The following is a 230,686-nucleotide window of genomic DNA, read 5'->3' as shown; positions in this document are numbered from 1 at the left end:
CCGGCGGGAACTCAGGTGCGCCTGACTCCTGGGGAGAGCATTACGATTTATCCTTATCTCTACCATGATTTCGAGGTGGAGAAGGGAAGCGGGCCTGTGCTGTTAGGAGAGGTGAGCCAGTGCAATGACGACAATACGGACAACCGATTCTACGAAAAGGTAGGCCGTTTCCCGGCCATCGAGGAGGACGAGCCGCCGTACCGTCTGCTCTGCAATGAATATCCGAAGGCCAGGTAGCCTCTGCTTTATCGCAGGCGCTTCGCGGTCTGCCCGGAAGGATGATAAATAGGAGAGGAGAAACAGCTATGTATGATGTGACAGCGCTTGGGGAGCTTTTAATTGATTTTGCCTCTGCAGGAGCCGATGAGGGGGGATACCCTTCTATGAAGGCCAACCCGGGCGGGGCGCCGGGCAATTTCCTGGCTGCCCTGAACCGCTACGGCGCCAGAACTGCCTTTGTGGGAAAGGTGGGCGACGATGCCTTCGGCCGTCTTCTGATCGGAACTCTTAAGAAAGCGGGAATCCAGACAAGGGGAATTATCCTGGACAGGGACGTGTTTACAACGCTCGCCTTCGTCACCTTCTCCGAGGGCGGGGAGCGCTCCTTCAGCTTTGCGAGAAAGCCGGGAGCCGACACCTGCCTTCGCTTTGAGGAGGTGGATCTTGGCCTGATCGACGAGAGCCGCGTGTTTCACTTCGGAACTCTGAGCCTGACGGATGATCCGGTCAGGACGGCCACCAGAAAGGCAGTCGACTATGCAAAAGAGAGGGGAAAGATGATCACCTTTGATCCGAACCTTCGCCTTCCTCTGTGGAAAACGAAGGAGGCGGCGCGGCAGGAGATCCTCTGGGGACTTTCCAGGGCGGATGTGGTGAAGATCAGCGATGAGGAAACGCAGTTTCTGTGGGGAGAGATAAGCCCTGAGGAGGCGGCGGGAAGGCTGATTTCTGAGTACGGGGTAAAGCTTGCCATGGTTACACTGGGGCCGAAGGGCTGCTATCTGTCAAACGGACATGCCTCTGCCGGCGCCTCATGCCCGAAGGTAAGGCCGATAGACACCACAGGGGCAGGAGACATATTCGGGGGAAGCGCGGTGAGCCGGCTTTTAAGGACAGGAAAGAGACCGGAGGAGCTGAGTGAGGAGGAGCTTTACCGGATCGGCGCCTTCGCATGTACGGCTGCCAGCCTCTCCACAGAAAGACCGGGAGGAATCCCGAGCATTCCTTCCGAGGATGAGGTGGAGAGAGCTATCCCGCCGAAGGGGGAGTGTGACAATGCTGAAAGTGATCATTGCTGATGATGAAAGGCTGATCTGCCGGCTGGTTCAGGCTCTCGGCGACTGGGAAGCCCTTGACATGGAGGTGGCAGGGCTTGCGGAGAACGGACTTGAGGCCCTGGAGCTTATAGAGAGGGAGAGGCCGGATATCCTGATCACCGACATCAGGATGCCGGGCTGCGACGGCCTGGAGCTTATCAGGCGGGCGAAGGAGCTTCGCCCGGAGCTGGAGATTGTGATCATCAGCGGATATGCTCATTTTGAGTATGCTCAGACAGCGATCCGATATGGGGTCGGAAATTATCTGCTAAAGCCTATCAAGAAGGACGAGCTGATGGAAACCCTCCGAAAGATGAAGGAGCGGTGTGAGGAGAGGACTGCCGGGCGGGAGGTTGGGGAGGCCAGGTACAAAAAGAGCCAGAATGACCTGAAGAGGCTGAGAAACAGCCTCATTGACGATCTGATGTCCGCCCAGCCTCCTGTCCTTACGAATCAGATTTTAAAGGAAACCTACTATTTCGACTTTTCTGAAGGGCAGGCGTTTCTGGTGAAGCTGGACTGCCGGGCAGGCGCCTTTGGAACTTCTGCTGAGGTTGTCAGGGAAAAGGTTCAGGAGATTCTGAATGCAGGGCTTAAAGGGCTTTGCAGCGATGTGATTTTTTGCTTCAAAGGCTATACGGGATATGGTTTGTTAAGCTGCGGCTCCGACAAAAGAGAACAGGTGAGAAAGGCATTCCGCTTCTGCCTGGGACAGCTTGAGGCAGGAAACGGGATGTTTGGCCCTGTGCGTTTTTCAGCCGCTCTGGGAGACTGGACAGGGGAGGCCGGACACCTGTCTTCCTCCCTGAAGGAAGCCCAGGACGCTCTGGCGGAACGGCTGATAGAAGGGCCGGGCCGGCTGTTTGAGCATGTTCCGAGATCTTCCGGGCTCCCGGTCCAGGAGATCCTGGACCGCTATGCCAGGGATATGGAACATGCCATAGAAACACTGAATGTCAGGGAAGCGGCAGAAGCGGTAGAGACCATGCAGGAGAGGGTTCTGACCCAGGAGGGAGTCTGCGGAAGGGAGATTTTTGGTCTGGTGCTTTCCGCAGGCCGGCTGTTTATTGCCCGGATGGTTCACGGGGATGCGCAGAAGGCCCAGCGGGAATTTGACCTGGATTTATGTCAGTGTGCAGACAGCAGAGAGCTGTTTGCGCTGCTGTCCCGCAGACAGGAGGAGCTTCTCATGGTGGCTGAGGGAGAGCGGCAGAATGAGGCCAGCCGCCCGATCCGGATGGCCAAGCAGTATGTGATGCAGCACTTTCAGGATCCCATTACACTGGAGGAGGTCTGTGAGGCGGCAGGCTTCAGCGCCAGCTACTTCAGCTCTCTGTTCAAGAAGGAAACAGGAGAGGGGTTTGCCAAGTATCTGACCAGGGTAAGGATGGAGGAGGCCAAAACACTTCTGAGGGAAACGAACCTTCCGGTTTCTGAGATCTGCGAGAGAGTGGGCTACAGCGACCGGAAACATTTCACCCACACGTTCCACCGGGCGACAGGGCTGAATCCGGCTGAATACCGGAAGATGTACGGTTAGAAAAGAGATATGTCAGGAGGCCAGTATGGATAAAAAGGGAAATGTATATCTGTTCTGCCGGATGCAGGCTGTCACTGCGGCTCTGTTTCTCCTGTCTGCCCTGATTCTCGCAGTATCATTTCTCAGCGGGCTGTCTGAGGGAAGGCCAGTCTGGCTGTGGACGGCCGGTTTTGCAGTGCTGGCCGCCTTCGGCTGGATCAATTATATATGGGTGATCAGGCCGTACAGGCGCATGGAAAAGACCATGCGCCTGTTTCTGGACGGATATATAACAGAGCTCTCAGAGCTGCAGGGGGCTGGCATGACTCATGCGGAGGCTATGCTGGTGGAGCGGCTGGGAGAGATGCTGGACTCGGCAAAGCTCTTAAAGCTGAATAAAAGACAGGCCCAGTATCTGGCCCTGCAGAACCAGATCAATCCCCATTTTCTCTACAATACGCTGGAGAGCATCCGCAGCGAGGCCCTGATCTCAGGGCTGGCCAGTGTGGCTGACATGACGGAGGCTCTGGCTGCCTTCTTCCGCTATACGATCAGTAAGGTGGAGAATCTCGTTTCCGTGGAGGAAGAGCTTCAGAACTGTGAAACGTATTTCCGGATTCAGCAGTACCGGTTTGGGCCCAGGCTGAGCCTTTCTGTGATCTGTGACCCGGACGACAGAGACGAAATTTACCGCTGCCGCCTGCCCAAGCTGACCATGCAGCCTATTCTCGAAAACAGCATTATCCACGGGACGGAGCTGAAGCTGGGAAGCGGAAAGCTCACCATACGTCTGGAGCGCAGCGGAACGAGGCTGTTAATTACCATCTCCGATGACGGGGTGGGAATGGACGAAAAGGCTCTGGCCCGTATGAACGAGCGGCTGGAGAAGAGCGGGAAGGAGGTAGCTTCCGGCGAAGCGTCAAAGGGAGGAATCGCCCTGGTCAATGTCAATAACAGGATTCATCTGCTCTTTGGGGAGGAGTATGGGCTCCATGTATTCTCCATGCCGGGGGTGGGGACCGATGTGGAGATCTCCCTGCCTGCCATCACCAGCGACAGGGAAATCAAGAACAGAGAGGCGCTGAAATGAAAAAAGAGATTTTGCGGATGGAACGTGTGACATTGAGGGAGGACGGGGATACCCAGCTTAAAAATTTCAGTCTGACTGTGTGGGAGGGAGAAATCATGGGGCTGGTGCCGGTGGACAACCATGGTCTCTATCCACTATTGAATCTGCTGAGGCAGAACACGCCTATCCATTACGGATATATCTATTATAACGGGCGTCTGGTGAATCAGTGGAGAGGCTGTGCCCAGAAGCCGAACCGCATCACTCTGATTCAGAACAGGAGCAGTCTGGCAGAGAAACTCACTGTAGCTGACAACATATTTGTCCTGCGTCCCGGCTTTAAAAAACGCCTGATTAAACCACGGATCCTCAGGGAGCAGCTGGAGCCCTTTCTCGCAGATATCCAGATGGAAATTTCGGCAGATGCCTATGTGGAGAGTCTGTCGGTGTTTGAGCGGTTTGTGGTAGAGCTGTTAAAGGGGGTGGTGGCCGGGCACCGGCTGATTATCCTCTTCGATGTCAGCACCTTTATCAGCGACGCAGAGCTGGAAAAGCTCAGGGGAATTCTACGGTATTATGCAGGAAAGGGGATTTCCTTTCTCTATGTGGCGCCCCATTTTGAGGAGGTAAGGCAGATCTGCGGCCGGACAGCTCTGATGATGAACGGGCAGATCACGAAAATCTTTCACAGCTTTGATACGGTTCCGGAACTTTTCCTGCTGAACTGTACGGAGGAGTTTGAGCGGATGGTGAAGGAACAGATGGCAAGAAAACCGGACAGCCAGACAGAGAGGCGGGCCGCCCTCCGGCTAAAGGGGCTGAAATACAGGGAGATGGGGCCCCTTGATTTTTTCGTATCCCCCGGAGAGTGCCTGGTCCTTCAGGATCTGGACAATCAGGTGATTCCGGGGCTTCTGTCTGTGCTGTCAGGGGAAAAGCGGCCGGAGAAAGGAACTGTGGAGATAGGAGGAAGCCCACTTCAGTACGGCAGGGACAGGCGGCTTGCCGTGATACAGGAGCTTCCGGCCAGAACCATGCTGTTTTCCAACATGAATTATCTGGATAACCTGTGCTTTAACCTGGATCACAGGCTGCCTGGAGTCTGGCTGGGAGGAGGAGTAAAAAAGAGCCTGCGGATGGAGTTGGCAGACCGCCTGGGCAGGGAAGTCTTCGACATTCCTGTGGATGAATTGACGGAAGGCCAGAAATATGATTTAATTTACACGAGAATTCTTCTGCAGAACCCGGATGTGGTATTCTGCGTCCAGCCCTTTAAAGGCGCAGGGGTATCGCAGCGCATCCACATATACAGGCTTTTGGAGGAGCTTTTGGAGAAAGGCATAGCCGTGGTGATTCTGGCAGTCAATCTGGCCGATTCTATGGCTCTGGCCGACCGCCTCCTCCGTGTCCGAAAGGGAAAAGAGGTCAGGCAGTATGACAGGGAGGAATTTGGCCGTCTTCCGGTCAATACGCCGTGGCTGTATCTGTACCAGAAGTAGGGAAGTGAGAATCTGCAGAGGGATGAAGAAAAAATAGGAAAACAGGTCTGGAAAAGAGAACGGCAAAAGCACAGGAGGAATGACAGAGTATGACCAGGACAAATGTAATGCGGCTTCTGGACGCAGCGGGAATCGAGTATGAGGCAGGAGAGTACGAGGTAGATGAAAATGATCTCTCCGGAAGCCATGCGGCTGACATGATGGGGGTGGATCACGATTCTATGTTTAAAACCCTGGTGCTGAGAGGGGAGAAGACGGGATATCTGGTCTGCTGTATACCCGTGGACGAGGAGCTGGATTTAAAGAAGGTTGCCAAGGCGGCTGGGGATAAGAAGGTGGAGATGATTCACATGAAGGAGCTGCTTCCCCTGACCGGGTATATCCGCGGCGGCTGTTCGCCTATCGGAATGAAAAAGAAGTTTCCTACTTATATAGAAGAAACAGCAGTTCTTTTTGATAAAATTGCAGTGAGTGCAGGTATGAGAGGCGTGCAGATTCTCATAGATCCGGAACAGCTTGCAGCTTATACAGAGGCTGCATTTGCTCCGCTGGTAAGGGAGTAGGGCAGGGAGCAGAGGCAGAACTGAGGAGAGAAAAACATCGCCTGGGAGCTTATGAGAGAGGTGCCCAGGTGTTTTTCAGACAGCAGATAGGTTTACATAAAAAACAGACTCCCGGAAACGACAAGATTTTTACATGGAAGAAATTAATAAAAATGTAATAACTCGGGACAGACTCCATCGAAAAACCCTATAAAAAACATACAAAAATAATGGTTATTTTTCTGCTATATTGACGAAAATATTAAAAAATCATTAAATCACAATGTCATATGTCACAAAAATGTAAAAAACTTATTGACATTTATTACACCGCTCCCATATAATTAGGCCCGTCACTGGAAACGGGCAGGAGAGGGGCGCATAGCTCTGTCTGCCAAAAACAGAAAGAAAGAGGAGTGTGTATGCCAGACATTTACTCATTTCTTCAGACGGTCTACCAATTTGTGAAATCACTGGCTGTCAATATGACAAAGAAAATGTACCGGACTGCGGCCGTGTTTACAACAGGTGCTGCGGTGGTGACAGTGGTGATGTTCAACTCCGGGGATTTTTCGGGAGCAGGCAAGAGTGCAGCCGTATCCCTGTACGGGGACAGTGAGGAAGCTTATGAAATGACTGATGAGCTGCCGTCAGAAGAAGATGGAAATGGAACGGGAACCCGTATGGAGTTCCAGCTTGCCGCTTCAAATGAACAGGGCCAGCATCTTTTAGGAAGTCTGCTGGAAAGAAATATACAGGATGAGATTGCCCAGAGCGCCCTGGAAGTGGAAGTGATTGAGAAAGAAGTTCTGATGCAGGCGCAGCAGGCACAGAAGGAAGCAGAAGAGAAGGAAAAGCAGAGAAAGCGTGAGAACGCCGTGATCTCTTACACAGATGCAGATTACGAGGTACTTCTCCGCATTGTACAGGCAGAGGCGGGTATCTGCGATGACAAGGGAAAAATCCTTGTGGCAAACGTGATTATCAACAGGGTAAAGAGCAGTAAATTCCCCGACAATATCACGGATGTGGTTTATCAGAGATCCCAGTTTTCACCTGTATCAAACGGCACAATCAATACATGCAGGGTTACGGAGCAGACCAGGGACTGTGTGGACCGGGCTCTGGCCGGTGAGGACTATTCCGGCGGAGCACTGTACTTTATGAACAGAAACCGCTCCGCGTCATCCAATGTAAACTGGTTTGACGGCCATCTGACCTACGTGACACAGCATGGAAGCCACGAATTTTTCAGGTAGGATAAAGCCAGGGCAGCAGCTGCCCAAAGTTACGGAAACGTGCAGGAAAGCTGCAGAAAAGATCATCAGAGTTCTCCAATGGGAACAGGAATAGTAGACCCCCGTGAAGGGCGCAGAAGCGGCCTTCACGGGGGTTTTGTCAATCTGGTTTTATCTGTTAATGAAACGGCCTGCCGGATTAAGATTTTTTCAGATAAAGAGTCCGTCTGGACCCTGACTCAGGAGTGCAGGTGTTCCGTCCGCTCAAAGAGGCGGGCGGCTCTTTCCACTGCCTGACGGCTCCCGGCGACAGCCAGGGAACCTTTTTCGATCAGCTCCTGGATCAGATCCGCCGCCTCAGCCTGGCACTCGAGGGAGGCGTTTGGAATATCCCTTATCAGGGCATCGACAGTCTCTGTGCAGATCCCAGCGGCCTTCCTGCGCATCAGCCTCATGCGGGTATTTAACGGCCCTGATAGAGGCTGAGCCTGAGAAAAGGCGCTTAAAACATAGCCGTCCAGCTCTTCCTCGGTAAGGGTGAGGGACCTGAGGGCCGTTCCCGCCTGCCTGAAGATGCGGACTGTCTCCTCAAGGCCCGGATCGGCAGTGCACCAGAGAGAAAAGTACCCGTTAGGCAGGGAGAAGTCAGCGCCGCAGTCGTAGGCGCCTCCCCGGTAGCGGAGAGACGGCTTTAAAATGCGGTCCGAGAGGGCGATGAGGAAGGGCAGATATCTGCCCTTGAAATCGTCCCTTCCGGCAAAATCGCCCATCAGCCGGATCTCCTGTGAGGGAGTGTCCAAAGACACAGCCGAGCGCATAACAGGGGCAGGAAGGAGGTCGGCCGGAGACGATTCCTGTCCGCTGCTCTCAGGAAGGGGCTGGCGGAAAGAAGAGACACCGGAGACGCCGTCTGCCTGCCTCGGACAATCCGGCAGGGAGCCAAGGCAGTCGAAGGCAGCTTTTTTAAGCTGGGGAAGCGTATCTGCCGGGGCAGCGGCCACGAAAAGCATCCTGTTTTTTGTGAGAATGGCCTGTGCCGTCTGGAAGAGCCGTCTGGCCAGCTCCCTGCCGTACTCTGGCTCACTTTTAAGCCTCTGCAGGGTGTCCTTGAGAAAATAGTAGATTTCCTGGCCGTTTGTGGCAGCCCTGAAGCGGGCATCCGTGCGGATGGCGCTCTCAGCCAGAGCGTAGGAGATAGAGGAGGCATTCTCTCCCTGGGAGAGATCGTAATCCGGCAGATATTTTTCAAGGGCACTGATAATCTGCTCCGTGTTCTGGTAGGAGGCCTGCCCCATCAGTTCAAGGAGGAAATGAAGGCTCTGTGTGAAGTCAGCGGTAAGGCCGTACCAGAATACAGCCAGCTGAGGGCGGCTTCTGCTTCCTGCCTCAGGCCCGGGAAAGGCTTCGTCAAAGGTACAGTCGTGGAGGAGCTCCTGCTCCAGGATCTTCTGGCGGATCGAGGAGAGGGACGGAGTGTCCACCTCGGTCAGAAGCAGCTGGTACAGAGCCAGAAAGGGCCAGTCCTCCCTGGACAGAAAGCCCAGATCGAAATAGATCTGGAAGCAGAATACGCCGGAAACCGGCGCAGGGGAGAAAAACCCTGTGATGCCCTTTTTTGTCCTCTCACAGAAAGGCTCATGTTCCAAAGGGGCGGGAAGATCCTTGGGACTTATGAGAAAACTGCGGCAGCCATACTCTCTGCTGTTCCAGTCGTGAAAGGAGCGGGTGGCAGCCACAAGGGAGGAGATTTCCTCTTCTGTCATGGACGCCTTTTTGCGCTCCAGAAACGAGGAGCGCTGAGATTCCAGCTGCTCTGCAAGACCTGGAACAGGGACCGTCACAGTGAGAGCGCCTGCAAAGGGCTTTAAGAGCCTTTGGGCCAGATTGCGGATCAGAGTCTGGGACTGCCTGTCCTTATAAGCCTCCTCTGCAAAGCGGGCACAGGCCCTCTCATAGAGAGCGAAATAGTCTGTCTTTCCTGTCAGGCTCCAGTAGCGCCCGATTTCCTCGGCGGCATGGCAGCCCAGATGCACCCCCTCGCGCACTAACCGGTCCGTTAAGCTGTGTTCCTTGACACAGGCCCGGTAAAGCTCAGGGGCAATTCCTTTTTCGCAGATTTCCTCAAGCGTCATCCGGACAGCGCGCAGCAGTCTGTCCCGGTCACCCTCATCACCGTTGTAGAGGCGGAATTTGAAGACAGGGTGGATGAGCAGCGTGTCGAGGAAGGCCTGGATCACGTGGTTCAGCCCCTCTCTCTTTGCGGTCTGGTGAAGAGGGGAGGCGCTGTGATCCAGGAGATCGGAAAAGAGATCAAAGCAGATCAGTTCCTCCTCATCACAGTCAGACAGATCCAGCGCGTAGTCAATGACGGAAGCCTGGGAGCCGCGGCTGCCGCTGTAGGCCGGACTCTCCTCTATCGAACAGCGAAAGCCCGGGATAGGCGGTTCGCGAAGAAGCGAGATGAGGCTGCCTCCGTTTAATGGGGCAGGGTGGAGAGACAAGTGCTCCCTGTCAAGAAAGGATAGAACGCGGCCGTAATCCATATCGCCGTAGAGGACGATGAGGCAGTTGGAATAGGTGTAAAACTCCGTCAGAACTCTCATTACCTGTTCTCTGGAGACATCTTCATAGTGGAGATGGGCGCGTCCGGGAAGGTTGGCCGCGAGACGGCCAGGGTACAGGGTTCTTGCCGTATGGCTGTCTGCATTCTCATCCAGATCGGTAAGGTGGGCCCAGTCCTCGCTGAAGACGGTTCCGGCCAGAAGGAGGGGGCTGTCCGGCGTTTCCAGCTCATAGCGGAGGGCCTCCCGCTCGAAAAAGTGAGGCTCTGTCTGGGCGTCCGGCTCCTCCATACAGCAGAGAACCACATCCATGAGCTTTAAAAGCTGCTCCTCACTTCTGGAACAGATGGGGTAGCAGGTGTAGGAGGTGTCTGTTATCCCGTTCATAAAGGTGGAATAGCTCATGCTGTCCATATCAAAAAACACATCACGGCTTCTGTATTTTTTACAGGAAGAGAGGACGAGGTGCTCTGCCATGTGGCAGGCATCTGTTTCGTCCAGCTGGGGCGTCCTGTAAATGAGAGAAAAGCCCAGCTCCCTGTCATCGTTTTGTATGCATAAAACCTGGGCGCCGCTTAAAGGGTGGAAAAATTCCGCTGTGCTGGCAGAGAGGCTCTCAATCCTGCCCTGGGAGACAGCCGTGAAGCCGCAGCAGAGCTGCCCGGGCTCTGGTAATTTAGTCATAGAAATCTCCATTCCGCCGCCGATATGGCGGCATCTTCATAGTTGGAAAAGCCTTTATGCTTCCGTAAATTCAGAAAAGGGCATGGAGAGGGACAAAAACCCTCTGCCCTGATTTTCAATTATAGTATAGAAAAAGGGCCAGGGCAAATACTTTGCCGCATATAGCTGCGATTTTTTGAACCGTCATTTTGAACGGTTATACAGAAGCTGTTCAGAAAAACAGTCTGGCGTGTGAGGCCATCCGCTCCCCGGCTGAGGCCTTAGGGATAACGTGGTTTAAGGGGAAGGAATCTCTGTGTATAAGGGGGACTTTCTTTGGCCCTCCCGAATACTGCTTGTGCTGTCGGGAAATAAATGATATGATAGACAAAATATCCTGACAGGATGAAAAACGGACGGGTTTAGCGGATGGGTTTATGAGAAAAGGAAACCTGCTGCAGAAGGCTAAAGGGCTTGCAGGGAAGGCACGGCCGGAAGTCTTTGGGTGCCAAATATATTTACAGAGGAGGAAACGGATATGAACAGGGAGAAGATAGAGGAAAACGGAAAGATGCGGGAGAAATACAGCAGCTTTCAGGAGTGGGCAGCGAAGCTTCCCAAGGTTGAGCTCCACTGCCACCTGGATGGATCCCTGCCCTGGCAGACAGTGAAAAAGCTGGCAGGCAGGGCAGAAATTTCCATTCCTGGCGATGATGCAGCTCTGAGAGCCATGCTGACGGTGCCGTCCGGGTGCCGGAGCCTGAAGGAGTATCTGGAATGCTTTTCACTGCCCCTTTCATGCCTTCAGACGTATGACGCGCTCTGCACAGGCGCTTATGAACTGGCCAGGGAGGCGGCCCTTGAGAATACCCTGTATATGGAAGTTAGGTTTGCCCCGGCGTTTTCGGCTCATGACGGCTTTACGGCAGAGGATGTGGTGAGAGGCGTCAGGGACGGACTTCTCAGCGCAGAGAAGGAATTCGGAATAAAGACGGGGATTCTGCTCTGCGGAATGCGCCATTTCGAACCAGAGAAAAATCTGGAAATTCCGCGTCTGGCGGAAAAATTTATGGGAAACGGCGTCTGCGGCATTGATCTGGCAGGAGATGAGAAGGCATTTCCGCCTGAACTTCACAGAGAAATGTTCCGGCTTGCCGCAGAGATGGGAATTCCGTTTACCATACATGCAGGCGAATGCGGAAGCTGGGAAAATGTCTGCACGGCGGCAGCCATGGGAGCGAAAAGAATCGGCCACGGGATCGCCATGGCCGGCCATGAAGAGGCAGAGCGTCTGTGCAGGGAGAGGGGAATCGCCATTGAGATGTGTCCTACCAGCAATTTTCAGACAAAGGCCGTGGAGAGGGAGGAGAATTATCCGGTACGCCGATTCTTAGATCTGGGCCTTAATGTGACTGTCAATACCGATAACCGCACCGTTTCCGGCACAACGCTCACAAAAGAGATTCTCCTTCTCCACCACCGCTTCGGCGTCTCCGGGGAAGAGGTAAGAGAGATGATGAAAAACGCTGCGAGGGCAGCCTTTGCGCCTGCTACTGTCCGGGAGGAAGTGGAGCGGAGGATAGACTCCTTTGCTGCCGCAGGATTTCCTCAGCCGTAAGGCGGGAAAGAGGCTCCATGTCGCAGATTCGGCGGGAAAGGCATAGAGCGTCCATAAAGGCTTCTCTGTTTTCCGGGGTGATGAGGATGGGCACGAAGCCTGCGCCGGTGAGAATCCGATCCATCAGAAGCACTGCGGCCTCCTCATTTTTTCCCTCATAGGGAGAAATGTCAATCAGCCGCTTCAGGCTCATGGCGGCCAGCTCGATGGGATGGAGGGTGAAGCGGGAGGAGAGAATCTGATCCGGCAGATGGTGCATGAGCTGGGGCAGATCCTCCGGGTCTGCCGCGTCAAACGCGCCGTCAAGAATCTTCATGGAAGATGTGCGAAACAGTTCCTCCTCCGGCCCTTCCGTTCCTTCCTGTCCGAAAGCCGGGAGGGAAGGACGGGTATGCTCATGATACCCTGCGATGCAGTAAAGCCTGTCTATGTCTGCCAGAGTCAGGCTCAGCTCCTGCCCGGCTCCAGAGACGAAAAACTGCCAGGCGGCGTTTGCGTCTGCGCCCGGAAGAGCTTCCCGGGCCGCCTTCAGAAAGAAAGATTTCCACTCCCCGGGAAGAGTCTGCTGTGACTTCTTTGACTTCTCCTGAGGGCTGATGCCTGACCTGCCGCTGTCTGCCAGCTGAAGCAATTCGTTTAATTTCATATGTGGACCTCCTGAATCATACTGTCTGTTATTATGGCATATCCTGCGGATATGCATCTCTCCGAGGGATGCACACTCGCCGCCGCAGTGTTTTGGCTCCCTTCGGGCGCCAGCGGCTCGGCGCAGGTATAATGCCTGCTCTGCAGTCATTATACCATATCCTGCGGATATGCAGCCTCCGTCGGAACATAGCGCCCGGCTTTCAGCAGTAAATGCTGAAACCGGTATGCGCAGGTATAATGCTCGCTCTGCGAACATTATACCATGTCAGGCAGGGTTGAGGAAGGGAGACTTGGGTACTTAAAAACAGCCGCTTTTTGCAGACCTTCGACGGTTATGTCTCGAAGCGGCGAAGCAGCAGAGAATCACTGGGAGGAAAAGATGGAACACAGAAACAGGGCAGAGGGAAAAAATGTTTTTCTGTTTGATTTGGACGGAACGCTGACGGATCCGGCTCAGGGGATTACGAAGTCAGTTCAGTACGCGCTGCGGTCATACGGGATAGAGGTAGAACATCTGGAGGAACTGTATCCGTTTATCGGTCCGCCTTTAAGAGACAGTTTTCAGGAATATTACCATTTTTCGCCGGAGAGGGCAGGGGAGGCTATTCTCCGCTACAGGGAGTACTTTGCTGTCCGCGGAATATTTGAAAATGAAGTCTATCCGGGAATCCCCGAGCTTTTGGAAGCACTCAGCAGCAGGGGTGCTGTGCTGGCGGTTGCCACCTCCAAGCCGGAGGTATTTGCAGAGCAGATTCTTGCTCATTTTGGGCTCAGGCAGTATTTTCACTGCGTCGCCGGGGCTGACATGGAAGAAACCCGTGTGAAAAAGGGTGATGTAATCCGGTACTGCTTTGAAAAAATGGGTCTCCCCCCTGAATGCAGGAGCAGATGCCTGATGATTGGGGATCGGATGCATGACGTGGCAGGTGCAGCGCAGGCAGGGATTGACTGTGTGGGAGCCGGGTATGGCTTTGCAGAAGACGGAGAGCTTGAGGAGGCCGGAGCTGTTTTTGTGGCTGAGAACGTGAGACAGCTTTCAGAATACCTGTTAGCCGCGCTGGAAACAGGGAATAATGACTGCAGAGCAGACATTATTCCTGCGCATACCATGCCTGCTTGAGCATGCATTTGACGGGCGGTCCCATCGGGACGTCAGTCGAGATGGGATAATGGCAGAACAGAAAAATAGAAAGAAGAAAGGGGAAGCGGATATGGCATTTCATCTGATTGATATGGAAAAATGGGAGAGAAGGGAGCACTATCACTATTACAGGGATCTGCTTAAAGTAAGGTATAACCTGAATGTGAATGTGGACATCACAGAGCTTCTCGCCCAGGTGAAGGAACAGAAGCTCAAATTTTATCCGGTTTTTATTTACATTATCATGCGGGCAGTAAATCAGAACAGGGAAATGCGGATGCAGACAGACAGCGAGGGGAGGCTGGGATACTGGGATGAATGTCATCCTTCCTACACGATCTTCCACCCGGATGACAAGACGTTTTCTGACATCTGGACAGAGTACAGCCCGGATTTCACCACCTTTTACCGGGCGGCTGTCCGGGATATGGAGGAGTACAGGGATGTAAAGGGTGTGAAGGCAAAACCTGGGAGGCCGGACAATTTCTGCGCCGTGTCCTGCGTGCCGTGGCTGAGCTTTACCGGATACGCAAGCGACACGTACTCCGATTCCCCCATGCTCTTTCCTGTGGTGCTGTTTGGAAGATATTTTGAGGAGAATGGAAGGATTCTTCTGCCTCTGGGAATTGCGGTGAACCATGCGGCTGCAGACGGCTACCACAGCTGCAGGCTGCTGAATGACATAAAGGAAATTGCGGGAACGATCAGGCTGCCGCAGAATGTAAAAGGAGAACAGTAAAATGAATCATGCACAGATAAGAGCAGTGATTTTTGACCTGGATGGACTTCTGATTGACAGTGAAATCATTTCCTACCGTCTGTACCAGGAGCTTCTGAGGCCCTACGGCCATAACCTTACGCTGGAGGATTACGCCTCTGGCTACAGCGGAAAGACGCGCCGGAAAATATGAGAAAGGCTGTGGAGACGTTCGGGCTTCCCTTCCGGGTGGAGGAGGGGCTGGAAAAAATTTTCGCTATGGAGCGGGAATATGTGGAGAGAGGAGTTGCCCTGAAGCCGGGAGCGGACAAGCTGCTCACCTATCTGAGGCAAAAGCAGTATAAGATTCTTCTGGCAACCTCCAGCACCAAAGACAGAGCGCTGACGATTCTTATGAAAAATAGAATTGAGCAGTTTTTTGATCACATGGTGTTCGGGTACGAGGTGGAGCGGGGCAAGCCCTGGCCGGATATTTTCCTGAAGGCCTGCGAAAAGGCGCAGGAAAAACCGGAGAACTGTCTGGTGCTGGAGGACAGCGAGGCAGGAGTGCAGGCTGCCTGCGCCGCTGGAATTCCCGTAATCTGCATCCCCGATATGAAGCGGCCCGGGGAGGAAATCCTGCAGGGAGCCGTGGGAGTGATGGAATCTCTTGAACACGTGGAGGACTTTCTAAAAGAGCAGGAACAGACTGACCGGGCAGAAGTATAGAGATAGCAAAATATAAATAACAGAAACAAACGCAGAATGCGGCAAAGGAACGGCTAAATTCCTCGCTGTATTCTGCGTTTGGCATTTCATTTATAAATTTTCGTTTGTGAAGTCTTCGCCGGGGCCCGGAAACCAGGACGGAGGATTCAGGAGTGAAGCATGCAGACAAAAAACGCAGACTTTTTGCAGCAGACGGCGGAATTACTGCTCTTTTCCGGAAAGCGCGGATTCGTCCGCGCCCCTGTCCTGGTTCAGTTCCTTTGACTTGCCCCGTATCAGGAGAACTCCGGCAGCAATCAGTGCTGCGGCTACAACGGTCTGAGGGATAATGCGGGCCAGGGCATAGATGAAATCAATGACCGACGGCGGCAGCAGGAGGAAAGGGAGAAGGTTGTGGCAAATCAGGGGATACAGGTTGTTCCACAGTACGGCAGCTCCAAATAAGATCAGGCAGCCAGCCGTAAATCTCCTGTGACTTCTGAAAAAGGAGGTGCCAGCCCTTATGCTGCTTACATGGAGCAGATAGCTATCCTCCAGGGCATAAAACTCCTCGTCAGGCAGAGAATTCAGGTTGTTGGTGTGAAAAAAGCTGTAAAACCACACTACCGGCGAGAGAAGACTCAGCACATAAAAATTCAGAAATCCTGAAAAGGAGAGAAGCAGGAGAAAGAGAGCCATCAGGCTGGTGCCCATTTTAAAGAATCCCAGATACATTTCCCCGGCTCCCGGAATCAGGGACCAGAGAAATGTCAGCAGTTTATTTTTCTTTCTTGTCATATCGAAATACCTCCAGATTCATTATTCGGTTAAGCTGTTCGGTGAAATCACTGACCCGTTCTTTTAGCGGCTCGGTGCTCCGGATGTCGTGCCGGATATAGGGTACAGGGAATTTATCAGCGGCCTCTGCCATTCTGTCTGCCCGCCCGGAAAGCGCCGGCATAAAGGCCAGGAGTATCAGAGAGCAGGCGACAGCCGCGCCCACCCGCAGACTGTAGAAAAAGAGCTCCATCCGTTTTGTTAAGGGTCTGGGGACCGGACGGCTGACTTCCGGAACGGCGGACCGGACGGCTGATTTTTGGGAAGTCTGCCTGCACCGGGACAGAATTTCCGCCTTCAGGTGGGCGGGAGCCATGACTAACTCTTTCTTTTCCACGTACTCTGCCAGCTGTGTCTGGCAGAATGGGCAGGAAAAAAGATGTTCAAGCTCCGCTCTGTCAAGACTTGAAATGGGACGGCCAGGTTTCAGGTGGCCGCGGATTTTTACAGGTTTATCTGTCATGGGGAAGCCCCTCCTTTCCATACAGCTTTCTAAGCATCCCTTTGGCCCGGTAGATCTGAGTCTGAAGGGTTTTGATGTTTTTTCCCGTTTTCTGCACAAGCTCACTGATTTCCATTTCATAGTAGTAGTAGTCAAGGGCCACCTCCCGGTAAGGAGATTTAAGAGCGCAGCAGCAGCGGTAGAGCCGTTCCCGCACTTCTTTTTCCAGATAATTTTCTTCCAGAGAGCCAGAAGACGGAAGTTCTGTAAAGAATTCCTCCTCTGTTGGGACAGAGCGGCGTCCGGCCCGCTTGGCCCAGTCAATGCACTTGTTGGTGGCGATTTTGCACAGCCAGGCCTTTGCGCTCTGACCGTCAAAAAGGGAGATTGCCTTATAAGCAGAGAGAAAGGTTTCCTGTGTCAGATCCTCTGCATCAAAATAATTTTCCGTATACTTGTAGCAGATCGAGAAAATCAGGTTCTGATACTGGTCAATATAGGCTTCCAGCTGCCTTTCTGCATTGATAAAACCGCCTCCCTTCTGTTGCCCTCTCATTTCTTAAAACGAGAGCAGAGTGCCGATCACTTCAAAAAAATGAAATGATTTCTGAAACAGCTGCTGTTTTTTTTTCTACCACAGATCGGACGGGGCGGCAAGGCCGAAGTACAGGCATCTTGCAGGCAAAAGGCAAAAGGAGTATAATCGGAGACAGGATGAGAGCGGCAGAAAGGAGGAGCGTGGAATGGAAAGACACGGGATGGATGAGGAGAGAAAAGAGACAGAGAAAGAGAACTGGAAGCAGGGCCTGATTGAGGCGGCGCTGGGCGCACTGGAAAGGGCGTATGCGCCCTACTCCGGCTTTCACGTGGCAGCTGCGCTCCTCTGCGGGGACGGCTCTGTATTTACGGGCTGCAATGTAGAAAATGCTTCCTATCCCGCGGGAATCTGTGCGGAGCGGAGTGCATTTTCGGCGGCGGTGAGCAGCGGAAAGAGGGAGTTTACGGCTATTGCCATCGTGGGCGGCAGGGATGGAAAGACAGAAAGCTACTGCGCACCCTGCGGGATCTGCCGCCAGGTGATGAGAGAATTCTGCCGTCCGGATGAATTTTTGATTCTGCTTGCCAGAACACCGGAGGATTACAAAGAATACACTCTTGAGGAGCTTCTGCCGGAGAGCTTCGGCCCGGAGAATCTGACAGTCAGCAAAGACTGATGGAAGCGTCTTCCCTGTCCTCCATGAATTGGAACTTGAAAAAGAGCTTCAAGTGTTGTATAATGACCTTACAACAAAAGAAAGTAATTCCTGGGATGTTCGATAACTCTTACTTTTTTTGAACCTACATTTGACATAACGGGATTCCAATATTTTTAAGCGGATGTCAGGCCTCCCTTCGAGTGGAAGACAGATGTTTAAGTGAGGTTGCCCACCTGGCGCGGCTAGGAGTCAATCTGGTAAGAGCCGGCATTTCGGGGTTACTAATGAAAAAAGCAGCGAGTAATCGCTGCTTTCTTTTTTTTCCTTTTCTTGCAAAACAACGTCAGGTCGGCTATACTGTACTGAGAAACTGCAGATAAATGGTTTGGAGGAAACTGTGATATATGAAAGATAATGACGTAAAGCGATACATCTGCCTGGGACTGACAGCCGTCTGCGTGATTGCCGTCTGTATTGTTTTCTGGTACTGCATTCAGGAGTGGAAAACAGTGAGCGCATTTCTCGGAAGGCTCCGTGGAATCGCGGCGCCGATTATCTACGGTTCCATCCTGGCTTACCTGCTGGCCCCTGTCTACAACCGTGTGACGGGTGCGGGGCTCAGGGTTCTGTCGGGAAGACTGAAAAGCAGAAAACACGCGGAAGTGATAGCCAGGGCCGTCGGAACGGCCGCCAGCCTGGCTGTGATCTTTGTGGTGATAGCGGGCCTTCTTCAGCTCATTATTCCACAGGTGGTGGACAGCATTATGGGGTTTCAGGCGGCGTTTCCCACCTATCTTCAGAACCTGTATTCCTGGATTCAGAAGCTTCTGGCAGACAATTCGGAGATTGAACAGATTGTAATCGGCAATATCCAGACAGCGGTGAGCCTGTTTGACGGATGGCTGGAGCAGGCGTTCACAAGGTTTGACATGAACCGCCTGGTGGAATTTCTGACTGGCGTCTCCAGCAGCCTGTTTCTGCTGTTCAATTTTGTCAAGAACTGGCTGATAGGCCTGATCGTAATGGTCTACATGCTGAACATCAAGGATCGCCTGATCACCCAGGCGAAAAAAATCGTCTACGGCTGTCTGAGCATCCGTCTGGCCAACCATGTGATCAGCGAAATGCGCCTGGTCCACAGGATGTTCGGCGGCTTCATCATTGGAAAAATTCTGGATTCCCTGATCATTGGAATCCTCTGCTTTATCGGAACCAGCATTCTGCATACGCCCTATGCGTTGCTTGTCAGCGTGATTGTCGGCGTAACCAACGTGATCCCGTTTTTTGGCCCGTTCATTGGGGCAATTCCCAGCGGTATCCTGGTGCTGCTTGTCAGCCCTGTCCAGTGTGCGGTTCTGCTTCTCTGGATTCTTATTCTTCAGCAGATCGACGGAAATATTATCGGCCCGAAGATCCTGGGAAACTCTACAGGGCTTGCCAGCTTCTGGGTGCTGTTTTCCATTCTCATTTTCGGGGGCCTGTTCGGCTTCGTGGGAATGATTATCGCTGTGCCGGGCTTTGCAGTCATCTATGATCTGGTGAAAAAGGCAGTGAACTATTCTCTGAGAAGAAAGCAGCTGTCTGTGAACACAGAGGATTAGGTCAGTTTACAAGAAACTACACTCAGACCACGAAACGGGTGCTGCTGACAACAAATAAAGGCTGAATATCAAGCACCGGGGAAGTGCGAGATATTCAGCCTGTTTTGTTGTTCGGGGTTTCCAAAGGGGCACCCTTTGGCACACGACTTTGCTTGCAAAGTGTAGTGTGTTATACGCTCTGTCGGCGTTGCAGCGAAAATAAGGTTGCCAACCGGGAGGGCAAGGGCATTTGAAGCAGCAGGAAAACAGGGCTGTGATTGCGTGGCGTGGAGCCGCAAGCGCAGGACTGCTTTCATCAGCAGACAGGGCGTATATGAAAACCCCCGTCCCGCATCCCACGCCGGACTTCGGGACAAAATGTCCCGAACTTGTGGACACTCTCACGAAAAAGCAGACGGATTTTCCTTTCAAAATTGAGATGGGCGGGAAGCCATTTTAGGGCTTTCCCGCCTTGATTGCCCATCAGCAAAGGCGGGCGGGACTGTCAACGGCGGTGCATTTGTGCGCCGTTCATCTTGACCGTTGACTGGCTCGGCTGACTTTGCTATTTGTATCTCATAACCTTGTAGTTAGTTTGCTAATTCGCTTACTGGTTTTTGGCTGAAAAGGACAGTAATAGCATATACATATTCGTAATCATACTTTTCGTATTCCTCTGGTTGAAAAAAATAATCAACTACATAGGAATGTACTTCATTTTTAGAAGTTATTATCTGTATCACTAACGGAATTTCTTGGTCATAAACAATTTCCTGTTTATCACTCAAAACAGAAGTAGCATAGCCCATACCAGTAATATCATTTTCGCTTTCTTTGAAGTATGATGTTGAACCATTGTTATGTTCGCTTTGTATAGCAATCCTCAAACCGTCTGCGAGATTATCAAAGCCGAGAGCAAGCCGTCCTTCTGCATCCTCGAATGCTTGTCCACCACCTCCTGCGACTATGTGCCATTCTCCATCAATCAATTCATAGGTGTTTATTTGCATACTTTTCACCGTATCATCTAAGGAAAAATCATACAGACGATATTCTTGATTTAATCCCAATAGTTCGGCAATATTTTTTTCTTCTTCTGTCAACTGTGCTTCCTCAATATACATTTGGTCTAAATTATTTTCTGCACAAGCAGTCAATGAAACACTTAATACCACACCCAGTAACAATGCCCATATTCGTTTCATCATAAAACCTCCTCATTTTATTTCTTCCCCCGCTGTGGGGTTGGATTTTTCAGCAAGTCCGACTTCTGTGCAATCTTTTTCAGCCACTTCTTTTCTTCCTCGGACAGCTTCTTCAAATTCAATTTAAGCCGCTTACAGATAAACGCCAAAGACGCTTGTTCCGGGTCGCCGTCCTCGCTGGCGACTTCGTCTGCGGTCTGTAAAAAATCTTTCAGCGGGTTATCCTCCGGGACGCTGAAAAAATCGTCCTTATGCGCTTCCCGCAGGTCAAGAGCTATCTTGTTTATGTCCTGCTGTATCACATAGCGGCAAAAACTATCATCATCAATATGGGCGGCGATAAGCTGTCTTAACTGCGGGTCGGTCAAGCCGGGATTGTGCTGCTTCATAATGGTTGCGCTTACAGCGTCCACAATGGCGTTTGCACTCTGTACCTGTTTTCCCGCCACGCCGTTCACATAGATTTCAAGGTCAGCCATCAGCCGGGGAAAATCCGGGTGTACTGCCAGCTCGCACAAGAGTGAATTATCCACCAGCCCACTTTTCAAGAGTTCAATCATATCATCACTCAAACGCAGGTCTGCAAGATCGGCGTTTGGGTGATTTTTTGTTTGAGAACGCCCCAGCAGATAATCAACAGTCACTTCATAAAACTTTGCTAACTCAATAAGGGCATAATGGCTGATGTCCTTGAAATTATCCCCCTCATAACTGCCCAGCGCCGACTTGGAGAGATGTGTTTGCTCTGCAAGCTGTTCCAGCGTCAGCCCACGCTCCACACGCAGGTCTTTCAATCGTTCTTGTATGGATAGTTCCATGCTCTCCCTCCTTGTCTGCCCGATATAATTCCTGTTATTCGTTGCTTCCTACCCAATAGCAACCAGCCCCGATAACAGCAGTTAATACCTTAAGAGCCTCCAAATACATGTCATAATTGCTCCACCTAATTATGAAGCCTGCCAGAAAATAAATGACAACAAAAACAATTACAGAGATAATCGCTCTTTTGATTTTAGTATTCATAATTTTCACTCCTGTCATTTTGAGATTGTTGTATGACTATTTTTATTCTACCACAATTCCGAGAGCGTGGAAATAGAGAGTTTTCCGGGCTGATTTCCGACCTTATGGATATACGGGACGGGCGGTCTTTTAGGTGTAGACTTAGGGTAGTTCATCGATGAGCTGCACCTTGAAAAATGAATGACCGTCCGAAAAGGAATACCCCGGCAGGGGAAGCACCGCAACGAGCCACTTCGGGACAAAATGTCCCGAAGTCCGGGGAGCGTGCCAACGCCGGAACACGCCGCAGGAATGGGGCAGGAAGCCTTTTCGGGGAGAACGGCAAAGGAAAAATGGAGGGAACACATGAGAGAGAACCCATATAAACGACTGCCGCCCATAGAGCGCAAGCCGGACGGTTCCCTTTACCGCATGACACCGGCACAGAGGAAACAGGCAAACGCCCTGATCCGCCGGGAGTGCTGCTGTTATGAGGACGGGAACTGTATGCTCCTTGACGATGGGGACACCCACACCTGCCCCCAGACCATTTCTTTCTCGGTCTGCTGTAAGTGGTTCCGCTGGTCGGTCTTGCCGCAAATCGGGACGCTGGAAGCGGAGATTTTCCGGGATAAGGAGCTAAAACGCTGTGCGGTCTGCGGCAGAGTGTTCGTCCCCAAGTCCAACCGGGCGAAATACTGTCCCGACTGTGCCGCCAGAGTTCACAGGCGGCAGAAAACAGAAAGTGAACGGAAAAGGAGGTCTTGTGTGGACAGTTAGGGGCTGAAAAGTCCTTGATTTACAAGGCTTTACAAGCACAGAACAGGGGCAGGCAATAGAAACTACCGTCTGCCCCAGAAAACGGGCTTCTAACCGTCCACAAAACACGATATGACAAACACCATTTATATCCATCAGCCGGAAAAGGCGGTCAGCTTTACCCGGCTTCCTAATTTCCTTTTTGAAGCCCCCACATTCACACCCCTGTCCAACGAAGCAAAGGTACTGTATGCCTTTATCCTGCGCCGAACAGACCTGTCCCGGAAAAACGGCTGGGCGGACGAATACGGGCGCATTTACCTCTACTATCCCATCAACGAGGTGGTAGAGCTACTCCTCTGCGGACGGCAGAAAGCGGTCAACACCCTGCGGGAGCTGCAATACGCCGGACTGGTGGAAATCCAGAAGCAGGGCTGTGGAAAACCCAACCGTATTTACCCAAAATCCTACGAAGCGGTTCCAAACACCGACTTCAAGAAATCCGGTTATGGAACGCCAGAGGACTGAAAACTGCACTCATAGAGTACGATAATCAATCCTCTTGAAGTACGAAAATCGGACGGTATATAGAAATACAGAGATAAAAATATTGATTTATATTCTATCCATTCCCTTCCTATCTGAGATATTTTCTGCGGGATTTTCCTGTGGAAAAGTCCCGGAAGGGAACGGAATGGGGAAAGGAGTTTCATGGCACAACACGCAATTTTGCGATTTGAAAAACACAAGGGCAATCCGGCAAGACCGCTGGAAGCCCATCACGAACGGCAAAAGGAACAGTACGCCAGCAATCCCGACATTGACACCAGCCGGAGCAAGTACAACTTCCACATCGTTAAGCCAGAGGGCAGGTACTACCACTTCATTAAAAGCCGCATTGAACAGGCTGGCTGCCGCACCCGCAGGGACAGCACCCGGTTTGTGGATACGCTGATTACCGCCAGCCCGGAATTTTTTAAGAAGAAGTCCCCAAAGGAGATACAGGCGTTTTTCCAGCGGGCAGCGGACTTCTTAATCGGACGGGTAGGAAAAGAAAATATCGTGTCGGCGGTAGTACACATGGACGAGAAAACGCCCCACCTGCATTTGGTCTTTGTCCCTCTGACAGAGGACAACCGCCTGTGTGCAAAGGAGATTATAGGGAACAGAGCCAACCTCACAAAATGGCAGGACGATTTTCACGCCTATATGGTGGAGAAATATCCCGACTTGGAGCGTGGGGAAAGTGCCAGCAAGACAGGCAGGAAGCATATCCCCACCCGTCTGTTCAAGCAGGCGGTCAATCTCTCAAAACAGGCAAGAGCCATTGAAGCCACGCTGGACGGTATTACCCCGTTCAATGCCGGAAAGAAGAAAGAGGAAGCCCTCTCCCTGCTGAAAAAGTGGTTTCCTCAGATGGAGAACTTCTCCGGTCAGCTCAAAAAATACAAGGTCACAATAAACGACCTTTTGGCAGAAAATGAACAGTTGGAAGCCAGAGCCAAAGCCAGCGAAAAAGGCAAGATGAAAGATACGATGGAACGGGCAAAGCTGGAAAGCGAGCTGAAAGACATTCAGCGGCTGGTAGACCGTATCCCGCCGGAAGTGCTGGCAGAGCTGAAACGGCAACAGCGGCACACAAGGGAACGGTGATTGATGACAGAAAACATTTCTCGCCGCAGCATGGCGGCACTGCACTTTGAAAATTAAATACGGAGGTACTATGGAGCATATCAGATACAAGAAAGAAACCGAAGTCGTGACTTTTCAGGGAAAGGAAATCACGCTGGAAAATCTCTCCCCGGTGTTCACGCCGGAGCAGGAAGCGGCAAAACGCCGGGAGCTGGAACAGCAGCTTTATGAGGTGTTCCGCAAGTATGCCAACAAACGGCAGAGTGAGGAAGCCGGGGCATAAGGTTTTCCGAAGCCATCGTTGATTTGCGGGGCTGCTGGCGGTATAATAAAACTGTCAGCAGCTCCGTTTCTTTTTAAGAAAAGGAGCGACAATATGAACAATCGAATAGACGCAATCTATGCAAGACAATCGGTAGACAAAAAGGACAGCATTTCCATTGAAAGCCAGATTGAATTTTGCAAATACGAGTTGAAAGGCGGTAACTGCAAGGAATACACAGACAAAGGGTACAGCGGCAAGAACACAGACCGTCCGAAGTTTCAAGAACTGGTGCGGGACATCAAGCGGGGTTTAATTGCAAAAGTCGTGGTTTACAAGCTCGACCGTATCAGCCGTTCCATTCTGGACTTTGCCAATATGATGGAGCTGTTCCAACAGTACAATGTGGAGTTTGTGTCCTCTACGGAAAAGTTTGATACCTCCACCCCGATGGGGCGGGCGATGTTAAATATCTGTATCGTGTTCGCCCAGCTTGAGAGGGAAACCATACAGAAACGGGTAACGGACGCTTACTATTCCCGCAGCCAGCGAGGTTTCAAGATGGGTGGGAAAGCCCCTTACGGCTTCCATACAGAGCCGATTAAGATGGACGGTATCAACACAAAAAAGCTGGTGGTAAATCCAGATGAAGCGGCAAATATCCGGCTGATGTTTGAGATGTACGCCCAGCCCACAACCTCCTACGGGGACATTACCCGGTACTTTGCCGAACAGGGGATTTTATTCAACGGCAAAGAGCTGATACGCCCCACGTTGGCGCAGATGTTACGCAATCCTGTCTATGTGCAGGCAGACCTTGATGTGTACGAGTTTTTCAAAAGTCAAGGGACAGTCATTGTCAATGACGCCGCCGATTTTACTGGCATGAACGGATGCTATCTGTATCAAGGGCGAGATGTGAAGCCCAGCAAAAAGAACGACTTGAAAGACCAAATGCTGGTGCTGGCTCCCCATGAGGGCATTGTCCCCTCCGACATCTGGCTGACCTGCCGCAAGAAGCTGATGAACAACATGAAAATCCAGTCTGCCCGGAAAGCCACCCATACATGGCTGGCGGGAAAAATCAAATGCGGGAATTGCGGGTATGCCCTTATGAGCATTAACAATCCTGTGGGAAAGCAATATCTCCGCTGCACAAAACGGCTGGACAATAAAAGCTGTGCCGGGTGCGGGAAAATCATTACTTCGGAACTGGAAGCAGTTGTTTATCAGCAGATGGTAAAGAAACTGGCAAGCTACAAGACGCTGACAGGCAGAAAGAAAGCGGCAAAGGCAAATCCGAAAATTGCCGCCCTGCAAGTGGAGCTTGCCCATGTGGACAGCGAGATTGAAAAGCTGGTGGACAGTCTGACGGGTGCAAACAATGTCCTGCTCTCCTATGTGAATGTGAAGATAGCAGAACTGGACGGGCGCAAGCAGGAACTTCTGGCGAGGATAGCGGAACTGACGGTGGAAGCCATTAGCCCGGAACAGGTCAGCCAGATTTCCGGCTACCTCGACACTTGGGAGAATGTATCCTTTGATGACAAGCGGCGGGTGGTGGATTTGATGATTACCACCATAGCTGCCACAAGCGACAGCTTGAATATCACATGGAAAATCTGACGGGTGGAACCCCTCCCGTCAGATACCTACCCTGTGTAGTCCCTTGTAAACTGTACTTTACCGGAGGCTAGACTATATCGATGAAGAGAAAAAGACATATGTAAGTAGGGAGAATGAATGAGTTCTAAAAAGATGGTTTACTGGACAGGGGCGGTGGCTGCGGCTGTGCTCCTGCTGATTATTCTGATTGTGACACTGGATCACAATGGAAACTATGTTTCCAGAGCTCTGGCGGGAAAGGCGCTGGCTCTGGGGATGACAGACAGGGAAACCTGTGAAGCCTGGGAGGATGAAAATGAATCAAACTTCCCCTCCTCCCTGAAAGGGCAGTGGTATGTAAAATATCTGGACTATCTGATAGGAAACGGGTATATGGAGCTTCCCGGGGATGAAGACGGGGAGGAAAGACAGGCAGATATGGAGGACTTCGCCGCAGGCGCGATTACCTACGGGGAAGTCGCCTATGCGGCAGAGCAGGTGGAGTCCGGTCTTTCCAGGGCTCTAGGCGTGTCCAGAAAGAAATACAGCGATCCCATTCCCAAGGAGGAGTGGTGGCTGTTTTATGAAACCTTTCTGAAGCAGGCAGACCCGGAAGGGACAGTTCAGACAAAAACGATTGCCCTCTATGGAACTCCGGCCAATGTGGAGGGGGCTGAGAGCTGGACGGCCTACACAAGTGAGGGGGAGCTTCAGTTCGAGGGGCTTTCCCTGGATGCCTACATAGACCACGAGATTGAAGTGTGCATCCGGGGGACGGATATCATACGCATGGAGCGGGATGTTTCGGACGAGGTTGTCTACAAAAATGCCTGGCTGATCCCTGACGGGGAGAAAAACAGGATGGAGGTTTATATAGGAGGGACAGTAAGAGAATTTCCTCTGGAGGACGCGGTAGAGGAAGAGGCAGGAGGCGTGCTGGCCGATGTGTCCTTAAAGGACGGAAAGATAAGGAAGCTGTCTTTAAAAAAGGACACCATAGAGGGAAAGGTGCTTGCCGTCCGGGACAATGCCATCGAAATCGAGGGCTATGGAAATGTGGCAATTACTGATGACTTTAAGGTTTACAAGACCTACGGCACAGTAAAAGAGGCCAGAAAAAAGGATATTCTGGTAGGATATGACATTCAGAAATTTGTGGTGGAGGATAAGCGTATCTGCGCCGCCCTTCTGGTGAAAAGCTTTGACGCGAGAAATATCAGGGTACTTCTGATGGACACAGGCTTTCAGTCTATTTTCCACGACACAGTTACCCTGAAGTGTTCTGTCCCCATGAAGGTTGTGCTGGGAGACTATGAGTTCACCGTGGAGGCAGGGGAGAAGTTTACAGTCTTTGACGGAGATGAGAGGCTCAGAAGATCCGACAGGCGGTTTATCATCGAACCGGAGGATCCCACAAAGTCTATCGATGTGACTACCATCGAGAGGGGGCAGGGAACGCCGTCCTACCAGGGAACGCTGGAAATCAGCCAGGAGAAGGAAGGGCTTCTGCTTTTAAATGATCTGGACGTGGAGGACTACCTGACCAGAGTGGTTCCAAGTGAGATGCCAGCCTCCTATGAGATGGAGGCCCTGAAGGCTCAGGCCGTCTGCGCCAGAACCTACGCCTACCGGCAGATCAAGGCCAATGCCTACAGCCAGTATGGCGCTCATGTGGATGACAGCACCAACTATCAGGTTTACAACAACACGGCCTCCAGCGAGCGCACAGACACCGCTGTGATGGAGACCTACGGCCAGATGGTATTCTACGGGGATAATCCTGCGGAAACCTATTATTTTTCCACCTCCTGCGGCCATACAACCGACGGAACTATCTGGGGAGCAGATCAGAGCGCAGTTCCCTATCTGAAGGGAGTGTCCCTGACCGATGGCAGAACTGTGATGAAGGAACTGAGAGATAATGAGTCCTTTGAGAAATTTATCCGCGACAAGGACGCAGAGACCTATGACTCCACCTTCCCCATGTACCGCTGGGAGACGAAGATTACAAACCGCAGCCTGGAAGAAAAGATTACGGGAATCGGAGAGATCCAGGCTCTGGCTGTGACAGAGCGGGAAACCGGCGGAATTGCGAAGAAGCTGAAGGTATACGGAAGCGAGGGAGAGACTGTCATAAGCGGGGAAAGCCAGATTCGGAGCACTCTCGGAAGCACGGAGCTTGTATACAAGAAAAATGACGGAAAAACCCTGACGGGATGGAGCAATCTTCCAAGCGCCTATATCGCCATTGACGAGACCGCCAGAGACGAGGAGAGCGGACTGCGCACCTTCACCATCTGGGGCGGCGGCTACGGCCACGGCGTCGGAATGAGCCAGAACGGCGCCCAGCAGATGGCCAGAGAGGGGATGGATTACGAGGACATTCTGACCTTCTTCTACGACGGCGTGGAGATAAGAGAACTGTCCTGACAGCAGAGTCAGAGGAGGAGGGATAGTGAAAACCCTCATAAGCCCCTCCCCCCACAGCACCTGCTCACCCAAAGAAAAAGGGAAGGATTTACAGTGACTTCGCCGGAACTGTAAATCCTTCCCTTTTTCTCTCTTTTACTCTTATTTGCGGTACAGGTAGACGGGCAGTCCATCCTTCATTTTTCTCTCAGGCTCGCCTTTGATAATCGGAAGGGCATAGTCGAAAAATTCTTTTCCGATGTTTGTGCCCCCGTCGGTAATCCATTCTTTCGGGAAGGTCTTTTCCTGATTGCACACCTGGTTCACATCCACGGTGGAGCAGGAAAGACGGTAATCGTCTCCCGGTTCTCTTACAAAGGCAATCATTTTTCCCGTAGTCCCTTTCAGGGCCTCAGCTACGCCTGCCGCTCCGGCCATGGCAGCCTCTGCGATGTCAGCGGCGGAAACGATCATGCCGCTGCAGCGCTGGCATACATTCAGCTCCACAGAGCGAACCTTTACCTTAAACTGCTGGCGCACGAAGTTTTCAAGAATCTTTCCGCAGCCGGTCAGCATCTTGTGGCCGAAGGTGTCTACCTGGGCCTCGGCGGTGTACTCGCAGATAAAGCGGCCGGAGGCGTCGGAAAGTCCCTCTGAGACGCAGACAACCACGTTTGTATTCTTCCTGAAGGCCTGCTCCAGATCCCTGGAAAACTGTTCTAAGGAGAAGGCGGATTCCGGCAGATAGATGAGAAGAGGGTTATCGTTTTCATGCTTTCTGGCCAGTACGCTGGCAGCAGTGAGCCATCCTGCGTGGCGTCCCATCAGCTCCACGATGGTGACTGACTTCTGCTGGTAAACGGTAGCGTCGAGTACGATCTCCCGGACCATGGAGGCTACATACTTGGCGGCGCTTCCGAAGCCCGGCGTGTGATCCGTCATGACCAGATCATTGTCAATGGTTTTCGGTATGCCGATTACCCGGATGGGGCTGTTGATTCCGGCAGCATAGCGGGACAGCTTGCTTACTGTGTCCATGGAATCATTTCCGCCGATGTAAAAAAAGTATCCTATATTTAAGGCCTCAAATTTTCTGAACAGAGTCGGATAGACCTCAGAGCTCAGATCCTCCGGCAGCTTGAAGCGGCAGGAGCCAAGATAGGCGGCAGGAGTCAGCTTCAGAATTTCCAGCTCCTCCTTGCTGAGCGTTTCCGAAAGGTCCAGGACATGATCGGCCAAAAAGCCTTCAATTCCATTCTCCATACCGTAAACGGTTCCAATCTGATCCCCGTGTCTGATACTTTCTGTAATAACTCCGTAAAGGCTTGCATTGATTACGGCGGTGGGGCCGCCGGACTGTCCTACAAGTACGTTTTTCTTCATTGTGAGGTTTCTCTCCTTTGTGATTGTGGTAATACCGCACCTATTTTATAATAGGAGGCTTTGGATTTCAACCTGTTTTAACGCCTTTTTGGCCATTTATCCGGGAAGAAGACGGAGAAATGAAAAATTTATGTAAAATGATCCTGCAAAAATATCACATAAATTTGACGAAAGCAGTATTTTAGATTTTACATTGCGCGAGCTATACTATAGCTGTTCCTGAGGGAACAAAGCAGTTACTGAACAAATCAGGCAAAGCCTGAAAATCATTTAGAAAACAAGGAGATTAAATTATGAAAAAAATTCTTACACTTATGGCAGCAGGCGCTGTGGCAGCCAGTATGACAGCATGCGGAAGCTCAGGCACGGCAGGCACAACAGCAGCAGTGGAAGCAGCAGATACCACGGCAGCAGATACTACAGCAGCAGGAAGCACGGCAGCTGAGGCAGAGACAGAGGCGGCTGAGGTAAACGAGGATCTGACAGGAATGATTACGGCGGCAGGTTCTTCCGCATTAAAGCCTCTTGTAGACGACGCAGCCGACATGTTTGCTGAGAAGTATCCGAACGTAGCTATCACAATTGATGCCGGCGGTTCAGGAGAGGGCTTAAAGCAGGTTTCCGAGGGGACAGTAAACATCGGAAACTCTGATGTTCCGGCAGAGGATAAGCTGGAGCCGGAGCAGGCGGCAGAGCTGGTAGACCATCAGGTGTGCGTTGTGACCATGGCTCCTATCGTAAATAATGACGTATATGAGGCCGGCGTTACAGACCTGACAAAAGAGCAGTTAATCGGAATCTTCACAGGTGAGATTAAGAACTGGAGCGAGGTCGGCGGACCAGATGAGGACGTAGTTCTTGTGACACGGCCTACATCCTCCGGAACAAGAGCAACTTTCCAGAAATACGCTCTGGATGGAAACGAGGAGGCTTCCAACGCAGCTATGGAGACAGATGATTCCGGCGTACTTCTCCAGAATGTAAAAGATACAAAGGGAGCAATCGGATATGTAGCTTTATCCTACCTGACAGGTGATGCAGGAGTTTCCACAGTTGCAATCGACGGTGTTGAGCCTACTTTAGAGAATACATACAGCGGCGACTATCCGGTATGGACTTATGAGCATATGTACACAAAGGGTGAGCCGGACGAGGTGACCAAGGCATTCATCGACTACATCATGTCTGACGAGTACGGCGAGCAGATGGAATCATTAGGCTACGGTGTATCTTCCAAGATGACAGTAACTGAGCACTAATCAAGGATACGTTTCAGCAGCTAAACCTTTTGCCCCGGCGGCAGGAGGTATGGCTGCGATAAATCAAAGACAATGAAATGAAGAGGGGCTGGCCGCCTGAATGGGCCTCCCCTCTCATTTCAGGCCAGGAGGATTTATGGATACGACAAAAGGAAAAAGCATGTTTGCCAAGGAATATTTCTGGCGGGATCTCATGACGGCGTGCGGCTTGTTTGTGATTGTCCTGACTATCGGGATTGGAGCGTTCCTGGTGTACAAAGGTTCAGCCACCTTTCTGACCTACGGACACACGCTCTGGGAATTCCTGGGTTCAGCCCAGTGGGCGCCGGCAGATAACTCCGACGGCGGAGGGACAGTCGGGGCGCTGATTTTTGTAGTAGGTTCTCTGTGTACCTGCGGTCTGGCGCTTCTCATTGCAGCTCCGTTTTCCCTGGGCTCAGCCATTTTTATCACAGACATTTCTCCAAAATTCGGAGAAAAATTTTACCGTCCGGTCGTGGAGATCTTTGCCGGAATCCCATCTGTAGTATACGGCTGGGTAGGTCTTACTGTGCTGGTTCCGGCGATTAAGACGGTGTTTGACCGCCAGGTCGGCCATTCGATTCTGGCCGCCGGCATTGTGCTGGCTGTGATGATTTTTCCCACTATCACGACAGTGGCAGCGGACGCCCTGAGGGCAGTTCCGAAGGAGTGCCGTATGGCGGCATACGGCCTCGGTTCTACCAGATGGCAGACCATCTATAAAATTGTCATTCCGGCAGCTGCGCCGGGAATTATCTCCGGAATTATTCTGGGGCTTGCAAGAGCGTTCGGAGAGGCTCTGGCAGTTGCCATGGTAATCGGCCAGACGACTGCTCTGCCTACCAGCATTTTTTCTACAACGAAAACACTTACGACAGAGATTGCGGCTCAGATGGGAAATGCCATGGAGGGCGGAGAGATGAAATCGGCCCTCTGGTCCATGGCGCTTCTTCTGTTCCTTATCTCCCTGTTTTTCATTTTTCTGATTCACCGGGTATCTGCAGTGAAGCCGGATAAGGACGACAGGAAAGCAGTTCTGAAAGGAGGAAAATAAAAGTGGCAGAAAAGAGAATCAGACGTGCCAAAGCAGTTGACACATTTATGACGGCAGTCTTTTATGCCATCGCCATTTTCTTCTTCACGCTTCTCATTGCGTTTGCCGGAAAGGTAATCATCGGAGGACTTCTCGGCGCAACGCCGGAGATGTTCCGCTTTGAGAGAAAGGGAAGTATTGGAAACCAGCTTTTTAATACGGTTTATCTGGTGTTCATCTCACTTGTGGTATCCGTACCCTTAGGCGTGGGAGCGGGAATTTACCTGGGCATGTACGCAAAGCCGGGCAGGGTAACGCGCTTTTTGAGAATGTGTATTGAAACACTGTCATCTCTCCCGTCCATCGTAGTCGGACTGTTCGGATACCTGGTATTTCTGGTGTTTTTCGGCATGGGGAAGAGCCTGATTGCAGGCGCGCTTTCCGTATCGATCCTGACTCTGCCTCTGATCACAACGACGACAGAGGATGCCATCAAGGGTCTTCCGGCCGGTTACTACCAGGCCAGCCTGGGGCTGGGGGCCACGAAATGGCAGAGTATTTTCCATGTGCTTCTTCCGGCCTGTGTGCCCCGCATCATGACAGGAGTTATCCTGGCAGCTGGAAGAGGATTTGGAGAGGCGGCAGCCCTTCTCTACACGACAGGTTCAGGAACTGCTCTGAAATGGGGAAACTGGAATCTGTCTGCCCCGACCTGTCCTTTTAATCCGTTCCGTCCTGCAGAAACTCTGTCGATTCAGATCTGGAACCTGCAGGTGAACGGACAGGACAGAGCGCTGGCAAACTGCGCCTCCGCCGTTTTAATGCTCCTGGTACTGGCGTTCAGTATCGGCGCAAATGTGTGGAGCCACCATATCAAGAAGAAAAATGCAGGAGAGTAAGACAGGAAAACGTCTGAGAAGAGAGAAATCAAAAGGAAATCAGCGAAAGGAAAATCAGCTATGGCAGAAGCAAACATTCACAACGCCGGCTCAGTGAACGGAGAGAATGCTCCGGCAGCCGTGACGAAGTTTGATATATCAGGACTGAACCTCCACTACGGAGAATTTCACGCCCTGAAGAACATCGATATGAAAATCGAGGAAAAGAAGATTACCGCCTTTATCGGTCCGTCCGGCTGCGGAAAGTCTACCTTTTTAAAAACCCTCAACCGCATGAATGACCTGGTGGAGAATGTTAAAATTGACGGAACCGTACGCCTGGACGGCACGGATATTTTCCGTGAGATGGATGCCATCACCCTGAGACACAGAGTCGGAATGGTATTTCAGCAGCCCAACCCTTTTCCAAAGAGCGTCTATGACAATGTAGCCTACGGCCCCAGGATTTTCGGGATCAGAAAAAAAGATCAGCTGGATGAGATTGTGGAGAGGAGTCTTCGCCAGGCGGCAATCTGGGATGAGTTAAAGGACCGTCTGCACAAGAGCGCCATGGGACTTTCCGGAGGACAGCAGCAGAGACTTTGCATCGCCAGGACGCTGGCGGTGGAGCCGGATGTGATCCTGATGGATGAGCCCACATCGGCTCTGGATCCGATCTCCACCTCCAAAATCGAGGATCTGGCCATGGAGCTGAAGGAAAAGTATACCATTATCATTGTCACCCACAATATGCAGCAGGCCGCCAGAATCTCCGATCAGACAGCTTTCTTCCTTCTGGGCGAGTGCGTGGAGTTCGGGGATACGGGAGAAATGTTTGCCATGCCAAAGGATAAGCGGACAGAGGATTATATTACAGGGAGGTTCGGTTGATGAGGAAGAATTTCGACAGGCAGCTTAACAATCTGGAAAAGCAGCTGATCAAGATGGGGGGCCTCTGCGAGGAGGCGATCTCCCTGTCAGCGAGGGCCCTTGGCGGAGAGGGGGCGCCGGATCTGCAGTCCCAGGTACATGAGCTGGAAAGTGAGATTAACAATCTGGAGAGGGAGATTGAGGGAAGCTGCATGACGCTGCTTTTAAGACAGCAGCCCATCGCCCACGATCTCCGAAATGTATCAGCAGCTCTCCGAATGATCTCTGATCTGGAGCGGATCGGGGATCAGGCAGAGGATATTGCAGAGCTGGTGCCCCATATTGCGGGAAGCGGACTGCAGAGCAAGGTGCACATTAATCAGATGTCCATGGCAGCCGTGAAGATGGTGATGGACAGTGTCGATGCCTTTGTGAAGGAAGATCTGGCTCTGGCCAGGAAGGTGCAGGCTGATGACGATGAGGTGGATCGCCTGTTTGACTGTGTAAAGGGCGAGCTTATGGAGCTGATCGAGAAGAAGGGAATCGGCGCCGAGGAGGCTCTGGATTTCCTGATGGCTGCCAAATATCTTGAAAGAATCGGCGATCATGCCGTCAATGTGGCTGAGTGGGTGGAGTATTCCATCACGGGAGTGCATAAGAGCGGAGAGCTTGCAGAGCGGTAAGAGAGCATGACTTGTCACGTGCAAATTAAACAGAAGGCGATCGGGCTGCTGATTCTGCGCCAGTCCGCCCGCCTTCTGTGTTTATACCGGAGAGAAAGGCTATACATGAACTTGACAGAACCGCCTTACAAACTCCGCAATAAGAGGATGTGAGCTGCCGTTTTGCCAGAATATCTTCCGCTTCTGCGTGTATGCAGTGAGCGGTGTTAATATTACGCCGCCTGAGCTTAGATTAAGCGAAGAAACTTCAAAGGAGATGTACCTGAATGGATGTCCGGAATATTCAGTATCAGAAGATACGATCATTACATCAGTCTTTTTTGTCTCAAAATAATGAAGCAGTTCTTCTTCCTGTCCAATCCAAAGCGTATAATGCAAATCAGGGTACTGTTCCAGCATCTCAGACAGGAGATTTGAAATAAAGTATGCTGTGTAAAAATCGGATGCAGCAATTCTCAATGCATATGTTTGCCTGTGCTTTTCAGTGTCTTTCTGTATACGGCAATGCAGGACTTAGGGTTTGCAATGCAAGTGTCGGAACACGAATTTAAGCTGTATGACGCTCAGTCAGAACGAAAATATTTGAATTTTAACAGCCGCCAGTATGCACAGATGGCTTTGCTGAAAATTTTATTCCCCATCAATATATGAAGGACAAAAAGTGCTGCGAAAAAACGGTGCTTATGATATAGAATGGGCGAATGCCCAGTAAAAAATACAGTAATGGAGGGTATCCAAAGGTCATAAAAAGATCTGAGGGATACCCTCTTTTCAATTATGCAGGGAGAGCAGAAAAGCCGCCTGCAGGCCAAAATCAGTTCTTCTCTTTTTCCTCCGCATGCTTTTTGTGCTTGCGGTTCAGTTTCTCCACCAGAGCAGATGTGCGGGTACGGTAATCGTCCAGCTCTGTCACGATTCCCATGAAGGAGGAAACCATATCCAGGGAGGAGCGCAGCGTGATCTGCTCGCTCTGATAGATAGCCCGCTTGGTCAGGCGCATGGCTGTCTGCGGCGCTTCCAGGAGCTTCTGCATGTAGGCTTCCACATAGTCATCCAGCTCGTCGTCGGGAACTACATGGGTCACCAGACCAATCCGTTCTGCCTCAGCACCCTTTAAGACCTTGGTAGTCCAGAACATATCGAGAGCCTTGTCACGTCCGATGATGCGGGGGAGGAAGTAAGCGCCGCCGTCGCCTGGTACGATACCGGCGTTAAAGTAGCTCTCAGACATGGTAGCACTCTCTGAAGCGATTCTCACATCGCACATGAGAGCCATGTCAAGACCTGCTCCTACGGCTGCTCCGTGGATCTTTGCCACCACCGGCTTGTCAATCTCCTCCAGGATCAGAGGAATTCGCTGAATGCCCTTCCAGAGGGAATTTTTGCGGGCGAGGGCGGTGGAGGAAATATCGTCGTGGCTTTCAAAGAATCCGTCGCCTGCTGCCATAGCCTTTACATCTCCGCCGGCACAGAAGGCCTTTCCGTTTCCCGAAAGCAGGACAGCGTAAATATCCTCCCTGTCCCTCACATCTTCCAGGGCCTTTGTCCAGAGGTGAATCATCTCCTCGCTGAAACAGTTTAAATGCTCTGGCCTGTTCATGGTAATGCGTGCCAGATGTCCCTTTACTTCATAAATCAGATCTGCCATAAGTTATGTATCCTTTCTTTCTGGTTCTGCTTTTATTCTTGTATTCTGTTTCACCCTATATTTCGTATTGCGCGTATAAGCTGTCTCAGTCTGCTGAGAGTGCCGTTTTTTCAATAATTAATATACGGTATAACAATAAATTTATAGAATATTGAGTATCTATAAAAGAATTCATATAAACTAAGGCCATTATACGAAGAAGAAAAGCGCCTGTCAATCTGAACTTGATATTTTGAGGAGGCTAAAAGGTCTTTTAACGAAAAATTAACACGGAGCTCTCCTGTCTTCGCAGATTCTCTCTGAATTCACGGCGCCTTCGGCTGTAAAGCTGCTGCAGCAGCGACTTTTCTTTTCCAACCCAGTGCGATCCCAGCGGAGCGTTTTTATATAACAGGGAACGAAGTTTCCTGTTATATAAAAAATCCCCCGCCTGCTGCACGAAGCCAACAGGCAGGGGACTAAAAAGGGGAGGATAAGTATTCAAAAATTTCTCTTTTGTTGATATTCCTATTATGGCCAGACCGGGGAGGAATATACATTCAAACTGAAAAAATCTTTGCAAAAACCTGAAAACTGTTATATACTATTCTGGACAAGCAGATGCGGTAACTTAAATTAATAAAAAAGGAAGGTTATTACGTATGACATTACTGGAAAACTGGAGAAACCTCGCGTACGGCGACGGACTCGATGATAAAAAGAGAGAAGAACTGTGGTCCGGCTATTTCGCAATCGAGAAGGGAATCTATGAGCAGATTCTCTCCAACCCGACAGAGGTGGTAGAGGGAACCGTTAAGGAGCTGGCTGAGAAGTACAACACAGAGATTCTGATTATGACAGGTTTCCTGGACGGAATCAACGAGAGCTTAAAGGGTTATGAGAACCAGATCGAGACCATGGATGAGAATACAGTTGTAAAGATCGAGATTGATCCGGAGAAGCTGTACTGGAACATGGTTGAGGCAAAAGCAGACTGGCTGTACAACCTGCCTCAGTGGGATGCAATCCTGACTCCTGAGAAGAGAAAGGAGCTTTACAGAAACCAGAAGGCATCCGGCACTGTGCGCAATGAGCAGAAAATTTATCCAAACGATCCATGTCCATGCGGCAGCGGAAAGAAATATAAAAAGTGCTGCGGAAAAAACAAATAAAAGCATAGAATAAGGCAGAAGGCAAAAAAGAGAGCTGGCCGGGGATTTCTCCTCCGGAAGCTCTCTTTTTCCGATCTCCCGCTGTATGGGAACTCCCTATTCTTTTAAAACCCGCTCCCTCTTTTTAAGTTCTGCCGCAATCTGCCTTTTCTCAGGCTTATCTCCGAAATGAATGCGGCCGTTCTGCACTCTCAGAGAGGACAGAATGGATTCGGCGATTTCCCGGGAGGGGCAGGGCAGGCGGATGAATTTTCCGTCAGAGGCAGCGAGGGAGAGAAATGCGCTGCTGTCTGCGTTTCGTCTCCTTTTGGGAAGAAGGGCTGATAATCGCCGGACAAAACGGGAAAAGCCGCGGCAGTCTTTTCTGTTTTCTATCCCTGCCCAGAAAAGTTCCTCCAGAGGGAGAAGCCTTGTCCTGGCTCCGTCCAGGTACAGCAGATAGCTGCTGGTGAGATAGAGCTTTCCGGCCTTCACGGGAACCTGGCTGTGAAGCTCAGCTTCAGCCTCAGAAATCTTCTGTCTGACCTCCCATATATTCCCGAGATACCGGAAAGCCGGTGAGGCCAGAGGGAAAATGAAAAAAACCAGGGAACAGAACAGCTCTGCCAGCCCTGCAAACAGGCAGAGGTTTACAGCCAGCCTGCCGGCCAGACTGATGAAAAAAGGGCAGGAGAGGGAGGAAACTGCATAGGGGGCTGTGATTTTTCTTAGGGAGCTGCTTTTCCAGCCGAGGGCTGAGGCCATGGCATCCGTAATTTCTCCGTACTGGTCAGCATCCAGCTCAATCAGCCGCCCATGGATGTCCAGAGATTCAATAGAAGGGGCAGGCGGAGCCCCAGCCTCAGCGCCCAGAAGGTAGAACTGGCAGAAGCCGTCCACCAGAGTGTAGTAGTAATAGCCCTTGACAGCGCCTCCCACTGTCCGGTTAAGGCCTGTGTACTGAAGGTTGGATGCCGTTACCCGGACACAGGGAAGAAAGCGGTTGTAGAAGTTTTCGTAATGGCTTTTATAGTTTAAAGGTCTTTGATGGAATACGTTTTCCCTGGGAGAAAGCTGCAGAGCCAGGAGAGCGGCAGCCACCACAAGAACCGGCATAAACAGCCGCCGCAGAAGATCGCTTCGTATATCTGAAATTATAAAACTGTTTTTCATAGGTGTATTCTTCCAATCTTTTTTCCGCCGGCAGCCGGCACCCGTTTCCTTCCGACTGCCTGTGCCGGATAAAATGACTACTATAAGTATAAGCAAAAAATCCCCAATAATCAATAATCGGTTGCTTTTCCAGGCAAATATTGATATGATATGTAACAGTTCAGCCTCGTTCCCTTTGCCGTAAGAAGCGGTGGCGGTGGGATGCGTAATGCGTAACCTCCGGCACGGCGGGGACAGTCTGGACGGCAGTGACAGAAATAAGACGACAGGAGGCGGATTGTGGAGGCTTATACCAGCTTTGCGGCAGTTTACGATATGTTTATGGATAATATTCCCTACGAGGAGTGGGCAGCCTATCTCATATCCCTGCTTAAGGAGCACGGGATTGACGACGGCCTGGTGCTGGATCTGGGGTGCGGGACAGGAAGCCTGACAGAGATTCTGGCCAGAGAGGGGTATGACATGACGGGCATTGACATTTCTCCGGATATGCTTCAGATTGCCATGGAAAAGAGGGCGGAGTCGGGACACGACATTCTCTACCTGCTCCAGGATATGAGAGAATTTGAGCTCTATGGGACAGTCAGAGCCATCGTCAGCATCTGTGATTCCATGAACTATCTGTTAGAGCCCGGGGATCTGGTTCAGACGCTGCGCCTGGTGAATAATTATCTGGATCCGGAGGGGCTCTTTATTTTTGACCTCAATACAGAATATAAATACAGGGAGATTCTCGGGGAATCCACCATCGCAGAGGACAGGGAGGAGAGCAGCTTCATCTGGGACAACAGCTACGATGAGGAGGAGAGGATCAATGAATACAGCCTGAGCCTTTTCATCCGGGAGAAGGAGGATCTCTACCGGAAATACCAGGAAACCCACTATCAGAGAGCCTATACCCTCGACGAGGTGAAGGACGCCATCCGTCAGGCCGGGATGGAGTTTGTGGCAGCCTATGACGCATTTACAAGGAACGCGCCCAGAGAGGACAGCGAGAGAATCTACGTGATTGCCAGGGAGAGAGGAAAGTCGTCAGGGGAAAATCAGAATTGAATCAGCAGAAAGGAATGACATATATGGCAGATTATATGGTAAGAGCCACAGCAGCGGACGGTCAGATCCGCGCTTTTGCGGCTACGACGAGGGAGACAGTGGAGGAAGCCAGAAAGGCGCACAATACAAGCCCGGTGGCCACGGCTGCCCTGGGACGTCTGCTCACGGCAGGGGCCATGATGGGAAGCATGATGAAGGGAAAGGACGATGTCCTGACGCTGAGGGCAGAGGGTGACGGCCCTATCGGCGGCCTGACTGTGACGGCGGACGCTTTCGGAAATGTGAAGGGATATGCCTTTCACCCGGAGGTAATGCTGCCTCCGAACGCTCAGGGAAAGCTGGATGTAGGCGGAGCGCTGGGAATCGGTGTGCTGAGCGTAATCAAGGACATCGGCTTAAAGGAGCCGTATGTGGGGCAGACGATTCTCGTAAGCGGGGAGATCGCCGAGGATCTCACCTACTATTATGCGACCTCGGAGCAGACTCCGTCGTCCGTCGCCCTGGGTGTTCTGATGAACAGGGAAAATACGGTGCGCCAGGCAGGAGGATTTATTATCCAGCTTCTTCCGGGAGCCTCCGATGAGATGATCGACAGGCTGGAGGAGAAGCTGAAGGAGATAAAACCGATTACCGCTCTTCTCGACGAGGGAATGACGCCGGAGCAGATCCTTGAGCATGTTCTCGGAGAATTCGGTCTCGAGATCCTTAATCAGATGCCGGTTCAGTTTTACTGCAACTGCGATAAAAAGAGAGTGGAGAAGGCCCTTGTCAGCATTGGGAAGAAGGAGCTTCAGGAGATGATCGACGAGGGAAAGAGCATTGAGGTAAACTGCCATTTCTGCAATAAGAATTATGAGTTTTCTGTGGAGGAGCTTAAGGAGCTCTTAAGCCAGGCAGTCAGATAGGAGAAAATCAGACTGAGGGGAAAACGAGAAAAGGACTGTCAGCCCTTCGCCGACAGTCCTTTTTCTCTCATTTAATCATTTACTTAATTCAATATAGCTTATTCACAAAATATAGGTGTAGATATATATATTGGAAACAGGTACACTGGAAAGAGGTATAATGATTACATTAGAGCTTGGTTACGTTCGTAGCCTGTGGTCCCTTTGCTCCGTTGACAACCTCGAACTCTACCTGAGCGCCCTCGTCAAGGGATTTGAAACCCTCCATGTTAAGGCCGGAGTAGTGAACGAACACATCGTTTCCCTCCTCGTCACAGATAAATCCGTAGCCCTTCTGGTTGTTGAACCACTTTACTGTACCTTTATGCATAACAAACCTCCAAGAAAATAAAAAAAATATCGTGGCCTGACTATCTACAGCCTAACTACAGAATATCACAGTTTTCATAGAGTGTCAAATCATTTTGATATTATGACAAAAATAAGCAAAAAGAATTGATATTTGCATGAATGCCGCAAATGTGCTAGAATTATCTGTAGTTTTTCGGCCTGGAAAAATGGCCTGTCCGGACCCTCTCTCAGAAAGGAGAGGACAGGGTGCAGGTCTGTTTTTCAGGAGATGAAAGGGAGGATGGGATATGAGTCTTCACAACGCAGCCGGCCATTTTTGCACCATCACGAAGCACAAGCTGATGGTGATGGGAAACTGCTTCCGGGTGGGGCTTTACAGACAGGGACTGCTCCACGATTTGTCCAAGTATTCCTGGGAAGAATTTAAGACAGGGGTAAAGTATTATCAGGGAACCAGGAGCCCCAACGCGGCAGAAAAGGATGATATCGGGTACTCGGCTGCCTGGCTTCACCATAAGGGCAGGAATAAACACCATTTTGAGTACTGGATCGATTTTGCGCCGGATAAATCCAAGGGCCTTGTGGGCAATAAGATGCCCTTAAAGTATGTGATCGAGATGGTTATGGACCGGATCGCCGCATCGAAGGTCTATAAAGGAAAGGATTACACAAACGCATCTCCCTGGGAGTATTACGCAAAGGGGAAGGATTACATTGTCATTCACCCGGAGACGAGAGCTCTTTTGGAGAAGCTTCTTCTCATGCTCAGGAAAAAGGGGGAGAGAAAAACCTTCGCCTATATGCGCTGGCTGCTCAGGCAGGGGAAGGAATATTAATAAGAGATACTAATAAGGAATACCAATAAGGAATATTAAAGTATGTGCAGCTCATGGGCCTGTTTCAGAAAAACAGGCCCATGAGCTGTTTAAAATACGTTTCTGCGCTGTCCTGTGGGTTTCTATTTTCCGGGCTTTTCTTTTCCCGATTTTTCTCTTCCGAGTTTTTCTTTTCCGGCTCTTTCTTTTCCGGGCCGCCGGCGGGGCAAAAACCGGCGTGCTTTTCGCACGCAGGTTTCCGAAAGAGAAATGTCCTGTCTGTTTTGCTGCCGGCGAGCATTTCGGCCAGCCCGGCAGTGAATGGGATATAGGTAAGCCGCTCGGAATACTCTCTCTTCAGGCAGGGCTCAAAAATGCAGGAGGGCTGGGGCAGAAAGAGACCCTCAACCTTTGTATAGCAGGTCTTTGCGGTGGCTTTTCTGCGGGCCGCCCGGTCTACATATTCGCCGACGCTTTTGTGGATGGCAGTATCTTCATAGATCAAATAGTAGTAATCCTTATAATTTGAATAAAATCGTTTGAGCTCCCCCTCAGCCAGGGATATGCCAAGAGTCAGGGTATTTCCTGAGGCATCCAGGGAAAAGGGGCCGTTATCTGCCTCCATGGGGACCGGCAGGGAGACTTCACTTCTGTAGCAGAGAAAGAGTGTCTGCTCCTCCTGTCCAAAGGCGTCAGCCGCCTTTTGAAGCTTCCAGCCGTCCGGCCGGAAGGGGAAGTCTAAAAAGTCGGAGTAGGCAAGAATCGGAAGAATGGACGGCATCCCCTTCAGATCATCCTCGTTGTGGAGAAGCAGAAGGCGGAGGAGGGCTTCATCCCCTGTGGCCAGGTAGTCGTGATAGACTTCAATCAGCTGACCGCCGGAAAACCGATCCTGCCGTTCAATATCCAGAAACCCCTCGATAGTTTTCTGCTTCAGGTTTTCTAACCCCAGAATTTTCTTAAAGGGCTTTATCTTTTTGTAGAGATCCACGCTCTTCACGCCGGAAAAGTCAAAATCCAGCCCACAGGCAGCGCAGCGTTTCAGAAGGTAGGGAATGTCAAAGCCGTCTCCGTTAAAATGGATCAGAATCTTAAAATTCTTCAGAAAATGGAAAAAGGCCTCCAGCATCTCCTCCTCGGCATCGGCCCGGTCGGCAAACCACTGGATCAGATTCCAGGAATGATCCCGGTAAAAGACACAGCCGATCAGATAAAGACTTGAGGAATCCCCGGAAAAGCCGGTGGTTTCAATGTCAAAAAACAGAAGCTCAGAGAGCACACCTATGCGGGACAGGGGGTAGGTGTCTGGAAATTCCAGACGTTTTTCTATAGTAATCATGGGTAATTTCTCCTTCTGTATGTCTGCAGCCATGGTTTCCTGCTTGTTCCTGCCTGCAGGCCGCCTATGCGCGGCGGTGGGGCCCGGCCCGGACCGATGGCCGGTGCCGGGAAAATTTCTGTGTTCTGTCATGTCCTCTATTATATATGGAAGAGAGAGGCTTTACAAGCACCAGAATATTTGTTCGGGTAAATCTTGCATTGCCAGGAAGCGTGTGATATGATACTAAAAGAAAATGGGGCGCTCAGGCGGATGGAACGGCCGGCGGCCCCCTCCCGGCTGCCTGAAAAGCTGCCGGAAAAGCGCAGTGATGCAGAGAACAGCGATGAAAGGGATTGTGACGTGATTTCATATATAAGAGGAATACTGGCAGAGAAGATGGACGGGGCGGCTGTGGTGGAGGCCGGAGGCATCGGCTACAGGATTTTTATGCCGCTTTCCGCTCTGGAGCTTTTGCCGGCTGTGGGGCAGGAAGCGGTGGTTTACACCTACTTTCAGGTCAGGGAAGACGCCATGAGTCTGTATGGATTTCTGAACAGGCAGGACAGGGAGATGTTCCGGCAGCTGATTGGGGTGAACGGCATTGGCCCCAAGGCAGCCCTGGGGCTTTTGGGCGCTCTCAGGCCGGACGACCTGCGCCTGGCCATTCTGACAGGAGATGTGAAGGCTATCTCCCGGGCCCCCGGGATCGGGGCGAAAACAGCCCAGAGGATTATTCTGGATTTAAAGGACAAGGTGAGCGCGGAGGAGATACTGGCTTCTGTCACAGCTTCGGATGGAGGGGCAAAGGCACCGGAGGCAGCTTCTCTCACGGCGGAGGCTGCCAGGGAGGCGGTGGATGCTCTGGTGGCTCTGGGCTATTCCAATCTGGAGGCCTCAAAGGCCGTGAAGCAGGTGGAGGTCACAGAGGAGATGGATGCGGAGGCAGTGCTCAAGGCATCCCTCAAATATCTGGCGTTTATGTAGCCCTGAGAGAGAAACCTGGACGTGAGGAGAGAGCAGAAGGAAGCAGATATGAACAGAAGGATTATTACAACAGATGTTACGGAAGAGGATAAGAAAATAGAGACGAGCCTGCGCCCCCAGCTCCTTTCGGAGTATATCGGACAGGAGCGGATCAAAAGCACCCTGAAGATCTTCATCGATGCGGCAAAGTCGAGAAAGGAGCCTCTTGACCATGTGCTGTTCTACGGCCCTCCGGGGCTTGGAAAGACGACGCTCTGCGGCATTATTGCCAATGAGATGGGGGTCAATATGAAGGTGACATCCGGCCCGGCCATCGAAAAGCCCGGGGAGATTGCAGCCATTCTAAACGGGCTTTCTGAGGGGGATGTGCTGTTTGTGGACGAGATTCACCGGCTGAACCGCCAGGTGGAGGAGGTTCTCTATCCGGCTATGGAGGACTATGCCATCGATATTATGCTGGGGAAGGATTCCAGCGCCCGGTCTATCCGTCTGGAGCTTCCGAAGTTTACGCTGGTGGGAGCTACCACCAGGGCAGGCCTTCTGACAGCGCCTCTGCGGGACAGGTTCGGAATTATCCAGAAGATGGATTTCTATACGCCTGCAGAGCTTAAGACCATTGTCATGCGCTCTGCCGATGTGATGCAGGTGAAGATTGAGGAGGAGGGGGCCTTTGAGATTGCCAGGCGTTCCAGAGGAACTCCCAGGCTTGCCAATCGCCTGCTTAAGAGAGTCAGGGACTTTGCCCAGGTCAAGTACGACGGCGTGATCACAAAGGCGGTGGCCGACTTTGCCCTGGATATTCTCGACGTGGACAAGCTGGGGCTGGACAATAACGACAGGGCTATTCTGAATGCCATGATTCAGAAGTTTTCCGGCGGCCCGGTGGGTCTTGAGACGCTGGCAGCCTGCCTCGGGGAGGACGCCGGCACCCTGGAGGATGTGTACGAGCCATACCTCCTCATGAACGGGCTGATCAACCGCACGCCCAGAGGCCGGGTGGCCACAGAGGCTGCCTACCATCATCTGGGCCTCTCCCAGAGCTGATTGGGAAGGCTGAACGGTTATAAATCTGCCCGGCAATCCGCAGAAAGTCATTGTTTTTGTCAAAAATTCAGGTATAATGAAGGAGAGCCGCGGGATACCTGAAGAGGGGCCCTGCGGGATGAGGAGAAATGAAAAAAGGACGAAAGCGGAGAAAAGTATGGATTCCAAGAATTATACGGATGTTTTGATCAACGGAAAAATTTATACACTGGGCGGCGCCGAGGAGGAGAGTTATCTGCAGCAGGTTGCCAGCTATATCAACGAAAAGATGACCAGGCTCCAGAAGCAGCCGGGCTTTACCAGGCAGAGCGAGGACTACAAGTCAGTGATGACATACCTGAATCTGGCTGATGACTATTTTAAGGAAAAGCAGTATGCGGCACGGCTGGCGGAGGAAAATCAGGAGCTGGAGAAGGAGAGCTACAGCCTGAAGCATGAGCTCGTGAGCACCCAGATGAAGCTGGAAACCGTGATGAGGGAGGCGGCGGAGCAGCGTGAGAGAGTCCATGCCCTTGAGCTGAGGCTCCAGGAACTGGAAGCCATGCAGCCGGCAGAGGAAGGGACAAAAGAGGAAAAGCAGGACTGAAAAAGAAGAGAAACAGACAGGAAAGGCTGATGCATTTCGCATCAGCCCTGTCTTATTAAGCGGGAAAATAGACGGGAAAATTTCTGAAACGTCAAACAAAAAACATAAACCTGTGAAATGAAAATCAGAAAAACAATAATGGGAATACAATAATCAGAAAAAAATAACCAAATAAAACCAGAAAAATAACCATAAAACGAAAGCCCAGTAAGGCGAAAACCAGTTGAAAGGGATTGAGGATGAACAGTCAGGAAAAAACACTAGATCGGGAGACCAGGTGGAGGGAGGCTGTCAGGAGAGGAGCGGAGATCCTGGCTCCGGCCGGCTCCTTTGAGAGTATGAAGGCTGCTGTGGCGGCCGGAGCTGACGCTGTATATATCGGAGGGAGCAAGTTTGGGGCGAGAGCCTTTGCCGACAATCTCGATGAGGAGAGGATGAAGGAGGCCATTGACTATGTCCACCTTCACGGCCGCAGCATCTATATGACCGTCAACACTCTTGTGAAGGAGCAGGAGCTCTCAGAGCTGTACGATTACCTGCTGCCCTATTACAGACAGGGACTGGATGCGGTGATTGTGCAGGACATGGGAGTGTTTGCATTCATAAGAGAGCAGTTTCCGGATCTTCCGGTTCACGCCAGCACTCAGATGACTGTGACGGGGGCACCGGGAGCCAGGCTGATCGGGGACCTGGGAGCGTCCAGGATTGTGACTGCCAGAGAGCTTTCTCTGGAAGAGATAGAGGAGATTTACAGGGAGACGGGAGCAGAGATAGAGAGCTTTGTCCACGGGGCTCTCTGCTACTGCTATTCGGGACAGTGCCTGTTCAGCAGCATGATAGGAGGGCGAAGCGGCAACAGGGGAAGGTGCGCCCAGACCTGCCGCCTGCCCTTTGATGTGAGAAGAGGACATCAGGTTCTGAACAGGAAAAGCGAGAGGTATGTCCTGAGTCTTAAGGATCTGTGCACCCTTGACATTCTGCCGGATATTTTAGAGGCAGGCGTATTCTCCCTGAAAATTGAGGGGAGGATGAAAAGTCCCCGCTATACGGCAGGGGTGGTTTCCATCTACAGAAAGTATGTGGATCTCTATATGAAGACAGGCAGGAAGGGCTATCGGGTAGATCCGGAGGATCGGAAGCTTCTTCTGGACCTGTTTGACAGGGGAGGGCAGACAGAAGGGTATTACAGGCAGCACAATGGAAGAGACATGGTGGTGCTGAAGGAAAAGCCGGCCTTCCGAAGTGAGAACAGGGAGCTGTATGATTACCTGGACAGGACGTATGTGGAGGCGGTTCTTCAGGAGCCTGTCACAGGAAGCGTGAGGGCATTTGAGGGAGAGCCGCTGGCCATGGAGGTCTCCTGCAGGGGAGTGAAGGCTCTGGCAGCCGGAGGTATGGTTCAGACGGCCAAAAACCAGCCCATGACACAGGAGCGCATTGAAAAACAGATAAAAAAGACGGGAAATACGCCGTTCTTCTTTGAAAGTCTGGAAATTGAGACAAAAGGAAGCTGCTTTATCCCGGTGCAGGAATTAAATGAGCTCAGGAGAAATGCCTTTGCAGCCCTTGAGGAGGAGATACTTGGGCAGTTTCGAAGGAAAGCCCGGGAATCAGAGGTACAGGAATCAGAGACGCAGAATTCAGAGGCCCGGTCAGGAGCCTGTGACTGTCAGGGTAGCGGCGAGAGCAGGGGCAGGAATCAGAATAAGGCTGAGGATAAAAGCGAAAACAGAGGGCAGGGCGCTTCTCTTCATGTGACCCTGGAGGAACAGGAGGGCCTGTCGGCTGTGCTTCTGTTCCCGGAGGTGGACACGGTTTCCATCGATGCCGCAGGATTTCCTGCTGAGAGCTGGGCGAATGCGGCTGCCCGCTGCCATGAAGCTGGAAAGAAGTGCTTTCTGATGCTGCCGCACATTTACAGAACCCAGGCAAAGAAGTATTTTAACAGCCATCTTGGGGACCTTGCCGCTGCAGGCTTTGACGGGGCAGTTGTGAGGGCCTGGGAGGAGGTTCAGCTTCTGAAGGAGTGGAAGAAGGAGGGAGTGTTTTCTCCGAAGCTCGTTCTGTTTGACCATGGTCTCTACAGCTTTAACCATCTCTCGGAGGAGATGATGGAGAGGATGCTGCCGGAGATGGAAAAGCGCTTTACAGCGCCTCTTGAGCTAAACAGCAGGGAGCTTGCGAAAAAGGGGATTAAAGGCGGGGAGCTGATGGTCTATGGAAACATTCCCATGATGGTCACTGCCCAGTGCATGAAAAAAACGCTGGAGGGCTGTACGGGAAAGCCGGAGCTTCTGTATATGAAGGACCGCATGGGGAAAGAATTTCCTGTAAAGAATCACTGCCGGTTCTGCTACAATACCATCTACAATTCGAGCCCTCTGTCTCTTTTAGCTGACAGAGAGGCAGTGGAACGCCTTGGCCCGTCTGTCCTGCGCCTCTCCTTTACGACGGAGAGACCTGAACGGATAAGGCAGGCAGTGAGGGCATTTGCCGATGTGTTCTGCAAAGAGGAAGGAGACGCTGCTGCTGCGCAGCTTTCCGGTGAATTTACAAGAGGCCATTTCAGACGCGGTGCAGAGTAGGTGAATTTTTATGGCTAATCTCATTACAAATGTATCGAAGTATCTGATGATACTTCTCATAGCGATTTATACCTATTACAACTTCCGGTTTTTCGGGGTTGGAGACGAGGACCAGAAACGGCATCTGTGCCGCCTTCAGAATGTCATACTGGTTTTAATCCATACTCTTGCGTATACGATTATTTATCTCAGGACGGAGGACGAGAAGGCGCTGATGTTTTTCGGGGCGCAGCTTCTGTTTTTCTTCCTGTATATGGGGCTGTACCGGCTGTTTTATCATAACCTGTCCAGGCTTCTTCTGAACAATGCCTGTATGCTTCTGTCCACCAGCTTTATCATTATGACAAGACTCTCCATGGATCGGGCGGTGAGGCAGTTCGCCATCGTGGTGGCGGCGGCAGCCGTGACAATGATTATCCCGTTTATTATGGACCGGGCATGGCAGCTTTCAAAAATTCCATGGGTGTATGGAAGCATCGGTCTGCTTTTGCTTTTGGTGGTCTGCGTTATGGGAAATACGGCTTTCGGAGCTCAGCTATCCATCACCATCGGGGGCTTTTCCTTCCAGCCGTCAGAGTTTGTCAAGATCAGCTTTGTGTTTTTCGTGGCGACTATGTTTTACCGGTCAACTGATTTCAAAACCGTGGTGATCACCACAGCGGCGGCGGCAGCCCATGTTCTGGTGCTGGTGCTCTCCAAGGATCTGGGAAGCGCCCTGATCTTTTTCGTCACCTATCTTCTGATGCTGTTTGTGGCGACGAATAACTGGCTGTATCTGGGGCTTGGGGCCGGCTGCGGTTCGGCTGCCGCTGTGTTTGCCTACCAGATGTTCTCCCATGTCCGCACCAGGGTGGAGGCGTGGCTGGATCCCTGGAGCGATATAGCAGGGAAGGGCTATCAGATCAGCCAGTCCCTCTTTGCCATTGGAACCGGCGGCTGGTTTGGGATGGGGCTTTACCAGGGAATGCCTTCCAAAATTCCAGTGGTGGAAAAGGATTTTATCTTTTCTGCCATTTCCGAGGAGCTGGGCGGTATCTATGCCCTCTGCCTGATTCTCATCTGCCTGGGCTGCTTTATGCAGTTTATGCTGATTGCAGTCAGAATGCAGGCGATGTTCTATAAGCTGATTGCCTTTGGCCTGGGGACTGCCTACATTGTCCAGGTATTTCTGACAATCGGAGGTGTGACAAAATTTATTCCCTCCACGGGAGTGACGCTCCCCTTTGTGAGCTACGGCGGAAGCTCCATTTTCAGCACCTTTATCGTGTTTAATGTGGTGCAGGGGCTTTATATTTTAAAGCGCAACGAGGAGGAAGAGGAATATGAGGCTGAATGAGCCGCCAAAGGAGAAGGGAGGGAGAACAGCCATGGCAAAAAGCAGTACTGAAAACAGTGAAAAACAGGAAAAATCAGGAGGAAAACCGTCCTCTGCTTCCCGCTCCAGAAAAAATTCCGGGGAGGAGGGACTTCAGGGAATGAAAAAACGCCTTGCCAGAACAGGGAAGAGCTTTTTTTCTGCCGGAAGGGGAGAAGCGGCCAGGGGAAAGAAAAAACGGTCAGCCAGAGAAGAGAGGGAGAGAAAAGCAGCTGCCAGAGAGAAGACGGATAAAAATATATTAAAAATTACCTACGCCTTTGCGGCCCTCTTTATCGGAATGTGCGTGTATTTTGGCTGGTTTCTTCAGTTTGACAGCGAAAATGTCATTAACAGCTCCTACAATGCGAGGCTCGACCGCTTTTCAGACCGCATTGTCCGGGGAAAAATCCTGAGCAATGACGGGAGAGTCCTGGCAGAGACGCAGGTGGCCGGGGACGGTTCAGAAAAGAGATATTATCCATATAATTATCTGTTTGTCCATTCAGTCGGATATTCCGGAAAAAATGGAAAGACGGGAATTGAGTCTCTTGCGAACTTTTACCTGCTGTCCTCCCATGTTAATCTGCTGGAGAGAACCGTCAACGAGCTGCAGGGAAGGAAGAACATCGGCGACAATGTGGTGACCACTCTGGATGTGGATTTACAGCAGACAGCTTCTGACGCTATGGGAAACCGGCGCGGGGCAGTGATCGCCATGGAGCCGGATACGGGAAAAATTCTGGCCATGGTCTCTCAGCCCAATTTCAACGCCAATACGGTAGATGAACAGTGGGCAGAGCTGACCTCGCCGGAGAACACAAAGGCCCAGCTTGTAAACCGGGCCACTCAGGGACTCTATCCGCCAGGCTCCACCTTTAAGATTCTGACGGCGCTGGAGTATATACATGAAAATCCAAACGGAAGGAACGACTTTCATTTCGACTGTGACGGCACGTTTGAGGATGGAGAATACCAGATCCGCTGCTATCACGGTGAGTCCCACGGCAGCCAGGATTTCAGGGGAGTTTTTGCCAACTCCTGCAACGGAGCTTTTTCCAGCATAGGGCTGGGCCTTAATCTGACACAGTTCAGAAGCCTGGCCGAGCAGTTTCTGTTCAACCGGGAGCTTCCGCTGTCCATTCCCTACAATAAGAGTTCTTTTGTGATGGCGGAGGGAGCAGATGAGTGGGAGCGCCTGCAGACCTCTATCGGACAGGGAAAGACGCAGATGACGCCGATGCACAACCTGATGATCACAGCAGCCATTGCCAATGGCGGCACACTGATGAAGCCATATCTGATCGACCATGTGGAAAACGCCGGCGGACAGACGGTGAAAAAATTTATGCCCTCTGCATACGGAGGGCTGATGAGCGGAGAGGATGCGGCCGTTCTCACAGAGCTGATGACGGCAGTGGTGACGGAAGGCACAGGCTCTGCTCTCAGGGGAGCCCCCTACACGGCAGCAGGTAAAACAGGCTCCGCCGAATTTGAGACCGGGAAGGAAACCCATGCATGGTTTGTGGGTTTTGCGCCGGTGGAGGATCCGAAAATCGCGGTCTGCGTGATTTTAGAGGAGAGCGGCTCAGGCGGTTCCAAGGCAGGACCTGTGGCGAGGGCTGTGATGGACAAATATTTTGAGAAAAATCCCCAGTAGGACACGGCTGAAAGAAACGGAGGCGCCCGGCCCAGATCCATGAAAGCAGGGGCGTATACAACAAGATCCGGAAATAGACCGGGGAGAGCGGGAGACCCCAGATGAGAAGAGAAAAAGGCAAAGGAGAAGGCAATGACAGAGCTTCAGATGATACTGTTTTTATGTCCCATATTTTTTCTGACCAGTTTTATGGATGCAGTTTCCGGCGGAGGAGGGCTGGTGGCCCTTCCCGCCTATCTGTTCACCGGCCTTCCCGTACATAACGCCTATGCCTGCAACAAGGTGGGCTGCCTGGTGGGAAATTTTACTTCCTTCGTCCGCTTTCTGAAAAACGGGCTGATCGACGGAAAGACTGCCATCGGGGTGGGAGTTGTGACTTTTTTCTGCTCCGCCTGCGGGGCACAGCTTGTCCTGCACCTGCCGGATCGGCCGCTGAAAATTATGATCCTGGCATCCATGCCTGCAGTGGCACTGCTCATTTTTATGAGCAGAGAATACCCCCAGGTCAACCGCACAGAGGAGATAAAAGGCTGGAAAAGGATTCGCGCCTGCCTGCTCACGGGAGTGATCATGGGCTTTTACGACGGTGTTCTCGGGCCGGGATCCGGAACAGTGGTGATTCTGCTGTTCACAAAGCTGCTGAAATACGATTTAAAGACAGCCTCAGGAAATGCAAAGGCTGCGCTTCTGGCCTCCACCGTGGCAGCTTCGGCCTCCTACATCCTAGCCGGAAAGGTAGTCTGGACGGTGGCGGTTCCCGTGTCTGTGTTCGGAATCCTGGGAGGATACGTGGGAGCGGGAATGGCAATCAAAAAGGGGGCTCAGTTTATCCGCCCTATGATGCTTCTGATCGCGGCGCTGCTGATTGTCAAGATGGCAGCAGATATGGTGCACGGCGGAGTGTAGGAAAGCTCCGGCGCTAAACGGCCTGCAGCAGCAGTCTGCGGCTGAAAATGGCAGGGAGATATCAGACTGGCGGGAAAAGCTGGACAGAAGAGAGAAACGAGAAGCAAAGTTTTTATAAAAAGATCAAAAATGCTTATCCGCAGAAAATTTGAGGAGAAGAAAAGGGGAAATTCTGTCATACTGTATGCGAGCGCTCGAAATATAAAAATGGAGGAAGATACAGTATGATGAGAAAACAGATGGAAGAGATCCTGATTAATCTGCTGTCCTGCGGAATTTTCGAGATAATTAAAAATTTTATAATGAAACTGTAGCAGAGGAAACAGGCCGCGGGAGAGGGAAAGCAGTTATTCAGCCAGCCATTCTGCCAAGGACTGGCCGGCCTGAGGAACAGTTCTCTGCGGTATGGGAGCAGGGAGTCAAACCCGCGATGCATGGCTCCTGTATCGTGGTCTCTGTTTAATACAATGCTTTTTATGGGGGACCGGGCAGGCTCTGACTTTCAAGGTGACGTAAAACAATAAGGTTTTGCTTTTCATCCGAGGGATATATTATTCAGCTGGATTTCTTCAATCAAACGACATTCCTACTTTACATCATATAGGTCTCTGCCCGGCAGTACTTTGATCATGCAGGTTGAATCAAGAGGAGGCTTCCCCCTCCCTCTACTTCCCCCTCAACTCCTCCTCAAAACTTCTCCTGACATCCCGTCTGAACGTCTCGTCATTGAAAACCCTGAGAATGAGAGCCGTCATGGCCGCTGCCCCCTTCGCCATAGCCTTGTGAGCCGCAGGCGTCTGTGTTGCAGCGCAGAATTCTGTAGTATGCAGGGCGCAGTTTTCATCGGTGATAGCCAGCTGAGGCTGGATGGTGGGGCAGCGGTAGCTTACATTTCCCACATCGGATGAGCCTGTGGCCGGTCCTACCGGCTCCACCTTGAATCCAAGCTCTGAGAGCAGCTCCGATATTTCATTTTCCAGTGGGGTATTTCTTACCACATCAGCATAATCAGGATATGGGAAGTCTAATTTCACTTCACAGTCAAGAGCGATGGCCGCGCCTCTGGCGCATTTGCGGATGATATCGTCCACGTCCTCCAGACGCCTCATAGAGGAGGTCCGAAATTCCATTTTAACCTTCGCATAGTCCGGAATGACATTCGGGACAAGGCCGCCGTCAAGAATTACTGCATTTACACGTATATCGGGGGTAAAGCACTCCCGTCTGGCATCCACGAGGTCGAAAAATTTACGGGCTGCCGCAAGAGCGCTTCTTCCCTGCCAGGGGCAGGCTGCCGCATGGGCGGTCTGTCCGAAAAATTCGATGATGCAGCCGCGAAGGCTCATGGAGTCTGTGTTGGGCATGCAGACTCCTCCCGGGCCGCTGTGCATCATGACGGCTAAATCCATCTCATCGAAGATGCCGTCGGAAGCCATGGTGATCTTTGCACCGCTTGCCTCTTCGGCGGGGGTGCCCACTACATAAACCTTTCCCCTGAAATGCTCCTTCAGCTCCATCAGCGTAAGGCCTGTCAGAATAGACAGAGAGCCGTGGAGGTTGTGCCCGCAGCCATGTCCGATGCCGGGAAGTGCGTCATACTCGGTTAAAATCGCCACAGAGGGGCCGTCCCCGTTGTCCAGAACGCCGCAGAAGGCCGTATCATATCCGGCGAAAGGGTATGTAACCTGAAAGCCCGCCTGTTTGAGAAGGTCAGCCATCGCACGGCTGGAATTGAACTCCTCGTACGCCACCTCCGGGTTGGCGGCCAGATGATCGCTGAGGGCAGCCGCTTCTTTCTCATGTTTTTTCACTGCTTCCTGTATGTAAGATAAAGATTCATGTTTCATAGAATTTCCATCCTTTCTGAGCCGTAATCTATCTTCCGCGCAGATGCCGGACGCACCTGCAGCAAAAACCTGCTCAATTTTAAATGATAAAAGATTAATAATTTACTATATTAAATCAAACAGTACAAAAAAATTACCCCAATGGGAAAATTACCAGTGCAGTGTATCATCTCGATTACCGTCTCTCTGGGACCGTTCGCCCAATACACGCTCATGCCGGCATGGCATGTGCTTTTTCCGCTGGTATACCATATCCTCCGGATATGCTATTCTCTCCAGGAGATGTGCACTTGCCGCAGTAGTGTTTTGGCTCCCTTCGGGCGCCCGGCTTTCAGCAGTGAATGCTGAAACCGGTATGCGCAGGTATATTGACCGCTCCGCAGTCAATATACCATGAAACAGGATGCCGGGCAAGAAAAAGATGATTTTGTCACAGGCCCTGTGTAACATTTCAGCCTCCGTCTTGCACATTGTCTGAAAAAGCGGTATACTACAATCAGTTAGAGAAACACACCAGGAGGGATTGCAATGATTGAAGCAACGAGCTGCGGCGGTGTGGTTATTTTTCGAGGTAAAATTCTTGTTCTGTATAAAAACTACAAAAACAAGTATGAGGGATGGGTTTTGCCAAAGGGAACTGTAGAGCCGGGGGAGGAGTTTAAGGAAACGGCCCTCAGGGAAGTCAGGGAGGAAACGGGAGTCAGCGCTTCGATCATCAAGTATATCGGGAAAAGCCAGTACACCTTCAACACTCCTCACGATACCGTGGAGAAGGACGTGCACTGGTATCTGATGATGGCGGACAGCTACTACAGTAAACCACAGCGGGAAGAGTATTTTGTGGATTCGGGTTATTACAAATTTTATGAAGCCTATCATCTGCTTAAGTTTTCCAATGAAAAGCAGATCCTAGAGAAAGCCTACAATGAATACCTGGATTTAAAAAAGAGTAATCTCTGGGGCTCCAAGAAGTATTTTTAAGCTGCCGTAAAACGGGCAGAGACGGAATTTCTATAGGTTTCAGGAGGGAATGAAAGAAAAGACCGAGGGTGAACGATTGAATTTGAAAATGAAACAGGGGCAGATCAGCTGCAGGAAAAGCAGGCGGTCTGCCCCTGTTTCATTTAGAACGCCGCAGCCCTTCCGGCAGAGGTGAAGACCGGTATGCGGCTGCCCTCAACAGCAAACCACTTCGGTAATGATTGAAAAATTTTCCGTTCTATATTACTATTAATAGTAATAAGACGGCATAAAGCAAAATAAATGAAAAAATCTGGATTTCCGATAAACTCAGATAAAAAAAGCAGCAGGGCTGTCCATACTATAAAGGCGCGGGAAAAAGCCGGATTTGACAGGGATAACGGCCGCGCTTAAAGCTATAAAACAGAATGGAGGAACATATATGAATGAACCGATAAACAAGTCCATGAGCCAGTCATTTGCAAAACTGGAGGAACAGCTTGAGAAGGCCATGGCAGTGCAGACTGCCATGATTCTGTTTGAGTGGGACAATGAAACGCTTGCTCCCAGGGAGGCCGCTGAGCGCACTGCCAGAGTGATAGGGTCTCTGTCCGGACAGTACCTGGACATCATCACAGGGGAGACGGTAAAAAAGCTGCTGAAGCAGTGCCGGAAAGAGGAGGAGCTTCTCACACAGACTCAGAGAGCTGTTGTAAGGGAAGTGGAGGAGGAGCTTGAAAAGCTCCAGGGCATTCCGGCCGACGAGTACAGAAAATTTGCAGAGCTGACAGCCAGGGCAACCGGTATCTGGGCAGATGCCAGAAAGAAGAAGCGTTTTGACCTGTTTGCTCCCGTTTTAAAGGAGATTGTGGACTATCAGAAGCGTTTTGCCTCCTACAGGGCGAAAAAGGGACAGAAGCTCTATGATGTGATGTTAAACAATTACGAGAAAGATTTCGGAATGAAGGAGCTGGATGAATTTTTCGCTGTGGTGAAGGAGGGAGTTGTGCCGCTTTTAAAAGAGTCCGCAAAGCGCTCGGAAACGATTGACGACAGCTTTCTTACAGGCCCCTACACAGAGGAGCAGCAGGAGAGAGCGGCACGCTTTCTGGCAGAATATGTGGGCTTTGACTTTGGCCGCGGAGTGATGGCAGTCAGCGCCCATCCGTTTACCACAAATCTCCACAATCATGATGTGAGGATTACCACCCACTATAACGATCGGATCGATTCTTCCATTTTCTCTGTGATTCATGAGTCGGGCCATGCAATCTATGAGCTGGGAATCCGCGACGACCTGACACAGACGCCTGTCGGCCAGGGGGCTTCCATGGGAATGCATGAGTCCCAGTCCCGCTTTTTTGAGAACATTATCGGGAGAAACAGAAATTTCTGGGAGCCGATCTATGGGAAAATTCAGGAGATTTTTGGGGAGCCCCTCGCCTCTGTGAGCCTTGATGCATTCCTTGCGGCTGTGAACCGCACAGTTCCGGGTCTGATCCGCACAGAAGCCGATGAGCTTTCCTACTGTCTCCATGTGATGGTGCGCTATGAGATAGAGAAACTGATGATAGAGGAAGATGCAGACATCGACAGTCTTCCCGAGCTGTGGAACCAGAAGTATGAGGAATACCTGGGCGTGCGCCCTGAGGATGACGGAGAAGGGATTCTTCAGGACATTCACTGGTCACAGGGTTCCTTCGGCTATTTCCCGTCCTATGCCCTGGGCAATGCCTTTGGCGCTCAGTTCTATCACCATATGAAAAAGGTTATGGATTTCGACGGCCTGCTGAGAGAGGGAAATATCGGCGTAATCCGTGAGTACCTGCGCGGCAGTATCCACCAGTACGGAAAGCTGAAAACCAGCCGCCAGATTTTAAAGGATGTGACCGGGGAGGACTTTAACCCTGATTACTATATTGAATATCTGAGGGAACGGTACCAGTAAAAAATTGCCGGCTCTGAGAGCATTTCCAGAACCGGCAGGAGAAAGACTATGGACGCCGGCAGAAGCGGTATCGGCCAAGGGCTGTCAGATGGCAGTTGATCTCTGCCCCCAGGAACAGGATGCAGATACAGAAATACAGCCAGAGCATCAGGACGGCAAGGCTGGCGAGGCTTCCGTACATGGTGGAAAAGCTGGAAAAATATTTAAAATAGAGGGAGGAGGCATAGGAAAACAGGATCCAGCAGAGGGTGGAAAACACGGCTCCCGGAAGCTGGCATCTGAGCCTCTGCCTCTCATAAGGAAGAAAGGTGTACAGCCCCATAAAAAAGGCTACCAGGATTACCAGCGCCAGCATGGAACGCAGGCTGATCAGGTAAGGAGACAGTCCCTGAAGAAAGGGCAGAATCTTGAATATAAGATTCTGGATAACTGTACCGAATACCAGCAGGATCAGGGACAGAATGCAGACCGCCATAAACACAATGGTGTAGCCTGAGTTGATGATCCGGCTGATGACGTAGCCTCTCCTTCTGGGAGAGCCGGCAATCCTGTTAAGTCCCTTCTCAATTCCCAGCATCCCCCTGGAGGCAGACCACAGGGTTGTGATGGAGGAGACGGAGAGGAGGGCTGCCGAGGATTTGGAGTAAATCTCATCCACAATGGTATAGACCAGGGGCTGTACCTCTATGGGCAGCAGCCGTGACAGCAGATACAGAAAGTCAGACTGCTGCACAGCCGGAACGAACTGAAGCACAGTCAGCAGCAGGATAATAAACGGGACGGATGACAGGACAATAAAAAAGGACGCCTGCGCAGCGTATACGGTAATCTCATCCTTCACAAACTTGTCATAAATCTGTTTGCAGTGTACCAGAAAATAAATCATAAACACTCCCCGCGAAAATTCTTTGGCTGCGAAAAAACAGAGAGACCTGCGCGGCAGAGCGCAGCTTCTTTGCCTCAGGCACAGCCGGGAGAATCCGCTAAATATTGTAACATAATATTACCATGAGGTCGGAAAAATAACAACTCAAATGCAGACGGCCCCAAGGTTAACAGACAGCAGGAATGCCGGACTCTGCAGGGAGAAGGGCAGACTGCTGGCACAGAGGAACGAGATGAAAAAACTACTTAAGTATTTAAAGCAATATAAAAAGGAAGCTGTGCTGGCCCCGCTATTTAAAATGCTGGAGGCCAGCTTCGAGCTGTTTGTTCCCCTTGTCATGGCAAAGATCATAGACACGGGAATCAGGGAGCAGGATCTGGCCTATATTCTGAAGATGGGCGCCGTGCTGGTGCTCCTGGGCGTGATCGGGCTGGCCTGTTCCCTGACTGCACAGTATTTCGCGGCCAAGGCTGCAGCCGGCTTCGGAACAGGGGTGAGAAGCGATCTCTTCCGCCATATCAATCAGCTCTCCTACACAGAGCTGGATACCCAGGGGACAGCCACGCTGATCACCAGGATGACCAGTGACATCAATCAGGTTCAGTCAGGCGTCAACCTGACGCTGCGCCTGTTTCTGCGATCACCGTTTATTGTGTTTGGCGCGATGATTATGGCCTTCACCATTGACTTTAAGTCTGCCCTTGTCTTTGTGGTGACCATTCCTCTGCTCTCTCTGGTGGTCTTTGGAATTATGCTGATCAGTATGCCCCTCTACCGGAAGGTGCAGCATCAGCTGGACCGGGTTATGCAGATTACAAGGGAGAACCTGACCGGCGTGAGAGTGATACGGGCCTTTAACAGAGAGCAGGATGAGATGCGGGAATTTAAGGAAGAGGGGGATCAGCTGATCCGCTTCCAGATCTTTGTGGGGAGAATTTCCGCGCTTTTGAATCCCGTCACTTATGTAATTATTAACCTTGCCATAGTAGTTCTGATTTATACAGGTGCAGGGCAGGCAGACAAGGGAGAAATTCCCCAGGGAGAGGTGGTTGCCCTGGTAAACTATATGTCCCAGATCCTTGTGGAGCTTATCAAGCTGGCGAATCTGATTATTTCCATGACAAAAGCCTTTGCCTGCGCCGGACGCATCAGCAGTGTGTTTGAGCTTCACAGCAGTATCCCTGATACGGCCGGGGGAAAACGAAAACCGGGCAGTGAGCCGGTCGTATCCTTTAAAAATGTGAGCTTTTCCTACAAGGGAGCAAAGGCAGCCTCTCTCACGGATATCAGTTTTGACGCTGCATTTGGAGAAACTATCGGCGTGATCGGAGGCACAGGAGCCGGAAAATCTACTCTTGTAAACCTGATCCCCAGGTTTTATGACGCTGCAAAGGGACAGGTGATGGTGGCAGGAGAGGATGTGAGGTCTTATTCTCTCCGGGAGCTGAGAGACAGAATCGGCGTAGTTCCTCAGAAGGCGGTGCTCTTTAAGGGCACGATCCGGGACAATATGCGCTGGGGCAAAGAGGGCGCCTCAGATGAAGAGATCTGGGAGGCCCTTAAAACGGCCCAGGCCCTCGATGTGGTCATGGGCAGGGAGGGCGGCCTTGACGCCATGGTGCTGCAGGGAGGAAAGAATTTCTCGGGAGGCCAGCGCCAGAGGCTGACCATTGCCAGAGCTCTGGTAAAAAAGCCGGAGATCCTGATCCTGGACGACAGTGCTTCAGCTCTCGATTTTGCCACGGACGCAAGGCTCAGAAAGGCTCTGAGAGAGCAGACGCAGAAGATGACGGTGTTTATTGTTTCCCAGAGGGCGTCTGCCATCCGCCATGCAGATCAGATTCTGGTGCTGGATGACGGAAGGCTGGCGGGAAAAGGAACTCACGAGGAGCTGTTTGAGAGATGCAGCGTTTACCGTGAAATCTGTCTGTCCCAGCTCTCGAGAGAGGAGGCCCGCTGATGACGGAAAAAGATATGGCAAAACAGCATGCTGCAGAAAACCATGCGGCAGCGAGGCAGCCGGCAGAGCAGCCATCCGGAAAGCAGATGCCGGAAAGGCAGACAGTGAAAGCGGAGGCGGCAGAGGAGAAAGCGATGGAAAAGGAAACAGGAAAAAAGAAGAGGGAAGCGGAGGGAAACTATAAAAGGGACACGGTAAAGAGAGTGCTGTCCTACATCGGCGCATACCGCCTGCTGGTGCTCTTTTCCCTGGTTCTGGCAGCAGTGACAGTGGCTCTGACTCTTTACATCCCCATCCTCATCGGCGATGCGGTGGATCTGATTGTGGGAAAGGGACAGGTGGATTTTCCGGGACTGTTTCGGATTTTCCGGGTAATGGTTGTGGTGATTGCGTCTACCTCTGCGGCCCAGTGGCTGATGAATGCCATCAACAACCATATCACCTACCGGGTGGCCATGGACATCAGGACGAGGGCTTTCAACCATCTGGAATCCCTTCCCCTGCGCTATATCGACAGCCATCAGTACGGGGATATTCTGAGCCGGATTATTACGGATGTGGATCAGTTCTCAGACGGCCTGCTGATGGGCTTTACCCAGCTTTTTTCAGGGGTGCTCACGATTCTGGGGACGCTGGCTTTCATGTTCTACATCAATCCGGTGATTGCACTGGTGGTTGTCCTGGTAACGCCCCTATCTCTGTTTGTGGCCAGCTATATTGCGAAAAAGACCTTCCACATGTTTAAGGATCAGTCAGAGGCCAGAGGTGAGATGACGTCCCTGATTAATGAGATTGTGGAAAATGAGAAGGTGGTTCAGGCTTTTTCCTACGAGGCCAGGGCGCAGGAGAGATTTGATCGGATCAACAAAAGGCTGGAGGCGTGCAGCCTGAAGGCTACCTTCTTTTCCTCCATCACCAACCCGGCTACCCGTTTTGTCAACGGCCTTGTCTATGCAAGCGTGGGAATCACGGGGGCGGTAGCTGCCATTCACGGGTACCTGAGCGTGGGACAGCTCACCTCCTTTCTGAACTATGCTAACCAGTACACAAAGCCGTTTAACGAGATTTCCGGCGTGGCCACAGAGCTTCAGAATGCGCTGGCGTCTGCGGCCCGGGTTTTTGACCTGATGGATGAAAGACCTCAGACACCGGAGCCGGAAGAGGCAAAGGAGCTGGCACACGCAGAGGGGCGGGTGGAGCTTTCCGATGTTTCCTTCTCATACAATCAGGAGGTGAAGCTGATTGAAGATCTGAATCTGTCGGTGGAGCCTGGCAGCAGGATCGCCATTGTAGGGCCCACAGGCTGCGGAAAGAGCACCGTGATTAATCTTCTGATGCGCTTTTACGATGTGGACGGTGGGAGCATTCAGGTGGACGGCTGCGATATAAGAGGCCTGACCAGAAAAAGCCTTCGCGCGTCCTACGGAATGGTGCTCCAGGAAACATGGCTGAAATCAGCCACTATCCGGGAAAATATCGCCTACGGGCGTCCCGATGCATCTATGGAGGAGATTGTGGAGGCGGCGAAAAAGGCCCACGCTCACAGCTTTATTGAAAAGATGAAGGATGGCTATGACACAGGTATCTCAGAGGACGGAGGAAACCTGTCCCAGGGCCAGAAGCAGCTTCTGTGCATTGCCCGCGTGATGCTCTGCCGCCCGCCTATGCTCATACTGGACGAGGCCACCTCCTCCATCGATACGAGAACGGAGCTGATGGTACAGGAGGCCTTTGAGCGGATGATGGAAGGACGCACCAGCTTTATTGTAGCCCACCGCCTCTCCACCATCCGGACTGCCGATCGGATCCTTGTGATGAAAGACGGCAGGGTGATCGAACAGGGACGGCATGAGGAACTGCTGGAAAAGAAAGGCTTCTACTGGGAGCTTTACAACAGCCAGTTTGCAGCGTCATAAGACAGCGCAGCTTTTCAAAAACCGGGCCGCCTGCAAGTCTGACGAGAGCCGGCTTGCATTGAAGGGCTGAAAAAGGAGGAGAAAATGGACTATATCCTTGTAAGCGCCTGCCTGCTGGGAGAAAACTGTAAGTACAGCGGCGGGTCCAACCGGAATGAAACCATTTTAAAATGGAGGGAAAGGCTTCTGAGAGAAGAACGGGCAGTTTTCGTTCCCGTCTGCCCGGAGGTGATGGGAGGCCTTCCCACACCCCGGACTCCGGCAGAGATCTGCGGCAGTCAAGTTTTGACAAAAGACGGCCGGGACGTTACGGAGGAATATGTAAGAGGGGCCGGGGAGGCTCTGAGGCTTTTCGAGAAATATGGCTGCTGTCTGGCCATTCTTAAGGAGAGAAGCCCTTCCTGCGGAAGCGGTGAGATCTACGATGGAAGTTTTTCTGGAAGCGTGACAGCCGCAGACGGCATTGCCGCCGGCCTCTTGAAGAAGAGGGGTGCGTGTGTGTACGGGGAATCTCAGGCAGAGGAAATTCTGGAATTGCTGTTTGGAAAAACAGAAGAGGGCAGAAAAAGCCGTGTATAACAGCGCATATATAGGCTGAAAAAAGAGCGACAGTCAATCATCACTGCCGCTCTTTTTTCGTTCCTCCAGACTTTTTTTCATCTCCATCTTCTTTTTCATTTCTGCTTTCAGTTTAAAATACTTTCTGCACATAAATTCCATCCCTGCAGCAGAGCCCACTGCCAGACCGGAAATCACAGCTGCCAGGCAGGCAGCCATTGCACAGAAGGCCGCATATCCTTTTTCTCTGGGAAGCACAGGTTCACAGAACGCAAGGCGATATATCACTGTGAATAGCACAAAAAAACAGACGATATAGATCAATGCTCCCATTAATTTTTTCACACGATCACCTCCTATAAATCCAATATAACCCAAAAGAAGGTAACATGCAAGCAGTCCATATGTTTTACCAATTTTTTCCAGTTATTTCAGAATCAATGCAGAATGACGTCTTGAAAAAAGCAGGAAAAGTTTCCAGACATAAAAATATTCAAAGAAATGATTCTCTTTGCAGCTGTTAAGAAGAAAAACAGCGGATACAGCTGGAAGATGACAAATTTCAGAAAAAATAAATATAAAAAATTTATAAAATAGTCTGACTTATTAACAAAAAACGGTTAATATATCGAGTATTTATTTCCAAATTTTGGGAAACCTACCGGTAAACATGTAAAATTTTTTCTTCTTTGACAAAAGGATGATATATCACCCTAGTTGAGCGCGAATATTGTATAAACTAATGCCAGTAAAAAAAGGAGGCTGAATTTATGCAGATTTGTGAAGCAACTGTAAAGAGAATTGAGGAACTTCGTAAACGGGACCGTCTGACGCTTTATGCCCTGGCATATAAGACCGGGATGCCTCCGTCTACACTGAAATGCATCATCAATGGCAGAAGCAAGAATCCGGGTATTGTGAATATTAAAAAAATTGCCGAAGGCTTTAATATGACCATCCGTGAGTTCTATGACAGTGATCTGTTCGACGACCTGGAGCAGGAGGACTAGCCCGCTGTACCCTTCCCATTCCATCTGTTTTGGGGTATAATAATTCCCGGACAAAAGAAAGTGTTCTGAAAGGATACAGAGTATGGAAATGAAGGAGAATAAATCAAGAGATCAGTTCCGAACCAGAATGGGGTTTATCGTGGCCTGCGTCGGTTCGGCAGTGGGAATGGGGAATATCTGGATGTTTCCCTATCGGGCAGGAAAATACGGAGGAGCAGCCTTCCTGATTCCGTATTTTATTTTTGTCATTTTGCTGGGATTTTCAGGAGTCATCGGGGAGATGGCTTTTGGCCGCGTGATGAAGACAGGGCCTACGGGAGCGTTTGACAGGGCTATGGCCATGCGGGGAAAGCGGGGAGGACGCCTGATCGGCCTGATTCCGGTACTCGGCTCCCTTGGAATTGCCATCGGCTATTCTGTGGTCGTGGGATGGTTTTTAAAATACCTGTTTGCCGCAGTTTCCGGGAGCCTTGGGCAGGTGGAGGATATGGGCGCCTATTTCAGTGCCCTGTCGGGAAATTTTGGAAGTGTGGGATGGCATCTTCTGGGTCTTGCCCTGACCTTTCTCATCATGCTCTGCGGCGTATCAGGGGGCATAGAAAAGATGAATAAGCTCATGATGCCTCTGTTTTTTGTGTTTTTCCTGATTCTCCTGTTTCGTGTAGCCACGCTTCCGGGGGCAGCTGAGGGCTACCGCTACCTGTTTATACCCCGCTGGGAGCTTTTGGGAAATGTACAGACATGGGTGTACGCGCTGGGGCAGGCCTTCTTCTCCCTGTCGCTGGCAGGCTCCGGGACCATTGTGTACGGAAGCTATCTGAAGGACGATGTGGATGTGGTGAGCTGTGCGAGAAACGTGGCCTTTTTTGATACCTGTGCTGCTCTTTTGGCAGGCATGGTGGTAATTCCGGCCGTGTTTGCCTTTGGGCTGGATGTGGCCGCAGGGCCGCCTCTCATGTTCATCACGCTGCCGGCTGTGTTCAACCAGATGCCGGCGGGGCGGCTGTTCTCGGTGATCTTCTTTGTGGCTGTGCTGTTTGCCGCAGTCACCTCCCTGATGAACCTCTTTGAAACGCCTATAGAGGCTCTACAGGACCAGCTCGGGCTCTCCAGAAAGGCGGCCGTGGCCGTGGTGGCGTTCTGCGCGGCGGCCGTTGGGATTTTTATTGAGAGCGCAGATGCGGTCAGTGTGTGGATGGACGCCGTCTCCATTTATGTGATTCCTCTGGGGGCGCTGCTTGCCGCCATTATGTTCTTCTGGCTATGCCCCAAGGGGTTTGCCAGGGAACAGGTGCAGAAAGGCAGAGAAAAAAAGCTGGGAGCGTGGTTTGAACCTGTGACCAGATACCTGTTTGTGGGACTGACCTTTGGCGTATATGTCCTGGGAATCCTGTTTGGAGGAATCGGATGACGGGAGGATGAAGTGTTTGCAGATGTGAAGGCATAAGAAACCGCAGCCTGTATGGAAAAAGTGCTTGAAAACACAGGCCAGTTAGTGTATAATAATCCACATCTTACAAGGGAGTGAGTTACAGCACTCCCTTTTTGCATTTTTGCGGAAAATTTGCCGCGCCATGCTATTTTGTTTGTTTTAGGAGAGGAGATACATATGAGCATTCGAATTGGAATTCTTGGCTATGGAAATCTGGGACGGGGAGTGGAGTGCGCAGTGAAGCAGAACCCTGATATGGAGCTTAGAGCTGTCATCACACGCCGTCCTCCGGAGAGCGTGAAGGTGCTGACAGAGGGAGTAAAGGTCTGCCATGTGGATGAGGCAGAGAAATTAAAGGATGAGATCGATGTCCTGATCCTCTGCGGCGGAAGCGCTACGGATCTGCCGGTTCAGACTCCGGAATTTGCCAGATGGTTCAACGTGGTAGACAGCTTTGACACACACGCCAATATTCCGCAGCATTTCGATGCAGTGGACAGGGCTGCCTCTGAGAGCGGTCATGTGGGAATTATCTCAGTGGGCTGGGATCCGGGAATGTTCTCATTAAACCGGCTGTATGCCACAGCCATTCTTCCCCAGGGAAGCAACTATACCTTCTGGGGAAGGGGAGTCAGCCAGGGCCATTCAGACGCTGTCAGAAGAATTGAGGGCGTGAAGGATGCCAGACAGTATACAATTCCTGTGGACAGCGCTCTTGAGGCAGTGCGCGCAGGAAAAAATCCTGAGCTTACTACCAGAGAAAAGCACACCAGAGAGTGCTTCGTCGTAGCTGAGGAGGGCGCTGATCTGGCCAGAATCGAGCACGAGATCAAGACGATGAAGAACTATTTTGACGAGTATGACACGACGGTTCACTTTATTACGGAGGAGGAGCTTCTGCGCGACCACAAGGGTCTTCCTCACGGAGGCTTTGTGCTCAGAAGCGGAAAGACAGGATGGAATGAGGAAAACAGCCATGTGATTGAGTACAGCTTAAAGCTGGATTCTAATCCGGAATTCACCTCCTCCGTGATCGTAGCTTATGCGAGAGCTGCATACAGGCTGAGCAGGGAGGACCAGAAGGGCTGCAGGACAGTCTTTGACATTGCGCCTGCATACCTCTCCCCGGAGAGCGCAGCTGATCTGAGAAAGAAATATCTGTAGCTGCAAAAACAGAATGCCAAAGCAGCCTCTATAACAGCGCCGGACACCGGATGGCTGCCGACCGCCTGCAGGGAGGAAGCTATCCGGTGTCCGGCGCTTGGGCTGTACAGCAGGAATTTCCGAGGAAGCTGGGAGAAAAGAGAGCGCATCTTCTGCCAATATGTCCGGGGACTGGGACAGGGCGGAAAGATTTTGCTGAGAGCGAACAAGGGAGGAAAAGAAAATGTCCATTAACCGGGTGAGAGAATTTATGAGAGAGAGGGGCATGGAGGACAGGGTTCTGGAATTTGACGTATCCAGCGCTACTGTGGAGCTGGCGGCACAGGCGGTAGGCTGCGAGCCGGCCAGAATTGCAAAGACCATGTCTTTCCTGACAGGAGACGGGCCTGTTCTGGTGGTGACGGCGGGAGATATGAAGATTGACAATCCAAAGTTTAAGGCTCAGTTTCACACCAAGGCCAAAATGATTCCGCCTGAGCAGGTGGAGGAGCTTATCGGCCATGGGGTCGGCGGTGTCTGCCCCTTCGCCGTGACGGACGGAACATCGGTCTATCTGGACGAGTCTTTAAAGCGGTTTGACACTGTCTATCCGGCAGCCGGGAGTGCAAACAGTGCAGTCAGGCTGTCTCCGGAGGAGCTTGTGAGCCTGTCCGGGAGCCGGGGATGGGTGGATGTGTGCAAATCTGCTGTAATAAAATTGTAATAATTTGCAGGCGTGAGCCGATTGCATTGAGAGGGAAAATAAGGTAGAATGGCTGCAGAGCAGGTATTTGGCGAGCGGTCCCATCGTGACGTCAGTGGAGATGGCAGAATCATTACAGTTTGACTTTCTGAACTCCAGGGCAGAATTAAGTGCGCTTTCAGGGCTGTAAAAAGGCGGCACAGACAGAGCATAAGGCAGAGAGGCGGCGGGGTTGACCGGCACAGGATGATTGAAATTTTGCCTGGCGGCAAGGAGAAGAGACCATGAGATTTAAAAAATACAGAAATTGCAGAATGAGGGCGGCGGGACTTGCCATGGCGCTCTGTCTGATGACTTCAGGCGTTTCGCTGGGGGCGGTGACCATTCCGCCGGACGGCTCAGGCTCTGTGCAGGCGCAGACAGGCGGCAGTCCCTCCAGGCTTCCGGCTCTGACCGCGGAGTTTTCTACAGAGGAGGGGAGCAATGAGTATCTGAACGGCCAGGGAACGGCCCAGAATACTCAGGAAGCGGGGCAGACAGCAGTTCCCCAGATAAAATCAGACGCAGCAGTTCTCTACGATGCCACCCATGACAGGGTTCTGTATGAAAAAAATGCAGATGCCCAGCATTATCCGGCCAGCATCACCAAGCTGATGACGGCCCTTCTGGTTCTGGAGCACTGCAGTCTGAGCGATACTGTAACCTTTTCCCAGAGCGCTGTCACCAACCTGGAGTCCGGGGCCGTGACCCTCGGCGTCAAGGCGGGAGATCAGTTTACCGTTGAGCAGTGCCTCTACGGCCTCCTTCTGAAATCGGCCAATGAGATTGCCAACGGGCTGGCGGAGCATGTGTCCGGAAGTGTGAGCTCTTTTGCAGACCTGATGAACCAGAAAGCCGCATCCCTGGGCTGCACGGGGACGCATTTTGTCAATCCCAACGGACTCAATGATCCCAACCACTACACAACTGCCAGGGATATGGCTCTGATCGCAGAGGCGGCCTTTGAAAATCCCACCCTCTGCAGGATTGCATCTACCGTGAACTATGATTTCCCTGCCACTGCAAGCGTCCCCTCTGTGAGAAAGCTCACCATGGGACACAAGATGGTAAACCCCAACAATAAGGAGTATTACTATGAGGGAATTGTGGGAGGAAAGACGGGCTATACCTCTCTTGCGGGAAACACGCTGGTGACCTGCGTTGAGAGAAACGGCACCAGACTCATTGCCGTTATCTTAAAGAGCAGGCAGACCCATTACGCAGATACAAAAGCTCTCCTTGACTATGGCTTTTCCCTCTCACAGGCCGGAGAAACCGGAACTTCTGGAATACAGACCGGGGGAACGTCAGGCCCCGGAGGTTCAGGAAGCACCTCAGGCCCTGCAGGTACATCGGGACACTGCCGCTGGGTACAGGACGCTTCCGGATGGCGCTTCGTGAAGACGGACGGCTCCTATGCCGCCGGTGAGTGCCTGAAAATTAACGGGGAAATCTACTGCTTTAAGCAGGATACCTATATGGTCAGCAGCGGCTGGTATCAGATTGACGGAATCTGGTACTACTTTCGGTCAAGCGGCGGGCTGGCCACAAGCCGCTGGGTGGAGACAAACGGAATGTGGTACTATGTGGACGAAAATGGTGCCCTGTTTACCGGAGGGACGACGCCGGACGGCTACCGAGTGGATGAGAACGGAGTCTGGATCCGCTAGAAAGACAGAGAGGGACGGCCGGACAGCCGGGTAGATAAAAAAGTGTCAGCCCCTGCTTGACAATTTTTTCTAAAACAACTATATTATTACCTATAGCCTGTCACAGGCCCTCTGAAAGAGGGCAGGAGTGCAGGATATAGGAAAAAGGCTGAGAAAAAGAGGAGTAGGCAGAGAGATGCCCCGCCAGAGAGAACGGTTCACCGGCTGAAAGACTGTTCCGGGAAGCGGCTGCTGAAGGTAGCTTTTGAGCCGGAACCTTGAACGGTTTTCTGCAGAATGCGGAAGACAGAGGAGTAGAGGTTCACGGGAATTCCGCCGTTACCGGAAAAGGAGATTGCTGCAGGATAACTGCGGCAGAACAAAGGTGGTACCGCGATGATTCGCCCTTTGCATGGAGACATGCAGAGGGCTTTTTCTTTGCAGGAGTTTTTAAGCGGGCTCTGCAGAGGAAAAACTCAGGAGCTGTACACTGACTGCTCTTTTTAATTTAGGAAGTCCGGGGAGGTGATAAAATGCCGTTTCATTCAGGGAAGGGCGCAGGCAGGAGGACACAGGCGGTGAGCTGCGAAACCTGCAGCAATTACGTTTATGATGAGGATTACGGCTATTATGTCTGCGAGGCGGATCTGGATGAGGACGAGATGGCAGCCTTCCTGGGCAGCCGGAAATTCGAGTGTCCTTACTATCATATGAATGACGAATACCTGATTGTCAGAAAACAGATGTAACAGGTATGCAGGGCGGCCGGCGCCGGAGAGGCGGGCAAGGCCGCACAGGCAGCAGGCAGAGGCTGCAAAATAAGAAAACAAGGAGAATACAATGAAAGAACTGGAAAAGAACTACAACCCGGCGGACATTGAGGATCGCCTGTACCAGAAGTGGCTGGACAGCAAATATTTCCACGCAGATGCAGAGCGCGGAAAGAGGGAGGGAAAGAAGCCCTTCACCATCGTAATGCCGCCGCCAAACATCACAGGACAGCTCCATATGGGACACGCCCTGGACAACACCATGCAGGATATTTTAATCCGTTATAAGAGGATGCAGGGATACGAGGCCCTCTGGCAGCCGGGAACCGATCATGCGGCCATTGCCACAGAGGTGAAGGTAATCGACAAGCTGAAGAGCGAGGGGATTGACAAGCATGATCTGGGCCGCGAGGGATTCCTCGAAAAGGCCTGGGAGTGGAAGGAGGAGTATGGAAACCGCATCGTAAAGCAGCTCCACAAGTTAGGCTCCTCCGCAGACTGGGACAGAGAGCGGTTTACCATGGACGAGGGATGCTCCGACGCAGTTCTGGAGGTATTCACAAAGCTCTATGAAAAGGGATATATTTACAAGGGCTCCCGCATTATCAACTGGTGTCCCGTATGTCAGACCTCAATCTCCGACGCAGAGGTGGAGCATGAGGAGCAGGACGGCTTCTTCTGGCATATCAACTACCCGATTGTGGGGGAGGAAGGCCGCTTTGTGGAGATTGCCACCACTCGTCCGGAGACCCTGCTTGGAGATACGGCCGTTGCCGTAAACCCGGAGGACGAGCGCTACAAAGATCTGATCGGAAAGATGCTGAAGCTCCCGCTGACAGACAGGGAGATTCCTGTAATTGCCGATGAATATGTAGACAAGGAATTCGGAACCGGCTGCGTGAAGATCACCCCGGCCCACGACCCCAACGACTTCGAGGTTGGAAAGCGCCACAACCTGCCGGAGATCTGCATTATGAACGACGATGCCACCATCAATGTGCCCGGAAAATATTTCGGCATGGATCGCTATGAGGCCAGAAAGGCCATGGTGGAGGATTTAAAAGAACAGGGGCTGCTGGTGAAGACCGTTCCCCATTCCCACAACGTAGGCACCCACGACCGCTGCAAGACAACGGTGGAGCCTATGGTAAAGCCCCAGTGGTTTGTGAAGATGGACGAGATGGCAAAGCCGGCTGTGGAGGCGCTGAAATCCGGCAGACTGAAATTCGTTCCGGAGAGCTTCGGAAAGACGTATCTCCACTGGCTGGAGGGAATCCGCGACTGGTGTATCTCCAGACAGCTCTGGTGGGGACACAGGATTCCTGCATACTACTGTGACGAGTGCGGTGAGATGACGGTAGCCAAAAAGATGCCGGAGAAGTGTCCGAAATGCGGCTGCACCCATCTGACCCAGGACGAGGATACGCTGGACACCTGGTTCTCCTCCGCCCTCTGGCCGTTCTCCACACTGGGCTGGCCTGAGTCCACGCCGGAGTACGAGTACTTCTACCCGACGGATGTGCTGGTGACAGGCTATGATATTATTTTCTTCTGGGTTATCCGTATGGTATTCTCAGGCCTTGAGCAGACAGGAAAGGAGCCGTTCCACACCGTTCTGATCCACGGCCTTGTAAGAGACTCCCAGGGCCGCAAGATGAGCAAGTCCTTGGGAAACGGAATCGATCCGCTGGAGGTCATTGACAAGTACGGTGCAGACGCCCTCAGGATGACCCTGATGACAGGAAATGCTCCGGGAAATGACATGCGCTTCTACTGGGAGAGAGTGGAGGCCAGCAGGAACTTCGCAAACAAGGTATGGAATGCCTCCCGCTTTATTATGATGAACATTGAGAAGGCGCCGAAAGCTCTGGCATCCCTGTCTGAGCTGACCATGGCAGACCGCTGGATTCTCTCCAAGGTAAACACCCTGGCAAAGGATGTTACCGAAAATATGGACAAATATGAGCTGGGAATTGCCCTCCAGAAGGTTTACGACTTTATCTGGGAGGAGTTCTGCGACTGGTATATTGAGATGGTGAAGCCCCGCCTTTACAGTGACGAGGACACCACGAAGGCAGCGGCCATCTGGACCTTAAAGACGGTTCTCATCCAGTCCTTAAAGCTTCTGCACCCCTATATGCCGTTTATTACAGAGGAGATCTTCTGCAATCTTCAGGACGAGGAGCCTTCCATTATGATTTCCTCCTGGCCGGTATTTAAGGAGGAGTGGAGCTTCGCCGAGGAGGAGCATGCAGTGGAGACCATCAAGGAGGCTGTGCGCGCCATCCGAAATGTCCGCACATCCATGAATGTGCCGCCGAGCAAGAAGGCAAAGGTCTATGTGGTTTCCAACGACGAGGCCCTTCTTGGAATTTTTGAACACAGCAAGGTATTCTTTGCAACCCTGGGATATGCAAGCGAAGTATATCTTCAGAAGGATAAAGAAGGAATTGCAGACGATGCAGTTTCAGCAGTCATCCCCAACGCTGCAATTTATATGCCCTTTGCGGAGCTGGTAGACATTGAAAAGGAGATCGAGAGGCTCACAAAGGAGGAAGAGAGACTTACGAAGGAGCTTGCCCGTGTAAACGGAATGCTGAACAATGAAAAATTTGTCAGCCGCGCGCCTGAGGCAAAGATAGCCGAGGAGAGAGCGAAGCTCGAGAAGTACACACAGATGATGGAACAGGTGAAGGAGCGTCTTTCCCAGCTTGCAAAGTAGGGAGAGGCATGCCAAAGCCCGGTCAGAAGAGACAGACAGCCTTCCGGCGGAAGGCTGTCTGCTGCTGTGCAGGGATGAATGAAAAAAAGAACAGGAGGGATGAAAAAACAGGATTGATTTTTGCGGGAAATCCAGTATAATTATATTAGCCAAATTTGGATCATATTTTGAAAATTCAGAAGTCCATTTCTTAAAATCAAAGATTACAGACATGTCAAGCAGATTTGTTCTACAAAATCCGACGCTGCCTGTCGGAAAATGTAGAAGCTATTTTCTTGTGTTCCCATACGTTATCAGGGTATATTTTGCTGTGGAATAAAGAAATAGGGAGAATGGTGATGAAAACAGCAAAAAAAGTAGAACATCTTATCAGACGGCTTGGGGCTAACGGATCTTATATAGGATTTCATTTTACCGTAGCTGCGGTGACAAAAAGTATAAAAGACAGAAGGCTGCTGCTCTATATCACGAAGGGCGTTTATCTTGAGGTGGCCCTGGAAAATAATACGACAGTCAAATGTGTGGAAAGAGATATAAGGACTGTGATAGAGGTTATATGGAAATATGGAGACAGAGAACTGCTGAACCTAGTTGCAGGCAGAGAGCTGAAGGAAAAACCGAATAACCGGGAATTTATTGATATGCTGGCCCGATTCGTGGAGGAAGAGGAGCCAGAGAGCAGAGACGCAGCAATAACGGAAGCAGATATAAAAGAAGATATAAAAGAGGCAGATATAAAAGAAGATCCATAGGGCTGGCAGAAAAAGGCGAAGCCCGGCTGCAGATGCGGCCCTCACAGGAAGAGGAGCCGGCGTCTATTAGGCGTCAGGCTCCTTTTCAAACATCCGGATCCCTTTCAGGATAATCTGCTCTGTCAGTGAGGCCAGCTCCTCCGGGGATTCTTTGAGCCCGGAATCCAGCCAGTACTGAACGAGCCCGATACAGCCGGTGACAGTGAAGGCATAGTAGGCCTCAAAGGCAGAGCTGCCCTGGCAGACGCCCTCTTCCTTAGCAACTTCCGGACGGAACAGCTCCATCCAGTCCCTCAGACATTTCTCGCGCACAATATCCTTAAGCCGGTTTACAAAATTAATATCGCCATTTTCACCGATGAGAATACTGACCATGCCGCTGTTTTCCTTTACAAGATGAAAAACCTCCGTGAAAACCACGGCCGGATTGGTCAGAAGGTCAGAAGCACGGTACCGCCTTAAAACCTCCTCTAACTCCTCCAGCAGTTCGTTTTCAATCTGTTCCATCAGATCAAAGATATCCTTATAATGGAGGTAAAAGGTTCCCCTGTTAATGTCTGCCTTCTCCGCAATCTCGCGGACTGTGATATCCTGAATCCGCTTTTCCTTCAGAAGTTCGGTGAGACACTCCCGAATCACCTTTCTCGTTTTCCGTATTCTGCGATCAAGATTTTCTTCCTTCATGGCAAACGCTCCTTTTTTATTTTTTGATTCTGCCCGACTCTGCAGTTCCTCCCTGTCCGCTCCGTTAGTCTTGCCTTATCTATTATCATCCTGGACAGCCGCCTGCCGTCTGCTCTTCGCGTCTGACACCGGCGTACGGCCCGGACGTCTCCTGCGGGATTCTGCATTGCCTTTTATTAGAAAAATCAGGAAATAAAATTTATTAATAGACATAAGAATAAAAAATGTATATTAATAATCTTAGTGTTAAAAACTGACTATTGTCAAAAATTACCGATGTGAGTATAATTTATTATAGCTCATAAATCAACACATGTCAATTAATAGAATAATGTCTGATAACATATACTGTGTTGAAATTACCTCCACCCACTGGAGTGCCAGGGGAGGAGAGACTTTAACAGCACGGCGAAAGTGAGGAGGCGGCCTATGAAAAGGGGCAAAAGGAAGAGAAAAACAGGGGCAGAAACATACAGGAAGTTCAGATGGGGTTCAGTCTGGTTCACTGCGGCAGTGTCGGCTCTGGCGGTCTTAGGTGCCGGCACGGCTCTGGCGGCGGAAGGCTACAGCTGGATATCAGACGCGTCGGGGGTACGGTACGTGAACCAGCAGGGACAGAGTGTTTCTCCCGGGTGGCAGCTGATTGACGGAAAGTGGTACTGGTTTGGCGAGGACGGCCTGATGAAAACAGGGTGGCTGAATACAGAGGGATACTGGTATTATCTGGACCCCTCGGGGGCTATGGCTGTGGGATGGAGAACCATTGACGGCGCCAGCTACTATTTCAGGGAGAGCGGTGCAATGCAGACCGGCCATATGACCCAGGGAGAGACAGTCTATGCCTTTGCAGACAGCGGGAGAGTGGAGAGCGCCAGAAAGACGAAGAATTCAGGCGGCGGAAGCTTTGAGATCGGCTTTTATGACGAGGCCTGCCAGAATCTGGCGTCAAACTTAAATGAGATGAAGCTGGACAGCTTCGACGGCGACGAGGATGAGGACTATTACGAGGATGAAAAACGCAATTACGATAAGGATGCCAGTTACGTTATCAGCGGAAAGCTCACAGAAATCGCAGAGCACCGCCTGGAGGCCGCCAGAGACAAGGGCTATGGAAACGGGAATATTCCCGGTGAGGGTGAGCTTTCTGACTATCTGAAGGCGATCGGATACAACAGCGGCCGCCGCTCCATGGAAGTATACATCCGGAATGCAGACGGGGCGGACGAGGCGGAGGAAAAGATCCTCGACCTGCAGGAGGATGCCAAAAAGAGGAAGGACAGACCCGATTACTACAGCGAAATGGGCATTGCCCACAGGGAGGACGGCGGGCGCGATTACTATATGGTCATTTTCATGAGGTAGACGGGGCCTGCTGCTGATACGCGGTTCATTCTGAAACGGATGGAAGACAGCGGCGGGCATAATAGAGACAGCGAACTATGACAAGGCAGGAGATTCTGACTATGATACGGAGATTCATACGAGCAATAAAAATAAAAGGTTTGAAGCCTGCAGGGGAGCTGGAAGGAGAGAGAAAAAAATTCCGCCTTCCTGACTTTATTATTGAAAAGAACCGGATTATTGAAAAGCTGTTTCTGATCGCTGTCCTCATATCAGCGGTGGCAGCTCCCTTTGTGGAGGTAAACTATGACCTGACAGAGTATCTGCCCGACACGGTACAGTCCAAGCAGGGACTGGATCTGATGGAGGAGAAATTTGGTTATCCCGGCACGGCGCGGATCATGATTGACGGGGTTACCCTCTACCAGGCGAAGCAGTACAAGGATCAGCTGGAGGCAGTGGACGGTGTGGACCAGATTCTGTGGCTGGATACGGAAACCGATGTATTTTCAGCGGACAGTTTTATCGACGGAGACGACATTGCCGACTACTACAAGGACGGCTCTGCCGTCATGGACGTGACCTTCGTGGAGGGGGATACGGACAAGAGGACGTCCAGGGCCATCGATGAGATGGAGAAAATCCTGGGGGACAAGGGATACTTCACCGGAATGGCTGTTCAGAACAAGTCCCTGGAGGAGAATGTAACGAGAGAGATGGCCATGATCCTGACGCTGGGAGTGATCATGATCTTCGTGATCCTGTGCATAACCACCAATTCTTGGTTTGAGCCTGTGCTCTATCTCACCATCATGGGGGTTGCCATTGTCATCAATAAGGGGACGAATATTTTTCTGGGGGAGGTTTCTTTTCTGACGGACAGCGTGTCGGCAGTTCTGCAGCTGGCTGTTTCCATGGACTATTCCATCTTTCTGATCCATGCCTTCACCAGGGAGAAGAAGAAGGGGCTTTCTCAGACAGAGGCCCTCAGAAATGCCATCGACGAGGCCCTCCGATCCATCTTTGCCAGCAGCCTGACGACGATTGTGGGATTCATTGTGCTGACCTTTATGAAATTCAGCATCGGTTTTGACATGGGAATTGTACTGGCCAAGGGAATTGTCTTAAGCCTTCTGACGGTGGTGCTCTTCATGCCCGCCATGATTCTGAGGACAACGGTTCTCATAGAGAGGACGGCCCATCGTCCGTTCCTGCCGGAATTTGACCGCCTGAGCCGGAGAATTTACAGCATGAGAAAGGGCGTTCTTATCTTTGTGGCCATTGTCACAGTCCCGGCCTACACGGCTCAGGGCATGAACTCCTTCCTCTTTGGAAACGAGGCAGTGGGCAACAGCGAGGGGACGAAGGTCTATGAGGATGAGCAGCTTATCAATGGAAAATTCGGCCGCAGCAATATGATGATTGCCCTGGTTCCAGATTCCTCCCTGGTGACGGAAAAGGCGTTTTCAGACGAGGTGGAAGCACTTCCCTACACCAAGTCCGTGACTTCCATGGCGGGGACTCTGCCGGCCGGGGTGCCGGAGGAATTTCTGCCCCGCTCCATGACAGAGCTGCTCCACAAAAACGGGTATTCGAGAATCCTGATCTATGTGAGAACAAAGGGGGAGAGTGAGCTGGCATATCGATGCTCCGACGAGATCCAGGCTATTATGAAGAAGTATTATCCGAAGGACTCCTACCTGGTGGGCACGACGCCGTCCACCCAGGATATTGAAGCTACCATCACAAAGGACTATGACAGAGTCAATGTACTGTCGCTGATCTGCGTGTTTCTGGTGGTAATGTTCAGCTTTAAATCACTGATTATACCGGTGATTATCATGATACCCATTGAGATCGCCATTTTCATTAATATGGCTGTCCCCTATATTGCAGGGGACACCATGATATTCATGGGATATATTATCGTGAGCTGCATCCAGCTGGGGGCGACGGTGGACTACGCGATTCTCACTACCAGCAACTATCTGGACTGCAGGAAGGAGGCCGACAAGAAACAGGCGGCCATAATGGCTTTGAACCGCAGTATTCCGGCTGTCCTCACCTCCGGCTCCATCCTGACGATTGTGGGCTATACGGTACATTTCATTTCCACTGTGGCGGCCATCGGAGATCTGGGCCATCTGATCGGAAGGGGAGCAGTCCTCAGCATGCTTCTGGTGCTGACGCTGATGCCGGCGTTTCTGGTCCTGTTCGATGACATCTTAATGGATAATGAGTTTGACAGACTCCGAAGACTTCTGAGAAGAAGGAAAGGGAGAGAGGCAGAGACAGAAGAAAGCGGCCAGGAAGAAAAATGCAGGAAACAGAGAAGGAGGCCTTTCAGCCATGAAAAATAGATTCACAAGATTCAGAATCCGGCTGCTTTTTAAGGGCAGCTCCCGTGCAGGGAAACGCCTGCTCGCGTCGTGCATGGCGGCCGTCATGCTTGTGACAGCTATACCCTTTTCAGCTTACGGAGCTGCTCCGCGGGTACAGGTGGACGAAACCATGTATGTGAACCTGGACTACTATGGAAAAGAGACGCAGATGAACGTAGTCAAGGGCTGCACCACAAACGGAGTGACGGATTATACAGACTATGGTACATACGAAAAGGTAATCAACATGACGGACGGCGCCCAGCCGGTTCTAAAAGACGGCAGTGTAACGTGGACCTTTCCCGACAGGAATCAGAGGTTCTATTACCAGTGCACCCTGCCGGAGGGGCAGATGGAGCTTCCGTGGAAATTTGACGTATCCTATAAACTGAATGGCCTGGAGGCGGAACCGAAAACGCTGAACGGAGCGTCCGGTCTGGTGGAGATTCATGTGAAGGCCACGCCCAACAAGAAGGCTGCGGCCTACTTCAGAAATAACCTGATGCTGATGGTTGCCGTTCCGGCCGACCTGTCGAAATGCTACAGCGTCGACGCTCCCGGCGCCCAGCTTCAGTCTGTGGGAAATTCTTCCGCAGCTGTGTTTCTGGCCCTGCCGGGAGAGGAGGGGGACTACACGGTAAGGCTCGGCACGGACAGCTTTGAGAGCGCGGGAATTGTCATGATGATGGTGCCGGGGACGGCCGATGCCTTTGACCATATCGCCGATCTGAAGGAGGCCAAGGATACATGGCGGGAAAGCGGGGATGAGCTGTATGAGAGCTTCGATGAGCTGTTAGGCGCCTTTGAGGCGATGGAGAGCGGCGTGAAGGAGCTGCAGGGCGGAATGGGCAGTCTGGAGCAGGGACGCAAGGTGCTCTCCGCCAGCCGGAAAGCCCTGGAAGAGGGGTCCGTCCAGGCGCTGAATGATCTGGCATCCCTCACCGAGCAGACTACCAGCCTGATTCCCTATTTGGAAACAGCGCAGAATGCCGTGACGGACATCAATGACAACGTCCGCTCCATTTACAATACAATGGGGGATATGCAGGATGAGCTGGACGATCTCTACGACCGGCTGAAGTCCCTCAGAAATTCCCTGGAAACCGCGTCAGAGCAGATTGGGGCAGGGATCACCCAGGAGGAGCAGAGGCAGATTGCAGGGGAGATAGCCAGAAAATCCGCCCAGATTGAGGAACTTTTGACAATCCTTGCCCAGATGAGTGCCGGGGCAGGCGCCAGCCGGGAAGCTGCCGCTGATGACTGGGAGGAACTTGAGGAGGCCCTTGAGCATGCAGATTCCTTCCGGTATGACAGGGAAAGCGGCGGCCAAAGGGACGATGAAACAGAAGAGGGCAATACAGGCCATAAGGGCGATGTGCCGGGAAAGGCTACGCCGGGAAATGCGGCTTCAAATGAGAGGGAAGTTCAGGCGTTTTCCCTGGAAGAGGATGGGGTTCTCTTTGAGGAGGAAAAGACCGGACCGTCGGGAGAACCCGGGTCCGGAGGCGATAATGACGCGAGCTTTGAGGAGTGGCAGGACGAACTTTCGGAGTACGCAGACGAGGTGGAGGCAGACCTGGAGACACTTCCTGGAACTGCCTACAGCGCCGATGTGGCTGCTCTTTTGCAGAAGATAAAGGAGATTCTGGGAAGTTCAGACGAGACAATCGCGAAGGCCGGGGCCCTGATGCAAAGGATAGGCGGTCTGTGCAGTCTGGTGGGAGAGGCAGGAGAGGATACCGCAAAAACGGTCAATGAGCTGAGAAGCTGCACGGATCAGCTGGTGAACCTTCTGGATGATTCGAGAGTGCTCATCGATACCGTGGACAGCTATGTTCCCTCCATGCTTGACGCCCTGGGAGCCACAGAGGAGTTTCTGAACCGGCTGTCCAGAACCATGGGGAGTACGGAGAGGGTTCTCAGGATTGTCAATGACACGCTGACGGCAGCGGGAGATTCTCTGGACAACGGCACAAGGCAGACGCTCTCTGGGATGCAGAGCCTCCTGGGAAACAGCCTGACGGCAATCGAAAATCTGAAAAACGTCAGGTCGGCCAGCCGAAATATGAAGAACACGCTGGACGAACAGCTCGACAAATATGAGGAGGAAAATAATTTTCTCAACATGGATCCGGAGGCGCCTCTGGTATCCTTCACATCCGGAAAGAACCCGTCGCCTCACAGTATCCAGATTGTGCTGAGGACGGACGAGATCGATGAGGAAGCCCTGGGGGATGACACAGCGGATCTGGAGGCTGCTTCCCAGAAGGAGGAGGGTCCCCTGCAGCGGATCTGGAATGTGTTTGTGAAAATTGTGCAGGCTGTGGCAGACATATTTAAAGACAGATAGCAATAAAAGAAAGAAGGAGCTGCTCCCAAAAAGATCAGGGCGCCTGCAGATGGATGCAGGCGCCCTGTCTGCCTTACAACAGAGAGAAAAGAGGCTGACAGGAATGGGCCAGGGCGAGTAAATATTTGCCGCCGAGGCGGCCCGGCGCAGACAGAAAAAAGGATTTGCGGGATTTTTCCTGCCCTCCTGTCGAGAAACAGGAAAATTTACCGAAATAAACTCCTTGCATAATGACAGGCTTATATTATAATAGAGAGATGGACAAAAGAGTAAAATCGCAGGAGACGGCTTTCTGTACGATCCGCTTCCGGCGCATTCTGTTTCAGCATGGCCTTGCCTGGCCAAAGGAGGACAGAATCGGACAAAATGAAAAATGATGATAAGATGACAGAGAACAATAAGACAGGCGCAGGTAGGGGAGAGGAGTACAGCCCGGATGCCTGCAGAGAGGCAGAGCAGTATCTGGACGGGATCCCGAAATTCTCCAGAGAAAAGCACAGCCTTGATGATATACGCGCTATGATGAAAGCTATGGGGCTTTCTCTCGACAAAATCCGGCTGATCCATGTGGCCGGGACAAACGGAAAGGGCTCAGTCTGCGCCTTCCTCTCCTCCATCCTGAGAGAGGCGGGAGAGCATACGGCGGTATTCACCTCGCCCCACCTGGTCAGTGTCAGAGAACGGTTCTGCTTTGACGGGGAGCAGGCAGGGGAGAAGGAGTTTCTGCAGGCCTTTTACAGGGTGAGGGAAGGTCTCTGCAGGCTTCAGAGTCTGGGGCTTACCCATCCAACCTATTTTGAATTCCTGTTCCTGATGTTTGCGGCTATGATGCAGAGCAGGAAAGGATTTACGGCTGTGGTGGAAACAGGCCTTGGAGGGCGCCTGGATGCTACGAATGCGGTGGACAGGCCCACTCTCTGCGTGCTCACCTCCATAAGCCTTGACCACATGGAATATCTGGGGAATACGGTGGAGCTGATCGCAGGGGAGAAGGCAGGAATTATAAAGCCTGGCGTGCCGGTTGTCTACGACAGTACCGATCCTGCGGCAGCGGCGGTGATCCGGGACAGGGCAAGGGAGCTGAAAAGCCCGGCTAGGGCCGTGGGCACAGACAGCTTTTCTGAGTCTGTCTTAAAAGACGGGCATCTGTTTATCAGGAAAAACGGAGAGGAGCCCCTGGAAATTCCCTTCGCCGCCCAGTACCAGGCGGTTAACGCAATGCTGGCAGTGCAGGCGGCAGAAATTCTCGGCATTCCCGAAAGGGCTGTCCGCGAGGGGCTTCAGAAAACCGTGTGGCCCGGACGGATGGAGGAGATTATGCCCGGGGTATATCTGGACGGAGCTCACAATGAGGGAGGAATCCGCGCCTTTGCCCGTGCGGCTGCGTCGCTTTCCGGAAAGAGGAAAATTCTTCTTTTTGCCGTCTCGTCTGACAAGGAGTACAGGGAGATGGCCGAGATACTCCTGAGGGAGTTTGCCCCGGATGTGCTGATTCTGACTCAGATCGCCTATGGACGCGGACTTGACATCCACAGGCTGGAGGAGGCTTCCAGGGAAGCCATGGCAAAGGCCGGCGGCCATGGGCCCAGGCTGTTTGTCAGGCCGTCTGCAGAAGAGGCGCTTTTGACAGCCCTTGATGAGAAGGGGGAGGAGGACACCGTATTCTGTGCCGGCTCCCTGTATCTGATCGGGGAAATGAAAGATGTGATAAGGAGGAACCATTATGGCGAAAGATAGAGAGACCATGATTGATTTCGATGAGGAAATCAGCCGCTTTCAGCCGAGCCTTGAGGTGGAGGACATCGGGGAGGCGATTGTAAAGAGCGATCTGACAGATATGTCAGATATTGTGATGGAAGTACTTAAACAGGTGAAAGAGCGGTAAGAAGCATGGATCAGTTAAAGAAAATCCGCCTGGCTGCCAACGGTTTTTACAATGTGGGGCTGGAGCGGGCCAAAATACGTGACCTTACGGGGGCCGCAGAGGCCTTAAAAAAATGTCTGATGTTAAATAAGTACCATATTGATGCCAGGAATCTTCTGGGACTCATTTACTATGAGATGGGCGAGGTATCAGACGCTCTGGTGCAGTGGGTCATCAGCATGAATTTCAAGGAGCAGGACAACAGGGCCGACTATTATCTGGATCAGATTCAGAGAAAGCCGGAGCGCCTGGATGTGGTGAGCCAGAATGTAAAACGGTATAACCAGGCTCTTCTTCAGGCGCAGGCCGGAGACGACGATCTGGCTGTGCTGCAGCTCACAAAGGTGGTGGAGGTCAATCCGAACTTTATAAAAGCTCATCTGCTCCTGGCGGTGCTCTACATGAGCAGAGGAACGTACACAAAAGCGGGAAAATCCCTGATGAGGGTTTTAAAGATTGACAAAAACAACCCTAAGGCCTCCTGGTACATGTCCATTGTGAAGGCCAGGACGGGAAGGGCGGATGTGGAGCGCAGAAAGCTGAAAAATGCATTTTCCCACAAAAAGATGCAGGATGACGATGTAATTATCCCGCCGTCCTACAAGGAAAATACGGGCTGGCAGTCGATTCTGAATATTGTGGCCGGCCTTGCCCTGGGTGCCATGGTTATCTTTTTCCTCGTCATGCCTACCAGGATTAAGGCTCTGAACAATGAGCACAATCAGGAAATCCTGCGCTATGAGGAGAAGCTGAACCAGCGCAATGAGGAGATCGACAGCTTAAACGGCCAGATGGCCCAGGCGCAGAGCGACAAGGAGACAGCAGAGCAGAAGCTGGATGAGGCCTTAAACAGCAACGACAGCCAGGTAAATCAGTATGCGATTCTCGTAAAGATGCTTCAGGCCTACCGGAACAATGACCTGACGGGAGCCGTTACCCTGTATCCGGGCTTTAACCCGTATATCTTTACGGACGAGGAGGTGCTGGCTATCGCCAATGGAATCAAGCAGGACATTGAGACCAACGGCTATCAGACCCTGGAGGATCTGGCCTACACCATGTGGTCAGCCGGAAGGATGGACGATGCGCTGAACTATTACAACACCTGTCTGACTATCCGGCCGGACAATCCGAACGTGCTGTTCAACATGGGAATGATTTACCGTTCCAAGCAGGATTTTGCAAAGGCAGTAGAGCTTTTCACCCAGGTGAGCACCCAGTACGGAGATTCTGAGTACGCAGAAAAAGCCAGAAACCAGCTGACAGAGCTGGCGCCGTATGTTCAGTCTGCCGCAGGGCAGCAGCCGGCGGCAGGGGAGACCCAGGCTGCCGGGGAAAGCGAAGCACAGACAGCGGCTGAATAAGCGGCTGAATAGTCTGGACTGTCTCCTGGGAGAGGGGCAGATACCCACAGATAATCGGAAATTAAGACACTGTAAGAGAAACTGTTTCTTTTGCAGTGTCTTTTTTTATATAACAGGAACCTTTGTTCCCTGTTATATAAAAAAGCTCCGCGAGGATCGCACTGCGGCGCAAAAGCAGGAGAGATTTCTGAGATCCTGGTGAATAAATGAAGGAAAAAAGGGCATACTGGATCCGGGAGGGAGGCTGCTGATGCGTCAATGATGGGTCAATCGGCCGGGCGGGAAACGAAGAGAGATATGAAGAGAGATATGAAGAGAGATACGTCAGAACAGGAAAGAAAACAGAAAGGGGAGAACAAGGTGGGACAGGCTTTTACATACGAGGCAGCAGGGCAGACGCTGGTGATCCATCTGCCAAGGGAGATCGATCACCATAACTGCACAATTTTGAAAAACGAGACGGATCTGCTGCTGGCAGAAAATTATATTACGCGGCTGGTTTTTGATTTTACCAGGACGGAGTTTATGGACAGCTCCGGAATCGGGGTTCTTCTGGGACGCTACAAGCAGATGAAGGGGAGCGCCGGGACGGTGGCCTACTATGGAGCCGGAAGGCAGGTAAAGAGAATTCTCGCCATAGGAGGAATTGCGGGGATTGTGAAGGGATATGATACGAAGGAGGCAGCCATGGAAGGGCGCCCGGAAAGGAGAGAGCCATGCAGAAAGTAATGGAAGAAAAGAGGAGAGAGCCTGAGTGGATGAAAATGGAGATTGAGAGCCGTTCGGAAAACGAGGAGTTTGCCAGGGTGGCAGTGGCAGTGTTTTTAAGCCGTCTGGATCCGACCGTGGAGGAGATGGACGATATAAAGACGGCTGTTTCCGAGGCTGTCACCAATGCAGTGATACACGGGTACCAGGGAGGAGAAGGAACGATCTACATAGAAACAGGGATTGCCGGACAGGAAGCTACCGTCATCGTGCGGGATTTGGGAGTGGGAATTCCGGACATAGAGAAGGCCATGGAGCCCATGTACACTACAGACCTTTCAGGAGAACGCTCCGGCATGGGCTTTTCCTTTATGGAGGCTTTTATGGATGAGGTGAAGGTGGAATCGGAGCCTGGCAAGGGAACCACTGTAACATTAAAAAAGACAGTCGGCAGGTGAGGCTATGGAGGGGACAGGAAAGGCAGACGGAACCATCCGTCTGATTATGCTGGCTCACGGTGGGGATAAAGCAGCCAGAGATCGGCTGGTAGAAGAGAATATGGGGCTGGTCTGGAGCATAGTGCGGAGGTTCGCCGGCAGAGGATGTGAGACGGAGGATCTCTTTCAGATTGGAAGCATCGGCCTTATCAAGGCTATCGATAAATTTGACACCTCCTACGATGTGCGGTTTTCCACCTATGCGGTGCCCATGATTGCCGGGGAGATAAGGCGTTTCCTGAGAGATGACGGAATGATCAAGGTGAGCCGCTCTGTAAAGGAGATGGGGATCAAGGTGAGTGCTGCCAGGGAAAAGCTGGCAGGAACCTTGGGACGGGAACCGACGCTGGAGGAGATTGCCGGAAGCGTGGGGGCAAGCCGCGAGGAGGTGGCAGCGTCGCTGGAGGCAGGCGCCCAGGTGGAATCACTTTACGCCCCGGCAGGCGGGGATGACACAAATCTGTCCCTCCTGGACCGGCTTTCCCAGGAGAGCCGGGAAAACGAAGAGGTGCTGGACCGGATGGTATTAAAAAAACTGCTGGGCTCCCTGGGAGAGAAGGAGAGGGAACTGATTGTGCGGCGGTATTTTTACGGGCAGACCCAGACAAAAATCGCCGGACAGATGGGCATTTCCCAGGTGCAGGTGTCAAGGATGGAAAAGAGAATACTGAAAAAAATGAGAGAGGAATTTGGGCTGGACTGACTATCCGGCCCTTTTTCATATAACAGGAAACTTCGTTCCCTGTTATATGAAAACGCTCCGCGGGGATCGCACTGGATTCTTTCTTATTGGGGAGCTGCCGTTTTTTTGTTCATCCGTTTCAGGCAGAACAAAAGCCCCGTCAGTCTCAAAAAGAAAGTTTGAATAAAAAAATGGCTTTGCCTCCATACTAACGGTTAAAGAAACTGAAATCATACAAAAAGGAAGTGGGAATATGAATTTTATTAAAGGAAAGGCCGGGGCTGTCCTGGCATTGATTTGCCTGGTACTGATCCTGGGTGTGATTTGGTTCTGCCTGTTTGATATGAATTACCAGTCGCAGATGCATGGCACCTTCGTGGAGGCCGGACAGACAGACAGGGAGATGGGCGCCTGATGGGACAGAATGTATTTATCTGCCTGAGCCAGATCACCCAGGTTCACAAAAAGGACGTATTTCTCGATGACATTGCCGGCGTATACTGCAGCGACGAGGCCACATTAAACAGAGTGAAGGCGCTGAAGATCCGGACCATAAAGTCCCATGAGGCCCGCCGCTATATGGGGAATGTGCTGGATGTCATAAAAAAGATTGAGGAGTTAGATCCCTCCCTCTCCGTGTCCAGCGTGGGAGAAACGGATTTTATCATATCCTATGTGCCTCCGAAGGCGCCTGTCTATGCATGGGAATGGACAAAAACGGGAGCGGCCTGTCTGATCTGCTTTTTCGGAGCCATGTTCGCCATCATGACCTTTAACAATGACGCCAGCGTTACAGATGTGTTTCGTGAGGTCTATACGCTGGTGATGGGAAGACAGCCGGAGGGAGTGACGGTTCTGGAGCTGTCCTACTCCCTGGGGCTTGCCCTTGGAATCACTGTGTTTTTCAATCACTTTGCGAAAAAGAAGATCAACACAGATCCCACGCCTCTTGAGGTAGAGATGCGGCTCTATGAGGACAATGTAAACAAAACCCTGATACAGAATGACAGCAGAAAGGAGTCGCGAAATGACGTTACTTAAGCAGCTTTTTCTGGCCTTTGCAGGGATTACGGCAGGCGGAGTCATAGCGGCCGGAATCTTCGCCTTTCTGGCAATCATAGGGGTATTTCCGAGAGTAATAGATAAGACAAAGACAAGGCGCCACATTATGCTCTATGAAACACTTCTGATCCTGGGAGGCTCCATCGGAAACGCCCTGGATCTGCTGGAATTTCCCATTCCCATCGGGAGCATTCCGGCAGCCGGCCATGTTCTGGGGCTTACCCTTCTTGGACTTGCCGGGCTGAGCTTCGGCGCTTTCATCGGCTGCCTGGTCATGTCCCTGGCGGAAACGGTGAAGGCGGTTCCCGTTCTGAACCGGCGTCTCCGGCTGTCAGTGGGAATCCAGTACATGACACTGTCCATCGCACTGGGCAAGATGACAGGTTCCCTGCTCTACTTTTACAAGGGCTTCGGAGGCGGAGGCTCCTAAAATGACGGCGGAATAAAAGAAAGAGGAATCAGAGAAAGGCGGAAAAATGGAAATAGATAAGAAGGAATATGGAAAATATGTAAAAGAGATAACTCCGACCCACAGTCTTCCCCTCAATATGGTCAGAGCTTTCCTGGTAGGAGGGGCAATCTGCACAGCCGGTCAGCTTCTGACCAATCTGTTTATGGGGAGAGGAATGGATCAGGAAACAGCCTCTGCCTGGACACTTCTAAGCCTCATCGGCGCCAGTGTCCTCCTGACAGGCCTGAATATCTATCCAAAACTTGTCAAATTCGCCGGAGCCGGGGCGCTGGTCCCCATTACCGGCTTTGCCAATTCAGTGGCCGCTCCGGCAATCGAATATAAGGCAGAAGGTCAGGTGTTTGGAATTGGATGCAAGATCTTTACAATCGCAGGCCCTGTGATTCTGTATGGGATATTTGTATCGTGGCTTTTAGGCATGGCCTACTGGCTCGGGACACTGGCAGGACTCCTGTAAAAGAATCAAAAGCCTCGCTGCCGATGATTACTCGTCCCTATGGAAACGGCTGCTTCGCAGCCGCGCCCGGCCTGCAGAGCGGACAGCCCTCGTGAGTGGGGGACTGGTCCGCTTTCTTCTATATTTTTATCTATTGAATCAGGAAGCATATCTGCTGAAGATGCATCAGGGAAAAGACTTTTGCGGGGCAGATGCATCTTTTCTTAATAGTCTTGATATGAAATATTCTAAAAACAAATTTCAAGTCATAGATATATCAGAATAAAGTGCAAACAAAATATGAACAGCAGCATTATATGAATAATTCAAAATTTTTGTCACGTTTGACATAAATATATTGTCAATAAATGGCAAATATTGTCAATAAAATGATAATATCTAAAAGAAACAAAGGATAAATAAATTGACTGCATGTAATATCTTGCTATTTATTAGTTGTATTTTTTAATTTATAGACAAAATACAAAAAATAACATAAAATATGCTTTTATTAAAAGTAAAAGTAAAATAGGAGGAGGTAAATGTATGAAAATTAATCCCAAATATGTGTCCTTTTACTACCAGGGGATGGAAGAAGTGCCTGATATGGAACTCGACAAGAAAAAAACGGCGCTTCTCGTGATCGACATGCAGAAGGAGTTTGTTAACAGGGATTGCGGGGATTATCTGAAAGCGAAGGAGGCGGGAGATGAGGAGCGCTGGATTCCCTACCACGATCGGCTGGATCAGGTAGTGGTGCCAAATATCCGGCGCCTGATTGACTATTTCAGGGAAAATGACATGGAGGTTACATACGGCAGAATTGCCTGCCTGAAAGAAAACGGAAGAGACCGCTCCAGGGTACAGAGCACCTACGGCTGGAATAATATCTATCTTCCAATTAATTCGAGAGAGGCAGAGATGGTGGATGAGCTGGCCCCTCTGCCGGATGAGATCGTGGTGAATAAAACTACGGACAGTGTTTCTCTGGGAACGAACTATACGCAGCTTCTGCACAATATGGGGATTGATACAGTTGTTGTCACAGGTATTGTGACGGATCAGTGCGTGGCTTCCAGCGTTCGCGTTCTGGCAGATCAGGGATTTCAGATTATCTGCGTGGAGGACTGCTGTGCAGCGCCTGATATGGAGCTGCATGACATGGAGCTGAAAATCATGAACATTCTTTACTGCAATGTACTGAGTACAGATGAGACGCTGGAGGTATTGAAAACAGCGAAGTAGAAGAGCAGCAGCTTAAAAGCTGCTGCAGGAAGGCCGAAGGGCCGAGGCACGGGAAATCCGGGGGGAGATGCCTATGAAAGAAAAATTAAAAAAAGAATTGAGCCTTTCACAGATTATAGCGATGGCGGCCGGGGGAATGATTGCCGCCTGGATGGTAGAAATTAAGTACTGGTTTGAAATATCAGGCACGGGGGCAGTATTTTCTCTTCTGACATGCTGTATTCTGGTACTTCCGCTGTGCTTGATTTATTCAGAGATGACGAGTATGCTGCCCTATGCAGGCGGAGAAAATGTGTGGATCTCCAATGCATTTGGATGGAATGTGGGATGGTTTTCCTGCTGGGCGCTGGTGCTTTTATACATTGTGGCAATGCCCTCCGTGGCATTCGGAATTTCCAGCATGCTGTCCTATCTGTTTCCGGTAACCTTTATCCAGATTAAGATCATCGCAGCCTCGATCATAGTCATATGGTTTTTGCTTACAAATCTGGAAATTAAGTTTCTGGCCAAAATACAGAATATTTTGTTTTGGAGCACTCTGGCTATTTCCATCTGTGCGTCATTCATCTTCATTTTCAGCGATCAGTGGAGCTTCGATAATCTCAGACCATGGTTTCCGTCCGGGTTTACGGGGTATACGATGGGCGTAGGACTTCTGATTATGAAGTTTCAGGGATTTGATATGATTCCTCAGCTTGTGGAGGAGTCGAAAATTCCGAAGAAAAAGCTGCTGATTGCGTTCATATCCAGTATGTTCCTGACCTTCCTGATCTATGGACTGGCCATTATCGCAGTGGGCGGAATTGTCACAGATGAGTGGATGCAGCAGACCGATATCGTCGATCCGAGAGTGGCCGATATGCTGGGAATGCACTGGCTGGGGCTTGTGATTGTGGTGATGGGAATCGGTACCTGTATTACAACCCTGTCGGGATTCTGGCTCAGCGCCTCCAGAACTCTCTATGGAGGGGCGAAGCAGGGACAGTTTTCAAAGACCTTTGCTTCCATTAACCGCTATGGACAGCCATGGAAGGCCAATATCGTAATCGGAATTCTTTCTCTTTACTTTACTGTGTTCGCACCGGAAGCGTGGATCAATTACATTTTCACGATAACAGGGCTTTCTGCCGGAATTATTTATTTCGGTGTATCTGTATCTTTCTTAAAACTCAGAAAGACAAAGCCCCACTGGGAGCGTCCGTATAAGGTAAAGCACGGAAAAGTTCTCGGGTGTATTTCCGTAGTCTTTACAATCTGGGTCATTTACACCTGCGCGAAAAGCATGGATCTGGGCGGCTGGATGGCTGTGGGACTTTACTTTGCTCTGGGGGTTCCATTTATGCTGTATGCAAAGCATATGCAGAAAAAGAAACCTGACGAGTGGAAGCAGATTATTCTGTCACCGGATCAGGTGCGAGAGGAGGAGTAAAGCAGGCAGAAGGTTTGACAATTTCACATAGGATGCAGCTGTTGGGGGAACTATGATAGAGGAGATAATAGATGACAGGGGTATTCCTGCATGGTTCCCCGACGGCAGCAGATAATGCCGGGATGATGCAAAAGACACGAGAGGACAGAAAACAGACAGAAAACAGCATAAAGGACTTGATAAGATTATGTACTCAGTGATTGTAGTAGACGGCGATACAGAGACGGTTGAGCTTTTGAAAACCGGGGTGGAGTGGAACCGCCTGGGGTGCAGGCTGGCCGGAACGGTCCTCAGTATAAAAGAGGGCCTTTTTCTTGTGCAGACAGAAAAACCGGATCTTGTCATTACTGACATGAGGATCGGCAGAGAAAAAGAGAATGATTTCCTCAGGATTCTCTATGAAAGACAGCAGGAAAAGCGGCCGCTCGTTATTATTTTAAGCGCCTGCCGGGATTTTGAGGAGGCCTGCCGGGCCATCCGGTATGAGGCAGCGCTCTATCTGACAAAGCCGCCCAGGATGGATGAACTGGAGGAGGGAATCCTCTGGGTTCTGGACCGGCTGGAAATAAAGAGGCGGCAGATAGTCCGTCTGGCACAGGAAAAACAGGAACGAAGAGACGGCAGGGAAGAAATTATGCGTTCTGAATCAGGCGGGCTGACAAAGCAGAAGAGACTGTCTGGAAACAGCAGCCTGCCGGAGCGGACAGGAGCTGAAAATCAGGGCGAACGGCCTGAAACAGATGACAGAGGCAAAGAGCCGGGGACAAAGCGGGCAGAGAGAAAGGATGCCAGGGCTGTCTCCGATCGCACGCTTTCTGAGCTTCAGCGCATCCGCTCGGGCATGCAGAATTACTCTCCCTTTATCAGAGAGGCGCTCCGGTTCATTGACAGCCATCTGGAACAGGAGCTCTCCCTCACAGTACTGTGTGAGGAACTCTCCCTGTCACATTCCTACTTCAGCAAGAAATTTAAGCGCGAAACAGGGACAGGATACGTAACCTATGTGACAATGGCGAAGATGGAGAGGGCGAGAACGCTGATGGAAGATCCGAGAAACAGGGCCAATGAGATTGCCAAACAGCTTGGATATTACGATTATTCCTATTTTTTTCAGAATTTCAGAAGATATTTCGGCTGCTCTCCGAGGGAATTCAAAAGTCATGGGAGAATTCCGGAATAGAATCTGGAATCGAATCAGGAATAAAAGTGAAGGCCGCTCTCTGTTCCCGGGACGTATGCTCATAAAAGCTGCGGCTTCAGGCGCTGCGGCCGTATCCTGATGCAGAATATAATTCTGCCCTCTGGGGAGAATAAGAAAAGCAGGAAATATCCTGCCAGAATGACTGATACGGAGGGCAATATGCAGAAGGGAAAAGCAAGTATTATATTTGACAGGGCCCCGTACATCTTTTCTGCCGCTTCCATTGTGGGACAGAAGGAGGGAGAGGGACCTCTGGGAAGCTGCTTTGATCAGATAGAGGCAGATCCCATGTTCGGCCAGAAAAACTGGGAGGCGGCGGAGAGCGAACTGCAGCGCAGGACGGCGCTCCTTAATCTGGAAAAGGGAGGATACAGGCGGGAAGACGTAAGGTACCTGTTTGCAGGGGATCTGCTGGGACAGAGTGTGGCTACTTCATTCGGGGTGATGGAGCTGGAAATTCCGCTGTTTGGCCTGTATGGAGCCTGCTCCACCATGGGAGAGGCGCTGGGTCTGGCGGCTATGACAGTCAGCGGAGGATTTGCAGACAGCGCCATGGCTTTGGCATCCAGCCATTTTGCCAGCGCGGAACGCCAATTCCGTTTTCCGCTTGCCTATGGGAACCAGAGGCCGTTTTCAACCACCTGGACAGTGACAGGATGCGGCTGTGCCCTGGTTGGAAGCGGGGAATGGGGGAAAGCGCAGAAAAAAACAGCTCCCAAAGCGAAGATTGCCGGGTTTACTCCCGGAAAAATCGTGGACATGCAGATTCACGACTCCATGAATATGGGAGCAGCCATGGCCATGGCTGCCGTGGACACGATTCTCAGAAATTTCAGGGATCTTCAGGTGGATCAGAGCTACTACGATAAGATAATCACAGGAGATCTGGGGATTGTGGGGCAGAAAATTGTGTTTGAATTCATGGAGCGGGCCGGATATGATGTCAGAGGCATTCACATGGACTGCGGCATGAAGATTTTCGACGCGTCCACCCAGGACACCCACTCCGGAGGAAGCGGCTGCGGCTGCGCTGCCGTAACGCTGTGCTCCTATATCCTGCCTAAAATTCAGGATGGAACCTGGAAGAGGGTGCTGTTTCTGCCGACAGGGGCTCTGCTGTCCCAGATCAGTTTTAACGAGGGGCAGAGCGTGCCGGGAATCTCCCATGGAGTGATTTTGGAGCATGTGGAAAGCGCAAGCTGCGGGGCAGAAGAAAATGCAGCAAAGAGAAGACCTTCAGGAAGGGGATATGAAAAGGGCGGAAAGGAGAGATAAAAGTTGGAATATTTGCGCGCATTTATAGTCGGCGGACTGATCTGTACCGCCGCTCAGATTCTGATGGAAAAGACAAAGATGCTGCCGGGAAGGATTATGGTACTCCTGGTGGTGACCGGGGCGGTTCTCGGCTGTCTCGGAATCTACGGCCCCTTTGCCGACTGGGCCGGAGCAGGCGCATCGGTGCCCCTTCTGGGCTTTGGAAATACGCTCTGGAAGGGAGTGCTTGAGGGCTTCGGAGAGGAAGGAGTTCTCGGGATCTTCAAAGGAGGTTTCACTGCTTCGGCAGCAGGAATCGCCGGAGCGCTGGTGTTCGGCTACCTTGCGGCACTGATCTTTAAGCCTAAAATGAAAGAGTAGATAGAAGGCCTGTGCACAGACCAGAGAAGGTGTCAGCAAACAGTACGAAATATATTTAAAGCTGATGAAAAAGAATAGAACGAAAAAACAGCGGATGCGCCTTCACGCTATCCGCTGTTTTTTATATAACAGGAAACTTCGTTCCCTGTTATATAAAAAAGCTCCGCGAGGATCGCACTGGGTTGGAAAAGAAAATGTCGCTTTCGCGACCCGCCGCAGGCGGAGAATCCTGCGAAGCAGGATCCTTTTTTATTACCCTTTTTACTCTGCGGCATCCTGCACTCTGCCATAAGTTTTTTTAATCAGCCTCATCGTAAGCCGATGGGATGATTTTTCCCTAATTGGGTGCTGCCGGCACGATGGGGATATCGCTTCCGTCCGGTGACGAGCTGTTTCCGGAGCTTGGGATATACCCGGGTCCGAAGGGAACGTCTGTTCCGTTTCCGCCGGACGGATCGATAATGGTTGATGAACCAGTGTGAACGGTACAGGGACCTGGCATAGCGTATTTGGAATCGTCTGTGTAGCCTTCGTCAGGGACAGACATGAATGTTTTTGACACAATCTGATCTGCAGGGCAGTATGCGGTAGGAGTTCCGCCGGATACGCCGCAGACAGACACTCTCACATGGTGATCACAGGTTTCAGTCGGAGCCGTACCCTTGGCGAAATACTCCGTATAGACAGCGCTGCCTCTCGGATCGGAGCTGCATACGCCTGCAATGGGGAGCTTGCCTGATTTCCTGCATACCTCCACCTGCTCTACGCTGTCAGGCACCTTAAAACCGGGATCAGAGAGCCCCTCGTGTATGCGCGTCATAATCTTGCGCCAGATAACCTTGTGGTAGGAGGTGCCTCCCGTAATGCTTCCATTGTTGTCAAAGCCTGTCCAGATTCCTGCTGTATAGTAAGGTGTAAAGCCCACAAACCAAAGGTCGTTGTTTCCCGTAGTCGTGCCGCTCTTTCCGGAGGTAGACATGCCGGGAATGGCTGCTGCGGCGCTGGTGGTGCTGGGCTGTGAGCCAGGCGTAGCGTAGAGACTCTGGCTTACAACAGAGTCAGCCATGGCGTCTGTCACAAGGAAGGCTGTGGAATCCTTGATCACCTGCCTCTTTTCCGGCTCATTGTCAATGAGAACCTTGCCGTTGTGGTCGAGAATCTTCGTAAAGAAGACAGGCTCTGTGTAAATGCCCTCATTGGCGATGGTTGCAAAGGCATTTGTCAGTTCCAGGTTCGTCACGCCCACGGTCAGTCCGCCCAGAGCCAGGGAGGGGGTAATGTCCTCTGACACGAGGGTGGTGATTCCCAGCTTTTCCGCATATTCCACGCCCAGCTGGGGGGTCACAGTGTCTACCAGGCACTTCAGGGCCAGGATATTCATGGAATAGGCGATTCCTTCACGGATATTGTGGTAGCCCATGTAGCCGCGGTTGGCGTACCAGTTCCGGAAGGTCTTGGTGCCGATGGAGTAGGGCGCGTCATAGTATACGCTGGCCAGCGTCGCGCCGCAGGTGTCCACAGCCGGCAGGAAGGATGTGATGACCTTGAAGGCGGAGCCTGGCTGCCGCTTGACATTCGTTGCCCTGTTCAGGGTACGGTTGGCTGTCTTTTCTCCCCGGCCTCCGCTGATGGCCTTTACATATCCGGTGGACTGCTCAATCAGGACAAAGGAAGCCTGTGGCTGGAGAGTGACTGTGAGGGATTCTCCGATGACCTTGTCATCCTCCTTCAGAAGCCATGACTTATACTGGTCAACTGCCTCCTGGGCCTCTGCCTCGCTTTTAAACAGCCCCGTATACCCGCTCTGTCCTAAGGTATCCATATAATAATTCTTTACGTGCCCCTCTGAAAAGTGTTCCGTTGTACCGTCCCCGTGGGTCACGGAAAGCCTGTATTCGATGGAGTACTGAGCCAGAGCATAGTTTTCCGGATTGCTGATCTCCTCATCTACAATGGCCTGCATACGGGGATCCTGAGGCGTGTAGATGCTGAGTCCGCCGCTGAACAGCAGATTGCTGGCCTGGGTATCCGTGTAGCCCAGCTCCTCCTTCAGGGCCTCTGTCACCTGATCAATAAGCTCGTCTGTGTAGTAGGAGTAGGGGGTATCGTTCTCCTTTGCAGCCAGATCTACATTCTGGATGCGGGAGTACACATCGTCTGCCAGAGCCTCCTCCTGTTCCTCCTTCGTGATATATCCCTGATTGTACATCTCCTGAAGAATCGTGGACCGCCGCTGCGCATTGTCCTCAGCTCCGGTAATTGGACTCAGGCGGGAGGGATTTTTCGTGATGGCAGCGATGACTGCGCACTCAGAGAGCGTCAGGTCTGAAACGTCCTTGTTAAAATACCGGAGAGCCGCGGCTTTGACGCCCAGGGTATTGCTTCCCAGGTTAATGGTATTCAGGTAATTCGTGATGATGATCTTCCTGTCCACGTTTTTCGTGAGCTGAAGGGCCAGATACTGCTCCTGGATTTTTCGCTCAATCCTTGCGCCGGTACTGGTTTCCATACCGCCGCCGAACACAGTGTTTTTGATGAGCTGCTGGGTCAGAGTGCTGGCTCCGCCCTGGTAATTGTTTGTCAGCACACCGACGGCCGCCCTTGTGATAGAGCGAAGGTCAATACCGCTGTGCTGCCAGAAGCGGGAGTCCTCGATTGCTACGAAAGCGTTGATCAGATCCTCTGGAAATTCATCATAGGTAGCTTCAATACGGTTGGCATTCGTTCCTACCAGAGTGTCCACGACATTGCCCTCAGAGTCGTAAATGGTTGAGAAAAAACCGCTGGGGGCAAAGCTCTCAGCATTGAAATCGGGCGCGGTATCAATAATGCCCTTGAACATTCCGATTCCTGCGCTGAAGCCGGTCACGAAGACAAACAGGCACAGCACGAGAAACACCTTGAAAAAGGAGAGGAAGAGCCGATTAGCGTACTTCTTCTTTCGGGAGCCGGCGGCCATAATCTGCCGTCTGGTCTCTTTTCTGCCATAATTCATAGAAAGCCTCCTTCAGTCTACCATTATATCAAAAGTTTTCTGATAAATAAATACCGGAATTTTTACGATATTGTGAACACTGAAAAAGCAGGTTGCAATCTTTCCAATTTAATAATATACTCAAAAAAATATGAAAGAATCAGTTCCCGGGGAGAAAACAGCCATGAAAAAAAATTATAAAATTCTGTATAAAGAAGGGGAGGGCACAATCGTTGAAAAAAAATCGCGCTTTATTGCCACTGTCCGCCCTGTTGAATCCGAGGAGGAAGCCCTTGCCTTTATTGCCGAGATGAGAAAGAAATACTGGGATGCCACCCATAACTGCACCGCCTTTGTCATTGGGGAAAACCATGAACTGATGCGGTGCAATGACGACGGGGAGCCGTCCCAGACGGCGGGAAGGCCCATGCTGGACGTGCTTCTGGGGGAGGACGTCCACAACTGCTGTGCCGTGGTGACCAGGTATTTCGGCGGAACTCTTCTGGGGACGGGAGGCCTGGTGAGGGCCTACTCAGGCGCAGTCAAGGAGGGGCTTAAAAACAGTGTGATCGTGGAGAAGCGTCTGGCGGAGAAGCTGACCGTCCAGACGGACTACACGGGCCTCGGCAAAATCCAGTACATTCTGGGGGAGGAGAATATCACGGTTCTCGACAGCGAGTATACGGATCAGGTAGTTTTGACTCTGCTGGTGCCGGTGGACGCGGTGGAGCCGCTTATGGCAAAGCTCACGGAGGGGACAAACGGCAGATGCGTTATAGAGAGGGCGGAAAAGCTCTATTACGGCCTGCTCGGAAAAGAGATTGTTTTTTTCTAGGACAGACGCAGACGTCCCCGGGCCGGGCAAAGCCGGTCCTTTGGAGAAAAACTGTAACTTTCCGCCATTTTTCCCCCAAATAACCTTGAACTTGTGCAAGGATAATGTTAAAATAACAAATTGTGTAAATTCAAGCTGAGAGAAGCGGCAGAAGAGGCCGCAGCCCGGAATAGGCGTAAAGCCGCGGAAGCGCCGGGCGTTACAGAAAGAGAGAGATAAATAATTATGAAGACAAAGCGTGAAGATGTCAGAAATATTGCGATTATTGCCCACGTAGACCATGGCAAGACAACTCTGGTCGATCAGCTCCTGCGCCAGAGCGGGGTGTTCAGGGCTAACCAGGAGGTAGTGGATCGCGTTATGGACTCTAACGATATTGAGAGGGAGAGGGGAATTACCATCCTCTCCAAAAATACGGCAGTATTTTACAAGGGAGTCAAGATCAACATTATCGACACACCAGGCCACGCTGATTTCGGCGGCGAGGTGGAGCGCGTGCTCAAGATGGTGAATGGAGTTGTCCTGGTAGTAGATGCCTATGAGGGAGCCATGCCCCAGACGAAGTTCGTGCTGAGGAAGGCGCTGGATCTGGACCTTCCGGTAATCGTCTGCCTGAACAAAATTGACCGCCCTGAGGCAAGGCCGGACGATGTGATCGATGAAATTCTGGAGCTTTTCATGGATCTGGATGCCTCCGACGAGCAGCTGGACTGCCCGTTTCTGTATGCTTCTGCCAGGGCAGGCTTTGCAAAGAAGAACATGGATGATCCTGAGGTGGATATGACGCCTCTGTTTGAGACCATCCTTGACTATATCCCGGCTCCCGAGGGAGATCCGGATGCGGAGACTCAGGTGCTTATCAGTACCATTGACTACAATGAGTATGTAGGGCGTATCGGAGTCGGAAAAATTGACAACGGCTCTCTTAAGGTAAACCAGGAGTGCGTCATTGTAAACCACCACGAGCCCGACAAATTCCGCAGGGTAAAGATCGGAAAGCTCTATGAATTTGACGGATTAAACAAGGTAGAGGTGGCTGAGGCGCAGATCGGCTCCATCGTGGCCATTTCGGGAATCTCGGACATCCATATCGGAGATACGCTCTGCTCTCCGGAAAAGCCGGAGGCCATTCCGTTCCAGAAGATCTCCGAGCCGACTATCTCCATGGATTTCATGGTCAATGACAGCCCGCTTGCAGGACTGGAGGGAAAATATGTGACATCCCGCCATCTGAGGGAGAGACTGTTCAGGGAGCTCAACACAGACGTAAGCCTCAGGGTGGAGGAGACGGATTCTCCGGACTGCTTTAAGGTGTCCGGCCGCGGCGAGCTGCACCTGTCTGTCCTTATTGAAAATATGAGGAGAGAGGGCTTTGAGTTTGCCGTCAGCAAGGCGGAGGTGCTTTACCACTACGATGAGAGAAACAGAAAGTTAGAGCCTATGGAGATTGCCTACGTCGATGTGCCGGAGGAGTTTACGGGAGCGGTTATTCAGAAGCTCACCAGCAGAAAGGGAGAGCTCCAGGGCATGAGCCCCATCGGAGGCGGTTATACAAGGCTGGAATTCTCCATCCCTTCCCGGGGTCTGATTGGCTACAGAGGAGAATTTTTGACAGATACGAAGGGAAATGGTATACTTAATACAAGCTTTGACGGCTATGGCCCGTTTAAGGGAGAGCTGTCATACAGAAAACAGGGTTCTCTCATTGCCTTCGAGGCAGGTGAGTCTATTACCTATGGACTGTTCAATGCACAGGAGAGAGGAACCCTGTTTATCGGACCTGGTGTAAAGGTTTACTCCGGCATGATTGTAGGACAGAGTGCAAAGCCGGAGGACATCGAACTCAATGTCTGCAAAACAAAAAAACTTACGAATACCCGTTCATCCAGCTCCGATGAGGCGTTAAGACTGACACCGCCTAAGGAGATGAGCCTGGAGCAGTGCCTGGATTTCATTGACACCGACGAACTTCTTGAGGTGACTCCCACAAGCCTCAGAATTCGTAAGAAGATCCTGGATCCGACCCTCAGAAAGAGGGCTATGATCAGCAGAAAAGAGGCAGAGAAGAACAGAGGTTAATTTCGTACAGGCTTACACAAAAGATAAAACAAAAGATACTTGATGCAGAGGAAGAGACAGGAAAAGCCAGGATAATGCTCAGGTTTTTCCTGTCTTTGTCATTTTCTGTAGAAATCTTTGTATCACTTTTAAGTATTTCTTTGGAACCCATCACATACATATTATATTAGCAGCCAAGCTGAATATGAAATTTGAATTAGGAAGAGGAGAAGTACAATGTCAGAAAAAGTGATTGAAAACAACAAGGTAAGCGTGATCGGAGAAGTAATCTCTGAATTTACATTCAGCCATGAAGTATTTGGAGAAGGCTTTTATCTGGTAAGCCTGGCAGTCAGCCGTTTAAGTGATCAGGTGGACATTATACCGCTCATGATCTCAGAGCGTCTTCTGGATGTGACGCAGGATTACAGGGGCAGAACCGTGGAGGCGATCGGCCAGTTCCGCTCCTATAACTGTCACGAGGGAGTGAAAAACCGTCTTGTACTCTCCGTTTTTGTGAGGGAATTAAACTTTCTGGAGGAGTTTACCGACTGCACAAAGACTAATCAGATTTATTTAGACGGTTATATATGCAAGGAGGCTATTTACAGGAAAACGCCCCTTGGACGTGAAATCGCCGACATTCTTCTGGCGGTCAACCGTCCCTATGGGAAATCAGATTACATACCGTGTATTGCCTGGGGCAGAAATGCCCGCTACGCGTCCGGCTTTGCTGTGGGAGCCAGAGTGAAGGTGTGGGGACGCGTTCAGAGCAGAGAGTACACGAAAAAACTGAATGAGACGGAGTGCGAGAAGCGAGTGGCTTACGAGGTATCCGTAAGCAAGATGGAATGCGAAACAGAGGGAGCTTAAGGGAAGGACCCTGAATCGCAAACTTGCAAAACTTTGGAAAATGTGGTAAAATAACGCGACTGTTTCAGTTGAGATTAACATTTCGCAAAGAGGTGCAGGATATGGATAAAGGAAGTGTTCAGGTCATATGCGGTCCGGGGTTTGGAAAGACAACGATGGCCCTGGGAAAAGGTGTTGTGGCAGTGACCAAACATAAGAAGGTAATCATGATTCAGTTTCTGAAGGGAAACCTGTCCGCAGATGTGGCAGAGGGACTCAAATGTCTGGAACCGCAGATGAAGGTATTCCGGTTTGAAAAACAGGGAGATTATTTTGAAAAACTTTCGGAGGAGCAGAAACGGGAGGAGAGAATCAACATTCAGAACGGACTGAATTTTGCAAGGAAGGTGCTTACCACCAGAGAGTGCGACCTGCTGATCCTCGACGAGATACTGGGGATCCTTGATCAGGATATTCTTACCCTTGAGGAATTTGAAAATCTCCTTTCGCTGAGAGATGAAGAGGTGAGTCTGATTCTCACAGGGAAAAATTTTCCGAAGCAGCTTATGAGATGTGTGGATTCTATTTCCAAAATAGAAAATGTTGAGATTGACAATAAATAAAAGTAATGATAGTATAAGCATAAATACAAAGTAGAGGTTGCGTCGATCATCAGTAGCCGGCCGGATGTTGCAGGAACAGAGGAAGGCCGATGAAAGGGAGAGACGCCGAAGATTCATGCAGAACTGCCTGCGTGCTTCTGGGCATATGGTGAAGAACCATATGACTGTCATCTGTGCAGGATGGGGAGCTACGAAAGAAAGCAAAATCTTTGGGCTGGCCGTTGTGCCGGCCCTTTTGTAGTACATAGGAAATCGCCCGGCAGTCTCCTATGCGGCAGAAACCCAGCGGAATGTATGGTGAGCCTTTATGAGAAGGAGGAAGAGACATGGCTATTTTTGAAGGAGCAGGTGTGGCTCTTGTCACACCGTTTAAGGAAACAGGAGAGATCAATTATTCAAAGCTGGAGGAGCTGGTGGAAGAGCAGATTGCAGGGGGGACAGACTGCATCATTGTCTGCGGAACCACAGGAGAATCTGCCACCATGACCCACGATGAGCACATCCGGACAATTCAGTTTGTCTGTGACATCACGGACGGCAGGATTCCGGTGGTGGCCGGCACCGGTTCCAACTGTACGGAAACATCCATCTATCTTTCACAGGCAGCGGAAGCTGCAGGAGCGGACGGTATTCTTCTGGTGACTCCTTATTACAACAAATCCACTCAGAAGGGTCTGAAAATCCATTTTTCTGATATTGCGGGTTCTGTGAAGATTCCGGCAATTCTCTACAATATTCCGAGCCGCACAGGCGTGAACCTGACGCCGGAGATGATCGTATGGCTCTGCAAAAATGTGGAGAATATCGTGGGAGTTAAGGAGGCAAGCGGAAACTTTTCTGCGATTGCAAAGATTGCAAGCCTTTCAAACGGATGGGTGGATATCTACTCCGGCAATGACGATCAGACTGTTCCCATGCTGGCGCTGGGCGCTAAGGGAGTGATCTCCGTTCTCTCTAATATTGCGCCAAGGCAGGTGCATGAGATGTGCGACCTGTATTTCAAGGGAAAGACAGAGCAGAGCACGAAGATGCAGCTGGAGGCTATTCCGCTGATTGATGCGCTGTTTAGCGAGGTCAACCCGATTCCGGTGAAGGAAGCCATGAATCTGATGGGCAAAAATGTAGGGCCCTACAGGAAGCCGCTAGTTGAGATGGAACCGGAAAACAGGGAGAAGCTCATTAAGGCGATGAAGGATTACGGTCTGCTTTAAGATAAAACCAGGCTGAGAACGGCTGGTCTGTGAAAACAGCGGGAATAAGAAGAAACTGACAGGCATAAAAAGACAAAACGGGAGGAAGATCATCATGGTAAGGGCGATTATGCACGGCTGCAGCGGAGCTATGGGGCAGGTAATTACGAATCTGGTGAAAGACGACAGCGAGCTTTGCATCGTGGCAGGCGTTGACATTACAGACAGCGGGAAGAACCCGTACCCAGTCTATAAAAATCTGGACGAGGTAAAGGAGGAGGCTGATGTGATTATCGACTTCTCATCTGCCAGGGCAGTGGACGGACTGCTGGATTACTGCGAGAGGACTGGGCGGGCAGTGGTTTTATGCACGACGGGCCTGTCTGAAGCCCAGATTTTAAGAGCGGAAGAGGTTTCTGGAAAGGCGCCGGTGCTGCGTTCAGCCAACATGTCACTGGGAGTCAATACCCTGTTGAAGCTTTTAAAAGATGCGGCCAGGGTTCTGGCACCTGCAGGCTTTGATATTGAGATTGTGGAGAAGCACCACAACAGGAAGATTGATGCTCCAAGCGGTACGGCCATCGCTATGGCTGACTCTGTAAACGAAGCCCTGGGGAACACCTGTCACTACAAATATGATCGTTCCAGCGAGAGGGTGCCGAGAGATGCGAAGGAGATTGGAATCCAGTCTGTGCGCGGCGGAACAATTGTGGGAGAGCACGACGTGATTTTTGCGGGAACCGATGAGGTTGTGACCTTTTCCCATACTGCTTATTCAAAGGCAATTTTTGCCAAAGGGGCGATCCAGGCTGCCAAATTTTTAAAGGGCAGGGATGCCGGTATGTATACGATGGCAGATGTCATCGGATAAAGAGTATAATTCCTTTCCAAGCCGTGCATAATAGGCTTAGAAAGGAGTTGTCATTATGAAAAAATGTAAGCAGATTCTTTTGGCAGTGTGTCTGACATTCGCTTTCGTATTTCTGACTGCCTGCGGAAGCAAGGAGGATGTAAAGAATACCACAAATGCGTCAGGAACTACCTCTGGTATGGAAACTACCGCCAGAGAGTCCACAGACGGAATGGTTTCCGGCACTGATTCGGCAGTTGACAGGGAGACAGACGGCGCGAGGGAGAGCACAGGGGTGCTCGAGGGAGTCGCAGACGATCTGAAAAACGGCGCGGAGACAGCTGTGGATCGCGCCAGAGAGGATATGACAGAGGCCGGAGAGCACATGGAGAGCCGCACTGCCCAGTGAGAGACAGATGCCTGAGTTTTGCCTGCGGGCAGAGAACAGGGAGTGCCTGGACACCGCAGAGGCAGAAACATTCAAAGGACTGCCCGGAAGATAGGGAGAATATCTTTCGGGCAGTCTTATTCTGTTTACAGGAGCTTTCCGGATTTCTCTTTACAATCCCTGTGAGATTCTGTATAGTAGGATTAAAGGCACTGTATGCTGACAGCTGAAATACACCGCACGCCGTACCTGGAGAGGCAGCGCGGGGTGAGACGGCTTGAAAAAAGGGAAACGGGAACTTAGAAGGCTTCGGCACAGGTACATGAAAAGGAGGAGAGAAAGAGCCCTCCGGGGGAAATATCTTGCAATCCTGGCCTGCGCAGGTCTGGCATCAGCCTGTCTGTTCCTTGCTTTGGACAGCAGAGAGCAGATTTTGTCTCTGTCACGGGAGCGGAAGGTGGAATTCTGCCTGGAACGGGAAGACGGAACCGGTGAAAAAAACGGACAGAGGGAGGAGAGAGAAAAAGAGAGAGCAGACGGGCGGGGGGAAGAGGAGGAGCAGGAAAAAGGAAGAACCAGAACGCGCTTCGGCATTGTCTTCCGGCTGGAGGATGGAGAACTTATCCTCTACCGCGAAAGGCAGGAGGCAGAGTGAGAACGCAGACTCGGGGCTGCCTCTTTCAGAGCGGTCAGCGGTTATTAATTATTTTAATAAAACATCGGGTTGATTTTATGAGAGGATTGCATTATAATTTCTACTGAATTAAAACTGTTTTATAGGCACAGCTTATAAAAAGGCTTTTACATATTATCCGATCACTGTGTAAAGGCTGCCGTGAAGGGCGGCCGGCGGTTTTAAAGCTGTGAAATCTGAACGCGCACTGCGCGTTTTGTAAAACACTGCGGCAGAAGCGGATGACAGGAGATGAAAAGGGACTGTCAGATCCGGAGCCGTGCAAATAAAAGGAAGAATGAGGTAAAATCTATGTATGACAGATATGTGAGCCCTCTTTCGGAGCGCTATGCAAGCAGGGAAATGCAGTATATTTTCTCCCCGGAGAAAAAGTTTTGCACATGGAGGCGCCTTTGGGTGGCTCTGGCTGAGGCGGAGCATGAGCTGGGACTTCCGGTGACAGAGGAGCAGATTGGTGAGCTCAGGGAGCATATGGAGGATATCAACTTCGAGGTTGCAAAGGAGAGAGAGAAGGCAGTGCGCCACGATGTAATGTCCCATGTATATGCATACGGAGTGCAGTGCCCGAAGGCAAAGGGAATTATCCATCTGGGAGCAACCTCCTGCTATGTGGGCGACAATACAGACATTATCATTATGACAGAGGCTCTGAAGCTGGTGAGAAAAAAGCTCATCAATGTGATGGACGAGCTGGCAAAATTTGCGGACAGATACAAGGCGCAGCCTACTCTGGCCTTTACCCATTTCCAACCGGCGCAGCCGACGACTGTGGGAAAGAGGGCAACGCTTTGGCTGATGGATCTGAAGCTGGATCTGGACGATCTGGATTATCTGATCGGCTCTATGCGCCTTCTGGGTTCCAAGGGAACGACAGGAACTCAGGCCAGCTTCCTGGAGCTGTTCGACGGCGATCATGAAAAATGCCGTGAGCTGGACAGAAGAATTGCCGAGAAGATGGGCTTTGAGGGCTGCTACCCTGTTTCAGGCCAGACCTATTCCAGAAAGGTAGACAGCCGCGTGCTGAGCGTGTTAGCGGGAATTGCCCAGAGCGCCCACAAGTTCTCCAACGATATCCGTCTGCTTCAGCACTTAAAAGAAGTGGAAGAGCCCTTTGAGAAAACTCAGATCGGTTCCTCTGCCATGGCTTATAAGAGAAACCCCATGAGAAGCGAGAGAATGGCGTCTCTGGCAAACTACGTGATGTCAGACATGATGAATCCAATGCTCGTTGCTTCCACCCAGTGGTTTGAGAGAACCCTGGACGATTCTGCCAATAAGCGTCTGAGCATTCCGGAAGGCTTCCTGGCAGTTGACGGAATCCTGGATCTCTACTTAAATGTAGTGGACGGTCTTGTGGTATATCCAAAGGTAATCGAGAAGCGCCTCATGGCCGAGCTTCCGTTTATGGCGACAGAGAATATCATGATGGACGCTGTGAAGGCCGGGGGAGACAGACAGGAGCTTCATGAGAAGATCCGCACTCTCTCCATGGAGGCCGGAAGAAACGTAAAGGAAAAGGGTCTGGACAACAATCTGCTGGAGCTGATTGCAGCAGATCCTGCCTTCAACCTGACACTGGAGGAACTGAAGGAGACCATGGATCCGTCCAGATACACAGGAAGGGCAAAGGAGCAGGTGGAGGAGTTCTTAAGTGAAGTAATCCGCCCGATTCTCGATGAAAACCGGGAAATCCTGGGAGTGAAGGCGCAGATCAACGTCTAGGCGGCCGTCCGGACAGGAGAAGATGAAAACAGAGACTGATTGACGGAATCAGAATCATAAAAGAGGGACTGCAGGAGCCTGCCGTAGGACATACGGCAGGCTTTCAGAGTTTCCGGCTTACTACACTGCAGGCATCAGGAGAAAAGAGAGACAGGAAGAGAGCAGAAGAAAGCAAGAATTCTGTTTCATACAAAGCAGATTCTGAGAAACAAAAGGAGGGGCTGTTGAACGTAAATCTTGAATATTACAGGGTATTTTACCAGGCTGCCGTGACCGGCAGCATTACGCTGGCGGCAGAGCATCTTTGCATCTCCCAGCCGGCTGTGAGTCAGGCAGTCAGGCATCTGGAGGGGGAGCTTGGGACGAAGCTGTTTTTGCGCACCCCCAAGGGCGTGAGGCTGACGAGAGAGGGGGAGATGCTGTACGTCTACGTAAAGAGGGGAATTGAGAGTATCCGGGACGGGGAGGAGATGCTCAAGCAGCTGAAATGCCTTGATACGGGAGTGATCCGGATCGGCGCCAGCGACATGACGCTGCAGTTTTACCTCCTTCCTTACCTGGAACAGTTTCATGAGCAGTATCCTAAAATCAAGGTGATGGTTTCCAACGGGCCGACTCCGGAAACCATCGATGCGCTGGAAAATGGGGGAATTGACTTCGGAATTGTCAGCACGCCTTTTGACGAGAGGAATGGGCTCTGCTCCATTCCGGTCAAGGAGATAGAAAATATTTTCATTGCCGGAAACCGCTTCCGGGGGGAGCTTGAGGGCAGGGAACTGGAATATGGGGAGCTGCAGCACTATCCCTGCATTTTTTTGGAAAAGAAAACCAGCACCCGCCGGTTTATGGACAGCTGCCTGGAGAGAGAGGGCATCTGCCTGGAGCCGGAGTTTGAGCTTGCCACCAGCGATATGATTGTGCAGTTTGTAAAGCGCAACCTGGGAATCGGCTGCCTGATGTCAGAATTCGCCGGGGAGGCCTTAAGGCAGGGAGATGTGTTTGCCCTGCGCTTCAGAAAGAAGATGGAGAAGCGCAGCTTCTGCCTGATTACCTCCTCTAAAAATCCTCTCTCACCGGCAGCCCAGAAGCTTTTGAAGGCCCTGCGGGAGGGTACTGAAAAAGGAGAGAAACAACATAAATAGAAATTATAAAGAATATAATTAATATTGATTTTACTTATATGGAAAAATTATATATAATATCGAGGTAGTATGGTTTGCTTCTGTTTTTCGGAAGCAGCGGGCTACGCAGCAGAGCCCCCGCGCCAGGGGGTATAAAAATAGTCGTCTACATGAGGAAGATGACGCCCGGAGAGGAGAAAGCACATGGTAAGAGCAATCGTTGGAGCAAACTGGGGAGATGAAGGAAAGGGCAAGATCACAGACATGCTTGCCAAGGAATCCGATATTATCATCCGTTTTCAGGGTGGAAGCAATGCGGGCCATACAATTATCAACAACTATGGCAGATTCGCGCTTCATCTGCTTCCGTCCGGCGTATTTTATGATCATACGACAAGCATTATCGGCAACGGAGTTGCTTTAAATATTCCGTTTTTATTTAACGAGATTGAGGACATCAAGCAGAAGGGCGTGCCGCAGCCGAGAATTCTGGTTTCTGACCGCGCTCAGATTCTGATGCCGTACCACGTTCTGTTCGATGCGTACGAGGAGGAGAGACTGGGAGGAAAGTCCTTCGGCTCCACAAAGTCCGGAATTGCTCCGTTCTATTCTGACAAGTATGCAAAGATTGGATTCCAGGTCAGCGAGCTGTTTGACGAGGAGTATCTCTACGATAAGTTAAAGCGCGTCTGCGAGATGAAGAATGTGCTGTTAGAGCACTTATATCACAAGCCGCTGTTAAATCCTGATGAGCTGTTTGAGGAGATGAAAGAGTACAGAAGGATGGTTGAGCCTTATGTATGCGACGTTTCCTCCTATCTGCACGAGGCGATCAAGGAAGGAAAGAATATCCTTTTAGAGGGACAGTTAGGCTCCCTGAAGGATCCGGATCACGGTATTTACCCGATGGTTACCTCCTCCTCCACTCTGGCAGCCTACGGCGCCATCGGAGCAGGCATTCCGCCTTACGAGATCAAAAATATTACAACAGTTGTCAAGGCATATTCCAGCGCCGTGGGAGCGGGAGCCTTTGTCAGCGAGCTGTTCGGTGAGGAGGCAGACGAGCTGAGACGCCGCGGCGGAGATAAGGGAGAATTTGGAGCTACTACAGGCCGTCCAAGACGTGTGGGCTGGTTTGATGCAGTGGCTACCCGCTACGGCTGCCGCATCCAGGGAACTACTGAGGCAGTTCTGACAGTTGTGGATGTGCTGGGATACCTGGATGAGCTGAAGATCTGTGTTGGATATGAGATCGACGGAAAGGTTACAAGAGACTTCCCGACCACCCTCAAGCTGGAGAAGGCAAAGCCGGTTTACAAGACTCTGCCCGGCTGGAAGTGCGACATCCGCGGAATTAAGAGCTATGAAGAGCTTCCGGAGAACTGCCGCGCGTATATTGAGGCTATTGAAAAGGAAATTGAGGTTCCGATCACCATGGTGTCAAACGGCCCTGGCAGAGATGAGATCATTGTGAGAAAATAAGGAAGGCTTAATTTGTTCGTAAAAGTCTGGATAAAAGAAATTCTGGATAAGAGAAATTCTGAATAAAAGGAAGTTTGGATTAAAAAAAGTCTGGATAAAAGAACAGGAAGAGAAAAAGGATGCCCGGGACTGCATATATGCTCCCAGGCATCCTTTTGTCTATTTATCTGAGTTCTCTTTTCAGACAGATTTCTTCTGCCCGGACTGCCGCTGCTCCGGATGTTCTGCTCCGGCATTCTCTGCATCCTTCTCATTCTCTGAGGGCCTGTCGGCGGAATTTTTCCAGGAGACTCCGGGAGAGCCTCCGTTTTTCAGAAGGATTTCATAGCCATAGATTACGGCAGGAACTACGATGGTGCAGAACAGGGCAGCCATCAGCAGATCCAGGGATCCGGGGCTTCCGATAACTGCCAGGACGAGAGATGCCCCGTAGAGAAACAGGATAATAAAGACACCGGCCAGGGCCAGTATGCGCCGCAGATTCATAAAAACCGTTCCTTTCATCAGGTGAGTTCTGAACATCTTTTCAGCCGCTGCCGAAGATTTCTCCAGCAGGCTGCCGGCAGATGCCAAAATTGTAATATTTATTATAAATGATGTAAGAATTTTTCGCTATACTTTTCCGACGGATTCATTTAAAATAAAAGCAGAGACTAAGCGTTTGTACAGGGCCTGAGAGGGCCCTGTTTCCCAAATTCCGCAAAAAATCTGTCTGCGTGCAGTGAGGGATTTTTCGTATTAACTGCCGTATGCCTGATTCGGAGGATGAACGGATTTTTGCAGAGCGGACTTGTTTTGGCATCAGAAGAGGAGGAGTGGCATCTTGAGAAGAGCGGTGATGGCTGTGTATCTGGCCTGCCTGATGGCAGCCGGCTTTTCAGGCAGCGCCATGGGAATGCCGGCAGGGCAGGAGGAGAGCGCAGCACATGACAATGAGGTAAAAGACGAACAAGAAGAGCTGGAAGCGGAAAAACAGGCTGACTCCAGTGAAGGTGCAGAGGACGGGAGCCAGCAGACAGAGGAGACTCCTCCAAGCATAGCGGGAACATGGACAGGAGAGGAGGAAGACAGCCGCTACATGCTGGAAGACGGCAGCTTTCTCGAGAAGAGCTGGCTGCTTTACAAGGGGGACTGGTACTACCTCGATGAGGATGGCTATCCCGCTTTGGGGTGGAAGAAGATTCGGGGCGACTGGTATTATTTCGGCGAGGAAACTGGGAAGATGGCTGTGGGCTGGGCCTACAGCAGCGAAGAAGATGAATGGTATTACCTGAACGAGGATGGGACGAGAAAGACCGGCTGGCTGGAAGCAGGAGGCGAGTGGTACTGGTTTGACTCCGACGGAATTATGTATGACGAGGGCTGGAGGATGGTAGACGGCCATAAATATTATTTTAACAAGAACGGCCAGATGGCAGCCAGCCAGTACATTGAGATGAACTACTACGGGGCAGACGGACTGAGAGATGCAAGGTATGATATCATAATCCAGGGAAAGAGAAAGCCTACACAGGAGGAGCGGCAGCAGATCACAGAGGCGCTGGAGAATGTGCCGCGTCAGTGGATGGAGCGGTTCGTGGAATCCGGCTGGGAGCTGATGTACTACACGGACCGGAAATATTTTGAAGCTCCCATGACGGACGAGGGCATCTACTATGTGCATCACAAGACAGATGCCAACTACAAAAAGCTCAAGTTTACAGAACCTTCCTCTCTGACCAGGGCCTTCGGGGAATATGTAGCCCATGAAACGGGAAACGACGGAGAGAAAAATGTATTTCTGGCGGATCTCTACCTTTTGCTGGACAACATCCCATCGGCATCACGGCTGCCATCCTATTTTGACGACGACTCCGGAGCCTGGTTTGGAATTCTGTTTGAGAATTATGTGAATCCGGAGATCCGAAGCGAGATGAAGATTTTCGATCCTCAGCTGTGCAGTTTTATGGCTCAGACGCTGAATGTCAGCTTAGAGGGGCAGAGACCCTCTGTCTGGGAGATGACAGAGGAAGGGACAGAAGAGTACCGGGATATCGGAGGAAGAGGACCGGCCTATGATCCGGATCTGAATCCGGCTGTTAAGAGGGCACAGGAGGCGGCCGGAAAGGAGAGCCGGGAGGAAAACGAGGAAGGCCGTTAGGAACTGGGGAAGGGCTATGGCAGATGCAGCCTTTTTGAAAACAAAATCAGATATTGTAAGGCAGGCCCTCTGCAGAAAGGGAACGAGAGATGTTCTGATTCTGCAGAGGGCTTCTTATATACCAGGAAACTTCGTTCCCTGTTATATAAAAACGCTCCGCGGGGATCGCACTGCGGCGGAAAGGAATACGGCTGCTTTGCAGCCCCGCCGCAGGCGGAGAATCCTGCGAAGCAGGATTCTTTCTAATATCATAAAAATCCCTGTTTTCCCAACTTTTTAACGGGTTTTTGCATCTATTCAATAAGGGAGAAGAGCAGGCAGGTCATTGGCGGCCGGAAAAATAAAATTGGAAAGGCAGAGAATATGGGACAGAGCATATATGACAGTACAGTTGCCTACATTCTGGAAAACCAGAACCGGTTTTACAGACTGGCGTACAGCTATGTGGGTGACAGAGAGGCGGCGCTTGATGTGGTGCAGAACGCGATTCTGAAGGGGCTTGAAAAGTGTGAAACCCTGAGGAGCACAGATGCGCTGAAAACATGGTTTTACAGGATCGTAGTGAATGAATCTCTTCAGCTTCTGAGGGACAGAAAACGGGAATTGCCTTCCACGGACGGCGGCGTGTTCGACCGGCCCTATACGGAGCCGGCCTACGATCGGGAGAGAGAGGTCTATGAAGCGGTAAAAAAACTGCCGGAGCCGGGAAGAACAGTGGTAGTTCTTCACTACTACGAGGAACTGACCTTAAAGCAGATTGCAGAGATCACAGATGCGAATCTGAATACAGTCAAGTACAGGCTGTACTCATCGCTGGAACGTCTGAAAAAAGGATTAAAGGAGGGAAGGCCGTGAGACCCGAGGATGGAAAGAAAGTATATGATCAGATTGAGATACCGAAGGAGCTTGAGCTGACAGTCAGGTGCTCTGTAGAGGAGGCAGCCAGAAGGAGAGAGGCGCGCCGGAAGGAAGAGGCGGAGAATTCCGCTGAAAGAGACAGACGGGAGGAGAAAGATCTGGAGAAGAGAGGTCCGGAGAGGACAGGTCTGGAGATGGAAAGTACAGAGAAGGATCCGCTGACAGAAAAGCAGGAGGAAAAACAGGGACGGCAGAGACAGAGGGAAAATGGGGCACGCAGTCCGATTTACCGTCTGCTCCGGCGCACTGCCGCAGCCGCAGCGGGAGTGCTGATCGCGTTTACCGTAGGGCTCAACACGAACCAGGCTTTCGCAGAAAACATGAGCCGAGTTCCAGGACTGGGCTTTTTGGCCAGTGTTCTGACTGTGCGCTCTTACCATGAGTCTGAGGGAGATTACAATATTCACGCAGAGGTACCGGGAATCATGCAGAGCCAGGAGGAAACAGGGAACCGCTCTTTACAGGCAGATAAAGTGAACGAGGAGATTGAACGGATTGCAGACAGCTACATGGCAGAGGCAAAAGCGGAATTCGAGGAGTACAAGGAAGCCTTTTTCGCCGCCGGAGGCACAGAAGAGGAGTGGAATAACCGACAGATGAATATTTCCATTGACTATGAAGTGAAGTATCAGGACGAGGCCGTGCTCTCCCTGGAGCTCACGGCCTTCAAGGGGTGGATCAATGCCAGTGAGGAGCGTCACTATTACAACCTGGATCTTTCAGAGGACAGGGAGCTGACCCTTCAGGATGTACTTGGAAGCGGTTATGCGGAGCTCTGCAATAAAGAAGTGGTGCGGCAGATAGAGGAGCGCATGGCGGCTGATGAAAATCAGATCTTTTTCGGATTCGGCAGAGCGGGAGATATGGCAGAGGGCTTTACCACAGTAGATGAGAATACAGATTTCTACATCAGCGGAACCGGGGAGGTGGTTCTCGTATTTCCGGAATACTCTATCGCGCCCGGTTATATGGGAACTACAGAATTCACGGTAGGCCCCATGGTGAAAGACGGGATGGGGGAGACAGGAAAGAGAAATAAAAAATAGATAAAAGAAATAAATAAAAGTAAAAGAAACAGCGGATACCGCCGGCAATTCTCCCTTCCGGGAGATCATGCCGGCGGTATCCGCTTAGCTGAGGGGCAGCTGCAGACTCAAAGATAAAAGTTCCTCCGGTTATAAAGCTGAAAATCAGTCCTCTGCCAGCTCTTCCCAACGCTCATACAGCTCCTCCAGTTTTTCGGAGATAGACTGCTTTTCCGAGTTTAATTCCATGAGCTTTGCCACATCGGAGAAGATCTCCTCCTCGCAGAGGAGGGCATCGATCTGTGCGTCCCTGGTTTCCAGCTCATGGATGGCATCCTCTGTCTTTTTCAGCTCGTTCTGGCGTTTGCGAAGGCGGGCCTGCTCTTCCTTCTGCTGTTTCCAGTCTGTCTTTCCGGCAGAGGAAGGGAGGGGAGCTGCTTTTGCAGCGCCTGCCCATGGCAGGGAGGCGGCATTGACGGCTCCGTCTGCGGTGAAGGATACGGAACCGGCCGCCGTGCTTTTGGCGCTTCCCTGAAGAGGGAAACTGCCGGCATCCTTCTGTCCGGCAGTGCCAGAACCTGCATTTTTTGCAGCGCCATTTCCGGCGCTGCCGGTGAGAAGCTGTTCCATGGTGTCGCGCTTTTCCAGGTAATAGTCATAATTTCCAATGTAGTTGACAAGGGTGTTATGGGTCAGGTCCAGGATTCTGGTGGCGGTCCGGTTGATGAAATAGCGGTCGTGAGACACGTAGAGGACAGTTCCCGTGTAGTGGTTCAGGGCATTTTCCAGAATTTCCTTGGAGGTAATATCCAGGTGGTTGGTGGGCTCATCCAGGATCAGAAAATTGGCCTCAGAGAGCATGAGCTTTGCCAGGGAAACCCTTCCCTTCTCGCCGCCGCTCAGATCTCCGATGAGTTTGAACACGTCTTCTCCTGTGAAGAGAAAGGCAGCCAGGACATTTCGGATCTGGGTATTGTTCATGCCAGGATAAGTGTCCGACAGCTCCTGAAACAGGGTCTTCTCATTGTGGAGGACGTGGTGTTCCTGATCGTAGTAGCCGATGTGGACGCGGGAACCGAGGCGGATCTCGCCGGAATCCGCCGGGACGATGCCGTTTATGATCTTTAAGATCGTGGTCTTTCCCGTTCCGTTGTTTCCGATAATGGCGATCCGCTCTCCCCGCTTGATGTCAAAGTCCACACCAGAGAAGAGCTGCTGCCCGTCAAAGCCCTTTGAAAGGCCGCGGACAGTCAGCACATCGTTGCCGCTCTGGATGTCAGGCTCTAAGGTGATGTTCATGGCATCGTTGACCTCTGTGGGCTTTTCGATGCGCTCCATTTTGTTCAGGAGCTTTTCGCGGCTTTCTGCCCGCTTGATAGATTTCTCCCGGTTGAAGGAGCGAAGCTTGGTGATGACCTCCTCCTGGTGGCGGATCTCCTGCTGCTGGTTTAAATAGGCCTTTAAAATATTGGCCCTCAGCATGGCCTTTTTTTCACTGTAGGCAGAGTAATTGCCCTGGAATACAGTGGCCTTTCCATTGTCCAGCTCCACAATCTTTGTCACCACCCGATCGAGAAAATAGCGGTCGTGGGCCACGATGATGACCGTTCCCTGATAATTCAGCAGATAGTTTTCCAGCCAGGCGATGGATTCCATGTCCAGATGGTTGGTGGGCTCGTCCAGCAGGATGATGTCGGGCCGCGAGAGAAGGAGCTTTCCAAGGGAAACTCTGGTTTTCTGGCCTCCGGACAGGGTACAGACAGACTTTGAAAATTCTTCTTCCTCAAAGCCGAGTCCTTTTAGAACGCCGGTAATCTCGCTTTTCCAGGCGTAGCCGTTTGCAAGCTCAAACTCGTGGCTCAGGCGGCTGTAAGTCTGGTAGAGTGTTTCCAGCTCCTCACCCGCTGAGTGCTTCATCTCAATTTCCAGCTGCCGGATGCGCTCCTCCATCTCAATGACAGGGCGCTTGACCTCCAAAAGTTCGTCGTAGATGGTGCGGCTGCTGTCCAGATCCTGATGCTGGGCCAGATAGCCCAGGGTTTTTCCCTTTGTCACAACCACGGTTCCGTCGTCCGGGGCAAGCTCCCCGATTATGATCTTTAAGAGTGTGGATTTTCCGGCGCCGTTGATTCCAACGATGGCGGCCTTTTCCCGTTCCTCTATATGAAAGGACACCTGCTCTAAGACAGAGTCTGTCCCGAAGGATTTTGTGATATTGCTGCATGATAAAATCATGTCCTGCCTCCTGATGTAGTAAATAGTATTGCTGTTAAGCAGCGCAGATGGATGCCTCAGGAAACCTGCCCGAAAAAGTCTGAGGGCCTGTCTCACAGCGCAGGAAGCGGCCGGCGTCCAGGTGTTCCTAGAGAGAGGACCGGGACAGCAGAGGCATACGGTATGCGGCTGCAAAATCTGTGACAAGTATAATATAAGAAGGAAAGTTTTGCAAGAAGCTGGAGGGGAAAGAGACAGAGGCCGGCAGAAAAATTTCCGGCAGAAAGCACGAAAATCCCCTGTTTTATTTGACAATAATTTATCATATGATATAATAGTAGATAATGCCGCTTTCTGGAAAATGACGAATATGGAATAAAAGCGGCGTGTCTGAGAAAAGGAAGGTGAAGAAAAGCCGTGGAACAGAAACAGATTTCCAAGGCAGTGATCTCAAGGCTGCCGAGGTATTACAGATATTTAGGTGAATTGCTGGAAGAGGGAGTGGAGCGGATTTCTTCAAACGAGCTGAGCGTGAGGATGAAGGTAACTGCCTCCCAGATTCGTCAGGATCTTAACAATTTCGGAGGATTCGGACAGCAGGGGTATGGCTATAATGTAAAGTATCTCTATTCAGAAATCGCCAGAATCCTTGGGATTGACAGGCAGCACAACCTGATTATCATCGGAGCGGGAAATCTGGGACAGGCGATTGCCAATTATACCAACTTTGAACGCCGTGGTTTCCTGATTAAGGGAATGTTTGATGTGAACCCGAGACTGGTGGGGCTGGTGGTGCGCGGAGTGGAAATCCGCGGCATTGAGGATCTGGAGCAGTTTATTGCAGATAACGATGTTCAGATTGCCGTCCTTACGATCCCGAAGTCAAAGGCGGCTGAGATTGCCGACCGCCTGGTAAAAGCCGGAATTAAGGCAATCTGGAATTTTACCCACACAGATCTGGCTGTTCCCGATGACGTGGTGGTGGAAAATGTTCACCTGTCAGAAAGCCTGATGCGCCTGTCTTACCGTGTATGCAGGATGCAGGATCAGAAGGAAAGGGAAAAGAATTTCGCGAGAGGGAAAGACGGGAAATGATAGCAGGTGTTGGGACAGACATGATTGAAATAGGACGTATCAGGAGGGCCTGTGAGAAGGAGGCCTTCCTGACGCGTGTATACACGCAGGAAGAGTGCCAGCAGGCCGGGGGAAATTATGCCCGGTTAGCCGGCACTTTTGCCGTTAAGGAGGCAGTGGCCAAGGTGCTCGCCACCGGGTTCAGGAGCTTTGGACCGGCGGAGATCGAGGTGCTCAGGGACAGCCTCGGAAAGCCGTATGTAAGGCTCTATGGAGGGGCCAGGGAGCTGGCGGACAGGCTTTCCATAAAAGAAATCCATGTATCGATTACCAATACGAAGGATTACGCCGTAGCCTTTGCCGTGGGCGAGGGGGCAGAGAAAAAAACGGCAGAATAGAATGAATGCCGTGGAGAAGGAGGAGCAGCATGAAGAGGCTGGTGACAGGTGCTCAGATGAAAGAGATTGACAGGCACGCCATTGAGACAGTGGGAATCCCGTCCCTTGTTTTAATGGAGCGTGCGGCTCTCTCTGTGGTTGAGGAGATGGAGCCTGAACTTTTCAGGGAGGATCGGATTTTTGTGGCCTGCGGAACGGGGAATAACGGAGCAGACGGGGCGGCCATCGCCCGTATGCTTTTTCTGAGGGGGTACAATGTGACAGTTCTGACGGCCGGAAGGCAGGAGAGCCGGACAGAGGAGCTGAAACTGCAGCTTGCCATCGATGAGAGGATCGGAATTTCCGTCATGGAGGCAGAGGATTTCATCCCAGGCAGCTACGAGGTAGCAGTGGACGCGCTGTTTGGAGTGGGACTTTCCAGAAATGTGGAGGGGCCGTACCGGAATGTCATAGAGATGATCTGCGGGATGGCGCCGCGCCTTACGGTGGCAGTGGATATTCCGTCAGGAATTCATTCCGACACGGGAAGAGTGATGGGCCGGGCTGTGAGAGCAGATTTGACAGTAACCTTTGGGTTTGAAAAGCTGGGACTTGTTCTGTTTCCGGGAAGGGATTACTGCGGAAGGGTGGCCGTGAAGGATATTGGATTTCCTCCCTGCCCGGACGTCTGCCTTGGGGAAACCAGATTCGTTACCTTTGACAGGGAGGACCTTAAGAAGGTTCCGGCAAGGCGCGCCTATTCCAACAAGGGGACCTATGGGCGTGTCCTGATTGCCGCAGGTTCGCCGGGAATGGGAGGAGCCGCCTATCTGAGCGCCCTTGCCGCTTACCGCACAGGGGCCGGACTTGTAAAGATTCTGACGCCCAGGGAGAACTGCCAGATTCTGCAGACACTTCTGCCGGAAGCGATTCTGTCTGCCTACGACAGGGAGGAGGCCATGGAGGAGCCGGAGAGCTTCGCCCTTCAGATTGAGCGGGAGTGCGGCTGGGCGGACGCTGTGGTTCTGGGGCCGGGTCTTGGAAGAGAGCCCTGGGCAGTGCGGCTGGTGCAGCAGATTCTGCTTTCCGCCTTCGTTCCGATTGTGCTGGATGCTGACGGACTGAACATTGTGGCTGAGAATCCGTCGCTGTCGGAATACTTTACAGAGAATGTCATTGTCACGCCTCATGTGGGGGAGATGGCCCGTCTGACAGGGATGGAGATCGATGAGGTGAGGGAACATCTGGTGGAGACCGCCGTTTCCTACAGCGAAAAGTATGGGGTGATAACGGTTCTGAAGGATGCGGCCACCGTGGTGGTCAAAAAAGATGAGCCGGTCTATATTAATAAAAGCGGCTGTTCAGCTATGGCCAAGGCCGGTTCCGGGGATGTGCTGACAGGGGTGCTGGCCGGACTGATTGCCATGGGAATGGAGGAAGGGGAGGCGGCGCCCCTGGGCGTTTACCTTCACGGGCTGGCAGGAGAGGCTGCTGCAGCGGAATATGGCATGCACAGCGTGCTGGCGGAGAATCTGGCAGACTGTCTGATGAGGGTGTCGGAGCCGGAGAAAAGAAAAAGGGAGCAGTGAGCTTTGGAGACTGCAGGCTGCCTGAGCTGACGGGAGGTGTGCTGCAGAATATCTGCAGAAAAGAGACAGGCCCCGTGCCGTCAGATGCAGGGCCGGGGCCAATGGAGATGACAGCTGGAAAGAGGGGACAAAAGTGAAAACTGAAAATATGAAGATCCGGGAAAACAGACCGGAGGAAGGCGGAAGCGACCGGATCTGTGCGCTGATCCATCTGGATCGGATTGAGCAGAATATGAAGGAAATAGCGGCAGGGCTTCCGGAAGGGACAGCGGTGATCGGAGTAGTCAAGGCGGACGGCTATGGTCACGGGGCGGCGGAGACAGCGGCGGCCATTGAGCCCTATGTGTCGGGATATGCGGTGGCTACGGCAGACGAGGCTCTGGAGCTTAGAAAAAGCGGTGTATCCCTGCCTGTCCTGGTGCTGGGAAGCGTCAGGGACAGCCGGTTCAGAGAGCTTCTGGCGGCGGACGTGCGGCCGGTGATTTTCGAGGAGGAGACGGCAGAGGCCTTTTCCAAGCTGGCCGGGGAGGCTGGAATCAGGGGCAGCGTGCATCTGGCAGTAGATGCGGGAATGAGCCGGATCGGCCTGAAGCCGTCGGAGGAATCCCTGGAGATGATCGACCGGATCAGCAGCCTTCCGGGACTTTTTATCGAGGGGCTGTTTACGCACTTTCCGAGAGCGGACGAGGAAGACAAGGCGGTGACGAAGCGGCAGTTTGAGGATTTCCGCAACTTCGCGGCTCAGGTTTCGGAGCTTTTGACGAAGAAAGAGCAGGGGAGGAAAAAACTGATCTGCCACTGCATGAACAGCGCGGGAATTATTGATTCTCACAGGATGCCGGAGGGAATGGAGATGGATGCCGTGCGCGCGGGAATCTGTATATACGGCCTCTATCCCTCCGGTGAGGTGGACAGAAACAGGATCCGCCTGCTTCCTGCCATGGAGCTTAAAAGCTATATCACCTATATCAAGGAGATTGAGCCGGGGACGGCTGTGAGCTACGGCGGGACCTTTGTGGCCCGGCGCCCCATGCGGGTTGCCACTGTCTGCGCAGGCTACGGGGACGGCTACCCGAGAGGCCTGTCGGGCCGGGGAGAGGTTCTGATCCGCGGAAAGAGGGCGAAGATTCTGGGCCGCATCTGTATGGATCAGTTTATGGCTGATGTGACCGAAATTCCGGAGGCAGAAAAGTGGGACACCGTCACACTCGTGGGCCGGGACGGGAAAGAGGAGATCACCATGGAGGAGCTGGCCGCACAGTGCGGGGGCTTTCACTATGAGATCCCATGCCTGATTGGAAAAAGAGTTCCCCGCATCTATGTGAGGGACGATAAAAAAGCAGAGGCCGCCTTGGATAGGGGAGGCCCCACGGAAGAGAAAAGAGAGGACTGACGCAGAAAGCCAGGAACAGAGGACGCCAAAGAGCCATATGATAGATAGGGAGAGGAAACAATCTTTCCGCAGATATGTGAATACCCGCCAAAAAAAGGGTAATACTAAGGGTATAAACTGGAATGACGGAGAGTGAGTTATTTGATTATAAGAAGAGGCGATATCTATTATGCGGATCTGAGGCCGGTGGTTGGCTCCGAGCAGGGAGGCGTGAGGCCGGTTCTGATCATACAGAATGATGTAGGAAACAAGCACAGCCCTACGGTGATCTGCGCGGCAATAACTTCAAAGATGAATAAGGCGAAGCTGCCGACGCATGTAGAGCTAAACACCAGACGCTGTGATATGGTGAAAGACTCTGTAATTCTTTTGGAACAGCTCAGAACCATCGACAAGCAGAGACTCAGAGAGAGGATCTGCCATATTGATGACGAACTGCTGGAGAGGGTGAACCGGGCGCTGATGGTCAGCCTTGAGCTGAATACATAGGCGCATGTATCCGGAGAGCTCTGTAAGAAACGACAGCCAGGCCGCAATGAAAGACTGAGGAATACAGTTGACGGGCTGGGGCTGCAGGTGTATATTGGCAGAATGAGGCAGAAAGCCATTCTTCTGCCCGGGCTTTACAGGACTGCAGACACGCAGGGAGGGGGCAGAGGAGCTTAAATTCTGCCTTTTGCCTGTTCATGCGAAGGAGAAAACGCCAGGGAAGAATGGGCAGAAGGATAATAACAAAGGAGAGGATTAAGAGCTATGGACGATGGGAACTGGCCCCTGAGTATTTTGATTTTTCTGGGCTTTATTCTGATGGACGGGATGCTTTATGGATTTGGAGCGGCGATTCAGCATCTGAATTCAGGAACGCTGGAAAAGGAGGCCGGGGAGGGCAATAAGAAGGCTGAAAGACTTCTGGCCGTGCTGGAGCGCCCGGCAGAGTTTGTGAACACAGTTCAGATTGTGACGAACCTGATAGGACTGATTTCAGGAGCAGTGATTCTTAGACAAGCCGGCGCTTTTCTGGAAACAATGATACATAAAACGGGACTCAGGATGGAGGAACCCTGGACAGCCCTTGCGACGGCGGCGGCAGCGGTTGTGCTTCTGGCTGTGCTCATCAGCCTTGGAATTGTCATTCCAAAGCGTCTGGCCAGCCGGAAACCGGAAAAGTGGGCATACCGCTTTCTGAGGGCAGCCGGGCTGGCTGTGCTGATTTTTAAGCCATTTGCCGGGCTGGTCTCAGGCCTTTCGTGGCTGATTCTGTACCCTATGGGAGTCGGGCTGCACGATAAAAGCGACAATGTGACAGAGGAGGATATTATGCTCATGGTCAATGAAGGGCATGAGCAGGGCGTCCTGGAAGCCGATGAGGCGGAGATGATCACGAACATTGTGGAGCTGGGGGACAAGCAGGCCGGAGATATTATGACAAGGCGCAGAAATGTGGCGGCGCTTCCCGCTTCCATGACTCTGGGCGAGGCAGTGGATTTTATTCTGAGGGAGGGAATCAATTCCCGCTTTCCTGTCTACGGGGAGGATATTGATGACATCAGGGGAATCCTTCATCTGAGGGATGCCGTGGCCTGTGCCCAGAGCCAGGAAAACAGGGGAAAGCAGATTGACCAGGTAGAGGGACTTCTGCGGACAGCCCATTTCATCCCGGAAACACGAAATATAAATCCGCTGTTTAAGGAGATGCAGTCCCAGAAAATTCATATGGAAATTGTGGTGGATGAGTATGGGCAGACAGCCGGGATTGTCACGATGGAGGACATTCTGGAGGAGATCGTGGGAAACATTCTGGACGAGTACGACGAGGATGAGGAGATGATTTCCAGGAGAGAGGACGGCAGCTTCGTTTTTGACGGCCTGACGCCTCTGGAGGATGTGTCAAAGGAGCTGGGCCTTGCCTTTGACGGGGAGGACAGCGAAAATTTCGATACCCTGAACGGCTTTCTGATCTCCCGTCTGAACCGGGTTCCCAGAGAGGGCGAAACCCCGCAGGTGCATTACGGGGGCTATCTGTTCCAGACTATCTCTGTGGAAAACAAGGTGATCCATTCTGTAGCGGTGATTCCCGAAGGGGAAAACGGACTGAGGGAAAAGCCGGAACCGGGGGCGGACCTTCCCTTATAGGGAGGCAGTTTTTTGAGATTGCGGCTTGTCAAGGCCTGATTTTAGTGATAAAATAAAAAAGATTGTGAGCAAAATTCTGTGCTGCTGCGGCCTGTCCGGACCGCACTGGCAGATGAAAAGTAATATGTATTGTCACGGAAAGAATTCATAAAAAGAGGAGTGTTATTATGTCTGGACATTCAAAGTTCGCCAATATTAAGCACAAGAAAGAGAAGAACGATGCGGCGAAGGGAAAAATCTTTACCGTTATCGGGCGTGAGATTGCGGTTGCTGTAAAGGAAGGCGGAGCTGATCCGGCCAACAACAGCCGTCTGCGCGATGTCATTGCCAAGGCGAAGGCCAACAATATGCCGAACGACACGATCGAGAGAGGAATCAAGAAGGCTGCCGGCGATGCGAACTCTGTCAACTATGAGGAGCTTACATATGAGGGATATGGCCCGAACGGAGTGGCAATTATTGTCACAGCTCTGACTGACAACAAGAACCGTACAGCAGCCAATGTGAGAAGCGCCTTCACAAAGGGCGGCGGAAACATCGGCGCACAGGGCAGCGTTTCCTTTATGTTTGACAAGAAGGGACAGATTATCATTGACAAGGAAGAGTGCGACATGGATGCCGACACTCTGATGATGGAGGCTCTCGACGCAGGAGCGGAGGACTTCGCAGAGGAGGCGGACAGCTACGAGATCGTGACGGATCCGGATGATTTCAGCGCAGTCAGGGAAGCTCTCGAGGCAAAGGGAATCCCCATGATGGAGGCTGAGGTCACCATGATTCCTCAGACATGGGTGGAGCTGACTGACGAGGAGTCCATCAAGAAGATGAACCGTCTGCTGGATCTCTTGGATGCAGATGACGATGTGCAGGCGACCTACCACAACTGGGACGAGTAAGGCGGACTGCCGGTGTCCCCTGCAGAGGGCTGCATCAGAACTCTGTGAAAGCGCCGGAGGGCGGAGAAGAGACCCCGGCTGTCAAAGCAGGGGCGGAGAAGACGGAAGAAATCAGGCTGCGGCAAAGGGAAGAGGATTTCCCACTTTGCCGCAGCTTTTTGTGTGACGGTGCAGGAGATAAAATACACGCCGCAAAGAGATAAAATACAGGCCATAAAAAATGCAGGCAGAAGGGCGGCAGACGGGAGGAACAAATGAGCGGGAAGAGAGCGCAGGAAGAGGAGACAAAGGCAGGCCAAGAAGAGGCGAAGGAGGCAAAGGATCGGGGGATAAGGGATATGGCTGTTCTGATTCTGACGGCTGTGCTCGGAATCCCGGTGGGAGCAGTCACAGGGGCTCTGGACGCTCTGTTTGGCCGCGTTCTGCTGGCAGTTACAGCCTGCAGGATGGAATACGGGACCATTCTCATTCCGCTTCTTGCCCTGGCGGGCGTGCTGAGCGTATATCTCTACAGAACCTTTGGAGAAAAATGCGCCAGGGGCATGGGGCTTGCATTTGAGGTGGGATTCGGGACGGAGAAGGAGATTCCGCTGCGGCTGATCCCCCTTGTGACGGGGAGCACCTGGCTCACCCATCTGTTCGGAGGAAGTGCCGGGCGGGAGGGAGTGGCGGTACAGATAGGAGCTGCCGTATCTCATGGGATGTTTGGCCGTCTTCCCTTTAAAAACAGCTCGCGGATATTTCTGGTAACAGGGATGGCTGCCGGATTTGCAGGGCTGTTCAGAACACCTCTCGCAGCCGTCCTCTTTGCTGCCGAGGTGCTGTGGGCCGGCAGGCTGGAATGCAGGGCCCTTGTTCCGGCGCTGACAGCCTCGTTTACTGCCAGCACAGTGTCTGGCGCTCTGGGACTTGAAAAGTTTGCCTTTCCGGTGGAGAGCCTTAACGGCGGCGGCCTTTCCCTTTCCACCGTGTTTCTGCTTCTCGGGGCAGGGCTGATTTTCGGCACAGTAGGGGGCGCCTTTGCCTGGACGCTGGGGAGACTTAAGAAAGGGCTGGGGGAAGCGGTGAAAAACCCTGTTGTGCGGATTGCGGTCTGCAGCGCGGGACTCAGCATTCTGCTTCTCTTATTTTACGGCGGACGCTACTGCGGGCTTGGGACAAACCTGATCGAGGGAAGCCTGAGCGGAGAGGATGTGAAGGTGTTCGACTGGATACTGAAATTTTTCTTTACTGCAGTTACGATTGCAGCAGGCTTTCAGGGAGGAGAGGTCACCCCTCTGTTTTCCATCGGAGCCAGCCTGGGAGCCGCTCTTTCCCTTATCCTCCCCCTGCCGCTTCCGCTTTTGGCGGCTCTGGGATATGCCGCTGTCTTCGGCGGAGCTACCAATACCTTTCTGGCTCCGGTATTCATCGGGGCAGAGGTCTTTGGCTGTGAGCTGCTTCCCTGCTTTTTCATTGTCTGTGCGGCAGCGCGGCTGTTCAATGGGGGACAGTCGATCTACAGCCTCCAGAGGAGAGAACAGTGGGAACAGCAGGAGAAATGAGCTGAAACAGAACAATAGAAGTAAAGGGCGAAACGAGGAAGCCTCTTGTTGAAAACAGCAAAAAAGTAAGAAAATTGTAAAAAGACGGGAATTGATTCCGCAAGTGCATGTGCTATACTTAGATGAGAACAGTCTGAAAAGCAGCCGGACACAGGCTTTTTGCCTGGGGGAAGGCAGATGAGAGGAGAGGAAAAGATGCAGTACAGAAAGAGAATGCGCACCCTGTGGGCGGCCGTTTCCGCGGCAGTCTTTTGTGCGTCAGCGCCGGTGACAGTCCAGGCGGCGGCCTTTGAGAAGGAAAACGGCCAGTATGTAAATGCTGAGGGAACCGCTGTGGAGGGAGCACTTTTCCGCGGAGTCAGCGTTTCAAAGTATCAGGGAGAGATTGACTGGGCAGCCGCTGCCGCAGATGATGTGAGCTTTGCCATGATCCGCATGGGGTATCTGGACAGCCTGGATCCGACCTTTGACGCCAATATGAGGGAGGCGGCGGCATCCGGAATCCAGACAGGAGTGTATCTCTACTCCCAGGCCCTGGATGTGGACCGGGCAGTGAAGGAGGCTCAGTTTGCGGTCCGGACGGCAAAAGACTACAGGGTATCCTATCCGATCGCCATGGATGTGGAATCTGCCTATATCTCCGGCCTTTCCAGGCAGGAACTGACAGATATAGTCAACGCTTTCTGCCGGACTGTGGAGGAGGCCGGCTACCATCCGGTGGTATTTGGCTATAATGACTGGCTGGTCAATAAGATGGATACGAGCCAGATTCCCTATGATATCTGGTATGCCAGATACGGAACTGTCAATACGTATCCGAACCGCACCATCTGGCAGTGTACGGACAGCGGGACAGTAGACGGGATTGAAGGCCCCGTATGTCTGGAGCTGGCATTTACCGACTACAGCCAGGTGATTTCGCCGGAGGGCTTTAAGAAAATTGACGGAAGCTGGTACTATTTTAAGGATTATGCAAAGACTGACGGATGGGTGCAGGCAAACGGAGTCTGGTATTATCTCGATCCGGAGGATGGAGGCAGAATGGTATCTGACTGCTGGAAGGAGATTGACGGGCAGATGTACCAGTTTGACGCCAGCGGAGCCATGCTCTAAAACAGAAAAAGGAAGTGGTTTTGGCCGATACCTGAAGACGGGAGGCGAAACTGCTTCAAAAAAGAGGCCGGATGCCCGGGGGAAAATGAGGGCATCCGGCCTCTTTTGCAGCGTTTTTATATAACAGGAAACTTCGTTCCCTGTTATATAAAAACGCTCCGCGGGGATCGCACTGCGGCGGAAAAGAAAATGTCGCTTTCGCGACCCGCCGCAGGCGGAGAATCCTGCGAAGCAGGATTCTATTTTATACGGCTTGCTGATCAGTCATTATAGTGATAGCTGTCAAGGAGCTGGTTTTTCATGTGCCACAGCTCATTGGACAGATCCACATGAACCTCATGAGGATTGATCAGACGTCTGGACTCATCCCAGAGAGTATTCAGCTCTCTCTGACAGTAATCGCGGATCTCCATGACCTTCGGTGAATGGTACACGCATTCGCCGGACTGGAAGACAGGAACAAGCAGCTCGCGCATCGTATAGGTGCCCGGAGCCAGGTGGGTCTTTTTCCAGGTCTCGATGGGATCAAACAGCAGCAGGGACTTGTTTTCGTCGTAAACCTCATCTGCCAGACAGATCAGGTCGGCGATTATCTTGCCGTCGTTCTTTCCGTAGATGCGGTAGATTGTCTTATTGCCGGGATTTGTCACCTTCTCCGTATTCTCCGACAGTTTGATCTTCGGTATAAACTTTCCGGTGTCTCTGTCTCTGATAGCAGCCAGCTTGTAGACGCCACCGAAGGAAGGGCAGTCCTTGGAGGTAATCAGGTTTGTCCCGACGCCCCAGGAGTTGATGGTGGCTCCCTGCATTTTCAGGCTGTCAATGAGATACTCGTCCAGATCATTGGAGGCGGAGATAATCGCATCGGTAAAGCCTGCTGCGTCCAGCATGGCCTTGGCCTTTTTGGACAGATAGGCCAGATCGCCGCTGTCCAGACGGATGCCGTATCCCTTTAACGGAATGCCGGCCTCCCTCATCTCCGTAAACACGCGGATCGCATTGGGCACGCCGGAATTCAGCGTATCGTAGGTGTCGACTAAGAGGATGCAGGCGGAGGGGTAGAGCTTGGCGTAGGTGCGGAAGGCGGTCAGCTCATCCGGGAAGCTCATGATCCAGCTGTGAGCGTGAGTTCCCTTCACCGGAACGTCAAACATCTGTCCGGCCAGCACGTTGGAGGTTCCGATGCAGCCGGCAATCATGGCAGCTCTGGCTCCGTAAATTCCGGCATCCGGCCCCTGGGCGCGGCGCAGTCCAAATTCCATGATGCCGTCCCCGCGGGCTGCATGGATGATGCGGGAAGTCTTGGTGGCGATCAGGCTCTGGTGGTTTACAATATTCAGGATAGCCGTTTCCACAAGCTGGGCCTGCATAATCGGCGCGATTACCTTGATAAGGGGCTCCCTGGGAAAGATCACGGTTCCCTCCGGGATGGCATAAATATCCCCTGTAAACTTAAAGTTGCGCAGATAGTCAAGAAAATCCTCCGTGAACAGGCCTGTGCTTCTGAGGTAGTCCACATCCTCCTTTTCAAAGTGGAGATTTTTTATATATTCGATCACCTGCTCCAGTCCCGCACAGATGGAAAATCCGTTTCCGTCGGGATTATTTCTGTAGAAGGCGTCAAAGATGACCATCTCGTTGGCATCCTTCTCGTGAAAATAGCCCTGCATCATGGTAAGCTCGTACAGGTCTGTCAATAAAGTAAGGTTTCGTGGCTCCATAGCGTTCTCCTTGTAAAAATTTGTAGAATAGTATGTGTTAATTGCGTAAAAGTATATCATAAAATGTAAAAAATGCAAAATGAATTGACAAAAAAATAACAAAACAGAAAAGAAGAGAGGCAGACGCGGCTTTGTCAGTCTCAGAACGCTTGCCCTTCTTCCACTGCCTCCGCTCTCCTTATTTGCCGGCTCCAGGTATTTTTCTATACATCCCCCGCCTTTTGTGATAAAATAACAGGAAAATGCAAAGAGAAAATCAACGGAGGGCACAGGGATTTATGTATACAGTAGTAGTTGCAGATGATGAGGAGGAATTGAGGAGAGCCATTATCCGCAGGATTAACTGGGAGGAAATTGGATTTCAGGTGGTGGGAGAGGCTGAAAACGGGATTGAAGCCCTGGAGCTGGTGGGGGAGAAGGAGCCGGATCTTCTTCTCACGGATATACGGATGCCGTTTATTTCCGGCGTGGAGCTGGCCAGGCAGGTCAGAGAGATCCGTCCAGCTACACAGATCGCATTCCTCAGCGGTTTTGACGATTTCTCTTATGCCCAGCAGGCGATTCAGTACAATATTATCAGCTACATGCTCAAGCCGATCTCCATGGCGGATTTGACAGAAAATCTCATTCAGATTAAGCAGAAGATCGACCGGCTGTTCTCCGAGTTTGCCGAGCGCAGAAAAAATGAGATCAATATTTCGGAATTTCTTCTTCCACTTCTGTTAGACAGCTTTCAGATGGCCAGCACGCCGGAGAGGGAGCAGTTGCTGAAAGCTCAGGCACAGGCCTGCGGCATGATAAAGCCGGAGAGCGAGAGTATCCGGTATCTGGTGACGGCAGTTACTTTTCGCGACGAAAATGGAAACAACTGCACAGAGCACAGCCATGTTCATGCAGTAGATACCATTTTGAAAAAATATATCAAATATGAGAGCTTTTTTCTGGAGGACAAGATTGTATCCGTGCTGTGGAGCACACCGGCATCCTTTGACAAGTATCTGCACATTCTGGCAGACGACATCGTCCAGAGCTCTGCCCGTATTCTGAATCTGAGATGCAGCCTGGGCGCCAGCCGTGTAGTCCAGGGTTTTACGGATCTGTCTGAGGCCTACAGGGATGCGGTCAATGCCATGCGCTATGCAGGCAGAAGCGGCCAGGGCGGAGTCAGGTACATTATAGATGAGGAGCCGTTTTCCGGCGTGGACATGGACTATGTGATGAAGGTGGTAGCAAACATCGAAGAGAAGATAAGGGGAGGAGCCAGGGAGGAGCTGGAAAGCTATCTGTGGGAGGTGTTCGGCTGCCTGAAGGACGAGAACAATTCCAGGGAAAAGGTCAACTTTATGCTGGTGGAAATTCTGTCCTGCGTCTGCCGGATCATGTATTCCATGTCAGCCGAATCCGATGCAGCGGCTCTGAAGGCAGATCCGTTTATGCAGCAGATGGCCTTTCTCGACAGCTCCCTGAAGGATGCTTCAGAACATTTTGTTCATTTCTGCATGGCGGCCAGGGATCGGATCGCTGAGCATAAGACGAAGAGCAGCATGGATATATGCGACAGGGCGATTCGCTATATTGAGGATAATTATTCTAACGCAGACCTGTCTTTAATGTCAGCCAGCACGGAGATTGGCGTGAGCCCCAATTATTTAAGCGCCCTGATAAAGAAGCGTACGGGAAACAGCTTTGTGGATTATCTGACAAAAAAGAGGATGGAGACGGCCAAAATCCTGCTCTTAAATACGGCAATGAAAATCCGCGAGGTGTCGGAGGCCTGCGGCTACAATGACCAGCACTATTTCAGCTACTGCTTTAAAAAATATGAGGGAGTTTCGCCGAACATGCTGAGGCGTCAGCTTACCCAGGAGGAGAGGCAGGCATGAAAAAAGGGGAGAAAAGCAAGAAAAAGCGGGCCGGAAGCAGTTTCAGCAGCGCCGGCATGATGGCCGCCCTGGTGGTGTCCATGGTGTTTGTGTGCCTGCTGGCGGGAATGATCATCTTCGTCACCACCTACCGGCACTCGATGATCCAGAATGTGAAGACATTCAGCGATCAGGCGGCTGTTCAGGTTGTCAATATCGTGGACAATTATATGGACGACATCAACAGCTCTCTGGAACTGATCAAAAATCTCTTCGCAGAGGGCGGGGTAAAGATGGACGAGAGCTTAAACAGCATGGTTGACATGCGCACAGACGTGGCGGCAGTCACCACCTATGATCCCGATACAGGAGAGCTGACAGGCGCGTGGACAGGGAGGAAAACGTTCAAGGATCACCCGCTGAAAAATCTGTCCTTTGACCCTCAGACAGTACCGGGACCTGGGGAAATCGTAATATCAAAGCCCCATGTGGAAAGCCTTCTTCTCAATGAGTATCCGTGGGTGGTCTCCATCTCAAGCCTGGTGGAAACGAGGGATAAGGGGGAGCAGATTGTAGTTCTGGACTCCCGCTTCTCCCAGATAGCCAGCTACGTGGACAATGTGGGAGTAGGAAACCACGGATACTGCTTTATCATAGACAGGCAGGGAAACATCGTCTATCATCCTCAGCAGCAGCTTATCTTTGCCGGACTGAAGGAGGAGAATACGGCGGACATGGCCCGGCGTCCTGACGGTACCTATGAGGAGAGCGGGGTCATTTACACCATACATACAAAGGAAGGGAGCGACTGGCGCATCGTGGCAGTCAGCTTCGTGGATGAGCTGATAGAGGAGCGGCTAAAGAGCTGCGTGCTTCTGCTGGCTGCCCTGCTCATGGCAGTGCTGACGGCCACCATTATCAGCAGCATTGTGCTCTCCCGCTATATTTCCAGGCCGCTTCTGAGCCTGAATAAAGCCATGGGAGAGTTTGAGGCCAATGCGGAGGGCTTTTCCTATGTGCCCGCCTACGGAAGCAGAGAGGTCACGTCTCTCTCACACGCCTTCGGCCATCTCGTTATACGGATTCAGGAGCTGATGAACCAGGTGAGGAAGGAGGAGATTGCTCTGAGAAAAACAGAGCTTCGCGCGCTCCAGGCCCAGATTAACCCTCATTTCCTGTACAATACCCTGGATTCCATTGCCTGGATGTGCGAGGAGGGGAGAAACGGGGATGCTGTGGAAATGGTGAACGCCCTGGCCAGGCTGTTCCGCATCAGCATCAGCAAGGGGCACGAGCTGATTCCGGTGGAGAAGGAGGTAGAACACGCCAAAAGCTACCTGCAGATTCAGAAATTCCGCTATAAAAACCAGTTTCAGTACAGCTTTGATGTACAGGAGAGCTGTCTGTGCTATTACTGCAATAAGATCACTCTCCAGCCGATCATTGAAAATGCCATCTATCACGGTCTGAACCGGATGATCGATGAAGGATTCATTGAAATTCGCATTTATGAGGACGGGGATGATGTGGTCTTTACTGTGGAGGACAATGGAGTCGGTATGACAAAGGAACAGTGCGACAGGATTCTCCACCGGGAGGTAAAGGGACAGACGGGAGGCATCGGAATCAAAAACGTCAATGACCGGGTGAAAATATACTTTGGCGAGCAGTATGGAATAACCATAGAGAGCGAGCTGGATGAGGGAACCAAAGTTTCCATCCGCATGCCGAAGGTGAAGGAGGAGATTTATGAAACACGCTAGAAGGATAAAAACAGTCTTTCTTCTCCTGCTTGCGGCTGTGATTGCTCTGCTTGGAGGAACGGCCGCCCATATGAGCCGCAGGCAGGAGAGATACCAGGTGGCAATGATTGTGAAATCCACAGAGTCCGCATTCTTTCAGTCTGTGTTTGCGGGGGCAGGCGCGGCTGCAACGGAATACAATGTTTCACTTATTACCGAGGGCCCGGAATCGGAGGAGGATTACGCAACACAGAACGAGATGATCTATAAGGCTGTGGAAAACGGAGCCGACGCCCTGGTGATTTCTGCCGTCGATTTCAATAAAAATGCCGAGGCTGTAGACTGGGCTGCAGCCAAGGGGATTCCTGTGGTAGTCATAGACAGCGATGTGAACAGCAGCGCAGTAAAGTTCCGCATCGGAACGGACAATGAGGAGGCTGGGAGAATGGCCGCCCGGGCCGCCCTTGACGGAACGGACGGGGAGCTTTTTATCGGGATTGTAAACTTTGACGAGAACACGGCCAACGGCCAGCAGCGGGAGCAGGGCTTCCGGGAGGAGGCAAAAAAGGACAGCAGGGTAAAAGAAATTGTAACGATCAATGTGCCCTCTGCCATAGATGACACGAGGGCTGCCACGAAGGGCCTGCTCTCGACCCATCCGGAAATCAATGTGATTACCACGTTCAACGAGTGGACAAGCCTTGGCGTGGGCTGGGCTATCCGGGATCTGAATAAGAAGGATGACATAAGCGTGGTAGCCTTTGACAGCAATGCGGTTTCTGTGGGAATGCTTGAAACGGGAGAGGTGGATGCGCTGATCGTGCAGAATCCCTACGCCATGGGCTATCTGGGAGTGGAGAAGGCCTGGGAAATTTTAAGCAGAAGAGGCGTGGAGGGCGATAAGCTCGACACGGAAACTACCCTTGTGACGAGGGAAAACATGTTCCTGGATGAGTACCAGAAGATTCTGTTTCTGTTTGACTGACAAGCGCCTGTCTGCTCTGCACCGTCTTTAAGCGCTTTTTAAGCAAGCCTTGACTTTTTAATGGAAACTGTTTACAATAATAGCGGTATACTGTCAGATGTATACTGGAACAACAATCAGACCATAAAAACTGTGACGGAGACAGTAGTGCTTTGCCGAAAGGCGCAGCGAGGCGGGGACGGTGTGAGCCCGCCGCAAGTAGGAAGGCGTGAAGATCACTCCTGAGTTGCAGGCTGAACAGAAGAGAAGGGCAGAATTTCAGTGAAGGAAGCTGCGTTTTCCCATCTCATTAAGCTGAGCCGGTGTCCGCCGTTAGAGGGAGCGCATATGAAGTATGCAGTAACAGGTGGTTAAACGAGGTAAGTGTATGCCTTCGTCCTTTTACAGGACGAAGGTTTTTTTATTTCATAGGAAACTGCATTCCTATGAAACAAAAACGCTCCGCGAGGATCGCACTGCGGCGGAAAAGAACATGCCGCTGATGGGATCCGCCGCAGGCGGAGAATCCTGCGGGGCAGGATTCTATTTTAATATTTACTGCTTCTGCATACACGAAATTTCACCAGACAGGAGGAAAAAAGCATGTATGACAAGGTCTCTACCGACATGAATTTCGTGGAGAGAGAAAAAAAGACAGAGAAATTCTGGGCTGACAACAAGATTTTCGAGAAAAGTATCGAGAGCCGCAAGGAGGGCCCGACCTACACCTTTTACGACGGTCCGCCTACGGCAAACGGAAAGCCTCATATCGGCCACGTTCTGACACGTGTTATCAAGGATATGATCCCCAGATACCGCACCATGAAGGGCTACATGGTTCCCAGGAAGGCAGGATGGGATACCCATGGACTTCCGGTAGAGCTGGAAGTGGAGAAGATGCTGGGCCTTGACGGCAAGGAGCAGATCGAGCAGTACGGCCTGGAGCCATTCATCGGCCACTGCAAGGAGAGCGTCTGGAAGTATAAGGGGATGTGGGAGGATTTCTCCGCCACCGTCGGCTTCTGGGCTGACATGGATCACCCTTATGTAACTTATCACAATGATTTCATCGAGTCTGAGTGGTGGGCCTTAAAGCAGATCTGGGAGAAGGGGCTGCTCTATAAGGGATTCAAGATTGTGCCTTACTGTCCGCGCTGCGGAACACCTCTTTCCAGCCATGAGGTGGCTCAGGGCTACAAGGATGTAAAAGAGAAATCCGCTATCGCCAAATTTAAGGTAAAGGGCGAGGATGCCTATATCCTGGCCTGGACCACAACGCCCTGGACACTGCCCTCCAACGTGGCACTCTGCGTGAACCCGGATGAAACTTATGTGAAGGTCCAGATGAAGGAAGACGGAACCGTCTACTACCTGGCTCAGGCACTCTGCGACACCGTTCTCGGAGAGGGAAGCTACGAGGTGAAGGAGACCTACGTGGGAAAGGATCTGGAGTACAAGGAATATGAGCCGCTGTTTGACTGCGCTTCCAGCATCTGTGAAAAACAGCACAAGAAGGCATACTTTGTAACCTGCGATACGTATGTAACGCTGACAGACGGTACCGGAGTGGTTCACATTGCCCCTGCCTTCGGTGAGGACGACAGCAAGGTGGGAAGAAACTATGATCTTCCGTTTGTGCAGCTGGTGGATGCCAAGGGTGAGATGACAAAGGAAACTCCCTGGGCAGGAACCTTCTGCAAAAAGGCAGATCCGCTGGTGTTGAAGGATCTGGAGGAGAGAGGGCTCTTATTCTCCGCGCCGAACTTTGAGCACAGCTATCCCCACTGCTGGCGCTGTGATACTCCTCTCATCTACTATGCGAGAGAGTCCTGGTTTATCAAGATGACGGCGGTGAAGGACGATCTGATCCGCAACAACAATACCATCAACTGGATCCCTGAGAGCATCGGCAAGGGCCGTTTCGGCGACTGGCTGGAGAACGTACAGGACTGGGGCGTATCCAGAAACCGCTACTGGGGAACACCTCTCAATATCTGGGAGTGTGAGTGCGGATGCCAGCACTCTGTGGGAAGCATCGAGGAGTTAAAGAGCATGTCCGACAACTGTCCGGACGATATTGAGCTTCACCGTCCGTTTATCGACGCAGTGACCATCCGCTGCCCGAAGTGCGGAAAGGAGATGCACCGCGTTCCGGAGGTGATTGACTGCTGGTTTGACTCTGGCTCCATGCCGTTTGCTCAGCACCATTATCCCTTTGAGAACAAGGAGCTGTTTGAGCAGCAGTTCCCGGCCGACTTTATCTCCGAGGCCGTGGATCAGACGAGAGGCTGGTTCTATTCTCTGCTGGCCATCTCCACGCTTCTCTTCAACAAGGCTCCGTACAAAAACGTAATTGTCCTCGGCCATGTCCAGGATGAGAACGGACAGAAGATGAGCAAGTCCAAGGGAAATGCGGTGGATCCGTTTGACGCCCTGGCTACCTACGGTGCAGACGCCATCCGCTGGTATTTCTACATCAACAGCGCGCCGTGGCTGCCCAACCGCTTCCACGGAAAGGCCGTGATGGAGGGACAGAGAAAGTTCATGGGCACTCTCTGGAATACCTATGCATTCTTCGTGCTCTATGCGAATATAGATAACTTTGACGCCACAAAATATACACTGGAGTACGATAAGCTGCCGGTTATGGATAAGTGGCTGCTGTCCAAGTTAAACACCCTGATCAAGGAAGTGGACAGCAATCTTGGAAATTACAGGATCCCGGAGGCTGCGAGAGCCCTTCAAGACTTTGTGGATGATATGAGCAATTGGTACGTGAGAAGAAGCCGTGAGCGCTTCTGGGCCAAGGGAATGGAGCAGGACAAAATCAATGCCTACATGACGCTTTACACAGCTCTCGTGACTGTGTCGAAGGTGGCTGCTCCCATGATTCCGTTTATGTGCGAGGATATCTACCAGAATCTGGTCAGAAATATTGATAAGACGGCTCCTGAGAGCGTGCATCTGTGTGACTTCCCGGCTGCCGACGAAAGCCATATTGACAAGGAGCTGGAGGCCTACATGGATGAGGTCTTAAAGATTGTAGTCTTTGGCCGTGCTGCCAGAAATACGGCAAATATCAAGAACCGTCAGCCGATTGGAAAGATGTTTGTGAAGGCAGAGAGAGCGCTTCCTGAGTTCTATCAGGAGATCATTGAAGATGAGCTGAATGTTAAGACAGTGGAGTTTACAGACGATGTGCGCGCCTTCACCTCCTACAGCTTCAAGCCGCAGCTTAAGACAGTAGGCCCGAAATACGGAAAGCAGCTGGGCAATATCAGGAAGGCTCTCTCTGAGATCGACGGCAATGCTGCCATGGATACGCTGAATGAAAAGGGCGCACTGACCTTTGACTTTGACGGAGCAGAGGTGGTTCTCACGAAGGAGGATCTGCTGATCGACGCAGCCCAGGTTGAGGGATATGTCTCCGAGGGAGACAATACGGTGATGGTGGTGCTTGACACCAACCTGACGCCGGAGCTTCTCGAGGAAGGCTTTGTGAGAGAGATCATCAGCAAGATTCAGACCATGAGGAAGGAAGCAGGCTTCGAGGTGATGAACCACATCCGCGTCTTTGTAAACGGCAATGAGAAGATTGCAGAGATCTTTGCAGGGCACGGGGAAGAGATCAGAAGCGAAGTGCTGGCAGACGAGATTTTACCGGGACAGACAGGCGGATACGCAAAAGAGTGGAACATCAACGGGGAAAAGGTAATGCTCGGCGTTGAAAAGATTGGCTGATTTCGTCAGCCAAAATCCGGCGTTGCAGACCAGGCAGGGGGCAGCTTTTAGGCAGTGAGGGCAGCTTCCGGGCAGGCGGAAGGCAGGGCCGCGGCGGTATGGAACCGCCAGCGGCTTTCCGGACGCCGGAGAGTGAAAACCGCTTATCAGGAGGATAGAAGATGCAGACATTTGACAAGGAAACATTTAAAAAGAGCATAATTGACAATGTAAAGAACCAGTACAGGAAAACCATTGACGAGGCTACCCCGCAGCAGGTTTATCAGGCTGTCGCTTATGCCGTTAAGGATGTGATTATAGACGAATGGATTGCAACGCACAAGGCCTACGACCGCGATGATGCGAAGATCGTATACTATCTGTCCATGGAGTTTTTAATGGGACGTGCGCTGGGAAACAACATTATCAACATCGGAGCACAGAAGGAAATCAAGGAGGCTCTCGAGGAGCTGGGCTTTGATTTAAATGCCATTGAGGATCAGGAGCCGGATCCGGCGCTTGGAAACGGGGGCCTCGGAAGGCTCGCCGCCTGCTTTTTGGATTCCCTGGCGACTCTGGGTTATCCGGCCTACGGCTGCGGCATCCGCTACCACTACGGCATGTTCAAACAGAAGATTGAAAACGGTTACCAGCTGGAGGTGCCGGACGAGTGGCTGAAGAACGGCTATCCCTTTGAGCTTCGCCGGGCAGAGTACGCCACAGAGGTTAAATTCGGCGGCTATGTAAAGACGGTCTGGGAAAACGGCAGAAACCATTTTGTGCAGGAGGGATACCGCTCCGTTATGGCCATCCCCTACGACATGCCGATTGTGGGCTACGGCAACAACGTGGTAAACACTCTGCGTATCTGGGACGCACAGCCTCTCAATTCCTTCAGCCTTCAGGCTTTCGACAAGGGAGATTACCAGAAGGCGGTGGAAGAGGAAAATCTGGCCAAGAATCTGGTAGAGGTACTCTATCCCAACGACAATCACTATTCCGGCAAGGAGCTGCGCTTAAAGCAGCAGTACTTCTTCATCTCCGCCAGCGTGCAGAGAGCCGTTGCCAAGTACAAGGAAACACACAGCGATATCCATAAGCTGCCAGAGAAGGTGATTTTCCAGTTAAATGATACCCATCCGACTGTGGCTATCGCCGAGCTTATGAGAATCCTTCTGGATGTGGAGGGACTTGAGTGGGATGAGGCCTGGGCCATCACCACCAAGTGCTGTGCCTACACAAACCACACGATTATGTCCGAGGCTCTCGAGAAATGGCCGATCGAGCTGTTCTCCCGCCTGCTTCCGCGTATTTACCAGATCGTGGAGGAGATTAACCGCCGCTTCTTAATCGAGGTGGAAAAGAAGTATCCAGGCAACTATGAGAAAGTCAGAAAGATGGCCATTATCTTTGACGGACAGGTGAAGATGGCGCATCTGGCCATTGTAGCCGGCTTCTCTGTAAACGGCGTTGCGAAGCTGCACACGGAGATCTTAAAGCATCAGGAATTAAAAGATTTCTACGAGATGATGCCGGAGAAGTTCAACAACAAGACGAACGGCATTACCCAGAGAAGATTCCTGCTTCACGGAAATCCGGAGCTGGCAGCCTGGGTGACAGACAAGATCGGGGACGAGTGGATCACAGACCTGCCTCAGATTGCAAAGCTGAAGGTCTATGCAGACGACAAGAAGTGCCAGCAGGAATTTATGAATATCAAGTACCACAACAAGCTGCGCCTTGCAAAATACATCAAGGAGCACAACGGCATTGATGTAGATCCGAGATCGATTTTTGACGTGCAGGTGAAGAGACTTCACGAGTACAAGAGGCAGCTGTTAAACATCCTCCATGTAATGTATCTGTACAATCAGCTGAAGGATAATCCGAATATGGAGATGGTTCCGAGAACCTTCATCTTCGGAGCAAAGGCAGCGGCAGGCTATCAGATTGCCAAAAAGACCATCAAGCTCATCAATTCCGTGGCAGATGTGATCAACCACGATAAGTCGATTAACGGAAAGATCAAGGTGGTATTTATCGAAGACTACCGCGTGTCCAACGCAGAGATCATCTTTGCGGCAGCCGATGTGAGCGAGCAGATCTCCACAGCCAGCAAGGAGGCTTCCGGCACGGGAAATATGAAGTTCATGCTGAACGGAGCGCTGACTCTTGGAACCATGGACGGAGCCAATGTGGAGATTGTGGAGGAGGTTGGAAAGGAGAATGCATTCATCTTCGGACTTTCCTCCGACGAGGTGATCAATTACGAGAACAACGGCGGCTACAATCCGGTTGAAATCTTCAACACAGACCAGGAGATCAGACGGGTGCTGATGCAGCTGATCAACGGCTACTATGCACCGGAGGATCCGGAGCTGTTCAGGGATATCTATAACTCCCTGTTAAATACAAAGAACAGCGCAAAGGCGGACACCTACTTTATTCTCAAGGACTTCCGCTCCTACGCCGAGGCTCAGAAGCGCGTGGAGGAGGCCTACAAGAATCAGGAGTGGTGGGCAAAGGCGGCGCTCTTAAATACTGCCTGCTCAGGCAAGTTCTCCTCTGACAGAACCATTGAGGAGTATGTAAAGGACATCTGGCACCTTGACAAGGTGAAGGTGGAGCTGTAATCATAGCAGATAAGGAAAAAGCTGACAGGGATTCTGCCAGCTTTTTCCTTATCTCAGCATCTCATCTTTTTTCTCGAGAATGGCCGCTACGGCTGTGCAGGCCGGGCAGTCGCAGTATTTCGCTCCGGCAGCCCTGATTTCTCTGGCGTGGGCAGCTATCTGGCCAGCCTTGTCGCCAAACACTTTGATTCCTGCCTCAGACTCGGCAAAGGCTTCCAGCCCTTCGGCGGTCACAATATCGGCTTCCAGCTCTTTCAGGTACTGTCTTGTAGCCTCGGCCTCCCGGTCAGTTCCCGCTGCCTCCAGCCATGCCTTTGCCGCAGCCTTTGCCTCCGCGCAGCAGCTGGCAGAATTCATAAGTTCGTGGGACTTTTCACTTACATAGTTCAGCAATTCTTTTTCCATAATGAAAATCTCCTTTCCAGTTCTGAAATTTAATTGGATTTTACCATAATTTTTACTAAATTTCAATTGTGATCGTCATTCGCCGCCGGCGCCCGAAGGGAGCCAAAACACAACTGCGGCGAGTGCACCTCCCTCGGAGAGAATAGCATATCCGAATGATATGATGGAAAGTCAGCCAGTCATAAATCTGCACAGAGACACATAAACTGTAAAAACAGCTGGAACCTTTTTCTGTCCTCTTTTCTTCAGCTGATATGCACGCCAGATCTTTTATTTACCTCAGAATGTCCAGAACACATTTGAAACGTACAGAAAATAATTTTCAGAAATGGAGTGGTTTTCCTATGAAGCGTATCGCAGCAGTGTGTGTGGCGTCACTGATCTTTCCCTATGTCCTAACGATGGCGTGGACAGGCCGTCAGGGGGGAACGGCAATGGCAGGTGTTGTGTCATCCTCGCAGATAGGAGAGGGAGAGCGGGTGATTGTCCTGGATCGGGAAGGGGCAGAGCAGCCAGTTCTTCTTGAGGAGTATCTGATCGGCATTGTTGCTGAGCAGATTCCGGCAGAGTATGAGCTGGAGACAATCAAGGCCCAGATGATCATTGCCAGGACGTACCTGTACGGGGTTATGGGGGAGGAGCATTCAATACCGGAATCGGCTCTGGATCTGGATATTCTGACTGAGAGCGGCATGCAGGAGCTCTGGGGAAAGGATTATTTCCTCCGGTATTACAACAAGTTTGCAGATGCGGCGAAAGAAACAGAGGGGCAGATCCTTACCTTTGACGGCAGCCCTATTGATCCGCTGTTCCACGGGATCAGCGCGGGAAAGACAAGAGAGGGGGATGAGCTGCATCCATACCTGGTCTCTGTCGACTGTCCGGAGGATGTGAATTCGCCGGGGTATCTGACAGTGGAGACGTTTACGCCGGAGGAGTTCTGTAAACGATTAAACGGGATGGAAAATTCGCCTGAGCTGTCTGCGGACACTGCTTTTGAAAGTATACAGATTGTGGAAAAGGACGGCGCCGGGTACGTCAGCCAGGTGAAGGCGGGAGAGAAGCTGTACACAGGGGAGGAGATCCAGTACGCTCTGGGCCTCAAATCCTGCGCCTTCTCCTTTGAGAAGATGGAATCGGGAATCCGCTGCGTCACTGAGGGAAGTGGACACGGCTACGGCTTTGATCAGTGGGGGGCAAATGAGAAGGCGAAGGAGGGATATACAGCGGAGGAACTGCTGAAATTTTACTATAAAAATATTGTTTTGATTTCTGAATAAGTCGCCTCGGTTTGGTAAGAATATTACCGAGGTGATAAGCGTGAAAAAAAAGATGAACCAGCTGCTCAGGGACAAAGTTCTTCTGGGAATGATGGTATTAGGCCTGCTGACTATTGTTGCCGCAGCAGGGACAGTGAAATTCAGACAGGGAAGCGATAGAGTGGAGGAAAATCCATATCTGGAGGTCCCGGAAACGGGCGGGTACATTGTGGAGCAGAACCCGCAGCCGCAGGCTGAGGAAAAATCAGCAGAAAATGCCGCCGAGGCTACAGATGAGGACACAAAGGTGGCAGGAAGCTCCAATGCAGAGTATTCAAAGGAAGACAAAAAGGATACCGGTGGAGAAGCTGCAGACAGAGAGGCCGATGCAGGAGCAGAAGCCTCAGGCACCAGCGCCAAAGCACTGACCCTTGATTTCAAGGAGACTGACAAGCTGGCCTGGCCTGTAATGGGAAATATTATCCTCGATTACAGCATGGATACGACAATCTATTTTCCGACTCTGGATCAGTACAAATGCAATCCGGCTCTGATTATCCAGAGCGATGTGAGCAGCCCTGTCCTGGCGCCCGCCAATGCCCGGGTTACAGAATGCGGCTCTAATGAGGAGATCGGCAACTATGTCGTCATGGATCTGGGCAACGAGTACACTGCGATCTGCGGCCAGCTTAAGGATGTGAAGGCTGTGGAGGGGGAATACCTCTATAAGGGCGATACCATCGGATATGTGGCGGAACCCACAAAATATTATTCCATTGAGGGGAATAATGTATTCTTCGAGCTCAGGCAGGGCGGACAGCCTGTTGATGCCCTGGATTACCTGGAGTAGGAAGCGGCAGGCTGTGAGCTGGCTTAGCCAGAGTGAAAGAAAAAATGCGCTCTGAACGGAAGTAATTGCAGATTCCGCTCGGAGCGTTTTTTTCTGGGACAAAAGAACGTCAAGGAGGAAAACAGAGGTTTGTTCAGTCTGTGAAAGGAGAAGGAAAAAAGGCTGCAAAGCTCTGCGTCATAAATCCAGAGATACTGGAATGAACGAGAGGGCTCCGGGTAATAAGTTCCGTGTCAAATCCGGTTGACATATTCTCAGGAAAAAGTTAAGATCATAAAAGGAGAAGGTTCTGCCCTGAAAATCGACAGGAGAGGATAAGGCTGGGGCGTCTGCAGAAGCAGGGCAGAAGGAGAAAGCAGAGAGGCCGCGGCCTGTATATGGGGAGACAGACATGAATATAGAAGTTCTCAGGAAAAATTTTGAAAGACACGAGTTTCAGACTTCTTTTTTCCAGACAAAAGAGGAGGCAGCCAATTATCTGGAGAGGGAGATCCGCGGATGCCGTGTTGCCTTTGGAGGTTCCATGACGCTTAAGGAGATGGGGCTTGACCGTGTGCTGGCTGAGGAAAATGAGGTGATCTGGCACTGGCTGACACCGGGGATGGATACACTCCTGCGGGCGAGAGCTGCCGATATTTACATAACCAGTGCGAATGGAGTTTCGGAGACAGGGGAACTTGTAAATATTGACGGAAATGGAAACCGGGTGTCAGAAACACTGTTCGGCCCTAAAAAAGTGTTTTTTGTGGTGGGTTCAAACAAGATCACTCCCGACCTGAACAGTGCATGGCAGAGGGCCAGGAATGTGGCGGCTCCTCTGAATGCGAAGCGCCTTCAGGCAGATACGCCCTGCGCGGCGGGAGACTGCTGCTATGAATGTTTGAGCCCCTCAAGACTTTGCCGCGCCACGGTAATTCTGGAGCGCCCGGTTAATGGGATGGAGGCAGAGGTGGTATTTGTCAATGAGCCTCTGGGATATTAGAAGATCAGACAGCTGAGAGCAGGCGGAAACGAAAGTATTCGGAAGCACTGCATGGTATTAGACAACAAGGAGAGAATAAGACAATGAATATTTTATTTTTTTTAACACCCAAGAGCGATGTAGCTTTTATTTACGAGGATGAAACTCTGAAGGAGGCCCTTGATAAAATGGAGCGTTACCAGTATGCGGCCATGCCGATTATCACCCGTCAGGGCAGATATGTGGGAACGATCACAGAGGGGGATCTGCTGTGGGGTATTAAAAATAAATTTGACTTTACTTTTAAGGGACTGGATCGGGTCCAGGTGACAGAGGTACCGAGAAGGCTGGACAATCAGCCAGTACTGGCGGGATGTGCCATGGAGGATTTGCTGGGCAAGGCAATGAATCAGAACTTTGTTCCTGTACTGGACGATCAGAAAAATTTCATCGGCATTGTCACCAGAAAAGAGATTATCAAATATCTGAGCAGACAGTCAAAGAGAGCCGAGGCCTGAAAGCCTGACGGGGGCCGAAGGGAGCCAAGACACTCCTGCGGCGAGTGTGCATCCCCCGGAGAGATACGTATTCGGAGGAGACGGCATAATAAACAGAGAGGGGCAGTCAGCATAAAAGCTGACTGCCCCTCTCTGTCAGAAAGCAGAAAATTTCTGACGTTAAAATTTTTTCCAGGTATCCCTCACAAACAGAATCAGAAGAGGAAAAATTTCAAGCCTTCCGGCCAGCATATCAAATATCAGTACACATTTTGCGCCGTTAGAAAACAGGCCGAAATTCTGGGCGGGGCCTACCATCTCAAGGCCGGGTCCGATATTGTTCAGGGTGGCCGCTACAGCTGTAAAATTTGTCACAAGATCCTGATTGTCAAAGCCCACAAGAAGGACAGAAAAAGAAAATATGAGGACATAGGCAATCATAAAAACATTGATGGAGCGGACCACCTCGTGCTCCACAACCTTCCCGTCCATGGAAATTTTGCGCACTGCCTTTGGATGGAGGAAATGGTGAAGCTCCTTGTTAATTGTCTTAAGAAGGATAACAAAGCGGGAAACCTTGATTCCGCCGCCGGTACTTCCGGCGCAGGCACCGACAAACATCAGCATCACCAGGATGGTCTTGGACACCTGAGGCCATGTGTTGAAATCGGTAGTGGCGTAGCCGGTTGTGGTGATGATGGAACCGACCTGGAAGGCTGCCTGCTGGAAGGCCTGTGCGACGGAAGGATAAAAGTCTTTAATATTAATGGTGATAATAACAATCGCGGCGGCGATAATTCCCAGGTAGCAGCGAACCTCTTCCATGCGGAAGGCTTTTTTGGGCTTTCGCAGCAGAAGAAGGAAATAAAAGCTGAAGTTTACGCCAAACAGGATCATAAACACGGTTACGACATTCTGAAGATAGGGCGAATACCCTGCCATACTGTCGTTTTTGATTCCGAAGCCTCCTGTTCCTGCTGTTCCGAAGGAGAGGGTCAGAGTGTCAAACAGAGGCATCCCTCCTGCCAGAAGAAGCAGGATCTCAAGCAGCGTCAGCGCGATATAGATAGAATACAGGATTTTGGCAGTGGACTGCAGCTTAGGAACCAGCTTTTCCACAGAGGGACCCGGGCTTTCTGCCTTCATCAGATTCATGTGATAGCCTCCTGTAAGAGGAAGCAGGCTCAGGATAAAGACGAGAACGCCCATTCCGCCGATCCAGTGAGTAAAGCTTCGCCAGAACAGAATGCAGTAGGGCAGGCTCTCCACATCGCTGAATATGCTGGCTCCCGTGGTGGTAAAGCCGGAGACTGTTTCAAACAGAGCATCAACGGGATTGGATGTTGCGCCGCTGAACAGGAAAGGCAGAGAACCCATCACGCTCATCACAATCCAGCTCAGAGAAACAGAGATAAATCCCTCTTTTGTGTAGAAAACCATGTTTTTAGGCTTTCGGATGGTGAGAGGAACTCCAATCACAAAGCAGAGAGCCATTGTGACAACAAAAGCAAAACCGGCTTTCTCCCCGTAGATCACAGCTGTCAGGCAGGGCAGAAGCATAAAAAGCCCTTCGAAGTTCAGAATCCATCCCACAATATAGGAAATCATGGAATAATTCATACCATCACCTCCTGCCTTCCAGAATGTCCAGAATATCGTGGCGGCCTCTCTCGAGAGTAACCACAATAACGGAATCCCCTACCTGGATGGAGTCGCTGCCTCCAGGAATAAAGGCCTGTTCCCCGCGGCGGATACAGCAGATCAGGTATCCCGGCTTCAGTCTGAGTTCAGACAGCGGAATATTTGTCACGGGACAGGACTCCAGAATGGAAAATTCAAGGGCCTCCACCCGGTTGTCCAGAAGCCGGTAAAGGGTTTCAATCGTATTGGCTGCAGAATGGCGCATGGTGCGTATATGCTGGATAATATAGTCGGCGGTCAGATACTTGGGATAGATCACGCTTCCGATGTCCAGCTCCTCAATAATATCATCAAAGGCCAGGCGGTTCACCTTGGAAATCAGCTTTGCGCCGGATTTTTTTTTTGCGAACAGGGCTAAAAGGATATTCTCCTCGTCCAGATTAGTCAGCGTCACAAAAGCCTCCGCCTGGCCGAGGCCTTCCTCCATCAGAAGGTGCCGATCGGTTCCGTCTCCGTGGATAACGGTCACATCCTCTGGAAGCATTTCGCTCAGAAATTCACATCTCTCCAGATTGTTTTCCACGATGCGGATTCTCATGCCGGTTTTGGAGAGCTGTTTGGCCAGATAATAGCCGATGGTGCCTCCGCCGACAATGATAACGCTTTTCACAGGAGCTGCCGGAAGGGAGAAGGCCTTGAGAAAACGAACGACATTGTCCCCTGCCGCAACAAAGGAGATGGTGTCGTTTTCACGGAGGACGAAGCTGCCGTCTGGAATATAGACTGTATCATCGCGTTCCACTGCACAGACCAGAATATCACTTCCTGAGCGCTTTGGAAGATCCATTACCTTCATCCCACCTACAGGAATGCGTCTGTCCAGCTTCAGCTTGACGAGCTGGATTCTGCCGCCTGAAAAGTTATCTACCTTGATAGCGGCCGGGAAACGCAGAAGCCTTGAAATTTCAAGGGCAGTCGCAAGCTCGGGATTGATGATCATGGAAACGCCCATCTGCGCTTTGATAAAATCGATCTCCTGGCTGTACATGGGGTTTCTCACTCTGGCCACTGTCTGGCACCGGCTGGCCTTTTTGGCGATCAGGCAGCAGAGCAGGTTCAGCTCATCAGAACCGGTGACAGAGATCAGAATGTCCGCCTGCTCTACGCCTGCTTCCTGAAGTGTGCTGATGCTGGCACCGTTGCCCGTGATGCCGAGAACGTCCAGATCCTCCGTCACTTCCTGAATTTTTTTGGGATTTGTGTCAATAACTGTGATGTTATGCGCCTCAGTGGCAAGCTGCTCCGTCAGAGTTCGCCCGACCTTGCCGCAGCCGATAATGATAATTTTCATAATACACCTCGTCTGTCAGATTTATCTGCAGTAATGAAGATACAGCGGCTCTGCCTCCGGCCCTTTTGTCAGGGCAGCCAGGAAAACAGTTACTGCGATAAAACAAGTTAAGAAAAGCCTGCTGCACGTAAGCTATTATAGCAAAGTAGGAGAGGAAAAGGAAGTTAAGAAAGAAGGAATATAGGGAAAATCAGAAGGGCAGGGTAAAGAATGATAAGGGGACGGCGGGATGGAGACTCTAAAAATCTCAGCCGGCCTGCAGGGAACAGCAAACAGGCAGTCTGGCATATCATAAAATTGTAAGCGAATCAGGAAAGGGCATATAAAGTATGAATTGCTATGAGCAGCAGTATTCTGACGGATTTCGGGAAGAAAGCCCAAGATCCGTGCGCCGTCAGCTTGAAGACAGCGTTCAGGCGGACTGGCGTCAGGCAGGGAGCGTGGTATTTGACTCGGATGCTTCCATAAACGGAGCTGCCGGGCAGCAGGAAATGCAGCATCAGGAGCTGTGCGGCATGGGAGGCTATGACGATATGAACTGGGGGTTTCAGAGCTTTCAGTCCTCCTCTTACGCGGCACCCTGCGGCGGCAGTATGAGGTCAGACGGAAGAGACGGGTCATCCGCTTCTGTCCGGGTATTCATGCCGGGAAGCAAGGAGGAGGCAGGAAGAATGAGAGACCGCTCTGAATGCAGCCTTCCGTTCAACCCAGCTGATTTTCCAGTGGGAATGTCCTATGTTCCAATGCAGAAATGGAGCAGACCATATGAGATGGAGACAGGATTTGCAAGAGGAACGATTTTCCCTGAACTCGATCTGCCATTTTTAAAGGGGAGGTGCAGGTAATGGCTGTGGGAAACAGTGGAATGGAAAGAAATATGGGAGAGTGGACGAAAGAGGCCCTGAGACAGAGGCTTTGCCAGGCCAGCTTTGCCATGGATGACGTGCTCTTATACCTGGACACTCACCCGGAGGATCAGGAGGCTCTCAGCTATTACCATTATGTAGTCGGACTCCGGGATGAGGCTATGGATGCCTGGCAGCGTCAGTACGGACCGCTGATGGTAGATGCCGTACAGAGTACAGACCGCTGGACGTGGATAACAGAAAAATGGCCGTGGGAAGGGGAGGTGTAGAGTATGTGGAGATATGAGAAAAGACTTCAGTATCCTGTAAAAATTACTCAGACGAATCCTAAGATGGCGCAGTTTATTATGAGCCAGTATGGCGGGCCGGACGGCGAGATCGGCGCGTCCATGCGTTATCTCTCCCAGCGCTACACCATGCCCTATGCAGAGGCAAAGGGCCTTCTTACGGATATCGGTACGGAGGAGCTGGCCCATATGGAAATTGTGGCGGCGATTATCCATCAGCTCACAAAGAACCTGACACCAGAGCAGATTGAGGAGTCCGGCTTTGGCCCGTATTACATCGATCACACAACCGGAATCTGGCCTCAGGCTGCGGGAGGCATTCCGTTTAACGCCTGTGAGTTCCAGAGCAAAGGGGACGCCATTACAGATTTGCATGAGAATATGGCAGCAGAGCAGAAAGCCCGCACCACCTATGACAATATCCTGCGGGTGGTAAGAGACCCGGAGGTATGTGATCCCATCCGCTACCTGAGAGAGAGGGAAATCGTTCACTTCCAGCGCTTCGGCGAAGCTCTGAGAATTCTGCAGGATCATCTGGACAGCAAGAACTTCTACGCATTTAATCCTGAATTTGACAAAAATTAGTAATACAACAGAGCAGGGCAGAAACAGGAAAACGGCAGGAAGCCGGTGACAGAGAAGAATCAGGCAAAGGAGGCCAGAAGGAACAGGAAGGATTCAAAAAGGCTGCCGCCGGCCATGCAGCTCTCCGTGTCAGTGCAGAGCATCTGGTTAAAAAGCGGGCGGCAGCCAGATTGAGTCGGGGAGCCGGTTCCTAAACAGGGCCTCCAGCCTGAGGCTTTCCTTTCACGCAGCCGGGAAAATCAGAATTTTTTAAGGCAGCAGAGTCAGTCCTTGCTGATTCACTGCCGCTGTAATAGCCGTTGCCCTGCAAATCCAATCCCGGATGCAGTCTGTCCCTGTAATCTCCGTTCATAAGCTCATCAGAGGTGGTTCCGCATTCATAGGCTCCTTTGGGAATGGTCCTCACAGCCTTTGTACTTCTAGCCTGTCTCATAAATATTCTCCTTTTTCTGTGTGTTTTTCTGTGTCTGTGAAACCCTATGCTGCTGCATATTCAGGAATAGTATGGACAGAATATAAGAAAATCATTAAAACAAGGGAAGAGGCTGCTGGGAACTGTGATGTAATTGAAAAGAGGATCGTTAGCCGCCCGGACTGTATCATCTTCGGAAAGTTTTGTGTGATATTTTAGCATCATAGTATAATATGAATTAATCACCAGAAATGAGCAATCCCCTTGTATTTACAAGCAAAACTCCCATTTTACCTGCCAATAAAAGGGCGCAAAAAAATGGAAGCAATGGGGCTCGAACCCATGACCTCTCGCGTGTGAGGCGAACGCTCATCCCGGCTGAGCTATGCTTCCATGTCTATTATTATAGCATTAATATCAAAAAAAGCAAGAAATTTATAAAAACTTTTCCAAATTAAATCAATTTTTCTTTTTTCTATGTTCTTTTTGAGATTTGTATACCGTTTATCCATTGGAAGAAAACCCGAAGACAACCGGACGGCCGGAAGTGCGCATCTCAAGTCCGCTGTCGCAAAACTTCTGGAGAATTCCCGGAAAGGGGCGGAAGAAATCTTCCAGCCCCTTTTTAAATCTCGTCTGTTAATCTTTCTGATCCCAGGCAGCATGATTTAAGATATCTGCTATTTTTTCTACTGTTTCTCTGTCAGGCCCTTCTATCACGAGATCTTTTCCCTCCCGATAGAGATCGGCGAACATATTGATCTGGCGCACAGGATCTATAAAGCCTGCACGGACAGATTCAGCTTTCTGAACGGTCGGACAGCAGGCGCGGGCAGTCCAGACGCCGTTTTCAGAGCATATGATAGCTTCCGTATTAAACATAGATTTTTCTCCTTAGATATTTTAATTTTCCAGTTCACACAGGGCCTGTTCATATGCCTGGCGGGTATGCGCATCAAAGCAGACCATAAAGACCTCTCTGAGAGATGGGTTTTCCCCGAGAAAGCCCAGAATGACGGAGACGGCAATCCGCGCGGCCCGGTCGACGGGAAAACGGTAGATCCCGGTGCTGATGGAAGGAAAAGCTATGGAAGAAAGGCCGTAGGATACAGCCAGTTCAAGACTGCTTCTGTAGCAGGAAGCCAGAAGCTCTTCCTCTCCGTGGGAGCCCCCGTTCCAGACGGGGCCCGGAGTGTGAATGACATACCTGGCAGGAAGCCGGTAGCCCTTTGTAATTTTGGCCATACCCGTCCGGCAGCCGTGAAGCGTCCGGCACTCGGCGAGGAGTTCAGGCCCTGCCGCCCGGTGAATGGCTCCATCTACCCCGCCGCCGCCGAGCAGAGAGGTGTTGGCCGCATTGACAATGGCATCTGTGCAGCACTTTGTAATATCACCTGAAATTATTTTAAATCCCATGGACAGCCTCCTTAAAGCATTTCCAAAAATCAAGGAACCTATTGTCCCTCTGTACATACCATATATTATAAATGGAAATTAATCAAGGAGATATTAAATATGTGTTGTTTTAGAAGATGTAATAACTGTGGATGCAATTCCGGATGCAGAAGAAGGTGCTGCCGCTGCTGTACAGTATGCTGCGATGACGGCGGAAACTCCAATACCTGCTGCGGAAACTCTAATTCCTGCTGTGGAAATTCCAATACCTGCTGCGGAAACTCTAACTCCTGCCGCTGCGGAAATTCTGATTACAGAAATGGCTTCAATGACGGTTTTTCAGCAGGCTACCAGAGCGGCTTTGACGCAGGAATTGCCAACTGCGTGATGCCTCTTAGCGGTTCCGCCTCTGCAAGCGGCTGCGGGTGCAGCTCCGGCACAACCGCTTCCTCTTTTTTTGACGCTTCCGCGTCAGGCGGCTTTTACTAGGCGACCCGTTTTTTCTCTGCTCCAGAAGGAAAATCCTGAGTGAGCCACGAAGGAAAAGAATGCCGGAAGAAAGATGTGAGGAAAAATACAGAAATAATTGAAATCAAAGAAACAAAAAAATTGCACTGTCGAGGCTGCCATCGCTCACGGCCCCGCCCCCTGAATCCGGGGGCGGACAGTTCCAGCTGATTTTTTTCTGGCGGGAGGGCAAAATATTTTTTTCTCTCCCGCATGACAGAATCCTTGCAAAAATGGTGAAACAAAAGTGAAGGGGCGGCGTTCACAGTTATTCATAGATTCCTTACCATTCGTTCAAATTTTGTTTACATTTTCTACAAATCAGGTACATAAATGATACCTATACTATAACTGTAAAGAACAGATACATCTCGACAAGAGAGTAATATTTTTTTCATAATAAGCCGGGCGGCCATAGCTGCCCGGCTCCTCCTCATTTCAGGGCATTTTACCGCCGGCGCTGTCACTGACGCTTTAAGATCTTCATGTGTTTTTTATACGCTTCCGGCAGAGATTTCAAGTCTTTTTCCCTTTTTCCTCAGATAAAATAGATTAGAGAAGCTGCGAGCCCATTCCGGAATTACAATCTGGAAAGCTCCAAGGCCAATCCTCCCGGTGTATTCAGAGGTCTTTCCTGTTGAACCCCTGTAGGCTGTATGATAAAATGGCGGAGTGCAGGAAGAAGCGGAGGCTTCGGACAGAAACAGCAGGGAACGAAGGATTCAATACACAGGAAAGAAGGAAAAAGGAGAACCTATATGGACAGAGCATTTGAGACAACCGTATTCAGAATTCCGGTGATCCGCAGGGCGTCGCAGGCTGGGGAACTTTTCTGGGCAAATCCCAAAAAGAAGCCGGCAGAGGAGATGTGCCGGGAATTTAAGGATGGACAGGGAAGGATACTGGGATATGAAGATATAGAGGATGCAGAGAGAAGGCTGTCTTATTTTGGGCCGCTGATTGCCCGCTGTTTTCCGGAGACGGCCAAGGAGGGAGGGATCATTGAGTCCCCACTTGTTCCCATTCGGTGGATGGAGCAGTTCCTGAAGTCGGATAACAGGAAAGATGGAGAGGGATTTTCCTGCTTTCTGCCAAAAGAGGAGATGGCTCTGCCTTTTAGAGGCTTTGGAGGCAGGCTCTTTTTGAAGGAGGACAGCCATCTTCCCATCGCAGGTTCTGTAAAAGCGCGGGGAGGCATCTATGAAATTCTGAAACATACGGAGGAAATTGCCGGGAAGGCAGGACTTCTCAGAAAAGGGGACTCCAGCGAGATACTTCTGTCAGAAAGGTGCCGGGAGTTTCTCGGCAGCCACACAGTTCAGGCCGGTTCAACGGGAAATCTGGGGCTGAGTATCGGGATTATGAGCGCTGCCCTGGGATATAAAACAGTAATTCATATGTCATCCGATGCCAGGAAATGGAAAAAAGAGCTTTTGAGAAAACATGGAGTAACAGTAAGAGAATACAGTTCAGACTACAGCGGGGCTGTCAGGGAGGGCAGGAGGCTTTCCGCTCTCGATCCGTCCAGCTACTTTGTAGATGATGAAAACTCCAGAAATCTGTTCCTGGGGTACGCAGCCGCGGCTGTCCGGCTGAAGCGCCAGCTCTTAGACGAGGGAGTGGAGCCGGACAGGGAGAGACCGCTTTTTGTCTATCTTCCGTGCGGAGTAGGCGGCGCGCCGGGGGGAATTGCCTTTGGACTGAAAATGATTTTCGGCGATTCTGTGCACTGTTTTTTTGCAGAACCAGTGCAGTCACCCTGTATGCTGGCAGGCATGGCCACAGGACTTCACAGCAGAATAAGCGTGCAGGACATCGGACTTACGGGGAAAACCCACGCCGATGGGCTGGCTGTGGGACGCCCGTCCGGCTTTGTGGGAACTGTGATGGAGCCAATGCTGGATGGGATTTTTACAGTCAAAGATTTTAGACTGTATCACTACATGAGGGCACTTATGAGGACGGAGGGCATTTTTGCAGAACCCAGCGCCTGTGCAGGATTTCTGGGGCCTCAGCTTTTAGATGCCATGCTGGAGGCCTGCAGAGAAAAACAGGAGAAGGAGCTTCCGGCCTTTCTTCGGGCGTACAGAAAAAACAGAGAGAGCGCGGTTCATATCGTGTGGGCGACAGGTGGAAGTCTGGTGCCGGCAAACGTCAGGGAAGAGTTTCTCGGAACCTTTTTAGACTAGATGGCGGGCTGTATCTGTAAATGCACCGGCCGCCTGGCTTCTGCCGGCATCCTGCCTGTGCCGGGGAGTACCCTACCGGTAAACCGCTGCGCCCACAAGGCCGCAGATTCCCATAACGAGTATGGGATTCAGATGCACTTTTCTGACAAGAATCAGAGCAGATAAAAAAATGGCGGCTGCAATCCAGTTCAGATTTTGCATCATATTTGAAATTTTAGCAAGTGGGTCTGTGCTTCCCGCCATGTTTTCACCGCTCCAGGAAAAGGCCATAACGATAATCGTCATGGCGGCTGAGACGATAAGTCCCGCAGATGCCGCCTTCAGCCCCTTTAACAGTTTCAGCCCATACTCTGATTTTTTATAGCGGTCAAAGACGCGGCAGAGTATAAGAGATATCACGAAGCCGGAAAACACGCATCCCAGAGTCGCCGCGACGGCTCCGGGGATGCCGCCTATCTGCAGTCCCACGAAGGTGGAGGTATTGACAGCCAGAGGGCCGGGCGTCATCTGTGAAATCGTGATAATGTCTGTGAATTCCTGAATGGAAAGCCACCCTCTCAGATCGACGACATGTTCCTGGATAAGAGGGATAACTGCGTATCCTCCGCCGATGCTGAACAGTCCTATCTGAAGAAAATCTGTGAGAAGTTCTAAAATAGTATTCATTTCATCCTCCCAAATTAAGCCCCTGTGCCGCTTTCCTGTCTGCTGCTTCTGTGGTTTTTGAGCCATACAGTTCCGATGCAGATGACACAGCAGAAAATCAGAATAACGGCCACATTGATGTTCAGAAAAAAGCTGCTGATGAAGGCAGCTGGAATCATGGCAGTGAGAAGCAGTGACTTTTCCTGCATAACCATCCGCACCATGTCGATAATCAAATCTACAATCAGAGCGGCCACCCCGGCTTCCATTCCCTTTAACACTGCCCCCACCAGCTGATTCTGGGAAAATGCCGCATACCAGGCGGAGATCACAGACAGGATGAGCAGGGCCGGAATGACAGAGGCGATACAGCTCACTGCGGCTCCCGCCATTCCGGCTGTCTTGTACCCGGCCAGGGTGGAGAGATTTACGGCAATCGCGCCGGGGGAGGACTGAGAGATGGCGGCCAGCTCCATCACCTCCTCCTCGGAGAGATATTTCTTTTTCTGGACAAAATATTTGCGGATCATGGGAATCACCACATATCCGCCGCCAAAGGTAAATGAACTGATGAACAGGTTTATGAAAAACAGCCATGCAAGCCGCTTCAGCTTTCCGTCAGCCACAAAAGCACCTCCTATATCTCATGTGCTGTCTCAGAGAAATTGAAAATCCCGTCTGCCGGAGCCGTTTTTTGTCCGGTTTCGGGACTCATTGTCAGACCTGCCTATTATAATGCTTGAAAATATATAAGTAAAATTATATAATTTTATCATATTAATAACTAAATAGTAATATATGACCGGAATGCAAAAGGAGGATATTTCCATGACGATCCGTCATCTTTTTATATTCAAGACCGTCTGTGAGGAAGAAAGCATCACAGGGGCAGCGGGAAAGCTGTTTATGACACAGCCGGCTGTATCTCACGCGGTTGCCGAGCTGGAAGGGGAGGCCGGCACGCCGCTTTTTGACCGTGTCGGCAGAAAAATCAGACTGAACAGGAGAGGAGAGCTGATCTACGAAAAGGCCTGCACTGTGCTGGAGGTGTATGGGGACCTGCAAAAGAGCATGAAGGATCTGGAACACCGCCTGGCTCTTCGGATTGGTTCCAGTATAACCATCGCCAATTTCTGGCTGCCCGGGCTGATCCGGAAGTTTACGGATGCTTTTGGGAGTATTCAGGTCAGGGTGACGGTAGACAGCGCCCGTTCTATTGCCAGGTGTCTGGAGGACAGTGAAATCGATCTGGCTCTGATTGAGGGGGCTTCCTATCAGGAGAAGTTTGAAAGCATCCCCTTTTCTTCCTACCGGGTGATTCCTCTCTGTTCCAGAAAATATATGGAGGAACGGCTAAGGCCGGCTGCAGCCGAAAGGGCAGGAGGAGACAGGGAGAAGACGGGGAAAATGGCGGGAAAGCTGGTGCTGCCTGCGAAAGCCTTGTCAGGGGAAAGTCTGCTTCTTCGGGAAAAGGGGAGCGCGATACGTGATGTATTGGACGGCGCAATGCTCCAGCAGGATTTGGAGCTTCCGGCATCCTGGGTCAGCGTCAATTCCCAGTCGCTTATCAGTGCTGCTGTATCGGGTCTTGGGATCACCTTCCTTCCGGATATAATGGCGGAGGAGTTTTTGAAAAACGGCAGCCTGGTCACCTTTGAAATAGAGGGAGTTGAACTGCGAAATGAAAACCATCTGGCGATTCCCAGGGGAAGATACCTTTCTGCCCCCATGAAGGGCTTCGTGGAGCTGGTCACAGGCGGAGAGAAAAACCAGGCTTTTTACAATGCTGCACCGGTGCTGCGCTGAGAGAGCCTGGAAAAGGCTTCAGGGAGTATTCAGAGCCGTCCTTTGTTCTATTCCAGCCTCCTTGTACATATAAATTAATTATATTCATAATCATGATCCGCCATTTCACTGTTCAAAATGACTGCTGAAAAGAAAAGCATAAGACTGACAGGCGACAGGCATATTGCCGTCAATAGATTGTAATGGAAAAGGAGAAAGAAACATGCCCAGAGGAAGAAAAAAAACATGTACAGAAAAGCTGGAAGAGCTCAGGACGGCCATCTCTTCTCAGGAGGCGCAGCTCAGGGAGCTGAGGCAGCAGGAAAAGGAGCTTTTGAGGCAGAAGAAAGAGGAGGAGCTTCGCCAGATTGTGGAAATTATGGAGGAGAGAAACATGACGCCGGGAGAGCTGGTGGAGATTCTGAACAGTCCGCTGCAGGATGAGCGGTAGGTGAGCTGTAAGGAAAAAATAAGGGAAAGGACTCTGATTTTTCACAATTCTGTGATAAGGTATAACTGAAAATCCTGTAAGCAGAAACTGTAAAAACATGGCAAATGGATTTTCAGACAGATAAAAGACGAGTGAAATCCGAAGAGGATAGAAAAATACGGGAGAAGAGTATGATTTGTCCAAAGTGCGGAAGAAAAATAAAGGGAAATTACTGCAGCGAGTGCAGAATATACCTGGTTTCAGGAGAAAGAACAGAAGAAATCCGGAGAGCTGAACCAAAGCAGAGAGAAAGCGGCTGGAGAGACGGCGCCCTCGCAGATGACAGCTTCCACGGCAGACAGGAGAGGGCTGAAATAACTGAAAAGGAAAGGGAGCAGAGAGAGGAGAGTGCCCGGGAGCTTAGCCGACATTCCGGCCGGGATTGGGAATACCGCCGTTCGGTGAAAAGAGAGCGGCAGTCTGAGAGCAGTGCCGGACGGGAAAGAGGAAGGAGCAGGGCGAGAAAAGAACCGGACACGCAGGAGAAGCGTGAAAGCTATAAGAGCCTGAAAAAATCCGGGAAGGCGTCTGAAAAGGCGAAAAAGAAGAAGGCGAAACTGCCCTCCCTCTCACTTCCAAGGCTTCATCTGCCGGGAGGGCTTGCTAAGTTCTGTTCCAGGGCTTCGCAGCTGTTTTGCGCTCTGCTCATGCTCTGGCTTGCCTTCCATGCCCTCCCCGGGCTCTGGACAGGAAGAGAGGGGCTTGGCTCCATAAGAGTGCTGATCACAGAAAGGAATGTCAGTATGGCAAGCTATCTGGCGCTGTCGGGAGGCTATCTGTTCTTTACCTGCATTTCAGCACTTTGGATTATGACCAAACGCCATTTTGCATCAGGAGATAAAGTAGTCAGCGCGGATCTGGGAAGAGGGTTCACCGCTTTCCTTTTGCTGGCTGCCATTTCCTGGGCAGCGCCCAGGGCAGAACTGTTTCTGGAAGGACAGGCACTGCTTGCAGGAACGGAGCGCTTTCTTGACATCATGCTTCCGGAAGCAGAGACAATCTTAAAGGTATCTGTTTGGGGACTCTTTCTGTGTGTGCTTCGCCGGTTTCTGAAGGTGTGATGAGAAAGAACCTTCTGCTTTAAAGAGAATCTTACGGCTGGCCGTCTGCATCCTTCATCAGGCTGCAGGCGATTCTTACGGCATCTTCAATGCAGCCGGGACAGCTTCTCAGCATGCTGCCTCCTGTCAGCCCCTTGAGTTCACTGCAGACTGTAGAACCGTTCTTCTGAAGAAACTGTTCCCTCACCTGCCGTACAAGACCGTAGGTGGAAGCCTTTGTGGAAGGGCTCTGGGTTCCGATGCTGTTTGAAAAGCCCAGAGCAGCCACTGCTCCTGACACGGCTCCGCAGGTTTCCTGCATCTGTCCCATGCCGAGACCGAAGCCTTCCATCAGCCTGAAACAGATATTTTCATCAACTCCCACCTCTTCGCTGAGAGCGCAGGCAACGGACTGGGCGCAGTTATAGCCCATCCGGTGGAGCCTGACAGCCCTCTCCACAAGTTCCTCCGTTCTTTTTTCAGTCATAACAAGTTCCTCCTTTTTCGCTGATAAAATAATTTTTAAAATAAGACAGTACAGTGCCTTGGCTATAAAAGTTAAAACCGTGAAAGTATGGAAAATGAACAGGTACAGAAAAACAGTACCAGACAGCAGCTGCTGCCGGAAATCAACGGATACAGTTAAAAAAAAGAGCTTCCCGCGGCAAAAGCCGCTGGAAACTCTTCCCTCATAATTAATCGGGGCAACAGGATTTGAACCTGCGACCTCTCGGCCCCCAGCCGAGCGCGCTACCAAGCTACGCCATACCCCGATTGGAAATCCTTATTCATTATACCACAAAATAAAAAAAAGGGAAGCCCTAATTTTAATTTTTTTGAAAAACATGGTAAATTTAAACAATTCCTGTCCTTTCCGCCTCAGGAAGGAGGGATGGCGCCGTGAAAGAGCCGGCAAAATGCAGCGCAAATAAAAATATACCGGAAAGTCTGTCTATGCTATAATGAAAGTATCAAAAGATAAGAATTACCTCAGGAGGAAGGCGCAGTATGATTAGCTTCGATTTGGACATGACACTTTTAGATCATAAGACCGGGGAGATAACACCCAGCGCCCTGCAGGCGATCAGACGGCTCAGGGAAAGACACAAAATAGTGCTGGCCACAGGCAGGGACATGGACAATTACTACAGCTCAAAATTCAGGGATATAGTAAAGCCGGATGCGATCGTACATTTAAACGGCACAAAGGTGACAGTGGGCGAAAAGCTCCTCTATGAGCATGAGTTTGACAAAGAGCTTTTGAGGGAGCTTCTCACCTACTGCGATGCCTGCGGATTTGCCGTGGGAGTGACAGTGGGCGACGAGGACTACTATATTCATCCGGAGGTAGTGGAGGAGAGTGACAGAAGACTGTGGGGAATCACGGGAAGAAGATTCTGTGATCCCTGGAAGCTTCTGGAGATGAAGGTGAGGACTCTGGCCTTTGTTGGAAATGAAGAGCAGGCGGCCCAGATCGAACACAGATTTCATCAGCTTCGGCTTCCTCTGTTTGCAGGAAAGCATGGGGCAGATGTGATTGAAAAGGGATACTCCAAAGCAGACGGACTCAGATGCCTGGCAGAATATTTCGGAGAGGACACAGATCTCAGGGATACAGTGGCTTTCGGCGACAGCATGAATGATATGGAGGTAATCCAGGAGGCCGGCACAGGGGTAGCCATGGGAAATGCCATAGAGGAGCTGAAGAAGTGTGCGGATCTGGTGACAGATCCAATTGAGCAGGACGGAATCTGGAATGCATGCATCAGGCTTGGCCTTTTTGAGGAATAGAAGGCCGATGGCAGGTGCCGGAGGACGGGCTGCAGGGATGTAAAAAAGACGAAAGATTTCAGCAGAAAATTAGGAAAAGTAGTGTATTCCCAAAACAAAGGACCAGTGATATAATTGATTGTCAAACAGGTCAGATTTCCGGCTTACGGAGGTCAGGATGCGGCTCAGAAGAGAATCAGCAGGCATCATGAAGGACACCGGGAGCGCTGACCCCCATACAGCAGAGCTGTCTGGGAAAATAAAAGACATAAGGGGAATGCAGCATGGAGCACTTAATAGTACCAGAGAACTACGAACCTGCCATCGGCCTTCGGGAAACACAGGTGGCTATCAAGATTATCAAGGATTTTTTTCAGAGGGAGCTTGCGAAGCAGCTAAATTTAACGCGCGTGTCTGCGCCGCTGTTCGTGCTGCCTGAGTCGGGACTCAACGACAACCTGAATGGTGTGGAACGCCCCGTTTCCTTTGGAATCAAGGAACAAAGCGACAGACCGGCTGAGATTGTCCATTCCCTTGCCAAATGGAAGAGAATGGCGCTGAAGCAGTACGGGTTTGGAGTCGGTGAGGGACTCTACACAGATATGAGCGCGATCCGACGCGATGAGGACACCGACAATATCCACTCGATCTATGTGGATCAGTGGGACTGGGAAAAGATCATTGCCAGAGAGGAGCGCACCAGGGAGACCCTGGAGCTTATCGTAAAGGCTGTGTACAAGGCTCTCAAGGTGACAGAGGACTACATGGCGTATGAATATGAATATATAGGAAGATATCTTCCCGATCACATCGAATTTGTTACAACACAGCAGCTGGAGGACATGTATCCGGACTGCACGCCCAAGGAGAGGGAATATAAGATTGCAAAGCTCCACAAGGCAGTGTTTATTGAGCAGATAGGTGACAAGCTCCGTTCCGGCGAGAGACATGACGGCCGGGCCCCGGACTATGATGACTGGAAGCTGAACGGTGATATTATCGTGTACTATCCTGTTCTCGATATCGCGCTGGAGCTCTCCTCCATGGGAATCCGCGTGGATGAGAAGACGCTCAGAGAACAGTTAAAGAAGGCAGGCTGCGAGGAGAGGGCAGAGCTCACTTTCCAGAAGGAACTTTTGGAGGGCAAGCTTCCCTGCACAGTAGGAGGCGGTATTGGCCAGTCCAGAATCTGCATGTTTTATCTGAGAAAGGCTCACATCGGAGAGGTGCAGTCTTCCGTCTGGCCCGATGGAATCCGGGCAGAGGCAGAGAAGCACAATATTTTTCTGCTCTAAAACGGAAGGTTTACTTACACCGGGAATTGTTCTTCCGCCTGAAAAGCAGGGGGAACCTGTCAGTTTTCTGGGCAGGAAGACAGAAAATGCAGAGGCAGAGTGTGGACTTCGGCCCATCATTACAGTAAGGAACAGGAGGTTTTGCAGATGAATACAGTGAATGAAAGAATTGAGGCTCTCCGCGGGCTGATGGAGGAGCGCGGAATCGATGCCTACCTGGTACCCACAGCAGATTTCCATGAGTCTGAGTATGTGGGGGATCATTTTAAGTGCAGAGAGTTTATTACAGGTTTCACAGGCTCAGCAGGAACAGCCGTGATTACCCGCAGCGAGGCAGGGCTCTGGACAGACGGCCGCTATTTTGTCCAGGCGGGCAAACAGCTTGACGGCAGCGAGGTGAAGCTCTTCAGGATGGGACAGGAGGGCGTGCCCACCATCGAAGAGTACCTGTCAGATAAGATGCCGGAAAACGGTGTGCTGGGCTTTGACGGCCGCGTAGTGAATGACGAGATGGGAGAGGGACTGCTCAGCCGCCTGAAAAAGAAAGCCGTAACGGCTTCCAGCGAGGAGGATCTGATCGGCCTTCTGTGGAAGGAACGCCCGGAGCTTCCGGCAGAAAAGGTGTGGGTCCTGGATGTGAAATATGTCGGTAAAACAGCAGCACAGAAGATTGCAGAGCTCAGGGAAGAGATGAGGAAAAAGAGGGCCACAGTCCATATCCTGACAACTCTGGACGACATTGTATGGCTCCTCAATATCCGCGGAAACGACGTTCCCTGCAATCCGGTTGTACTCTCCTATATGGTCATTACGGAGGAAAAGCTGTTCCTGTTTATCAATGAGAAGACGATGGACCAGGCAGTACGGGAGTACCTGGAGGGCCTGGGAGTCAGAATTATGCCGTACAATGATATCTATGTACTGGTGAAGGCTTTCCGGAACGAGAGAATTCTTCTGGAAAAGAGTCATGTGAACTTTTCCATCTGCCAGAGCCTGGACGGGACAAATGAGATTCTGAATCAGATGAATCCCACATCAGCCGCCAAGGCCGTAAAGAATCCCACAGAGATGGAGAATATAAGAAAGGCCCATATCAAGGACGCTGTGGCCATGATTCGCCACCTGCGCTGGATGAAGGAAAATGTGGGCAAGATCGAGATGGACGAGATGTCTGCTGAGGCGCATCTGGATCGCCTGAGAATGGAGACCGAGGGCTGCCTGGGCCTGAGCTTTAACACCATCTCCGCATACGGGGAAAATGCGGCTCTCTGCCACTATTCCGCGACACCGGAGACTAATAAAAAGCTGGAGCCAAGGGGGCTTTATCTGGTAGATTCCGGCGGTCAGTACTATGAGGGAACCACAGACATTACAAGAACGATCGCCTTAGGACCGGTGACGGAGGAAGAAAAGAAGTACTTTACTCTGGTTGCGGCCTGCATGCTGAGGCTTCTGAATGTGAAATTCCCCTATGGCTGCCATGGGTATAACTTCGATCTGGCTGCCAGGGAGCTTCTCTGGAGAGAGGGACTTGATTTCAACCACGGAACGGGCCACGGAGTAGGATACCTTCTGAATGTGCACGAGCGTCCCAACGGAGTGCGCTGGAGGGTCGTTCCGGAACGCCAGGACAACGCCGTTTTTGAGGAGGGAATGGTGACCTCTGACGAGCCCGGCCTGTATTTTGAGGGAAAATTCGGAATCAGGACGGAGAATCTGATGCTCTGCGTAAAGGCAGAGAAAAACGAGTACGGCCAGTTCATGCAGTTTGAAAACCTCACCTGGGTTCCGATTGATCGGGACGCCATTGACACAAAGTGGATGGAAAAACGTGATATTGAACTTTTGAACACCTACCACAGACAGGTATACGAGGTGATGGCACCTCATCTTGAGGAGGATGACAGAAAGTGGCTTGAGGCTGCCACCAGACCGGTAGAGTAGGACAGAAAACAAAAAATCAGGCGAAGTCATATGTTCGCGGACCGGATTATATCATATAGTAACCAGAGAAGAATATTTAAGAGAGGTTATTGCGATGCGCGGATATATGACAGGAGTTAGGGCCTGCGAGGCGGCAGCCGGAGGACGCGGGTATTTACAGGTGGATGTAGTCAATGAGGAGAACAATTTTCCCATACAGGATGCGGTGGTGACTGTTCAGGAGGAGGACGGCAGAGTTCTTGAAGAGCTGGCCACAGACAACTCCGGGCAGACGGAGAGCGTGGAACTGGATACTCCTCCTCTTGCTCTGAGCCTTGAAAGCGAGAATACAGTGCGCCCATACAGCGTTTATAATCTTCATATTTCAGCTCCAGGATATGAAGCGGTGGACATTACGGGCACGGAGGTTCTGCCCGGCATTACGGCCATACAGCCGGTGCGGATGCGGCCGATTGTGGTGAATACCGATCAGATGGCCAATATCAATATTCCGGGGCATACGCTGTATGAGACCTATCCGCCCAAGATTGCGGAAGCAGAGATTAAGCCAGTGACCGAGAGCGGCGAGATTGTCCTGAGCCGGGTGGTGGTCCCACAGACTATCGTTGTTCACGACGGAGTGCCTACCGACAGGAGCGCAAAGGATTATTACGTGCCTTACCGCGACTACATAAAGAATGTGGCCTGCAGCGAGATTTACGCCACCTGGCCGCAGGCCACAATCGTGGCCAACGTGCTGGCAATAATGTCCTTTACCCTGAACCGTGTATACACAGAATGGTATCGAAATCAGGGCTACGATTTTACCATTACTTCCTCCACAGCCTTTGACCACAAGTGGATTTACGGAAGAGACATTTTCGACACGATCTCTGTGGTGGTAGATGATATTTTTGACAGCTATCTGTCCAGACCGGATGTGAAGCAGCCAATCCTGACACAGTACTGTGACGGAGTAAGAGTAAGCTGCCCTAACTGGATGACACAGTGGGGGTCCTGTGCCCTCGGGGAGCAGGGCTACAGCCCGATTGAAATTCTGAGAAGCTTCTACGGAAATGATATGTATATCAATACAGCAGAGCAGATATCGGGAATTCCTGCATCTTTTCCCGGAACCGATCTTACCATCGGCTCACGCGGCAGCAAGGTGCGCCAGATGCAGGAGCAGCTCGATGCGATCGCCACAATCTATACAGCCATTCCGAGAATACAGCCCGATGGAATTTATGGCCCGGCTACAGCGGAGGCCGTGAGAACCTTCCAGTCTATTTTCGGACTCCCGCAGACGGGAGTAGTGGATTTTGCTACCTGGTATAAGATTTCACATATTTATGTGGCAGTTACAAGGATTGCTGAGCTGAACTGACGGATGGCAGAGAAACCAATGGACGTGAGCCGGAAACTGTTGCGGAAGCTGTTTTATAAAGATTTCCCATGGAGGAAATCAGAGCAGGGCTGAGGAGGCCTGAAATCCAAAGAGAGAAAAAGTTTAAAAACTTAAATTGAGAAACGATTCAAAACAAGAGAAAAATCCTGAGACTGAAAGAGGAGAAGAGTATGAGAGCTACGGCAGAAAGTCAGAGGATGGAGGAGAAAAAATCAGGGCGCGGCAACGGGATAACAGAGGGGGTTATCTGGCAGCAGCTCCTTATTTTCTTCTTCCCCATTCTGTTCGGTACATTTTTTCAGCAGCTTTACAATACCGTGGACGCTGTTATAGTGGGACGCTTTGTCGGCAAGGAGGCCCTGGCGGCAGTTGGAGGCAGCACGGGAACGCTGATCAACCTTCTGGTCGGCTTTTTCGTGGGACTCTCATCAGGAGCTACAGTAATCATCGCGCAGTTTTACGGCGGCGGAAGGGCGAAGCGTGTCAGCGAGGCGGTTCACACGGCCATTGCCTTTTCCCTGGCCTGCGGTGTGGGACTGATGCTGATCGGTATTTTCTGTTCACCGATTGCTCTGCGTGCCATGGGGACACCAGAGGACATTATGAGTTATTCTCTGTCCTATATCAGAATCTACTTTTTGGGAATTATCCCCAACCTGATCTACAATATGGGTGCAGGAATCCTGCGTGCAGTGGGAGATTCCAAACGTCCGCTCTATTACCTGATGGCCAGCTGTCTGACAAACATTGTTCTCGACCTGGCGCTGGTAGTCGGACTTAAGATGGATGTGAGAGGAGCGGCGATAGCCACGATTGCATCCCAGCTTGTCAGCGCGGTGCTGATTACAAGGCGGCTCCTGAAGACTGAGGATACATACAAGCTGGTCATCAAAAAGATACGCCTGAACCTCTATATGGTAATGAGGATTGTGCGGATCGGTCTTCCTGCCGGCCTTCAGTCTGTCATGTACTCTGCATCCAACATCATCATTCAGAGCAGCGTGAATTCCCTGGGTACAGATACCGTGGCTGCCTGGACAGCCTACAGCAAAATCGACAGTGTTTACTGGATGATTATCAGCGCCCTGGGAATTTCCGTCACCACATTCGTAGGACAGAATTACGGTGCAGGGAAGATGGATCGGGTGAAGAGAGGAATTTATGTCTGCCTGGGGCTCAGCTTCCTCATCACAATTTTACTGAGCGTTTCCCTCTATCTGGGAGGCGGCTACATTTATCTCATGTTTACGACAGATGCGGCAGTAATTGAAAAGGGAATGCAGATTCTCCATTTCCTGGTCCCCACCTTTGTGACCTATGTCTGTATTGAGATTCTCTCCGGCTCCCTGCGCGGAACGGGCGACTGCTGGATTCCCATGATAATGACGGCTCTCGGCGTATGCGCTCTCCGTGTGATCTGGATTTTAATTGCAGTCCCGATCAGCCCCAATATCATGACGGTAATTTTCAGCTATCCGCTGACATGGAGCATTACAAGTATCCTGTTCCTGATTTATTTTTATTGTTTCAGTTCACTGAAAAAATTTAATGTAAAGCTGCCTGGACTGCGGAGAAAACGCCGCAGGAGAGCATAGAATTCTGCTCCCCAGTTTCTTCCGGGACGCTGTAAAATACCGGAAAACGGGACAGTTCAAGCTGCCGGCAGAGAGCAGGGGCTGGACTGCTGCAGAAAAACAGCCGGAAATGTGAGAAAACAGTAGACACATTCCGGCTGTTGTGCTAATCTATGGGTATCTGAAGCGTTTTTTAAGAAAGGAAGGATGCATATGGAGTACAATTCTATGAACCAGTACGGCCAGGCTGAAGGTTTCGCCGGGGAAAGTCTTTCTACATACACGGCTAAAACATTTCTGTGGATGTTTGCAGGGCTTCTCGTCACCTTTGCGATGGCATACACGGGATATGCAACAGGGATTACGATGCTGGTATTCTCAAATCCCTATGGTATTTTTGTGATCACGGGAATTGAGCTTTTTGTGGTTATCAGTATGTCTGCCAGAATTCACAAGATTTCTGTGTCAGCGGCCAGAGCCATGTTTCTCTTTTACGCAGCGTTAAACGGGATCGTATTTTCCGCCTATTTTCTGCTTATCGGCTCAGGAATGCTGATTTTTATTTTCGGAGCGACGTCGGTATTTTTTGGACTGATGGCTGCGGTATCTTATGTGGCAAAGATCGATCTGTCCAGAATCCGCCCCCTTTTAATAGGAGGTCTTCTGTTTCTGATTGTGTTTAATCTGCTCTCCATGTTTTTAAATTTGACTGCTATGGAGACAGGCATCTGCTACCTGGGAATTATCATATTCCTGGCTCTCACCGCTTACGATGTGGGGATGATCCGCAGAAACTATGAGTATTTTTCCAGCAACAGCGAGCTGCTTGCCAAGGCGTCCATATTCTCAGCCCTTCAGCTCTACCTTGATTTCATCAACCTGTTTTTATATCTGTTAAGATTGTTTGCGAGGAACAGGAATTAGTGTTTGGCACGCTGCCGCAGCGGAAAGAGTGTTAAAATAAATTTCTGCTCGGAGCATTCAGATGCACGTGATACTTCGGCATCGAAAAACGGTTCGGCCGCCGGATTCTGAATAAGGAATCCGGCGGCCGTTTTTACTTCCGCGAAGTGCCTCATGGCATAAGACAGCTGGCAGGCTCTGATCTTCGAACGGAGGAAAAAGGTCTCCTTAGCAGCTTCGCGCCGGCGTGGTGGGATTTTATGCCCGCATTCCTGCCAGGAACCTCTGCTAAAGGGTGGGTTTATTGAATTGCTTGTCAAATTCAGGGTTAAAATAATAGTAGTTCTTCGAGTCAAGGGAATCCTTGAGATTCTCTAAGGCCTCACCGAAACGCTGAAAATGAACGATCTCCCTTGCGCGCAGAAACTGAAGGGGAGCGCGCACGTCGGGATCGGTAATAATGCGCAGCAGGTTGTCGTAAGTGGTTCGTGCCTTCTGTTCAGCCGCCAGATCCTCCGTTAAATCTGTGATGGCATCTCCCTTGCTCTGAAATTCACAGGCATTGAAGGGAATTCCTCCTGCAGCCTGAGGCCAGACTGCTGCTGTGTGATCGATATAGTAAGCGTCAAAGCCTGCAGTTCTGGCGTCATCCACTGTCATGTTTTTAGTGAGCTGATAGATAATGGCGCAGATCATTTCCAGATGGGCCAGCTCCTCCGTGCCGATGTCGGTGAGAAGACCGCCGATCTTTTTGCAGGGCATGGAATAGCGCTGGGACAAATACCGCATGGAAGCAGCCAGCTCCCCGTCCGGCCCGCCAAACTGGCTGATGATGAGCCGGGCTGTTTTGGGACAGGTATTCGTAATTTTTACGGGAAACTGAAGCCTTTTTTCATAATTCCACATCAGATGATTCCTCCTTCCCAGGGCGCGGGGCCATCCTGCCAGCTCCAGTGATCGGCAGGGCCCTCGGCACTTATGCAGTCGACGGTCAGAGGACCGTAGGCATCGGCGTACTGCTTCATAAGCTCTTTTCGGGTTTTGGCTGCGCTGTTAAAAGCAAGGAGAGCTTCCTGACAGTCGGGATGGGTGTCCAAAAAGAGCGTAAACTCATTGACTGCAAAGCTGATTTTATCGATCTCCCTCAGCAGAGAGGTTCGGTCAGATGATGATGTGCTGCTGGTCATGCTTCTCACCTCCTACAAAAAACGGCATGTCAAGACTTTCAAATACAGTTCCCCTGCAGAGAGCTGTTTCAAGCTCCATCGGCTTTTCCCAGGGCTGGGACGGCACGGAAACAATGGCAAGGCTCAAATGGCATCGGCAGGCTGCTGTTTCATTGCTGGATGCTGCAGTCATCTGTTCCACCTTCCTTTCTTTGAATATTTGAATAGTAAATAATGGGATTTTGCAGCTGCCGGCTGTGATTCTAAAATACCGGCTGCACAAAATCACCGGAATCTGATTCCTTAGTAGTATGAGCGGTCTGTCCGGCAGTTATATTGATAAAATATGTAAGTTGGGGAGCAGACTGGAAACAGGATGTCTGCAGCCGCCTGCGGAGTTTATATGAAGCGAGTAGTCTTTTTAAAGAGTTCCATATGGAAAAGTGTAACAAAACAACAAAAATATGTCAGATATGTTTAATAAAACTTGCAATTTGAGGGATAACCATATACAATATATACTAGGCGAAAATGGGACTGCAACGAAAAGGTATCTTTTACGAAAGCATTCCATGTCAAACTATTTCAAAATGGAGGACTGCAAAATGAGTAATTCAGCAAAAACATCAGCAGGTAAAAGAATCGAAGCTTTACTTGATGATAACAGTTTTGTTGAAGTTGGTTCTTATGTGACAGCGAGAAGCACAGACTTCAACATGACGGCACAGGAGACCAGCGCAGACGGCGTAATCACAGGCTACGGAACCATTGAGGGCAGCCTTGTGTACGTGTACAGCCAGGATGCGTCTGTGATGGGAGGCTCTGTAGGTGAGATGCACGCAAAAAAGATTGCGAATATCTACCGCATGGCCATGAAGATGGGCGCGCCGGTGATTGGACTATTAGACTGCTCGGGATTAAGACTTCAGGAGGGCACAGATGCTCTGGACGGCTTCGGGCAGATGTATCTTAATCAGACAATGGCCTCAGGCGTGGTGCCTCAGCTCTGTGCGGTATTTGGAACCTGCGGAGGCGGGATGGCCGTCTCTTCTGCTCTTGCTGACTTTGTATTTATGGAGGAGAAGGGAAAACTGTTTGTCAACTCCCCCAATGCTCTTTCCGGCAATGACGATTCCAAGTGCGATACAGCCTCAGCAGACTTCCAGAGCAGAGAGTGCGGTCTGGCGGATATGGTTGGAACAGAGGAGGAGATCTTAGAAAAGATGCGGACCCTCGTATCCATCCTTCCGGCAAACAATGAGGATGACATGTCCTATGACGAGTGCAGCGACGACTTAAACCGCCTCTGCGAAAATATTGAGGGATTCAGGGGAGACACAGGAAAGGCTCTCTCCATGATTTCCGACAATTACTTCTTCTTCGAGGTGAAGAAAAATTACGGCCCGGATATGGCAGTTGGATTTATCCGCTTAAATGGCACAACTGTCGGCTGTGTGGCTAACCGCACAGAAATTTTGAATGATGAAAACGAGAAAACTGAGGAATTTGATGCAGCTCTCTCCGCCCGCGGATGTGAGAAGGCGGCAGAGTTTGTGAACTTCTGTGATGCCTTTGGAATCCCTGTGCTGACGCTTGTAAATGCAAAGGGCTACAAGCAGTGCAAGTGCACGGAAAAGAAAATCGCGAAGGCAGCAGGAAGGCTGACATACGCGTTTGCCAATGCAGATGTTCCGAAGGTAACTGTGGTAGTGGGAGAGGCATATGGAAGTGCTTACGTAACCATGAACAGCAAATCCATCGGAGCCGATATTGTATATGCATGGCCGTCTGCAAAGATCGGAATGATGGACAAAACAGCAGCAGCCAAGATCATGTATGCAGAGGAGATTCAGGCGTCTGACAATGCCGCTGCTCTGATTGCCGAGAAGGCGTCCGAGTATGAAAAGCTCCAGTCCAGCGCTGAGGCTGCAGCAAGGAGAGGTTATGTGGACGATATTATCAAGGCGGAGGAGACAAGACAGCGCGTAATTGCCGCATTTGAGATGTTATTCACAAAAAGAGAGGGACGTCCATCCAAGAAGCATGGCACAGTCTAAGACGAGGTGACAAATCTATGAAACAGAATATTAAACGGTTACTGCTTGTATTATGCACAATAACCTGCTTCTTTGTTCTGTCCGGCTGCACGAAAAGCGAGGAAACCAGCTCAGCTGAGCTCACGGATGAGATACGGGAGACGCTCGTAAACGGAGCGGGACAGTATCTTTCAACCTTTGCCGGATACAGTGACGAGGAGCTGGACGAGCAGATTAAGAGAGCAGAAAAGACAGACAACACCGTAATTGCTACAGCGCTGTCATCCTGGAAATCTGTAAAAGAGGATCTGGGAAGCCTTGAGGTAGATGAAACAGGCGCTCCGCTGATCAGAGCAGACGAGGCAAGCGGAGAGAAAGCCCTTGAGGTAACGGCTGCAGATGAAGACACATACGAGATCGATATGACAGTCGTCTATGAGAAGCGGGATATGAATTTTGTCCTGACAGCCGAGGCGCAGGAAGACCAGTATGGCGGCAGTGTTCTCACTGTTACTGAAATGACATTTACGCCAGAGTTTACGATTGGAGAAAAGCTGGAAAAAGCGTTCTTAAATATGATTATGGGCATGGGAACGGTATTTATCGTTCTGATCTTCATCAGTTTCATTATCGGCCGTTTGAAGATTGTCAATGACTGGGAGAAAAAGAGGAAGGAGAAGGCAGCCGAGAAGACAGCGGCCCCAGCTCCAGCCCCGGTTCCGGCCCCAGCACCAGCGCCAGCAGTGGCTCCGGCTTCAGCCCCAGCTCCAGCCCCAGCCCCGGCCCCGGCAGCAGCTCCCGCTTCGATCAAAGCTGTGGCCGTTCCGGTTCAGGCGAAAGCACCGGATGTTTCAGCACCGGCAGCGTCCCAGGAGAATCTGGCAGACGATCTGGAACTTGTGGCTGTAATTACGGCAGCTATCTCAGCAGCGCAGAATGTTCCTGTTGAGGGACTGGTTGTCCGTTCTATCAGAAGAAAATCAGGCTCTAACTGGAAGAGAGCTTAGAATCAGACTGTATCAATCAGGAGGAAGAAATGATGAAAAACTATACAATCACAGTAAATGGAAATGTCTATGAGGTAACAGTAGAGGAGGGATTTACAGGCAAGGCTTCTGCACCTAAGGCAGCCGCGCCAGCTCCTGCACCAGCAGCCGCTCCGGCAGCACCGGCCCCAGCAGCGGCGCCAGCGCCAGCTCCTGCACCAGCAGCCGCTCCGGCCCCGGCCCCAGCAGCAGCGCCAGCTCCGGCAGCCGCCCCAGCAGCAGGTTCTGTCACAGTATCAGCTCCAATGCCAGGAAAGATTCTGGGAATTAAGACTTCTGTGGGAGCAGCAGTAAAGAGAGGCCAGGTAATCCTGATTCTCGAGGCCATGAAGATGGAAAACGAGATTGTGGCTCCGGAGGACGGAACAGTGGCCAGCATTAACGTAACAGTAGGCGAGATGGTAGAGCCGGGTGCAACTCTTGCAACATTAAACTAATGAATGCGAAATCCGTTTGGAGGGATTAATATGGAATATATAACATCAACATTGAATAATCTTCTTCATCAGACAGCATTCTTTAATTTAACCTTTGGAAACCTGATCATGATTCTGGTGGCATTTGTTTTTCTCTTTCTTGCCATCAAGAAGGGGTTTGAACCGCTTCTTTTAGTTCCGATTTCCTTCGGTATGCTGCTTGTAAATATCTATCCGGATATTATGATGTCGATTGAAGAATCGTCAAACGGAGTAGGAGGCCTTCTCCATTACTTCTATCTGCTTGATGAGTGGAGTATTCTGCCTTCCCTGATTTTCATGGGAGTAGGTGCTATGACAGACTTCGGTCCTCTGATAGCAAACCCGTCCAGCTTCCTTCTGGGAGCGGCGGCTCAGTTCGGTATTTATGCTGCATATTTCCTTGCAATCTTTATGGGCTTTAACGATAAGGCTGCTGCCGCGATTTCCATTATCGGAGGTGCCGACGGCCCGACCTCTATCTTCCTGGCAGGAAAGCTGGGGCAGACAGGACTGATGGGCCCCATTGCTGTTGCGGCATACTCCTATATGGCTCTTGTACCGATTATCCAGCCTCCGATTATGAAGCTTTTCACAACAGAGGAAGAAAGAAAAATAAAGATGGAGCAGCTTCGTCACGTTTCCAAGCTGGAAAAGATTCTGTTCCCGATCATCGTAACGGTGGTAGTATGCCTAATTCTTCCGACAACGGCTCCTCTTGTAGGAATGCTGATGCTCGGAAACCTGTTCAGAGAGTGCGGTGTTGTAAAGCAGCTTACAGAAACAGCTTCCAACGCCCTGATGTACATCGTGGTTATTTTTCTGGGTACCTCTGTGGGAGCAACCACAAGCGCAGAGGCATTCTTAAACAAGGAAACGATCTATATCGTAATCCTTGGCCTTGTAGCATTTGCCTTCGGTACAGCGGCAGGAGTCCTGTTCGGAAAGATTATGTGCAAGGCTACTCACGGAAAGGTCAACCCGCTGATCGGTTCAGCCGGTGTATCTGCAGTTCCCATGGCGGCCCGCGTATCTCAGAAGGTTGGAGCTGAGGCTGATCCGACGAACTTCCTGCTGATGCACGCCATGGGCCCGAACGTAGCCGGCGTAATCGGAACTGCCGTAGCCGCCGGAACCTTCATGGCAATCTTCGGAGTATAACGAAGCGAAAGTGAAAATGATTTGAGGAGGTAAAGAAATTCATGGCTAAGATAGAGAAAAAGCCGGTCAAGATTGTGGAAACTGTCCTGCGTGACGCCCACCAGTCTCTGATCGCCACTAGGATGACAACAGAGCAGATGCTTCCCATCATCGACAAGATGGATAAGGTGGGGTATCATGCAGTGGAGTGCTGGGGAGGAGCTACCTTCGACGCTTCCCTCCGTTTCCTGAAAGAAGATCCGTGGGAGAGACTGCGCAAGCTGAGAGCCGGATTTAAAAACACGAAGCTCCAGATGCTTTTCCGCGGACAGAATATTTTGGGCTACAACCACTATGCTGACGATGTGGTAGAGTACTTTGTGCAGAAGTCCATTGCAAACGGAATTGACATTATCCGTATTTTCGACTGCTTAAATGATATCAGGAACTTAAAGACAGCGGTTAAAGCAGCTAATAAGGAGAAGGGACATGCACAGGTAGCCCTTTCTTATACGCTGGGAGATGCCTATACCCTGGATTACTGGAAGAACATTGCCAAAGAGATCGAGGATATGGGAGCAGATTCTCTGTGTATCAAGGATATGGCAGGCCTTCTGACTCCTTATGCGGCAGAGGAGCTGGTAACAGCACTCAAGGAGTCTACAAAGCTTCCGATTGATCTGCACACTCACTATACATCCGGTGTGGCATCCATGACTTATTTAAAGGCAGTAGAGTCAGGATGCGACATTATTGACACAGCTATCTCACCGTTCGCTCTCGGAACCAGCCAGCCGGCTACCGAGGTGATGGTGGAAACCTTCAGCAATACTCCATATGATACAGGACTCAATAAAGAGGCCCTGGCAGAGATCGCTGATTACTTCCGCCCAATGCGTGAGGAAGCCTTAAAGAGCGGACTTATGAATACAAAGGTGCTCGGTGTGGATATCAACACGCTGCGCTATCAGGTTCCGGGAGGAATGCTGTCCAACCTGGTTTCCCAGCTTAAGGAGGCTCATGCAGAGGACAAATACTATGACGTGCTGCAGGAAATTCCGAGAGTGAGAAAGGATTTCGGAGAGCCGCCGCTTGTAACCCCGTCTTCTCAGATTGTGGGAACACAGGCTGTGTTGAATGTGCTGATGGGAGAGAGATATAAGATGTTTACAAAGGAATCCAAAAAGCTCCTGATGGGAGAATTTGGACAGACCGTAAAGCCATTTAACCCGGAGGTTCAGAAGAAAGCCATTGGCAAGGCAGAGCCGATTACCTGCCGGCCGGCAGATCTGATTGAGCCGCAGCTGAAAAAGCTGGAGTCTGAGATGTCCCAGTGGAAGACACAGGATGAGGATGTGCTGACATACGCTCTGTTCCCCCAGGTGGCAAAGGAATTCTTTGAGTACAGAGAGGCTCAGAAGACAGGCGTTGATCCGAAGGCTGCTGACCGCGCAAACAAGGCTTACCCTGTATAAGCAAAAACACAGAGAGCAAGTCAGGCACAATAGGCGTGCCGGAAGATGCCTGCAGAAAAAAGCAGGATAATTGGAGAGAAACAAAGGGCAGCATGTCTGGGGAAGAATTTTCCCGGACATGCTGTCCTTTTTCTGGGAAAAAAGTGAGAAAGATTTTATCTTCAGGCAGGAATGATTTTCCAGAAAAAGCATATATATAGTTATTGGGAGTTACCAGCGGGATTTGGATGAAACAGGCAGTATGAGCATAAAAATGGAAAATATTAAGAAAATATTACAGATTATTTCAAATATCTGATATTCTGTGAAGTTTCGTTCACACAGTTGACATATAATGGTTGTTTTCATTATAATGGATATAATGCCAAAAGATTGGCAAAGATGAACAGCTTGAGAGCAGCCTGGATACAGGCTGCCTGCCGCGCAGACGAAGCAGAGCAAAGCTCGCGACAAACAAGTGAGATACCATCAGGTGGGAGATAGACAGATGAAAAAATCAGTATACAAAAGGGGAATGGCATTTCTTCTGAGCTGTGTTCTGGCATTCGGGACTTGCCTGAGCATTCTGGAGCCGACATTTTCCCTGAGAACCTTTGCCTACGCGGAAAAACAGGGGTCAGTGATTGCCTCAAGCCTGAATGTGAGAAGCGGGGCAGGAACCGGCTACAGGACAGTTGCCAGACTGTCCAACGGTTCTTCAGTGACCGTAATCGGTGAGGAGACAGCGTCAGACGGAGTCCTCTGGTATAAGATCCGTTTTACAGGGAGCCAGGGGGCGCAGACCACAGGCTATGTGTCCAGTCAGTATATCAAACTGGCTTCCCAGAATGTGCCGGTGGACAGCAACTTTGAATCCTACATGACACAGCAGGGATTTCCGGAGAGTTATAAGCAGGGGCTTCGGGAACTGCACGCCAAGTATCCAAACTGGCGTTTTACAGCTTTTCAGACAGGACTGGACTGGAATACGGCAGTGGACGAGGAGAGCAAGATTACGAGAAATCTTGTAGCCAGAAGCAGCATTTCTTCATGGAAGTCAACGGAAACAGGAGCTTATGACTGGTCTACGGGAACATGGCCCGGCTTTGACGGGAGTTCCTGGGTAGCAGCATCCCGAGACATTATCAGCTACTATATGGATCCGAGAAATTTTCTCAATGAAACCTACATATATCAGTTTATGGATCAGGCCTATGACTCTTCCATTCATTCGAAGGAGGGCCTTGCAGATATGGTGGCCGGAACCTTTCTTGAGGGAACAGCGGCTCCGGGCGGAGCATCCGGCAGCAGAGGAAGTGACCAGAGCGGTTCCGGTTCGGGAGGCTCATCCGGCGGGCCAGGCGGAGACTCTCAAAGCTCCGGCAGCGGGACAGGCTCAGGAGGAAGTCCGGATGGGGGGGAGATTGCTCCAGGACAGACAGGAGGCCCCGGAGCGGCGGCTGAGGCATCTTTCCGGTATGCAGATGAAGAACCCGTTCTCTCTGCGGTCAGCCGTCCGGTGAACCTGGTAACCGCATATGGCCCGGGAATGGAGGGCACAAGCAGCGAAAACGGCAGTCAGGGAAATTCAGAATCCGCTACAGGCGGCTCCTCAGAGGGGCGTCCCTATGTAGATATTATCATGGACGCCGCTGCCCAGTCAGGTGTGAGCCCGTATATTATCGCCTCCATGATCCTGGTGGAGCAGGGGAAACAGGGAACGGGGCGCAGTATTTCCGGCACGGTGTCCGGCTATACGGGATATTATAATTTCTTTAATATCGAGGCATACCAGTCCGGCTCCATGAGCGCAGTGGAAAGAGGACTCTGGTGGGTATCCCAGTCTGGAAGCTACGGGCGTCCCTGGAATACCAGGGAGAAATCCATTCTGGGCGGAGCAAAATGGTATGCAGAAAATTACTTAAACCGCGGTCAGGATACCTTATACCTGAAAAAATTCAATGTGCAGGGAAGCAGTCCCTACACCCATCAGTATATGACAAATGTACAGGCAGCGGCGTCCGAGGGAGCAGAGCTTGCCAAGATTGCATCTTTGAAAAATACGGCTCTGGAATTTTCCATTCCCGTATTTAACAATATGCCTGACACAGCCTGCGCACAGCCCACCCTGGATGGAAGCCCCAACAACAAGCTTTCAGGACTGGGTGTAGACGGCTTTGCCCTCACGCCTACCTTCAGCAGAGATACAGAATCTTATGATTTGATTGTGGATCCGTCAGTTGAGAGTGTAACGGTGGAGGCATCTGCCATTGACTCCAAGGCAACTGTAAGCGGAACAGGAACCGTTGCCCTGCAAAGCGGAATCAACGATATTACCGTCTCCGTGACAGCAGAAAACGGACATGTGAGAAACTATGTTATCCATGTGGTCAGACAGAATAACGGGCCGACCTATTCCGATTCCATTGACAGCGGAGTATCTTCCGGAGGAGGAATCGGTCCTGGAGGTACTGCAGGTCCCGGCCAGGATACGAGCGTGGAGATAGTAGGACCTCCGGGAAGCTCAGGAAGTTCGGGTACTGGAAATTCCGGCTCGGAGGGAACGGGAGGACAGTCTGCAGCTCCGGGCGGAACCGGAAACGGAGCTGTGGAACCCATAGCGCCGGACGGAAGCGTGGGAAGCTTCGGCCAAGAGGAGAACAGTTCCGGGATTCAGGGGCCGGATAGCGCTGGCTCTTCCTCAGCTGCACCAGGGCAGAACGCCGGCTACCAGAACTCTGACGGCTACAGGACAGTGGCAGCCCAGACTTCGGCTGCTGCCCTGGCTTCCCAGATGCAGTCGGAGGGAGCCGGAACCATCGTAAAAGTATACAATTCCTCCGGCGCGGAAGTGACGGGGAATGTAGGCACGGGAAATCTGGTGCAGACCTACGGTTCAGACGGAGAACCGGCAGCCAGATATACGGTGGTTGTCCGGGGCGACAATACCGGGGACGGCAAACTGAATGTGCTGGATATTTTGAATGCCCAGCGTCATATTTTAGGGCTTGGCTCCCTGGCAGGAGCCTGCGAGAAGGCCTCGGACATAAATGGAAACGGGAAGATTGACATTACAGATGTCCTGGCTATGCAGAGAGATGTGCTGGGAATTGAAAAGCTGAGTTGATAAACTAGACGGGAGTAAGTATGAACAGAAGAATCAGAAATTTTGCCATATGCTTCATCGCCGCCTTCGTGATGGCGGCAGTGATGCCCTTTCAGATTTTGACGGCTTTTGCTGCGACAGCAAAGATCACTTTTAATGATCCAAAACCGGCAGTGGGGACAGAGTTTACTGTGACAGTGAAAGCTGCCACGACAGATGGAAACATGGGAGGGGCGGATATAGTTCTCTCCTATGATCCTGCTGTGATAGAATTTGTCAGCGGAAACAATGCCAACGGCGGTGCAGGGACGGTGCGCCTTGTGGGAACTATGGACTCTGCCAATACAAAGAGTTTTGATTTCAGTCTGAAATTTAAGGCTCTGCAGGCAGGAGAGACTACAATCAGCGTCAGCAGCTCTGAACTGTATGACGCGGATATGCAGGCTATGACGGTGAGTCACACAGGAAATTCTGCTGTAAAGGTTCAGGCCCCGTCTACCTATTCCAGCGAGGCCTCTCTGTCATCTTTAAAGATTTCACCTGGAACCCTTACGCCGGCCTTTTCACCGGAGGTCACCTCCTACACCGCGAGCTTGGGAGCAGAAGTGAATAAAATTGCAGTCAGTGCAGAGAGAAAGGATTCCAAGGCAAAGCTGGTGGTATCCGGGGACAGCAATCTGCAGCCGGGTAAGAATCAGGTGGTCTGCAAGGTAACAGCTGAGGACGGGAAAACGGTTAAAAATTATACGATCACTGTGACAAAGGCCGCCGCCGGCGAGAGTCAGGCTCAGACGGCCAGCGAGAGCGCAGGAGAAACAGAGGCGGCCGTAGTCGGAGAGCTGAAGGCAGAGATAGACGGAACAGAGTACAGCGTGGCTTCGTCCTTCGACCAGTCTCTGCTTCCGGCTGGCTACACAGCCTCCTCTGCTGTCTACCAGGATACGGAAATCATGGCAGGCGTGAACGGCGATTTGACAGTGATCTACCTTCAGGACGAAGGGGGAGCCGGAAGCTTCTGGTTCTACAACAGTGAGTCGGGAGAGCTTGCTCCATATGCCACGATCCACGTAAGCGAGAAGAATATAACGGTCCTTCCAATTGATGACAGCGTGGAAATACCGGAAGGATTTTCAGAGACAACGATCCAGCTGAATGGAGACTACAAGGTAGAGGGCTGGGTGTGGGCAACTGACACGGAGCAGAGATACTGTGTGGTCTACGGTATGAATGAAAACGGCGAGAAGGGCCTGTACCGTTATGATATAGGGGAGAAGACGATTCAGAGATACTTTGAGGACCCGGCAATTCAGAGTTCCTACTCGGATGAGGAAGTAGAGGCGTATATCAACGAATTCAATGAGATATATAAGCTGTACCGCCTGCGTCTGGTAATTATCGTAGCCCTGGGCGCGGTCTGCGTGATTCTGCTTGTGATGGTGATCCTGCTTCTGAAAAAGAAGGGAGGGGATCATGACGGGGAGGACAGCAGCCGCGGCAGCAGTCAGGCTCCGGGAGCTTCTTCCAGAAAAAAGGGAACAGAGGCGCCTAGACAGATACCTCCTTCAGGAAAGGGAGAAAACCAGGCTCCAAGGAGCTATGGAGACGGACGGCGGACAGCCGGGCGAGAGCAGCAGAGCGCTTCTGAAAGGCGCGAGGAAGCGGGCAGACCGGGAGAGTTCAGCCGGAATGGTAAGCGTCCTGAGCGGAGAGAGGAAGCCTGCAGGGAGATTCCCCCTTCAAGAGTTCCACGGCGTGAAGGTTCCGGAAGAGAAGCCTCGGAATCTTACAGCCAGAGAGCGAGACATGAGGAGGCAGCTTCCAGGGAAGAAAGAGGACAGCGCTCTGAGCGTAACCAGAGGACGGATATGACCAGAGAGACGTACCGCGGCCCGGAGAGAGCTGAGGAGCACAGGAGGGGCGGATATACCCGCCCGGCCCAGGAGAGAACAGCGGCCGGCAGAGACAGAATGCAGGAGAGCAGAAGAGAACAGGAGCTGGAATTTGAGGAGATCAGGCGGCGTCCTCAGTCTCAGAGGCCGTCTGCGTCCACAGAAAACGGGCGAAGAGAGGCTTATGGGAGAAATTATGGCTATCCGGAAGAGAGGGATTCTTACTCACAAAGAAGAACATCTCCCCGCCCGGACAGGAGAAACAGTCCGGACAGAAGAAACAGAGGAGACAGCCCTGATTTTGTAGATCTGGATGAATAAAGAGAAAAATGGAAAGGCGGCATAAGGTATATCACTTTATGTCGTCTTTTTGCAGAACAAAGCAGGGAAAATCCGGACAGAACGCGGATTGCCCTCTGAAACGCAATCATCAGCCGGAAAAGTTTGTCTTGACGGCTTGGACCGTATTGTTATATACTAAGTATAACAGATATAACGAAAGATGGTGGGCCTATGATATTGGAAATTGATTTTAACAGTGATGAAGCTCTCTATATCCAGCTGAGAAATCAGATCATTGTAGGAATTGCCACAGATCGGCTCAGGGAAGGGGATTCTCTTCCGTCTGTCCGGCAGCTGGCTGACAACATCGGCATTAACATGCATACAGTCAATAAGGCATATTCTGTATTAAAGCAGGAAGGTCTTGTGAAGCTGGATCGCAGAAGAGGAGCCGTTATCTGTCTGGATGCCGACAAGATGCGGGCCATTGATGAGATGAGAAGGGATCTGGGCGTAGTTCTGGCCAGAGGCTGCTGCAAGCATATCAGCAGGGCTGAGGTGCATGAGCTGGTGGATTCCATTTTCGATGCCTTTTCCGGAGACGGAAAAGGCTATTAGGGCTCTTCTTTTGTCTGTGCTTACCATAAGGCTGCGACAGAAAACCCCATGGAGGATAAGATATGTTGTGTGAGAGATGTAAAATCCGCGAGGCAAATATTAAATATACAGAGGTGATAAACGGCGTGAAGACAGAGCACAATCTCTGTGCCCAGTGCGCCAAGGAGCTGGACTTTGGCCAGTATTCGGCGATTTTTGACGGGGATTTTCCTCTGGGAAAGCTCCTGTCAGGCCTTCTGGGGCTGGAAAATGCCTCTCCGGAGGAGGAGAATATTCAGGAGATCGCCTGCCCGACCTGCGGGACTACTTACGAGGCGTTTGTGGAAAACAGCCGTTTCGGGTGCCCGGACTGCTACCGGGTATTTGACCTTCTTATCGGAGAAAAAATAAAGAAGCTCCAGGGAAATGACTGCCACACAGGGAAAAAACCCAGGTTTCAGATAGAGGAGAAGGAAACCCATGTGGAAAAGGACGGAGAGATGAGGCTGTCCAGGGAGGAGGAGATTCGGGAGCTGGAGAGAAAGCTGAAGGAGGCTCTCCGGTGTGAGGAATATGAGACGGCTGCCCGGTGCAGGGATCGGATCAGGGCATTGAAGGAGGGCGGCGAAGATGAGTAAGTGGTACGAGGAAGCAAGGAGTGCGTCCCGCGGGATTATCGCCAGCCGCGTCAGGCTTGCGAGAAACTGGGAGGAGTACAGATTCTCCGGAAGTCTGTCCGACGATGAGGCAGAGCTGATGCTTGAAAGGCTGAAAAAGGAGCTGAGAGGCCTCCCTGACACAGACGGGCGCGACTATGAGTATCTGGATTTAAGAAGGCTTTCAGAACTTGACCGGATGGCGTTAAAGGAGAGGCGGCTGATCAACAGAAGCATGATGGAGAAAAAGACTCCCGGAGGCCTTATTGTGTCTGAGGATGAGAGGGTCAGCCTGATGCTGAACGGGGATGACCATATCAGGATACAGGTTATGGGACAGGGCATGTCTCTGCGGGAGTGCTATGAGAGGGCAGACTGCCTGGACGACTATATCAATGAGAAGATTCCCTATGCCTTCAGTGAGAAATACGGCTATCTGACTACCTATCCCACCAATGTGGGAACCGGGATGAAGGCGTCTGTTATTGTCCATCTTCCAACGCTCTCTATCAGCAAAAAGTTTCAGGATCTTCTGGGAGACATGGGGCGGTTCGGAGCCGCTGTCCGTGGCGTCTATGGGCGTCCCGGAGAGAACCCCGGCGATCTCTACGAGGTGACAAACCAGAAAACTCTGGGGCTTTCAGAGAAAGAGATTTTGGAGCTGGTGGAAAATGTGGCTGTCCAGCTCACGGATCAGGAGAACCAGGTGAGGAAGCTGTCGCTGGAAAAGCACCGGCTGATGAGGGAAGACGAGGCATATAAATCCTACGGCGTGCTCCGGTATGCCAGAAGAATGGCAGAGAAAGATGGCCTGACCTTCCTCTCCCATTTGATGGCAGGGATGGCAGACGGGATAGTCAGAATGAAGGAGCCCTGCTCTGTCTACGGATTGATGTTAGAGATCCGGAATGCAAATCTTCAGAAAAATTCCAGCCGTCCCCTCGACAAGGAGGAGCTGGAAGTGGCGAGAGCGGCCTATATCCGCTCACATCTGCCCCAGATAGAAGTATAGAGAGACGGAAATCAACTGAAACATTACAGGAGGAATTATATTTTATGATAGATCGCTTTACAGAAAAGGCCAGGGAGGCAATTCGCCTGGCAGTGGAGACAGCGGGAGAGCTGGAACACGGCTATGTGGGAACAGAGCACCTGCTTCTTGGTCTGCTCCGGGAGGGCACAGGAGTGGCTTCCATGATTCTGGAGCACTATGGTGTGACGGAGGAGAAGGTTCTCGCCCTGATGGAGCGGCTGATCTCGCCGGCAGCTCCAACCAGGCTGAAGGGGGAGCTGGAATATACGCCAGGGGCAAGGAGGACGCTGGAGGCAAGCTACGAAGAGGCAGTTCTCTTTAAGGCACCGCTTATCGGCACGGAGCATATCCTGATTGCCATGATTAAAAATGGAAAGTGCACGGCTGCCAGGCTCTTAAATACCATGAATGTCAATATCCAGAAGCTGTATGTAGATCTGCTTTCCGCTATGGGAGACGACGCCCCGGCAGGAAAAGAAGAGCTGGCAGGAAAGGCGAAAAGAGAGAAGGGGGATACTCCGAATCTGGATCATTTCAGCAGAGATCTGACCCAGATGGCCAGGGAAGGCAGGCTTGATCCGGTGATCGGCCGTGAGACAGAGATGCGGCGTGTAGTCCAGATCCTGAGCAGGCGCACGAAGAACAATCCCTGCCTGATCGGTGAGCCGGGAGTGGGAAAGACGGCAGTGGTAGAGGGGCTTGCCCAGCTGATCGTGAGCGGGGATGTGCCGGAAACCATCGCCGGAAAGCGGGTAGTGAGTCTTGATCTGTCAGGGATGGTGGCTGGAAGCAAGTACAGAGGAGAGTTTGAGGAGAGAATTAAAAAGGTGCTTTCCGAAATCAGGGAAGATGGGAACATCCTGCTCTTTATCGACGAGATCCACACGATCATCGGTGCCGGAGGGGCGGAAGGCGCTATAGATGCCTCCAACATTCTGAAGCCCTCCCTGGCAAGAGGAGAGCTGCAGCTCATCGGCGCCACAACTGTGGAGGAGTACCGTAAGTATATTGAAAAGGATGCCGCTCTTGAGAGAAGGTTCCAGCCGGTTATGGTGGAGGAGCCCACCGAGGAGGAGTCCTTTGCGATTCTGAGAGGGCTGCGCGGCCACTATGAGGAGCATCACAAGGTGGAGATCACAGATGAAGCCCTCAGAGCCGCTGTCAGGCTGGCCGCCAGGTATATCAATGACAGATTCCTCCCGGACAAGGCGATCGATCTGATCGACGAGGCAGCCTCCAAGATCCGGCTGACTGTTTACACAGAACCGGAGGAGATTAAAAATCTGGAGGAAGAAGTCAAAAAGCTGGAGGATGAGAAGGAAAACGCTATTCGGGAGGAGGCCTACGAGAAGGCAGGGGAGATAAAGAAGGAGCAGAGCAGCAAGCTGGAACAGATTGAGAAGCTCCGAGAAAAATGGCAGGAGGAAAAGAGCCAGAGAAAGCTGGTTGTGGGAGAAAATGAGATAGCCGATGTGGTTTCTGAGTGGACAAAAATCCCTGTCAGAAAGCTGTCTGAGGGCGAGTCAGAAAGGCTTCTGAAACTGGAGTCTGTGCTTCACGAGCGCGTGGTAGGCCAGGAGGAGGCAGTGGCAGCCGTGGCCAAGGCTATCCGAAGAGGCAGAGTGGGACTCAAGGATCCAAAGAGGCCTATTGGCTCCTTCCTGTTTCTCGGGCCTACTGGAGTGGGAAAGACAGAGCTGTCCAAGGCGCTGTGCGAGGCTATGTTTGGAACAGAGCATGCCATGATCCGCGTGGACATGTCGGAGTACATGGAAAAGCACAGTGTATCCAGGATGATCGGCTCTCCGCCAGGCTATGTCGGCTACGATGAGGGCGGGCAGCTCAGTGAAAAGGTGAGGAGAAATCCTTACTCTGTGATCCTCTTTGATGAGATTGAAAAGGCACACCCGGATGTATTCAATATTCTTCTGCAGATACTCGACGACGGTCACATCACCGACGCCCAGGGCAGGAAAATTGACTTTAAGAATACGATTCTCATTATGACCTCCAATGCAGGGGCGCAGAATATTATTTCTCCGAAGCGGCTGGGCTTTGCGTCGGAAAATGACGAGAAGGCCAATTATGAATTTATGAAGGAGCGGGTGATGGAGGAGGTAAAGCGCCTGTTTAAGCCGGAGTTTTTAAACAGGATCGATGACATTACCGTATTCCATCCGCTCAGCAGAGAAAATATCAGGGCTATCGCCGCAATTATGGTGGCCTCCATCGCCAAGAGAACGAAGGAGCAGATGAACATTGCTCTTACAGTGGACAGCAGTGCCAGAGATTACCTGGCCGAAAAGGGATATGACGAGAAGTACGGCGCAAGGCCTCTCAGGAGGACGATTCAGACCCTGATTGAAGACAGGCTGTCCGAGGAAATTCTCTCAGGTACTTTTAAGAGCGGGGATGAGGTGACGGTGAAGAAGGGGAAAGACGGACTCATTTTTTCCCAAAAGTCTCGGACGGGCAGAAAAGGACGGACACCGGCCGCAGAGAAGAAGGCTGAACAGCTGCAGCAGATATCTGAGTCTAATTAGCACTTACAGAAGTAATTGGGAAAATTGGGGAAACCACTGCTGAAAAATAAAAGATAGCGCCATTTATATCTAAGCCGATTTCCGGAATAGCAGAGATACAAATGAGCGGGGAACGCAAAGGACGGTAAAATTAATGAAACGATATCACCTATTAAGACAACTTAAAAAGTCTGGGGCACTTTTTCTGGCGGCGGTTCTGACTCTTCAGAACGGATTTGGCGCGTGGGGAGCGGCGCCCTATGGAGAAACAGAGACAGCGGGGCTTTCCAGCCAAAACAGCTCCTTTGTCAGTTTTCCCAGCCGTTTTGAGGATGTAATGCCGGAAGGGTATAAGGAGCAATATTATATTTTTTCCCTGGACAGCAAATGCGACCTGACGATTTCGGTAACCTTTGAGGACAGCTCCAGCCCATACGGTGCGGAGCTTTTGGACAGCTCTCTGTCCAGGCTGGGCATTTCCGAGAGAAAGAACGGCCAGCGGCTTGTCCGAAAAGAAGTGCGGGCCGGAACGTATTTTCTTCGGGTATTCTCAATGGGAGAACAGGAAGAGCCCCAGCCTTTTACGGTTTCCATTCAAAAAATGGATCTGTCCGCTTCCACGGTAAAAAAGACGGATTTTTCGGATCTGCACATGGTGGCTGCCCTGCAGGGTTCGGACTCGCCTTACCAGATGAATGGAAGAAGCCCCTACTACACTTCGGTCCCTAACCCCGATACAGGTCAGATCGTTTGGGAGAAACTGGAGAATCCCAGTTATTCAGGAAGAGGAGTAAACAGCGGAGGAACTTATCCAATGCCTCAGAGCTATTATTCCTCCTGGCTGGGGCCGGTGGAGGAGAGTGCTCTGCCAATGGATAGTATTCGGGATTTGGAGGGCTCGGAAACTTATGAAGAGTATGATAAGTATCTCCAGGAGGAGGGGATTGTCTATGAAAGCGGGCATGAACCGGCGATCCATGTGCAGAATGGAATTGCCCTTCCGAAGCGGTACCGGTTTATCAATGGAGACGGAAGCGAAGAGGAAAATCCCGGGTGGGAGGAGCATTTAAAAAATGCCATTATGACTTATGGAGGCGTGACAGCTGGAATATACTGGGGTTCGCTGGCCTGTGAAAAACCGGAAAACTACTATTTTAACGGATGGGAGTATTACCTGCTAAGATACGACAACGGGAATCCGGTCTACACTCTGGCCAACGATTTTGACCGGGGAAATATAGCTATGGTGAATCACGAGGTAGTGATCGTAGGATGGGATGACAATTATTCAAAAGATAATTTCCGCTATGTGATCGACCGGGATGTGGAGCTGCTTCCGGATGCAACAGCCAGCAATGCGCTGAAAGCTCTGCCTGAGTCCGAGCCTGAGCCTTCTGCCAAAAAGGCACGGGTTCAGAAAGCCACAGATTCCAATGCAGACATGGAAATTCCGGAGCACGAGGATGACGACGATGACCGCCGCCCTCAGAAAGCTACGGATTCCGACGCGGATTATGAAGAGCCTGAGCAGAGGCCGAAAGCCGCCGAAGAGGAAGAGCTGGAAGAATGGCTGAATTCTATGCTCCCAGAGGAGGACGGAGCATGGATAGTCCGGAATTCCTGGGGAGACAGTGCCGGGGAGGACGGCTACTACTATGTGTCCTACTGCGACAGAAGGCTTGTTTCCACCGATAATGCCTGGGCATATGAGGCTACGGAGACGGCAGACAATTACAATAAAATGTATCAGCTTACAAGTCTTCCGTATAACGCAGAGTTAATTTGGACCACCACTGCAAATCAGCTGATGACCTCAACGGTTTTTACTGCGGAGGAAGACGCAGCCGATGTTCTTAAGGCAGTTTCTTTTGATCTCCTGAACAATAATGTTCACTATGAGATTGCCGTCAATCGGGGAGATGACGTCGGCAAAGGATGGAACGAAGAAAATGTTTACGCCTCCGGCTCCAAGATGTATGCCGGATATTATACCGTACGCCTGGATAAGACCATCCTGCTGCAGCCGGGAGAGCCATTTGAGATTATTCTGAAAATAGAAAACGACGGCAGTGAAACCCTGGCTGTGCCAATGGTAATGAACAATAGCGGAATTGCAAATATTCCAAAGCAGGAGAGGATTTGCTTTCTGTATGATCCGGCTGAAGGGGAAGACTGGATTGACATGGGAAATGGGTTCATGGAGGGTAATGGATCAAACAACTACTACGCATATTTTTCCATGAAGGCCCTGTGCAACGATGCGTCTTTGGAGGAAGGAAAAACGGAGCAGATTTCAGAACTTGAGATAGACCCGGATGTCTATTATCCTATGACAGAGCATACTTCTGAAGAAAATGAAACAGAGGGAGAAGTGCTTTTAGGCCAAGATGAGGAAACCTGTTATGTCTATGAAGGACATATTCTTCAGACACAGGAGAAACCCTCCTTGCGGGAGACTGGACAGGCCGGAGAACTGGACATCATGCTTCCAGAGTCATTTGACCTGCGGGATGCCGGTGTCCTGACACCAGTCAGAGATCAGAGGTTTACAAATACCTGCTGGGCCTTCGGCTCAACAGCTGCAGTGGAATCCAGCTATCTTCTGAATGGAAGCAACCTGTATGATTTTAATTATTCTTCTGCAGTCAGCCTTGATACACAGCTTCCCATCACAGAGGAGGGCACTGTGCTCTATTATTTCGATCAGAATGACGAGGGCACGATGGATGATGCAAGATTCTGCCCCAGCCTTCTCTCCTGGGATAACGGTCCCGTAGAGGACGAAAACGATAAGCTGAAGTGGGAGTTTTCCGGTGACCTTTCCGCCGTGGATTTTTCAGAGCTTGACGTGGAAACAGACGGTACCCGGATGACAGAGAGCGGCCAGGAAGTTCTGCTGTTTACTCCTAAAGCGAGCGGAACTCTTACAGTAAAAGTCAGCTCCGCCAGTGATCCCACCAAGACAGCTGCCTGCCAGGTAGTGCTGGTGGAGGAAAATCAGGTGGATCGAATTCAGATCTTCCCGGAAACCATGAGGCTCAGGGTGGGAAGCACCCAGACTCTTCAGGTTTCCATAGAAGGCGGCGATACGGAGACTGTCCCGGTATTTTCCTCAGACAATCCGGGCATCGCTTCAGTGGATGATAAGGGAACAGTCATCGGTCTGCGCAGAGGAACCACAGTGATCCGCGCCCGCGCCGGCGGAAAAGAGGCGTCATGCACCGTGGAGGTCTGGGATTCCCGGGGCAGCTCAGACAGAGGCTCTGAAAGCAGACAATCCGGAAGAAGCCAAGACAGCAGCGCTGTAGTAGGGACCTGGACGATGGCTGAGGATGGCTCCTGGAGCTTTTCCTCAGGGGAGACTGTGTATCGCGACAGCTGGGGATACCTTCACAATCCATACGCAAACCAGGGAAATGGAGAGTCAGGCTGGTTCAGGTTCGATTCGGAGGGTAAGATGGTCGTCGGATGGTATCAGGATCTGGATGGACGCTGGTATTACCTGAATCCGGTATCAGACGGAAGCTTAGGAAAAATGCTTACCGGCTGGCAGTGGATCCCGGATGCCTCGGGGCGGGAATACTGCTACTACTTTTATCCTGATTCCGGCTCACCCATGGGTTCTATGGCAGCAGGTTTGACGACACCGGACGGATACTCGGTCAATGAACAGGGCCGCTGGTGCGTGGACGGAGAGGAACAGACCAGGTGAGCATGATACCGGCTGAACGCGGTACCGGCAGGCCGGGCGCAGGCAGCACAGTTTTACGGCTCCGTCGGTGACGGCTGTTTTCGGGATGAGCGAAGAGTCTGCAATTAAACAATGAGACCGGGACGTCAGCGCCGCTGCCTGGATAGAGCAGAATAGTTCTGCAGAGAGAGTCTGATTTCAGAAAAACTCTGCAGAACATTTGACAGAAATGCAGGCGGGACAGGAGTAAAAAACGTCTGGTTTTTTAAACAGAACTGTGATAGAATAATTTCTACACAAGCACATAAGAAATACCAGGAGGGCAAACATATGCCAGTAGTAAATGAATTAATCCGCATTGAAGATGACGGCACCATCAGTTTCGGCGATTACAAGCTGACAGACAAGGCAAAGCTGGACAATTTTGAGTACAGAGGGGATCTGTACAAGGTAAAGACCTGCCAGGAGATCACCAAGCTTGAGAGAAACGGACTGTTCGTATATGAGTCAGTTCCGGGAACCGCTGTCAGCCATTTTTCTGTGGACGACGCAGCCGTTGAGTTTAGCGTGGAGGGTGACAAGGATGCCCAGGTAACGATTCAGTTAGAGGATGACTGCGAGTATGAGGTATTTGTGGACGGAGCCGCAGTGGGAGGAATGAAGACGAATTTAAGCGGAAAGCTCGTGGTCAGCGTGGAGCTGAATCAGGGAGCAGCAGCCCAGATCAGGGTTGTGAAGCGCTGATACTGCACGAAAGAACGCCAGGCATTCTGAGGTGAAAAGCAGCGCAGTTGGCATAGATGCAAAGATGAAGGATGGAGGCCCTTTACAGAGGGCCTCCATCTGTTTCCTGTATCCGGCCATGTAAGCGAGGGCTGTGCAGAAAAGGGCCAGGGATGAGCCGGCATCTGCCTGTCAGGCAAGAGGGAGCCAGGCGGCCGAGGGAATGGAAAGAGGAGTAAAGGAGATTGAACAGTGGCAAAGGCTAGAGCGACAGCATTTTTTTGCAGTGAGTGCGGATATGAGTCTGCGAAGTGGATGGGACAGTGTCCCGCCTGCCGTGCGTGGAATACCATGGTGGAGGAGCCGGTGGCCTTCCAGACTGCCAAAAGTGCGGGAAAGAGAGGTCTGGGCGCGGCAGCGGGAATTTTGGGAAGAGAGGGAATCTCTGCGTCCGGAAAGAGCCCTGCAGGGAGGAGCGGTCTTGCAGGTACAGCGTCAGGGCTCGGGGCGGTCTGCCCTAAAAGCCTCTCAGAGATTGAGCTGGGGAGAGAGGAGAGGACCGACACAGGCTTCGGGGAGCTGAACCGGGTGCTGGGAGGAGGGATCGTGAAGGGCTCTCTGGTTCTGGTAGGCGGGGATCCCGGAATCGGAAAGTCCACGCTCCTTCTGCAGGTATGCCGGAATCTGGCGGCAGGGGGGCAGAAGGTGCTCTATATTTCCGGAGAGGAATCCTTAAAGCAGATTAAGATAAGAGCCAGCCGGATAGGGGAGATGAGCGACAGTCTGTGCTTTCTATGTGAGACAAATCTGGAAATGATTCAGGAGGTGGTAAGGAGGACGGCACCGGACACAGTGATCATTGATTCCATTCAGACCATGTACCTGGAGGAGATCACTTCGGCACCGGGAAGCGTCAGCCAGGTCAGGGAGTGCACGAATGTGCTGATGCAGATTGCAAAAGGGCTTGGGATTACGGTGTTTATTGTGGGCCATGTGACAAAGGAGGGGGTGGTGGCCGGCCCCAGAGTGCTTGAGCATATGGTCGATACGGTCCTCTATTTTGAAGGCGATCGCCACGCGTCCTACAGGATTCTGCGGGGGGTGAAAAACCGGTTTGGCTCCACCAACGAGATTGGCGTGTTTGAGATGCGGGAGGAAGGGCTTGTGGAGGTGAAGAACCCTTCGGAATTTATGCTGGAGGGCCGTCCGGCCGGCGCTTCGGGAGCGGTGGCCGCCTGTCTGGTGGAGGGGACAAGGCCCCTGATGCTGGAGGTTCAGGCCCTTGTGACAAGAAGCAATTTCGGAATGCCCAGAAGAACTGCTGCGGGCACGGATTATAACCGTGTCAACCTGCTAATGGCTGTGCTGGAAAAGCGCTGCCGCTACGATTTGGGCCAGATGGATGCCTATGTAAATATAGCGGGAGGACTGAAAATGAATGAGCCGGCCCTGGATCTGGCGATTGTGATGGCATTGATTTCCAGCTACAAGGACAGAGCGGTGGACGAAAAGACCGTTGTGTTCGGCGAAGTAGGGCTTTCCGGCGAGGTGCGCTCTGTATCCATGGCAGAACAGCGGGTCAATGAGGCGGTGAAGCTGGGCTTTGAGGCCTGCATCCTCCCGAGAATCTGCCTGGAAAAAATGAAGAGGAGGAGCGATATCCGGCTGATTGGCGTCAGCAGCGTGAAGGAGGCAGTGGCGATCCTATGAGAAACGAGGCTGGCAGGGGGCGTGAAGGCGCCCTTTCCCTTCTTCAGCCTGGGCAGATGCTGGCGGAAGGTCTCTCAATGCTGGACGGCGGGGGCAGACATTGCTGGCGGAGAAAAATGTATTAATTTGATATACAATATAAAAAAGATTAAAAAAATAAAAAAAACATTTGACATTGTAAAGGGGGTATGCTATTATATAGAAGTCGACGGCAGGAAAGAAAAAACGACGGCAGAATAAAAGAATAGAGGGGAATAGTTCAATGGCAGAGCAACGGTCTCCAAAACCGTTAATGGGGGTTCGAATCCCTCTTCCCCTGTTTTGAATGTGGCGCAAATCAGTTTGGTTTGCGCTTTTTGTTTTGGAAAAGAAACTCTCCGCAGGGAGTTTGACTGCCCTGCCTGTCTCTGGCAGCTGGAAACTGCCCGGAGAGGTGCCGCCAATGGCAAAGCAGGGTTATGTAAAAAGTTTGTGAAAAATGTAAAAACAGACAAATGTTTGTGCTGAAAAATTATTTAAAATATGCATCTAGTGATAATCAGATCTATTATCAGATGAGGAAAATGATTTTTTGCATAAAGAACAACAGAAAAAACCAGTTTTCCTGAGAAGAAATAGACGACGGGTTAATTTTCCGGCGCGGAGGGAAAAATTTGACAAAAATCGCCGCGTCATGGTATAAATGGTTGAAATCCAAAAATACTATAGATTGAAATCATCGTAAAAGGAGTTAATAATTATGAAGCAAAAACGGATTATGTTACCAACCGTTGAAGAGGCTAAGGAATTTGTGGCAGCTGCATCAAGATGTGACTTCGATATTGATGTATTCTATAACCGTATTATAATTGATGCAAAATCTCTTTTAGGTGTTTTAAGTCTGGATCTTACCAGAGTTCTTACCGTTGAGTATAATGGAGAAAACGAAGAGTTCGAGTCTTTCCTTGAGGAAAAGGCAGCCACAAATACAGCCGCTTAATCAGCGGGACAAAAATGAGAGATGCAGCCCTGCCTTCATGGCGGGCTGCGCAGAAGGATTTTCCGAGAGGGGAAACTGTCGAGTGGGACGGTTTCCCTTTTTTCTTTGAAGGAATCGGAGAGAAAGAAACCAGTGGCGCCGGCGCCGTCTTGTCTGTATAATAATAGCGGATAAATTTTGGTGGGTGAGCAGTTTTAAGGAGAGGGGGAAACAGAAATACATGAGTGAGGGGAGAGAGCAGGTAAAGGTATCTGTCCGAAATCTGGTGGAGTTCGTTCTCCGCTCCGGAGATATCGATAATCGGCGGACGGCAGGCGCGCAGAAGGAGGCCATGCTGGCCGGCAGCAGGATACACAGGAAGATACAGAAGCGGCAGGGGCCGGAGTACCGGGCCGAGGTTCCTCTGAAATTTGAGGTGGAGGAGGATGGGTTTCTACTTATTATAGAGGGAAGAGCTGACGGGATTATCGAGGATGCGTCAGGAGTGACCATTGATGAGATAAAAGGCGTATATATGGACGTGGAGGAGCTGAAGGAGCCGCTCTATGTCCATCTGGCTCAGGCCATGTGCTACGCCTGGTTTTACATGAACGACAGAAACCTTTCTGAAGCGGCAGTCCAGGTGACCTACTGCAGTCTGGACACAGAGGAGATACGGAGGTTTCGGTTCGTAAAGACCTTTGAGGAACTGGAGGAATGGTTTAAGGGGCTGATACACGAGTATGTGAAATGGGCCAGGTACCTTTATCACAACGGGCTGAGACGCGACGAGTCGCTGAGGACGCTTCAGTTTCCCTTCCCCTACAGGGAAGGCCAGAGGGAGCTGGCTGTGGCGGTGTACAGGACGGTCAGCCGGAAAAAAAAGCTGTTTATCCAGGCGCCTACAGGGATTGGAAAGACGCTGTCCACGATCTTTCCGGCCCTGAAGGCCATAGGAGAAGGGTACGGGGACAAGCTGTTCTACCTGACAGCCAAGACTATTACCCGGTCAGTAGCCCAGGAGGCCCTGGAAATTCTGAGGGAAGAGGGACTCTATTTTCGCTCTGTAACCATCACGGCCAAGGATAAGCTGTGCTTTCTCGAAAAGCCGGAGTGCAACCCGGATGCCTGCCCCTATGCAAAAGGGCATTTTGATCGGGTAAACGACGCTGTCTATGAGATCATTCACAGGGAATTTGGGATTACCAGGGAGACGGTTCTGCGGTATGCTGAGGAGTTTCAGGTCTGTCCCTTTGAATTCTGCCTGGACATCAGCAATTTCGTGGACGGAATTATCTGTGACTACAATTACGTGTTTGACCCTGACGTGCGTCTGAAAAGGTATTTTGCCGAGGGCGTGAAAGGAGAGTATATCTTCCTGATTGACGAGGCCCATAATCTGGTGGGGAGAGCCCGGGAAATGTACAGCGCCGCTGTGGTGAAGGAGGACTTTCTGACTGTAAAAAGGCTGACAAAGGGGCGCTCGCCGAAACTTTTAAGGCTCCTTGACCGGGTGAACCGGCTGATGTTGGAAATGAAGAGAGAGTGCGGCGGGTATGAGCTTCTCTCAGATGCAGGCCCTCTCGTTCTGGCTCTTGGCTCCCTCTTTTCGGAGATGGAAAAATTTCTGGATGAATACCGGGAGTTTCAGGATCGGGAGCTGGTGCTTGACCTGTACTTTTCGGTCAGGAGTTTTTTGAATATCTATGAGCGGGTGGACGAGCACTACCGGATTTATTCCAGGATTCTGGAGAACGGAGACTTTTCTGTGCGGCTGTTCTGTGTCAACCCCATCAAAAATCTGGGAGAATGCCTGGAACAGGGAAATTCGGCCGTATTCTTCTCTGCCACCATGCTTCCCATCCGCTATTACAGAGAGCTTCTCAGCAACTGCCCGGAGGACTATGCCGTCTATGTGAATTCGCCTTTTCCAAAGCAGAACAGGGTGATCCTGACAGCCAGCGACGTGAGCAGCCGCTACACCAGGAGAAACAGACACGAGTTTGGAAAGATTGCAGACTACATCGAGGCCATCGCAGAGGGAAAACAGGGGAATTACATGGTATTTTTCCCTTCCTACCAGTATATGGAAAATGTGGAGGAGGTTCTGAGAGAGAGAGGGACAGACCTTGAGCTTCTGGTGCAGACGAATCATATGACAGAGGCAGACAAGGAAGAATTTCTGGGGGAATTTTCCAGAGAGAGGGAGAGAAGCCTTGCGGCTCTCTGCGTAATAGGAGGAATTTTCTCAGAGGGAATTGATCTGACAAACGACAGGCTGATCGGCGCATTAATTGTGGGGACAGGGCTTCCGCAGGTAAATGTGGAGCAGGAAATTTTAAAACAGTATTTCGAAGAGGGAGATGAAAACGGCTTTGACTACGCCTACCGCTACCCGGGCATGAACAAGGTTCTGCAGGCGGCGGGCCGGGTGATCCGAACCATGGATGACAGAGGGATTATTGCCCTCCTGGATGACCGCTTCCTGGAAAAGGATTATCAGGAGCTGTTTCCGAGAGAGTGGGACGAATACTTTATCGTAAACAGGAGAAATGTGAGACAGGCAGTGGAGGCCTTCTGGAGGCGGCAGGAGGAAGAGGCGCCTTAAGCCTCCTCCTGTTCCCGCTCCCGGCCCCCCAATAGCTCCATAAACTGTCTGGCTGCCTGGGAGATGGGAATGCTTTCATTGTGCACCACCACGAGCTGACGCTCCGGAAGAGCCTCCTCAAGCTCCAGGATAAACAGGCTGCTGTCGGAGGACGGGATGCAGAAATCAGGCACAAAGGCAATGCCCAGGCCGATTTTTGCCAGATCGATCAGCAGATCATTGCTGCTCAGCTCAATTTCCGGCACCAGGTCAAGCTGATGCTTCTGGAACATGCTGTGGAGAAATTCGCTGGTAGTGCTTTTTTTGTCCAGCATGAGGATCGGATAGGTCTGAAGCTCTTCCAGGCTCAGCTTCCTGCCCTTCAGGGGAAAAAATTCCTCATTGGCTGCAAATACGTCGTGAAAGGGGCGCAGCATCTTGATGTTCTGTGTATTGGAAAGGGCCGAGTTGGGGTAGTTGGTGATGATAAAATCCACCTGCCCGTTTTCTAAGAGCTTTGCGCACTCGATGGAGGTGCGGTTTGTCACCTTGATGTGGATGTTGGGGTAGAGGCTGTGAAAGTGGCTCAGGAACGGGACGAGAAAGTAGCGGCAGATGGTGTCGCTGGCTCCGATTCTGAGCTGGCCCCCGTTCAGGGTGTTGGCCTCCAGAAGCTGGTTTTCCCCCTTTTTAATCAGGTTCATGGCCGGCTCGATGTGTTTCAGAAGGATCTCCCCCTCAGGCGTGAGCTGAACCCGCTTGGTGCTTCTGATAAACAGCGTCTGGTTCAGCTTTTTTTCCAGAACCTTGATGGACTGGCTGACAGCAGACTGAGAGATGAAAAGCTGTTTGGACGCCTCGGAAAAGCTCAGGGTCGAGGCCACGTGATAGAATACTTTGTATAATTCGTAATTTATATCCATTATTAGTTCTCCTTATAAATGATACAGCTCATTTTAACACACTATGTCCTGGTTTGTAAATCCGTATATTTCTATTTTTCGGTGAATGTGATAAAATGAGCCTTGCAGGGCTTTGTGCGTGCACAGGGAGCCCTGTAAGGCGAATGTCCGCATCGGGCTGATAAGCGAGATGATAAAATGGTTACGTTCAAAGAACATACGAAACTGTGAACAGAAAAGATGAAATTCCGGAGCCGGACAGGAGGCAGGTTCCGGGCAGGAGTGAAGAAGAATGATAAAGACAGTGATCTCACTGGGACTTCCGGTGGAGGAAAATCTGATAATCAGAAAAAATGTCATAGAACCGCCAAAGCGCACAGGCAGAGAGAAGAGGATCTGTATTGTGACAGGGACCCACGGCGACGAACTGGAAGGACAGTATGTCTGCTACGAGCTGAACAGGAGGATCCGGGAAGGGATGGAACATCTGAAGGGAATTGTGGAGATCTATCCTGCGCTGAATCCTTTGGGGATTGATACCATTACGAGAGCTGTTCCCCTTTTTGACATGGATCTGAACCGTTTGTTTCCCGGAAAAAAGGACGGGTCCGTGGCCGAGCAGATAGCATTTAGCATACTGGAAGACATAAAAGGTGCCGATATGTGCATCGATATTCATGCCAGCAATATTTATATCAGGGAGATTCCACAGGTGCGCTTAAATGCCAGCACATCCGAAAACCTGGTTCAGTATGCAAAAAGGCTGAACACGGAATTTGTCTGGGTACATCCGGCATCCACGGTGCTGGAATCTACCCTGGCCCACAGCCTGAATATGGCTGGAGTTCCGACGCTGGTGGTGGAGATGGGCGTGGGAATGAGGATTACAGAGAGCTACTGCATGCAGCTGACAGACGGTATTTTCTGTCTGATGAAGGACCTGGGAATCTGGGACGGGGAGACGGTGAAGCCGAGGGAGCCTGTAGTGTCCCTGGATGGCAGGGTGGAGCTTCTGAATGCGGAGAGAGCGGGAATTTTTGTGCCGAAGGCGGAGCACGGCAGCCGAATCAGGAGGGGAGAAGTGCTGGGAGATATTGTGAACCCCCTCGACGGAACGGTGGAGGAAACCTTTTATGCTCCCTGCAGCGGCCTTGTGTTTACACTGAGAGCCTACCCGGTGGTGGAGACAGGCTCCCTGATTGCCAGGATACTTGATGAGGAGGGGGCGCAGAGGCCATGAGAACAGAAGTTATTTTTTCCATGAAGAGGGCCTGCCGGGAGGACTATCAGATAAAGGGGTACCGGTTCGGTCGGGGAGGGCAGAAGGCTGCCTGTATTGTGGGACCTATGCGGGGGACGGAGATCCAGCAGCTTTATATCTGCTCTCAGCTTGTCAGAATGCTTAAGGAGATTGAATCCAGGGGAGGAATCGCAGGGGACAATGAGATACTTGTGATTCCGTCCTTAAACCAGCCGTCTGTCAACGTAAACCGCCATTTCTGGCCCACAGATAATTCCGATGTAAACAGGATGTTCCCGGGAGATCAGAAGGGGGAAACTACGAAGAGGCTGGCCGGCACTCTGTTTGAGAAAGTCAGAGGCTACAGTTATGGAATCCAGTTTTCAAGTCTGTACTCTGTGGGAGAGTTTGTGCCTCATGTGAGAATGCTCGAGACAGGGTATCACAGCCCCAGTCTTGCAAACCTGTTTGGCCTCCCCTACGTGATGATCCAGCGGACATCGGCTTATGATACGGCGTCCCTCAACTATAACTGGCAGTTAGAGGGAACCAGCGCTTTTTCCGTCTACACGGCGGCGACGGAGAATATTGATCAGGAGGCGGCTATCCAGTCAGCCTCGTCGGTGCTCCGCTTCCTGACCAGAATGGGGATCATCCGGTACAACAGCCACAGCGGCTACATTGCCAGTGTGATCACAGAGGAAGATCTGGCCAATGTGATTACCAGTGCGCCGGGATTCTTCATCAGAGAGAAAAATCCCGGGACAGAGGTTTCCTGCGGCGATGTGATGGCCACGATCATAGATCCCGGAACAGGGGAGATTGTGAGCCAGGTCCTTGCGCCTACGGATGGAATCGTATTCTATGCCCACACGAAGCCTCTTGTGTTTGAAGGGGAGGTTATTTTTAAGATTATCAGAAGGCTCCATGCGTAGAAGCAGGAGTCTGACGCGCAGGAAAGACAGAAACAGCCAACGGGAAATGCGCAAGAAAAGAATAGAAAAGGAGAGATACCATGAGAGAGGACAGAGCCTTTGAGGAAAAGGATTTTTACCAGATGTACCAGGATGAGATGGACTGCATCATTCCCTGCACTGAGGATGAGATGGAGGAGCTTTCCGAGGAGCTCCTGTCAGGAAACGAGAGGGCAAAAAAGCGCCTGATTGAGGGCTGCCTGGCCATGGCTGCCGAACTTTCCGAGGAGTACAGAGACAGGGGACTTCCGGCAGGGGATCTGGTTCAGGAGGCCAATATGGCCCTTCTGCTTCTGGTTTCCGAATACGAGGGGGGAAATTTCCGGGCACAGGCGGAGGAACGTATCCGCGAGGCTCTGGAGACTGCCCTTGATATTCAGGATACAGAGCAGAAAATCGAGGAGGAGATGCTTGCGAGAGTGAATGTGTTAAAGGACATCTCTGCCCAAATGGCTGAGGAGCTGGGCCGCGAGGCGACGGTGGAGGAGCTGGCTGCACGCATGAAGATGACGGTGGAGGAGATCAAGGATATTATGAAGCTGACCCTGGACGCTATGAGCGTCAGCGGAGAATAAGGAGGCCTGCAGATGAAGCTGTATCTGATCCGGCACGGACAGACCTTGTGGAACAGTGAAGGGAAAATTCAGGGGAAGACGGACATCCCGTTAAATGAGACAGGCCTCCTGCAGGCGGAGCTTCTGGCAGAGGCTATGGAAAGATACCCGGTGACGGCCGTATATGCGAGTCCTTTAAAGCGGGCCTATCAGACGGCTGAATGTGTGGCAGGGCGGCAGGGACTTTCTGTCATTGCCGAGGAGGGGCTCAGAGAGGTGGATTTCGGGTTCTGGGAGGGGATGACATGGAGTGAGATTGAAGAGCGCTACCCTGAAGATTTTGCCCTCTGGGACAAAAATCCGGCAGAGCATGCTCCTACAGGAGGGGAGCGGCGGGAGGACTGTCAGGCCCGCATATCCAAAGCCATGGAGCGGATCATCGGGGAGGCCAGGGGAGATGTCGCCCTGGTAGCCCATGGGGGAATTCTGGTCTTTGCGGTATTATGGCTGATCCGAAAGAGGCAGGAGAAAAATGAGATCATTGTGAAAAACGCCAGCATCACCACAGTGGAATATGACAGGAAGACAGGAGAGGGAAGGCTCCTCTGCCTCAATGATGTGAGCCATCTGGGAAAATCCTGCTCAGACGACGGCATAAAATAAGGCAGAAGAGGGGAAACTAGCAGAAGAAATTCTGCAGAGACAAATGATCAGAAAAAGTCAGCAGATGAAAGAAGCCGGAACACGGGCGTCAGAAGACTGGAAAAAAGCAGGAAGACAGGAGAGATAGGAGAGACAGCGGCAGAAGAAGGCCGCAGGGGGAATTACATGACCAGTAAAAAGAAAACGGAAACAGAAAGAGCAGACAGGAGCGTTCTGTCCGCAGACGGGAAAGAGTGTTTGGAGGGCAGGAAAGCAGCCGAAGCATTTCTGTCATCCCTCCATGGGGGATGCAGCGCCTTCAGCTGGGAAACTGCCGATGGACAGCACCTCTGGGGAAGAAATCTCGATTTTAACCGGCTGGCAGAGGGGACGAGAGTGACCTTTCTCCCACGGAAAACGGTATTTTACACTTATGGGACGAGCCTTGAGAACACACTCAGGGAGGACACCAGAACGGAAACCATCTACGGGGCGGTGGGGATCGGCTCCCTGCTGTTAAAATCTACGCCGGCCCTCTATGAGGGGATCAATGAGGAGGGGCTGATGGGGGGACAGCTCTACTACAGGGGCTTTGCCCATTTTGAGAGAGAATGCCGTCCCGGTACCAGGCCTGTGCAGCCTCCGTTTCTGATCACCTATCTGCTTGGAAGGTGCAGGAATGTGGAGGAGGTGGTGAGGGAGCTTCAGGAAAATATTACCCTGTCCGGTGCACCGATGCTAGGAATGGTTCCCACTCTTCACTGGATGTTCGCTGACCGAACCGGAGAATCTGTGATCGTGGAGCCGGATAGGGAAGGGCTTCATATTTACCGAAACACCATGGGAGTGATGACCAACAGTCCAGGTTACCCGTGGCATCGGACGAATCTCCTGACCTATGCGGGGCTTCGGGACCTGGACTATGATACCCTGCACATCAACGGGGACAGCCTTGAACAGTGCTTCTCAGGGGGCGGCATGAAGGGCCTTCCGGGAGACTGGTCCTCCCCGTCGCGGTTCGTGAGACTTTCCTTCCTGAAAAAATACTGTGAAAAAGGCCGAAATGAGGAGGAGGGAGTGGCCAGGATGCTTCGCCTGTTCGACAGTGCGGCCTTCCCCCTTGGCATGGTCAGAGTAAGCGAACCGGGAACCATCACTGAGTATGACAGAGGGGGTTCACTTAGATAAAGATACCACACCAATCCCACGCTGACTTTTGCTCAACCAATACAGCCGGAGGGCTGGATAACAAGAAAAGGCGGTATGCGCCCCGTGGAGGGGTAGCATATCGCCTTTTCTTGTGGGGGTTTCCAAAGGGGGCAACGCCCCCATTTGGCACACGACTTTGCGAAGCAAAGTGTAGTGTGTTATACGCTCTGTCGGCGTTGTCGTGAAAATGCCGTTGCCGCCGGGGAGGGCAAGGGCATTTGAAGCGGCAAGATTTGAAGCGGCAAGAAAACAGGGCTGTGCTTGCGTGGCGTGGAGCCGCAAGCGCAGGTCTGGTTTCATCAGCAGACAGGGCGTATATGAAAGCCCCCGTCCCTCGTCCTACGCTCCGACTTGTGGACAAAGTGTCCCGAAGTTGTGGCCACACTCCCGGAAAAGTAGCAGGACAGCGGGCAACCGTCAAGGCTGAAATGAACGGGGTTACACCCGGCCTTGACCGCCGCCCGCCGCCCCGCTGGATGGGTGGACAAGGCGGCCAATCCCTCAAAGTGCTTGGCCGCGCTCTTTCTGATTTTGAGGTATTCAGTTTTTCAAAATTGAATAATCAAAATAAATTTTTTCGATTGAAAAAATTTTATTTGTTATCATCTTCAATGCCATATTTTTTCTTTTGCCGAATCACATAATTACTGATTTTTTCATCATATAGTGGATACTGGTAATCCAACTGGCATGCCACTTCTGACGAAACCTCCCGGAACAATGCCATACATTGTTCAAAGGATTCCCACATATGGGGATAGGAATCCATATTATAAGTAGACATAAGTCGTTCCCACAATTCCTCTGGGACATATTGCTTCATAAATTTATAGTTTTTTCCCAAACTGAAATGAAATCCCTGTTTGATACCAATCAGCCAGGAAATCATGCGAAGCAATTCTTTTCGTACTATATCATTCATATGGTCAATAGCAAAAAGAATTTCTTTGCGGCATAAGCCCTTTACTACATATGTTGTAGTATTCCAAAATTCATTACAGCAATCGTCAAACATTCTTTGAGTAGGCTTCTGCAAGTGGTAGTCTATATCCGTTGGTATTGGCGGCTTTACGATACGGTTGTCTTTATCCAACAGTAACTTTACCAGTTTATCCCATGTAAAATACTCGTCTATCAGTTCCAGCGGCAGCAAAGTTAAATCTATCTTAACATCATCAGTAAACAGCATTAAATATGAAAATCCCTTTTCTACAGCTGGAAATAATTCCATATCTTCCGGCTTTTGCAGAATCAACCTTTCACCAAATATATCTAGCCATTTATCATCACTTGTGAAGCTGTCCATATCCGTAACAAAAAAAGTAATATCAAAATCCTGAAAATCATCAGGCGGAATATTTGTATTTGTTCTAGATCCTTCCAAAGTAACCATGCGAATGCGTTTGTCTGTTTTTGCAAAATTCAAAACAATATCATAAACTTCCTTTTCTGATCTCATTTTTATCTCCTCCAATTATTGAAATAGGTGTGAAGCCATTTTAGGGCTTTCCCGCCTTGATTACCCTTTAGCAAAGACGGGCGGGACTGTCAACGGCGGCGCATGAAATGCGCCGTTCATCTTGACCGTTGACTGGCTCGGCTGGCTTTGCTATTTTCTCGATGAAAAACAATTTATTCGTATTTATTTCCATCATTGTCATAGTAAGCCACATGAATGGAATACTCTTTTTCTGGGTTTTTAATTGAGATAATATCCATATCATCTGTGTTGTATCTCAATGTATCTTGCACTTGTCCATTTATTGTATAAGTGATTTCAGCATACTCTGTTTTAGCACCATTAAACCAAATTAAATCATACCATTCTCCGTTTATTGCAACGCCACCGACAATAATCTCATCACTATTTCGGTTTGTTGATGTACTAAATTTGTAGTCTCCATTTCCTGTTGGTTCAAAGATAGCAAGTGTAGATTTATTATCTGTACTGTATGCTCCACTCACGATATAACCGCCAAGTTCCAGTTCTTTTGCGATAGTCCATTCATTCCCTTTTGAAATTGCGGTGTTCAATATGCTTTCTCTGCTGGTAATGGTATCTCCTTTGGGAGTTAAACTAAAGAAATATAAAAAAGCGGCAGCAACGCAAATAACAGTCGCTGAAATTATCAGTAACCACTTTTTCATAACCAATACCTCCATATAATCTGATTTATTATTCTCTTACTTGCGTCCCCGCTGCGGCTTTGGATTTTTCAGCAAATCCGATTTCTGTGCAATCTTTTTCAACCACTTCTTTTCTTCCTCTGACAGTTTCCCATAGTTCAGCTTGAGCCGCTTACAGATAAATGCCATAGCCGCCTGCTCCGGGTCGCTGTCCTCTCTGGTGGTTTCCTCTGCGGTCTGCAAAAAATCTTCCAGAGGATTGTCCTCCGGGACGCTGAAAAAATCGTCCTTGTGGGCTTCCCGCAGGTCGAAGGCTATCTTGTTTATGTCCTGCTGTATCACATAGCGGCAAAAGCTGTCATCGTCAATATGGGCGGCGATAAGCTGTCGCAGCTGTGGGTCAGTCAAGCCGGGATTGTGTTGTTTCATAATCGTTGCACTCACAGCGTCCACAATGGCGTTTGCGCTCTGCACCTGCTTTCCCGCTACGCCGTTCACATAGATTTCAAGGTCGGCCATGAGCCGGGGAAAATCCGGGTGGGTCGCCAGTTCACACAAGAGGGAATTGTCCACCCGCCCGCTTTTCAATAGTTCAATCATATCGTCGCTCAAACGCAGGTCTGCAAGATCGGCGTTTGGGTGATTTTTTGTTTGGGAACGGCCCAGCAGATAATCAACAGTCACTTCGTAAAACTTTGCTAACTCAATAAGGGCATAGTGGCTGATGTCCTTATACTCGTCCGCTTCATAGCTGCCAAGCGCAGATTTGGAGAGGTGCGTCTGTTCCGCAAGCTGTTCCAGCGTCAAGCCACGCTCCACACGCAGGTCTTTTAGTCGTTCTTGAATAGTTAGGGCCATACTCTCCCCCCCTCTGTCCTCTGTTCTAAAATATCATCCAATCTTACCACGACTTTTTGATTTCTCTTAATAAAGCAACCGTAATATCTTTGGCAATACTTGATGCTTTTGCACAGTTTCCGTCAAAATTATCAACTCCGCTGTGTTTTTCAGTATCGGTCACACACCGAATGGCGATAAACGGTATGTCATTTGCATAGCAGACATGAGCGATACTGGCAGTTTCCATGTCAACCGTCAAGGGAGCAAATTCATCGTTTATTTTTTGCCGGCTCTCATCGGTTATAAACGATTCTCCCGTTACCATACGGCCCCAAACTACCTTTCCAGAAGTTGAAAGCTTGTCAACAGCAGACTTTGACATATCTATCAGCTTTGGGTCTGCCACAAAAAACACAGAATTCATCCACGGATGAAATTCCGTTAAAATGTCTGGCGCTACATCGTGGTAACAAACTTCTGTGGAGATAACTGTATCGAATATTTCAAGTTCTGGCTCCATACCGCCCGCTGTCCCTGAATTGATAATTATATCCACGCAAAATACATCTATCAAAAGCTGAGCGGCTATGGCGGCATTTACTTTGCACACGCCGGAAAACAGGGCGACAACTTCTACACTATCAATCTGTCCAGCATGGAATTTCAGCATAGCTTTTTCCGTTATCTTACAGTTGCTTATCAAGGGCAAAAATGGGGCGAGTTCTTCGTCACCCGCACATAAAATTCCGATTTTCATAGATTATTGTCCTCCTATGGCTTGAAAGCCAATTTTTATGTTTATTTTACCATAATTCCGAGAGCACGGAAATAGCCTGTTTTTTAAGCCGATTTCCTACCTTTCGGATATACGGGACGGGCGGTCATTTAGGTGTAGACTTAGGGTAGTTCATCGATGGACAGCACCTTGAAAACAGAATGACCGTCCAAAAAGGAATACCCCGGCTGGGGAAGCACTGCAAGGAGCCAGCTTCTGGACACTTTGTCCAGAGGTCACTTCGGGACAAGTTGTCCCGAAGTTGCGGGGAGCGTGCCTCGTCGCCGCAAGCTGCGTATCATTCGCTTCCGCCAGAGGGCGAAAGCTCACTCGCTCCGCTGCGGCTCCTCTCCCCACAAAGTCTGACGACTTTGCGGGGGCCCCTGTTGGGAACACGCCGCAGGCATGGGGCAAGAAACCTTTTCGGGGAGAACGGCAACGGAAAGCAAAATGGAGGGAACGCATGAGAGATAACCCCTATAAAGACTTGCCGCCGCTGGAACGCAGGCCGGACGGTTCCCTTTACCGCATGACACCGGCGCAAAGGAAACAGGCGGCCAGCCTGATACGCCAGGAGTGCTGTTGCTGTGAGGACGGCAACTGCATTGTCCTTGATGATGGGGACACCTGCACCTGCCCGCAGACAGTTTCTTTCTCGGTCTGCTGTAAGTGGTTCCGCTGGGCGGTCTTGCCGCTGGACGGGACGCTGGAAGCGGAGATTTTCCGGGATAAGGACTTGAAACGCTGTGTGGTCTGCGGCGGTGTGTTCGTCCCCAAATCCAACCGGGCAAAATACTGCCCCGGCTGTGCCGCCAGAGTTCACAGGCGGCAGAAAACAGAAAGTGAACGGAAAAGGAGGTCTGCTGTGGACAGTTAGGAGCGAAAAAAGCCTTGATTTATTAGGCTCCGCAAGCCCCAAACCGGGGCAGGTGGTATAAAGTATCGCCCGCCCCGGAAAACGGGCTTCTAACCGTCCACAAAACACGATATGACAAACACGATTTACATTCATCAGCCGGAAAAGGCGTTCAGCTTCACCCGGCTCCCGAATTTTCTCTTTGAAGCCCCCACATTCAAGCCCCTGTCTAACGAGGCAAAGGTTCTGTACACCTTTATCCTGCGCCGGACAGAGTTATCCCGCAAGAATGGGTGGGCGGATGACTGCGGACGGATTTTCCTGTATTACCCTATCTGCGAAGTGGTTGACCTGCTCCACTGTGGGCGGCAGAAAGCGGTGAACACCCTGCGGGAACTGCAATACGCCGGACTGGTGGAGATCCAGAAGCAGGGCTGTGGAAAACCCAACCGCATTTTTCCAAAATCCTATGAAGCGGTTCCAAACACCGACTTCAAGAAATCCCGTTCTGGTACGCCGGAGGACTGAAAACCGTACCCTTGAAGTACGGAAACCGCCCCCCTAAAGTACGAAAACCGGACGGTATATAGAAATACAAAGATTAAAATGATTTATTTATATCCATTCCATTCCTATCGTATCAGAGATAATTCTGGCAGGATTTTCCCTGTGGAAAACCCAGGATAGGAAAGGAATGGGGAAAGGAGCAGAATGGCACAACACGCAATTTTGCGGTTTGAGAAGCACAAGGGCAACCCGGCAAGGCCGCTGGAAGCCCATCACGAAAGGCAGAAAGAACAATACGCCAGTAACCCCGACATTGACACAAGCCGGAGCAAATACAATTTCCATATCGTCAAGCCGGAGGGACGCTATTACCACTTCATTCAGAGCCGTATCGAGCAGGCCGGATGCCGAACCCGCAAGGACAGCACACGGTTTGTCGATACGCTGATAACCGCCAGCCCGGAGTTTTTCAAGGGGAAATCTCCAAAGGAGATACAGGCGTTCTTCCAAAGGGCGGCAGATTTCCTCATTGGCCGGGTAGGACGGGAAAATATCGTGTCGGCGGTGGTACACATGGACGAGAAAACGCCCCACCTGCATTTGACCTTTGTTCCGCTGACAAAGGACAACCGCCTGTGTGCAAAGGAGATTATCGGCAACCGGGCAAACCTGACGAAGTGGCAGGACGATTTTCACGCCTATATGGTGGTGAAATATCCCGACTTGGAGCGTGGGGAGAGTGCCAGCAAGACAGGCCGGAAGCATATCCCCACCCGGCTTTTCAAACAGGCGGTTTCCCTCTCCAAACAGGCCAGAGCCATTGAAGCCGCCCTTGACGGCATTAACCCGCTGAACGCCGGAAAGAAAAAAGAGGAAGCCCTCTTCATGCTGAAAAAGTGGTTCCCGCAGATGGAGAACTTCTCCGGGCAGTTGAAAAAGTACAAGGTCACAATCAATGACCTGCTGGAAGAAAACAAAAAGCTGGAAGCAAGGGCAAAGGCCAGTGAGCAAGGCAAGATGAAAGACCGCATGGAACGGGCAACGCTGGAAAGCGAATTACACAATCTCCGCAATTTCGTTGACCGTATCCCGCCGGAAGTGCTGGCGCAGGTGAAACGGCAACAGCGGCACACAGTAAAGGAAAGGTGATAGATATAAGCAGAAATTTTCGCCGCCCCTGTGCGGCATTGTACCTTGAAAACTGAATATGGAGGACACTGGATGGCAAAAAGCGAAAGCGATATTTTTACGCCCCGGACAGGGCAGGTCATACAAGCAGAGAACGGCACGCAGTATTTTGTATGTGGGAACAACCGTATAAAAATCTCCGAACACTTCGCCGCAGGCGGGAAGCCCCTCGGTGATCTGATTGTAGATGTGGTGCGGCATACCGCAGAAAAAGCCGCTTCAACCTGATAGCCCATCATTGATAACACGCCCACGCTTATGATATAATTGCCATAGAGCAAAAGTATTGTAAGCGTGGGTTGTTTCTTTAAGAAGGAGGATTTTTAACGGTGAAACAACCTTACAATACTACGATTTACAACACGGCGCTTTATATGAGATTGAGCCGGGACGATGAAAACTATGGTGACAGCGTAAGCATTGAAACACAGCGGACAATCCTGCAACAGTACGCAAAGGAACAGGGACTTCATGTAGTCGGTGAGTATGTGGACGATGGCTGGTCGGGGACGAACTTTGTTGAGGTAAGATAACGATACCTTTTTTGCAGAGGGTGTTATCTTACCTCTTTTTGATGTATGTTAGATAGCATAACTCTTTACGTCGGCTCCTATCTGTCTGAAATAGGAGATACTTTCGGTAGGCTTGTCACCTGTATCAACTCTGCCGACAAAGCTATAAAAGATTTCGATTTTGCGGGTGTTCGTTTCCTTATCCAGTTCGTGAATAAGAATACGGTCAATAAATTCATGGACGTTTTCGTAGGTCAGTTCTTCAATCGCTGTGTATCTGCGTACCAGTGCGACAAACCTTTTTACGTCCGCGCTGCGCTCGGTGGCGTTGTCGATTTCCTGTGACAGCTCCGCAATCCTCCGGGTCAGCGTCTTTTTTTCTTCATCATAGCCGGAAGTCAGAAAAGCAAATTGTTCATCTGAAAGTTTCCCTAAAGCGTTGTCCTCGTAGAGCTTGCGGAATAAGATGTTCAGCTCGTTAATACGGTTCTGCGCCTTGTCAAGCTCTTTCCGCTGCTGTGTCAGCGTCTTTTGTACTGCCTTTGCGCTGCACTCGTTGGCTGTTTCGATAAACTCCTGTTCATGCTCTTTCACATAAGACGTTACTCGCTGCAAGTCTGCAAGGACAAGTTCTTTCAATACGCTTTTGCGGATATAATGCGTAGTGCAGAGCATATCATTTCTTGCCCGGTTGCGGTAGTTGCCGCAAGTGTAGGCGTGTTTCCGTTCAAGCGTCCCGGCTCCGCGTACTGCATACATTTTGTAGCCGCAGTCCCCGCAAAAGAGCAGCCCGGAAAACAGGTCAATTTCATCAACCTTTGTCGGGCGTTGCCGGGTGGCAATCCGCTTCTGTGCAAGTTCAAAGGTTTCTTCATCAATCAAAGGTTCGTGAGTGTTGGGGAAGAAATACCTTTTTTCCTCCGGGTTCTTTTTCGTCTTTTTCGACTTATAAGATACCTTGTAGGTTTTCCCGGTTATGGTATGCCCTAAATATTCTTTCCTTGTCAGAATGTCGTACAGCGTCTTATCCGGCCAGTTGTACCATGCGTTGAGCTGTGGGCGGGGGTGGCGTTTGCTCCCTGTCCTGCGGTAGCGCAGTTCCCCGACGGTCAGTATTTCATTGTCCCGCAGCCAGTTCTGGATTTCACACATACGGTCGCCCCGTACATACATTGCAAAAATCTGTTTTACGACGTGCGCCGTTTCCGGGTCGGGTATCAGATGATTGCGGTTATCCGGGTCGATAAGGTAGCCGTAAGGAGCTTCGCCGTTGACGCGCTCGCCTTTCTGCGCCTTTGCCTGTTTGACAGCCCGGATTTTCTTTGAGGTGTCGCGGGCGTAAAACTCGTTGAACCAGTTCCGCAGAGGGGTAAACTCGTTATCTTCCCTTGCTGTGTCTACACCGTCGTTAATGGCAATGTAGCGCACTTCATATTCGGGAAAGACAATCTCTATCAGCTCCCCGGTTTTCAGATAATTACGTCCCAGACGGGAAAGGTCTTTTGTTATGACGGTCGCCACGTTCCCGGCTTCAACCTCATGCAGCATGGCTTGAAGCCCCTCACGCTCAAAGCTCACGCCGGAAAATCCGTCGTCTACGAAAAAGCGCGTGTTGAAAAAGTGGTGTTCGTCAGCATACTTTTGTAAAATCAGTTTTTGGTTCTGTATGCTCTCGCTTTCCCCGGCTTGCATATCTTCCTGGCTCAATCTGCAATATAAAGCGGTAATCTTGTCTGTCTGTAACATTTTGTCCTCCTTTCCGACGACAGACAAGCATGGTATTTGTACTGTCTATATTATACCACATACCGCTGCCTGTGTCATGTATAAAATGTGAAGAAACGCCCTATTTCCGGGCGTTTGCGGGGTTCAGTTCCATGTCTTTGCGAATGAGTTTTTTTATCTTTTTATCCAGTGTGTCCGTTGCGCGTTCACTTGCGGACGAACATACAAGGTAAGTAACTTTTCCTATTTTATGCTCCGTTGTGGTAACGGGCGTTTGGTTTTGCGTCAAAGAAAATCCCCCTTTCTTTCGCAAACATATAATATAGTCTATGAATAGCAGCAAGTCCACTATTCAATAAAACAAAGGCTTTAATCGGACGGTTATTAGCATAACCTCATGGGAATTTCACCCCGGCATGGTTCTCATGCCGCCCTACCCATTGCCTGCGACGCTCTTAACGCTCGGACTGTGGCTGTAAGGAAGTATCATTGTATATTCTGCGTGTCGTCGCCCGCAAGCCGCTACACTTGCTTTCCGGCGCGGTGTTGGTCGCTCGGCTGTCCGGGCGGGGATAACCTCACCCGGATAGCGTCATGGCGCACCCGCCGTATGGCTCGGCGCAAAAGGAACGTATCCGATTTGCCCTATGCTGCGCCGCCGTTATCTTGCGCCGCTTTCTTTGTCAAGGTTCAGAATGGCTTTGCTGCCGCGTCAGCAGCGGAACGGAAAAGGGGGAGAGAGAAAGCGTCCCGCCGCCGCTGCGGTTTATTCCTCTGCCTTAAAGGTGAGGACAGCCATCATCAGTTTTGCTTGCAGCCGTTCCCGAATGTCGTGGTCTACGCCAAAATAGACGTTCCCGCGCTCGTCGTACAGCTTCCGCATGGAGAGGCGGGCTATGTAGCCGCTGAAATGCTGCAAGACAATCTTCATGGCGTCCGGGTCGCCCTTTGTCGCTGCCACAATGACAGGATAAGGAACAAGGGCATTTTCCGGGTAGCCGGGTTCGTTACCATTCGTCCCATTCATCAGCATTTTCCTCCAGATATTTTCTTAATTTCTCAAAAGAGCTTGTCCGCCTGTACTGTATCGTGCTTCTCGACGTGTTGAACAGCTCCGCAATCTCGGTATCGTTCATTCCCTCGAAGTAATACAGCAATATGGCTTTGCGCTTTTCTTCCGGCAAAGTACGGATTGCTTCAAGAAGCAGCTTTGGCGTGATTTTCTTCCCGGCTTTCTCAAAGACGGTTTCGGCGGCTTCACGTTTGAAATATTCATCAAACGTATGAAGCTGCCGCGCTTCGTCTAAGGTCATGTCGGAAAAGGTCACTTCCTTTGCCTTGTGTCTGCGAAGTTCTCTATGGGTGTCGCAAGCTTCATTGTGCAATACCGTATTACAAAACTTCTGAAAAGCACACTGTTTGTAAAACTCCCTGCTATTAGGTTCCACATTCTCACCTCCTTTCTCGTTGGAAAGTTGGTGGTGCTTCCCCCCTTTTCGCGGGGCAATACGGCGTTTTTCAAAAACGCCGAAGATTTTTTGAAATTTCTTCAAAAATTTTTTGAACGTACAAAATGCGCCCGTCCGAAAAGCCCGGACGGGCGCATAGGCATTGTAAGCAGTATCCAGATGATTAGACAGTTCATATATATAAGCGTAGTTTCCCCCGGTGGTGGGCGGGCTTTTTTTGATAAGTCAATAACTGTCGGATTTTGTCGATATGCTTTTTGCTTCATGGCGGCTACCTCCTTTAGCCGCCGATTTCAACAGTGATACCGCGTCATTTCATTAGAAGATAAAAAGAAACGGCGGCTTTGATTTTTCAAAGCTGCTGCGGAAATCAAAGAACGACAAGCAACAGTTCTGATTTTGCTCCAATATGGTTATTAGGGGCACAAATTAAAATCAAAAAAGAGCCGATAACAGCAGTATTTCAAACTGCATATTATCGGCTCTGCGTCTGTGCGTCTGGCTCTTTTAATTAAATTATTTCTGTTGTTTTTTGGCTTTATTATATGTATTAGCTAACTGTCCACAAGCTGCTTTAATCTCTCTACCATGAGAAACTCTCATGGTAACTTCAAGTCCTGTTTGCTCTAATTGATGTTTGAACGCAACCATTTCTTGTTTTTGTGGTGCTCTAATTTTTGAATTACTCGTCGGGTTGTATTGCAGCACGTTAATCATAACATTTTTGCCCTTAAACCATTTTGCAAGTTGCCTTATATCTGAGGAACGGTCATTTATACCTGGTAAAAGCAAATACGCAAATACCACTTTTCGATTATGCCTTTGAGAATAGGACAATGCTTGCTTAACAACATCTTCAATAGCGTACATGTGCATATGAGGAATGATACAGTTTCTCGCAGCCTGTGTTGCTGCATGTAAAGATATTGTCAACTGAATTTTTAGATGTTCTTCGCGCAATTTTTTTAATTGATTAACTGGACCAACTGTTGATACGGTAATGCCGTCGGTTGGAAAGTTAAGTCCATTTCTATCTCGAAGAATATGGATTGCTGCAATCAAGTTGTCGTAATTGAATAAAGGTTCTCCCATTCCCATAAAAACGATACGATTTACTTTTTGACGTATCAATACAACCTGCTGCACAATTTCAGACGGTGTTAGATTACGAACAAAACCATTGCGTCCGGACTCACAAAAAATACAGCCAACAGAACAACCAACTTGCGTACTTACGCAAACAGTCCCACCATCTCGCCGTTTAATAAAAACCGTTTCAATATACCTGTTATCTTTCAATTCATAAACATACTTTTCAGTATCGCTACTTTTATAGACTTTTTTTGTTGATATTGATAGATTTTCTTTGTGAAATGGCTGTTTATACAATTCCGTATATAAGGCTCTTGCTTTATCCTCTCCAATTACTTCCGACATTTCTTTGTAAGTAAATCCGTATGGGTCATTCAATATTTCCGTAGGTGTACTTTTAGGTAAGTGTTTCATTTAAATATCCTTCCTTTTCAAAATTAAAAAGTTTGTTTTTCAGAGTTTTTGATTATGATTTCTAGTTTTTCAACATCAACGATATGCGTTAATTTACATTTAGGGCAGAAAAGAGGAAAATTTCTTAATACCGTATTATAAAATACTTGAACCCTCGTCTTTCCGTTACAAATTGGACATTTTATCCAATATTTTTCAAGCATAATATTTCTCCTTTTGCGCAAAAAAATGCAGGTCAATTCTCAACATGAGCATTGACCTGCATTTATACATATAATACTACAACAAAATTAAGGCATAGTTTTTATACTATGTCTATACGTCGTTAGTTTTGTTGTATAGCATACGCAAAATAAGCATGACAAAAAAGCCCATATTGAAAATGGGAAAAATCTTTTTTGATTTCAATGCTTATCGAATACGCATGCTATGTAACATAAACATTCCCCCCCTTTTATATAATATTATATACAAAAGCAGCTTGTTGTCAACATATATATATATGAATTATTTTGGCTAACTGATAGAACTACGTAGACATATCCAAGAAGAAAGGGGAACAGTAAAATGTAATAGGGTGAATAACTATGGCAAAAAGACCAGTACCACGATACGACTTTAAGGCTTTTGGGGCAGCGATAAAGGCAGCGCGTGAGGGATGCAAGGAGAGCCGCAAGAAAGTAGGCGACGAAATGTTTATCTCGCCGCGCTACCTTGCGAACATTGAGAACAAGGGGCAGCACCCAAGTTTACAGATATTCTTTGAGCTGATACAGCGTTACCATATATCCGTAGACCAATTCCTTTTAGAAACGCCGCCGGAGAAGAACACGCAGCGGCGGCAGCTTGACGCGCTTCTTGACGGTATGAGCGATACAGGCATACGGATTGTAACCGCAACGGCAAAGGAGATTTCCGAAGTCGAAAAAGAGGGCGAATAGGAATGTCCGACTTAAAACTGAACAGGATTTAGAAAGCGTTGTAATCTTTTTTGAGGTTGCAGCGTTTTTCTTTTGCGTAAGTTTGGCAAAATCGCTTTTTCTCCGTAGTAGGTGATAAGAGCCTAAAGGATAAAAACATTCGTAGCAAGCATAGGAAGCGGGTACCACTTCCGTATTTTCGCCCTCCCGCGCTGCGGCGCGTCGGTTGAAAATTGCTTGTTGGGAAGTGTCCCAAACCCTCGGAACGGAAAGGAAAGGAGCGAACACATGGACGGACGCAAAAGGACAGTGCAAATCAAATTCAGAGTGACGGAAGCGGAACGGGATTTAATACTGGAAAAAATGAAGCTCGTACCCACCCGGAACATGGCGGCGTATCTGCGGAAGATTGCCATTGACGGGTATATCATTCAGATAGACCACGCCGATATAAAGGCTATGACCGCAGAGATACAGAAAATCGGTGTCAACGTCAACCAGATAGCACGCCGCGTAAACGCGACGGGGAACGCATACCAAGAGGACATAGAGGAAATAAAGGGGGTGCTTGCGGAGATATGGCGGTTACAAAGATTAAGCCTATTAAAAGCACTCTAAGCAAAGCCCTTGACTATATCGAAAACCCGGACAAGACGGACGGGAAAATGCTTGTGTCCTCTTTCGGTTGCTCCTATGAAACGGCAGATATTGAGTTTGAATATACCCTGTCGCAAGCACTCCAAAAGGGGAACAATTTAGCCTTTCATCTGATACAGTCCTTTGAGCCGGGGGAAGTCGATTATCAGAAAGCCCATGAAATCGGAAAGCAGCTTGCCGACGCGGTAACAAAGGGGCAGCATGAGTATGTACTCACGACGCACATTGACAAAGGACACGTCCATAACCATATCATTTTTTGCGCGGTGAACTTTGTAGACCACCATAAATACAATTCCAACAAAAGGAGCTATTACGGCATACGGAACATGAGCGACAAGCTGTGCCGGGAAAATGGCTTGTCCGTTGTCGTCCCCGGCAAGGGCAGCAAGGGAAAGAGCTATGCGGAGTACCAGGCAGAAAAGACGGGTACAAGTTGGAAAGGCAAGCTGAAAACCACTGTTGACGCGCTTATCCCCCAAGTTTCCAGTTTTGAGGAATTGCTAACGCGGTTACAGGCGGCGGGCTATGAGATAAAGCCGGGGAAATATGTATCATGCCGCGCCCCCGGACAGGAACGCTTCACCCGCCTTAAAACCCTCGGCGCAGACTATACAGAGGAAGCCGTAAGGGAACGGATAGCGGGCAGACGGACAAAGGTGGCGAAAGCTCCCAGAGAGCAGCGCGGCGTGTCGCTGCTTATCGACATTGAGAACAGTATCAAGGCAGCGCAGAGTAAGGGCTATGAACAGTGGGCGAAAATCCACAATCTGAAACAGGCAGCTAAAACAATGAATTTCTTGACGGAACATAAGATTGAGCAGTACGCGGATTTAGTCAGCCGGATTGAGGAAATGGCAGCGGAAAGCGGACAGGCGGCAGACGCATTGAAGAACGCCGAAAAGCGGCTTGCGGAAATGGCGGTGCTTATCAAGAATGTTTCCACCTATCAAAAGACAAAGCCTGTCTATGACGCATACCGCAAGGCAAGGAACAGGGAGAAGTACCGCGCCGGACAGGAACAGGCAATTATCCTCCATGAAGCCGCCGTAAGGTCACTGAAAGCGGCGGGCATTGCGAAGCTCCCGAACCTCGCCGCGCTGCAATCGGAGTATGAAGCCCTCCAAGCGCAGAAAGAAGCCCTTTACGCCGACTATGGAAAATTGAAAAAGAAAGTCCGGGAATATGATATTATCAAGCAGAACATTGACAGCATTTTACAGGCAGACAGACAGCCGGAACGGGAAAAGGAAACAGAACGCGGATAAGGATAGCAAAATCCCCGCCGCTGTGCTATGATAGGGCTATCAAAAAGCAGAGGAGCGTTGAGCATGGAAAACCAGAAAATGCCGGAATATGAAACCATACGCGCCGCCGTTGCCGGGGAGAAATGGGCGGTGGAGAAAGTCGTGGATTGCTACAAGGACGAAATCGACAGGCTATCGACGGTAGCGGTCAGACAGCCAGACGGAAGCACGAAACAGGAAATCAACGAAGATATGCGCCAGTCTATCACAAAGAAGCTGATAGAAGCCCTCCCGCAGTTCCCGCTTGAAGAAATGGAAAAGGGAAATGTCAGATAGGCAAAAAAAGAACAGGGCGCGGAAGCCAGTATATGACTTCCGCGCCCTGTCTTTTTATGGGTGCTGTTTTCGTGAATGTTACGCAGTAGAACGCCATTTTCGGGGGTAAAGGTATAAAGTATCGCCTATCCGATTTTCACGCCCGGAAAGCCCTGTAAATCAAGGGATTTTCCGCACCTACTGCGTAACAGGGGTGCGTCTTTTCCTCATGCGCTCGGCAGCTTGTCTGCGGGTGATACGCTTCCGGCAGACGGGGCAGTATTTGACACTGTTAGAGGTTGACGCAAAGAACGCGCCGCACTCGGTACACTTCTTCTTGTCCCCTGTCTGGTAAAGCTCCGCATAGAGTAGCCTGTCGGCGGGAAGCACCGCAGCCCGGAACCACTTGCAGAGAAGCGAATAGGAAATGAGCTGCGGACAAACGCACTCGTCCCCGTCGTCCAGTAAGATACAGTTCCCGTTATCATAATTGCAGCACGTCCGGCGCACAAGGGCGTTGACTTTCCGGCTCTGGGGCGGCGTCAGCCGCTTAACCCCGTTCATACTTCATCAGCGGCGTAAATGGGAAGCTCTGCAAATTCCGCTTCGGTCAAAGCGTCCACTTTGGAAAGGGTGCGCTTTGCAAGCTCCCGCATATCCGCGTCCATGTAGGGCAGCGCGGCGTTGACATTCTCAATCAAAGCCCGCTTGCCGCCCTCGTTGTAAATGCTCAAAAGGTTTGTTTCTTCAACAGTCAGTCTAATCATGCTCATACCTCCATATCGTGATTTTTTGTTTTTGCCGCCGCCTTTTTCGGGGCGGTCTTTGCCTTGTCTGCTTTAAGCTGCGCCCGGATAGAGGGGCGGGGCTTCCTTATCTTCCTGTCCCGGTTCTCCCCCTTGTCAATCAGCGCATACGTCCCATGTCTGCCCTCGATTTTGGAAAAGGCAAGGGTCTTGTAGGGCAGCATGGAGAAAAGGCGGTCAGTGTCCTTTGTGGCTGCAAGCTGCATGAACGCCGGGGAAAGCTCTACCATGAAATGGGTCTTGTTGGGGCTGTTCGGCGTGTCGTGCCGCTTCATTTCCCGTACAATGCGCCGCGCTTCCGTTTCAATCAGCCCGTCCCGCAATGCGGCGATATGCGCCTTGAAATCCCCCGGCGGAAGCTGCTCCCGGCTGCGCCGTTCTTCCTGTAAGAGCGATTGCAGCGCGTCCGGGTCGTTGGGTACGGCTTCAAAGCGTTCAAACTTTCCAAGCTCATAATCGGGATTGCCGTTGAAAAACTGTCCGGCGGGTATCTCCCGTTCCCCATGCTCATAAATCAGCTTCACCGTATCGGCGGGCAGCTCCTTTTCCTTGACGCGCTCATAATGTTTAGCGTAGTCCAGTTCGTACAGATTGCCCTTGATTTTCCCGCGCTCCGTCCCCGTTAGCTCGATTGCATAGGCAAGGACGCGGTCGCTCGTCTGCTCCATGTAGAAACGCCATGTGTTGTGGGGCGCGGTGTCTTTGAGGAAAACGTCGCGCTCCCGGAAGCAATGCGTCCCGGACGGGCGGCAGAACCACAAAAGGGTCTTGTCCTCCTTGCGGGGGCTTGCCGCCGCCTTTGCGATAATCTCCTTGTCAATCTCCAAGTCGCTCTGGTAAAAGCCTGTGTTCTGCTTCATAACCGCATTGAGGGAAGCGAACAAATCCACGTTCTCAAATTTACTCTGTTTCGGCATGGGTCAGCTCCTTTCCAAATCCTGTAATTTCTGCTTTGCGTTTTTCTTCTGCGCCTTTTCCTTGTCAGCCCTAAGCTGCGCCCGGATAGAGGGCTTCTTTTCCGGCTTCGCTTCCTTGCCGCGCTCTTTGTCGGCTTTGACCGCGTTAGCCAGGTCAACAAGGGAAATTGTTTCTCCCGCCTTAACCTTTGCTTCCAGTTCGTCAACGGTAGGGGTGTTGTTGATGATACCGTCAAAGTTGTTGTCGTTCTGCTCTACGGTGTCCTCGATATGCTTCAAGGGGTTTGCCTTTTCCGGCTGCTCTGCGGCAACAGCAAACGCCCGCGTCCCGTTCCCCATAATCAGATACTTTCCGTCGTCCGACTGGTGGTGAAAGCCATATCCGGCGGCTTCTATCTGCTCCCGGCTCATGGCGGTCACATGGAAAGTCCCCCTCGGTGTCTGGATTGTTTCGCCCGTTGTCAGCTCGTCCGGGGTAAGCTGCTTCTGCTCCTGTAAAAACTCCGGCACTTGCCGGAAGCCTACGCTGTCAACGTAATGCGCGGTGTCCTGTCCGTTCTGATGAAGCACTACCACGTCCGAAACGGAAAGGCTGTGTCCCTTAAAATCTTTTGGGTGGTCGATATTGAAGCGGGTATAAATATCTTCAAGGGAAGTTTCCGGCGCAAGGGGCGCGGAATAGACAAGCTCATAGTTCGCTTTATCAACCACATTTCCCGCCGCCTGCAGGCGGTCGTAAGGCTCAAAGCGGAAGTCCCTTGTTTCGTCCCCGCCCTTTATCTGGTAAATGGAAAAGGTGTCCTTGTCCTGTCCGGTGGTCTGCGCCGTTTCCTGTGCCTTTGCGTAAAGCTGCTTTACGTCGCCCTCGGTCAGCTCGCCGCTTTTGAGCTGCCCCATAAGCTCGCGGCATTTCTCCGGCGTTCCCGTATAAAGCACGTCGCCCATTTTCGCCCGCCCGTTCTCCTGTGTCACATAGGCTTGCAAGAGGTGGCTGTTTTCCCGGCTGTCGCTGTAAGGGTTCCGGCGCACTCTGTAAATCGTTTCCGGGGTAAAGGCTTCTTTCGGGGCTGCTTCCGGCTTTTCTTTCCCGGCTGTATCTGCTTTTTTCGGGGCTTCCGGCTGTGGCGCGGCTTCTTGTCCCTCTCTGGTGGGCTGCTCCTGTCCGGCGGTCTGCTCCTTGTCCTGTGCCTTTTGCAGCTCCGCAAAATTCGCGTCTATGGAATTGATAATCTCGGCGGCTGCGCTGCGTATCGTTTCAAGGGAGCTTTTCAGCTCGGACAGCTCCCGCCCGCTGCTCCACCCGGCGACATAGCCGAAAGAATAGTCCGACGTGTCAAGCCCGTAATGTTGGCAGACGGTATAGGCGACGCTTTCCGCTTCGACTTCGCGGGTGCGGCGGTCAACGCGGGGTTGCTCGTCCTTTGGCGCGTTGAGGTCAATGTCGTGCAGCTTCGCATGGGCGATTTCGTGAATGGCGGTCTTTAAGGTCTGTAATTCGCTCATGCCCTCGTTGATAGCAATGCGCTTGTCCTCCAAGTGGTAGTAGCCATGAGAGCCGCCCTCGATATTCTCAAAGGCGATAGGAACGGGGGAAGTCTTTTCAAGGGCTGCGAAAAAGTCCTTATAGCGGTCAACGTCGCCTGTCAGTTCGTCAACGGCAATGTCCGGCAGTTCCTTTCCCTCGGTCTGGGAAACGTCAAAGACGGATACCACCTTGTAGGCGGGTATGGTGATTTCCTTTTCCTCGGTGACGGGCTTTCCGTCCTTGCCGATTATGGGCTTCTGCGTGTGCGGGTCGATTTTCTGCATTTCCTGTTTGATTTTATAGGGCGACGGGGCAATGATTTTAATTCCCTTTTGCCCTCTCATCACATTTCGCTCAAAGTTGTTCTTCCAAGCGGAAAAGCCCGCCAAAAGGGAAGCGTCCGGCTTCTGCATGGCGATAAGGACGGTGTTTCGGAAGCTGTAATTATGGAATTTTGACATGACTTTCAGATATTCCTTGTAACGCTCGCTGTCAAAGAGTTCCGTAATGCCCTGTTCCAGACGGTCGGTAATCTCTTTTAATTTCTCGGCGGGCTTCCCGGCTGTCAGCACGATAGGGATAACCGGGTGCGGCTCCTGTGGCTGCTCTGCGGCGGTTCGGGCGGTCTGCTCTGTGGCGGCTGCGTCCATAAAGGTCTTGTCCTGTCCGCCGCGTTCCGGCTGTGGGAAGCTCATAACGCGGTATTCTTTGGGTATCTCGTTTTCCGTTCCCCGATACCATTCGGTAAAGGTGTTCTGATTGTTATAGATATAGCCCTGTTCGGTAAACTGCCCCTTATCCTTGCTAACTGCGTCCCGCCCGTATTCTTCATACTTGAAATATTTCTTTGCTTCTTCGGGAAGCTCCAGCTCGTCCAGTTCGTCGATAAGATAATAACCGTAATCTTCTTCGCTGCGGACAGTGGGATAGAGCCAGTAACAGTCAAGGTTTTGTGCAAGGTTGATAAGGTCTTTCATGCTTCCGGCATACTCGCCATGTGTAACCGCCGCCGCAAATTTATCCTTGTCCCCGTCACTCTGCATTTCCAGAAGTTTTCCAAAATAATTCAGCTCGTCCATGCTTGCGCTTTGGATAACGGAAAGCGGCAAGTCAAAGGGGCAGTCCTCCGTAGAAGAATACCCGTTGATGAAAAAATCCTGCGGATTGTCTGCGGTAATGCCGACGCTTTCCATAGCCGCATGAAGCTGCTCTGTTGTGGTCGGCATGGGAAGCCACACGCCGCCCGGTTTGCCTGTTTCAAAGCGGCTGCGGCTGTCGATAAGAATTGAAAACTGCTCGTTTATGGTTTCACGCTCCTTTCTCTGTTCGGTGTCCTGTGGCGGCTCTGCTGTGGTGGGGGCTGCTTTTTCAGCGGTAGGCTGCGCCCGTTCCTCGCCCTCGATAGCATAGCCCGGTAAAAGCTGCCCGTTTACTTTGAAATGCTCTGCATACTCTGGCGGGATAGGCGGCGATACCTCGGTGAATAAATGCTGATAGGCTTTGATACGCCCATTCAGATATTTTTCCATAGCTGCCTTGTCTGCAAAGACTTTCCTTTCCTGTCCGGCGATTTTTGCCTGTCCGTAATTGTGGGGGCTGTTGGTGTAAATACTCCATGAAAGCGTCCACGAATAGGGAATGGATTTCTCTTTTTCCCTGTCATACCGGGTATTCTCGGATATGTGGTAGCGCATTTGGTAGACGCGGTTGCTGATGTGCTTCCCGTAGTCCGTAGCTTCCCACTGGTTCGCGGTATGCGTAGCTTCGGGTGTCCTCACATACTCAATGGCTTTGTCAATGGCAAGGGTCTTTCCCGCCTGTTCGTCCCATGCCGCCGCCTGTTCTTGCAAGGCTTCAAAAGCTGCCTGTTCAGCCGCCGCGTATTCTTCCCGCAATGCCTGTAACTGTTCTAAGGGCAGGGCGGTAAGCCCGGAAAGGTCAGCGGTCTGTTCCTCAAAATAAATATTTCGCTCTATCCGCATACTGTCAGCCGGGTCTAACTTGTCACGCTCAAACATGGAGTAACCTTTTTTCTTTTCCATTCATTCGCTCCTTTCTGAAATGGCGGCGCACCGCCGCGCTTTTGGGGTTCGCCCCGTACTACGGTGGGCTGTGCGTTATGCCAACAATTTTTTCATTTTTTTAGAGGGTTTGGGAAACTTCCCAACAAGCAAAATCCCCGTCCGGCGCGTCAGCGGCAGGACAGGGATTTACGGAAGTGGGTACCCGCTTCCTATGCTTGCTATTCAAGTTTTTAGTTCTTCTGTACTTCGATACGGTAGTTGACGTATTTCCCGCCAGTGTCAGCCAGAACGATAGTTCCGTCATAGGTCTTGCCTGTTTTCGGGGAATAGAGCTTCTTCACATTCACTTTGCCGGATTTAAGGAGCGCGGCGGCAATCTTCGCGGAAAAAGCGGTCTTGCGTTCCTCGAAAAAGCGGTCATTCTTCCACATGACAAAGGCACATTCTTTGTTGCTGCAATAATAGTTTTTCTTCCCCTCATGGACGGGGGAACCGCAACGGGGGCATTTGCCGACAGAGGGCTTTTCCTCCCGGAACAAATCCTTTTTCCCGTCCAGTGCTGCGGCGTGTGTCTGCACAAGCTCCCGCGCCATAGCTTCAATGCCGGACAGAAATTCGCCGGGGTCTGCGGCTCCCTTTGCTATCTGCGTCAGATTGTTTTCCCATTCTGCGGTAAGCTGCGGGGAAGTGAGCATATCCGGCAAGACTGATATAAGGGCGGCTCCGTTCTGCGTGGGGATAAGCTGCTTCCCCTTGCGCTCTGCAAAGCCGCCCTTTACCAGTTTTTCAATGACGGCGGCGCGGGTGGCGGGAGTGCCAAGCCCCCGGCGTTCCGCGTCCGGGTCGGTGTCCCCGTTCCCGGCTCGCTCCATAGCAGAGAGAAGCGACGCTTCGCTGTGGGGCTTCGGCGGCGTTGTGGTATGCTCCGTTACTTTTGCGGCGGGGTTAGGAAAGTTCTGTCCCTCGGAAAGCTCCGGCAGCGTCACGCCCTCATTTTCCCCGTCCTCTGCTTCGGGCTTATCTTTCAGCGTCGCCCGGTATCTGCGTTCAAGCTCTTTCCAACCCTCCGCAAGTACGGTCTTTCCCCTTGCGGTGAAGTCTGTCCCGGCGCATGAGAAAACCGCCGTAACCGCTTCATAAATATGCGGCTCGGCGGTGGCAAAAAGCAGACGCGCCCCCGCAAGGGTAAGGATATTCTTCTCGCTTTCCGGCAGCGCGTCCGGGTCAGCCTTTGCAAGCTCCATAGTGGGAATGATTGCGTGGTGGTCTGATACTTTCTTGCTGTCTAATACCTTTGCAATCTCCGGCGTGAAGTCCGCGCCCGCCATAAAGGGGAGCTTTTCGCAAAGCAGCGCGATAATGTCCGCTGCGGTGCCGCCCATGTCGTCAGTAAGAAAGCTGCTGTCCGTCCTCGGATAAGTAAGGAGCCGCTTTTCATAAAGGGATTGTGCAAGGTCAAGGGTCTGCTTTGCGGTGTAACCGAAAATGCGGTTCGTTTCCCGCTGCAAAGAGGTAAGGTCAAAGAGCTTTGGCGGGGCTGCGGTTTTCTTCTCTCTGGTAAGGGAAACGCATACCGCCTTTCCCGCTTCGCAAGCCCCTTTCAGCGCGTCGGCTTCTGCCTTGTCCGAAATCCTTTCGCTTGCCGCGTCCGCGCCGGATAAATCAAGGCGAACATGATAATATTTTTCTTTCTGGAAATGGGAGATAGCCGCGTCCCGGTCGGTGAGCATTTTTAAGGTCGGGGTCTGGACGCGCCCCACGTTCAAGGTCTTTCCATACAGGCAGGAGAAAAGCCGGGTGGCGTTAATGCCGATAAGCCAGTCAGCCTTTGCGCGGCAGAGGGCGGACGCAAAGAGCGCGCCATAGTCCCGCCCGTCTTTGAGGGAAGCAAAGCCCGCCTTAATCGCCCCGTCCTCCATTGAAGAAATCCACAAGCGGCGCATGGGCTTCTTGCAGCCCGCCACTTCGTAGACAAAGCGGAAAATCAATTCACCCTCGCGCCCCGCGTCACACGCATTTACCACTTCGGAAACGTCGGCGCGGTGCATAAGCTCTTTAATGGTTTTGAATTGCTTCCCCTTGTCCGGGTCAACGGCGTACTGCCATTCCTCCGGCAGAATGGGTAAGCTGTCAAAACTCCATTTTTTATATTGCTCCCCGTAGGCGGCAGCTTCCGCAAGCTGTACCAAATGCCCGACGCACCATGAAATGAGGTAGCCGCCGCCCTCGATATACCCGTCCTGTTTCCCCTTAATGCCAAGCGCGGCGGCGATAGTCTGCGCCACGCTCGGCTTTTCTGCAATCACAAGTCTAAATGCCATGAAAAAATCCTCCTTTCAGCGTTCCGGCGCGGTGTGCTTCTTCTCCTGTGCCTGTTTCAGACAATAGCCGATACAGGGGGATTGCGCCTTATAAGGGCAACGCATACACGCCGGGGATTTTGGAACGGGCGGCGCACTGTCACGCCGCCCGGTGGGTCTTTGTACCATCATTTTTTCTAAAGGGTTTTCGGTAAAAAGCGTCATGCTTCCTCGTCCTCCTGTTCTTCATCAGAAAGCCCGTCCCCCTCGTCCTCGTCGTAATCGTCAAAATCGAAATCTTCAAGGTCGGTGTCGCCCTTGACGTTCTGCTTTGGCTTCATAAACTTAAAATAATAGAACGCGCCCCCGCCGCCAAGAAGTGCCACGACAAGGAAAAGCACAAGCCCGCCTGTATTGCCTTTCTCTTTGGGCTGCTCTGTTGGTTTCTCGGTTTCCGGCTCCGCTTCCTTGCCGCTGCAAGCGGTCATGTTGTCCTTGCAGACAGGGCAGCTCACATTTACCTTTCCGGCTTCGCATTTATCGGTGCAACTGCAAACGGCGGGCGGGGCTGCTTCGGTGCTTCCGTCCTCCATGAGTGCCATAAGGTCGGCTTCGTCCACTTGATTAAGGAAATGTACGGTGTCCTCGCCCTCGTCGTCCCGGTCGATAAGGATATAAAAGTAATTGCCGTTTTTGGTCGTCACTGTGATAAGCTGCTTGTTGCCGCCGAAATCGTCTACAAGGGTCGCGTTCCCGTCCGGGGTAAGGGGTTCTTCCTTTTCGGGTTCCTCATAGACAACGCCGCTGTCGTCGGTCGCGTCCTGTCCCTCCGGGGTCTGTGCAAAGGCGGTGACGGAAAAGCCGCCCGTCAGCATGAGGGCGGCGCAGAGTGCGGTCAAGGTTCTAAGGATTTTCTTATTCATTCTCGGTGTCCTCCATTTCTTCGGTGTCGTGGTCTGCGGGTTCTGCGGGGTAGCCCGGCGCGGCTTCCATGCCCGGAATACCGCCGCCGGAAAGCATAGCGGAAAGCTCATGCGGGGAAAGGCGCATGGAGCGCACAAGCTGTACGATTTGCAGGTTTTCCGCTTCGGTTTTCTGCGCTTCAAGCCCCCTTAATCTGTTCTGGTACTCGGTGATTTTCTCGCGGGTCTTTGCAATCTCTTTGTCGATACGTTCAATTTTGTTCATAGCCATCAATAAATTTCTCCTTTCTTTGCTCAAAAATATGTTAATTCCAGTTCATCAGCCCATAGCCTTTGATACAGGAGTAATTGACGGGGTAGCTCTTTATCTTGCAGGCGTCGCCGGAATTGCCCTCGACGGTATAGACGCGCTCCCCGTCCGTTCCGATAACAAGCCCCACATGGTCTGCGCTCCCGTCCCCGTCCCAGTCGAAAAAGATAGCGTCGCCGGGGGCGATATTCTCATAGCCCCTCGCGCCCCATTGCCCGCGTGACTGGAACCAGGGTACGCCCTGTGACTGGCACCCGGCAAAGCGCGGCTCGCTCTTTCCGGCTTGATTGTAGCACCATGAAACGAAACAGGCGCACCATTCCACGCGGCTGTTAAATCCGTACCAGCTCCAAAAGGGTCGCCCGCCCACGTTGCCGACTTGCCGCTTCGCAAGGTCTACAACGGCGGTGTTGCCGGGGCGTGTGCCGTTTACAAGCTGTACGCCGCTTAAATCCTCGGACGCGCCCATATCGGGGGAGCCGCCGCCGAAAATCAGCGGTTTGTTTCCGCTTGTTTCCAGATAGACGCGGTACATTTCAAGCTGCTGTGGCGTTAGAAGTTCCTCCGCAATCTCGGAAATGGGCTTGTTCGTCAGCTTCACGTTGAGGATATGGTACTCGTAGGGTACTTCCTCGGTGGTCGTTTCCCCTGTTTCCGGGTCTGTGCTTGTTTCTGTGCGGTAGCGGATTTCCGTTTCTTCTGTCAGCGTCAAAGTGTACTGCATGGCAAAGACGCGATTTAGCTCTGCCTGTGCGCTCTGCGGGGTGTAGGTCTGTAAAAGGGCGGTGAGGTAGGACGCTAACTCATGGGGGTTATGCCCGATACTGTCAAGGTCATAGCGGTATTCGTCATAGCCGGGGTGGGTGCTTTCGATATTGTCAATCTGCTGCTGAAGCTCGTTTTCCTTTGCGGCGTAATTGTTCTCCGTCGCCACAAGGTCGCTGTCCTCCGACGTGTAGGAAGTCCCAAGTATGCCGTTCATCAAGCCGGAGAACATGGAACCGCAAGAGGAAAGCCCCGCCGATACCATGATGAATAAGAGTAGCGCGGCAACGGCGATACATACGCCCGCCGGGTGCCGCCCTACAAAAGCGATTGCCTTTTTTGTTTCCTCGGCGGTCTTTTTTGCCGCCTTGCGGGTGTTCTCTGCGGCTTTCTGCGCCGTTTTTGCGCCGCCTTTCCTTGCCGACTTTGCATACTGCCGCTTGATTTGCTGCTTCTGCATGAAGCGGGAAAGGGGATTGCCCGCAATCTGCGGATTGTCATGCAGGGCTTTATGGTACTGAAAATCCACATTCGCCTTGAACGCCGCTTTCTCTGCCTTTGCCGCCGCCCGGTAGGGTTTGAGCTTGTGGCTGTGGTAGCCCTCCTTGACTTTCCGCGCCCCGTACTTTGCGCCGCGCTCTGCCAGTTCTTCGGATTTGTGCGCCCCCTCAACGCCGGAATTGTCCTTTTCAACGGAATGTATCTTGTTGTGGACGAAAATACCCGCTTCCTGTGCGGGGCGGGATAGCGGGTTATTGTGGGGCTTATTCTTTCCTATGGGCTTTTCCTGTTCCTCAAAATGTAGGCGGGTCTTGCCTTTCCCGGTGGCTTCATCAAAGGTGCGCTCCCGTACAAGTTTCTTTTCTTTGGGGATAGCCGCCTTTGCCGCGTCCAGACGGTCGGCTGCTTTGTCCGATTTTCGGATATACCTTTCAAGCTCCGGCGTTGCCCGTTCCTCGTCGGTAAACTGCAAGCGGGAAGATTTTTCTTTTGCTGTGGCTTCTGCCTGTGCTTTCCTCGCCGCCTTTTTGCTCGCCTTTCTGGTACGCGCCCCGTCGATACGTTCCAAGACGCGCTCGGCTGCTGCGGTGTCCTGTTCCCGTTCTGCCCCCGGCGCATGGGGAAGCGGCGGCGTGTCGGTTAAGGGCGGGGAAGTTGCGCCGCCCGGTAGGGGCTGCGCTGCCTGTTCCGGCTGCGGTGGGGCTTCGGTCTTTGCAAAGTCCGCGTCCCTTATCCGCTTGCTGATACGTTTCTTTTTCCCGGTAGCGGCGTTTACCTCGACAGCCCCCTCGCGGGTCATTTTCTGCGTGACTTTTTCACGCGCCTTATATTGTTTTATGTGTCTGTCCCTCCAATCCGCGCCCTTGCAAGGGCGCAATACTCGGCGTTTATCTCAATGCCTATATAATGCCTGTCAAGCTGCTTTGCGGCTGCCCCCGTCGTGCCGCTGCCGAAAAAGGGGTCAAGCACAACGCCGCCTTTCGGACAGCCCGCCTTGATACAGGTTTCGGCAAGTTTTGGCGGGAACGCGGCGAAATGCCCGCCCTTGTAGGGAACGGTATTGATAAGCCACACGTCCCGCCTGTTCCGCATGGTCGGCATGAGGGCTTCGTCGTAGTAGCTGCCGCTTCGCGCCCGGTTAAGCCCCTGTACGTTCCCCTGTCCGGGTACTTCGTCCGCATATTTCTGTCCCGCGCTGCGCCCGGTGCGGTACCGCGCCGCCGTTGTGGGGGCTAACGGCTCGGCTATGGCGGCTGCGTCATAAAAATACTTCTTTGACTTCGTAAGCAGAAAGATATGTTCATAGCAGCGGGTAGGGCGGTCTTTCACGCTCTCCGGCATGGGGTTTTCTTTCTGCCAGATAATGTCGCTCCGTAAATACCACCCGTCAGCGCGTAGGGCAAAGGCTAAAAGCCAAGGGATACCGATTAAGTCCTTTTGTTTGCAGCCGGAAACGCGGTTGTTTCTTGCAATCTGCTGTCCGTTTCTGCCTTTCGGGTTCTTCGGGTCTGCATGGTAGCCTTTATTTCCTGTGCCGCAGTAGGTGTCCGCGATATTCAGCCAGAGCGTACCGTCAGAACGCAGTACCCGGCGCAGCTCGCGGAAAACCTCGGTCAGCCTGTCAATGTACTGCTCCGGCGTGTCCTCCCGCCCAATCTGCATATCAAGCCCGTAATCCCTAAGCGCATAGTAGGGCGGGCTTGTGACGCAACAGTGTACGCTTTCCTCTGGAAGCTCCCGCAAGGCATAGAGCGCGTCCCGGTTGATGATTGTGTCAGTTTTCAGCCCGTTCATGCTTCGCCCACTTCCTCCGGCTTCGTCGTCATTACCCGGTAAAGCTCGGTGTCTTTCGGGAAGCGGTCTACAAAGGGCAGCACCACGTTCCCGTAGAAGATAAGCCCCTCGCCCGCTTCGGTGTGGGTGACATACTTCATCTGCTGCGGGGAGATGTTGAGCTGCTTTGCAAGGATAGCCCGGTCGCCCGCCGCCTGATTGAGCATGAGGACAAAATCAGAGTTTTCAAAGATATTCTCCACTTCGCGGGAAGCAAGCAAATCTTTGACGTTCTGCGTGATTGCTGTGGGTATGCCGCCCCATTTTCTGAAACGCTTCCAGATTTCAACGGAATAGGCGGCGGTCTGTTCCTCTTTCAAGAGAAGATGAAATTCGTCCATAAAATACCGGGTGGATTTCCTTTCTGCCCGGTTGACGGTGACGCGGTTCCATACCTGGTCCTGCACAATGAGCATACCTAATTTTTTGAGCTGCTTCCCAAGCTGCTTGATGTCAAAGCAGACAAGGCGGTTTGAAAGCTCTACATTCGTCCTGTGGTTAAAGACGTTAAGGCTCCCGGAAACATAAAGCTCCAACGCCGCCGCGATACGCGCCGCTTCCGGCTCCGGCTGCTTCAAAAGCTCGTTGTAGAGGTCGCCCAAGATAGGCATTTTCTCCGGGTCGGGGTCTGCAAGGAAAGGGCGGTACACGTTCCTAACAGCGCGGTCAATGACGGTCTTATCGACGGGCTGCAAGCCCTCCTTGCCGCCTATGACAAGCTCGCAGAGGGAGAGGATAAAGTCGGATTTCAGCGCAAGGGGGCTGTCGTCCTCGCTGTAATTGAGGTTAATATCCATAGGGTTCACATACTGGGGCTTCCCGTCAATGCCCTTGCCCGTAGGCGATAACCGTATCACTTGCCCGTCAAGCCGCTGCACAAGGGAAAAATACTCTGCTTCCGGGTCGCAGATAATTATGTCGTCGTCGGTAATGAGGAAAGCGTTTGTCATTTCCCGTTTGGCGGCAAAGGATTTCCCGCTTCCCGGCGTACCCAAGATTAAGCCGTTGGGGTTCTTTAGCTGCTTGCGGTCGCAGAGTATCATGTTGTTAGACAGGGCGTTTAAGCCGTAATACAAAGCCGCGCCCGTCTGAAAAAGCTCCTGCGTGATAAAGGGGATAAAGATAGCGGTGCTTGACGTGGTAAGCCCTCTTTGAATGGGGATAAGGTTCTCCCCAAGCGGTACAGAGGACATAAGCCCCGCTTCCTGTTGGTAGTCAAGGCGGGTTAAGGCGCAGTTGTTCTTCTGTGCAATGCCCGCCGCCGCGAATACGTCATTTTCCAGTTTCCTTTTTGTGTCTGCCATGTTCACCACAAGGAACGTCAAGAGGAACATTCTTTCATTCCGGCTCTGCAAGTCCTGTAAGAGGTTCTTCGCTTCGCTGCCGAAAGTGGCAAGGTCGGACGGGATTATATCCATGTCGTAGCCGCTGCGTACCGCTTTTTTCTGTTCTTCGATTTTCATTTTGTCAAGGTCGGTGATTTTCCGCTTGATTGTCTTTATGGCTTCGGTCTGGTCGATACTGTGGATATGCAGATTGACGATAACGCCCGTTTCCAAGTCCAGAATGTCAGATAAGATACGGTCGTTTAATTCCGGCGCAAGGATTTCAAGGAATGAAACCGCGCCGATTTTGCGCCCCATGCGGAAATACCGCCCCTCGCCAAAACGGAAAGAGGACGGGGCGATAAAGTCCTTTGTGGAAAGCCCGGACGGGGCAAGCCATGAAAAATCAAAGGCAAACTGCCCGCCCTCCGGGTGGAAAATGCCATGCAGCATTTTAAGGCGTTCATAGCCTGTCATGGGGCGGGCAGACACGCCCAAGAGCTTAAAGTTGTTGAGTACGTCCGTTTCGATACGGGCAAGGCGGGATTTCGCCGCGCCCAGACTGTCGGCTTCAATGGCAAAGGTGATATATTTTGCTTTGACAAGCCCGTTGTTGCCCTTTGCAAGCTGGTTTTTCAGCATATCCCGGTATTCTGTGCGGATAGAATTGAAAGCGTCCTCCTGTGCCGGGATATTGACCGCCTTTTCCGCTTCGCCGCGCTGCGTCCCCTGATTGATGAAAGAGAGCTGCACCGAAACGGAAGCGTCAAAGTAGTTGAGGAAGTCGCACCAGTTCTCAAAAATGGCGGTCTTGTCGTCTGCCTGTGCAAGCTGATAGTTAATATCTTCAAAGGCGACGGTCTTTGAGTATTTCCGTCCCGTAACCTTGCAGATACCGTCCGGGTACATCTGGATATAAGGGATTGTCTGCTGCGCGGTGTGCGCTTTCCCGTCGCCCTTTGCCTGTCTGATGATTTCCGCAATCTGCTTTTTCTCGGCGCGGGTGAGCTTGCGGGGCGGGTTAGGCTTTGCGCTTCCCGCCGCGCTGTTTCTTCGTGTTTCCTTTTGCAATCGCTGATACCTCCTTTTCAAGTTTTCTCTGCCGTTCTAAGACGGAATAAAAGTTGTCTGTCCTGTATGGTCGTTCTTTGGGGGCTATGAATTTCGTCTGAATGATGTTCTTCACCACCACTTCAAGGGGCTGTCCATGCTTCTCATACATGGCAAAGAGGAAACAGGGCAGCATGACGGCAATCATAGCCATAGACGCAAGGCTTGTGCCTGTGCTGTCTTTGAGCAGAAAGAAAAGCGGCAAGCCGAACAGGAGAGCCGCCGCAAAACATACAATCTGCCGTTTGGTAAGGTTGAACGCTACTTTTGTCTTGACTTTGGATAAGTCTTTGGGTACGGGTACATACGCCAAGTGAAAACCTCCTTTCTCTGGGTTTGGTGTTGCTGTAACTTCCCATAAGGGTAATCAAGGCAAAGGTCAATCTATGCCCTTTGCCCGCCCGTATTATATGGGGGTTATCCGCGTCAAGGTCGGGTCGTATTTTCGCCGCTTCGCTCTGAAAATCTCCACCCTGCCCTTGACACGCCGCTAATGCGCGGAGAATATCGACTTCGCCAGTGCGCCGGATTTGAACAGGGAGAAACAGAGGATAACGGTATAGGCTGCAAGGGAGAATATCGCGCTGTGCAGATTGTCCGCTATTATCATGTTGTTTACCAGAACCGCGTAAATGCCGACGCATATCATAATGAGGAAGCCTTGAAAACCGATAGCGAACAGGGATTTGAGGTAGTTGTTTCCTATCTGCCCCCATTCCCGGTTCGTCATTGTTGCAAACGGGATAGGCGATACCGAACAGTAAAGGTAAATCTCTATCATGCGCCCGTAGAGGATAACGGTTATCAGTACGGACATGATTTTCATGCACAAGCTCACAAGGCTTGTTTCCATGACAAGTAAGAGCAGTTCGGGGATTTCCATAGCGTCAAGCCCGTCCTGCATGGAAGCAAGGGCGGCGGCAACATCAATCTCTGTGCTGCCGCCGATTACCCCCGCCGCGCCGGAAACAACGTGCTGCGCCATATCGAACACCGCCATAGTGATGTCAAAGGTGTGCGTCACAAGGTAGACTGCCACAAACGCCTTGAACACCCACTTGAAGAACATGGAAGTGTCAACGTCGTGCATATTGTTCTTTTCCGTTACCATGCTGATAAGCTCATAGCATAGGACGTAGGTAATGACAAGCCCCGCAATGGGTACGATTACATTCTCACTAAGGGTCTGTATCATGGAGAATATATTTGCGTTCCACCCTTGCGGGGTCTGCCCTACCTCTGCGGCGATAGTGCCGACTTTCTCGTTTACGTCCCCGAACATAGTTGACAGATTACCGTTTATGGCTCCTATGAGGATTTCCTTTATCCATTCGTTAATCGCGTCAAGTATGCTCTGCATAAGCCTTTACCCGCGCTTCTTAACCGAACAAGCCGGAAAGCAGCGGTACAAGGGTCATGCCGATAAGGGCAACGCCGCCGCCCGCCATAAGCTGTTTTATCCCTAATTAGGAGTAAAACCTTGCTCGATGGCGGGCGGCGGCGTGTCAAAAAATATATGGAATTGTTTTAGAACCGCCCCGGCGGGAACAGGTCATCCTTTGACCTGTTCCACCTCCGGGATGGGTTTGAGATTGAAGTGAATTTCGATAGAAATGTGTCGTGTCTTATCGCTGTCGATGTGTTCATGGACAACGATTTCTTTAATCAGGCGGTTTAGGGTGGCTGCGTCCAGCTCCGTGATGTCGGCATATTCCTGAATGGCGTCCACCCATTGTTTGGCGTCCATTGCCAGCCGCATTTCATCAGCCAGCTTCTTGCGCCCCTGTGCAACCCGTTCTTTCAACTCGACCTGTTCCTTCTGCGTCTTGTCCAGCATGAGATTGAAGTTGGCTTCGCTGATCCGTCCGGCAACCATGTCCTCATAGAGCCGCATCACCATCTTTTCCAGAACATCAATCCGTTCCTCGTCTTTTGTCAGGGAACGCTCCAACGCTTCCCGCTGGCCTTTCTGCTCGGCTTCGCAGGTGTTGGTCAGTTTCCCGGCAATGGCTTCCCCATCGGTCAGGGCAGCCTTGGCGCACTCCCGGATTTTGTTCAGGACAAGGTGGTAAAGGGTATCGTATTCCACCCGGTGCTGGGTGCAATGGTTCTTGCCGAACGCCCCATAGGTCTTACAGGCGTAAATCTGCTGCGGGTGCTTGGCGTGGGTGGTGCGGATGGTCAGCGACTTGCCGCACTCGCCGCACTTGATAAGCCCGGCAAACAGGCTGGTTTCCCCATCCTGCCGGGGACGCTGGCGGGATTTCAGCTTGTCCTGCACGATGGCAAAACTCTTGCTGTCAATCAACGGTTCGTGCCGTTCCTCCACCACGATCCAGTCCTGCGGCTTCTTCTCCCCAATGGTGCCGATTTTGAAGCGGTAATCCTTCTTTTGGGAAGCTATCGCCCCGGTATAAACGGGATTCATCAGGATGTCCTTTATCACGGAGAAGTCCCACATATACCGCCCGTTTTCCGGGTCTTTCTTTTCCCATTTGGTGCGGACATTGCGGAAGCCCCGTTCCCGGTTCCACCATGTAGGGCAAGGCACTTTCTGTTCTTCCAGCCTGCGCCGGATGAAGTTGGGGCCGTGTCCTTCCAGCGCCCAAAGGAAGATTTGCCGGACAATGGGGGCGGTTTCCTCGTCCACCAGCAGGTGGTTTTTGTCCTCCGGGTCTTTCCGATACCCAAAGGGAGCCACACAGCCGGTAAACTGGCCTTGCTGGGCTTTCAGAAGATATGAGGAATGTACCTTCTTGGAAATATCCTTGCTGTACATCTCATTCAGGATGTTCTTGAACGGCGCAATGTCGTTGTTGTCCCGCATGGTGTCGATACCGTCATTCATGGCGATATAGCGGACGCCGTGACGGGGGAAGAAGTCCTCGATCAGTGTGCCGGTCTGCAAGTAATTTCGACCCAACCTCGATAAATCTTTCGTTATCACAAGATTTATCTGCCTGCGCTCGATGGCTTTTAACATCCGTTTCAGGTCGGGACGCTCCATATTCAGCCCCGTGTAGCCATCGTCCTGATAGACTGCCACAACCTCCCATCCCTGCTTTTCGCAGTAGCTTTCCAGCATATCCCGCTGGTTGGCAATACTGGCGCTCTCCCCGTCAAGGTCATCATCTTTGGAAAGCCTGCAATAGATGGCCGCCCGGAAGCTGCCCGCCAGAATTGCGTCCATGCCTGTGTATTCATATCCGTTCATCATAACCGTTTACCCGCACAATCCAGACGGAACACGGTTCTTCTGAACCTCGTCTTTATTATACCCTAAATCTTGTGTTTTCGCAAGATTTTCCTTACCGGTATTCTGCCCATATTTTTGGGCAATCAGGCTCACAAAGACATCCGCTGCGTCCAGCTCGCCGTCAAAAACTGTGGTAACATGAATCTCTGTTTTCGTTTTTGCCATAGGCAGTTGTCCTCCATAATAGAATAGCCAGACAAGGAGAAGGTCGGCAACGAAGTCCGGCAACGGGCTTCAAAAAACCTCAAAACCATCTCTGTCTGGCGGTTTGGTTACAATTTATATTTTCTTTTATTTTTCTGTTGCTTTGGTTGCTGATAGGGGAAAAAGCCCGCAGCTACGGGGCTTTCCCCGGCAACCAGCCCGGCAACGGGAGTGCAACAAAGTCGGCAACGGGGTGGGATTTTCAGAAAGGAAGCTCCATCTGCTCTGTGACCTCCACAAATCCCTCCGGGATTTTTTCGGCTCCGTTGCTGGTATCCGTTGCCGGGGCTTCACGCTCCCAGCCCTTCTGCCTGCCGTATTCCGGGAACATCCGGGGATTGGAAAAGTAGTGCCAGCCTGTGACACAATGGTTCATAATGTCGTTGACCTCCCGGATTTCCCATTGTTTCGGCTCGTCAAAGGAGTGGTTCAGGGCTTCCCGGAAAAGCTGCTTGGAACACACCATGCTGCCGGTGTAGCGGTCAAGGTAGGCTTGGATCATCCCGGCCTTGGTGTCCTCCGGCATGAAATCCCGCTGGTGTTCTTTGAGATAGCGCACCATTTCGGGGCTGAAAGACAGCTTAAAATCCCCGCTGCGGTAAATGGTCATGGCTTCCGCCCATAGCTGCTCCATGTAGGCTCTGGAAGCGGCTTCATCGTCCAGAATATGAACTTCCGCCTGTTCCGGGTACACCATGACCGGCAGAAAGCGCCGGTTGCCGGAACGGTCAAGGGGCAGGAAGTCCAGGGCGTTGGAAGTGCCGCCGAACACGCATTGCCGCAGCCTGTCCTCCGGGTGGGTTTCGTATGGGATTTTATAGACCTCCTTCTGTCGGCTCAAAAAAGACTTGATTTCCTCAATGCTCTTGGCGTTTGCGGTGGCGATCATCTCCGACATCTCGATAATCCAGTGACCTTGCAGCTTGCGGTACACATTGTCATCGTCCAGCTTGCGAAGGTCATCGGAAAACCACTCGTCTTTCACAGCCAGCAGCCGGAAAAAGGTGGATTTTCCGGCTCCCTGACCGCCCACCAGACAGAGCATGACCTCAAACTTGCAGCCGGGATGAAATGCCCGGTGGATGGCTCCCAGCAGGAACAGCCGCAGGGCTTCATAGGTGTACTGGTCGCTGTCGGCTCCTAAAAAGTGGTGCAGACAGGTACGGATACGCTCGGTTCCGTCCCAGGTCAGGCCGTTCAGGTAGTCCCTGATGGGGTGATAGCTATTTTCGTTGGCAACGATCCCGATGGCGGCGGCAATCTTCTTTTCGCTGGTCAGCCCATAGGTTTCTTCCAGATACAGGAGCAGATAATTCATGTCCGTGTCCGTGATGGCGGTGCCGGTACGGTGGTAGCCGATGGGCTTGATGATGTCGGTGCGCTCCGTCAGCAGATTTTTGGCGATTGCCCCGGAAAGTAGCGGGTCATTCTGAAAGACGGTCAGGCAGTTGCGGATACTGTTGCGGACGCCGCCTTTCTCGGTGCTTTCCAGCATGGCTTTGACTTCCTCAACGCTCCGGGGCGGCGGTGCTTCTTGCATGGTCTGTTCTGCGGCCTGCCGTATCTCCGGCGGTAAGCTCTGCCATTCGTCTTTCAAGATTGCTCACTTCCTTTCCACAGTCAATGATAAGGGCTGCCCGTTCCTCCATGTCCGGGGAGAGCAGCACATCCAGCAGATAGTCCACATAGTCCTGCTTTTGCAGGGCTTCCACAAACAAAGGGTGGAAATCCTCGTCTGGCGTCTTGGGGGCATAGTCCCGTTTCCAGCGGCGCAGCAGGTTTCGATAGTCGCACAGCACCCGGAAGCAGTACCGCTCCATGCGGCGGAACCGCTGTTCCGGGGTTTCCTGCCGGGGCTTCCTGTGGCGGGGCGGCTCCTTGTCCTCATAGGGGATAGAAAACTCCTGTGCCAGCATGAGGGCGGCTTCCTTGGGGCTGACAGCTTCCAGACGGGAAACAAAGTCGATCACATCCCCGTCTGCCTGACAGCCGAAACAGTGAAAGCGCCGGTCAACCTTCATGCTTGGGTTTTTGTCTGCATGGAAGGGACAGACGCACATCCCGTTCCGTCCCACCCGGATTCCGAAATGCTCGGCAGCCTGCCGGGTGGTAACAGACTGCTTGACAGCTTCAAATACATTCAACTAAATCCTCCTGAAAATAAGAAAAGCGCCTGTCATTCTCGAAAAGAAAATGGCAAGCGCCTGTTAAAGTTCCATATCCTGTTTTTTCTCTGTGCGGGGCTGCTGGCGTTTCTCGGCCTGTTCCTCCCGGATACGCTGCGCCCGGCCTTTGACTGCCTGCTGGATGGACGGTTTCTTGCCCGGTTCGGCGGTCTGGCGGTACTGCTCGGACGGAAGCACCTGATTGAGCCAGTGGCGCACATCCCGGAGAATCTTCACATCCTCCTGCACCGCCGACAGGCGTTCCCTGTACTCGGCCACCTCTCCGGCAAGCTGCGTCCGTTCCTCGTTCAATTTCTTGGTGCTGTACTTGGTTCCCTCCAAATGCACCTTGAAATAGCGGACAGCGGCATTGTAGGTGTCCAGCTCGTCCCGATGGGCGGCGGCAAACTGTTCCTTTGGCTTCTTAAACCGGATGGCAGCATATTCCGCATGAACCGGCTTGTGGGCTTCAAAGTTGGCGATATGGGAAAGCAGGGTGTCGATCTCCTTCATACGCTTTTCCTTCGGCTTCATCTCTGCCCGGATAGAAATGGCCTGCTCGCTGACGGTATCCAGATAGGAGTCAAGGCTCTCCACGGTGGACAGCTCCTTTTCCCGCAGATAGCGAATGGCGTCCATAACCTTGTTGAAGTCATTTACAGTGCCTTTGAGCTGGCCTTTGCTCGTCCAGCCGGTGCGCTCCTCCCGGCGCAAATCCAGATATTTGCCCAGCAGCTCCGGCAGGGTGGGTTCCTTCGCTTCCTGCAAGGTTTCCAGCAGGGCGGCCTTTTTCTCCTTCAGGTCTGCGATCCAGCCTTTCAGGTGCCGCACCATCTGACGGATAGACTTCATGAGCCGGTTGGCGGCGGTAATGTCCCGGTTCAGATTGCCAATATTGGTCTGTATTCCTCGTTTCTCCATCTGGCTGACCGCTGGCCCCATGTGGACGGTGGGGATTTTATCAAGCCCCTGCCGCTCATAGGAGCGAAGGTCAAGGCGCTCCGGGCTGCCGATGGCTTCCAGATAGCGGTTAGCGACATCCGCCCAGCCCTGCCGCCATATCTCCCCGTACTTCTGGTCGTTCCAGTCCACGGTGTCCTCCTTGTGGCTTTTCCAGTTCCCGGACGGGAGCCGGATACGCTCGCCGTTCTCGTCAAGGTCATAAACCTTCCGGCTCTTGGGAAGCCATTTTCCAGTTTCGTCCATTGCCCGCATGGTCAGCAGGATGTGGGCGTGGGGATTCCCGTCCCCCTTGTCGTGAATGGCAAAATCGGCAATCATGCCTTTGGAAACAAAAAACTCCCGGCAGTAGTCCCGGATCAGGTCGGCGTGTTGCTCTGGGGGAATTTCCCTCGGTATGGCAAGCACGATCCTGCGGGCAAGCTGGGAGTTCCATTGTTTTTCTTGTGTCTCGGCGGCGTTCCACAAGGTATTGCGGTCTGCGTACTCCGGCGGGGCGTGGGGCGGCAGCATGATTTCTGTGTGGACGATTCCTCGTTTCTCGGAATAGTATTTCTGCTTCTGGTCGTACTCGGAAAACAGCCGTTCGCCGCTCTGGTAAGCTGCGGCGGCTACGGCTGACTGGCGATTGCTGCGCTGGACGATTTTTATATCATGGTGGGGACAGGGCATAACGGCTTCCTCCTTCCTGTGGTTGATTGGATGGGTTGGTGGTTTACCACCTCATTTTGGGCAAAAGAAAAGCAGGAAACCGTTTCTGATTTCCTGCTCGGTGGTGCCACTGGTGGCGGCTGATATTTTTTAGGATTGCTACTTTGCTTTACGATAAAAAGCGATACAGACAAGTGCTAAGACCATTGGAATAACAGCATATCCCGCATTTACACTACCTGCATTATATAGAACATATCCAGCCCCAACAAAAGTCAAAACAACAAATAACACACTCAATGTAAACATTATCTTTTTCATTGAACGCCTCCCTTCAAAATTCCGATTTGTCGCTGGCTCTATTTTTGCTACTTGCTACGGGACTTCATTCCTCTTTATTTAGATTGTGGCGTTTCCTATTACAAAGCGAACCTAACAACATACCGATTGCAGAGATTATTGCTCCAGCTACAATCATTCCAAATTCTGGAGCATTCAGTTTGTTAAAAGTTAT

Annotated in this window: 208 protein-coding genes, 3 tRNA genes, 1 other RNA gene, 2 pseudogenes, 1 riboswitch and 1 other annotated feature (2 of these 216 cut by a window edge); of the genes and pseudogenes, 146 read left to right on the top strand and 68 right to left on the bottom strand. The window is 51.3% G+C overall.

From position 1 onward, the window contains the following. From LK436_RS12975 to LK436_RS12945, 7 genes are all read left to right on the top strand, one after another. Nucleotides 1-237: the 3' end of a D-lyxose/D-mannose family sugar isomerase gene (locus LK436_RS12975; protein ID WP_008395167.1), read on the top strand. Its footprint begins 450 nt before the window's first position; 237 of the gene's 687 nt are visible here — the last part of the coding sequence; the start codon falls outside the window, past its left edge; its stop codon occupies nt 235-237. A gap of 68 nt (nt 238-305) precedes the next feature. Beyond that, a complete protein-coding gene (locus LK436_RS12970; protein WP_044930353.1) occupies nt 306-1,298 on the top strand; it encodes a carbohydrate kinase family protein in 993 nt (330 codons plus the stop codon). After that, on the top strand, nt 1,276-2,856 hold the full coding sequence (locus LK436_RS12965) for a response regulator (RefSeq protein ID WP_008395170.1): 1,581 nt from the start codon (nt 1,276-1,278) through the stop codon (nt 2,854-2,856). The genes LK436_RS12970 and LK436_RS12965 overlap by 23 nt, the downstream gene beginning before the upstream one ends. Before the next feature lie 25 nt (nt 2,857-2,881). Then, nucleotides 2,882-3,925, top strand: a complete 1,044-nt coding sequence (locus tag LK436_RS12960; RefSeq protein ID WP_008395172.1) for a sensor histidine kinase — start codon at nt 2,882-2,884, stop codon at nt 3,923-3,925. Further along, nucleotides 3,922-5,403 carry a sugar ABC transporter ATP-binding protein gene (locus LK436_RS12955; protein ID WP_008395173.1) on the top strand — a complete coding sequence of 494 codons (1,482 nt, stop codon included), beginning with the start codon at nt 3,922-3,924 and terminating at the stop codon, nt 5,401-5,403. The genes LK436_RS12960 and LK436_RS12955 overlap by 4 nt, the downstream gene beginning before the upstream one ends. Before the next feature lie 89 nt (nt 5,404-5,492). Beyond that, on the top strand, nt 5,493-5,966 hold the full coding sequence (gene ybaK / locus LK436_RS12950) for a Cys-tRNA(Pro) deacylase (RefSeq protein ID WP_008395174.1): 474 nt from the start codon (nt 5,493-5,495) through the stop codon (nt 5,964-5,966). 401 nt (nt 5,967-6,367) lie between these two features. Further along, nucleotides 6,368-7,204, top strand: coding sequence for a cell wall hydrolase (locus LK436_RS12945; RefSeq protein ID WP_008395175.1), 837 nt, complete (start codon nt 6,368-6,370; stop codon nt 7,202-7,204). Between the two features lie 218 nt (nt 7,205-7,422). On the opposite strand, the gene LK436_RS12940 is transcribed toward LK436_RS12945, so the two are convergent. Continuing rightward, nucleotides 7,423-10,428 (bottom strand): insulinase family protein, encoded by a 3,006-nt coding sequence (locus tag LK436_RS12940; RefSeq protein WP_044930356.1) that lies wholly within the window; start codon nt 10,426-10,428, stop codon nt 7,423-7,425. A 517-nt stretch (nt 10,429-10,945) separates the two neighbouring features. Here LK436_RS12940 and add point away from each other — a divergent pair. After that, nucleotides 10,946-12,025, top strand: a complete 1,080-nt coding sequence (gene add, locus LK436_RS12935; protein WP_049931769.1) for an adenosine deaminase — start codon at nt 10,946-10,948, stop codon at nt 12,023-12,025. On the opposite strand, the gene LK436_RS12930 is transcribed toward add, so the two are convergent. After that, nucleotides 11,958-12,671 (bottom strand): hypothetical protein, encoded by a 714-nt coding sequence (locus LK436_RS12930; RefSeq protein WP_049931773.1) that lies wholly within the window; start codon nt 12,669-12,671, stop codon nt 11,958-11,960. The genes add and LK436_RS12930 overlap by 68 nt on opposite strands. A 381-nt stretch (nt 12,672-13,052) precedes the next feature. Here LK436_RS12930 and LK436_RS12925 point away from each other — a divergent pair, with 381 nt between their 5' ends. From LK436_RS12925 to LK436_RS12915, 4 genes are all read left to right on the top strand, one after another. Further along, a complete protein-coding gene (locus LK436_RS12925) occupies nt 13,053-13,793 on the top strand; it encodes an HAD family hydrolase (RefSeq protein WP_044930492.1) in 741 nt (246 codons plus the stop codon). Between the two features lie 91 nt (nt 13,794-13,884). Next, complete coding sequence (locus LK436_RS12920; RefSeq protein ID WP_021966742.1) at nt 13,885-14,553, top strand: chloramphenicol acetyltransferase; 669 nt, start codon at nt 13,885-13,887, stop codon at nt 14,551-14,553. Nucleotide 14,554: 1 nt separating this feature from the next. Beyond that, nucleotides 14,555-14,725 (top strand): HAD hydrolase-like protein, encoded by a 171-nt coding sequence (locus LK436_RS18370; RefSeq protein WP_008395185.1) that lies wholly within the window; start codon nt 14,555-14,557, stop codon nt 14,723-14,725. Further along, nucleotides 14,722-15,240: an HAD family hydrolase gene (locus LK436_RS12915; RefSeq protein WP_008395186.1), complete on the top strand. Its 519-nt coding sequence runs from the start codon at nt 14,722-14,724 to the stop codon at nt 15,238-15,240. Before LK436_RS18370 ends, LK436_RS12915 begins: the two co-directional genes overlap by 4 nt. Before the next feature lie 201 nt (nt 15,241-15,441). On the opposite strand, the gene LK436_RS12910 is transcribed toward LK436_RS12915, so the two are convergent. Genes LK436_RS12910 through LK436_RS12900 form a run of 3 tightly spaced genes read right to left on the bottom strand, consistent with a single transcriptional unit; the run spans nt 15,442 to nt 17,054 of the window. Continuing rightward, nucleotides 15,442-16,017 carry a membrane protein gene (locus LK436_RS12910; protein WP_008395187.1) on the bottom strand — a complete coding sequence of 192 codons (576 nt, stop codon included), beginning with the start codon at nt 16,015-16,017 and terminating at the stop codon, nt 15,442-15,444. Next, nucleotides 15,998-16,519 (bottom strand): anti-sigma factor, encoded by a 522-nt coding sequence (locus LK436_RS12905; RefSeq protein WP_008395188.1) that lies wholly within the window; start codon nt 16,517-16,519, stop codon nt 15,998-16,000. Before LK436_RS12905 ends, LK436_RS12910 begins: the two co-directional genes overlap by 20 nt. Next, nucleotides 16,509-17,054 (bottom strand): RNA polymerase sigma factor, encoded by a 546-nt coding sequence (locus LK436_RS12900; RefSeq protein ID WP_008395190.1) that lies wholly within the window; start codon nt 17,052-17,054, stop codon nt 16,509-16,511. The genes LK436_RS12905 and LK436_RS12900 overlap by 11 nt, the downstream gene beginning before the upstream one ends. Before the next feature lie 187 nt (nt 17,055-17,241). Here LK436_RS12900 and LK436_RS12895 point away from each other — a divergent pair, with 187 nt between their 5' ends. From LK436_RS12895 to LK436_RS12880, 4 genes are all read left to right on the top strand, one after another. Further along, entirely contained in the window at nt 17,242-17,712 is a 471-nt protein-coding gene (locus LK436_RS12895) for a cytidine deaminase (RefSeq protein WP_008395193.1), read from the top strand. An 84-nt stretch (nt 17,713-17,796) separates the two neighbouring features. After that, nucleotides 17,797-17,977: non-coding RNA, 6S RNA (gene ssrS, locus LK436_RS12890), on the top strand. Nucleotides 17,978-18,098: 121 nt separating this feature from the next. Continuing rightward, on the top strand, nt 18,099-19,295 hold the full coding sequence (locus tag LK436_RS12885; RefSeq protein WP_008395194.1) for an AI-2E family transporter: 1,197 nt from the start codon (nt 18,099-18,101) through the stop codon (nt 19,293-19,295). 229 nt (nt 19,296-19,524) lie between these two features. After that, nucleotides 19,525-19,734: a gluconolactonase gene (locus LK436_RS12880; RefSeq protein ID WP_008395195.1), complete on the top strand. Its 210-nt coding sequence runs from the start codon at nt 19,525-19,527 to the stop codon at nt 19,732-19,734. A gap of 130 nt (nt 19,735-19,864) precedes the next feature. Here the strand turns inward: LK436_RS12880 and LK436_RS12875 are convergent, their stop codons facing one another. From LK436_RS12875 to LK436_RS12865, 3 genes are read right to left on the bottom strand one after another with little or no spacing between them, the layout of a single operon-like run. After that, a complete protein-coding gene (locus LK436_RS12875) occupies nt 19,865-20,482 on the bottom strand; it encodes a hypothetical protein (protein ID WP_008395196.1) in 618 nt (205 codons plus the stop codon). Between the two features lie 14 nt (nt 20,483-20,496). Next, on the bottom strand, nt 20,497-21,297 hold the full coding sequence (locus LK436_RS12870; protein ID WP_008395197.1) for a helix-turn-helix domain-containing protein: 801 nt from the start codon (nt 21,295-21,297) through the stop codon (nt 20,497-20,499). Between the two features lie 34 nt (nt 21,298-21,331). Continuing rightward, nucleotides 21,332-21,502 (bottom strand): hypothetical protein, encoded by a 171-nt coding sequence (locus tag LK436_RS12865; RefSeq protein ID WP_156796953.1) that lies wholly within the window; start codon nt 21,500-21,502, stop codon nt 21,332-21,334. Between the two features lie 345 nt (nt 21,503-21,847). Between LK436_RS12865 and LK436_RS12860 the strand changes: the two genes are divergently transcribed. The 6 genes from LK436_RS12860 to LK436_RS12835 all read left to right on the top strand — a co-directional run bounded on the left by LK436_RS12860 (nt 21,848) and on the right by LK436_RS12835 (nt 28,169). Continuing rightward, the gene (locus tag LK436_RS12860) at nt 21,848-22,261 is read left to right on the top strand and encodes a cysteine-rich VLP domain-containing protein (protein WP_041690076.1); all 414 of its coding nucleotides are present in this window, start codon (nt 21,848-21,850) and stop codon (nt 22,259-22,261) included. A 111-nt stretch (nt 22,262-22,372) separates the two neighbouring features. Further along, nucleotides 22,373-22,768: a replication initiator protein A gene (locus tag LK436_RS12855; protein ID WP_008395200.1), complete on the top strand. Its 396-nt coding sequence runs from the start codon at nt 22,373-22,375 to the stop codon at nt 22,766-22,768. Between the two features lie 183 nt (nt 22,769-22,951). Then, nucleotides 22,952-23,893 (top strand): MobV family relaxase, encoded by a 942-nt coding sequence (gene mobV / locus LK436_RS12850; RefSeq protein ID WP_008395202.1) that lies wholly within the window; start codon nt 22,952-22,954, stop codon nt 23,891-23,893. A gap of 70 nt (nt 23,894-23,963) precedes the next feature. Further along, nucleotides 23,964-24,155, top strand: coding sequence for a hypothetical protein (locus tag LK436_RS12845; RefSeq protein ID WP_008396249.1), 192 nt, complete (start codon nt 23,964-23,966; stop codon nt 24,153-24,155). A 93-nt stretch (nt 24,156-24,248) separates the two neighbouring features. Next, nucleotides 24,249-25,760, top strand: a complete 1,512-nt coding sequence (locus tag LK436_RS12840; RefSeq protein WP_044930692.1) for a recombinase family protein — start codon at nt 24,249-24,251, stop codon at nt 25,758-25,760. A 117-nt stretch (nt 25,761-25,877) separates the two neighbouring features. After that, nucleotides 25,878-28,169, top strand: a complete 2,292-nt coding sequence (locus tag LK436_RS12835; RefSeq protein ID WP_008396246.1) for a SpoIID/LytB domain-containing protein — start codon at nt 25,878-25,880, stop codon at nt 28,167-28,169. A 141-nt stretch (nt 28,170-28,310) separates the two neighbouring features. Here LK436_RS12835 and LK436_RS12830 read toward each other — a convergent pair whose 3' ends face one another. Continuing rightward, complete coding sequence (locus LK436_RS12830; protein WP_008396244.1) at nt 28,311-29,531, bottom strand: 6-phosphofructokinase; 1,221 nt, start codon at nt 29,529-29,531, stop codon at nt 28,311-28,313. Between the two features lie 293 nt (nt 29,532-29,824). Here LK436_RS12830 and LK436_RS12825 point away from each other — a divergent pair, with 293 nt between their 5' ends. The 5 genes from LK436_RS12825 to phoU all read left to right on the top strand — a co-directional run bounded on the left by LK436_RS12825 (nt 29,825) and on the right by phoU (nt 34,275). Continuing rightward, complete coding sequence (locus tag LK436_RS12825) at nt 29,825-30,790, top strand: phosphate ABC transporter substrate-binding protein (RefSeq protein WP_008396241.1); 966 nt, start codon at nt 29,825-29,827, stop codon at nt 30,788-30,790. A gap of 136 nt (nt 30,791-30,926) precedes the next feature. Further along, entirely contained in the window at nt 30,927-31,865 is a 939-nt protein-coding gene (pstC, locus tag LK436_RS12820; RefSeq protein ID WP_008396240.1) for a phosphate ABC transporter permease subunit PstC, read from the top strand. Nucleotides 31,866-31,867: 2 nt separating this feature from the next. Next, complete coding sequence (gene pstA, locus LK436_RS12815) at nt 31,868-32,743, top strand: phosphate ABC transporter permease PstA (RefSeq protein WP_008396238.1); 876 nt, start codon at nt 31,868-31,870, stop codon at nt 32,741-32,743. A 60-nt stretch (nt 32,744-32,803) separates the two neighbouring features. Continuing rightward, nucleotides 32,804-33,613 carry a phosphate ABC transporter ATP-binding protein PstB gene (gene pstB / locus LK436_RS12810; RefSeq protein ID WP_008396237.1) on the top strand — a complete coding sequence of 270 codons (810 nt, stop codon included), beginning with the start codon at nt 32,804-32,806 and terminating at the stop codon, nt 33,611-33,613. Beyond that, nucleotides 33,613-34,275 (top strand): phosphate signaling complex protein PhoU, encoded by a 663-nt coding sequence (gene phoU, locus LK436_RS12805; RefSeq protein ID WP_008396236.1) that lies wholly within the window; start codon nt 33,613-33,615, stop codon nt 34,273-34,275. The genes pstB and phoU overlap by 1 nt, the downstream gene beginning before the upstream one ends. Before the next feature lie 99 nt (nt 34,276-34,374). Here phoU and LK436_RS12800 read toward each other — a convergent pair whose 3' ends face one another. Continuing rightward, complete coding sequence (locus LK436_RS12800; protein WP_166460517.1) at nt 34,375-34,734, bottom strand: hypothetical protein; 360 nt, start codon at nt 34,732-34,734, stop codon at nt 34,375-34,377. Between the two features lie 355 nt (nt 34,735-35,089). After that, nucleotides 35,090-35,923 (bottom strand): enoyl-CoA hydratase/isomerase family protein, encoded by an 834-nt coding sequence (locus LK436_RS12795; protein ID WP_008396232.1) that lies wholly within the window; start codon nt 35,921-35,923, stop codon nt 35,090-35,092. A gap of 641 nt (nt 35,924-36,564) precedes the next feature. Between LK436_RS12795 and LK436_RS12790 the strand changes: the two genes are divergently transcribed. After that, nucleotides 36,565-37,074, top strand: coding sequence for an SEC-C metal-binding domain-containing protein (locus LK436_RS12790; protein WP_008396229.1), 510 nt, complete (start codon nt 36,565-36,567; stop codon nt 37,072-37,074). Nucleotides 37,075-37,170: 96 nt separating this feature from the next. Here the strand turns inward: LK436_RS12790 and LK436_RS12785 are convergent, their stop codons facing one another. Then, nucleotides 37,171-38,226: a hypothetical protein gene (locus LK436_RS12785; protein ID WP_044930690.1), complete on the bottom strand. Its 1,056-nt coding sequence runs from the start codon at nt 38,224-38,226 to the stop codon at nt 37,171-37,173. A gap of 279 nt (nt 38,227-38,505) precedes the next feature. On the opposite strand from LK436_RS12785, the gene LK436_RS12780 reads away from it, so the two are divergent. Next, nucleotides 38,506-39,279: a class I SAM-dependent DNA methyltransferase gene (locus tag LK436_RS12780; protein ID WP_008396225.1), complete on the top strand. Its 774-nt coding sequence runs from the start codon at nt 38,506-38,508 to the stop codon at nt 39,277-39,279. Between the two features lie 23 nt (nt 39,280-39,302). Continuing rightward, nucleotides 39,303-40,184 carry an Hsp33 family molecular chaperone HslO gene (hslO, locus tag LK436_RS12775; RefSeq protein WP_087383855.1) on the top strand — a complete coding sequence of 294 codons (882 nt, stop codon included), beginning with the start codon at nt 39,303-39,305 and terminating at the stop codon, nt 40,182-40,184. Between the two features lie 169 nt (nt 40,185-40,353). Here hslO and LK436_RS12770 read toward each other — a convergent pair whose 3' ends face one another. Next, nucleotides 40,354-40,554 carry a cold-shock protein gene (locus tag LK436_RS12770; protein ID WP_008396221.1) on the bottom strand — a complete coding sequence of 67 codons (201 nt, stop codon included), beginning with the start codon at nt 40,552-40,554 and terminating at the stop codon, nt 40,354-40,356. A 268-nt stretch (nt 40,555-40,822) separates the two neighbouring features. Here LK436_RS12770 and LK436_RS12765 point away from each other — a divergent pair, with 268 nt between their 5' ends. After that, entirely contained in the window at nt 40,823-41,371 is a 549-nt protein-coding gene (locus LK436_RS12765) for a DUF5662 family protein (protein WP_008396220.1), read from the top strand. A 64-nt stretch (nt 41,372-41,435) separates the two neighbouring features. Here the strand turns inward: LK436_RS12765 and LK436_RS12760 are convergent, their stop codons facing one another. Further along, complete coding sequence (locus tag LK436_RS12760) at nt 41,436-42,689, bottom strand: ribonuclease H-like domain-containing protein (protein WP_044930795.1); 1,254 nt, start codon at nt 42,687-42,689, stop codon at nt 41,436-41,438. A gap of 219 nt (nt 42,690-42,908) precedes the next feature. Here LK436_RS12760 and ruvA point away from each other — a divergent pair, with 219 nt between their 5' ends. The 7 genes from ruvA (at nt 42,909) to LK436_RS12725 (ending at nt 51,790) form a co-directional block, all read left to right on the top strand. Further along, a complete protein-coding gene (gene ruvA, locus LK436_RS12755; RefSeq protein ID WP_008396215.1) occupies nt 42,909-43,655 on the top strand; it encodes a Holliday junction branch migration protein RuvA in 747 nt (248 codons plus the stop codon). A gap of 48 nt (nt 43,656-43,703) precedes the next feature. Next, the gene (ruvB, locus tag LK436_RS12750) at nt 43,704-44,699 is read left to right on the top strand and encodes a Holliday junction branch migration DNA helicase RuvB (protein ID WP_015573863.1); all 996 of its coding nucleotides are present in this window, start codon (nt 43,704-43,706) and stop codon (nt 44,697-44,699) included. 157 nt (nt 44,700-44,856) lie between these two features. Continuing rightward, entirely contained in the window at nt 44,857-45,285 is a 429-nt protein-coding gene (locus tag LK436_RS12745; protein WP_021966501.1) for a cell division protein ZapA, read from the top strand. A 239-nt stretch (nt 45,286-45,524) separates the two neighbouring features. Next, nucleotides 45,525-47,870, top strand: coding sequence for a peptidase U32 family protein (locus LK436_RS12740; RefSeq protein WP_008396210.1), 2,346 nt, complete (start codon nt 45,525-45,527; stop codon nt 47,868-47,870). Nucleotides 47,871-47,880: 10 nt separating this feature from the next. After that, a complete protein-coding gene (locus LK436_RS12735) occupies nt 47,881-49,206 on the top strand; it encodes an FtsW/RodA/SpoVE family cell cycle protein (protein WP_008396209.1) in 1,326 nt (441 codons plus the stop codon). Beyond that, a complete protein-coding gene (locus LK436_RS12730; RefSeq protein ID WP_008396208.1) occupies nt 49,193-50,884 on the top strand; it encodes a peptidoglycan D,D-transpeptidase FtsI family protein in 1,692 nt (563 codons plus the stop codon). The genes LK436_RS12735 and LK436_RS12730 overlap by 14 nt, the downstream gene beginning before the upstream one ends. A gap of 132 nt (nt 50,885-51,016) precedes the next feature. Further along, complete coding sequence (locus LK436_RS12725) at nt 51,017-51,790, top strand: sulfite exporter TauE/SafE family protein (RefSeq protein ID WP_008396206.1); 774 nt, start codon at nt 51,017-51,019, stop codon at nt 51,788-51,790. Between the two features lie 665 nt (nt 51,791-52,455). Here LK436_RS12725 and LK436_RS12720 read toward each other — a convergent pair. Continuing rightward, the gene (locus tag LK436_RS12720) at nt 52,456-53,637 is read right to left on the bottom strand and encodes an amidohydrolase (protein ID WP_008396203.1); all 1,182 of its coding nucleotides are present in this window, start codon (nt 53,635-53,637) and stop codon (nt 52,456-52,458) included. Between the two features lie 528 nt (nt 53,638-54,165). On the opposite strand from LK436_RS12720, the gene LK436_RS12715 reads away from it, so the two are divergent. Both LK436_RS12715 and LK436_RS12710 read left to right on the top strand, forming a co-directional pair. Beyond that, entirely contained in the window at nt 54,166-54,618 is a 453-nt protein-coding gene (locus LK436_RS12715; RefSeq protein WP_008396199.1) for an NUDIX hydrolase, read from the top strand. Between the two features lie 421 nt (nt 54,619-55,039). Next, complete coding sequence (locus LK436_RS12710) at nt 55,040-56,545, top strand: carboxypeptidase M32 (RefSeq protein WP_347476046.1); 1,506 nt, start codon at nt 55,040-55,042, stop codon at nt 56,543-56,545. A gap of 46 nt (nt 56,546-56,591) precedes the next feature. On the opposite strand, the gene LK436_RS12705 is transcribed toward LK436_RS12710, so the two are convergent. Then, nucleotides 56,592-57,431, bottom strand: coding sequence for a YihY/virulence factor BrkB family protein (locus LK436_RS12705; protein ID WP_008396196.1), 840 nt, complete (start codon nt 57,429-57,431; stop codon nt 56,592-56,594). A 232-nt stretch (nt 57,432-57,663) separates the two neighbouring features. Here LK436_RS12705 and LK436_RS12700 point away from each other — a divergent pair, with 232 nt between their 5' ends. The 3 genes from LK436_RS12700 to LK436_RS12690 all read left to right on the top strand — a co-directional run bounded on the left by LK436_RS12700 (nt 57,664) and on the right by LK436_RS12690 (nt 61,886). Further along, complete coding sequence (locus tag LK436_RS12700; RefSeq protein ID WP_044930787.1) at nt 57,664-59,391, top strand: ABC transporter ATP-binding protein; 1,728 nt, start codon at nt 57,664-57,666, stop codon at nt 59,389-59,391. Then, a complete protein-coding gene (locus LK436_RS12695; protein WP_008396193.1) occupies nt 59,391-61,307 on the top strand; it encodes an ABC transporter ATP-binding protein in 1,917 nt (638 codons plus the stop codon). Before LK436_RS12700 ends, LK436_RS12695 begins: the two co-directional genes overlap by 1 nt. 84 nt (nt 61,308-61,391) lie before the next feature. Beyond that, nucleotides 61,392-61,886 carry a DUF523 domain-containing protein gene (locus LK436_RS12690; RefSeq protein ID WP_008396192.1) on the top strand — a complete coding sequence of 165 codons (495 nt, stop codon included), beginning with the start codon at nt 61,392-61,394 and terminating at the stop codon, nt 61,884-61,886. A 33-nt stretch (nt 61,887-61,919) separates the two neighbouring features. Here the strand turns inward: LK436_RS12690 and LK436_RS12685 are convergent, their stop codons facing one another. Further along, nucleotides 61,920-62,210: a hypothetical protein gene (locus LK436_RS12685; protein ID WP_021965629.1), complete on the bottom strand. Its 291-nt coding sequence runs from the start codon at nt 62,208-62,210 to the stop codon at nt 61,920-61,922. 425 nt (nt 62,211-62,635) lie between these two features. On the opposite strand from LK436_RS12685, the gene LK436_RS12680 reads away from it, so the two are divergent. The 8 genes from LK436_RS12680 (at nt 62,636) to LK436_RS12645 (ending at nt 72,085) form a co-directional block, all read left to right on the top strand. Beyond that, the gene (locus LK436_RS12680) at nt 62,636-62,875 is read left to right on the top strand and encodes a helix-turn-helix domain-containing protein (RefSeq protein WP_008396188.1); all 240 of its coding nucleotides are present in this window, start codon (nt 62,636-62,638) and stop codon (nt 62,873-62,875) included. Nucleotides 62,876-62,957: 82 nt separating this feature from the next. Further along, a complete protein-coding gene (locus LK436_RS12675; RefSeq protein WP_008396187.1) occupies nt 62,958-64,286 on the top strand; it encodes a sodium-dependent transporter in 1,329 nt (442 codons plus the stop codon). Between the two features lie 198 nt (nt 64,287-64,484). Next, complete coding sequence (locus LK436_RS12670; RefSeq protein ID WP_008396186.1) at nt 64,485-65,471, top strand: diaminopimelate dehydrogenase; 987 nt, start codon at nt 64,485-64,487, stop codon at nt 65,469-65,471. A gap of 223 nt (nt 65,472-65,694) precedes the next feature. Next, complete coding sequence (locus LK436_RS12665; protein WP_008396183.1) at nt 65,695-66,174, top strand: YbaK/EbsC family protein; 480 nt, start codon at nt 65,695-65,697, stop codon at nt 66,172-66,174. Between the two features lie 263 nt (nt 66,175-66,437). After that, entirely contained in the window at nt 66,438-67,862 is a 1,425-nt protein-coding gene (locus LK436_RS12660) for a serine hydrolase (RefSeq protein ID WP_044930689.1), read from the top strand. 141 nt (nt 67,863-68,003) lie between these two features. Further along, nucleotides 68,004-68,253: a binding site (T-box leader), on the top strand. A gap of 121 nt (nt 68,254-68,374) precedes the next feature. Beyond that, nucleotides 68,375-68,590 carry a DUF6472 family protein gene (locus LK436_RS12655; protein ID WP_008396181.1) on the top strand — a complete coding sequence of 72 codons (216 nt, stop codon included), beginning with the start codon at nt 68,375-68,377 and terminating at the stop codon, nt 68,588-68,590. Between the two features lie 91 nt (nt 68,591-68,681). After that, entirely contained in the window at nt 68,682-71,333 is a 2,652-nt protein-coding gene (locus tag LK436_RS12650) for a valine--tRNA ligase (protein ID WP_008396180.1), read from the top strand. Nucleotides 71,334-71,671: 338 nt separating this feature from the next. Beyond that, the gene (locus tag LK436_RS12645; RefSeq protein ID WP_015573879.1) at nt 71,672-72,085 is read left to right on the top strand and encodes a sporulation initiation factor Spo0A C-terminal domain-containing protein; all 414 of its coding nucleotides are present in this window, start codon (nt 71,672-71,674) and stop codon (nt 72,083-72,085) included. 66 nt (nt 72,086-72,151) lie between these two features. Here the strand turns inward: LK436_RS12645 and LK436_RS12640 are convergent, their stop codons facing one another. Then, nucleotides 72,152-72,769 carry a TetR/AcrR family transcriptional regulator gene (locus LK436_RS12640; RefSeq protein ID WP_008396177.1) on the bottom strand — a complete coding sequence of 206 codons (618 nt, stop codon included), beginning with the start codon at nt 72,767-72,769 and terminating at the stop codon, nt 72,152-72,154. Nucleotides 72,770-73,198: 429 nt separating this feature from the next. Between LK436_RS12640 and LK436_RS12635 the strand changes: the two genes are divergently transcribed. The 18 genes from LK436_RS12635 (at nt 73,199) to spoVAE (ending at nt 91,496) form a co-directional block, all read left to right on the top strand. Further along, nucleotides 73,199-74,131: an N-acetylmuramoyl-L-alanine amidase family protein gene (locus LK436_RS12635; RefSeq protein ID WP_008396175.1), complete on the top strand. Its 933-nt coding sequence runs from the start codon at nt 73,199-73,201 to the stop codon at nt 74,129-74,131. A 101-nt stretch (nt 74,132-74,232) separates the two neighbouring features. Then, complete coding sequence (locus tag LK436_RS12630; RefSeq protein WP_049931927.1) at nt 74,233-76,470, top strand: efflux RND transporter permease subunit; 2,238 nt, start codon at nt 74,233-74,235, stop codon at nt 76,468-76,470. Further along, nucleotides 76,460-78,841 carry a hypothetical protein gene (locus tag LK436_RS12625; RefSeq protein WP_008396173.1) on the top strand — a complete coding sequence of 794 codons (2,382 nt, stop codon included), beginning with the start codon at nt 76,460-76,462 and terminating at the stop codon, nt 78,839-78,841. Before LK436_RS12630 ends, LK436_RS12625 begins: the two co-directional genes overlap by 11 nt. Before the next feature lie 366 nt (nt 78,842-79,207). Further along, the gene (locus tag LK436_RS12620) at nt 79,208-80,578 is read left to right on the top strand and encodes a bifunctional folylpolyglutamate synthase/dihydrofolate synthase (RefSeq protein WP_147594805.1); all 1,371 of its coding nucleotides are present in this window, start codon (nt 79,208-79,210) and stop codon (nt 80,576-80,578) included. Then, on the top strand, nt 80,565-80,726 hold the full coding sequence (locus tag LK436_RS12615) for a hypothetical protein (RefSeq protein ID WP_008396171.1): 162 nt from the start codon (nt 80,565-80,567) through the stop codon (nt 80,724-80,726). The genes LK436_RS12620 and LK436_RS12615 overlap by 14 nt, the downstream gene beginning before the upstream one ends. 5 nt (nt 80,727-80,731) lie before the next feature. Further along, a complete protein-coding gene (locus LK436_RS12610; RefSeq protein ID WP_008396170.1) occupies nt 80,732-82,129 on the top strand; it encodes a tetratricopeptide repeat protein in 1,398 nt (465 codons plus the stop codon). A 258-nt stretch (nt 82,130-82,387) separates the two neighbouring features. Continuing rightward, the gene (locus tag LK436_RS12605) at nt 82,388-82,858 is read left to right on the top strand and encodes an STAS domain-containing protein (RefSeq protein WP_008396168.1); all 471 of its coding nucleotides are present in this window, start codon (nt 82,388-82,390) and stop codon (nt 82,856-82,858) included. Then, entirely contained in the window at nt 82,846-83,295 is a 450-nt protein-coding gene (gene spoIIAB / locus LK436_RS12600) for an anti-sigma F factor (RefSeq protein ID WP_008396167.1), read from the top strand. The genes LK436_RS12605 and spoIIAB overlap by 13 nt, the downstream gene beginning before the upstream one ends. A 4-nt stretch (nt 83,296-83,299) precedes the next feature. Then, entirely contained in the window at nt 83,300-84,037 is a 738-nt protein-coding gene (locus LK436_RS12595; RefSeq protein ID WP_008396166.1) for a SigB/SigF/SigG family RNA polymerase sigma factor, read from the top strand. Between the two features lie 232 nt (nt 84,038-84,269). Then, nucleotides 84,270-84,431, top strand: a complete 162-nt coding sequence (locus LK436_RS12590; RefSeq protein WP_008396164.1) for a hypothetical protein — start codon at nt 84,270-84,272, stop codon at nt 84,429-84,431. Continuing rightward, on the top strand, nt 84,431-85,057 hold the full coding sequence (locus LK436_RS12585; RefSeq protein ID WP_008396162.1) for a stage V sporulation protein AA: 627 nt from the start codon (nt 84,431-84,433) through the stop codon (nt 85,055-85,057). The genes LK436_RS12590 and LK436_RS12585 overlap by 1 nt, the downstream gene beginning before the upstream one ends. Then, nucleotides 85,044-85,508, top strand: a complete 465-nt coding sequence (locus LK436_RS12580; RefSeq protein WP_008396161.1) for a stage V sporulation protein AB — start codon at nt 85,044-85,046, stop codon at nt 85,506-85,508. Before LK436_RS12585 ends, LK436_RS12580 begins: the two co-directional genes overlap by 14 nt. A gap of 46 nt (nt 85,509-85,554) precedes the next feature. Continuing rightward, on the top strand, nt 85,555-86,007 hold the full coding sequence (locus tag LK436_RS12575; RefSeq protein ID WP_008396160.1) for a SpoVA/SpoVAEb family sporulation membrane protein: 453 nt from the start codon (nt 85,555-85,557) through the stop codon (nt 86,005-86,007). A gap of 525 nt (nt 86,008-86,532) precedes the next feature. After that, nucleotides 86,533-87,231 carry a cysteine hydrolase family protein gene (locus tag LK436_RS12570; RefSeq protein WP_008396158.1) on the top strand — a complete coding sequence of 233 codons (699 nt, stop codon included), beginning with the start codon at nt 86,533-86,535 and terminating at the stop codon, nt 87,229-87,231. 73 nt (nt 87,232-87,304) lie between these two features. Further along, complete coding sequence (locus tag LK436_RS12565; RefSeq protein WP_015573888.1) at nt 87,305-88,660, top strand: APC family permease; 1,356 nt, start codon at nt 87,305-87,307, stop codon at nt 88,658-88,660. Between the two features lie 187 nt (nt 88,661-88,847). Next, a complete protein-coding gene (locus LK436_RS12560) occupies nt 88,848-89,840 on the top strand; it encodes a DNA-binding response regulator (protein ID WP_008396154.1) in 993 nt (330 codons plus the stop codon). 99 nt (nt 89,841-89,939) lie between these two features. Continuing rightward, entirely contained in the window at nt 89,940-91,136 is a 1,197-nt protein-coding gene (locus LK436_RS12555) for a stage V sporulation protein AD (protein ID WP_008396151.1), read from the top strand. Nucleotides 91,137-91,139: 3 nt separating this feature from the next. Then, nucleotides 91,140-91,496, top strand: coding sequence for a stage V sporulation protein AE (spoVAE, locus tag LK436_RS12550; RefSeq protein WP_008396150.1), 357 nt, complete (start codon nt 91,140-91,142; stop codon nt 91,494-91,496). A gap of 337 nt (nt 91,497-91,833) precedes the next feature. On the opposite strand, the gene LK436_RS12545 is transcribed toward spoVAE, so the two are convergent. Next, nucleotides 91,834-94,491, bottom strand: a complete 2,658-nt coding sequence (locus tag LK436_RS12545; protein ID WP_008396147.1) for a transglycosylase domain-containing protein — start codon at nt 94,489-94,491, stop codon at nt 91,834-91,836. Between the two features lie 163 nt (nt 94,492-94,654). On the opposite strand from LK436_RS12545, the gene LK436_RS12540 reads away from it, so the two are divergent. The 11 genes from LK436_RS12540 (at nt 94,655) to LK436_RS12490 (ending at nt 106,285) form a co-directional block, all read left to right on the top strand. Then, nucleotides 94,655-95,305, top strand: a complete 651-nt coding sequence (locus tag LK436_RS12540) for a YigZ family protein (RefSeq protein ID WP_044930687.1) — start codon at nt 94,655-94,657, stop codon at nt 95,303-95,305. A 225-nt stretch (nt 95,306-95,530) separates the two neighbouring features. Then, nucleotides 95,531-97,384: a translational GTPase TypA gene (gene typA, locus LK436_RS12535; protein WP_008396145.1), complete on the top strand. Its 1,854-nt coding sequence runs from the start codon at nt 95,531-95,533 to the stop codon at nt 97,382-97,384. A gap of 216 nt (nt 97,385-97,600) precedes the next feature. Beyond that, the gene (locus tag LK436_RS12530) at nt 97,601-98,236 is read left to right on the top strand and encodes a single-stranded DNA-binding protein (RefSeq protein WP_008396143.1); all 636 of its coding nucleotides are present in this window, start codon (nt 97,601-97,603) and stop codon (nt 98,234-98,236) included. Between the two features lie 101 nt (nt 98,237-98,337). Continuing rightward, a complete protein-coding gene (locus tag LK436_RS12525; protein WP_015573889.1) occupies nt 98,338-98,838 on the top strand; it encodes an ATP--corrinoid adenosyltransferase in 501 nt (166 codons plus the stop codon). Nucleotides 98,839-98,861: 23 nt separating this feature from the next. Beyond that, nucleotides 98,862-99,037, top strand: a riboswitch (Lysine riboswitch). A 127-nt stretch (nt 99,038-99,164) separates the two neighbouring features. Further along, nucleotides 99,165-100,049, top strand: a complete 885-nt coding sequence (dapA, locus tag LK436_RS12520; RefSeq protein WP_008396140.1) for a 4-hydroxy-tetrahydrodipicolinate synthase — start codon at nt 99,165-99,167, stop codon at nt 100,047-100,049. Between the two features lie 94 nt (nt 100,050-100,143). Further along, complete coding sequence (gene dapB, locus LK436_RS12515; protein WP_008396138.1) at nt 100,144-100,899, top strand: 4-hydroxy-tetrahydrodipicolinate reductase; 756 nt, start codon at nt 100,144-100,146, stop codon at nt 100,897-100,899. 55 nt (nt 100,900-100,954) lie between these two features. Next, nucleotides 100,955-101,287 (top strand): hypothetical protein, encoded by a 333-nt coding sequence (locus tag LK436_RS12510; protein ID WP_008396137.1) that lies wholly within the window; start codon nt 100,955-100,957, stop codon nt 101,285-101,287. 256 nt (nt 101,288-101,543) lie between these two features. Continuing rightward, entirely contained in the window at nt 101,544-101,921 is a 378-nt protein-coding gene (locus tag LK436_RS12505; protein ID WP_147594804.1) for a hypothetical protein, read from the top strand. A gap of 330 nt (nt 101,922-102,251) precedes the next feature. Further along, the gene (gene purB / locus LK436_RS12500; protein WP_118751513.1) at nt 102,252-103,682 is read left to right on the top strand and encodes an adenylosuccinate lyase; all 1,431 of its coding nucleotides are present in this window, start codon (nt 102,252-102,254) and stop codon (nt 103,680-103,682) included. Between the two features lie 224 nt (nt 103,683-103,906). After that, entirely contained in the window at nt 103,907-104,824 is a 918-nt protein-coding gene (locus LK436_RS12495) for a LysR family transcriptional regulator (protein WP_008396131.1), read from the top strand. 183 nt (nt 104,825-105,007) lie between these two features. After that, nucleotides 105,008-106,285, top strand: a complete 1,278-nt coding sequence (locus tag LK436_RS12490; protein ID WP_008396130.1) for an adenylosuccinate synthase — start codon at nt 105,008-105,010, stop codon at nt 106,283-106,285. Between the two features lie 180 nt (nt 106,286-106,465). Here the strand turns inward: LK436_RS12490 and LK436_RS12485 are convergent, their stop codons facing one another. Further along, nucleotides 106,466-106,771: a hypothetical protein gene (locus LK436_RS12485; protein ID WP_021965733.1), complete on the bottom strand. Its 306-nt coding sequence runs from the start codon at nt 106,769-106,771 to the stop codon at nt 106,466-106,468. Between the two features lie 337 nt (nt 106,772-107,108). On the opposite strand from LK436_RS12485, the gene LK436_RS12480 reads away from it, so the two are divergent. From LK436_RS12480 to LK436_RS12470, 3 genes are all read left to right on the top strand, one after another. Beyond that, nucleotides 107,109-108,425 carry an N-acetylmuramoyl-L-alanine amidase family protein gene (locus LK436_RS12480; RefSeq protein ID WP_147594803.1) on the top strand — a complete coding sequence of 439 codons (1,317 nt, stop codon included), beginning with the start codon at nt 107,109-107,111 and terminating at the stop codon, nt 108,423-108,425. 363 nt (nt 108,426-108,788) lie between these two features. After that, entirely contained in the window at nt 108,789-109,280 is a 492-nt protein-coding gene (locus LK436_RS12475) for an RNA polymerase sigma factor (RefSeq protein ID WP_008396124.1), read from the top strand. Beyond that, a complete protein-coding gene (locus LK436_RS12470) occupies nt 109,277-110,389 on the top strand; it encodes a DUF3298 and DUF4163 domain-containing protein (protein ID WP_008396122.1) in 1,113 nt (370 codons plus the stop codon). The genes LK436_RS12475 and LK436_RS12470 overlap by 4 nt, the downstream gene beginning before the upstream one ends. Nucleotides 110,390-110,533: 144 nt before the next feature. Here the strand turns inward: LK436_RS12470 and abc-f are convergent, their stop codons facing one another. Next, entirely contained in the window at nt 110,534-112,603 is a 2,070-nt protein-coding gene (gene abc-f / locus LK436_RS12465; protein ID WP_008396120.1) for a ribosomal protection-like ABC-F family protein, read from the bottom strand. A gap of 396 nt (nt 112,604-112,999) precedes the next feature. Between abc-f and LK436_RS12460 the strand changes: the two genes are divergently transcribed. The 9 genes from LK436_RS12460 (at nt 113,000) to LK436_RS12420 (ending at nt 122,701) form a co-directional block, all read left to right on the top strand. Next, complete coding sequence (locus tag LK436_RS12460; protein WP_008396117.1) at nt 113,000-113,677, top strand: redox-sensing transcriptional repressor Rex; 678 nt, start codon at nt 113,000-113,002, stop codon at nt 113,675-113,677. Next, the gene (gene acpS / locus LK436_RS12455) at nt 113,674-114,054 is read left to right on the top strand and encodes a holo-ACP synthase (protein ID WP_008396114.1); all 381 of its coding nucleotides are present in this window, start codon (nt 113,674-113,676) and stop codon (nt 114,052-114,054) included. The genes LK436_RS12460 and acpS overlap by 4 nt, the downstream gene beginning before the upstream one ends. 29 nt (nt 114,055-114,083) lie before the next feature. After that, the gene (locus LK436_RS12450) at nt 114,084-115,622 is read left to right on the top strand and encodes a bifunctional ADP-dependent NAD(P)H-hydrate dehydratase/NAD(P)H-hydrate epimerase (RefSeq protein ID WP_008396112.1); all 1,539 of its coding nucleotides are present in this window, start codon (nt 114,084-114,086) and stop codon (nt 115,620-115,622) included. Between the two features lie 133 nt (nt 115,623-115,755). Further along, nucleotides 115,756-117,015, top strand: coding sequence for an alanine racemase (gene alr / locus LK436_RS12445; protein ID WP_227910064.1), 1,260 nt, complete (start codon nt 115,756-115,758; stop codon nt 117,013-117,015). Between the two features lie 141 nt (nt 117,016-117,156). After that, complete coding sequence (locus LK436_RS12440) at nt 117,157-117,504, top strand: type II toxin-antitoxin system PemK/MazF family toxin (protein WP_021965372.1); 348 nt, start codon at nt 117,157-117,159, stop codon at nt 117,502-117,504. 264 nt (nt 117,505-117,768) lie between these two features. Further along, complete coding sequence (locus LK436_RS12435) at nt 117,769-119,148, top strand: hemolysin family protein (protein ID WP_008396106.1); 1,380 nt, start codon at nt 117,769-117,771, stop codon at nt 119,146-119,148. Between the two features lie 167 nt (nt 119,149-119,315). Next, nucleotides 119,316-120,044 carry a YebC/PmpR family DNA-binding transcriptional regulator gene (locus LK436_RS12430; RefSeq protein WP_008396103.1) on the top strand — a complete coding sequence of 243 codons (729 nt, stop codon included), beginning with the start codon at nt 119,316-119,318 and terminating at the stop codon, nt 120,042-120,044. A gap of 254 nt (nt 120,045-120,298) precedes the next feature. After that, complete coding sequence (locus LK436_RS12425; RefSeq protein WP_008396100.1) at nt 120,299-121,588, top strand: chloride channel protein; 1,290 nt, start codon at nt 120,299-120,301, stop codon at nt 121,586-121,588. A gap of 195 nt (nt 121,589-121,783) precedes the next feature. Beyond that, complete coding sequence (locus LK436_RS12420) at nt 121,784-122,701, top strand: glycoside hydrolase family 25 protein (protein ID WP_347476042.1); 918 nt, start codon at nt 121,784-121,786, stop codon at nt 122,699-122,701. A gap of 260 nt (nt 122,702-122,961) precedes the next feature. On the opposite strand, the gene LK436_RS12415 is transcribed toward LK436_RS12420, so the two are convergent. Further along, nucleotides 122,962-124,422 carry a nicotinate phosphoribosyltransferase gene (locus LK436_RS12415; protein ID WP_044930772.1) on the bottom strand — a complete coding sequence of 487 codons (1,461 nt, stop codon included), beginning with the start codon at nt 124,420-124,422 and terminating at the stop codon, nt 122,962-122,964. A gap of 278 nt (nt 124,423-124,700) precedes the next feature. Here LK436_RS12415 and LK436_RS12410 point away from each other — a divergent pair, with 278 nt between their 5' ends. From LK436_RS12410 to LK436_RS12390, 5 genes are all read left to right on the top strand, one after another. Further along, nucleotides 124,701-126,305 (top strand): response regulator, encoded by a 1,605-nt coding sequence (locus LK436_RS12410; protein ID WP_015573898.1) that lies wholly within the window; start codon nt 124,701-124,703, stop codon nt 126,303-126,305. Continuing rightward, nucleotides 126,302-128,047: a cache domain-containing sensor histidine kinase gene (locus LK436_RS12405; protein WP_008396093.1), complete on the top strand. Its 1,746-nt coding sequence runs from the start codon at nt 126,302-126,304 to the stop codon at nt 128,045-128,047. Before LK436_RS12410 ends, LK436_RS12405 begins: the two co-directional genes overlap by 4 nt. After that, nucleotides 128,034-129,011, top strand: a complete 978-nt coding sequence (locus tag LK436_RS12400; RefSeq protein WP_008396091.1) for a substrate-binding domain-containing protein — start codon at nt 128,034-128,036, stop codon at nt 129,009-129,011. Before LK436_RS12405 ends, LK436_RS12400 begins: the two co-directional genes overlap by 14 nt. Nucleotides 129,012-129,593: 582 nt before the next feature. Further along, on the top strand, nt 129,594-132,731 hold the full coding sequence (gene ileS, locus LK436_RS12395; protein WP_008396087.1) for an isoleucine--tRNA ligase: 3,138 nt from the start codon (nt 129,594-129,596) through the stop codon (nt 132,729-132,731). A gap of 161 nt (nt 132,732-132,892) precedes the next feature. Further along, nucleotides 132,893-135,343: a glycogen/starch/alpha-glucan phosphorylase gene (locus LK436_RS12390; RefSeq protein WP_008396086.1), complete on the top strand. Its 2,451-nt coding sequence runs from the start codon at nt 132,893-132,895 to the stop codon at nt 135,341-135,343. A 48-nt stretch (nt 135,344-135,391) separates the two neighbouring features. On the opposite strand, the gene LK436_RS12385 is transcribed toward LK436_RS12390, so the two are convergent. Next, nucleotides 135,392-135,748: a hypothetical protein gene (locus LK436_RS12385; RefSeq protein WP_015545169.1), complete on the bottom strand. Its 357-nt coding sequence runs from the start codon at nt 135,746-135,748 to the stop codon at nt 135,392-135,394. 344 nt (nt 135,749-136,092) lie between these two features. Here LK436_RS12385 and LK436_RS12380 point away from each other — a divergent pair, with 344 nt between their 5' ends. From LK436_RS12380 to LK436_RS12365, 4 genes are all read left to right on the top strand, one after another. After that, complete coding sequence (locus LK436_RS12380) at nt 136,093-137,028, top strand: SpoIID/LytB domain-containing protein (RefSeq protein WP_008396084.1); 936 nt, start codon at nt 136,093-136,095, stop codon at nt 137,026-137,028. 40 nt (nt 137,029-137,068) lie between these two features. Then, nucleotides 137,069-137,857, top strand: a complete 789-nt coding sequence (locus LK436_RS12375) for a M23 family metallopeptidase (protein WP_021966069.1) — start codon at nt 137,069-137,071, stop codon at nt 137,855-137,857. Nucleotides 137,858-138,248: 391 nt separating this feature from the next. Then, complete coding sequence (locus LK436_RS12370) at nt 138,249-138,839, top strand: lactate utilization protein (protein WP_227910060.1); 591 nt, start codon at nt 138,249-138,251, stop codon at nt 138,837-138,839. 83 nt (nt 138,840-138,922) lie between these two features. Then, the gene (locus LK436_RS12365; RefSeq protein ID WP_008396075.1) at nt 138,923-139,336 is read left to right on the top strand and encodes a CBS domain-containing protein; all 414 of its coding nucleotides are present in this window, start codon (nt 138,923-138,925) and stop codon (nt 139,334-139,336) included. A gap of 159 nt (nt 139,337-139,495) precedes the next feature. Here the strand turns inward: LK436_RS12365 and LK436_RS12360 are convergent, their stop codons facing one another. Continuing rightward, on the bottom strand, nt 139,496-140,935 hold the full coding sequence (locus tag LK436_RS12360) for a TrkH family potassium uptake protein (RefSeq protein WP_008396074.1): 1,440 nt from the start codon (nt 140,933-140,935) through the stop codon (nt 139,496-139,498). A gap of 4 nt (nt 140,936-140,939) precedes the next feature. Next, nucleotides 140,940-142,307, bottom strand: coding sequence for a Trk system potassium transporter TrkA (gene trkA, locus LK436_RS12355; RefSeq protein ID WP_008396073.1), 1,368 nt, complete (start codon nt 142,305-142,307; stop codon nt 140,940-140,942). A gap of 329 nt (nt 142,308-142,636) precedes the next feature. Here trkA and LK436_RS12350 point away from each other — a divergent pair, with 329 nt between their 5' ends. From LK436_RS12350 to LK436_RS12340, 3 genes are read left to right on the top strand one after another with little or no spacing between them, the layout of a single operon-like run. Continuing rightward, complete coding sequence (locus tag LK436_RS12350; RefSeq protein WP_008396071.1) at nt 142,637-143,152, top strand: spore coat associated protein CotJA; 516 nt, start codon at nt 142,637-142,639, stop codon at nt 143,150-143,152. Beyond that, nucleotides 143,152-143,442 carry a spore coat protein CotJB gene (locus tag LK436_RS12345; RefSeq protein WP_008396070.1) on the top strand — a complete coding sequence of 97 codons (291 nt, stop codon included), beginning with the start codon at nt 143,152-143,154 and terminating at the stop codon, nt 143,440-143,442. Before LK436_RS12350 ends, LK436_RS12345 begins: the two co-directional genes overlap by 1 nt. Nucleotides 143,443-143,445: 3 nt before the next feature. Beyond that, nucleotides 143,446-144,045 (top strand): manganese catalase family protein, encoded by a 600-nt coding sequence (locus LK436_RS12340; RefSeq protein WP_008396069.1) that lies wholly within the window; start codon nt 143,446-143,448, stop codon nt 144,043-144,045. A gap of 190 nt (nt 144,046-144,235) precedes the next feature. Here LK436_RS12340 and LK436_RS12335 read toward each other — a convergent pair whose 3' ends face one another. From LK436_RS12335 to LK436_RS12320, 4 genes are all read right to left on the bottom strand, one after another. Then, on the bottom strand, nt 144,236-144,478 hold the full coding sequence (locus LK436_RS12335) for a hypothetical protein (protein WP_008396067.1): 243 nt from the start codon (nt 144,476-144,478) through the stop codon (nt 144,236-144,238). 298 nt (nt 144,479-144,776) lie between these two features. Next, nucleotides 144,777-144,850, bottom strand: a tRNA-Val gene (locus LK436_RS12330). A 246-nt stretch (nt 144,851-145,096) separates the two neighbouring features. After that, nucleotides 145,097-145,339, bottom strand: coding sequence for a hypothetical protein (locus LK436_RS12325; RefSeq protein ID WP_008396065.1), 243 nt, complete (start codon nt 145,337-145,339; stop codon nt 145,097-145,099). 21 nt (nt 145,340-145,360) lie between these two features. Continuing rightward, nucleotides 145,361-145,873, bottom strand: a complete 513-nt coding sequence (locus LK436_RS12320) for an O-acetyl-ADP-ribose deacetylase (RefSeq protein WP_008396064.1) — start codon at nt 145,871-145,873, stop codon at nt 145,361-145,363. A 99-nt stretch (nt 145,874-145,972) separates the two neighbouring features. Here LK436_RS12320 and LK436_RS12315 point away from each other — a divergent pair, with 99 nt between their 5' ends. Continuing rightward, complete coding sequence (locus tag LK436_RS12315; RefSeq protein ID WP_008396063.1) at nt 145,973-146,341, top strand: hypothetical protein; 369 nt, start codon at nt 145,973-145,975, stop codon at nt 146,339-146,341. A gap of 674 nt (nt 146,342-147,015) precedes the next feature. Next, on the top strand, nt 147,016-148,548 hold the full coding sequence (locus LK436_RS12310; protein ID WP_008396060.1) for a D-serine ammonia-lyase: 1,533 nt from the start codon (nt 147,016-147,018) through the stop codon (nt 148,546-148,548). A 72-nt stretch (nt 148,549-148,620) separates the two neighbouring features. Here the strand turns inward: LK436_RS12310 and LK436_RS12305 are convergent, their stop codons facing one another. After that, a complete protein-coding gene (locus LK436_RS12305; RefSeq protein WP_008396059.1) occupies nt 148,621-149,214 on the bottom strand; it encodes a chromate transporter in 594 nt (197 codons plus the stop codon). Nucleotides 149,215-149,228: 14 nt separating this feature from the next. Continuing rightward, nucleotides 149,229-149,819 (bottom strand): chromate transporter, encoded by a 591-nt coding sequence (locus LK436_RS12300; protein WP_008396058.1) that lies wholly within the window; start codon nt 149,817-149,819, stop codon nt 149,229-149,231. 202 nt (nt 149,820-150,021) lie between these two features. Between LK436_RS12300 and LK436_RS12295 the strand changes: the two genes are divergently transcribed. The 3 genes from LK436_RS12295 (at nt 150,022) to LK436_RS12285 (ending at nt 152,529) form a co-directional block, all read left to right on the top strand. After that, nucleotides 150,022-150,999, top strand: a complete 978-nt coding sequence (locus LK436_RS12295) for a LysR family transcriptional regulator (protein ID WP_015545178.1) — start codon at nt 150,022-150,024, stop codon at nt 150,997-150,999. Nucleotides 151,000-151,201: 202 nt separating this feature from the next. Beyond that, entirely contained in the window at nt 151,202-151,429 is a 228-nt protein-coding gene (locus LK436_RS12290) for a hypothetical protein (protein ID WP_008396054.1), read from the top strand. Between the two features lie 170 nt (nt 151,430-151,599). After that, a complete protein-coding gene (locus LK436_RS12285) occupies nt 151,600-152,529 on the top strand; it encodes a hypothetical protein (protein WP_227910059.1) in 930 nt (309 codons plus the stop codon). A 31-nt stretch (nt 152,530-152,560) separates the two neighbouring features. On the opposite strand, the gene LK436_RS12280 is transcribed toward LK436_RS12285, so the two are convergent. Together LK436_RS12280 and LK436_RS12275 are read right to left on the bottom strand one after the other, a co-directional pair. Further along, complete coding sequence (locus tag LK436_RS12280) at nt 152,561-152,995, bottom strand: C-GCAxxG-C-C family protein (protein ID WP_015573997.1); 435 nt, start codon at nt 152,993-152,995, stop codon at nt 152,561-152,563. Between the two features lie 212 nt (nt 152,996-153,207). Continuing rightward, nucleotides 153,208-153,281 (bottom strand) — tRNA-Pro (locus LK436_RS12275). 235 nt (nt 153,282-153,516) lie between these two features. Between LK436_RS12275 and LK436_RS12270 the strand changes: the two genes are divergently transcribed. The 6 genes from LK436_RS12270 to LK436_RS12245 all read left to right on the top strand — a co-directional run bounded on the left by LK436_RS12270 (nt 153,517) and on the right by LK436_RS12245 (nt 161,402). Further along, on the top strand, nt 153,517-154,299 hold the full coding sequence (locus LK436_RS12270) for a Cof-type HAD-IIB family hydrolase (protein ID WP_008396049.1): 783 nt from the start codon (nt 153,517-153,519) through the stop codon (nt 154,297-154,299). Between the two features lie 263 nt (nt 154,300-154,562). Then, on the top strand, nt 154,563-155,573 hold the full coding sequence (asnA, locus tag LK436_RS12265) for an aspartate--ammonia ligase (RefSeq protein ID WP_008396046.1): 1,011 nt from the start codon (nt 154,563-154,565) through the stop codon (nt 155,571-155,573). 147 nt (nt 155,574-155,720) lie between these two features. Then, on the top strand, nt 155,721-157,517 hold the full coding sequence (locus tag LK436_RS12260; RefSeq protein ID WP_044930686.1) for an aminopeptidase P family protein: 1,797 nt from the start codon (nt 155,721-155,723) through the stop codon (nt 157,515-157,517). Nucleotides 157,518-157,611: 94 nt separating this feature from the next. After that, nucleotides 157,612-158,883: a peptidoglycan-binding domain-containing protein gene (locus LK436_RS12255; protein ID WP_008396038.1), complete on the top strand. Its 1,272-nt coding sequence runs from the start codon at nt 157,612-157,614 to the stop codon at nt 158,881-158,883. A gap of 191 nt (nt 158,884-159,074) precedes the next feature. Further along, on the top strand, nt 159,075-160,499 hold the full coding sequence (locus LK436_RS12250) for an MATE family efflux transporter (protein ID WP_008396037.1): 1,425 nt from the start codon (nt 159,075-159,077) through the stop codon (nt 160,497-160,499). A gap of 192 nt (nt 160,500-160,691) precedes the next feature. Further along, nucleotides 160,692-161,402 (top strand): Bax inhibitor-1/YccA family protein, encoded by a 711-nt coding sequence (locus tag LK436_RS12245; RefSeq protein WP_044930684.1) that lies wholly within the window; start codon nt 160,692-160,694, stop codon nt 161,400-161,402. 267 nt (nt 161,403-161,669) lie between these two features. Here LK436_RS12245 and LK436_RS12240 read toward each other — a convergent pair whose 3' ends face one another. From LK436_RS12240 to LK436_RS12230, 3 genes are read right to left on the bottom strand one after another with little or no spacing between them, the layout of a single operon-like run. Beyond that, nucleotides 161,670-162,287, bottom strand: a complete 618-nt coding sequence (locus tag LK436_RS12240) for a manganese catalase family protein (protein ID WP_008396034.1) — start codon at nt 162,285-162,287, stop codon at nt 161,670-161,672. Continuing rightward, on the bottom strand, nt 162,287-162,568 hold the full coding sequence (locus tag LK436_RS12235) for a spore coat protein CotJB (protein WP_008396033.1): 282 nt from the start codon (nt 162,566-162,568) through the stop codon (nt 162,287-162,289). Before LK436_RS12235 ends, LK436_RS12240 begins: the two co-directional genes overlap by 1 nt. Beyond that, a complete protein-coding gene (locus tag LK436_RS12230) occupies nt 162,543-162,740 on the bottom strand; it encodes a spore coat associated protein CotJA (protein WP_015545183.1) in 198 nt (65 codons plus the stop codon). Before LK436_RS12230 ends, LK436_RS12235 begins: the two co-directional genes overlap by 26 nt. Nucleotides 162,741-163,152: 412 nt before the next feature. Here LK436_RS12230 and LK436_RS12225 point away from each other — a divergent pair, with 412 nt between their 5' ends. The 17 genes from LK436_RS12225 to LK436_RS12145 all read left to right on the top strand — a co-directional run bounded on the left by LK436_RS12225 (nt 163,153) and on the right by LK436_RS12145 (nt 188,453). Then, nucleotides 163,153-164,604 (top strand): acyl-CoA carboxylase subunit beta, encoded by a 1,452-nt coding sequence (locus tag LK436_RS12225; RefSeq protein WP_015574002.1) that lies wholly within the window; start codon nt 163,153-163,155, stop codon nt 164,602-164,604. Nucleotides 164,605-164,621: 17 nt separating this feature from the next. Continuing rightward, complete coding sequence (locus LK436_RS12220) at nt 164,622-165,590, top strand: OadG family protein (RefSeq protein ID WP_008396027.1); 969 nt, start codon at nt 164,622-164,624, stop codon at nt 165,588-165,590. A 32-nt stretch (nt 165,591-165,622) separates the two neighbouring features. Continuing rightward, nucleotides 165,623-166,066, top strand: a complete 444-nt coding sequence (locus LK436_RS12215) for a biotin/lipoyl-containing protein (protein ID WP_044930681.1) — start codon at nt 165,623-165,625, stop codon at nt 166,064-166,066. A gap of 30 nt (nt 166,067-166,096) precedes the next feature. Continuing rightward, nucleotides 166,097-167,245, top strand: a complete 1,149-nt coding sequence (locus LK436_RS12210; protein ID WP_015574005.1) for a sodium ion-translocating decarboxylase subunit beta — start codon at nt 166,097-166,099, stop codon at nt 167,243-167,245. Nucleotides 167,246-167,286: 41 nt separating this feature from the next. Next, the gene (locus LK436_RS12205; protein WP_008396024.1) at nt 167,287-168,699 is read left to right on the top strand and encodes an oxaloacetate decarboxylase subunit alpha; all 1,413 of its coding nucleotides are present in this window, start codon (nt 167,287-167,289) and stop codon (nt 168,697-168,699) included. 487 nt (nt 168,700-169,186) lie between these two features. Next, nucleotides 169,187-171,805, top strand: coding sequence for an SH3 domain-containing protein (locus LK436_RS12200; protein WP_008396009.1), 2,619 nt, complete (start codon nt 169,187-169,189; stop codon nt 171,803-171,805). Between the two features lie 20 nt (nt 171,806-171,825). After that, nucleotides 171,826-173,994, top strand: coding sequence for a cadherin-like beta sandwich domain-containing protein (locus tag LK436_RS12195; protein ID WP_008396008.1), 2,169 nt, complete (start codon nt 171,826-171,828; stop codon nt 173,992-173,994). Nucleotides 173,995-174,186: 192 nt separating this feature from the next. Next, nucleotides 174,187-174,573, top strand: a complete 387-nt coding sequence (locus LK436_RS12190) for a GntR family transcriptional regulator (protein ID WP_008396007.1) — start codon at nt 174,187-174,189, stop codon at nt 174,571-174,573. Between the two features lie 62 nt (nt 174,574-174,635). Continuing rightward, nucleotides 174,636-175,190, top strand: a complete 555-nt coding sequence (locus tag LK436_RS12185; RefSeq protein ID WP_008396005.1) for a UvrB/UvrC motif-containing protein — start codon at nt 174,636-174,638, stop codon at nt 175,188-175,190. Then, nucleotides 175,183-176,220, top strand: a complete 1,038-nt coding sequence (locus tag LK436_RS12180; RefSeq protein ID WP_008396004.1) for an ATP--guanido phosphotransferase — start codon at nt 175,183-175,185, stop codon at nt 176,218-176,220. The genes LK436_RS12185 and LK436_RS12180 overlap by 8 nt, the downstream gene beginning before the upstream one ends. 44 nt (nt 176,221-176,264) lie before the next feature. After that, nucleotides 176,265-178,784, top strand: a complete 2,520-nt coding sequence (locus LK436_RS12175; RefSeq protein WP_008396003.1) for an ATP-dependent Clp protease ATP-binding subunit — start codon at nt 176,265-176,267, stop codon at nt 178,782-178,784. 133 nt (nt 178,785-178,917) lie between these two features. Then, nucleotides 178,918-182,475 carry a lectin like domain-containing protein gene (locus LK436_RS12170; protein ID WP_008396002.1) on the top strand — a complete coding sequence of 1,186 codons (3,558 nt, stop codon included), beginning with the start codon at nt 178,918-178,920 and terminating at the stop codon, nt 182,473-182,475. Between the two features lie 309 nt (nt 182,476-182,784). Beyond that, entirely contained in the window at nt 182,785-183,198 is a 414-nt protein-coding gene (locus LK436_RS12165) for a hypothetical protein (protein ID WP_008396000.1), read from the top strand. Nucleotides 183,199-183,429: 231 nt separating this feature from the next. Continuing rightward, a complete protein-coding gene (gene radA, locus LK436_RS12160; RefSeq protein ID WP_044930680.1) occupies nt 183,430-184,887 on the top strand; it encodes a DNA repair protein RadA in 1,458 nt (485 codons plus the stop codon). A gap of 248 nt (nt 184,888-185,135) precedes the next feature. Next, a tRNA-Trp gene (locus LK436_RS12155) sits at nt 185,136-185,206 on the top strand. Between the two features lie 420 nt (nt 185,207-185,626). Next, the gene (locus tag LK436_RS12150; protein WP_008395995.1) at nt 185,627-185,866 is read left to right on the top strand and encodes an HPr family phosphocarrier protein; all 240 of its coding nucleotides are present in this window, start codon (nt 185,627-185,629) and stop codon (nt 185,864-185,866) included. A 220-nt stretch (nt 185,867-186,086) separates the two neighbouring features. Continuing rightward, nucleotides 186,087-188,453 (top strand): ATP-dependent DNA helicase, encoded by a 2,367-nt coding sequence (locus LK436_RS12145; RefSeq protein ID WP_021966386.1) that lies wholly within the window; start codon nt 186,087-186,089, stop codon nt 188,451-188,453. Here the strand turns inward: LK436_RS12145 and LK436_RS12140 are convergent. After that, entirely contained in the window at nt 188,450-189,355 is a 906-nt protein-coding gene (locus LK436_RS12140; protein WP_008395987.1) for a LysR family transcriptional regulator, read from the bottom strand. The genes LK436_RS12145 and LK436_RS12140 overlap by 4 nt on opposite strands. Nucleotides 189,356-189,626: 271 nt before the next feature. On the opposite strand from LK436_RS12140, the gene LK436_RS12135 reads away from it, so the two are divergent. From LK436_RS12135 to LK436_RS12115, 5 genes are all read left to right on the top strand, one after another. After that, complete coding sequence (locus LK436_RS12135; protein ID WP_008395986.1) at nt 189,627-190,574, top strand: M14 family metallopeptidase; 948 nt, start codon at nt 189,627-189,629, stop codon at nt 190,572-190,574. Continuing rightward, a complete protein-coding gene (locus LK436_RS12130) occupies nt 190,571-191,509 on the top strand; it encodes a M14 family metallopeptidase (RefSeq protein ID WP_008395985.1) in 939 nt (312 codons plus the stop codon). Before LK436_RS12135 ends, LK436_RS12130 begins: the two co-directional genes overlap by 4 nt. 80 nt (nt 191,510-191,589) lie before the next feature. After that, entirely contained in the window at nt 191,590-192,123 is a 534-nt protein-coding gene (locus LK436_RS12125) for a sigma-70 domain-containing protein (protein WP_008395984.1), read from the top strand. 12 nt (nt 192,124-192,135) lie between these two features. Further along, nucleotides 192,136-192,765, top strand: a complete 630-nt coding sequence (locus LK436_RS12120; protein ID WP_008395983.1) for a histidine phosphatase family protein — start codon at nt 192,136-192,138, stop codon at nt 192,763-192,765. A gap of 165 nt (nt 192,766-192,930) precedes the next feature. Continuing rightward, nucleotides 192,931-193,932 carry a linear amide C-N hydrolase gene (locus tag LK436_RS12115; protein ID WP_008395982.1) on the top strand — a complete coding sequence of 334 codons (1,002 nt, stop codon included), beginning with the start codon at nt 192,931-192,933 and terminating at the stop codon, nt 193,930-193,932. A 613-nt stretch (nt 193,933-194,545) separates the two neighbouring features. Here LK436_RS12115 and LK436_RS12110 read toward each other — a convergent pair. The 4 genes from LK436_RS12110 to mtnN all read right to left on the bottom strand — a co-directional run bounded on the left by LK436_RS12110 (nt 194,546) and on the right by mtnN (nt 197,677). Beyond that, nucleotides 194,546-195,412, bottom strand: a complete 867-nt coding sequence (locus LK436_RS12110; RefSeq protein ID WP_001255868.1) for an aminoglycoside 6-adenylyltransferase AadE — start codon at nt 195,410-195,412, stop codon at nt 194,546-194,548. 173 nt (nt 195,413-195,585) lie between these two features. Further along, nucleotides 195,586-196,101: a hypothetical protein gene (locus LK436_RS12105; RefSeq protein ID WP_015573183.1), complete on the bottom strand. Its 516-nt coding sequence runs from the start codon at nt 196,099-196,101 to the stop codon at nt 195,586-195,588. A 36-nt stretch (nt 196,102-196,137) separates the two neighbouring features. Next, complete coding sequence (locus LK436_RS12100; protein ID WP_008395979.1) at nt 196,138-196,938, bottom strand: helix-turn-helix domain-containing protein; 801 nt, start codon at nt 196,936-196,938, stop codon at nt 196,138-196,140. Between the two features lie 43 nt (nt 196,939-196,981). Further along, complete coding sequence (gene mtnN, locus LK436_RS12095) at nt 196,982-197,677, bottom strand: 5'-methylthioadenosine/S-adenosylhomocysteine nucleosidase (RefSeq protein WP_008395978.1); 696 nt, start codon at nt 197,675-197,677, stop codon at nt 196,982-196,984. A 481-nt stretch (nt 197,678-198,158) separates the two neighbouring features. Between mtnN and LK436_RS12090 the strand changes: the two genes are divergently transcribed. From LK436_RS12090 to LK436_RS12070, 5 genes and pseudogenes are all read left to right on the top strand, one after another. Next, the gene (locus LK436_RS12090) at nt 198,159-198,572 is read left to right on the top strand and encodes a cysteine-rich VLP domain-containing protein (protein WP_044930679.1); all 414 of its coding nucleotides are present in this window, start codon (nt 198,159-198,161) and stop codon (nt 198,570-198,572) included. A gap of 111 nt (nt 198,573-198,683) precedes the next feature. Next, on the top strand, nt 198,684-199,079 hold the full coding sequence (locus LK436_RS12085) for a replication initiator protein A (RefSeq protein ID WP_008395976.1): 396 nt from the start codon (nt 198,684-198,686) through the stop codon (nt 199,077-199,079). Between the two features lie 183 nt (nt 199,080-199,262). After that, nucleotides 199,263-200,207 carry a MobV family relaxase gene (gene mobV, locus LK436_RS12080; RefSeq protein WP_008395975.1) on the top strand — a complete coding sequence of 315 codons (945 nt, stop codon included), beginning with the start codon at nt 199,263-199,265 and terminating at the stop codon, nt 200,205-200,207. A 72-nt stretch (nt 200,208-200,279) separates the two neighbouring features. Continuing rightward, entirely contained in the window at nt 200,280-200,474 is a 195-nt protein-coding gene (locus LK436_RS12075) for a hypothetical protein (protein ID WP_002334813.1), read from the top strand. 146 nt (nt 200,475-200,620) lie between these two features. After that, nucleotides 200,621-200,764: pseudogene (locus LK436_RS12070) on the top strand (recombinase family protein); the annotation flags it as partial. 63 nt (nt 200,765-200,827) lie between these two features. Here the strand turns inward: LK436_RS12070 and LK436_RS12065 are convergent. The 6 genes from LK436_RS12065 to LK436_RS12040 form a co-directional block, all read right to left on the bottom strand. Then, nucleotides 200,828-202,504, bottom strand: a complete 1,677-nt coding sequence (locus LK436_RS12065; RefSeq protein WP_002569190.1) for a recombinase family protein — start codon at nt 202,502-202,504, stop codon at nt 200,828-200,830. Nucleotides 202,505-202,604: 100 nt separating this feature from the next. Continuing rightward, nucleotides 202,605-202,832, bottom strand: a complete 228-nt coding sequence (locus LK436_RS12060; RefSeq protein WP_004613661.1) for a transposon-encoded TnpW family protein — start codon at nt 202,830-202,832, stop codon at nt 202,605-202,607. A 417-nt stretch (nt 202,833-203,249) separates the two neighbouring features. Then, the gene (locus LK436_RS12055; protein ID WP_002569189.1) at nt 203,250-203,510 is read right to left on the bottom strand and encodes a helix-turn-helix domain-containing protein; all 261 of its coding nucleotides are present in this window, start codon (nt 203,508-203,510) and stop codon (nt 203,250-203,252) included. Next, on the bottom strand, nt 203,491-203,931 hold the full coding sequence (locus tag LK436_RS12050; protein WP_002569188.1) for an RNA polymerase sigma factor: 441 nt from the start codon (nt 203,929-203,931) through the stop codon (nt 203,491-203,493). Before LK436_RS12050 ends, LK436_RS12055 begins: the two co-directional genes overlap by 20 nt. A 537-nt stretch (nt 203,932-204,468) precedes the next feature. After that, nucleotides 204,469-205,458, bottom strand: coding sequence for a 23S rRNA (adenine(2503)-C(2))-methyltransferase RlmN (gene rlmN, locus LK436_RS12045; protein ID WP_002569187.1), 990 nt, complete (start codon nt 205,456-205,458; stop codon nt 204,469-204,471). 23 nt (nt 205,459-205,481) lie between these two features. After that, nucleotides 205,482-205,661 carry a cysteine-rich KTR domain-containing protein gene (locus tag LK436_RS12040; RefSeq protein ID WP_002588768.1) on the bottom strand — a complete coding sequence of 60 codons (180 nt, stop codon included), beginning with the start codon at nt 205,659-205,661 and terminating at the stop codon, nt 205,482-205,484. Nucleotides 205,662-206,045: 384 nt separating this feature from the next. Between LK436_RS12040 and LK436_RS12035 the strand changes: the two genes are divergently transcribed. The 4 genes from LK436_RS12035 to LK436_RS12020 all read left to right on the top strand — a co-directional run bounded on the left by LK436_RS12035 (nt 206,046) and on the right by LK436_RS12020 (nt 208,618). Next, nucleotides 206,046-206,399, top strand: a complete 354-nt coding sequence (locus LK436_RS12035) for a helix-turn-helix transcriptional regulator (protein WP_002569186.1) — start codon at nt 206,046-206,048, stop codon at nt 206,397-206,399. Between the two features lie 267 nt (nt 206,400-206,666). Next, nucleotides 206,667-206,996 (top strand): plasmid mobilization protein, encoded by a 330-nt coding sequence (locus LK436_RS12030; protein ID WP_002569185.1) that lies wholly within the window; start codon nt 206,667-206,669, stop codon nt 206,994-206,996. Continuing rightward, a complete protein-coding gene (locus LK436_RS12025; protein WP_002569184.1) occupies nt 206,957-208,303 on the top strand; it encodes a relaxase/mobilization nuclease domain-containing protein in 1,347 nt (448 codons plus the stop codon). Before LK436_RS12030 ends, LK436_RS12025 begins: the two co-directional genes overlap by 40 nt. Before the next feature lie 63 nt (nt 208,304-208,366). Next, nucleotides 208,367-208,618, top strand: a complete 252-nt coding sequence (locus LK436_RS12020; RefSeq protein WP_002569183.1) for a helix-turn-helix domain-containing protein — start codon at nt 208,367-208,369, stop codon at nt 208,616-208,618. A 177-nt stretch (nt 208,619-208,795) separates the two neighbouring features. Here LK436_RS12020 and LK436_RS12015 read toward each other — a convergent pair whose 3' ends face one another. The 21 genes and pseudogenes from LK436_RS12015 to LK436_RS11915 form a co-directional block, all read right to left on the bottom strand. Beyond that, entirely contained in the window at nt 208,796-209,161 is a 366-nt protein-coding gene (locus LK436_RS12015; protein ID WP_002569182.1) for a cysteine-rich VLP domain-containing protein, read from the bottom strand. After that, the gene (locus tag LK436_RS12010) at nt 209,158-209,364 is read right to left on the bottom strand and encodes a transposon-transfer assisting family protein (RefSeq protein ID WP_002569181.1); all 207 of its coding nucleotides are present in this window, start codon (nt 209,362-209,364) and stop codon (nt 209,158-209,160) included. The genes LK436_RS12015 and LK436_RS12010 overlap by 4 nt, the downstream gene beginning before the upstream one ends. 2 nt (nt 209,365-209,366) lie before the next feature. Then, nucleotides 209,367-210,320, bottom strand: a complete 954-nt coding sequence (locus LK436_RS12005) for a hypothetical protein (RefSeq protein WP_002569180.1) — start codon at nt 210,318-210,320, stop codon at nt 209,367-209,369. 3 nt (nt 210,321-210,323) lie between these two features. Then, complete coding sequence (locus LK436_RS12000) at nt 210,324-213,887, bottom strand: YodL domain-containing protein (RefSeq protein WP_002569179.1); 3,564 nt, start codon at nt 213,885-213,887, stop codon at nt 210,324-210,326. 212 nt (nt 213,888-214,099) lie between these two features. Then, the gene (locus LK436_RS11995; RefSeq protein ID WP_002569178.1) at nt 214,100-216,190 is read right to left on the bottom strand and encodes a DNA topoisomerase 3; all 2,091 of its coding nucleotides are present in this window, start codon (nt 216,188-216,190) and stop codon (nt 214,100-214,102) included. Nucleotides 216,191-216,205: 15 nt separating this feature from the next. Further along, nucleotides 216,206-216,394: a hypothetical protein gene (locus tag LK436_RS11990; protein ID WP_002569177.1), complete on the bottom strand. Its 189-nt coding sequence runs from the start codon at nt 216,392-216,394 to the stop codon at nt 216,206-216,208. After that, nucleotides 216,391-217,092: a DUF4366 domain-containing protein gene (locus LK436_RS11985; protein WP_002569176.1), complete on the bottom strand. Its 702-nt coding sequence runs from the start codon at nt 217,090-217,092 to the stop codon at nt 216,391-216,393. The genes LK436_RS11990 and LK436_RS11985 overlap by 4 nt, the downstream gene beginning before the upstream one ends. Further along, nucleotides 217,085-217,363, bottom strand: a complete 279-nt coding sequence (locus tag LK436_RS11980; protein ID WP_002569175.1) for a DUF4315 family protein — start codon at nt 217,361-217,363, stop codon at nt 217,085-217,087. Before LK436_RS11980 ends, LK436_RS11985 begins: the two co-directional genes overlap by 8 nt. 34 nt (nt 217,364-217,397) lie before the next feature. Further along, nucleotides 217,398-219,467, bottom strand: coding sequence for a CHAP domain-containing protein (locus LK436_RS11975; RefSeq protein WP_002569174.1), 2,070 nt, complete (start codon nt 219,465-219,467; stop codon nt 217,398-217,400). Nucleotides 219,468-219,502: 35 nt separating this feature from the next. Continuing rightward, nucleotides 219,503-220,462: a DNA-methyltransferase gene (locus tag LK436_RS11970; RefSeq protein WP_002569173.1), complete on the bottom strand. Its 960-nt coding sequence runs from the start codon at nt 220,460-220,462 to the stop codon at nt 219,503-219,505. Continuing rightward, entirely contained in the window at nt 220,459-222,897 is a 2,439-nt protein-coding gene (locus LK436_RS11965) for a VirB4-like conjugal transfer ATPase, CD1110 family (protein ID WP_002569172.1), read from the bottom strand. Before LK436_RS11965 ends, LK436_RS11970 begins: the two co-directional genes overlap by 4 nt. After that, the gene (locus tag LK436_RS11960; RefSeq protein ID WP_002569171.1) at nt 222,848-223,249 is read right to left on the bottom strand and encodes a PrgI family protein; all 402 of its coding nucleotides are present in this window, start codon (nt 223,247-223,249) and stop codon (nt 222,848-222,850) included. Before LK436_RS11960 ends, LK436_RS11965 begins: the two co-directional genes overlap by 50 nt. 177 nt (nt 223,250-223,426) lie before the next feature. Beyond that, the gene (locus LK436_RS11955; RefSeq protein WP_002595174.1) at nt 223,427-224,296 is read right to left on the bottom strand and encodes a VirB6/TrbL-like conjugal transfer protein, CD1112 family; all 870 of its coding nucleotides are present in this window, start codon (nt 224,294-224,296) and stop codon (nt 223,427-223,429) included. Nucleotides 224,297-224,315: 19 nt separating this feature from the next. Next, a pseudogene (locus LK436_RS11950) lies at nt 224,316-224,399 on the bottom strand (Maff2 family mobile element protein); the annotation flags it as partial. 89 nt (nt 224,400-224,488) lie between these two features. Further along, the gene (locus tag LK436_RS11945; protein WP_008395968.1) at nt 224,489-226,153 is read right to left on the bottom strand and encodes a recombinase family protein; all 1,665 of its coding nucleotides are present in this window, start codon (nt 226,151-226,153) and stop codon (nt 224,489-224,491) included. A 6-nt stretch (nt 226,154-226,159) separates the two neighbouring features. Then, nucleotides 226,160-226,357, bottom strand: a complete 198-nt coding sequence (locus tag LK436_RS11940) for a hypothetical protein (protein ID WP_015536493.1) — start codon at nt 226,355-226,357, stop codon at nt 226,160-226,162. 241 nt (nt 226,358-226,598) lie between these two features. After that, nucleotides 226,599-227,936 (bottom strand): virulence-associated E family protein, encoded by a 1,338-nt coding sequence (locus LK436_RS11935; protein WP_008395965.1) that lies wholly within the window; start codon nt 227,934-227,936, stop codon nt 226,599-226,601. Beyond that, nucleotides 227,905-228,540: a CHC2 zinc finger domain-containing protein gene (locus LK436_RS11930; RefSeq protein ID WP_008395964.1), complete on the bottom strand. Its 636-nt coding sequence runs from the start codon at nt 228,538-228,540 to the stop codon at nt 227,905-227,907. The genes LK436_RS11935 and LK436_RS11930 overlap by 32 nt, the downstream gene beginning before the upstream one ends. Before the next feature lie 63 nt (nt 228,541-228,603). Then, nucleotides 228,604-230,193, bottom strand: coding sequence for a MobQ family relaxase (gene mobQ / locus LK436_RS11925; protein WP_008395962.1), 1,590 nt, complete (start codon nt 230,191-230,193; stop codon nt 228,604-228,606). Nucleotides 230,194-230,331: 138 nt separating this feature from the next. Further along, nucleotides 230,332-230,493 carry a hypothetical protein gene (locus tag LK436_RS11920; protein ID WP_166460513.1) on the bottom strand — a complete coding sequence of 54 codons (162 nt, stop codon included), beginning with the start codon at nt 230,491-230,493 and terminating at the stop codon, nt 230,332-230,334. A 64-nt stretch (nt 230,494-230,557) separates the two neighbouring features. Continuing rightward, nucleotides 230,558-230,686 carry the 3' portion of a helix-turn-helix domain-containing protein gene (locus LK436_RS11915; protein WP_044930674.1) on the bottom strand. The gene runs 528 nt beyond the window's last position, so 129 of the gene's 657 nt are visible here — the last part of the coding sequence; its start codon lies beyond the right edge, outside the window; its stop codon occupies nt 230,558-230,560.

This window comes from Clostridium sp. M62/1, from assembly GCF_020736365.1.
Classification (GTDB): Bacteria; Bacillota; Clostridia; order Lachnospirales; family Lachnospiraceae; genus Otoolea; species Otoolea saccharolyticum_A.
Note: the sequence above shows the minus strand (reverse complement) of the source record. Positions and strands in the feature narration are given on the sequence as shown.

Bases quoted from the DNA above. Each gene is read 5' to 3' on its own strand.
- LK436_RS11945 (WP_008395968.1), bottom strand. From the start codon at position 226,153: ATGATGAACGGATATGAATACACAGGCATGGACGCAATTCTGGCGGGC.
- abc-f (WP_008396120.1), bottom strand. From the start codon at position 112,603: ATGATTTTATCATGCAGCAATATCACAAAATCCTTCGGGACAGACTCT.
- LK436_RS12020 (WP_002569183.1), top strand. From the start codon at position 208,367: ATGGAAAACCAGAAAATGCCGGAATATGAAACCATACGCGCCGCCGTT.
- LK436_RS12620 (WP_147594805.1), top strand. From the start codon at position 79,208: ATGAAAAATGATGATAAGATGACAGAGAACAATAAGACAGGCGCAGGT.
- spoIIAB (WP_008396167.1), top strand. From the start codon at position 82,846: ATGCAGAAAGTAATGGAAGAAAAGAGGAGAGAGCCTGAGTGGATGAAA.
- LK436_RS12945 (WP_008395175.1), top strand. From the start codon at position 6,368: ATGCCAGACATTTACTCATTTCTTCAGACGGTCTACCAATTTGTGAAA.
- LK436_RS12510 (WP_008396137.1), top strand. From the start codon at position 100,955: ATGAAAAAATGTAAGCAGATTCTTTTGGCAGTGTGTCTGACATTCGCT.
- LK436_RS12365 (WP_008396075.1), top strand. From the start codon at position 138,923: ATGAATATTTTATTTTTTTTAACACCCAAGAGCGATGTAGCTTTTATT.
- LK436_RS12925 (WP_044930492.1), top strand. From the start codon at position 13,053: ATGGAACACAGAAACAGGGCAGAGGGAAAAAATGTTTTTCTGTTTGAT.
- LK436_RS12130 (WP_008395985.1), top strand. From the start codon at position 190,571: ATGAGAACAGAAGTTATTTTTTCCATGAAGAGGGCCTGCCGGGAGGAC.
- LK436_RS12420 (WP_347476042.1), top strand. From the start codon at position 121,784: ATGCAGTACAGAAAGAGAATGCGCACCCTGTGGGCGGCCGTTTCCGCG.
- LK436_RS12715 (WP_008396199.1), top strand. From the start codon at position 54,166: ATGATTGAAGCAACGAGCTGCGGCGGTGTGGTTATTTTTCGAGGTAAA.
- LK436_RS12085 (WP_008395976.1), top strand. From the start codon at position 198,684: ATGACAAACACGATTTACATTCATCAGCCGGAAAAGGCGTTCAGCTTC.
- LK436_RS12260 (WP_044930686.1), top strand. From the start codon at position 155,721: ATGAATACAGTGAATGAAAGAATTGAGGCTCTCCGCGGGCTGATGGAG.
- LK436_RS11985 (WP_002569176.1), bottom strand. From the start codon at position 217,092: ATGAATAAGAAAATCCTTAGAACCTTGACCGCACTCTGCGCCGCCCTC.
- LK436_RS12305 (WP_008396059.1), bottom strand. From the start codon at position 149,214: ATGAATACTATTTTAGAACTTCTCACAGATTTTCTTCAGATAGGACTG.
- LK436_RS11995 (WP_002569178.1), bottom strand. From the start codon at position 216,190: ATGGCATTTAGACTTGTGATTGCAGAAAAGCCGAGCGTGGCGCAGACT.
- LK436_RS12695 (WP_008396193.1), top strand. From the start codon at position 59,391: ATGACGGAAAAAGATATGGCAAAACAGCATGCTGCAGAAAACCATGCG.
- LK436_RS12765 (WP_008396220.1), top strand. From the start codon at position 40,823: ATGAGTCTTCACAACGCAGCCGGCCATTTTTGCACCATCACGAAGCAC.
- LK436_RS12165 (WP_008396000.1), top strand. From the start codon at position 182,785: ATGCCAGTAGTAAATGAATTAATCCGCATTGAAGATGACGGCACCATC.
- LK436_RS12905 (WP_008395188.1), bottom strand. From the start codon at position 16,519: ATGACAGATAAACCTGTAAAAATCCGCGGCCACCTGAAACCTGGCCGT.
- dapB (WP_008396138.1), top strand. From the start codon at position 100,144: ATGGTAAGGGCGATTATGCACGGCTGCAGCGGAGCTATGGGGCAGGTA.
- LK436_RS12145 (WP_021966386.1), top strand. From the start codon at position 186,087: ATGAGTGAGGGGAGAGAGCAGGTAAAGGTATCTGTCCGAAATCTGGTG.
- LK436_RS12840 (WP_044930692.1), top strand. From the start codon at position 24,249: ATGAACAATCGAATAGACGCAATCTATGCAAGACAATCGGTAGACAAA.
- mobV (WP_008395202.1), top strand. From the start codon at position 22,952: ATGGCACAACACGCAATTTTGCGATTTGAAAAACACAAGGGCAATCCG.
- LK436_RS12320 (WP_008396064.1), bottom strand. From the start codon at position 145,873: ATGGGATTTAAAATAATTTCAGGTGATATTACAAAGTGCTGCACAGAT.
- LK436_RS12530 (WP_008396143.1), top strand. From the start codon at position 97,601: ATGTCAGAAAAAGTGATTGAAAACAACAAGGTAAGCGTGATCGGAGAA.
- LK436_RS12970 (WP_044930353.1), top strand. From the start codon at position 306: ATGTATGATGTGACAGCGCTTGGGGAGCTTTTAATTGATTTTGCCTCT.
- LK436_RS12570 (WP_008396158.1), top strand. From the start codon at position 86,533: ATGAAAATTAATCCCAAATATGTGTCCTTTTACTACCAGGGGATGGAA.
- pstC (WP_008396240.1), top strand. From the start codon at position 30,927: ATGGATACGACAAAAGGAAAAAGCATGTTTGCCAAGGAATATTTCTGG.
- LK436_RS12110 (WP_001255868.1), bottom strand. From the start codon at position 195,412: ATGAGATCAGAAAAGGAAGTTTATGATATTGTTTTGAATTTTGCAAAA.
- LK436_RS12790 (WP_008396229.1), top strand. From the start codon at position 36,565: ATGACATTACTGGAAAACTGGAGAAACCTCGCGTACGGCGACGGACTC.
- LK436_RS12335 (WP_008396067.1), bottom strand. From the start codon at position 144,478: ATGAGACAGGCTAGAAGTACAAAGGCTGTGAGGACCATTCCCAAAGGA.
- LK436_RS12340 (WP_008396069.1), top strand. From the start codon at position 143,446: ATGTGGAGATATGAGAAAAGACTTCAGTATCCTGTAAAAATTACTCAG.
- LK436_RS12705 (WP_008396196.1), bottom strand. From the start codon at position 57,431: ATGATTTATTTTCTGGTACACTGCAAACAGATTTATGACAAGTTTGTG.
- LK436_RS12235 (WP_008396033.1), bottom strand. From the start codon at position 162,568: ATGACCAGCAGCACATCATCATCTGACCGAACCTCTCTGCTGAGGGAG.
- LK436_RS12835 (WP_008396246.1), top strand. From the start codon at position 25,878: ATGAGTTCTAAAAAGATGGTTTACTGGACAGGGGCGGTGGCTGCGGCT.
- LK436_RS12040 (WP_002588768.1), bottom strand. From the start codon at position 205,661: ATGCTTGAAAAATATTGGATAAAATGTCCAATTTGTAACGGAAAGACG.
- LK436_RS11920 (WP_166460513.1), bottom strand. From the start codon at position 230,493: ATGAAAAAGATAATGTTTACATTGAGTGTGTTATTTGTTGTTTTGACT.
- purB (WP_118751513.1), top strand. From the start codon at position 102,252: ATGTATGACAGATATGTGAGCCCTCTTTCGGAGCGCTATGCAAGCAGG.
- LK436_RS12035 (WP_002569186.1), top strand. From the start codon at position 206,046: ATGGCAAAAAGACCAGTACCACGATACGACTTTAAGGCTTTTGGGGCA.
- LK436_RS12910 (WP_008395187.1), bottom strand. From the start codon at position 16,017: ATGACAAGAAAGAAAAATAAACTGCTGACATTTCTCTGGTCCCTGATT.
- LK436_RS12585 (WP_008396162.1), top strand. From the start codon at position 84,431: ATGGGACAGAATGTATTTATCTGCCTGAGCCAGATCACCCAGGTTCAC.
- LK436_RS12640 (WP_008396177.1), bottom strand. From the start codon at position 72,769: ATGAAGGAAGAAAATCTTGATCGCAGAATACGGAAAACGAGAAAGGTG.
- LK436_RS12285 (WP_227910059.1), top strand. From the start codon at position 151,600: ATGATTTGTCCAAAGTGCGGAAGAAAAATAAAGGGAAATTACTGCAGC.
- LK436_RS12385 (WP_015545169.1), bottom strand. From the start codon at position 135,748: ATGGAAAAAGAATTGCTGAACTATGTAAGTGAAAAGTCCCACGAACTT.
- LK436_RS12885 (WP_008395194.1), top strand. From the start codon at position 18,099: ATGAAAGATAATGACGTAAAGCGATACATCTGCCTGGGACTGACAGCC.
- LK436_RS12240 (WP_008396034.1), bottom strand. From the start codon at position 162,287: ATGTGGAATTATGAAAAAAGGCTTCAGTTTCCCGTAAAAATTACGAAT.
- LK436_RS12565 (WP_015573888.1), top strand. From the start codon at position 87,305: ATGAAAGAAAAATTAAAAAAAGAATTGAGCCTTTCACAGATTATAGCG.
- LK436_RS12920 (WP_021966742.1), top strand. From the start codon at position 13,885: ATGGCATTTCATCTGATTGATATGGAAAAATGGGAGAGAAGGGAGCAC.
- LK436_RS12435 (WP_008396106.1), top strand. From the start codon at position 117,769: ATGGACGATGGGAACTGGCCCCTGAGTATTTTGATTTTTCTGGGCTTT.
- add (WP_049931769.1), top strand. From the start codon at position 10,946: ATGAACAGGGAGAAGATAGAGGAAAACGGAAAGATGCGGGAGAAATAC.
- asnA (WP_008396046.1), top strand. From the start codon at position 154,563: ATGGAGCACTTAATAGTACCAGAGAACTACGAACCTGCCATCGGCCTT.
- LK436_RS12245 (WP_044930684.1), top strand. From the start codon at position 160,692: ATGGAGTACAATTCTATGAACCAGTACGGCCAGGCTGAAGGTTTCGCC.
- LK436_RS12475 (WP_008396124.1), top strand. From the start codon at position 108,789: ATGGGACAGAGCATATATGACAGTACAGTTGCCTACATTCTGGAAAAC.
- LK436_RS12730 (WP_008396208.1), top strand. From the start codon at position 49,193: ATGAGGCTGAATGAGCCGCCAAAGGAGAAGGGAGGGAGAACAGCCATG.
- LK436_RS12405 (WP_008396093.1), top strand. From the start codon at position 126,302: ATGAAAAAAGGGGAGAAAAGCAAGAAAAAGCGGGCCGGAAGCAGTTTC.
- LK436_RS12610 (WP_008396170.1), top strand. From the start codon at position 80,732: ATGGATCAGTTAAAGAAAATCCGCCTGGCTGCCAACGGTTTTTACAAT.
- LK436_RS12940 (WP_044930356.1), bottom strand. From the start codon at position 10,428: ATGACTAAATTACCAGAGCCCGGGCAGCTCTGCTGCGGCTTCACGGCT.
- LK436_RS12125 (WP_008395984.1), top strand. From the start codon at position 191,590: ATGAGAGAGGACAGAGCCTTTGAGGAAAAGGATTTTTACCAGATGTAC.
- LK436_RS12830 (WP_008396244.1), bottom strand. From the start codon at position 29,531: ATGAAGAAAAACGTACTTGTAGGACAGTCCGGCGGCCCCACCGCCGTA.
- LK436_RS12845 (WP_008396249.1), top strand. From the start codon at position 23,964: ATGGAGCATATCAGATACAAGAAAGAAACCGAAGTCGTGACTTTTCAG.
- LK436_RS12785 (WP_044930690.1), bottom strand. From the start codon at position 38,226: ATGAAAAACAGTTTTATAATTTCAGATATACGAAGCGATCTTCTGCGG.
- LK436_RS12425 (WP_008396100.1), top strand. From the start codon at position 120,299: ATGAGCGGGAAGAGAGCGCAGGAAGAGGAGACAAAGGCAGGCCAAGAA.
- LK436_RS12965 (WP_008395170.1), top strand. From the start codon at position 1,276: ATGCTGAAAGTGATCATTGCTGATGATGAAAGGCTGATCTGCCGGCTG.
- LK436_RS12345 (WP_008396070.1), top strand. From the start codon at position 143,152: ATGGCTGTGGGAAACAGTGGAATGGAAAGAAATATGGGAGAGTGGACG.
- LK436_RS12635 (WP_008396175.1), top strand. From the start codon at position 73,199: ATGAAAAGGGGCAAAAGGAAGAGAAAAACAGGGGCAGAAACATACAGG.
- LK436_RS12560 (WP_008396154.1), top strand. From the start codon at position 88,848: ATGTACTCAGTGATTGTAGTAGACGGCGATACAGAGACGGTTGAGCTT.
- LK436_RS12315 (WP_008396063.1), top strand. From the start codon at position 145,973: ATGTGTTGTTTTAGAAGATGTAATAACTGTGGATGCAATTCCGGATGC.
- LK436_RS12400 (WP_008396091.1), top strand. From the start codon at position 128,034: ATGAAACACGCTAGAAGGATAAAAACAGTCTTTCTTCTCCTGCTTGCG.
- LK436_RS12180 (WP_008396004.1), top strand. From the start codon at position 175,183: ATGAGTAAGTGGTACGAGGAAGCAAGGAGTGCGTCCCGCGGGATTATC.
- LK436_RS12360 (WP_008396074.1), bottom strand. From the start codon at position 140,935: ATGAATTATTCCATGATTTCCTATATTGTGGGATGGATTCTGAACTTC.
- LK436_RS12120 (WP_008395983.1), top strand. From the start codon at position 192,136: ATGAAGCTGTATCTGATCCGGCACGGACAGACCTTGTGGAACAGTGAA.
- LK436_RS12625 (WP_008396173.1), top strand. From the start codon at position 76,460: ATGAAAAATAGATTCACAAGATTCAGAATCCGGCTGCTTTTTAAGGGC.
- LK436_RS12430 (WP_008396103.1), top strand. From the start codon at position 119,316: ATGTCTGGACATTCAAAGTTCGCCAATATTAAGCACAAGAAAGAGAAG.
- LK436_RS12700 (WP_044930787.1), top strand. From the start codon at position 57,664: ATGAAAAAACTACTTAAGTATTTAAAGCAATATAAAAAGGAAGCTGTG.
- LK436_RS12280 (WP_015573997.1), bottom strand. From the start codon at position 152,995: ATGACTGAAAAAAGAACGGAGGAACTTGTGGAGAGGGCTGTCAGGCTC.
- LK436_RS11940 (WP_015536493.1), bottom strand. From the start codon at position 226,357: ATGGCAAAAACGAAAACAGAGATTCATGTTACCACAGTTTTTGACGGC.
- LK436_RS12760 (WP_044930795.1), bottom strand. From the start codon at position 42,689: ATGATTACTATAGAAAAACGTCTGGAATTTCCAGACACCTACCCCCTG.
- LK436_RS12540 (WP_044930687.1), top strand. From the start codon at position 94,655: ATGAAAAAAAATTATAAAATTCTGTATAAAGAAGGGGAGGGCACAATC.
- LK436_RS12105 (WP_015573183.1), bottom strand. From the start codon at position 196,101: ATGAAAAAGTGGTTACTGATAATTTCAGCGACTGTTATTTGCGTTGCT.
- LK436_RS12065 (WP_002569190.1), bottom strand. From the start codon at position 202,504: ATGTTACAGACAGACAAGATTACCGCTTTATATTGCAGATTGAGCCAG.
- LK436_RS12185 (WP_008396005.1), top strand. From the start codon at position 174,636: ATGTTGTGTGAGAGATGTAAAATCCGCGAGGCAAATATTAAATATACA.
- LK436_RS12660 (WP_044930689.1), top strand. From the start codon at position 66,438: ATGAGATTTAAAAAATACAGAAATTGCAGAATGAGGGCGGCGGGACTT.
- LK436_RS12090 (WP_044930679.1), top strand. From the start codon at position 198,159: ATGAGAGATAACCCCTATAAAGACTTGCCGCCGCTGGAACGCAGGCCG.
- LK436_RS12415 (WP_044930772.1), bottom strand. From the start codon at position 124,422: ATGGAGCCACGAAACCTTACTTTATTGACAGACCTGTACGAGCTTACC.
- LK436_RS12555 (WP_008396151.1), top strand. From the start codon at position 89,940: ATGCAGAATATAATTCTGCCCTCTGGGGAGAATAAGAAAAGCAGGAAA.
- LK436_RS11990 (WP_002569177.1), bottom strand. From the start codon at position 216,394: ATGACGCTTTTTACCGAAAACCCTTTAGAAAAAATGATGGTACAAAGA.
- dapA (WP_008396140.1), top strand. From the start codon at position 99,165: ATGGCTATTTTTGAAGGAGCAGGTGTGGCTCTTGTCACACCGTTTAAG.
- LK436_RS12010 (WP_002569181.1), bottom strand. From the start codon at position 209,364: ATGATTAGACTGACTGTTGAAGAAACAAACCTTTTGAGCATTTACAAC.
- LK436_RS12710 (WP_347476046.1), top strand. From the start codon at position 55,040: ATGAATGAACCGATAAACAAGTCCATGAGCCAGTCATTTGCAAAACTG.
- LK436_RS12930 (WP_049931773.1), bottom strand. From the start codon at position 12,671: ATGAAATTAAACGAATTGCTTCAGCTGGCAGACAGCGGCAGGTCAGGC.
- LK436_RS11935 (WP_008395965.1), bottom strand. From the start codon at position 227,936: ATGCAAGAAGCACCGCCGCCCCGGAGCGTTGAGGAAGTCAAAGCCATG.
- LK436_RS11955 (WP_002595174.1), bottom strand. From the start codon at position 224,296: ATGCAGAGCATACTTGACGCGATTAACGAATGGATAAAGGAAATCCTC.
- mobV (WP_008395975.1), top strand. From the start codon at position 199,263: ATGGCACAACACGCAATTTTGCGGTTTGAGAAGCACAAGGGCAACCCG.
- LK436_RS12720 (WP_008396203.1), bottom strand. From the start codon at position 53,637: ATGAAACATGAATCTTTATCTTACATACAGGAAGCAGTGAAAAAACAT.
- ileS (WP_008396087.1), top strand. From the start codon at position 129,594: ATGTATGACAAGGTCTCTACCGACATGAATTTCGTGGAGAGAGAAAAA.
- LK436_RS12590 (WP_008396164.1), top strand. From the start codon at position 84,270: ATGAATTTTATTAAAGGAAAGGCCGGGGCTGTCCTGGCATTGATTTGC.
- LK436_RS12380 (WP_008396084.1), top strand. From the start codon at position 136,093: ATGAAGCGTATCGCAGCAGTGTGTGTGGCGTCACTGATCTTTCCCTAT.
- LK436_RS12100 (WP_008395979.1), bottom strand. From the start codon at position 196,938: ATGGCCCTAACTATTCAAGAACGACTAAAAGACCTGCGTGTGGAGCGT.
- LK436_RS12615 (WP_008396171.1), top strand. From the start codon at position 80,565: ATGGCGAAAGATAGAGAGACCATGATTGATTTCGATGAGGAAATCAGC.
- LK436_RS12210 (WP_015574005.1), top strand. From the start codon at position 166,097: ATGGAATATATAACATCAACATTGAATAATCTTCTTCATCAGACAGCA.
- LK436_RS12150 (WP_008395995.1), top strand. From the start codon at position 185,627: ATGAAGCAAAAACGGATTATGTTACCAACCGTTGAAGAGGCTAAGGAA.
- trkA (WP_008396073.1), bottom strand. From the start codon at position 142,307: ATGAAAATTATCATTATCGGCTGCGGCAAGGTCGGGCGAACTCTGACG.
- LK436_RS12900 (WP_008395190.1), bottom strand. From the start codon at position 17,054: ATGAGAGGGCAACAGAAGGGAGGCGGTTTTATCAATGCAGAAAGGCAG.
- LK436_RS18370 (WP_008395185.1), top strand. From the start codon at position 14,555: ATGAATCATGCACAGATAAGAGCAGTGATTTTTGACCTGGATGGACTT.
- LK436_RS12575 (WP_008396160.1), top strand. From the start codon at position 85,555: ATGGAAATAGATAAGAAGGAATATGGAAAATATGTAAAAGAGATAACT.
- LK436_RS12030 (WP_002569185.1), top strand. From the start codon at position 206,667: ATGGACGGACGCAAAAGGACAGTGCAAATCAAATTCAGAGTGACGGAA.
- LK436_RS12960 (WP_008395172.1), top strand. From the start codon at position 2,882: ATGGATAAAAAGGGAAATGTATATCTGTTCTGCCGGATGCAGGCTGTC.
- LK436_RS12490 (WP_008396130.1), top strand. From the start codon at position 105,008: ATGGTAAGAGCAATCGTTGGAGCAAACTGGGGAGATGAAGGAAAGGGC.
- LK436_RS12005 (WP_002569180.1), bottom strand. From the start codon at position 210,320: ATGCCGAAACAGAGTAAATTTGAGAACGTGGATTTGTTCGCTTCCCTC.
- LK436_RS12825 (WP_008396241.1), top strand. From the start codon at position 29,825: ATGAAAAAAATTCTTACACTTATGGCAGCAGGCGCTGTGGCAGCCAGT.
- LK436_RS12310 (WP_008396060.1), top strand. From the start codon at position 147,016: ATGATAAAATGGCGGAGTGCAGGAAGAAGCGGAGGCTTCGGACAGAAA.
- LK436_RS11975 (WP_002569174.1), bottom strand. From the start codon at position 219,467: ATGACCCGCGAGGGGGCTGTCGAGGTAAACGCCGCTACCGGGAAAAAG.
- LK436_RS12000 (WP_002569179.1), bottom strand. From the start codon at position 213,887: ATGGAAAAGAAAAAAGGTTACTCCATGTTTGAGCGTGACAAGTTAGAC.
- LK436_RS12325 (WP_008396065.1), bottom strand. From the start codon at position 145,339: ATGTTTAATACGGAAGCTATCATATGCTCTGAAAACGGCGTCTGGACT.
- LK436_RS12525 (WP_015573889.1), top strand. From the start codon at position 98,338: ATGGATAAAGGAAGTGTTCAGGTCATATGCGGTCCGGGGTTTGGAAAG.
- acpS (WP_008396114.1), top strand. From the start codon at position 113,674: ATGATAGCAGGTGTTGGGACAGACATGATTGAAATAGGACGTATCAGG.
- LK436_RS11980 (WP_002569175.1), bottom strand. From the start codon at position 217,363: ATGGCTATGAACAAAATTGAACGTATCGACAAAGAGATTGCAAAGACC.
- LK436_RS12690 (WP_008396192.1), top strand. From the start codon at position 61,392: ATGGACTATATCCTTGTAAGCGCCTGCCTGCTGGGAGAAAACTGTAAG.
- LK436_RS12650 (WP_008396180.1), top strand. From the start codon at position 68,682: ATGAAAGAACTGGAAAAGAACTACAACCCGGCGGACATTGAGGATCGC.
- ruvB (WP_015573863.1), top strand. From the start codon at position 43,704: ATGAACAGAAGGATTATTACAACAGATGTTACGGAAGAGGATAAGAAA.
- LK436_RS12860 (WP_041690076.1), top strand. From the start codon at position 21,848: ATGAGAGAGAACCCATATAAACGACTGCCGCCCATAGAGCGCAAGCCG.
- LK436_RS12225 (WP_015574002.1), top strand. From the start codon at position 163,153: ATGAGTAATTCAGCAAAAACATCAGCAGGTAAAAGAATCGAAGCTTTA.
- LK436_RS11970 (WP_002569173.1), bottom strand. From the start codon at position 220,462: ATGAACGGGCTGAAAACTGACACAATCATCAACCGGGACGCGCTCTAT.
- pstB (WP_008396237.1), top strand. From the start codon at position 32,804: ATGGCAGAAGCAAACATTCACAACGCCGGCTCAGTGAACGGAGAGAAT.
- LK436_RS12410 (WP_015573898.1), top strand. From the start codon at position 124,701: ATGTATACAGTAGTAGTTGCAGATGATGAGGAGGAATTGAGGAGAGCC.
- LK436_RS12135 (WP_008395986.1), top strand. From the start codon at position 189,627: ATGATAAAGACAGTGATCTCACTGGGACTTCCGGTGGAGGAAAATCTG.
- LK436_RS12055 (WP_002569189.1), bottom strand. From the start codon at position 203,510: ATGAATGGGACGAATGGTAACGAACCCGGCTACCCGGAAAATGCCCTT.
- LK436_RS12075 (WP_002334813.1), top strand. From the start codon at position 200,280: ATGGCAAAAAGCGAAAGCGATATTTTTACGCCCCGGACAGGGCAGGTC.
- LK436_RS12220 (WP_008396027.1), top strand. From the start codon at position 164,622: ATGAAACAGAATATTAAACGGTTACTGCTTGTATTATGCACAATAACC.
- LK436_RS12740 (WP_008396210.1), top strand. From the start codon at position 45,525: ATGAACAGTCAGGAAAAAACACTAGATCGGGAGACCAGGTGGAGGGAG.
- LK436_RS12205 (WP_008396024.1), top strand. From the start codon at position 167,287: ATGGCTAAGATAGAGAAAAAGCCGGTCAAGATTGTGGAAACTGTCCTG.
- LK436_RS12215 (WP_044930681.1), top strand. From the start codon at position 165,623: ATGAAAAACTATACAATCACAGTAAATGGAAATGTCTATGAGGTAACA.
- hslO (WP_087383855.1), top strand. From the start codon at position 39,303: ATGGCAGATTATATGGTAAGAGCCACAGCAGCGGACGGTCAGATCCGC.
- ybaK (WP_008395174.1), top strand. From the start codon at position 5,493: ATGACCAGGACAAATGTAATGCGGCTTCTGGACGCAGCGGGAATCGAG.
- LK436_RS12255 (WP_008396038.1), top strand. From the start codon at position 157,612: ATGCGCGGATATATGACAGGAGTTAGGGCCTGCGAGGCGGCAGCCGGA.
- LK436_RS12390 (WP_008396086.1), top strand. From the start codon at position 132,893: ATGCAGACATTTGACAAGGAAACATTTAAAAAGAGCATAATTGACAAT.
- LK436_RS12115 (WP_008395982.1), top strand. From the start codon at position 192,931: ATGACCAGTAAAAAGAAAACGGAAACAGAAAGAGCAGACAGGAGCGTT.
- LK436_RS12250 (WP_008396037.1), top strand. From the start codon at position 159,075: ATGAGAGCTACGGCAGAAAGTCAGAGGATGGAGGAGAAAAAATCAGGG.
- LK436_RS12580 (WP_008396161.1), top strand. From the start codon at position 85,044: ATGACGTTACTTAAGCAGCTTTTTCTGGCCTTTGCAGGGATTACGGCA.
- mtnN (WP_008395978.1), bottom strand. From the start codon at position 197,677: ATGAAAATCGGAATTTTATGTGCGGGTGACGAAGAACTCGCCCCATTT.
- LK436_RS12875 (WP_008395196.1), bottom strand. From the start codon at position 20,482: ATGATGAAACGAATATGGGCATTGTTACTGGGTGTGGTATTAAGTGTT.
- LK436_RS12450 (WP_008396112.1), top strand. From the start codon at position 114,084: ATGAAGAGGCTGGTGACAGGTGCTCAGATGAAAGAGATTGACAGGCAC.
- LK436_RS12190 (WP_008396007.1), top strand. From the start codon at position 174,187: ATGATATTGGAAATTGATTTTAACAGTGATGAAGCTCTCTATATCCAG.
- LK436_RS12290 (WP_008396054.1), top strand. From the start codon at position 151,202: ATGCCCAGAGGAAGAAAAAAAACATGTACAGAAAAGCTGGAAGAGCTC.
- LK436_RS12230 (WP_015545183.1), bottom strand. From the start codon at position 162,740: ATGACTGCAGCATCCAGCAATGAAACAGCAGCCTGCCGATGCCATTTG.
- rlmN (WP_002569187.1), bottom strand. From the start codon at position 205,458: ATGAAACACTTACCTAAAAGTACACCTACGGAAATATTGAATGACCCA.
- LK436_RS12485 (WP_021965733.1), bottom strand. From the start codon at position 106,771: ATGAATCTGCGGCGCATACTGGCCCTGGCCGGTGTCTTTATTATCCTG.
- LK436_RS12865 (WP_156796953.1), bottom strand. From the start codon at position 21,502: ATGAATACTAAAATCAAAAGAGCGATTATCTCTGTAATTGTTTTTGTT.
- LK436_RS12745 (WP_021966501.1), top strand. From the start codon at position 44,857: ATGGATTCCAAGAATTATACGGATGTTTTGATCAACGGAAAAATTTAT.
- LK436_RS12025 (WP_002569184.1), top strand. From the start codon at position 206,957: ATGGCGGTTACAAAGATTAAGCCTATTAAAAGCACTCTAAGCAAAGCC.
- LK436_RS12675 (WP_008396187.1), top strand. From the start codon at position 62,958: ATGGAAATGAAGGAGAATAAATCAAGAGATCAGTTCCGAACCAGAATG.
- LK436_RS12595 (WP_008396166.1), top strand. From the start codon at position 83,300: ATGGAGGGGACAGGAAAGGCAGACGGAACCATCCGTCTGATTATGCTG.
- LK436_RS12195 (WP_008396008.1), top strand. From the start codon at position 171,826: ATGAACAGAAGAATCAGAAATTTTGCCATATGCTTCATCGCCGCCTTC.
- LK436_RS12630 (WP_049931927.1), top strand. From the start codon at position 74,233: ATGATACGGAGATTCATACGAGCAATAAAAATAAAAGGTTTGAAGCCT.
- LK436_RS12665 (WP_008396183.1), top strand. From the start codon at position 65,695: ATGTCCATTAACCGGGTGAGAGAATTTATGAGAGAGAGGGGCATGGAG.
- LK436_RS12350 (WP_008396071.1), top strand. From the start codon at position 142,637: ATGAATTGCTATGAGCAGCAGTATTCTGACGGATTTCGGGAAGAAAGC.
- LK436_RS12605 (WP_008396168.1), top strand. From the start codon at position 82,388: ATGATGGGTCAATCGGCCGGGCGGGAAACGAAGAGAGATATGAAGAGA.
- LK436_RS12855 (WP_008395200.1), top strand. From the start codon at position 22,373: ATGACAAACACCATTTATATCCATCAGCCGGAAAAGGCGGTCAGCTTT.
- typA (WP_008396145.1), top strand. From the start codon at position 95,531: ATGAAGACAAAGCGTGAAGATGTCAGAAATATTGCGATTATTGCCCAC.
- LK436_RS12735 (WP_008396209.1), top strand. From the start codon at position 47,881: ATGGCTAATCTCATTACAAATGTATCGAAGTATCTGATGATACTTCTC.
- LK436_RS12545 (WP_008396147.1), bottom strand. From the start codon at position 94,491: ATGAATTATGGCAGAAAAGAGACCAGACGGCAGATTATGGCCGCCGGC.
- ruvA (WP_008396215.1), top strand. From the start codon at position 42,909: ATGATACTAAAAGAAAATGGGGCGCTCAGGCGGATGGAACGGCCGGCG.
- LK436_RS12955 (WP_008395173.1), top strand. From the start codon at position 3,922: ATGAAAAAAGAGATTTTGCGGATGGAACGTGTGACATTGAGGGAGGAC.
- LK436_RS12795 (WP_008396232.1), bottom strand. From the start codon at position 35,923: ATGGCAGATCTGATTTATGAAGTAAAGGGACATCTGGCACGCATTACC.
- LK436_RS12655 (WP_008396181.1), top strand. From the start codon at position 68,375: ATGCCGTTTCATTCAGGGAAGGGCGCAGGCAGGAGGACACAGGCGGTG.
- LK436_RS12680 (WP_008396188.1), top strand. From the start codon at position 62,636: ATGCAGATTTGTGAAGCAACTGTAAAGAGAATTGAGGAACTTCGTAAA.
- LK436_RS12270 (WP_008396049.1), top strand. From the start codon at position 153,517: ATGATTAGCTTCGATTTGGACATGACACTTTTAGATCATAAGACCGGG.
- LK436_RS12175 (WP_008396003.1), top strand. From the start codon at position 176,265: ATGATAGATCGCTTTACAGAAAAGGCCAGGGAGGCAATTCGCCTGGCA.
- LK436_RS12370 (WP_227910060.1), top strand. From the start codon at position 138,249: ATGAATATAGAAGTTCTCAGGAAAAATTTTGAAAGACACGAGTTTCAG.
- mobQ (WP_008395962.1), bottom strand. From the start codon at position 230,193: ATGCCCTGTCCCCACCATGATATAAAAATCGTCCAGCGCAGCAATCGC.
- LK436_RS12200 (WP_008396009.1), top strand. From the start codon at position 169,187: ATGAAAAAATCAGTATACAAAAGGGGAATGGCATTTCTTCTGAGCTGT.
- LK436_RS12170 (WP_008396002.1), top strand. From the start codon at position 178,918: ATGAAACGATATCACCTATTAAGACAACTTAAAAAGTCTGGGGCACTT.
- phoU (WP_008396236.1), top strand. From the start codon at position 33,613: ATGAGGAAGAATTTCGACAGGCAGCTTAACAATCTGGAAAAGCAGCTG.
- LK436_RS12870 (WP_008395197.1), bottom strand. From the start codon at position 21,297: ATGGAACTATCCATACAAGAACGATTGAAAGACCTGCGTGTGGAGCGT.
- LK436_RS12645 (WP_015573879.1), top strand. From the start codon at position 71,672: ATGAAAACAGCAAAAAAAGTAGAACATCTTATCAGACGGCTTGGGGCT.
- LK436_RS12015 (WP_002569182.1), bottom strand. From the start codon at position 209,161: ATGAACGGGGTTAAGCGGCTGACGCCGCCCCAGAGCCGGAAAGTCAAC.
- LK436_RS12670 (WP_008396186.1), top strand. From the start codon at position 64,485: ATGAGCATTCGAATTGGAATTCTTGGCTATGGAAATCTGGGACGGGGA.
- LK436_RS12915 (WP_008395186.1), top strand. From the start codon at position 14,722: ATGAGAAAGGCTGTGGAGACGTTCGGGCTTCCCTTCCGGGTGGAGGAG.
- LK436_RS12295 (WP_015545178.1), top strand. From the start codon at position 150,022: ATGACGATCCGTCATCTTTTTATATTCAAGACCGTCTGTGAGGAAGAA.
- LK436_RS12140 (WP_008395987.1), bottom strand. From the start codon at position 189,355: ATGGATATAAATTACGAATTATACAAAGTATTCTATCACGTGGCCTCG.
- LK436_RS12725 (WP_008396206.1), top strand. From the start codon at position 51,017: ATGACAGAGCTTCAGATGATACTGTTTTTATGTCCCATATTTTTTCTG.
- LK436_RS12895 (WP_008395193.1), top strand. From the start codon at position 17,242: ATGGAAAGACACGGGATGGATGAGGAGAGAAAAGAGACAGAGAAAGAG.
- LK436_RS12770 (WP_008396221.1), bottom strand. From the start codon at position 40,554: ATGCATAAAGGTACAGTAAAGTGGTTCAACAACCAGAAGGGCTACGGA.